This window comes from Arthrobacter sp. NicSoilC5 (assembly GCF_019977395.1).
Classification (GTDB): Bacteria; Actinomycetota; Actinomycetes; order Actinomycetales; family Micrococcaceae; genus Arthrobacter.
Genome location: NZ_AP024660.1, coordinates 919,672 through 1,145,093 on the forward strand (window position 1 = coordinate 919,672; position 225,422 = coordinate 1,145,093).

At 64.2% G+C, this 225,422-nt stretch carries 225 protein-coding genes, 7 tRNA genes, 1 other RNA gene, 5 pseudogenes and 1 riboswitch (2 of these 239 only partly in view); of the genes and pseudogenes, 119 read left to right on the forward strand and 119 right to left on the reverse strand.

Translation table 11 applies throughout. The features are described from left to right. The 4 genes from ppsA to LDO22_RS04230 form a co-directional block, all read right to left on the reverse strand. Positions 1–1,035: the start of a phosphoenolpyruvate synthase gene (ppsA, locus tag LDO22_RS04215; protein ID WP_224026203.1), read on the reverse strand. Its footprint begins 1,404 nt before the window's first position; the window shows 1,035 of its 2,439 coding nt (coding positions 1–1,035); its start codon is at positions 1,033–1,035; its stop codon lies off the left edge, out of view. 64 nt (positions 1,036–1,099) lie between these two features. Next, complete coding sequence (locus LDO22_RS04220) at positions 1,100–3,655, reverse strand: cation-transporting P-type ATPase (RefSeq protein ID WP_224026204.1); 2,556 nt, start codon at positions 3,653–3,655, stop codon at positions 1,100–1,102. Further along, complete coding sequence (locus LDO22_RS04225) at positions 3,652–4,113, reverse strand: universal stress protein (protein ID WP_224026205.1); 462 nt, start codon at positions 4,111–4,113, stop codon at positions 3,652–3,654. The genes LDO22_RS04220 and LDO22_RS04225 overlap by 4 nt, the downstream gene beginning before the upstream one ends. Positions 4,114–4,244: 131 nt before the next feature. After that, entirely contained in the window at positions 4,245–6,176 is a 1,932-nt protein-coding gene (locus LDO22_RS04230) for a heavy metal translocating P-type ATPase (protein ID WP_224026206.1), read from the reverse strand. A 188-nt stretch (positions 6,177–6,364) separates the two neighbouring features. Between LDO22_RS04230 and LDO22_RS04235 the strand changes: the two genes are divergently transcribed. From LDO22_RS04235 to LDO22_RS04250, 4 genes are all read left to right on the forward strand, one after another. Continuing rightward, positions 6,365–6,733 carry a DUF5655 domain-containing protein gene (locus LDO22_RS04235; RefSeq protein ID WP_224026207.1) on the forward strand — a complete coding sequence of 123 codons (369 nt, stop codon included), beginning with the start codon at positions 6,365–6,367 and terminating at the stop codon, positions 6,731–6,733. A gap of 66 nt (positions 6,734–6,799) precedes the next feature. Then, positions 6,800–7,270 carry a GyrI-like domain-containing protein gene (locus LDO22_RS04240; RefSeq protein ID WP_224026208.1) on the forward strand — a complete coding sequence of 157 codons (471 nt, stop codon included), beginning with the start codon at positions 6,800–6,802 and terminating at the stop codon, positions 7,268–7,270. Between the two features lie 46 nt (positions 7,271–7,316). Beyond that, positions 7,317–8,042, forward strand: a complete 726-nt coding sequence (locus tag LDO22_RS04245; RefSeq protein ID WP_224026209.1) for a DUF4386 family protein — start codon at positions 7,317–7,319, stop codon at positions 8,040–8,042. Between the two features lie 184 nt (positions 8,043–8,226). Beyond that, a complete protein-coding gene (locus LDO22_RS04250) occupies positions 8,227–8,499 on the forward strand; it encodes a YegP family protein (RefSeq protein WP_159631842.1) in 273 nt (90 codons plus the stop codon). A 121-nt stretch (positions 8,500–8,620) separates the two neighbouring features. Here the strand turns inward: LDO22_RS04250 and LDO22_RS04255 are convergent, their stop codons facing one another. After that, positions 8,621–10,078 (reverse strand): DUF5129 domain-containing protein, encoded by a 1,458-nt coding sequence (locus LDO22_RS04255; RefSeq protein WP_224026210.1) that lies wholly within the window; start codon positions 10,076–10,078, stop codon positions 8,621–8,623. Positions 10,079–10,181: 103 nt separating this feature from the next. On the opposite strand from LDO22_RS04255, the gene LDO22_RS04260 reads away from it, so the two are divergent. From LDO22_RS04260 to LDO22_RS04295, 8 genes are all read left to right on the forward strand, one after another. After that, on the forward strand, positions 10,182–11,030 hold the full coding sequence (locus LDO22_RS04260) for a universal stress protein (RefSeq protein WP_224026211.1): 849 nt from the start codon (positions 10,182–10,184) through the stop codon (positions 11,028–11,030). Positions 11,031–11,089: 59 nt separating this feature from the next. Continuing rightward, positions 11,090–11,626, forward strand: a complete 537-nt coding sequence (locus LDO22_RS04265) for a hypothetical protein (protein WP_224026212.1) — start codon at positions 11,090–11,092, stop codon at positions 11,624–11,626. After that, complete coding sequence (locus tag LDO22_RS04270; protein WP_159631839.1) at positions 11,623–11,817, forward strand: hypothetical protein; 195 nt, start codon at positions 11,623–11,625, stop codon at positions 11,815–11,817. The genes LDO22_RS04265 and LDO22_RS04270 overlap by 4 nt, the downstream gene beginning before the upstream one ends. Positions 11,818–11,868: 51 nt before the next feature. After that, positions 11,869–12,738 carry a restriction endonuclease gene (locus LDO22_RS04275; protein WP_224026213.1) on the forward strand — a complete coding sequence of 290 codons (870 nt, stop codon included), beginning with the start codon at positions 11,869–11,871 and terminating at the stop codon, positions 12,736–12,738. A 23-nt stretch (positions 12,739–12,761) separates the two neighbouring features. After that, complete coding sequence (locus tag LDO22_RS04280; RefSeq protein ID WP_159631837.1) at positions 12,762–13,709, forward strand: alpha/beta hydrolase; 948 nt, start codon at positions 12,762–12,764, stop codon at positions 13,707–13,709. Between the two features lie 197 nt (positions 13,710–13,906). Then, a complete protein-coding gene (locus LDO22_RS04285) occupies positions 13,907–14,407 on the forward strand; it encodes a DUF2087 domain-containing protein (RefSeq protein ID WP_159631836.1) in 501 nt (166 codons plus the stop codon). 42 nt (positions 14,408–14,449) lie between these two features. Further along, positions 14,450–14,935, forward strand: coding sequence for a hypothetical protein (locus tag LDO22_RS04290; protein WP_224026214.1), 486 nt, complete (start codon positions 14,450–14,452; stop codon positions 14,933–14,935). Between the two features lie 56 nt (positions 14,936–14,991). Then, positions 14,992–15,546, forward strand: coding sequence for a DUF3090 domain-containing protein (locus LDO22_RS04295; protein ID WP_159631835.1), 555 nt, complete (start codon positions 14,992–14,994; stop codon positions 15,544–15,546). 24 nt (positions 15,547–15,570) lie between these two features. Here the strand turns inward: LDO22_RS04295 and LDO22_RS04300 are convergent, their stop codons facing one another. From LDO22_RS04300 to LDO22_RS04310, 3 genes and pseudogenes are all read right to left on the reverse strand, one after another. After that, on the reverse strand, positions 15,571–16,116 hold the full coding sequence (locus LDO22_RS04300) for a hypothetical protein (protein WP_224026215.1): 546 nt from the start codon (positions 16,114–16,116) through the stop codon (positions 15,571–15,573). A gap of 46 nt (positions 16,117–16,162) precedes the next feature. Then, positions 16,163–16,823: pseudogene (locus tag LDO22_RS04305) on the reverse strand (PspA/IM30 family protein). A gap of 301 nt (positions 16,824–17,124) precedes the next feature. Beyond that, a complete protein-coding gene (locus tag LDO22_RS04310; RefSeq protein ID WP_159631832.1) occupies positions 17,125–17,523 on the reverse strand; it encodes an STAS/SEC14 domain-containing protein in 399 nt (132 codons plus the stop codon). Between the two features lie 217 nt (positions 17,524–17,740). Between LDO22_RS04310 and LDO22_RS04315 the strand changes: the two genes are divergently transcribed. Continuing rightward, entirely contained in the window at positions 17,741–19,270 is a 1,530-nt protein-coding gene (locus LDO22_RS04315; RefSeq protein ID WP_224026216.1) for an HNH endonuclease signature motif containing protein, read from the forward strand. 328 nt (positions 19,271–19,598) lie between these two features. Here the strand turns inward: LDO22_RS04315 and LDO22_RS04320 are convergent, their stop codons facing one another. The 4 genes from LDO22_RS04320 to LDO22_RS04335 all read right to left on the reverse strand — a co-directional run bounded on the left by LDO22_RS04320 (position 19,599) and on the right by LDO22_RS04335 (position 22,740). Then, positions 19,599–19,910, reverse strand: coding sequence for a hypothetical protein (locus LDO22_RS04320; protein ID WP_224026217.1), 312 nt, complete (start codon positions 19,908–19,910; stop codon positions 19,599–19,601). Continuing rightward, positions 19,907–21,181: a hypothetical protein gene (locus LDO22_RS04325; RefSeq protein ID WP_224026218.1), complete on the reverse strand. Its 1,275-nt coding sequence runs from the start codon at positions 21,179–21,181 to the stop codon at positions 19,907–19,909. The genes LDO22_RS04320 and LDO22_RS04325 overlap by 4 nt, the downstream gene beginning before the upstream one ends. 188 nt (positions 21,182–21,369) lie before the next feature. Further along, positions 21,370–22,032: a DUF4352 domain-containing protein gene (locus LDO22_RS04330; RefSeq protein ID WP_224026219.1), complete on the reverse strand. Its 663-nt coding sequence runs from the start codon at positions 22,030–22,032 to the stop codon at positions 21,370–21,372. Between the two features lie 33 nt (positions 22,033–22,065). Continuing rightward, positions 22,066–22,740: a hypothetical protein gene (locus LDO22_RS04335; RefSeq protein ID WP_224026220.1), complete on the reverse strand. Its 675-nt coding sequence runs from the start codon at positions 22,738–22,740 to the stop codon at positions 22,066–22,068. A gap of 239 nt (positions 22,741–22,979) precedes the next feature. Here LDO22_RS04335 and LDO22_RS04340 point away from each other — a divergent pair, with 239 nt between their 5' ends. The 6 genes from LDO22_RS04340 (at position 22,980) to LDO22_RS04365 (ending at position 32,301) form a co-directional block, all read left to right on the forward strand. After that, entirely contained in the window at positions 22,980–25,040 is a 2,061-nt protein-coding gene (locus tag LDO22_RS04340; protein ID WP_224026221.1) for a hypothetical protein, read from the forward strand. Further along, positions 25,040–26,671 (forward strand): class I SAM-dependent DNA methyltransferase, encoded by a 1,632-nt coding sequence (locus tag LDO22_RS04345; protein WP_224026222.1) that lies wholly within the window; start codon positions 25,040–25,042, stop codon positions 26,669–26,671. The genes LDO22_RS04340 and LDO22_RS04345 overlap by 1 nt, the downstream gene beginning before the upstream one ends. Then, positions 26,664–27,854, forward strand: coding sequence for a restriction endonuclease subunit S (locus LDO22_RS04350; RefSeq protein ID WP_224026223.1), 1,191 nt, complete (start codon positions 26,664–26,666; stop codon positions 27,852–27,854). Before LDO22_RS04345 ends, LDO22_RS04350 begins: the two co-directional genes overlap by 8 nt. An 87-nt stretch (positions 27,855–27,941) precedes the next feature. Then, positions 27,942–31,130: a type I restriction endonuclease subunit R gene (locus LDO22_RS04355; protein WP_224026224.1), complete on the forward strand. Its 3,189-nt coding sequence runs from the start codon at positions 27,942–27,944 to the stop codon at positions 31,128–31,130. Between the two features lie 128 nt (positions 31,131–31,258). Beyond that, positions 31,259–31,702, forward strand: a complete 444-nt coding sequence (locus tag LDO22_RS04360) for a hypothetical protein (protein ID WP_224026225.1) — start codon at positions 31,259–31,261, stop codon at positions 31,700–31,702. Further along, positions 31,699–32,301: a DUF4230 domain-containing protein gene (locus LDO22_RS04365; protein WP_224026226.1), complete on the forward strand. Its 603-nt coding sequence runs from the start codon at positions 31,699–31,701 to the stop codon at positions 32,299–32,301. Before LDO22_RS04360 ends, LDO22_RS04365 begins: the two co-directional genes overlap by 4 nt. A gap of 2,067 nt (positions 32,302–34,368) precedes the next feature. Here the strand turns inward: LDO22_RS04365 and LDO22_RS04375 are convergent. From LDO22_RS04375 to LDO22_RS04385, 3 genes are all read right to left on the reverse strand, one after another. After that, positions 34,369–35,319, reverse strand: coding sequence for a TniB family NTP-binding protein (locus LDO22_RS04375; RefSeq protein ID WP_224026227.1), 951 nt, complete (start codon positions 35,317–35,319; stop codon positions 34,369–34,371). 95 nt (positions 35,320–35,414) lie between these two features. Further along, positions 35,415–37,523 carry a Mu transposase C-terminal domain-containing protein gene (locus LDO22_RS04380; RefSeq protein WP_224026228.1) on the reverse strand — a complete coding sequence of 703 codons (2,109 nt, stop codon included), beginning with the start codon at positions 37,521–37,523 and terminating at the stop codon, positions 35,415–35,417. After that, positions 37,520–38,293 (reverse strand): hypothetical protein, encoded by a 774-nt coding sequence (locus LDO22_RS04385; protein ID WP_224026229.1) that lies wholly within the window; start codon positions 38,291–38,293, stop codon positions 37,520–37,522. Before LDO22_RS04385 ends, LDO22_RS04380 begins: the two co-directional genes overlap by 4 nt. Positions 38,294–38,687: 394 nt before the next feature. Between LDO22_RS04385 and LDO22_RS04390 the strand changes: the two genes are divergently transcribed. Together LDO22_RS04390 and LDO22_RS04395 are read left to right on the forward strand one after the other, a co-directional pair. Beyond that, positions 38,688–39,482, forward strand: a complete 795-nt coding sequence (locus LDO22_RS04390; RefSeq protein ID WP_224026230.1) for a metallophosphoesterase — start codon at positions 38,688–38,690, stop codon at positions 39,480–39,482. A gap of 566 nt (positions 39,483–40,048) precedes the next feature. Further along, positions 40,049–40,366 (forward strand): hypothetical protein, encoded by a 318-nt coding sequence (locus tag LDO22_RS04395; RefSeq protein WP_224026231.1) that lies wholly within the window; start codon positions 40,049–40,051, stop codon positions 40,364–40,366. Positions 40,367–41,250: 884 nt separating this feature from the next. Here the strand turns inward: LDO22_RS04395 and LDO22_RS04400 are convergent. From LDO22_RS04400 to LDO22_RS04415, 4 genes are all read right to left on the reverse strand, one after another. Then, the gene (locus LDO22_RS04400) at positions 41,251–41,529 is read right to left on the reverse strand and encodes a hypothetical protein (RefSeq protein ID WP_224026232.1); all 279 of its coding nucleotides are present in this window, start codon (positions 41,527–41,529) and stop codon (positions 41,251–41,253) included. 117 nt (positions 41,530–41,646) lie between these two features. After that, positions 41,647–42,024, reverse strand: coding sequence for a hypothetical protein (locus tag LDO22_RS04405; protein WP_224026233.1), 378 nt, complete (start codon positions 42,022–42,024; stop codon positions 41,647–41,649). A gap of 286 nt (positions 42,025–42,310) precedes the next feature. Beyond that, on the reverse strand, positions 42,311–42,760 hold the full coding sequence (locus tag LDO22_RS04410; protein ID WP_224026234.1) for a hypothetical protein: 450 nt from the start codon (positions 42,758–42,760) through the stop codon (positions 42,311–42,313). Positions 42,761–42,845: 85 nt separating this feature from the next. Beyond that, on the reverse strand, positions 42,846–43,109 hold the full coding sequence (locus LDO22_RS04415; RefSeq protein WP_224026235.1) for a helix-turn-helix domain-containing protein: 264 nt from the start codon (positions 43,107–43,109) through the stop codon (positions 42,846–42,848). A 395-nt stretch (positions 43,110–43,504) separates the two neighbouring features. On the opposite strand from LDO22_RS04415, the gene LDO22_RS04420 reads away from it, so the two are divergent. Next, positions 43,505–44,197, forward strand: coding sequence for a hypothetical protein (locus LDO22_RS04420; protein WP_224026236.1), 693 nt, complete (start codon positions 43,505–43,507; stop codon positions 44,195–44,197). On the opposite strand, the pseudogene LDO22_RS04425 reads toward LDO22_RS04420, so the two are convergent. Both LDO22_RS04425 and LDO22_RS04430 read right to left on the reverse strand, forming a co-directional pair. Then, positions 44,178–44,407: pseudogene (locus LDO22_RS04425) on the reverse strand (PspA/IM30 family protein); the annotation flags it as partial. The gene LDO22_RS04420 and the pseudogene LDO22_RS04425 sit on opposite strands and share 20 nt — an antisense overlap. A 286-nt stretch (positions 44,408–44,693) precedes the next feature. Continuing rightward, a complete protein-coding gene (locus LDO22_RS04430; protein WP_224026237.1) occupies positions 44,694–46,526 on the reverse strand; it encodes a hypothetical protein in 1,833 nt (610 codons plus the stop codon). A 789-nt stretch (positions 46,527–47,315) separates the two neighbouring features. On the opposite strand from LDO22_RS04430, the gene LDO22_RS04435 reads away from it, so the two are divergent. After that, the gene (locus LDO22_RS04435; RefSeq protein ID WP_224026238.1) at positions 47,316–48,353 is read left to right on the forward strand and encodes a hypothetical protein; all 1,038 of its coding nucleotides are present in this window, start codon (positions 47,316–47,318) and stop codon (positions 48,351–48,353) included. Positions 48,354–49,667: 1,314 nt separating this feature from the next. Here LDO22_RS04435 and LDO22_RS04440 read toward each other — a convergent pair. Continuing rightward, positions 49,668–49,880: a nitrogen fixation protein NifZ gene (locus LDO22_RS04440; protein ID WP_224026239.1), complete on the reverse strand. Its 213-nt coding sequence runs from the start codon at positions 49,878–49,880 to the stop codon at positions 49,668–49,670. Positions 49,881–50,778: 898 nt separating this feature from the next. On the opposite strand from LDO22_RS04440, the gene LDO22_RS04445 reads away from it, so the two are divergent. Both LDO22_RS04445 and LDO22_RS04450 read left to right on the forward strand, forming a co-directional pair. Then, the gene (locus LDO22_RS04445) at positions 50,779–51,327 is read left to right on the forward strand and encodes a hypothetical protein (protein ID WP_224026240.1); all 549 of its coding nucleotides are present in this window, start codon (positions 50,779–50,781) and stop codon (positions 51,325–51,327) included. A 394-nt stretch (positions 51,328–51,721) separates the two neighbouring features. Continuing rightward, positions 51,722–52,204, forward strand: coding sequence for a hypothetical protein (locus tag LDO22_RS04450; RefSeq protein WP_224026241.1), 483 nt, complete (start codon positions 51,722–51,724; stop codon positions 52,202–52,204). 293 nt (positions 52,205–52,497) lie between these two features. On the opposite strand, the gene LDO22_RS04455 is transcribed toward LDO22_RS04450, so the two are convergent. Further along, complete coding sequence (locus LDO22_RS04455; protein ID WP_224026242.1) at positions 52,498–53,112, reverse strand: NYN domain-containing protein; 615 nt, start codon at positions 53,110–53,112, stop codon at positions 52,498–52,500. Positions 53,113–54,342: 1,230 nt separating this feature from the next. Here LDO22_RS04455 and LDO22_RS04460 point away from each other — a divergent pair. The 4 genes from LDO22_RS04460 (at position 54,343) to LDO22_RS04475 (ending at position 56,202) form a co-directional block, all read left to right on the forward strand. Next, a complete protein-coding gene (locus LDO22_RS04460) occupies positions 54,343–54,858 on the forward strand; it encodes a DUF3761 domain-containing protein (RefSeq protein WP_224026243.1) in 516 nt (171 codons plus the stop codon). 64 nt (positions 54,859–54,922) lie between these two features. Next, positions 54,923–55,558, forward strand: coding sequence for a hypothetical protein (locus tag LDO22_RS04465; RefSeq protein ID WP_224026244.1), 636 nt, complete (start codon positions 54,923–54,925; stop codon positions 55,556–55,558). 159 nt (positions 55,559–55,717) lie between these two features. After that, entirely contained in the window at positions 55,718–55,972 is a 255-nt protein-coding gene (locus tag LDO22_RS04470; RefSeq protein ID WP_224026245.1) for a hypothetical protein, read from the forward strand. A gap of 8 nt (positions 55,973–55,980) precedes the next feature. After that, the gene (locus LDO22_RS04475) at positions 55,981–56,202 is read left to right on the forward strand and encodes a hypothetical protein (RefSeq protein ID WP_224026246.1); all 222 of its coding nucleotides are present in this window, start codon (positions 55,981–55,983) and stop codon (positions 56,200–56,202) included. Between the two features lie 253 nt (positions 56,203–56,455). Here LDO22_RS04475 and LDO22_RS04480 read toward each other — a convergent pair whose 3' ends face one another. Continuing rightward, positions 56,456–56,836: an STAS/SEC14 domain-containing protein gene (locus tag LDO22_RS04480; protein ID WP_224026247.1), complete on the reverse strand. Its 381-nt coding sequence runs from the start codon at positions 56,834–56,836 to the stop codon at positions 56,456–56,458. A 150-nt stretch (positions 56,837–56,986) separates the two neighbouring features. Between LDO22_RS04480 and LDO22_RS04485 the strand changes: the two genes are divergently transcribed. The 4 genes from LDO22_RS04485 to LDO22_RS04500 all read left to right on the forward strand — a co-directional run bounded on the left by LDO22_RS04485 (position 56,987) and on the right by LDO22_RS04500 (position 59,985). Further along, on the forward strand, positions 56,987–57,154 hold the full coding sequence (locus LDO22_RS04485; protein WP_224026248.1) for a hypothetical protein: 168 nt from the start codon (positions 56,987–56,989) through the stop codon (positions 57,152–57,154). A gap of 16 nt (positions 57,155–57,170) precedes the next feature. Further along, the gene (locus LDO22_RS04490; protein WP_224026249.1) at positions 57,171–57,833 is read left to right on the forward strand and encodes a helicase associated domain-containing protein; all 663 of its coding nucleotides are present in this window, start codon (positions 57,171–57,173) and stop codon (positions 57,831–57,833) included. A 408-nt stretch (positions 57,834–58,241) separates the two neighbouring features. Continuing rightward, on the forward strand, positions 58,242–59,201 hold the full coding sequence (locus LDO22_RS04495; protein ID WP_263422193.1) for a serine hydrolase domain-containing protein: 960 nt from the start codon (positions 58,242–58,244) through the stop codon (positions 59,199–59,201). 580 nt (positions 59,202–59,781) lie between these two features. Beyond that, the gene (locus tag LDO22_RS04500; RefSeq protein ID WP_224026250.1) at positions 59,782–59,985 is read left to right on the forward strand and encodes a hypothetical protein; all 204 of its coding nucleotides are present in this window, start codon (positions 59,782–59,784) and stop codon (positions 59,983–59,985) included. A 41-nt stretch (positions 59,986–60,026) separates the two neighbouring features. Here the strand turns inward: LDO22_RS04500 and LDO22_RS04505 are convergent, their stop codons facing one another. Next, positions 60,027–60,251 (reverse strand): hypothetical protein, encoded by a 225-nt coding sequence (locus tag LDO22_RS04505; protein WP_224026251.1) that lies wholly within the window; start codon positions 60,249–60,251, stop codon positions 60,027–60,029. 3 nt (positions 60,252–60,254) lie between these two features. Here LDO22_RS04505 and LDO22_RS04510 point away from each other — a divergent pair, with 3 nt between their 5' ends. The 8 genes from LDO22_RS04510 to LDO22_RS04545 all read left to right on the forward strand — a co-directional run bounded on the left by LDO22_RS04510 (position 60,255) and on the right by LDO22_RS04545 (position 70,439). Then, positions 60,255–61,145, forward strand: a complete 891-nt coding sequence (locus LDO22_RS04510; protein WP_224026252.1) for a metallophosphoesterase — start codon at positions 60,255–60,257, stop codon at positions 61,143–61,145. A 561-nt stretch (positions 61,146–61,706) separates the two neighbouring features. Beyond that, complete coding sequence (locus LDO22_RS04515) at positions 61,707–62,024, forward strand: hypothetical protein (protein WP_224026253.1); 318 nt, start codon at positions 61,707–61,709, stop codon at positions 62,022–62,024. Positions 62,025–62,254: 230 nt separating this feature from the next. Next, entirely contained in the window at positions 62,255–62,488 is a 234-nt protein-coding gene (locus tag LDO22_RS04520) for a hypothetical protein (protein ID WP_224026254.1), read from the forward strand. Positions 62,489–62,552: 64 nt separating this feature from the next. Next, positions 62,553–63,161, forward strand: a complete 609-nt coding sequence (locus LDO22_RS04525) for a hypothetical protein (RefSeq protein ID WP_224026255.1) — start codon at positions 62,553–62,555, stop codon at positions 63,159–63,161. Between the two features lie 124 nt (positions 63,162–63,285). Further along, on the forward strand, positions 63,286–63,579 hold the full coding sequence (locus LDO22_RS04530; RefSeq protein WP_224026256.1) for a hypothetical protein: 294 nt from the start codon (positions 63,286–63,288) through the stop codon (positions 63,577–63,579). Between the two features lie 110 nt (positions 63,580–63,689). After that, positions 63,690–63,968: a DUF4913 domain-containing protein gene (locus LDO22_RS04535; protein ID WP_224027160.1), complete on the forward strand. Its 279-nt coding sequence runs from the start codon at positions 63,690–63,692 to the stop codon at positions 63,966–63,968. 438 nt (positions 63,969–64,406) lie between these two features. Next, entirely contained in the window at positions 64,407–66,278 is a 1,872-nt protein-coding gene (locus LDO22_RS04540; RefSeq protein ID WP_224026257.1) for a carboxypeptidase-like regulatory domain-containing protein, read from the forward strand. Positions 66,279–66,284: 6 nt separating this feature from the next. Next, complete coding sequence (locus tag LDO22_RS04545) at positions 66,285–70,439, forward strand: RHS repeat-associated core domain-containing protein (RefSeq protein WP_224026258.1); 4,155 nt, start codon at positions 66,285–66,287, stop codon at positions 70,437–70,439. On the opposite strand, the pseudogene LDO22_RS04550 reads toward LDO22_RS04545, so the two are convergent. Beyond that, positions 70,434–70,685: pseudogene (locus LDO22_RS04550) on the reverse strand (helix-turn-helix domain-containing protein); the annotation flags it as partial. The gene LDO22_RS04545 and the pseudogene LDO22_RS04550 overlap by 6 nt on opposite strands. On the opposite strand from LDO22_RS04550, the pseudogene LDO22_RS04555 reads away from it, so the two are divergent. The 4 genes and pseudogenes from LDO22_RS04555 to LDO22_RS04570 all read left to right on the forward strand — a co-directional run. Continuing rightward, positions 70,681–70,803 (forward strand): annotated as a pseudogene (locus LDO22_RS04555) (ATP-binding protein); the annotation flags it as partial. The pseudogenes LDO22_RS04550 and LDO22_RS04555 sit on opposite strands and share 5 nt — an antisense overlap. Next, a complete protein-coding gene (locus tag LDO22_RS04560; protein WP_224027161.1) occupies positions 70,786–71,226 on the forward strand; it encodes a hypothetical protein in 441 nt (146 codons plus the stop codon). The pseudogene LDO22_RS04555 and the gene LDO22_RS04560, both read left to right, overlap by 18 nt. Beyond that, the gene (locus LDO22_RS04565) at positions 71,226–71,405 is read left to right on the forward strand and encodes a hypothetical protein (protein ID WP_224027162.1); all 180 of its coding nucleotides are present in this window, start codon (positions 71,226–71,228) and stop codon (positions 71,403–71,405) included. The genes LDO22_RS04560 and LDO22_RS04565 overlap by 1 nt, the downstream gene beginning before the upstream one ends. Before the next feature lie 107 nt (positions 71,406–71,512). Next, positions 71,513–71,989 carry a hypothetical protein gene (locus tag LDO22_RS04570; RefSeq protein WP_224026259.1) on the forward strand — a complete coding sequence of 159 codons (477 nt, stop codon included), beginning with the start codon at positions 71,513–71,515 and terminating at the stop codon, positions 71,987–71,989. 16 nt (positions 71,990–72,005) lie between these two features. Here LDO22_RS04570 and LDO22_RS04575 read toward each other — a convergent pair whose 3' ends face one another. From LDO22_RS04575 to LDO22_RS04585, 3 genes are all read right to left on the reverse strand, one after another. Continuing rightward, positions 72,006–72,323, reverse strand: a complete 318-nt coding sequence (locus LDO22_RS04575; protein WP_224026260.1) for a hypothetical protein — start codon at positions 72,321–72,323, stop codon at positions 72,006–72,008. A 63-nt stretch (positions 72,324–72,386) separates the two neighbouring features. After that, positions 72,387–72,896, reverse strand: coding sequence for a hypothetical protein (locus LDO22_RS04580; RefSeq protein ID WP_224026261.1), 510 nt, complete (start codon positions 72,894–72,896; stop codon positions 72,387–72,389). A 476-nt stretch (positions 72,897–73,372) separates the two neighbouring features. Then, positions 73,373–73,624, reverse strand: a complete 252-nt coding sequence (locus tag LDO22_RS04585) for a helix-turn-helix domain-containing protein (RefSeq protein ID WP_224026262.1) — start codon at positions 73,622–73,624, stop codon at positions 73,373–73,375. Positions 73,625–73,725: 101 nt separating this feature from the next. On the opposite strand from LDO22_RS04585, the gene LDO22_RS21760 reads away from it, so the two are divergent. Together LDO22_RS21760 and LDO22_RS04590 are read left to right on the forward strand one after the other, a co-directional pair. Continuing rightward, the gene (locus tag LDO22_RS21760) at positions 73,726–73,848 is read left to right on the forward strand and encodes a hypothetical protein (RefSeq protein WP_263422194.1); all 123 of its coding nucleotides are present in this window, start codon (positions 73,726–73,728) and stop codon (positions 73,846–73,848) included. Positions 73,849–73,976: 128 nt separating this feature from the next. Beyond that, a complete protein-coding gene (locus LDO22_RS04590) occupies positions 73,977–74,597 on the forward strand; it encodes a hypothetical protein (protein ID WP_224026263.1) in 621 nt (206 codons plus the stop codon). Between the two features lie 393 nt (positions 74,598–74,990). Here LDO22_RS04590 and LDO22_RS04595 read toward each other — a convergent pair whose 3' ends face one another. From LDO22_RS04595 to LDO22_RS04605, 3 genes are all read right to left on the reverse strand, one after another. Beyond that, positions 74,991–75,551, reverse strand: a complete 561-nt coding sequence (locus tag LDO22_RS04595) for a hypothetical protein (RefSeq protein WP_224026264.1) — start codon at positions 75,549–75,551, stop codon at positions 74,991–74,993. A 61-nt stretch (positions 75,552–75,612) separates the two neighbouring features. Continuing rightward, positions 75,613–76,851, reverse strand: a complete 1,239-nt coding sequence (locus LDO22_RS04600; RefSeq protein ID WP_224026265.1) for an ABC transporter permease — start codon at positions 76,849–76,851, stop codon at positions 75,613–75,615. Further along, positions 76,851–77,783, reverse strand: a complete 933-nt coding sequence (locus LDO22_RS04605) for an ATP-binding cassette domain-containing protein (protein WP_224026266.1) — start codon at positions 77,781–77,783, stop codon at positions 76,851–76,853. The genes LDO22_RS04600 and LDO22_RS04605 overlap by 1 nt, the downstream gene beginning before the upstream one ends. A gap of 154 nt (positions 77,784–77,937) precedes the next feature. On the opposite strand from LDO22_RS04605, the gene LDO22_RS04610 reads away from it, so the two are divergent. Next, on the forward strand, positions 77,938–78,660 hold the full coding sequence (locus LDO22_RS04610) for a GIY-YIG nuclease family protein (protein ID WP_224026267.1): 723 nt from the start codon (positions 77,938–77,940) through the stop codon (positions 78,658–78,660). Between the two features lie 268 nt (positions 78,661–78,928). Here LDO22_RS04610 and LDO22_RS04615 read toward each other — a convergent pair whose 3' ends face one another. The 16 genes from LDO22_RS04615 to LDO22_RS04690 form a co-directional block, all read right to left on the reverse strand. Next, entirely contained in the window at positions 78,929–80,800 is a 1,872-nt protein-coding gene (locus tag LDO22_RS04615) for a zinc-ribbon domain-containing protein (protein ID WP_224026268.1), read from the reverse strand. A 430-nt stretch (positions 80,801–81,230) separates the two neighbouring features. Next, positions 81,231–81,974, reverse strand: coding sequence for a hypothetical protein (locus LDO22_RS04620; RefSeq protein WP_224026269.1), 744 nt, complete (start codon positions 81,972–81,974; stop codon positions 81,231–81,233). 438 nt (positions 81,975–82,412) lie between these two features. Further along, complete coding sequence (locus tag LDO22_RS04625; protein WP_224026270.1) at positions 82,413–82,568, reverse strand: hypothetical protein; 156 nt, start codon at positions 82,566–82,568, stop codon at positions 82,413–82,415. A gap of 1,183 nt (positions 82,569–83,751) precedes the next feature. Then, positions 83,752–84,276: an HNH endonuclease signature motif containing protein gene (locus LDO22_RS04630; RefSeq protein WP_224026271.1), complete on the reverse strand. Its 525-nt coding sequence runs from the start codon at positions 84,274–84,276 to the stop codon at positions 83,752–83,754. A 221-nt stretch (positions 84,277–84,497) separates the two neighbouring features. Next, the gene (locus LDO22_RS04635; RefSeq protein WP_224026272.1) at positions 84,498–85,076 is read right to left on the reverse strand and encodes a hypothetical protein; all 579 of its coding nucleotides are present in this window, start codon (positions 85,074–85,076) and stop codon (positions 84,498–84,500) included. After that, positions 85,063–85,683 (reverse strand): hypothetical protein, encoded by a 621-nt coding sequence (locus tag LDO22_RS04640; protein WP_224026273.1) that lies wholly within the window; start codon positions 85,681–85,683, stop codon positions 85,063–85,065. Before LDO22_RS04640 ends, LDO22_RS04635 begins: the two co-directional genes overlap by 14 nt. Positions 85,684–85,692: 9 nt before the next feature. Next, positions 85,693–86,496 (reverse strand): adenylate/guanylate cyclase domain-containing protein, encoded by an 804-nt coding sequence (locus LDO22_RS04645; protein WP_224026274.1) that lies wholly within the window; start codon positions 86,494–86,496, stop codon positions 85,693–85,695. A gap of 222 nt (positions 86,497–86,718) precedes the next feature. Beyond that, on the reverse strand, positions 86,719–87,003 hold the full coding sequence (locus LDO22_RS21830) for a DUF2188 domain-containing protein (RefSeq protein ID WP_346347081.1): 285 nt from the start codon (positions 87,001–87,003) through the stop codon (positions 86,719–86,721). Positions 87,004–87,254: 251 nt separating this feature from the next. Then, positions 87,255–88,229: a class 1b ribonucleoside-diphosphate reductase subunit beta gene (gene nrdF, locus LDO22_RS04655; RefSeq protein WP_015937302.1), complete on the reverse strand. Its 975-nt coding sequence runs from the start codon at positions 88,227–88,229 to the stop codon at positions 87,255–87,257. Between the two features lie 108 nt (positions 88,230–88,337). Next, positions 88,338–90,458, reverse strand: coding sequence for a class 1b ribonucleoside-diphosphate reductase subunit alpha (gene nrdE, locus LDO22_RS04660; RefSeq protein WP_224027163.1), 2,121 nt, complete (start codon positions 90,456–90,458; stop codon positions 88,338–88,340). Between the two features lie 20 nt (positions 90,459–90,478). Beyond that, positions 90,479–90,949: a class Ib ribonucleoside-diphosphate reductase assembly flavoprotein NrdI gene (gene nrdI / locus LDO22_RS04665; RefSeq protein WP_224027164.1), complete on the reverse strand. Its 471-nt coding sequence runs from the start codon at positions 90,947–90,949 to the stop codon at positions 90,479–90,481. Positions 90,950–91,053: 104 nt separating this feature from the next. Next, positions 91,054–91,299 carry a glutaredoxin-like protein NrdH gene (gene nrdH, locus LDO22_RS04670; protein WP_013601222.1) on the reverse strand — a complete coding sequence of 82 codons (246 nt, stop codon included), beginning with the start codon at positions 91,297–91,299 and terminating at the stop codon, positions 91,054–91,056. Between the two features lie 370 nt (positions 91,300–91,669). Continuing rightward, positions 91,670–92,191 carry a TspO/MBR family protein gene (locus LDO22_RS04675; protein WP_224026276.1) on the reverse strand — a complete coding sequence of 174 codons (522 nt, stop codon included), beginning with the start codon at positions 92,189–92,191 and terminating at the stop codon, positions 91,670–91,672. Positions 92,192–92,226: 35 nt separating this feature from the next. Continuing rightward, positions 92,227–93,603 carry a class I SAM-dependent methyltransferase gene (locus tag LDO22_RS04680; RefSeq protein WP_224026277.1) on the reverse strand — a complete coding sequence of 459 codons (1,377 nt, stop codon included), beginning with the start codon at positions 93,601–93,603 and terminating at the stop codon, positions 92,227–92,229. Beyond that, positions 93,600–94,331, reverse strand: a complete 732-nt coding sequence (locus LDO22_RS04685) for a DUF1365 domain-containing protein (protein ID WP_224026278.1) — start codon at positions 94,329–94,331, stop codon at positions 93,600–93,602. The genes LDO22_RS04680 and LDO22_RS04685 overlap by 4 nt, the downstream gene beginning before the upstream one ends. After that, on the reverse strand, positions 94,328–95,725 hold the full coding sequence (locus tag LDO22_RS04690; protein ID WP_224026279.1) for an FAD-dependent oxidoreductase: 1,398 nt from the start codon (positions 95,723–95,725) through the stop codon (positions 94,328–94,330). The genes LDO22_RS04685 and LDO22_RS04690 overlap by 4 nt, the downstream gene beginning before the upstream one ends. 95 nt (positions 95,726–95,820) lie before the next feature. Between LDO22_RS04690 and LDO22_RS04695 the strand changes: the two genes are divergently transcribed. Genes LDO22_RS04695 through LDO22_RS04705 form a run of 3 tightly spaced genes read left to right on the forward strand, consistent with a single transcriptional unit; the run spans position 95,821 to position 98,052 of the window. Beyond that, entirely contained in the window at positions 95,821–96,738 is a 918-nt protein-coding gene (locus LDO22_RS04695) for a LysR family transcriptional regulator (protein ID WP_224026280.1), read from the forward strand. Between the two features lie 45 nt (positions 96,739–96,783). Continuing rightward, positions 96,784–97,290, forward strand: a complete 507-nt coding sequence (locus LDO22_RS04700) for a DUF2004 domain-containing protein (RefSeq protein WP_224026281.1) — start codon at positions 96,784–96,786, stop codon at positions 97,288–97,290. Between the two features lie 45 nt (positions 97,291–97,335). Next, entirely contained in the window at positions 97,336–98,052 is a 717-nt protein-coding gene (locus LDO22_RS04705; RefSeq protein ID WP_224026282.1) for a DUF4386 family protein, read from the forward strand. A gap of 25 nt (positions 98,053–98,077) precedes the next feature. Here LDO22_RS04705 and LDO22_RS04710 read toward each other — a convergent pair. The 7 genes and pseudogenes from LDO22_RS04710 to LDO22_RS04740 form a co-directional block, all read right to left on the reverse strand. Beyond that, positions 98,078–98,360 (reverse strand): annotated as a pseudogene (locus tag LDO22_RS04710) (5-methyltetrahydropteroyltriglutamate--homocysteine S-methyltransferase); the annotation flags it as partial. Positions 98,361–98,378: 18 nt separating this feature from the next. Continuing rightward, a complete protein-coding gene (locus LDO22_RS04715) occupies positions 98,379–99,344 on the reverse strand; it encodes a methylenetetrahydrofolate reductase (RefSeq protein WP_224026283.1) in 966 nt (321 codons plus the stop codon). A 326-nt stretch (positions 99,345–99,670) separates the two neighbouring features. Next, positions 99,671–100,387 (reverse strand): hypothetical protein, encoded by a 717-nt coding sequence (locus tag LDO22_RS04720; RefSeq protein ID WP_224026284.1) that lies wholly within the window; start codon positions 100,385–100,387, stop codon positions 99,671–99,673. Beyond that, positions 100,384–102,369, reverse strand: a complete 1,986-nt coding sequence (locus tag LDO22_RS04725) for a VWA domain-containing protein (RefSeq protein WP_224026285.1) — start codon at positions 102,367–102,369, stop codon at positions 100,384–100,386. The genes LDO22_RS04720 and LDO22_RS04725 overlap by 4 nt, the downstream gene beginning before the upstream one ends. Beyond that, complete coding sequence (locus LDO22_RS04730) at positions 102,360–102,836, reverse strand: hypothetical protein (protein ID WP_224026286.1); 477 nt, start codon at positions 102,834–102,836, stop codon at positions 102,360–102,362. The genes LDO22_RS04725 and LDO22_RS04730 overlap by 10 nt, the downstream gene beginning before the upstream one ends. Continuing rightward, positions 102,826–103,728, reverse strand: coding sequence for a DUF58 domain-containing protein (locus LDO22_RS04735; RefSeq protein ID WP_224026287.1), 903 nt, complete (start codon positions 103,726–103,728; stop codon positions 102,826–102,828). The genes LDO22_RS04730 and LDO22_RS04735 overlap by 11 nt, the downstream gene beginning before the upstream one ends. 6 nt (positions 103,729–103,734) lie before the next feature. After that, positions 103,735–104,742 (reverse strand): MoxR family ATPase, encoded by a 1,008-nt coding sequence (locus tag LDO22_RS04740; RefSeq protein WP_224026288.1) that lies wholly within the window; start codon positions 104,740–104,742, stop codon positions 103,735–103,737. A 109-nt stretch (positions 104,743–104,851) separates the two neighbouring features. Here LDO22_RS04740 and LDO22_RS04745 point away from each other — a divergent pair, with 109 nt between their 5' ends. Next, a complete protein-coding gene (locus tag LDO22_RS04745) occupies positions 104,852–105,079 on the forward strand; it encodes a hypothetical protein (RefSeq protein WP_159631819.1) in 228 nt (75 codons plus the stop codon). Here LDO22_RS04745 and LDO22_RS04750 read toward each other — a convergent pair. The 6 genes from LDO22_RS04750 to LDO22_RS04775 form a co-directional block, all read right to left on the reverse strand. Beyond that, positions 105,076–105,906 carry a carbohydrate ABC transporter permease gene (locus LDO22_RS04750; protein WP_224026289.1) on the reverse strand — a complete coding sequence of 277 codons (831 nt, stop codon included), beginning with the start codon at positions 105,904–105,906 and terminating at the stop codon, positions 105,076–105,078. The genes LDO22_RS04745 and LDO22_RS04750 overlap by 4 nt on opposite strands. Next, entirely contained in the window at positions 105,903–106,784 is an 882-nt protein-coding gene (locus tag LDO22_RS04755) for a sugar ABC transporter permease (protein ID WP_224026290.1), read from the reverse strand. The genes LDO22_RS04750 and LDO22_RS04755 overlap by 4 nt, the downstream gene beginning before the upstream one ends. 2 nt (positions 106,785–106,786) lie before the next feature. Beyond that, positions 106,787–108,139, reverse strand: coding sequence for an extracellular solute-binding protein (locus LDO22_RS04760; protein ID WP_224026291.1), 1,353 nt, complete (start codon positions 108,137–108,139; stop codon positions 106,787–106,789). Positions 108,140–108,146: 7 nt separating this feature from the next. Beyond that, complete coding sequence (locus tag LDO22_RS04765) at positions 108,147–109,346, reverse strand: ROK family transcriptional regulator (RefSeq protein WP_159631815.1); 1,200 nt, start codon at positions 109,344–109,346, stop codon at positions 108,147–108,149. 181 nt (positions 109,347–109,527) lie between these two features. After that, positions 109,528–110,700 carry a class I SAM-dependent methyltransferase gene (locus LDO22_RS04770; protein ID WP_224026292.1) on the reverse strand — a complete coding sequence of 391 codons (1,173 nt, stop codon included), beginning with the start codon at positions 110,698–110,700 and terminating at the stop codon, positions 109,528–109,530. A gap of 50 nt (positions 110,701–110,750) precedes the next feature. Beyond that, entirely contained in the window at positions 110,751–111,833 is a 1,083-nt protein-coding gene (locus LDO22_RS04775) for an FAD-dependent oxidoreductase (protein WP_224026293.1), read from the reverse strand. 46 nt (positions 111,834–111,879) lie between these two features. Here LDO22_RS04775 and LDO22_RS04780 point away from each other — a divergent pair, with 46 nt between their 5' ends. Beyond that, entirely contained in the window at positions 111,880–113,256 is a 1,377-nt protein-coding gene (locus LDO22_RS04780; protein ID WP_224026294.1) for a cyclopropane-fatty-acyl-phospholipid synthase family protein, read from the forward strand. Between the two features lie 89 nt (positions 113,257–113,345). Here LDO22_RS04780 and LDO22_RS04785 read toward each other — a convergent pair whose 3' ends face one another. The 15 genes from LDO22_RS04785 to LDO22_RS04855 all read right to left on the reverse strand — a co-directional run bounded on the left by LDO22_RS04785 (position 113,346) and on the right by LDO22_RS04855 (position 129,132). After that, the gene (locus LDO22_RS04785) at positions 113,346–115,022 is read right to left on the reverse strand and encodes a sodium:solute symporter (protein WP_224026295.1); all 1,677 of its coding nucleotides are present in this window, start codon (positions 115,020–115,022) and stop codon (positions 113,346–113,348) included. Continuing rightward, positions 115,019–115,390, reverse strand: a complete 372-nt coding sequence (locus tag LDO22_RS04790; RefSeq protein ID WP_224026296.1) for a DUF3311 domain-containing protein — start codon at positions 115,388–115,390, stop codon at positions 115,019–115,021. Before LDO22_RS04790 ends, LDO22_RS04785 begins: the two co-directional genes overlap by 4 nt. Positions 115,391–115,585: 195 nt before the next feature. After that, positions 115,586–115,658: transfer RNA gene (locus LDO22_RS04795), tRNA-Ala, on the reverse strand. Positions 115,659–115,895: 237 nt separating this feature from the next. Further along, positions 115,896–115,968: transfer RNA gene (locus tag LDO22_RS04800), tRNA-Ala, on the reverse strand. A 114-nt stretch (positions 115,969–116,082) separates the two neighbouring features. Then, a complete protein-coding gene (rsfS, locus tag LDO22_RS04805; protein ID WP_224026297.1) occupies positions 116,083–116,484 on the reverse strand; it encodes a ribosome silencing factor in 402 nt (133 codons plus the stop codon). A 42-nt stretch (positions 116,485–116,526) separates the two neighbouring features. Then, entirely contained in the window at positions 116,527–117,780 is a 1,254-nt protein-coding gene (locus LDO22_RS04810) for a hypothetical protein (RefSeq protein ID WP_224026298.1), read from the reverse strand. Positions 117,781–117,787: 7 nt separating this feature from the next. Continuing rightward, positions 117,788–118,417 (reverse strand): nicotinate-nucleotide adenylyltransferase, encoded by a 630-nt coding sequence (gene nadD / locus LDO22_RS04815; RefSeq protein ID WP_263422203.1) that lies wholly within the window; start codon positions 118,415–118,417, stop codon positions 117,788–117,790. Positions 118,418–118,457: 40 nt separating this feature from the next. Continuing rightward, a complete protein-coding gene (locus tag LDO22_RS04820) occupies positions 118,458–118,697 on the reverse strand; it encodes a hypothetical protein (protein ID WP_159631808.1) in 240 nt (79 codons plus the stop codon). A 78-nt stretch (positions 118,698–118,775) separates the two neighbouring features. Continuing rightward, positions 118,776–120,158 (reverse strand): glutamate-5-semialdehyde dehydrogenase, encoded by a 1,383-nt coding sequence (locus LDO22_RS04825; RefSeq protein ID WP_224026299.1) that lies wholly within the window; start codon positions 120,156–120,158, stop codon positions 118,776–118,778. A 26-nt stretch (positions 120,159–120,184) separates the two neighbouring features. Beyond that, positions 120,185–121,321, reverse strand: a complete 1,137-nt coding sequence (gene proB / locus LDO22_RS04830) for a glutamate 5-kinase (RefSeq protein WP_224026300.1) — start codon at positions 121,319–121,321, stop codon at positions 120,185–120,187. A gap of 4 nt (positions 121,322–121,325) precedes the next feature. Further along, positions 121,326–122,915: a GTPase ObgE gene (gene obgE, locus LDO22_RS04835; protein WP_224026301.1), complete on the reverse strand. Its 1,590-nt coding sequence runs from the start codon at positions 122,913–122,915 to the stop codon at positions 121,326–121,328. 118 nt (positions 122,916–123,033) lie between these two features. Next, complete coding sequence (rpmA, locus tag LDO22_RS04840; protein ID WP_009372867.1) at positions 123,034–123,297, reverse strand: 50S ribosomal protein L27; 264 nt, start codon at positions 123,295–123,297, stop codon at positions 123,034–123,036. Positions 123,298–123,358: 61 nt separating this feature from the next. After that, the gene (gene rplU / locus LDO22_RS04845) at positions 123,359–123,667 is read right to left on the reverse strand and encodes a 50S ribosomal protein L21 (RefSeq protein WP_003803420.1); all 309 of its coding nucleotides are present in this window, start codon (positions 123,665–123,667) and stop codon (positions 123,359–123,361) included. A 263-nt stretch (positions 123,668–123,930) separates the two neighbouring features. Continuing rightward, positions 123,931–125,451 (reverse strand): bifunctional hydroxymethylpyrimidine kinase/phosphomethylpyrimidine kinase, encoded by a 1,521-nt coding sequence (gene thiD, locus LDO22_RS04850; RefSeq protein WP_224027165.1) that lies wholly within the window; start codon positions 125,449–125,451, stop codon positions 123,931–123,933. A 7-nt stretch (positions 125,452–125,458) separates the two neighbouring features. Further along, a riboswitch (TPP riboswitch) is annotated at positions 125,459–125,556 on the reverse strand. A gap of 180 nt (positions 125,557–125,736) precedes the next feature. Then, on the reverse strand, positions 125,737–129,132 hold the full coding sequence (locus tag LDO22_RS04855; protein ID WP_224026302.1) for an Rne/Rng family ribonuclease: 3,396 nt from the start codon (positions 129,130–129,132) through the stop codon (positions 125,737–125,739). A 438-nt stretch (positions 129,133–129,570) separates the two neighbouring features. Between LDO22_RS04855 and LDO22_RS04860 the strand changes: the two genes are divergently transcribed. Further along, complete coding sequence (locus LDO22_RS04860) at positions 129,571–130,239, forward strand: vitamin K epoxide reductase family protein (protein WP_159631803.1); 669 nt, start codon at positions 129,571–129,573, stop codon at positions 130,237–130,239. Positions 130,240–130,334: 95 nt separating this feature from the next. Here LDO22_RS04860 and ndk read toward each other — a convergent pair whose 3' ends face one another. From ndk to ileS, 4 genes are read right to left on the reverse strand one after another with little or no spacing between them, the layout of a single operon-like run. Beyond that, complete coding sequence (gene ndk / locus LDO22_RS04865; protein WP_159631802.1) at positions 130,335–130,751, reverse strand: nucleoside-diphosphate kinase; 417 nt, start codon at positions 130,749–130,751, stop codon at positions 130,335–130,337. Positions 130,752–130,802: 51 nt separating this feature from the next. After that, positions 130,803–131,267, reverse strand: coding sequence for a DUF4233 domain-containing protein (locus LDO22_RS04870; protein ID WP_224026303.1), 465 nt, complete (start codon positions 131,265–131,267; stop codon positions 130,803–130,805). 2 nt (positions 131,268–131,269) lie between these two features. Then, positions 131,270–132,628 (reverse strand): folylpolyglutamate synthase/dihydrofolate synthase family protein, encoded by a 1,359-nt coding sequence (locus LDO22_RS04875; RefSeq protein ID WP_224026304.1) that lies wholly within the window; start codon positions 132,626–132,628, stop codon positions 131,270–131,272. A 3-nt stretch (positions 132,629–132,631) separates the two neighbouring features. After that, positions 132,632–135,949: an isoleucine--tRNA ligase gene (ileS, locus tag LDO22_RS04880; RefSeq protein ID WP_224026305.1), complete on the reverse strand. Its 3,318-nt coding sequence runs from the start codon at positions 135,947–135,949 to the stop codon at positions 132,632–132,634. A gap of 432 nt (positions 135,950–136,381) precedes the next feature. On the opposite strand from ileS, the gene LDO22_RS04885 reads away from it, so the two are divergent. Next, entirely contained in the window at positions 136,382–137,389 is a 1,008-nt protein-coding gene (locus LDO22_RS04885; RefSeq protein ID WP_224026306.1) for an endonuclease/exonuclease/phosphatase family protein, read from the forward strand. On the opposite strand, the gene LDO22_RS04890 is transcribed toward LDO22_RS04885, so the two are convergent. Then, a complete protein-coding gene (locus LDO22_RS04890) occupies positions 137,386–138,144 on the reverse strand; it encodes an SDR family oxidoreductase (protein ID WP_224026307.1) in 759 nt (252 codons plus the stop codon). The genes LDO22_RS04885 and LDO22_RS04890 overlap by 4 nt on opposite strands. A 287-nt stretch (positions 138,145–138,431) precedes the next feature. On the opposite strand from LDO22_RS04890, the gene valS reads away from it, so the two are divergent. After that, positions 138,432–141,053 carry a valine--tRNA ligase gene (gene valS / locus LDO22_RS04895; RefSeq protein ID WP_224026308.1) on the forward strand — a complete coding sequence of 874 codons (2,622 nt, stop codon included), beginning with the start codon at positions 138,432–138,434 and terminating at the stop codon, positions 141,051–141,053. A 349-nt stretch (positions 141,054–141,402) separates the two neighbouring features. On the opposite strand, the gene LDO22_RS04900 is transcribed toward valS, so the two are convergent. The 6 genes from LDO22_RS04900 to LDO22_RS04925 form a co-directional block, all read right to left on the reverse strand. Continuing rightward, positions 141,403–142,017: a DsbA family protein gene (locus LDO22_RS04900; protein ID WP_159631796.1), complete on the reverse strand. Its 615-nt coding sequence runs from the start codon at positions 142,015–142,017 to the stop codon at positions 141,403–141,405. Between the two features lie 13 nt (positions 142,018–142,030). Then, the gene (gene clpX / locus LDO22_RS04905) at positions 142,031–143,311 is read right to left on the reverse strand and encodes an ATP-dependent Clp protease ATP-binding subunit ClpX (protein WP_224026309.1); all 1,281 of its coding nucleotides are present in this window, start codon (positions 143,309–143,311) and stop codon (positions 142,031–142,033) included. 175 nt (positions 143,312–143,486) lie between these two features. Further along, entirely contained in the window at positions 143,487–144,146 is a 660-nt protein-coding gene (locus LDO22_RS04910; RefSeq protein WP_138606612.1) for an ATP-dependent Clp protease proteolytic subunit, read from the reverse strand. 38 nt (positions 144,147–144,184) lie between these two features. Then, entirely contained in the window at positions 144,185–144,808 is a 624-nt protein-coding gene (locus LDO22_RS04915) for an ATP-dependent Clp protease proteolytic subunit (RefSeq protein ID WP_018761581.1), read from the reverse strand. A 233-nt stretch (positions 144,809–145,041) separates the two neighbouring features. Next, positions 145,042–146,436 carry a trigger factor gene (gene tig / locus LDO22_RS04920; RefSeq protein WP_224026310.1) on the reverse strand — a complete coding sequence of 465 codons (1,395 nt, stop codon included), beginning with the start codon at positions 146,434–146,436 and terminating at the stop codon, positions 145,042–145,044. 82 nt (positions 146,437–146,518) lie between these two features. Continuing rightward, positions 146,519–146,593 (reverse strand) — tRNA-Pro (locus LDO22_RS04925). Between the two features lie 132 nt (positions 146,594–146,725). Here LDO22_RS04925 and LDO22_RS04930 point away from each other — a divergent pair. Continuing rightward, positions 146,726–146,799: transfer RNA gene (locus LDO22_RS04930), tRNA-Gly, on the forward strand. 48 nt (positions 146,800–146,847) lie between these two features. Here the strand turns inward: LDO22_RS04930 and LDO22_RS04935 are convergent. The 3 genes from LDO22_RS04935 to LDO22_RS04945 form a co-directional block, all read right to left on the reverse strand. Then, positions 146,848–147,807, reverse strand: a complete 960-nt coding sequence (locus tag LDO22_RS04935; RefSeq protein WP_224026311.1) for a DNA-formamidopyrimidine glycosylase family protein — start codon at positions 147,805–147,807, stop codon at positions 146,848–146,850. Then, positions 147,807–148,301 (reverse strand): ribose-5-phosphate isomerase, encoded by a 495-nt coding sequence (locus tag LDO22_RS04940; protein ID WP_159631792.1) that lies wholly within the window; start codon positions 148,299–148,301, stop codon positions 147,807–147,809. The genes LDO22_RS04935 and LDO22_RS04940 overlap by 1 nt, the downstream gene beginning before the upstream one ends. Before the next feature lie 70 nt (positions 148,302–148,371). Next, positions 148,372–149,406: a hypothetical protein gene (locus tag LDO22_RS04945; RefSeq protein ID WP_224026312.1), complete on the reverse strand. Its 1,035-nt coding sequence runs from the start codon at positions 149,404–149,406 to the stop codon at positions 148,372–148,374. A gap of 172 nt (positions 149,407–149,578) precedes the next feature. On the opposite strand from LDO22_RS04945, the gene pepN reads away from it, so the two are divergent. Both pepN and LDO22_RS04955 read left to right on the forward strand, forming a co-directional pair. Continuing rightward, the gene (gene pepN, locus LDO22_RS04950; protein ID WP_224026313.1) at positions 149,579–152,140 is read left to right on the forward strand and encodes an aminopeptidase N; all 2,562 of its coding nucleotides are present in this window, start codon (positions 149,579–149,581) and stop codon (positions 152,138–152,140) included. Next, positions 152,137–152,610, forward strand: coding sequence for an OsmC family protein (locus LDO22_RS04955; protein WP_224026314.1), 474 nt, complete (start codon positions 152,137–152,139; stop codon positions 152,608–152,610). The genes pepN and LDO22_RS04955 overlap by 4 nt, the downstream gene beginning before the upstream one ends. Here the strand turns inward: LDO22_RS04955 and LDO22_RS04960 are convergent. Next, a complete protein-coding gene (locus LDO22_RS04960) occupies positions 152,607–153,605 on the reverse strand; it encodes an NAD-dependent epimerase/dehydratase family protein (RefSeq protein ID WP_224026315.1) in 999 nt (332 codons plus the stop codon). The genes LDO22_RS04955 and LDO22_RS04960 overlap by 4 nt on opposite strands. Before the next feature lie 66 nt (positions 153,606–153,671). Between LDO22_RS04960 and LDO22_RS04965 the strand changes: the two genes are divergently transcribed. Further along, positions 153,672–154,355 (forward strand): mechanosensitive ion channel domain-containing protein, encoded by a 684-nt coding sequence (locus LDO22_RS04965; RefSeq protein WP_159631787.1) that lies wholly within the window; start codon positions 153,672–153,674, stop codon positions 154,353–154,355. Between the two features lies 1 nt (position 154,356). Next, the gene (locus LDO22_RS04970) at positions 154,357–154,815 is read left to right on the forward strand and encodes a globin (RefSeq protein ID WP_275180260.1); all 459 of its coding nucleotides are present in this window, start codon (positions 154,357–154,359) and stop codon (positions 154,813–154,815) included. 33 nt (positions 154,816–154,848) lie between these two features. On the opposite strand, the gene LDO22_RS04975 is transcribed toward LDO22_RS04970, so the two are convergent. Continuing rightward, a complete protein-coding gene (locus LDO22_RS04975; protein ID WP_224026316.1) occupies positions 154,849–155,508 on the reverse strand; it encodes a hypothetical protein in 660 nt (219 codons plus the stop codon). 64 nt (positions 155,509–155,572) lie between these two features. Here LDO22_RS04975 and LDO22_RS04980 point away from each other — a divergent pair, with 64 nt between their 5' ends. Beyond that, positions 155,573–156,493 carry an acyl-CoA thioesterase II gene (locus tag LDO22_RS04980; protein ID WP_224026317.1) on the forward strand — a complete coding sequence of 307 codons (921 nt, stop codon included), beginning with the start codon at positions 155,573–155,575 and terminating at the stop codon, positions 156,491–156,493. A 126-nt stretch (positions 156,494–156,619) separates the two neighbouring features. On the opposite strand, the gene ettA is transcribed toward LDO22_RS04980, so the two are convergent. The 4 genes from ettA to LDO22_RS05000 all read right to left on the reverse strand — a co-directional run bounded on the left by ettA (position 156,620) and on the right by LDO22_RS05000 (position 160,252). After that, positions 156,620–158,302, reverse strand: coding sequence for an energy-dependent translational throttle protein EttA (gene ettA, locus LDO22_RS04985; protein ID WP_159631783.1), 1,683 nt, complete (start codon positions 158,300–158,302; stop codon positions 156,620–156,622). Between the two features lie 61 nt (positions 158,303–158,363). Continuing rightward, on the reverse strand, positions 158,364–158,951 hold the full coding sequence (locus LDO22_RS04990; protein WP_224026318.1) for a hypothetical protein: 588 nt from the start codon (positions 158,949–158,951) through the stop codon (positions 158,364–158,366). A gap of 186 nt (positions 158,952–159,137) precedes the next feature. Continuing rightward, positions 159,138–159,689: a single-stranded DNA-binding protein gene (locus LDO22_RS04995; protein WP_159631781.1), complete on the reverse strand. Its 552-nt coding sequence runs from the start codon at positions 159,687–159,689 to the stop codon at positions 159,138–159,140. 242 nt (positions 159,690–159,931) lie between these two features. Next, complete coding sequence (locus tag LDO22_RS05000) at positions 159,932–160,252, reverse strand: helix-turn-helix transcriptional regulator (RefSeq protein ID WP_224026319.1); 321 nt, start codon at positions 160,250–160,252, stop codon at positions 159,932–159,934. Positions 160,253–160,711: 459 nt separating this feature from the next. Here LDO22_RS05000 and LDO22_RS05005 point away from each other — a divergent pair, with 459 nt between their 5' ends. The 41 genes from LDO22_RS05005 (at position 160,712) to LDO22_RS05210 (ending at position 190,277) form a co-directional block, all read left to right on the forward strand. Continuing rightward, positions 160,712–161,275, forward strand: a complete 564-nt coding sequence (locus LDO22_RS05005) for a hypothetical protein (protein WP_224026320.1) — start codon at positions 160,712–160,714, stop codon at positions 161,273–161,275. Further along, positions 161,272–161,511 (forward strand): hypothetical protein, encoded by a 240-nt coding sequence (locus LDO22_RS05010; protein WP_224026321.1) that lies wholly within the window; start codon positions 161,272–161,274, stop codon positions 161,509–161,511. The genes LDO22_RS05005 and LDO22_RS05010 overlap by 4 nt, the downstream gene beginning before the upstream one ends. Further along, entirely contained in the window at positions 161,508–161,711 is a 204-nt protein-coding gene (locus LDO22_RS05015) for a hypothetical protein (protein WP_224026322.1), read from the forward strand. The genes LDO22_RS05010 and LDO22_RS05015 overlap by 4 nt, the downstream gene beginning before the upstream one ends. After that, positions 161,708–162,094, forward strand: coding sequence for a hypothetical protein (locus LDO22_RS05020; RefSeq protein ID WP_224026323.1), 387 nt, complete (start codon positions 161,708–161,710; stop codon positions 162,092–162,094). Before LDO22_RS05015 ends, LDO22_RS05020 begins: the two co-directional genes overlap by 4 nt. After that, positions 162,091–163,440, forward strand: a complete 1,350-nt coding sequence (locus LDO22_RS05025; RefSeq protein WP_224026324.1) for a ParB/RepB/Spo0J family partition protein — start codon at positions 162,091–162,093, stop codon at positions 163,438–163,440. Before LDO22_RS05020 ends, LDO22_RS05025 begins: the two co-directional genes overlap by 4 nt. Beyond that, positions 163,433–163,822: a hypothetical protein gene (locus LDO22_RS05030; RefSeq protein WP_224026325.1), complete on the forward strand. Its 390-nt coding sequence runs from the start codon at positions 163,433–163,435 to the stop codon at positions 163,820–163,822. The genes LDO22_RS05025 and LDO22_RS05030 overlap by 8 nt, the downstream gene beginning before the upstream one ends. 118 nt (positions 163,823–163,940) lie before the next feature. Further along, a complete protein-coding gene (locus tag LDO22_RS05035) occupies positions 163,941–164,408 on the forward strand; it encodes a hypothetical protein (RefSeq protein WP_224026326.1) in 468 nt (155 codons plus the stop codon). 263 nt (positions 164,409–164,671) lie between these two features. Beyond that, the gene (locus LDO22_RS05040; RefSeq protein ID WP_224026327.1) at positions 164,672–165,541 is read left to right on the forward strand and encodes a hypothetical protein; all 870 of its coding nucleotides are present in this window, start codon (positions 164,672–164,674) and stop codon (positions 165,539–165,541) included. Beyond that, positions 165,538–165,873, forward strand: a complete 336-nt coding sequence (locus LDO22_RS05045) for a hypothetical protein (RefSeq protein WP_224026328.1) — start codon at positions 165,538–165,540, stop codon at positions 165,871–165,873. Before LDO22_RS05040 ends, LDO22_RS05045 begins: the two co-directional genes overlap by 4 nt. A gap of 3 nt (positions 165,874–165,876) precedes the next feature. Continuing rightward, positions 165,877–167,025 (forward strand): HNH endonuclease, encoded by a 1,149-nt coding sequence (locus LDO22_RS05050; protein WP_224026329.1) that lies wholly within the window; start codon positions 165,877–165,879, stop codon positions 167,023–167,025. Beyond that, a complete protein-coding gene (locus tag LDO22_RS05055; protein WP_224026330.1) occupies positions 167,022–167,342 on the forward strand; it encodes a VRR-NUC domain-containing protein in 321 nt (106 codons plus the stop codon). The genes LDO22_RS05050 and LDO22_RS05055 overlap by 4 nt, the downstream gene beginning before the upstream one ends. Then, on the forward strand, positions 167,342–168,160 hold the full coding sequence (locus tag LDO22_RS05060; RefSeq protein WP_224026331.1) for a hypothetical protein: 819 nt from the start codon (positions 167,342–167,344) through the stop codon (positions 168,158–168,160). Before LDO22_RS05055 ends, LDO22_RS05060 begins: the two co-directional genes overlap by 1 nt. After that, positions 168,157–168,396 (forward strand): hypothetical protein, encoded by a 240-nt coding sequence (locus LDO22_RS05065; protein ID WP_224026332.1) that lies wholly within the window; start codon positions 168,157–168,159, stop codon positions 168,394–168,396. Before LDO22_RS05060 ends, LDO22_RS05065 begins: the two co-directional genes overlap by 4 nt. Before the next feature lie 29 nt (positions 168,397–168,425). Continuing rightward, complete coding sequence (locus tag LDO22_RS05070; RefSeq protein WP_224026333.1) at positions 168,426–168,590, forward strand: hypothetical protein; 165 nt, start codon at positions 168,426–168,428, stop codon at positions 168,588–168,590. Positions 168,591–169,042: 452 nt separating this feature from the next. Then, complete coding sequence (locus LDO22_RS05080; RefSeq protein ID WP_224026335.1) at positions 169,043–169,531, forward strand: hypothetical protein; 489 nt, start codon at positions 169,043–169,045, stop codon at positions 169,529–169,531. A 103-nt stretch (positions 169,532–169,634) separates the two neighbouring features. After that, positions 169,635–170,963, forward strand: coding sequence for a hypothetical protein (locus LDO22_RS05085; protein ID WP_224026336.1), 1,329 nt, complete (start codon positions 169,635–169,637; stop codon positions 170,961–170,963). Between the two features lie 13 nt (positions 170,964–170,976). Continuing rightward, a complete protein-coding gene (locus tag LDO22_RS05090; protein WP_224026337.1) occupies positions 170,977–171,117 on the forward strand; it encodes a hypothetical protein in 141 nt (46 codons plus the stop codon). After that, positions 171,114–172,283 (forward strand): phage portal protein, encoded by a 1,170-nt coding sequence (locus LDO22_RS05095; RefSeq protein ID WP_224026338.1) that lies wholly within the window; start codon positions 171,114–171,116, stop codon positions 172,281–172,283. The genes LDO22_RS05090 and LDO22_RS05095 overlap by 4 nt, the downstream gene beginning before the upstream one ends. Further along, the gene (locus LDO22_RS05100; RefSeq protein ID WP_224026339.1) at positions 172,276–172,962 is read left to right on the forward strand and encodes an HK97 family phage prohead protease; all 687 of its coding nucleotides are present in this window, start codon (positions 172,276–172,278) and stop codon (positions 172,960–172,962) included. Before LDO22_RS05095 ends, LDO22_RS05100 begins: the two co-directional genes overlap by 8 nt. A 108-nt stretch (positions 172,963–173,070) precedes the next feature. Continuing rightward, the gene (locus tag LDO22_RS05105) at positions 173,071–174,291 is read left to right on the forward strand and encodes a phage major capsid protein (RefSeq protein WP_224026340.1); all 1,221 of its coding nucleotides are present in this window, start codon (positions 173,071–173,073) and stop codon (positions 174,289–174,291) included. 92 nt (positions 174,292–174,383) lie between these two features. Beyond that, entirely contained in the window at positions 174,384–174,761 is a 378-nt protein-coding gene (locus LDO22_RS05110) for a hypothetical protein (RefSeq protein WP_224026341.1), read from the forward strand. Beyond that, entirely contained in the window at positions 174,761–175,555 is a 795-nt protein-coding gene (locus tag LDO22_RS05115; RefSeq protein WP_224026342.1) for a hypothetical protein, read from the forward strand. The genes LDO22_RS05110 and LDO22_RS05115 overlap by 1 nt, the downstream gene beginning before the upstream one ends. Beyond that, positions 175,552–176,031 (forward strand): hypothetical protein, encoded by a 480-nt coding sequence (locus LDO22_RS05120; protein ID WP_224026343.1) that lies wholly within the window; start codon positions 175,552–175,554, stop codon positions 176,029–176,031. Before LDO22_RS05115 ends, LDO22_RS05120 begins: the two co-directional genes overlap by 4 nt. A 9-nt stretch (positions 176,032–176,040) precedes the next feature. Then, positions 176,041–176,319 carry a hypothetical protein gene (locus LDO22_RS05125; protein WP_224026344.1) on the forward strand — a complete coding sequence of 93 codons (279 nt, stop codon included), beginning with the start codon at positions 176,041–176,043 and terminating at the stop codon, positions 176,317–176,319. Next, entirely contained in the window at positions 176,316–177,347 is a 1,032-nt protein-coding gene (locus LDO22_RS05130) for a phage tail tube protein (protein WP_224026345.1), read from the forward strand. The genes LDO22_RS05125 and LDO22_RS05130 overlap by 4 nt, the downstream gene beginning before the upstream one ends. Positions 177,348–177,358: 11 nt before the next feature. Continuing rightward, positions 177,359–177,577, forward strand: a complete 219-nt coding sequence (locus LDO22_RS05135; RefSeq protein WP_224026346.1) for a hypothetical protein — start codon at positions 177,359–177,361, stop codon at positions 177,575–177,577. Between the two features lie 3 nt (positions 177,578–177,580). Beyond that, positions 177,581–178,174, forward strand: a complete 594-nt coding sequence (locus tag LDO22_RS05140) for a hypothetical protein (protein ID WP_224026347.1) — start codon at positions 177,581–177,583, stop codon at positions 178,172–178,174. A 4-nt stretch (positions 178,175–178,178) separates the two neighbouring features. Further along, positions 178,179–178,571: a hypothetical protein gene (locus LDO22_RS05145; protein WP_224026348.1), complete on the forward strand. Its 393-nt coding sequence runs from the start codon at positions 178,179–178,181 to the stop codon at positions 178,569–178,571. 188 nt (positions 178,572–178,759) lie between these two features. Next, positions 178,760–181,546: a phage tail tape measure protein gene (locus tag LDO22_RS05150; RefSeq protein ID WP_224026349.1), complete on the forward strand. Its 2,787-nt coding sequence runs from the start codon at positions 178,760–178,762 to the stop codon at positions 181,544–181,546. Between the two features lies 1 nt (position 181,547). Then, complete coding sequence (locus LDO22_RS05155) at positions 181,548–182,402, forward strand: phage tail domain-containing protein (RefSeq protein WP_224026350.1); 855 nt, start codon at positions 181,548–181,550, stop codon at positions 182,400–182,402. Further along, complete coding sequence (locus LDO22_RS05160) at positions 182,393–183,541, forward strand: hypothetical protein (protein WP_224026351.1); 1,149 nt, start codon at positions 182,393–182,395, stop codon at positions 183,539–183,541. The genes LDO22_RS05155 and LDO22_RS05160 overlap by 10 nt, the downstream gene beginning before the upstream one ends. Then, entirely contained in the window at positions 183,541–184,461 is a 921-nt protein-coding gene (locus LDO22_RS05165) for a tail fiber domain-containing protein (RefSeq protein WP_224026352.1), read from the forward strand. The genes LDO22_RS05160 and LDO22_RS05165 overlap by 1 nt, the downstream gene beginning before the upstream one ends. Continuing rightward, positions 184,458–185,525: a hypothetical protein gene (locus tag LDO22_RS05170; protein WP_224026353.1), complete on the forward strand. Its 1,068-nt coding sequence runs from the start codon at positions 184,458–184,460 to the stop codon at positions 185,523–185,525. Before LDO22_RS05165 ends, LDO22_RS05170 begins: the two co-directional genes overlap by 4 nt. After that, a complete protein-coding gene (locus LDO22_RS05175) occupies positions 185,525–185,818 on the forward strand; it encodes a hypothetical protein (RefSeq protein WP_224026354.1) in 294 nt (97 codons plus the stop codon). The genes LDO22_RS05170 and LDO22_RS05175 overlap by 1 nt, the downstream gene beginning before the upstream one ends. Beyond that, a complete protein-coding gene (locus LDO22_RS05180) occupies positions 185,815–186,033 on the forward strand; it encodes a hypothetical protein (protein WP_224026355.1) in 219 nt (72 codons plus the stop codon). The genes LDO22_RS05175 and LDO22_RS05180 overlap by 4 nt, the downstream gene beginning before the upstream one ends. Then, complete coding sequence (locus tag LDO22_RS05185; protein WP_224026356.1) at positions 186,033–186,449, forward strand: hypothetical protein; 417 nt, start codon at positions 186,033–186,035, stop codon at positions 186,447–186,449. The genes LDO22_RS05180 and LDO22_RS05185 overlap by 1 nt, the downstream gene beginning before the upstream one ends. Then, complete coding sequence (locus tag LDO22_RS05190) at positions 186,433–187,446, forward strand: M23 family metallopeptidase (RefSeq protein ID WP_224026357.1); 1,014 nt, start codon at positions 186,433–186,435, stop codon at positions 187,444–187,446. The genes LDO22_RS05185 and LDO22_RS05190 overlap by 17 nt, the downstream gene beginning before the upstream one ends. Then, complete coding sequence (locus LDO22_RS05195; protein WP_224026358.1) at positions 187,443–187,769, forward strand: hypothetical protein; 327 nt, start codon at positions 187,443–187,445, stop codon at positions 187,767–187,769. The genes LDO22_RS05190 and LDO22_RS05195 overlap by 4 nt, the downstream gene beginning before the upstream one ends. An 11-nt stretch (positions 187,770–187,780) precedes the next feature. After that, the gene (locus LDO22_RS05200) at positions 187,781–188,467 is read left to right on the forward strand and encodes a hypothetical protein (protein WP_224026359.1); all 687 of its coding nucleotides are present in this window, start codon (positions 187,781–187,783) and stop codon (positions 188,465–188,467) included. Then, positions 188,467–189,687 carry a GDSL-type esterase/lipase family protein gene (locus LDO22_RS05205; protein WP_224026360.1) on the forward strand — a complete coding sequence of 407 codons (1,221 nt, stop codon included), beginning with the start codon at positions 188,467–188,469 and terminating at the stop codon, positions 189,685–189,687. The genes LDO22_RS05200 and LDO22_RS05205 overlap by 1 nt, the downstream gene beginning before the upstream one ends. After that, positions 189,684–190,277, forward strand: a complete 594-nt coding sequence (locus tag LDO22_RS05210) for a hypothetical protein (RefSeq protein WP_224026361.1) — start codon at positions 189,684–189,686, stop codon at positions 190,275–190,277. Before LDO22_RS05205 ends, LDO22_RS05210 begins: the two co-directional genes overlap by 4 nt. On the opposite strand, the gene LDO22_RS05215 is transcribed toward LDO22_RS05210, so the two are convergent. Further along, on the reverse strand, positions 190,237–191,622 hold the full coding sequence (locus tag LDO22_RS05215) for a hypothetical protein (RefSeq protein WP_224026362.1): 1,386 nt from the start codon (positions 191,620–191,622) through the stop codon (positions 190,237–190,239). The genes LDO22_RS05210 and LDO22_RS05215 overlap by 41 nt on opposite strands. A 75-nt stretch (positions 191,623–191,697) precedes the next feature. Here LDO22_RS05215 and LDO22_RS21765 point away from each other — a divergent pair, with 75 nt between their 5' ends. Then, positions 191,698–191,829, forward strand: coding sequence for a hypothetical protein (locus LDO22_RS21765; RefSeq protein WP_263422195.1), 132 nt, complete (start codon positions 191,698–191,700; stop codon positions 191,827–191,829). A gap of 156 nt (positions 191,830–191,985) precedes the next feature. Beyond that, positions 191,986–192,058, forward strand: a tRNA-Arg gene (locus LDO22_RS05220). Positions 192,059–192,109: 51 nt separating this feature from the next. On the opposite strand, the gene LDO22_RS05225 is transcribed toward LDO22_RS05220, so the two are convergent. From LDO22_RS05225 to LDO22_RS05235, 3 genes are all read right to left on the reverse strand, one after another. Next, entirely contained in the window at positions 192,110–193,000 is an 891-nt protein-coding gene (locus tag LDO22_RS05225; RefSeq protein WP_224026363.1) for a tyrosine-type recombinase/integrase, read from the reverse strand. Positions 193,001–193,728: 728 nt separating this feature from the next. After that, the gene (locus LDO22_RS05230) at positions 193,729–194,010 is read right to left on the reverse strand and encodes a hypothetical protein (RefSeq protein WP_224026364.1); all 282 of its coding nucleotides are present in this window, start codon (positions 194,008–194,010) and stop codon (positions 193,729–193,731) included. A 164-nt stretch (positions 194,011–194,174) separates the two neighbouring features. Continuing rightward, complete coding sequence (locus LDO22_RS05235) at positions 194,175–195,401, reverse strand: ROK family protein (protein ID WP_224026365.1); 1,227 nt, start codon at positions 195,399–195,401, stop codon at positions 194,175–194,177. Between the two features lie 149 nt (positions 195,402–195,550). On the opposite strand from LDO22_RS05235, the gene xylA reads away from it, so the two are divergent. Together xylA and xylB are read left to right on the forward strand one after the other, a co-directional pair. Next, complete coding sequence (gene xylA / locus LDO22_RS05240) at positions 195,551–196,738, forward strand: xylose isomerase (RefSeq protein WP_224026366.1); 1,188 nt, start codon at positions 195,551–195,553, stop codon at positions 196,736–196,738. A gap of 3 nt (positions 196,739–196,741) precedes the next feature. Next, entirely contained in the window at positions 196,742–198,190 is a 1,449-nt protein-coding gene (gene xylB / locus LDO22_RS05245; RefSeq protein ID WP_224026367.1) for a xylulokinase, read from the forward strand. Between the two features lie 132 nt (positions 198,191–198,322). Here the strand turns inward: xylB and LDO22_RS05250 are convergent, their stop codons facing one another. From LDO22_RS05250 to LDO22_RS05260, 3 genes are read right to left on the reverse strand one after another with little or no spacing between them, the layout of a single operon-like run. Continuing rightward, positions 198,323–199,162: a sugar phosphate isomerase/epimerase family protein gene (locus LDO22_RS05250; RefSeq protein ID WP_224026368.1), complete on the reverse strand. Its 840-nt coding sequence runs from the start codon at positions 199,160–199,162 to the stop codon at positions 198,323–198,325. Continuing rightward, on the reverse strand, positions 199,159–200,373 hold the full coding sequence (locus LDO22_RS05255) for a dihydrodipicolinate synthase family protein (RefSeq protein ID WP_224026369.1): 1,215 nt from the start codon (positions 200,371–200,373) through the stop codon (positions 199,159–199,161). The genes LDO22_RS05250 and LDO22_RS05255 overlap by 4 nt, the downstream gene beginning before the upstream one ends. Beyond that, positions 200,373–201,542: a Gfo/Idh/MocA family oxidoreductase gene (locus LDO22_RS05260; RefSeq protein WP_224026370.1), complete on the reverse strand. Its 1,170-nt coding sequence runs from the start codon at positions 201,540–201,542 to the stop codon at positions 200,373–200,375. The genes LDO22_RS05255 and LDO22_RS05260 overlap by 1 nt, the downstream gene beginning before the upstream one ends. 167 nt (positions 201,543–201,709) lie before the next feature. Between LDO22_RS05260 and LDO22_RS05265 the strand changes: the two genes are divergently transcribed. Both LDO22_RS05265 and LDO22_RS05270 read left to right on the forward strand, forming a co-directional pair. After that, entirely contained in the window at positions 201,710–202,825 is a 1,116-nt protein-coding gene (locus LDO22_RS05265; protein WP_224026371.1) for a LacI family DNA-binding transcriptional regulator, read from the forward strand. After that, positions 202,825–203,592, forward strand: coding sequence for an alpha/beta hydrolase (locus tag LDO22_RS05270; RefSeq protein ID WP_224026372.1), 768 nt, complete (start codon positions 202,825–202,827; stop codon positions 203,590–203,592). Before LDO22_RS05265 ends, LDO22_RS05270 begins: the two co-directional genes overlap by 1 nt. A 27-nt stretch (positions 203,593–203,619) precedes the next feature. On the opposite strand, the gene LDO22_RS05275 is transcribed toward LDO22_RS05270, so the two are convergent. After that, entirely contained in the window at positions 203,620–204,522 is a 903-nt protein-coding gene (locus LDO22_RS05275; protein ID WP_224026373.1) for an aldose 1-epimerase family protein, read from the reverse strand. A 79-nt stretch (positions 204,523–204,601) separates the two neighbouring features. Here LDO22_RS05275 and LDO22_RS05280 point away from each other — a divergent pair, with 79 nt between their 5' ends. Continuing rightward, positions 204,602–205,309, forward strand: coding sequence for a DNA alkylation repair protein (locus tag LDO22_RS05280; protein ID WP_224026374.1), 708 nt, complete (start codon positions 204,602–204,604; stop codon positions 205,307–205,309). Between the two features lie 6 nt (positions 205,310–205,315). Here the strand turns inward: LDO22_RS05280 and mptB are convergent, their stop codons facing one another. Continuing rightward, the gene (gene mptB, locus LDO22_RS05285) at positions 205,316–206,872 is read right to left on the reverse strand and encodes a polyprenol phosphomannose-dependent alpha 1,6 mannosyltransferase MptB (protein WP_224026375.1); all 1,557 of its coding nucleotides are present in this window, start codon (positions 206,870–206,872) and stop codon (positions 205,316–205,318) included. 155 nt (positions 206,873–207,027) lie between these two features. On the opposite strand from mptB, the gene orn reads away from it, so the two are divergent. From orn to def, 3 genes are all read left to right on the forward strand, one after another. Next, the gene (orn, locus tag LDO22_RS05290) at positions 207,028–207,657 is read left to right on the forward strand and encodes an oligoribonuclease (protein WP_224026376.1); all 630 of its coding nucleotides are present in this window, start codon (positions 207,028–207,030) and stop codon (positions 207,655–207,657) included. Positions 207,658–207,786: 129 nt separating this feature from the next. Next, positions 207,787–207,859, forward strand: a tRNA-His gene (locus tag LDO22_RS05295). Between the two features lie 130 nt (positions 207,860–207,989). Continuing rightward, positions 207,990–208,562: a peptide deformylase gene (def, locus tag LDO22_RS05300; protein WP_224026377.1), complete on the forward strand. Its 573-nt coding sequence runs from the start codon at positions 207,990–207,992 to the stop codon at positions 208,560–208,562. Between the two features lie 51 nt (positions 208,563–208,613). Here def and LDO22_RS05305 read toward each other — a convergent pair whose 3' ends face one another. From LDO22_RS05305 to rnpB, 5 genes are all read right to left on the reverse strand, one after another. Further along, positions 208,614–209,411, reverse strand: coding sequence for an HNH endonuclease family protein (locus LDO22_RS05305; protein WP_224026378.1), 798 nt, complete (start codon positions 209,409–209,411; stop codon positions 208,614–208,616). Between the two features lie 126 nt (positions 209,412–209,537). Then, positions 209,538–209,747 (reverse strand): hypothetical protein, encoded by a 210-nt coding sequence (locus tag LDO22_RS05310; RefSeq protein WP_159631767.1) that lies wholly within the window; start codon positions 209,745–209,747, stop codon positions 209,538–209,540. A 75-nt stretch (positions 209,748–209,822) separates the two neighbouring features. After that, positions 209,823–211,301, reverse strand: coding sequence for a glyceraldehyde-3-phosphate dehydrogenase (locus tag LDO22_RS05315; RefSeq protein WP_159631766.1), 1,479 nt, complete (start codon positions 211,299–211,301; stop codon positions 209,823–209,825). Positions 211,302–211,572: 271 nt separating this feature from the next. After that, a complete protein-coding gene (locus LDO22_RS05320) occupies positions 211,573–212,106 on the reverse strand; it encodes a TspO/MBR family protein (protein WP_201302415.1) in 534 nt (177 codons plus the stop codon). A gap of 44 nt (positions 212,107–212,150) precedes the next feature. Further along, positions 212,151–212,538, reverse strand: an RNA gene (gene rnpB, locus LDO22_RS05325) — RNase P RNA component class A. Between the two features lie 58 nt (positions 212,539–212,596). Between rnpB and LDO22_RS05330 the strand changes: the two genes are divergently transcribed. Next, positions 212,597–213,361 (forward strand): peroxide stress protein YaaA, encoded by a 765-nt coding sequence (locus tag LDO22_RS05330; protein ID WP_224026379.1) that lies wholly within the window; start codon positions 212,597–212,599, stop codon positions 213,359–213,361. Between the two features lie 27 nt (positions 213,362–213,388). On the opposite strand, the gene LDO22_RS05335 is transcribed toward LDO22_RS05330, so the two are convergent. Together LDO22_RS05335 and LDO22_RS05340 are read right to left on the reverse strand one after the other, a co-directional pair. Continuing rightward, positions 213,389–214,126, reverse strand: a complete 738-nt coding sequence (locus tag LDO22_RS05335; RefSeq protein WP_159631764.1) for a C4-type zinc ribbon domain-containing protein — start codon at positions 214,124–214,126, stop codon at positions 213,389–213,391. Positions 214,127–214,187: 61 nt separating this feature from the next. Further along, positions 214,188–215,111 carry a Nif3-like dinuclear metal center hexameric protein gene (locus LDO22_RS05340; RefSeq protein WP_224026380.1) on the reverse strand — a complete coding sequence of 308 codons (924 nt, stop codon included), beginning with the start codon at positions 215,109–215,111 and terminating at the stop codon, positions 214,188–214,190. Positions 215,112–215,211: 100 nt separating this feature from the next. Here LDO22_RS05340 and msrA point away from each other — a divergent pair, with 100 nt between their 5' ends. The 3 genes from msrA to epsC all read left to right on the forward strand — a co-directional run bounded on the left by msrA (position 215,212) and on the right by epsC (position 217,361). Next, positions 215,212–215,736 carry a peptide-methionine (S)-S-oxide reductase MsrA gene (gene msrA / locus LDO22_RS05345; RefSeq protein WP_224026381.1) on the forward strand — a complete coding sequence of 175 codons (525 nt, stop codon included), beginning with the start codon at positions 215,212–215,214 and terminating at the stop codon, positions 215,734–215,736. 65 nt (positions 215,737–215,801) lie between these two features. After that, positions 215,802–216,737: a cysteine synthase A gene (gene cysK / locus LDO22_RS05350; protein ID WP_159631762.1), complete on the forward strand. Its 936-nt coding sequence runs from the start codon at positions 215,802–215,804 to the stop codon at positions 216,735–216,737. A gap of 39 nt (positions 216,738–216,776) precedes the next feature. Further along, positions 216,777–217,361, forward strand: coding sequence for a serine O-acetyltransferase EpsC (epsC, locus tag LDO22_RS05355; protein WP_159631761.1), 585 nt, complete (start codon positions 216,777–216,779; stop codon positions 217,359–217,361). Between the two features lie 32 nt (positions 217,362–217,393). On the opposite strand, the gene LDO22_RS05360 is transcribed toward epsC, so the two are convergent. Continuing rightward, entirely contained in the window at positions 217,394–218,227 is an 834-nt protein-coding gene (locus LDO22_RS05360) for an oxidoreductase (protein WP_224026382.1), read from the reverse strand. A gap of 135 nt (positions 218,228–218,362) precedes the next feature. Continuing rightward, complete coding sequence (gndA, locus tag LDO22_RS05365) at positions 218,363–219,799, reverse strand: NADP-dependent phosphogluconate dehydrogenase (RefSeq protein WP_224026383.1); 1,437 nt, start codon at positions 219,797–219,799, stop codon at positions 218,363–218,365. 232 nt (positions 219,800–220,031) lie between these two features. On the opposite strand from gndA, the gene LDO22_RS05370 reads away from it, so the two are divergent. Next, positions 220,032–220,757, forward strand: coding sequence for an FCD domain-containing protein (locus tag LDO22_RS05370; protein WP_159631758.1), 726 nt, complete (start codon positions 220,032–220,034; stop codon positions 220,755–220,757). A gap of 163 nt (positions 220,758–220,920) precedes the next feature. Here LDO22_RS05370 and LDO22_RS05375 read toward each other — a convergent pair whose 3' ends face one another. The 5 genes from LDO22_RS05375 to LDO22_RS05395 all read right to left on the reverse strand — a co-directional run bounded on the left by LDO22_RS05375 (position 220,921) and on the right by LDO22_RS05395 (position 223,324). Beyond that, complete coding sequence (locus LDO22_RS05375; RefSeq protein ID WP_159631757.1) at positions 220,921–221,211, reverse strand: hypothetical protein; 291 nt, start codon at positions 221,209–221,211, stop codon at positions 220,921–220,923. A 102-nt stretch (positions 221,212–221,313) separates the two neighbouring features. Continuing rightward, a tRNA-Val gene (locus tag LDO22_RS05380) sits at positions 221,314–221,389 on the reverse strand. Positions 221,390–221,486: 97 nt separating this feature from the next. Next, positions 221,487–222,407, reverse strand: coding sequence for an NAD-dependent protein deacetylase (locus LDO22_RS05385; RefSeq protein ID WP_224026384.1), 921 nt, complete (start codon positions 222,405–222,407; stop codon positions 221,487–221,489). A 6-nt stretch (positions 222,408–222,413) separates the two neighbouring features. After that, complete coding sequence (locus LDO22_RS05390; protein WP_224026385.1) at positions 222,414–222,908, reverse strand: peroxiredoxin; 495 nt, start codon at positions 222,906–222,908, stop codon at positions 222,414–222,416. Then, positions 222,905–223,324, reverse strand: coding sequence for a DUF3052 domain-containing protein (locus LDO22_RS05395; protein ID WP_141160169.1), 420 nt, complete (start codon positions 223,322–223,324; stop codon positions 222,905–222,907). Before LDO22_RS05395 ends, LDO22_RS05390 begins: the two co-directional genes overlap by 4 nt. A gap of 426 nt (positions 223,325–223,750) precedes the next feature. Between LDO22_RS05395 and aceE the strand changes: the two genes are divergently transcribed. After that, positions 223,751–225,422, forward strand: partial view of a pyruvate dehydrogenase (acetyl-transferring), homodimeric type gene (aceE, locus tag LDO22_RS05400; protein WP_224026386.1) — the 5' portion only. 1,070 nt of this gene lie beyond the right edge of the window; only the first 1,672 of its 2,742 coding nucleotides appear in the window; the start codon lies at positions 223,751–223,753; its stop codon lies off the right edge, out of view.

Genomic DNA, 225,422 nt, shown 5'->3' on the forward strand with positions numbered 1-225,422 from the left:
CTGGACTGTTTCCGGCCTTGCCTGGACCATGAAGAGTTCGCCGGTGATCCCGTCCTTGGCCCATTCCATGTCCATCGGACGCCCGTAGTGGTCCTCCACCGCCACCGCCCAGCGGGCCAGCAGGACAATCTCCCGGTCGTCCAGCACCAGCGAGCGCTGTTCCCGCCCGGTGGTCTCGACCGTCCGGGTCCGCGCATCCCCTCCCTGGCTGTAAACCATCTTGCGTTCCTTTGCACCCAGTTCCCGCTCGATGACCGGGCTGAAGCGCTGATCCGCCAGGAGCGGCTTGAACACCTGGAACTTGTCCGGGTTGATGGTCCCCTGGACCACGGTCTCCCCCAGCCCCCAGGCGGCGCTGATGACCACCACGCCGGGAAAACCAGATTCCGTGTCGATCGAGAACATCACCCCGGACGCCCCGAGGTCCGATCGGACCATCCGCTGGACCCCCACGGACAGGGCAACGTCCAGGTGGTCATAGCCCTTCATTTCGCGGTAGCTGATGGCCCGGTCCGTGAACAGGGAGGCGTAGCAGCGCCGGCATGCCTCCAGGACGCCGCGTTCCCCTGCCACGTTCAGGAACGTTTCCTGCTGGCCGGCGAAGCTGGCGTCCGGCAGATCCTCGGCGGTGGCGCTGCTGCGGACAGCAACAGCGGCCTCAGCCTGTCCGGCGCGTTGGCACAGGGCCCGGTAATGTTCCTGGATGCCGCCGGCGATGTCCTCCGGGAAGGTGGCCTGCAGGAACAGTTCGCGGATTGCCGCCCCGGCCTGGCGAAGTGTCGACCGCCCGGCCCGCTGGTCCTCGATGTGTTTCCGGATCCGAGGTTCCAGGTTGTTGGCGGCGAGGAACGCGCGGTAGGCGGAGGCCGTGGTGGCGAACCCTTCAGGAACCCTGACACCGGCGGACTTCAGTGCCCGGCTGAGTTCCCCGAGGGAAGCGTTCTTTCCTCCCACCGAGGGGATGTCCGCGATCCCGGTGTCTTCTATCCACATCACGTTGACGTTGGCCAGGGACGTTTCTGCGGAGGCGCTCATGGCTTGATTCTTGCCCGGGGCAGCAGGGGCAGTCAGAGGCTTTGGTCCCGGCGGCCGGCCACGCCTAGATGCGGCGCAGCCGCCCCCGGACTGATTTATGGATCCAGTCCGCAAGCAGGACCGCCGGGGCTGCGAGGAGTGCAAGGAGGAGGCCTTCCGGGGGTGGCGGGGACTGGCCCAGCAATGCGGCGAGGGAAGGCACGTACAGGCACACGGCAAGGATGGCCGCTTCAGCCAGCACGGCCCACACCAGCAGCTTGTTGGTGCCCCAGCCCAGCTTCCAGGGGGGCACCGTAGCGCTCCGGCACGCGAAGGCGTTGGCGAGCTGTCCCAGGACGACGGCGGTGAAGGCGGCACCGGACGCGGCCATCAGCAGGGGCGCCGGGGGTACCTGCCCGCGGGTCCAGCCGCCACCGGCCAGGACAGCTGAGAACACTGCCATTTCCACGGCGGCTTCCACCGGGCCCAGGATGCAGAAGACCCGGATGATCAAGCGCCGGTCCATCAGGTGCCTGCGTTCAGGCGGACGGGCCAGCACGCGTCTGCCCGGCGGCTCAGCGCCCAGGGCCAGCGCAGGCAGGAGGTCGGTGCCGATGTCCAGGGCAAGGATTTGAAGGACGCCCAGGGCAAGCGGGAAGTGGCCGCCGGAGAGCGCCCAGATGACGAAGGGGGTCAGTTCGGCCACGTTGTCGGTGAGGTGGTAGGTAAGGAACCTGTGGATGTTGGCGTAGGTTGCCCGGCCTTGTTCGATGGCGGCCACAATGGTGCCGAAGTGGTCATCGAGGAGGACCAGGTCCGCGGCTTCGCGGGCCACGTCGGTTCCGCTCAGGCCCATGGCCACCCCGATGTCGGCTTCGCGCAGTGCCGGGCCGTCGTTGACGCCGTCGCCGGTCATGGCCACCACGTGCCCGCGGGACTGCAGGGCCTTGGCGACGCGAAGCTTTTGCTCGGGTGAGACCCTGCTGACCACCACTCCGTCACGGTCCAGGAGTGCTCCGAGCACCTGGTCGTCGTCCGGGAGGTCTGCGCCTTCCAGAACGTATTCGGGTGTCCCGGTCAGGCCGATCTGCCGGGCAATTGCCGCCGCGGTGGCAGGATGGTCGCCGGTGATCATGGCTACCCGCAGCCCTGCCTGCCGCGCGGTGCGGATCACGTCCCCAACGTCCGGCCGCGGCGGGTCCTGCAGCCCGATCAGGCCCAGGAGTTCCATGCCCGTTTCGAGCTCCGCTGCTGACGCGGACTGCCATGTTTCAGGGGCTCCCCCAAGCCGCCGCCGGGCCACCGCGATGACGCGCAGGCCGCGTCTCGCCATCACCTCCACCTGTTCCTTGACCGGCCCCGGCACGGATCCGCACACCGGAAGGACGGTTTCGGGGGCGCCTTTGCAGTACAGGTCGGGACCCACGATTGCCGATTCCCTGCGCCGTACCGGGTCGAATGGCAGCCTCCGCGACGGTACAGGAGCGGACACCCAACCGGTCAGCCTGCGGGCAAGGGCGTCCATGGCCGCTTCCATCGGGTCACCCTGGGCACGCCATTGCCCGTCGTGCAATTCAGCGCGGCCCTGTGAGGCGGTCCGGGCGGCGAGCGCAGCCTGGGCTGCCTTCTCCACGCCCCGGCCCTCGATCTGCGCCTCCGGGGCATACCCCTCGCCTGTCACCTGGATGGACCCTTCCGGTGTGAAGACCTCGACGGCGTTCATCCGGTTCTGCGTGAGGGTCCCGGTCTTGTCGGTGCAGATGAAAGTGGTCGAGCCCAGGGTTTCCACGGCCTCCAGGTTGCGCACCAGTCCCTTGCGCGATGCCATGCGTTGGGCGCCCATGGCCAGGGACAGCGTGACGGTGGGCAGGAGTCCTTCCGGCACCAGAGCTACGGCAACGCCAATGGAGAACAGAAACGAATCGCGCCACTGGAAACCCACCAGCAGCGATGCCAGGAAGAAGACAGCGGCGATGCCCAATGCCATGCCGGCCGTCACCCGGACAATCCGCCGCAGTTCCATGGACAGCGGTGTGGGCGGTGCAACCGCTCCGCTGGTGAGGGCGGCGATTCCTGCCAGCCTGGTGCCGGCACCAGTCGCGGAAACGGTCGCCTCCCCGTAGCCATTAACCAGGAAGGTGCCGCCCCACGCCTGGCCGCCTGGGGCTTTCGGTACCGGCTCGCTTTCTCCGGTCAGCATCGATTCGTCCACCGCGCAGGCCGAGGCGGTCAGGAGGACCATGTCTGCCGGCACACGGTCGCCGGCAGCCAGCAGCACCACATCCCCCACCACCAGTTCACTGGCGTCGACCTTGCGCACTTTCCCGTCCCGGCGGACCACCACGTCGGCGGGCAGCAGTCCCCGCAGCTTTGCGGCGGCGTGCTGGGCGCGTTCCTGCTGGATGTGGGCGAACACCCCATTGACTATGACGACGACGATAATCGCCACCGCCAGTTGGGGCATGTCCGCAATAAAGGCCAGCCCGGCGGCGCACCAGAGCATGAGGGCGAAGAAATGCGTCATCTCCCCCCAGAGCTTCCGCCACTGGGATACCGGTTTTTCCGTCGGAAGCTGGTTGGGGCCCGCCTGCCTCAGGAGTTCCGCCGCCCGTTCAGAGCTCAGGCCCTCCGCGGCCCTCACACAGCGTCCGCCTCCTGCCCTACCAGCAGCACCGGGCAGTTGGAGTGGGCAGCGCAGGCCTTGCTGACGGAGCCCATGGACGATTTCAGCAGTCCGCCCTCGCCGTGCCTGCCAACCACCAGCATCTGCGCACGCCGGCTCTCCTCCACCAGCACCTTTGCCGGCGGCCCGAACCTGATGGTGACGTCGATGTTTTCCGGCCGTTCCGCGGTAAAGGCCCGGCCCAGGGCGTCCTCGACCAGGCGCCCTGCAGCATCCTCAAGCCTGGCGGTGAACTGCCGGTCCGCCCCTTCAAGACGCGACATCACCAGGTAGTCCGGCATCCCAACGCATGAGATGACTTCCAGCCTCGTGCCGAGCCGGGCTGCCAGCATGCCCGCGTAGCGAAGGGCGGCAGAGGAGTATTCAGAACCGTCGACACCCACAATGACAGGCTTGGCCCCTGTTTCTGCATTCATGGACACCACGATCCCGGCTGGGAATTACGGTGGGAAGGGCCAAAGGTCATGCCGGGCGGCACCGCTGGGGGCATGCTGCCACGCTGATCGGCGTTGTCTTCTAAGTTTGGCCCTGTCTTTTAGGTTTGGCCTTATCTCTTGGGCTCGGCACCGTGCAGTGCCCGCAGGCCGTTCAGGATGGTTGCCAAATCCACCAGCTCCTGCAGGAGGGCGCCGGCGACGGCTGGAATGTATCCCGTCATGGCGATGGCCATCAGTACCAGGCTGAGTCCGATTCCTGTCCAGATGCTTACCAGGGCCACTGCCACTGTCCGCTTTCCAATGGCGACGGCCTGCGCAACTTTCGAGACGTCGTCGAGCATGACCACCACGTCAGCGGACTCACTTGCGGCGGTGGCCCCCTTGGCGCCCATGGCGATCCCCACGTCCGCCGCAGCCAGGACGGGGGCATCGTTGACGCCGTCGCCCACCATCAGGACGGGCCGTTCCTGGATGCCGGCCACCGTGTTGACCTTGTCCTCCGGAAGACATTCGGCCTGGACCCGGCCGATGCCCGCTTCCTCGGCGATGTGCGCAGCCGTGGCGTGGGCATCACCGGTCAGGAGCATGGTGTTCCGGACACCCAGGCTGTACAGGCGGGCCAGGGTGTCCACGGCGTTGCGGCGCAACGGGTCCTTCATGATCAGTGCGCCGGCGTACTGGCCGTCCACCGCCACGTGGACAGCCAGCTGGCCGCTGCGCACGGCTGCCTCCCGGAATCCGGTTGATGAACTCCGCACCAGCCCTGCTTTCCCCACCACCACCCGCTGCCCGTCGCAAACGGCGTCCACGCCGTGGGTGGCGCTCTCCGTCGCCTGTTGCACCGTCAGCAGTCCAAGGCCGGCGGCCTTGGCGGCTTCAATCACGGAGCCTGCCAGCACGTGCGAGGAGTACTGCTCAGCGGAGGCGGCCAGCTGCAGGATCCTTCGGCTCCCCAGGGCTTCGCCGTAGCCCGGGGCCAGCTGGATGTCGTCCAGGACGGGGTGCCCTGACGTGAGCGTTCCGGTCTTGTCGAAGACCGCCGTTTGTGCCTTCGCAAGTTGCTCGAGGGTCCGCGTGTTCTTGATGATGATGCCTTTGTGGGCGGCCTGGCTGGTGCCGGCAAGAAAGGCCACAGGGGCGGCGATGAGGAGCGGGCAGGGCGTTGCCACCACCAGGACCTGGGCGAAGCGGAGCGGCTCGCCGGACAGGAACCAGGCTGTCCCGGCCATCGCCAGCGCCAGGAGGGTGAAGGGAACGGCATAGCGGTCGGCCAGGCGGACCACCGGCGCGCGGCTGTTGGACGCTTCCTCGACCAAGGCGATGATCCGGCTGTATTGGGAGTCGGCCGCGCTGGCCGATGCACGCATGCGGATGGCGGCCACTCCGTTTACCGCGCCGCTGAGCAGTGCCTGCCCCCTGGTGCGTTCCACGGGCAGGCTTTCGCCGGTGAGCGATGATTCGTCGAGGCTGGCTGAATCGGACAGGAGTTCACCGTCAACGGGCACCAGCTCCGAAGGCCGGACCACAAGGACGTCTCCCGGGGCCACATCACCGATCGGGGTCTCCTCGAGTACGGCACCCGACCCCTCGCGGTGGGCAAAACGCGGGGCCCGGTCCAGCAGGGACCGCAGTTCACGCGCGGCCCGTCCCTGGGCAAAGTTTTCCAGCGCTTCGCCGCCCGTGAGCATCAAGATGACCACCAGCGCGGCGAGATACTCGCCCACCACTACCGTGCTGGCGATCGCCATCAGGGCCAGGAGGTCGATCCCCCAACGTCCTTCCCGCAACGACCGGACCATGCCGGCCGCCCGTACCACCACAATGACGGCCGCGTAGGCCGACGCGAGCACGCGGACCTGGAGTTCCAGGTTGAACGGCAGCAGCACCAGGGTGGCCGCGAGCACCAGGCAGGTGAGGGCGACGACGGGATACCGCCGGACGAAGCCCCTGGCCTTTTCGACGGGCGAGCGGGCAGGTCCCTCGTCGTCAAAGCTGCCGGCGCTCCCACCGGTTGCCGCAGGCGGGGCGGCCTGCTTCCTCATCCGCGACACTTCGGCAGGGGATGGAAACGGTCATCGCACATAGAGCCGAACCTACCCTGATCCTGTCAACCCGGGTAGGGCATTTGGCCCCGCCCACCCCTGCGGCATGACTTTTGGCACTCCCCCGGCGCTGGGTCCCGGGCGAGAGTTGAAGGCGCCCTGATCCGTACGCACAACCGGAGCCCACCATGAATGCCGTGCCTTGGACGGTGGAACGCTTTTTCGACGGCGCCCCGGTGGCCCTGGCGCTTTACCGGGCAGCGGAGCAGATGGCAGCGGAACTGGGTCCCCATGAGGTCCGGGTCAGCAAGAGCCAGGTCTCTTTCCGCCGGCGCCGCGGGTACGCCTACCTCTGGCGGCCGGGGGTCTACGTAAAATCCGCGGTTCCACTGGTGCTGTCCCTTGCCTTGCCCCGCGCCTTGGACTCACCGCGCTTCAAGCAGGTCGTCCACCCGGCACCCGGAACCTGGATGCATCATCTGGAGCTCACAGACGGCAGGGAGCTCGATGCCGAGGTCCGCGGCTGGATGCTTGAAGCGTACGAGGCAGCCGGATGATCAGGGGTGGCCCCCTAGGGTCCTATGGCCCTGTCACTTCCCGGCGCGGATGGCAAGGCTGATGGCATGACTGAGAATGGCCAGCAGCCGCAAAAGATCCACATCACCGAACAACCCGTCGCCGTGGTCCGCGAACGTGTTCCCATGGATGCACTGACCAGTTTCTTTGGCCGGGCCTTCGGTGCCGTGATGGCCGCGGTCCAGATGCAGGGCGCCAGCCCGGCCGGGCCGCCGTTCGCGCTGTATCACGGCATGCCGGGCGAAACGGTGGACGTCGAAGCCGGGTTCCCGGTCGCCGGGAATTTCCACGGCACCGGTGAGGTGGCCAGCAGCACGCTTCCCAATACGGATGCCTTCGAAGCCATCCACACGGGCCCGTACGACACGCTGGGCACCACGTACGATGCGATCAGGAAGAGCATCGAAGCCGACGGCGCCTCCCCCGCCGACTCCATGTGGGAGTACTACTTGACCGATCCGGAACAGCAGCCGGATCCTGCCACCTGGCAAACCAGGGTGGTCTGGCCGGTCGCCTGAGGCCCGGATTAGTCGCACCGGAATCCGCCGGAACCGTGGAGGGATCGTGCCAGGTCCCGCCAGCGCCGCCACTGGCCACGCTGGGCACCGACAGGGCTGGAAGCTCCTCTTCCTCGTCGCGGGGGCGTCGTCGATCCTGTTTGTGTTTCTGCTGATCACTGCCCTGGTGATTGATTTCATGACTCCCCCGCCCGTTTACGGCGGAGCGGCCACCCTTGAGTTCATCGCGTCGAACAAGGCCAGCTATGTGGCCGAGCAGATCCTGTGGATCCTGCCCAACGTCTTCCCCGTGCTTGTTTTCGCAGCCCTCTACGTGGCCCTCTCGGCCTACCGGAAAAGCCTGCCCTTGATAGCACTGGTCTTTGGTGCACTGCCGTGGGCGCTGCTGCTTGCCGTTCCGGTCAGCAGCCGGGGCTCCCTCAACCTGGTCTATCTCAGCGACCGCTTCGTGGCCGCCGGGACCGAGGAGGAACGCAGGGCCTATGCCACCGCCGCCGAAGCAATCATCGCCGAGAACAACACCCCGGCCATCGTTGGCGTCCTCTCCGCCCTTGGGATCCTGCTGATGGGACTGGCGATGCTTACGCCCGGCAAGGCATCTTTCCCGCGATATCTGGCATGGCTGGGCATCGCCACCGGTGCCCTGGGGGTGGCCAGCGAGGTCCTTCGCCACGCAGTCCCAGGCTTCTATTGGGGGTACGGCATCTTGTTGTGGGCGTGGTTCATTGCCACCGGAGTTGCCTTGATCCGTTTGTCCCGGGTGACGGCCTGACTTCCCGGGGCACCTGTGATCAGGGACCTTGGTCCCTAAAAGCCGGCGCGTGGCCTCTGAGATGGTGGTTTAGGTCGAAAGGCGCACCACGATGGGGTAGTGCGCCCTGGGTTTTGCCGTGCCGTTGCCGGCATGGCATGCAGCCTCACCAATGGAGGCAGGACGATTGAGGAGAACAAGGCTTATGGCAGGTACGTTCGAACTGTTTGTCGATGATGATTCACAGATTCGGTTCCGGCTTGTGATGCCCGATGGACATGTGCTGGCGGTTTCCGGACAGTTCACGGACAAGCATGCGGCGGCGGCCGCCATCGAGGAAGTACGGGAGTGTGCAGGTACCGGCCTGATCCAGGACGTAGCGCCACCTCCGCCAAACGTTCTCCTCGCTACCCCGCCGCACCCGCGCTACACCGTCCGCCGCGGGACCCGCAGGCTCAACTCCCTCGGCGCCGCCTAGGTCCGGGCCGTAGAGAGCCGACGGCGGAACCCGCCGGTCAGGCCAGGCATTCAGGCAGTGGGGGCACGTCCAACGACGGGCCCCACTACTGTGTGTCCGCCAGCGCTGTGTATCCGCTGCGCTAGAAGCCTGATGAGCTGCCGGAGCCGGAAAAGCTGCCACCGCTGCTGCCATAACCGGTGGTGCTGCCGCCGCCCCTGGCGGAATTGACGCTGCTGACCCCGGTATTGAAGCCGGAGTTGAACGTGGCCACGGAGAAGAACGTGTAGGACGGGTACACCGTGCCAAGGATGCTCGGTTCGTAAGTCCGCTGCCTCCGGTGGTCCGTGCCCTCATGGGCCGTCTCCATTTGTTCGCGCATCAGGCGTGCTTCGCGGTCGTTCCTGGCGAATCCCTGGATGACCGTTTCGGCATGGTTCTCCAGCAGCTCGGACAGCCGGGAACGCGCCGTATAGAGCCGGTCCAGGGCCTCTTCCGGGCTAATCCGCCGGTCGGCCAGTTCGGCGGTCCACCGCTCGATCTCCCGCAGGCTTTCGTCGCGGAAGGACCGCAGTGCGGCAGCCGTTGCCGAGTCCCCCTGCCCGTGGCGTTTGGCCAGGAGCTGCTCCAGTCCGGCCAGGTCCTTGCGGAACGGGGCCAACTGCCGGTCCCAGGCCGTTGGCCAAGTGTCGGCGCGGTTCAGGAAGGCGTTGCTGTCCGCGATGACGTCATCCAGGGCATCCAGCTCGGCGGCGCTGTCCGCGAACTGCCGGGCAAGCTTGAGGTTCTTCCGGCTGCTCAAGGCCCGCCTGCCCAGTGCGTGCACCTGGTTGGAAAGCTGCGTAACGGTGGCATAGCGGCTAAGGAACGTGCGGTGTTTCTCCAGGACCTGACTGCCGTAGCGGGATGACTCGGGTATGGTTCCGGCATTCAGTTCCGTGACGTCCAGGTCCATGCTCACGTTGGAGTAGCTGCGGTCCCCGCGTTCTATCTGCTTTCGGCATCCGGTCCTGGTCACGGCGCGGACAATCAGCCATGCGGCTGCGCCCAGCGCCGCGGTTCCCGCGGTAACCCAGGCGGTGACCAGAAAGGCCGCGGAGCGGTACCAGGGCTGGTTGATGAGCTCTGCGCCGCGGCGGATGCCGGCCACTGTTCCGTCCGTCCACTGGGCGTCGCGGAAGAGTTCCTTGGAGGCGTCCTGGATGTCACTGCGTTGCTCGAGCGACACCTTCCGGTCCTCGCCCATGTACGTTCCCACATGCCGGCCCACGGGGTCGAGCGCGAAGATGAACAGTCCGTCGGCCCATTTTTGGCCGTCGGGGCTGATCCACTCAGGATGCCTGGACCGCGCAAATTTCAGGACCTCTTCATTGAGGTTGTCCTCCGCCTTGCCGTTGTAGGTGAAGACGGCAACGCGGGTGGGCTCGTAGAACTGGATGCGTTCGACGGCGGGCACCAGGGTGTTCTGGTCGAGCACCCCTGCCGTGTCCTCCACAATGACGGCCACCGGCGCTACAGCGGTGGCTGGCGCGGCCGCCCCCACCAGCAGGACAGCCAGGGCGAGCACCATCAACACGATCCGGCGCACCATGCTGCCCATGTCCCTCCCCACTGCCTAGAATCAGGATGAAACCAACGAGCAGGCCCGCCAAAGGGCCGAAGGTCCCGCCGGTGAAGATCGTGATGGTCAGGAGCGCTGAGACGTGACGCAGGAGTCAGGGTCCATTGTGGCCGGCTTTGACGGGTCGGATGAGGCTGCCGCCGCCGTCCGATGGGCGGCACGCTGCGCACACGCCACCGACTCCTCCCTCCATGTGGTGCACTGTTCGCTGTGGCCGCTGCTGACCCGGCACCTCGGTCCGGTCCCGGGCGTGTCGGGCAGCGGCCTGGAACAGTCGGCCAGGTCCATCCTCGAGGAGGGCGTGGCGGTGGCCACCGCGGAGGTACCCGGGCTCCAGGTCAGGAGCACCCTGCTGCACGGATTGCCCGCGCAGCTTCTGGCCGAAATTTCCGCAGGTGAACGGATGCTCGTGGTGGGCAGCCGCGGCCTGGGCGGCTTCCTGGGCCTCCTGGTGGGCTCCGTGAGCCTGGAACTGGCAGCCACCGCCACCTGCCCTGTTGCCGTGATCCGGCCGGAACTCCACCCGGACGGTCCGGTCGTCGCCGCCGTCGATGCCTCGGGTTCCCCGGCGGCACTGGATGATGCATGCGCCCTTGCGTCGGCATGGCAGGCACCCCTCAAGGTGGTCCACGTCCGGCACGAGCCCGCAGGCTATCAACTGCCTGAAGGACGGGACGCCGCCGAAGCCCGGGAAGTTCTGGCGTCCGCACTGAACCGCGCAACTGCCAAAGGGCCCCATGTGCGCGTGGACGGTGAAGTACTTGCGGACACGTCGGTCCCGCACGCCATCCTCAAAGCCGCCGGGGAAGCCCGGATGGTTGTGGTGGGGTCCCAGGGCCGGGGCATCCTCAGGGAGACCATCGGTTCAACCGCACACGCCGTTTTGCACCACGCCCGCGGACCTGTCCTCATCTCACGGCACGGCGGCTGATGCAACGGACTGCGGGTGTCGACCCGGCTGCCGGCCGCACTGCGGCCTAAGCTGGTCGGGTGACCCCTGTTCCCTCCCCCGGCCCGTTGGATGTCGTGGTCCATTCCGGCCCGGCGGACTGGTGGGTCATCCTGGCCGGCCTCGGACCCCTGGCAGTCCTCATCGCCGCGTTGCTGGCCTTTTACATCAACTGGCGCACGCTCAAGCAGCGCACGGCCGCCGACAAAACAGCGCTGGAGCAGAAGCGCGAGGCCGACGCCAACGCCCTTCAGCAAAAGACCGAGTCGGACAGCCGGGCCGAGTGGTGGCGACGGACCCAGTGGGCGCTGGACCGGGCACTCGACCCCGATGAAGGGACCAAGGCGCTGGGGCTGGCGACGCTGGAAGTCCTGGCCCGGAGCGAACTGGCCCGCAACGAGGAGCTCGAGCTGTTCGACATCGCCTGGAAGAGCGTGTCCGGAGACGGAGACGATAACGGCGACGAGGCTGAGGCTGACGCCGGCTCCGGGCAGGAACCCGCCTTCGTGGACGGCCGCGGCAACTTAGGCGAGAATGGAACGACGGATGAAGACAGTACCAAGGAGGTTGGACCATGAGCGCCACGTCGCCTGAACACCGGTTTGTCCACGCTCCCCGGAACAGCGCTGCCAAGCCCGCCACGAAAAAGGCCTCCCCGGCCGAGCACCGTGTCCAGGTTGCCGCCGCACGGCTGCGCGTCACCCTGGATGAACGCCTGGGGCGCGAGACGCCCGCAAAGACCAAGGCACTCGCCAAGGAACCGATCTAACCCGCCTTCAGAGCGTGGGGGTCGACGACGCATGGCGGGGTTTGGTGGACAGTGGCTGCTGTAATTCTCGGCTGCGACGCCAACACACTGCGCCGCTGGAACTACCGTGCCGCCGTCGCGCAGGTCTCCGGGTCCGGAACCTTCCTGGACCGCTGGCACACCGGCTTCCGTCCTGACGTCAGTCCGGGAACCGAGGCCTGGCTCCTCCTGGAGGGCAGCAATGACGCCGCGAGCGGCCTGATCGGCCACGGGTTCGTGACATCCGAGCCGTATCAGGCTGCCGCCGGTGTGGATGCCGTCCCCGATGGCTGGTCCTTCGCGCTCGCTTTGGATTCACTCCTGCCGCTCGGCGAGCAGATCCGTCCCGGCATCCTGGGCGGGGCCCTCCCCAATGACCTCCGTGCCAGGGTGAAGGGCCCGCCCCTGGTGACCCTGCCGCCGTCGTCCGTGCCTGTACTGCGCCGGCTGTGGCGGGACCACGGGCCATCCACGGCGGACCCTGCCGAGGTGGCGGGCGGGACCCTCCCGCCGGAGGCCGTCAGCACCATCCAGGTGAGCCGCTACGAGCGGGACCCCGATGCGCGCCGGGCCTGCCTGGCCTTCCATGGCACGTCGTGCGCCTCCTGCGGCTTCTCTTTCGAGTCCGCCTACAGCGGGGCGGGGACGGGGGTGATGGGCGTCCACCACCTGGCTCCCCCATCCATGCTTGACGGCCCTTATCAGCTTGACCCCGTTGCCGACCTCGTTCCGCTCTGCCACAACTGCCATGCCGTGGCGCACAGCACCAGTCCGCCCCTGACCGTAACCGAACTCCGGAGCATCATCTCCGCGGCCGGGCATGTGAAGGGTGAGGTGGTCACGGACGTGGCACTCCGGGCGCAGGAGGATGCGCGGCGGATCCTCGAGGGCGGCCAGATGTAGCGTTGCTGGACTATCTTGGGACCATGGCGGAGCCGGGCCGGAAAGAGTACGGGGTTGACCCCGAGGAGTTCGGTTCTGCCCAGGTAGATGCAGCGGCACTGCTGGATGCCGGGTTGGGCGACGTCGATTGGTCGGTCCCGCCACTGGGCGCCGTGCAGTTCACGATCGACGTTCCCAGCGGAAAGCTGGCCGCCATGGCCTTGGGAAATCCGGAAGATCCCTCCGTCGTACTCATACCCGGTGCCACGGGCTCGAAAGAGGATTTCTCGCTCATGATGCCGGACCTCACCGAAGCCGGCTACTACGCGCTGACCTACGACCTGGCGGGCCAATACCAGTCAGCCGGCGCCGGCCCCGAGAACCTGGTGCCGCCCCGGAAGCATTACGACTACCGGTTGTTCGTGGATGACTTCCTGGCCGTCCTGGAAACCACAACCACCCCGGCCCACATCGTGGCCTATTCCTTCGCGGGCATCATCGCCCAGCTTGCCTACGTGCAGCGGCCCGAACTGTTCCGGTCCATCACGTTTCTGGGGTGCCCGCCGGAACCGGGCCAGAGTTTCCGGGGCGTGAGCCGTATTGGCCGGTTCAGCACCTGGGTGAACGGTCGCGCCGGCGCTGCCCTGCTGATCTGGGGAATCCGGAGCGGCAGGGTGGCCCATGTACCGCCGGGACGGCAACGGTTCGTCAACTACCGCTTCCGCTTCACCCGCCGCGCCTCCGTCCGCGATATCTACACCCTGATGCAGAACGTCCCGGACCTTCGGGCCGCATTGGCGGAGGCGCCGCTTCCCAAGTTCGTGGCGGTGGGTGAACATGACCTGTGGCCGCTCCGGCTGCACCGGCTGTTCGCCCAGGCAATCCGGGCGCGGATAGGGGTGTACCGCGGTGGGCACAGTCCGTGCGAAACATCCCCGCACGAGTTCAGCCGCGATCTCCTGGCCCTCTACGCCAAGGACGGGGACGCGTAACGCGCTTCCGGGATGCCCGCTCCGGTGCCTCCTTCGGTGCTGCCAGGGGCGAACCCTGCGGACAGGGCATCGGTACAGATCCACCTCACCACCGCTTCCCGGGACCACGGCACCAGGGCTAGGATTTTGCGGCACACTCCAATGCCTGGGTGTGAGTACGTGAAGAGGAGAAAATCGAGGTGGCCGGAGGCACAGGAATGAACGGCCCGCATTGGCGGCGGGTGCTGGCAGCACTGGGCAATGCCGATGCGAGGATTGCCTACGCTCAGATTGTGCTGGGTGCGGCGGCCAAGGACGTCCTGCCTGGGGTGAAGGAACAGCGGCGGGTGCGGGCGCTCGCAGCACTGACTGAGTCGGGGCTGGTGCAACAGCAGACATCGGGTGGGCTGGTGGCAGTGGACTCGATTTTCCGCGACCTGCTGGCCCAGCAGCCGCGCCGGCAGCCGCGGACTGGGCTGGACAGGTTCATGCGGCTGGGGCGGATCGAGCGATACCCTGCGAACGTTGCCGAGCGGCGGGCCCTGCTGGCAAGGATCGCCAACGAGATCGTCGAACCTGGCGAAACGCTGACGGAGCGGCAAGTCAATGAGCGGCTGCTCAGCTATACCGACGACGTCGTCCTGCTGCGCCGCTACCTGGTCGACTTCGGCCTTTTGCAGCGCACGCGCACGGGCTCGTCCTATTCATTGATGGAGTAGCCGGCGCCGTGCCCTTTGAAGCAGTGCAGTAGCTTGGAGCGCATGAGCGACTCGTCACGTGTGATGCCGGGAGGCACTATGAAGGGGGCCGTGGCTTTCGGCGCGGTCGCGCTGTTGTGCGTTGTGGCGGGCGGGTTGGTTGCGGCAGTCACCGGTCCGCTCCGTCTTGAGCATGGGTCGTGGGCCGCTGCGTACCTGGTGCTCGTCGGAGGAGTGGCACAGGGTGCTTTGGGCATTGCCCAGTACTTCCTGGCCCCGCAACGCTTTGTGGGGTGGAAAGCAGTTGCGGAGCTGGTGGCCTGGAACGGCGCCTCTGCGGCCGTCATTGGCGGGACATTGACCGGCAACCCGTGGGTTGTTGATGCCGGCGGGGCGCTGCTGGTTGTTTCGCTGGCATTGATGTTCCGGACCGTTCAGGGCCGGGGCCCAACGTCCGGTTGGTTTTCGTGGGGATACCGGGCCCTGCTGGTGGTGATCGCCGTCAGCATACCTATCGGGCTGGTGCTGGCTCACTTGCGCGCTCCGTGAACTCCCGTGCGGCAGGGCAAACCCGCCGCGCACGCCATCTCCCCTAAAATACTCACATGCCTACACTTGTTCACGAGTTTGCCTGGCCGGATCGGGTCGTCATCGGCACCGTCGGAGCTCCGGGTGCGCGCACGTTCTACTTGCAGGTACGCGCGGGGGCGCAGCTGGTGAGCATCGCCATGGAGAAGCAGCAATCTGCCCTGCTCGCCGAGAAGATCGATGAAATTCTCGACCAACTCATCACCCTCGAAGGGAACCCGTTCAGCGTCCCCACCGGCACGCCCATTGAGCTGGTCGACAACGATCCGCTTGAGGCTGTTGAGGAGCAGTTCCGGACCGGTGCCATGGGCCTGGGCTGGGACCCAGCGACGGCGCAGGTGGTGATTGAGGCCTATCCCCTCTCCGATGCCGATGTTGATCCAGACGACGAGTCCGTTGGCGAGGACGGGGCCGAGGCTCCCGAAATGCTGTTGGTGCGGATGCCAGTAGGGACAGCCCGCGCCTTCACCAAGCGCACACGTGAAGTGGTGGGCGCCGGGCGGCCCCTTTGCCCGCTCTGCGGAAACCCGATCGACGCCGACGGGCATGCCTGTACTCCTCCTGAGCTATGATTCCGGCGATCTGCCAGCCACAGGCTACGGCGACGCGGACTCGACGGCGTGCTCGAGTTTCTGGAGGTTAGCCGGGCCGGCTGCGATTTCTATGACGCCGCCGTCTGAGTCCAGGGTGAGGATCCGGAAGTCCAACGGCACGCCCTGTTGATTGTGGTGACGGTTAACTTTCCGCACCGGAACGCCTGATGTCCCCAGCCCGGTGAGAGCCTTGCTGCGGCCACTGGGGATCAGCGTGTCGTCGACGATGGGCTGGAAATCGATCCGCCTGGCTCCCGGCCTGGCAATCCCCATCTGCCAGATGCTGCTCAACGAGCCCGGCGATGAATCGGGGAATCGCAGGAAGACGACCAGGTCGCCGTGCTCATCAAGCTTCTCCGCCGTGGTCGGGAACCGCTTCGTCAGGAAGAACACGCCGCCACCGACCATCAGCGCGTAGAAGACGGCGTTCGCGATGGCGTCGTCGAGGCTTCCCCCGGCGATAAGTCCTGCTGCCAGAATGACGGCGCAAGCGAGTGCGCCAACCAGAACGGCACGGAGCGCGGGATGCATCTCGCCCCACTTCCTCATGGCGCCATCCTAGGGGCAGAATCTTCCAGCAGCTACGGCTCCATCCTCACCCATCCCGGGAGCCGAGGGCCTTCCGGTCACCCGCTTTGAGGGCCGCCAGCCGGGCTTCCACTTCGGTCTGCTCTCCGGCGCCGGACGTTGTCTTCGTAACGGCCGGTCGCCGATGTCGGGTCTCCACCGCCCAGGGCTTTGAGGGCGTCGTTGACCTGGGACTGGGTGGCGGCGACCCGGGCACGGTTAACGAGTTCGTTGCGCTTTACGGTCAGTTCCCGGAGCTTGGCCCGCATCAGGTCCAGGCCGTTCTTCAGTTGGTCGACAGCCTGGTTCTGCGCGGCCAAGGTGGGCGCCTGGGACTTGGCCATTGATTCGGCGGTCATTTGCCGGCTGAGGGCGAGCCTGGCCAGGGCGTCAAACTTGTCGGCGTCCGCGTTGTTGCCGGCGGCACGGAACTCATCGGCCTTGCGTGAGGCGGCTACGGCCTTGCTGCCCCAGGTGTTCGCGTCGTTCACTGCCCGGGTGTAGTCGTCTTCGGCCATCCGGAGGTTGCCGATTGTCTGCGCCGCGGCTGCCTCGGCTTCGCGGATGTTCTCCGAGTAATCCCGGATCATCTGGTCCAACATCTTCTGCGGGTTTTCGACTGAGTCCAGGAGGGTGTTCAGGTTGGCCTTGGCGAGCTGGGCAACGCGGGCGAAAATACTCTGCTTCACGGGGTCTTTCCATCGTTGATGGAATTCGCATCCTATCTGACCGCCGTCATCCAAAAACCAGTGGTAATGCCAGAGCCACTCTTGAGCGAACCTTGTGCCCATCGTGGGTTGCCGTTCAGTGACGGGTCCTATCGTTGAGGTCAAGATCCTGCCGCTGGGGCAGGGTCTGCACATCGAGCCAGGGCCGGCGGCCGGAGCATCCCGAGACCGGATGCAACCCCCCAATCCGCCGCCGGCCCCGTGCCCGTAGATGCGGACCGGCGGGCATTCCTCGCGGGTGTTGCCTGGATGGGAACCGCGATCAGTCGGTGTCGCCCAGTTCCGTGGCTTCCTCCTCCGAGTCCTCAAGCAGCCACGCCATTGCCTTGTCCCGAGACGTGAAATACCTGACCGGGAATCCCGTCGGTGCCAGGGGGAGGCGGAACATGCCGATGACGCGATCAACGGGAGAGGAACCCAGCAATGCCATACGCGAAATGCTGGCTGCGTCGGGAAAGACTTTTCGAGCGGCCGCAGAGTGGGTCACACCGTGGATTTCGACCAGCATCGGCAACCTGGTGCCCTGGGCCAAGGAGGAGATGGCCGCGAGGGCGGCGTTGGCCACGTCGATGCCTACGTAGGTTCCCTGCTTCCAGCTCAAGCGAAGGACTCCATCGGACAACTCCAGCGTCGCCTTGCCTTTGATGTCCACTGTGCTCATGTGTCCCCTGTCGTGGAAGTGCAGCGCAGCTCCTGACCGTAGCTGAACGGCGTCGCCTTTGCAGCAGAACGGACCCACAGGCCGTGGGCCACTGTGCGCAACCCTTTCATCTGCTCACATAGCCTATGGGCAACGACTATCCGGGGGTAGTAGCGAAAACTTCCGGTGCAGTCCACTACCCGCTCAAATTGTCAGACCCTCCCTTCATCGTTAGTACATGGGACGGGACGCGGTGGCAGAGGCATTTGAGGCGATCGACGCCGCCCTTGCCGTGGTCCGTGGCGAGGTAGCCAAAGCCGCATGCGGAGCGCCCGCAGCCAACGATCCCTTGGCCGCCGGCGCCGACGAATGCCTGGACATCCTGGCCGGACTGGCTCGGACCGAGGCCCGTGTCGCCGCACTGAAGGCCGAGGCTGTGTCCACGTTCGCGGAGTCAGCGCGGTCCATCGCTCCCCCGGACATCCCGGTGCAGGCGCAGGAAATGGCCATCGCCGCGGAGGTAGGCTGCCTCCTGGCCATCGGCGACCGTGCCGCCGGTGTACTTCTGGCACAGTCCTACGCGCTCACGACCTCGCTGCCCCGGACTATGGAAGCACTCAAGGCTGGAACTATGTCGTGGCAGCACGCCCGCGTCATGGTGGAGGAGGCCGCCACCCTCAACCCTGACGCCGCGACCGCGTTGGAGGCCCACTTCCTCGACCCGGACGCGCCGGACGCTGCCCGCGGTTGCCCCGCAGGGGAGATGCCCGCATACCGCTTCCGGCGCAAGGCCCGGGTCTGGCGCGAACGCAATCATCCGGACAGCATCGAAATACGGCACGCAAAGAGCGTGGAGGAGAGGTGCCTTGAGTTCGCTCCGGAGCAGGACGGCATGGCACGCTTGTCCGCATACCTGCCGGCAGACAAGGCCACGGCCATCTGGAACCGCTACACCGCTATAGCCCGGGGCTTCCAGGGACCCAACGAGGAGCGCACCCTCACCCAACTTCGCGCGGATCTTTTCGCCGCTACGGCCCTCCGCGGGGGCAGCGGCTGCACCGGTTGCTGCGGCGGGTCCGCGGGAACTGACGACGCCGGTACCGCGTCGAAGGGGCTTGCTGACATCCCCGTTCCCCGCGCCGAAGTCCTGGTCACCGTCCCGGTATTTTCCCTCCTCGGTGCCACGGACGAACCAGCGATGCTGGACGGTTATGGCCCCATCCCGGCTGCCATGGCACGGGATCTCGTAGCCAACGGAGCCGCTTCGTTTTACCGCGTGCTCGTGGATCCCCGGGACGGCGCCCCGCTGGAAATAGGCCGCACCAGCTACCGGCTCACAAAGGCCATGCGGACGTGGCTGCGTTTGCGGGACGGCAAGTGTCCCTTCCCCGGCTGCAACAACAATTCTTTGGACAACGAAGCAGATCATCTGCTCGCCTGGCACCAGGGCGGGACCACCGGAATCAGCAACCTGGGACAGCCATGTCCCAAGCACCATCGGTTGCGGCACATCAGCCAGTGGCGGCCGACGGCGGCGTCAAAGGATGAGCCGCCCGGCTGGGTTTCACCCTCCGGGCGCAAATACAAGAGTGAGCACCAGGACTGGGAGCCACCGAAGTTGCCTTCGCGCCCGCAGGCGCGCGCTGGCATCCCCTCTCAATCAGGCAGCAACTCAATGATGCCAGCGGGCAAAGGCACAGTGGACTACTTCCGCCTGCCACGGTCCCTCGGCGAGGACTGCCTGGCTGCGTACCTCGCCGCGCGGTGAGCTCAACGTGTGCTGTCGGTTCGTGCCGCCCGGGAAGCGCAATGGACCCCGCACAAAACATGCGGGGTCCATTGAAACCGGCTGTCACAGTACAGAATGTGCCGCCGGCCTGCGTATCGAAATAACCAGTGTGAGCTGCGGGTCCAGTTGGAAGATCTTCCACCAGAAGCGCCCCGATCTTGCCAGGACCTGAGCTTGAAAGCACCGCAATCACGTCCCGTTCATTTGAAAGTTTGCGGGGCTCGCGGAGGCCGTCCCGGCTGAGCTTCAGTGAAGCCGCCTATGTGCGGCCCAAATTGTCCGATTAGGTACTGTGGCGTCCCCGTGCCTAATAAAGGAACTCGTGCTGGCCGACCTCGCCGCGCCTCTGGGCAACTTTCATAGCAACTCGAACCGCCTTAACACGGATGTAGTTGAACGTCCTCACGACTTCTCCCGGGGACGCGTTGGTATTCAGGGACCACGTAACGAGGTCGTCGTATTCCTTGCGCGCCTCTACGTCCTCAGGTAGGGAACTCTCGGCCAAAGAAGCCATGTATGCGTCGGCAAGGCTATGGCAGTGCTCACCGGTGTAGTGGTTTTTCAAAAAGCCAGCTTCCATGGCCGCGGCCAGTTCGGCACAACGAGCGTCTGGATTCATTCCTGGGACGCTCTCTCCGGGGTGTCTGCCGCGTCTCGCTTCCGCGACTTGAACAAACCAGCAACCTTTCCACCCGCCGCGCCGGTGGCGCCGGCCAGCGCACCACCAAGGCCTTTGACCGCGGACAGGGCCTGCGGTTCATCCGGAATACCGTCGCCGTCAACATCCACGGCACGGAACGGGCGGGACACCGCAGCGGCAGCGCTTGCCACCCCCGAGCCCACGGCGGAGGCACCGGTTGCCACCCCTTCTCCAACTGTGCTGGCCGTCCCAGTGATCCAGCTTCCCGTGGACTTCGCAGCATCCTCCAAGGCTGCAAGTGCCCGGTTGGGTTCGGACTCCTGGTCCTCGGCGTCGGACAACTCAATATGCAGGGCAAGGTGAGCCGGGAACTCCGCCGGAGCCTCAGGGAATGCTTTACGGGCGGACTCAACGACGTCCCGGCCAAACACGAAACGGCTCACGCCTCCAGTCAGCGCACCCACGCCATATTCGATCGCCGTCTGATGTTTTCCGTTCAAGGTTTCCCGCACCGTGTCCAGCTGACCCGTCTGCATGGTCCGGACGAGGCTTTGCGCGGCGCCGCTGGGCAGGGTATCAGCCAGGGTAGTCGCCCAGTGGGACCAATCCCCGCTGGCAGCCGCGAATTTGTGGCCAACGCCCACCACACCGTCGGGGGAAGTCTCCGCGACGTCCTTGGCCATGATGGCAATTTGCTCCTGGCTTACCCGCTCATTGGTCAGCCCGTAGACCAGGGCATGGGCCTGGTCCTGGTCAAGGGCCTTCCCGTGGATGTCAGCGAGGGCCAGGCCGAAGATCGCCGTCAGCTCGAATTGGAGCTGCTGATCCCCGGCAGGGAGCAGTGCAGCGATCCGGTTGGCGCCGCTTTTCGCCGCGCCCATGGCCATGTTCTTGGCAGCGACCTTGGCCGCCTCTTTGGCGGTTACCTGTACGGTCTTCTTGGCGGCCTGCTTGCCTGCGGTCTTGATACCGGCGGCTGCAACTCCGCCGCCCGGAATGAGGGCAATTCCAACTTCCGCGGCGATCGACCCAGCGGTGATCGCGGCCCCTGCAGCCGTGATTGACGTGCTGTAGTGGCGTTCGAGCAACCTAATAACCTCCGCAGGTGTCGCCTCCGGACGCCGGCGCCGAATCCGCATGACGTACTTGCGCGCAATTGAGTGACGGGCACTAACCGCCTTCGCGATGTCTGCGTTTGCTTCCTCGTCATCCAACTGGGTCTCCAGCGTGACAGCTTCGCTCTCAATCATTTACGTTGTCCCCCTCTAAACCACAGGCTCAACCCTGAGCCCTTCTATCAACGCTGCAATTCAAGTACGCGGCAAAGGAGCCAAGGCTCCTCGGCGCGCCGTCATCAGTGTCCCGCATGAGGCGGCAACATCGTGCCCGCCACGCTGCACCGGCCTCCGCCGGGCAGAGTGCACGGGCGGAAGCGAGCTTATCCCGGGATTTGGATCCGTGCAGCTTCCTGCAGCAGCGGATCAGAAATGATGACGGTGGCAGCTCCCGGTGCAATATCGAAAGCGATGTTTCCCCGTGCCTTGTCGCCGGGAAGAATCTCGCCGGAGCCGAGCTGGTTGTCGGCAAACAGGCTCATGTCGGCTTTACGTCCGTTTTGATCCTTTGCCGAGAAGTAGAGCGGGTTGGAGCTGGTTTTGCCAGATTCCGTTTCCCAAAGCACGTCCAGGAGCAGGTAGGTGCCGTTCTTTGATGGTGTGGCGAAGGCGCCGTTGGTGACAGAGTCGGTGCGGACGGCGGACACAACGGTGACCCTGGCGACGTTGCCGTTGCGCATCTTCACGGAGAACGGAACGCCGACAGCAGGTGCCGCGGGAGCAGCAGGAGCGGACGACGGCGGTGCTGCCGCCCCCGGGGCGGCAGGAGCAGCGGCGGCCGGGGCCGTTGCTTCGGCAGAGGCTGTAGTTGAGGCAATCGGGCTGGAGTCCGCGGCCGGCTTGCTGCCGCCGGCGCATGAGCCCACGAGAATGCCGAGCAGCAGGACGCCGGCCGGGAGGACGAAGCGCTTCTTTTTGTAGAAGGCGCGCTTGGCAAGTGCCGGAGCTGCCGGCGGGGTGGGAAATGCAAAGTTCTGGTCAGTCATGGTGGTGCCTTTCGAGAGTGGGTGCTGCGGTTGTTACTGCTTTTCCCATTTGCCGCAGCGGGTTGAGTTGAAGTCCTGGCCCGGGGAGAGGGTGACGACGGGCCGGCCGCCGCCGGGGATGTCGTTTTCGATGATCTTGCTGCCGTTGGTGCCGGACTGGTAGATGCCCCAGTAGCAGGTGGAACCGACGGCTGCTGCGGCGCGGTAGGTGCCGGGTTCGATGTCGGAGCCCACGGTCCAGGTGCCGTCGGCCACAGTGTTGGCGGCCTTGGCCTTTTCGGCGCCGGTTACCGCGTCCTCGCGTTTCTTGACGGCGGCCTCGACAGCCTTCACCGCAGCATCAGCCTTGGACACTTCGGCTTCGCGGGCCGAGACCGTGGACTCGCGGCCTGTGATGCCGTTCTGCAGGGTGTCGTACTTGCCCTTCAGCGATGCGTAGCTGGACAGGGCCGCGTCACGTTCCGTCTCAACGGTGGACTTTTCGCCGGCGAGGGACTTATAGGCCGGGCTCGCCTTTGGGTCTGGCAGCGCCGTTCCGACGGCAACCCCGCTGGCGAAGAGGACGACGGCGGCGCCCGCTACAAGGACGCGCTTCTTCCGTCGGGGCTTCGCTGCCGGAGCAGCATGGCTGCTTGCGGGATCAGTGAAGACTTCCTCGATGGACGCCTCATGCGACCCTGGACCTGGACTGGTTGGAGTGTTGGCCATGTTCTCTTCCTTTGTTCGTGGATGACCGCTAAACGGCGGCGGGATCCTGCTCCCCCAATGTGCGGTTTCCCGCCGCCGCCGCAGCTCCGGAAGATTCCTTCGTGGCTGCAGAACGAACGTACGACCAGGCCAGATATGGCAGGCGTGAAGATGCTGATAACCCCCCTTATCAGCCGCAAAGGGGGAATGTCAGCGTCGGTCGCTAGGCTGATGAACGATCACGACTGATGGGGGCAGTAATGGAAGTAACAGGTACGGCGCTGCGCATGTCACTGTCCGACATCGCCGCCCTGGCGCAAGTGCAACGCCCGGTTGTCTCCATGTGGCGCAAGCGCAGCAGCAGCACCGCATTGCCGTTCCCCGCAGCGAAGGGACATCTCAACGGCGTCGAACTGTTCGACGCCGTTGAAGTCACCGCATGGCTCCACGCAACCGGGCGGGGGAATAATCCCGAGGCGCGTAACGACGTCGCCATTTTTGCCCGCCTGGCCTCCCCTGCATCGGAAGCTCCCCGGGACAGCCGGCAGACCTTCGATGGGCTCACCTCCCTGCTGACGCTAAAGGTCATCAGCGGGCAGAGCCTCGGCCGCATGAGTGCAGCCCAGCTTTTGGACGCCGCTGACGAAGCAGACCCCGACGACGTTTTCCTCTATACCGAGCTCGAGGCGCTTGGTTCCGCCTTGACGGGGCTCGCCAGTTTCGCGGACAGGCTCGCGGACAGCGCGTTCAGTGCCCCCGCAGCCTTCGAAAAGCTGCTGGCCCACCGGTTCAAGGAGGGCCTCCGCGAACAGTCGGACACTGCACTCACAGACGCTGCGCTCAAGCTTGTCGGCGCGGCAGCCAGGGAGCTGGCAGCCACACTGGACGGCAGGCCCGTCTACGTCGACTCGACGCCAGGCGGAAGCGACGTGATGCTCCGCATTGCGCAGCAGGCCGGGGAAACAACGGCGGCTACTTTCCTGGCAGCTGACCTCGACGGCGGCGCGTCACGGCTTGCCCGCAGGCGCCTGGCAGTGCACGGTACAGACAACGCTCCCGTGAAGATCGACTCCAACGGCGCCTTCGCCGTCAGCGGTCCCGCGGTGCACGTGGCCCAGTATCCGGCCCCGGGAAATCCTGAGGCAGACACGACGGGCATCCTGTCCGGCATCGAGAACATCGCGCTGCAGATGGACGACTCCCAGAGGGCCGTCATAATTGCCCCCGCCCGCGTCCTCTGCGATGCGCTGTCGGGCGAGGCAGGAAACCTCCGCTCCGATCTGCTGCGCTCCGGCCGGTTGCGAGCCATCGTCAAGTTGCAGCCGGGACTCTTGCGGGCCAAGCCCCGCGAGCCCCAGGCGCTGTGGGTGCTGGGCCCCTCATATGCGGACGTTCCCATCGCAGACCGCTGGACCATGGTTGCCGACGTCAGCACCACCGCCTTGACCCTTGATGTGAGCCAGGACCTCATCAGCGACGTTGCCGCCTCGATGGGTGACAGGGCCACCATCCGCGCCCACTCCTTCCGGTTCGCCCGGCTGGTGCAGACCCGCATCCTGCTGGCCCGCCACGGCTCGCTGGTGAAGGGAGCGGCTGCGAAAAGTTCGACGGCGGCACCCTGCGCTGAAGCTGCGCTCCGGATCGAGGAACTGCTCCATGCCCTGTCATCCCCCGCCTCCGGGTCGTTGCTCCCCGCCGTCGAAGCCAACGGCCCCGGCGACCGGCTCCATCCGGCAGCCGTCCAGGACCTTCTCAATGCCGGAAACCTGAAGTACGTCAAAGGGGTCCGTCTGCAGGCAGAACACATCAACCTCCGCGCCGGCAGCAGGATCCTCGGCCGCGAGGAACTGCTGGAACCACACGGCGGCCGGCCCCGCTTCATCGCCCTGCTGGACTTTGCCGCCAAATACCCTGCCGGGCGCCTCACCGAACCGGGCGACGTCATCTTCTGTACCAGCCCGCGTCCCGCCGCGATGGTCGATACGGAGGGCGGCGCCGTCGTCGTCTTCCCTGCCCGGATCCTGAGGATAGACCGCGGCGACCCCGGCGGCCTGGTGCCGGACGTCGTGGCTGCGGACATCAACGTGCGGCCGGACGCGGACAAAAACTGGCGGACCTGGCAGCTGCGCCGGAGCCCTGACCGGCAGCGCCGGCCGCTCGCCACCGCGCTCGGAGCCCTGCAACACGAGCAGGCCCGCGCGCGTGAACGACTCAAACAACTCGAAGAACTCGCTACCCTGATTACGGACGGCGTAGCGGGCGGAAGCCTCACCCTGACAGACCCTATGACCCACGCCGGACCAGAAGAAGGAACTGAATAATGCCCCCGAAAGCGAAGGTGGACCTCGCCCCGTCCACCATGAAGGAACTCAAGGACACACTCTGGAAGGCAGCGGACAAGCTCCGCGGCTCGATGGATGCCTCGCAGTACAAGGACGTGATCCTGGGGCTGGTGTTCCTGAAGTATGTGTCGGACGCGTTCGAGGAGCGGCGGGAGCAGATCCAGGCCGAGCTGGAAGCGGACGGGCTCAACGAGGAGCAGATCGCCCAGCTGATCGACGACGTGGACGAGTACACCGGCCGCGGCGTGTTCTGGGTATCGCCCCGGGCACGCTGGACCTACCTTGCGGAGAACGCCAAGGGCCTGGATGCCGTGGACGGCGCGGCGCCCAAGTCCATCGGGCTGCTCATTGATGAAGCGATGGACCTCATCATGACCGACAACAAGTCCCTGGCCGCCACGCTCCCCAAGATCTACAACCGGGACAACGTTGACCAGCGCCGTCTGGGCGAGCTGCTTGACCTGTTCAACTCCGCGCGTTTCACGGGGCAGGGCGCCAGCAAGGCCCGCGACCTGCTGGGCGAGGTGTACGAGTACTTCCTGGAGAAGTTCGCCAAGGCCGAAGGCAAGCGCGGCGGCGAGTTCTACACCCCGGCCGGCGTGGTCCGGGTGCTGGTGGAAGTGCTCGAGCCGCACCGCGGACGCGTGTACGATCCCTGCTGCGGTTCGGGCGGCATGTTCGTGCAGGCCGAAAAGTTCCTGGCGGCCCACCACCTGGAAGGCTCGGACATCTCGGTCTACGGCCAGGAGCTCAACGAGCGCACCTGGCGGATGGCCAAGATGAACCTCGCCATCCACGGCCTCAACGCCAACCTCGCCTCGCGCTGGGGAGACACCTTCGCCCGCGACCAACACCCGGAGCTGACCGGGAACAACGGCGCGGACTTCATCATGGCCAACCCGCCGTTCAACATCAAGGACTGGGCCCGCTCCGACTCCGACCCGCGCTGGAAGTACGGCGTCCCGCCGGCCGGCAACGCCAACTACGCCTGGATCCAGCACATCATCTCCAAACTGGCGCCCGGCGGCAGCGCCGGCGTGGTCATGGCCAACGGCTCCATGTCCTCCAACTCCGGCGGCGAAGGCGAGATCCGCGCCCAGCTGGTCGAAGCCGACATCGTCTCCTGCATGGTGGCGCTGCCCACCCAGCTCTTCCGCAGCACCGGGATCCCGGTGTGCACCTGGTTCTTTGCGAAGGACAAGACCGCCGGTCCCCGCGGTTCCGTGGATCGGACCGGGCAGGTGCTCTTCATCGACGCCCGGAACCTGGGCCACATGGTGGACCGCGCCGAGCGCGCCCTATCCGACGAGGACATCGCCAAGATCGCCAACACCTACCACGCGTGGCGCGGCACCGCTTCTGCGGTTGAGGCGGGCCTGACGTACGACGACGAGGCCGGCTTCTGCTATTCGGCTTCACTTGCCGAGGTCAAGGCAGCGGACTACGCGCTGACGCCCGGACGGTACGTCGGCGCTGCAGAAGTTGAGGACGACGGAGAGCCGATCGAGGAGAAGATCGCCCGGCTGTCCAAGGAGCTGTTTGAGCAGTTTGAGGAGTCCGAGCGCCTGGCGGCTGTTGTGCGCGAGCAGTTGGGGAGGGTTGATGTCTGATCTGACCGTTCGGGACCTTGGCACGCTCTTTGACGGTCCCCACGCGACACCCAAGCGGATTGAATCGGGGCCCTACTTCCTGAACATCGCCAGTTTGAACGGCGGACGTTTGGAACTGGACCAGTCCGATCACGTATCAGAAATGGACTTTCAGAAATGGACCAAGCGCGTTGAGCCCACAGAGGGGGACCTTCTCTTCTCCTATGAGACGCGACTCGGGGAGGCAGCCCTCATGCCTGCGGACGTTCGCGCATGCCTCGGCAGGCGCATGGCACTTATTCGTCCGAACCGTTCAGTGGTAGATCCCAAGTTTCTCCTCTACTACTATCTGAGCCCAGGGTTCCAGCGAACGATTGAACAACACACTATCCACGGCGCAACCGTAAACCGCATCAGCCTCTCCACCATGGGCGCATGGCCCGTATCAATCCCGAGCCTTGATGAACAGCAGGCAATCGCACAGGTTCTGGGCGCTCTCGACGACAAGATCGCCGCCAACACCAAACTTGCAGCGACGGCCGATGCGCTGGCGACCACACAGTTCCACAAGGCAGTGCATGGCATCGCAGTCTCGGACCAGAACTTTGGCGACATCGCTATGGTTTCCGGTGGAGGTACGCCGAGTACAACGGTTCTTGAGTACTGGGACGGCGACATCCACTGGGCAACCCCGACCGATGTCACGCCGCTGCAGGGGCCGTATCTCGAAACTACAAACCGGATGATTTCCCACGCTGGCCTATCGGCCTGTGCTTCTTCACTGTATCCACCCGGTTCAATCCTCATGACGTCCAGGGCGACCATCGGGGCCTTCGCCATCGCACAGACGCCCATGGCGGTGAATCAAGGCTTCATCGTCGTGCAGCCAACTGATCCCGCCCTTAGGTACTGGGTCTTTCACGAGATGCGGAGCCGTGTGGATGAATTCATTTCTCTCGCAAACGGCGCAACATTCCTTGAGCTCAACCGAGCAAATTTCAAGAAGATCAAGGTGCGACTCGCGGATTCGAGAGTCATGGAAGAGTTCGGTCGCCAGGCCGAGACTCTCCACGCAATTGCCAGAAACGCGCTACGCGAAAATGCCAAGCTCGCCGAAACACGCGACGCGCTCCTCCCCCCGCTCATGTCCGGAAAGCTCCGGGTCAGAGATGCGGAGAAAATCCTAGAGAACGCCGGGGTGTAAGGGTCCAACACGGTTCTGGTGGGCAACCGGGGATAGTCCCCGAAGCCTGAGTAAGCTGAACAACAAATCGATTTTGGGGGAATCACCGTGACAGCACCAGCACTAGCCTTTTCCGAGGCCGATTGGGAAGGCGCCGCGAAAGAGCGGCTCGGCGAGTTGGACTGGAAGCCGTTGGAGGGTCAAGCTATTGCGCCCGGCACCGGGGAACGCGAGTCGTGGTCGGAGCTGCTAATCCGGCCGCGACTGCTTGCCGCCCTCCAGCGACTCAACCCAGCAGTCCCCGCACAGTACCTGCAGCAGGCGCTAGAGGAAATCGCATCGCCTAAGTCCACCGATGCGTTTGCCGAGAACCACCGAATTCACAACTGCCTCGTCGACGGTTACAGGCTCACCTACATTGACTCTGACGGCACCGAAGCCAACCCCACCATCCGGCTCCTCAGCCAGGCCCCGGACCAAAACGACTGGCTCGCCGTCAACCAAGTCACGCTCGTCCAGGGCGACTACAAACGGCGCTTCGACATCGTGCTCTACTGCAACGGCATGCCCGTCAGCATCATCGAACTCAAGAAGGCCGGCAGCGCCCACGCCGACCTCCCCGGCGCCCACGCCCAGCTCCAGACGTACCTCCGCGAATTCCCCATGGCATTCCGCTTCTGCGTCTTCACACTCGCCACCGACGGGATCCAGGCCAAGTACGGAACGCCGTTCACCCCCTTCAACCACTTCTCACCGTGGAACGTCGACGACGACGGCGTCCCCGTCCCCCAGGGCTACATGCTCGACGGCGATGCGGTGACCGTGCTGGACACCGCACTGGATGGCCTCTACAACCAGGAACGTTTCCTGCAGCTGACGCGCAACTTCACAGCGTTCGACCAGGGCTCCGGCGGTCTGGCCAAGCGGATCGCCAAGCCACATCAGTACTACGCCGTGACTAAGGCCGTGGCCAGCACCATCCAGGCGGTTGAAAGCAACGGCAAGGCCGGAGTCGTCTGGCACACCCAGGGCTCCGGTAAGTCCATGGAAATGGAGCTGTACGCCAACATGGTGGCGCGGGCGCCCAAGCTGAAGAACCCCACCGTCGTGGTCATCACGGACCGGAATGAGCTCGACGGCCAGCTGTTCGAGGGCTTCGACCGTAGTCTTCTTCTTGCCGAGTCACCGAAGCAGATCAAGAAGCGCTCCGAGCTGCGGAATGAGCTGAGCAACCGGACCACCGGCGGCATCTACTTCACCACCCTGCAGAAGTTCGGCCGCAGCAAGTCCGAGAAAGACGCCGGCACCGACCACCCGCTGCTCTCCGACCGGCGCAACATCATCGTGGTGGTGGACGAGGCACACCGTTCCCACTACGACGACCTGGACGGCTACGCCCGGCACCTCCGCGACGCACTCCCCCACGCCACCCTCATTGCTTTTACGGGAACTCCGATTTCCTTCGACGACCGGAACACCCAGGACGTCTTCGGCGAGTACATCGACATCTACGACCTCTCGCGGGCGGTGGAGGACGGCGCCACCGTGCCCGTGTACTTCGAGCCGCGGCTGATCAGGGTGGGGCTTTCCGAAGGCGTCACGGAAGAGGACCTGGACAAGTCCGCCGATGAACTGACCCTCGGACTCGACGATACGGAACGGGCGCGCATCGAGGCGAGTGTCGCCGTCGTCAACGCTGTCTATGGTGCGCCGCAGCGCATCGCTGCCCTGGCCGAGGACCTCGTGGCGCACTGGGAGAGCCGACGCGAACGGATGCTGAAGTTTATTGAGGCCCCGGGCAAGGCGATGATTGTGGGCGGGACACGGGAGATCTGCGCGAACCTATACTCGGCCATCGTCGCACTGCGGCCCGAGTGGCATTCCGACGACCTGTCGAAGGGCAAGATCAAGGTGGTGTACTCAGGCGACGCGACCGATGTGCCGCCCGTGTCTAATCATGTGCGTCGTGATTCCCTGAATGCCCAGGTAAAAGAACGGCTCAAGGACGTCGACGACGAGCTAGAGCTGGTGATCGTCAAAGATATGATGCTCACCGGCTACGACGCTCCCCCGCTACACACCCTGTACCTGGACCGTCCGCTGAAAGGCGCGCTGCTGATGCAGACGCTAGCCCGGGTCAACCGCACGTTCCGTGGCAAGGAAGACGGCCTGTTGGTGGCGTATGCGCCGCTGGCCGAGAACCTGTCTAAGGCGTTGAGCGAATACACGCAGTCTGACCAGGCGAACAAGCCGGTGGGCAAGAACATCGAGGAGGCTGTGGGTCTGACGGTTTCTCTGGTGGAGAATTTGCGTTCCCTGTTGGCTGGCCATGACTGGAAATCCGTCCTGATGAAGGGAGGGCACAAGGCCTTCCTGAACGCCGTAACCGGAGCCGTGAGTTACCTGAGGAATCCCGCCACCCCCGGTAATCAGCCTGCCGATGGTGAAGAGTCACTCGCCGCGAAGTACCGCAAGTTCTCCGGTCAGCTGTCCCGTGCGTGGGCGCTGTGCTCTGGCTCGGACACGCTGGCCGAGCTGCGTCCCGAGATCCAGGTGTATGAGGAAATCCGGGTTTGGATGGCGAAGTACGACGCCGCGGACCGGCAGGCCAGCGGCGAGCCGGTGCCCGAAGAGATCCAACGGCTGCTCGGGAATCTGCTTGCTTCCGCCACCTCCTCCGGTGAAGTGCTCGACATTTACGAGGCCGCCGGTATGCCCAAGCCGTCGCTGGATGACCTGACGCCCGAGTTCATCGCCAAGACGCAACAGGCACGGAACCCACAGCTGGCCATTGAGGCACTGAGGAAACTGATTGCGGATGAATCTGCCTCTTCCACGCGGAACAACGTGATCCGGCAACGAGCTTTCTCGGAACGGATCACCGAGCTGATGAGGAAGTACACGAACCAGCAGCTGACATCGGCTGAGGTAATCGCGGAGTTGGTGGAGTTGGCTCGTGAGGTGGCCGCGGAGGGGAAGCGTGGGGAGCAGTTCACTCCCCCGCTGAACTCGGACGAGCTGGCCTTCTACGACGCGGTGGCACAGAACGAGTCGGCCGTAGAGGTCCAAGGCGAAGGCGTTCTGGCCGACATTGCCCGTGAACTGGTTGCCGTCATGCGGCGCGACGTCCGCACTGACTGGACTGTCCGGGATGACGTCCGGGCGAAGCTGCGGTCCTCGATCAAGCGACTGCTGGTGCGGTTCGGGTATCCGCCGGACAAGCAGCCGGAGGCCATCAAGCTGGTCATGGAGCAGATGGAGTCGATGGCGCCGCGCTTTGCAGAGGCCCGCCTTTAGCAACTAGATCTTCTGCCAACGGGCAGCAAGCAACAAATCACGAAAATAGGAAAACTATGTCGTCTTACGATCCGCCTACGAGCTACAACAACCCCTCCGTTCCTCCGGCCCCGGAGAGCGCTCCCCAAGTGAACGTCGGCAAAAGTAAAGGCCGGATTAGAAAATTTGCAGCGTCCGCAGGGCCAATCCAGCTGACCCGTGTCATCTTGGGCGCAGTCCTCGGATTGTTGTTCATCTTGACCTGGGTCGGCACCGGACCTGCTGCTGTCGACGCCGGCAGCCCTTCCACGTGGAAGTCCGACCTCGCTGCTGCAAGCGTCAAGAACGATGTCAATAACGGGGAAACAAAGGGAGCCCCGCAGCAGTCGGTGGTCAACGGTTGGTACGCCAACGATATTGCTGCTATCACAGCCACGCAGAACACCTACATCGCCGCCAGCTCCGCCCGGAACGGCACCCTCCTGACGCTGCTCGGCCTCGGAGTTGCTGGTGAGCTGATCCTTCGAGGACTCGATCGTGCACGACTTTCGACGGCGAACGCCGGGACGCCGCAAAGGACGCACATCCAGTGATCAAGCGCATCATGATGGTGCTGGTCGGCACCATCATCTTGGGATTAGCCGTAGTGGGCGTATCGAATATGGCAGGGTTCAACCCATTTCAGTCGCACCGGACCGACCGGAGCCAGCCCACGTTGCTGAAGTCGATCAAAGACATCAGCCAGTATCACGCCGCTGTAGGTAACTTTGAAACAGTGCTGGACGTCGAGGACAACATCGCTGGCATCCCAACCCTCATTACTGGACGGCGGACCTTGTTCGTTGCCGTCGGCACGGTCGACGCCTATGTCGATCTCTCTGGTTTCGCGGACAACGACCTGACACTGTCAGCCGACGGGAAGTCGGTGACTGTTCGGTTGCCCGAGCCACAGCTGGACAAGCCCAACCTGGACCATGATCGTTCATATGTGTTCAGCCAGGACCGCGGTGTTTTGGACCGAATCGCCGACGCCATGGAGGCGCCCCAACAGGCACAGTTCTTTAAACTTGCCGAAACAAAGCTGGCCTCTGCCGCGGAGGAATCGAAACTGCGTGAACAGGCCGCCCAAAACACTAGGTCTATGTTAACGGGCATGTTGAGCTCCTTGGGAATACAAGCCACTTTCCTCTAGAAAGAACGACCCCGCATGCCCTGTAGTGTGCGGGGTCGTTCAGTAGGCGGCAGCAATGAACCCCGCACGTGGCGCTATGTGTCCGAGGGAGTGTGCGCCTGCCCCGTCTAGGATCCGGACCCGCCGGAGCGGCGCTGCCGCACCTTGTTTGGTAATGCCCGGCTGGCGGGCGGGCAGCTTGTGCATCCGCCTGCCCTGCGCCTGTTGACGACGGAGACATGTTTGGTGTGGCCAGCTGGGCAAGTCCAGCAATATTTTCTTGTTCCTGGCACCACTTCTGCAGGAGCAAAGCCATTGCGATCGTGGTCCCAGTCGCGGACTAGTAATGGCTCGCGTGTGGCGAGGTCGGACACCCCAGGCTGCAGGCTCTTCCCTGTCTCCACAGGGCACGTCAGTTTCGGGTACCTGCAGCGGTTTGAGATTCGCCGTTCGAATTCATGGCGATTGGGGCAAACCCACCACACCTTCGTGTCTGACCCGGCCAGGACTTGATCGGGGGTTAGTGTCCCGTTGCGGGCGTCGTTCCATTGCGCCGCGACATCCGGACGCTTTGTGGCCAAGTCATTGAAGCCCGTTAGTAGAGTGCGGCCCGTGCAGATGTTGCAGCGACCGCCAGAGGAAACAAGGCGGACTGGTGTCCGAACGAAGCGATGTCCCTGGGCGCACCGCCAGTTGATGCGGTCCTTTGCGTTTCCTGCTGAGATTTGTTGGGGTGTCTTTCTATTGCTCTCAGAGTCCCACAACTTTGCTAACTCGGGGTGAGTGGTAGCGAGGTCATTTGTGCCTACGAGCACTTTGCCAAATCCACAGTGGGGGCAGCCGGTTCCCCTCGAGGCACGTTGAGCGAAGATTGCGTCATAATGGTGGTTTTGCGGGCAAACCCAGTGCCCTAATTTATTGCTGCCTGTTGACACTGTCCATGGCGTTGGTCCATGATCCGCGTCAGGGTCCCACTCGGCAGCTAGCCAGGGCATCCTGTCAGCGAGTGAGTTGTATCCCGCATACACCTGACGACCGGAACAAATCGAGCAGGCGGTGTCGTAGGGATCACGGAAGCAGTTTTTCGGCGGGTGTCGCCTGCTCACGTGTCCTGCCGGGCACAGGTATCGCGTAATGATTCCTCTCTGCCGGTATCGATCGGCCCACCATTGCTGGTCTTGCCTCTCGCGTGCTCGAAGGCAGTCAAGGAATGTATGGAAAGGTTGCAGAGGTGGCCCCGCGCTGCTTCTCACATCAACAGGGTCAATCAGAGGGCAAGGGTCCTCTGTGTTCCATTCACCTCCGAATCGATAACGGCTGGCGGCCGCTGTCCACCGGAGCATTAACCAAGCCTGATCTGTACCAGCGTCTCCGACGGGATTTGCAGCCTCAGACATCCTTCGCGAGACTTCCTCGTACGCGTTACTGTACGGCCGAGTGTGGTCACTAATGGCGTGAATGACGCCTGAATCTGTAACGGATTCGAGTATGGCCGCCGCTGCTGTGAGGTCTCCGGGCTTTGGCTCTGAGTTGTTTTCGTTTCGGACCGCGGACGCTGCTCGGCGAAGTACTTCCTCGATGATTAGCCTCGGCGCGCTGCTGAGGCCGATGCGTGCGGCGGCTTCTGCAACTTCCTTGCCCACTGGTTGCGAATGTTCTGCCGCCGGCGGTGGGATAGCCCAAGGGGGAGGCGTATTCCGGCTCGTAATTACTGTCGGTCCGGTCCATGTTTGGTGGACGGGGCAGACCAGTTGTCCGTGGTCTGGGTGGAGCGAGAGGATCGCTCCATTGCTGCAGTTCTGACACGCATGCCACACGTTCCTTAAGGTGCGCCCTTGTAGTACCAGTCTGTCGGCCATGCTCCCGGCTACTTTGCGGCAGAGAGCTAGTGCTTCGCGCTCTGCAATCTCCTGACTGATGCGGCTACGGGCAGGTAGGTTTCGGTTTTGTCTGTAGGTCGAAACGGCAAGGCGCCAGAGGTGCCCCTGGTGGGCGGCAGTCGCGCCATCTAACCGAGCCGCATAGCTTGCGACAGTTTCCCCGGGAAAAGGAACTGGTGTCATAGTCAGAGGCAGGTCGCCGACTTCTTCAATGTCCAATGTGCGCTCCACGCCGCATAGCGGATCTAAAGAGAGTTTCCTCGGCAATTTCTGCCGCTTTATCCTTCGCAATTCCGAATGTAAGGACCTCATCTTCAGGCTTACGAAGATCTATGAGGTCCAGTGCCGCGCGGCTGACGAGCGAGTTGAGTGCACCTATTCGGCCGTTCGTAAGTGTGTGCAAGTCAGCGCCTAGGGCCTTTAGCCCAAGTTGGTTTTCACCGAACAGGGGCATCGAGCTGACAAGGCTGCTGACGAGCATTTTCCAGCCCTTGGAACTCCTCTTCTCGTAGGAAACCATTTCCGCCACCCGGTATCTCTCTGCAATCTGTGCTCCTTCCGGTCCGCTAAGCAAGTTGGTGTTCTGCAGCCCGATTCCTATCAGGAGTATGGGGCAATCTATGTCATCGCCGAGTCGTCGGATGGCTGCACTGACCTTACGGGAATGCGCTCCGCCGTACTTGAGATTATGAACGTCATCTATCACGAGCAATTCTGTGCGACAGTCGTTGATCGCGTGCTGAACCATTCCCTCTAACCGTGCCTCGGTTTCGCGATGGCCGATCGGTAGCCCATAGAACTGGGCGATCATTCGATACAGCCCCAATGGCGTTCCGGTCGAGGGAAGGTTCACGTAGGCTACGGGCACCTCACCGCGTTCAACACAGCGAGAATCCTGATTCAGGCGTTGTGTCAGCAGGTCCAGCATTAGAATTCGGGCGACGGTTGTTTTGCCCGTGTACGAGTCTCCGGTCACGAGCACGCCATGACCGCCACCGCTGGCATACTGGTGTTCGCGCATAACCCTAGCCAGCACCCCCTGCACGTTCAGGTATGAGTCGTTTTTAACCATTACCCCACGAGTGATGATTCGCCGGCGCATGTCGTCAAATGCAATCCTTTGGAGCGAAGGCAGGGATAAATATTCCTTAAGGCTCACCGGGGCAGTACGCCTACCATGATCTAGGAGCTCTTCTGTAAATCCGCGGTGGTTTTTGAGGTCCAGCCCGCTACGCACACGAAGGGGGTATTCCATCATGTTCCCCACCCGTTCACACCCTCGAAGCCATCCAGATCGTCGTCGTCGGCTTCGTCATCCACCTCCTGGACGTGTTCATCGACCGGAGATGAATAACCCTCCTCACCGCGTAGGCTAACCATGTTGGGCAAGGTCCCCCGCTGTGCGTCCTGGATTCCACGTTCGAGGTCCATAGATGCCTGCTTCTTCCGCTGCCGCCTGAGCTCCTGCAGCGCAACTTCAACGAAGTTCCTCGTAGTTGAAGCCTCGGTGAAGGCAGGATCCACGCCTCCATCATCGAGAATTTGAAGTGCGAGATCACGGACGTCTTTTGAAAACGGCTTGTCGAGCCGGTCCTCTTTCCAATCGCAGGCGATGTAGTCCTGGACGGCCGGGTCGTAGACCCAGACAACCCTTGGATCTGCTGGCATGTAGTGAACCTCCCACTTTCCGTTCAGCTCAGTACCTGACGTGCGTTGCCGGAGGTGCCCCAGGCCCGGAGCGTCGTACATTCGGTATTCGATCTGAATGCCGTCATTTTGGATTGTTCGCGTAACGACAGGCAGGAGCCCAACGTAGTCTTTGCGGCTCAGCGGTTTGGGTACAAACCCGACATAGGGAAACATGGCCCGGTATTCTGCATTTGGACTCAAGAGAGCACCACCGCCCAAGCGGGGATCGCGTAACCCGTCCGTGGGTGTGTTCTGCCAATAATGGACAAGCCACCTGTCCAGTAACCACGCAAATTCTCCCAAGGTCAACAAGTCTTTCCTGTTCGGTTTCTTGTCGCCCCCACTTGAGGTCGAGCCCCCGGTGAACCCCGGCAAGTGCGCCAAGAACATGGTTTTCAGTGTCCCGAACAAGCGCTCGGCAATTCCCTTATCTGTGGGGGAATATGGCGCTGCCCTGACGAGGGTGATGCCTAACTGCCGGCACGTCGCGTCCACCACATTCGAGCGATAATCGCGTCCGTTATCGGTCATGATGAGCCGGGGCCGGATCAGCGGGACCATTCCGTCAAAGCGGTCCCGCTCTTCGGCGTCGAACATCTGAACCCAGGGCAAGTCCCGGCGCCCCGTTTCCCACCGGTTCTTTAACTCCTCTGGCAAATCGTAGCGGGGGCGCGGCGTCATCGCCTGGGCGATCATGAAGGCAAGATCCGCTCCACATATATCCCTCGCCAACGCGAAGGCGCTTACTGTTCGGGTTCCTTGGTCGCTCATCATGGACGCATCGGGTCTTTGAACCGAGCCGTCAGGAAATATAAGCATTATGTCAAGGCGGGTGGAATCCACCTGCATGCGGGATCCCGGCATTAGCGCCGGATGGGAGCGATACATCCAATTCGGGGCGTTGGCTGCTGAGCGGCGGTTTGCGGCATCGCCATCCAAATACATCCCATGGGAGAGTTCGTCCAGGATTTGCTTCAATCGCCGGTCCCCCGGAATGCTGAAGTCTCTCTCTTTCATTTTCTCTAAGCGCGCCCGGACCATATCGACGCGCTGTTTTTTACTAACCCTTGGCCGGCGCACAAGTTCCTTGTTGACACGTGCACAGACTTCCAGCACTTCCGGGGCAATTCCATCGGTCACTCGGTGGTTAACTGTTTTGCGTCCGTCAATCAGGCCCGCCGGACCGTCCTGCAAATAGGCTGCTGCTCGGCGGAATAGCGTTGAACGAGATACGGCCACTTTTTTGGCCAGCTGGGGATCCCGTGACTTCAATTGTTGGCCGAGTGCTTTTAACTCGGCAGCTTTGAGACCCGCGCGGGACCAGGTCGAAGAACCTAAGCCGTAGCCTTCCCGGTAGCTTTCTGCTCCTGCCGGTTTACCTAGGGCTACTTCCTCGATGTCGGCAAGGCTGCGTTCGATGTCCTTCAGGATCTCGGTCTGCTGTTTTGGCTTGCTTCCGTTGCGGCTGAGTTCCGACTCGGCTGCATTCAGCTTTGCTGTCCCTTGGCTGAGCCGGTCGCTGGGCGGGTTCTCTTGGGCCACTCGGCTGATGGACGCGCTCAATCTCTCGTCCCCGTCAGCGTCGTAAAGGCCTAGGACACTTCCAGCGATGTCTGTGATTTCCCACGGTCGCTCCAGATACGTCACCACGTCGCCGATACTAAAGATGTTCATTTCTTACCTTTCCCATCTCCTGCAATAACCATGAGACCGGGGTATAAGGGGCCCTGCTCGAGCGGCACGACGCGGCGGTGGAACATCATGTTCGATAGCAGCGCGTAGCCAATGCCAAGGTCTGCACGGGGGTCGAGACGAAGGGCTGCTTCCTCCATCGTCCGCGGTACCGCCAGGAAGTCAGCAAGCTCAGTCGCTAAAGCTGGGGCAGGAATGTACTCCTCGTATCTGAAAGCGCACATCCATTCGAGGTTGTCTCTCTGCCACCCTTGGCAACCGTGCATAATGCAATATCGCCACTTCTGACTAGCGCAGGCCTTTTCAGTAAGAACGGCGGCGTGGACGAACCTGTCGTGAGTGGCAAATTCCAGAGGCTTGACATCTATAACCAAGGTCGTCCCATCGCGGAGCCGTGCGGCGAAATCAGGGTAGTGAATGGTCCGGTCGCCGAACACAAGGCCGAAGGGTTGCGCGGCGACACGCACGACTTCTCCCCTGTGATCCAACTCCATCAGGCAAGCAAGTTCGGTCAGCGACTCGAACATGACCATGTGTCGATCTTCGCCGAAGGGATATAGCCCAGGATAGTTGCGCCTGTGCGGAAACTCGTTACTACTTCGGCACGGTTCAAAGGTGACCGGATCCAAGTCGCGGGCGGGTTCATTCAGAAACCACCACTTGCGCCTTCCGCCCTTCCCCTTGGTGATCAACAAAGGATAGGGCGTGTCGTTGACGACGTCAGCGTACGGATTGTTGTGTAGGGTGGGCACTTTTTTGATCGTTCTCTTGATTCGTCTTCTCGCCATAAGCTGAGGACGGAAGACGCGGTGTTTAAATTTGCCCTTTCACGAAGTCGTAGACCACGAGCTTCGTCTGGCATATGTGAATTGAGCTTGCATTCGGCGAAGGCCGAGGGAAGTTAGTCTAATCCCGCGTGACATAGGGCCATAGCTCCAAACCACCAAGCGAGGACTCTTGACGGTCCAGGCAGCGCAAAAATAAGGTTCTTCAATAAAGCTACGCCTTCCACACTAATTTGCAAGAGCAGTAGAAAGATTTTGCTTCTGAACTAGATGTCTTTGCGTACAGGAAATAGAAGTATTAGAAGAAATAGAAGTATTAAAATTTGGAACATGAAACCTGTCAGCTGCGTATGCTGGCTATATGCCTGATACTCATCCCCTTGCCGTCTTCGGGGACTGGCATGGCGCATCCGGCTGGGCTCTGACAGCCATTCGTTCAGCAGCACGCGAAGGTGTCCGCACGGCCATCCACGTTGGGGACTTCGGTCTTGACTGGCCGGGCGCCAAGCGGGGGCGTTACGAGGCAAAACTCAACAGGTACCTCGTGGAGCTAGGCATGACACTTGTTGTCTCCGGTGGGAACCACGACAACTGGGACACGCTTGGGAAGCTCGTCGTCGAAGATGACGGCTTGGCAACTATTCGATCAAACATACGGGTACTACCCCGTGGCGGCAGAACCATCATCGATGGCCTTGTCGTCGGCGGCTTGGGGGGCGCGTTCAGCGTCGACTACGAGCACAGAGTCGAGGGGAAGGATTGGTGGCCCAATGAGGAACCCACCCGTGAAGAAGCTGAAGCTCTCACCGCCGGTGGTCCCGTCGACATCCTGGTAACGCACGATGCACCTGAAGGCGTTCCGCTGAAGGGAGACTTTGAACTCAGCGCAGAACTACATGAGAAGGCGAACAGAACACGCGGGCTTCTGAGAAAAGTGGTCGAAGAGCTGGCCGTGCCGCATCTGTTTTGCGGGCACTGGCATCAGCGGCGCATCCACGAATTGAGCCATCCCACTGGAACGGTCACGAGGGTAGACGTACTCAATATGGAAAACTCCCGTCACGGTAATGGAGTGCTCGTTTGGCCTGGCAAGGCTCCCCTTCGGATTGAACCGCTCGAAATCAGGGACCTGCAGGTGCCTGCATCTTCGCGATAGCTGACCTAAAGTAGATTGTATGGACGCGGCCGAGTGGGCGCACGAACTGGCCTATTCCTTGCGCGTTGGCCCAGGAACACCTTCCTTACTGGCAATCGCTACGTGTGTCGGCCCCGCTGCGAGCAGGGAAGTTATCGCAACGGCCAAACGAGTAGTCGGGGAGGCCGGATGGCCGCTCTATGAGCTCGTCGCTCGCGAAGTATCCCCTGATCCGTCACTTCTGCGCGAAAGCGGCTTCCTAATCCTTCGGGACGTTCGCCAACCGTTAGCCCCAGCCGTGCCGGTTCTCATTGGCGCTCACCAACTAAATATCAGTCGGGGCCTGCCGGTCGGTCTCCTCATCGTCGGGTCTCCTGCCGGAATCAAGGCCCTGCGGAGACATCCCGGATTAGGCTTTCTCAGCCGCGCCGAGTGGGTAGTACAGAACTAGCGAGGGACCAGCCTCCGCTTGAATTAGCCGACTTGTCCTCGGCATTATGCAAATGCCCGGCATGATGTCCAGGCACGGCCTTGATGACGTCGCTGGCCCCAGGAGCCGTGTCTGAGGCCGCGGCTACACTCTCACCATGGTGCAAGAGCTACGCAATCACGATGCGGGCCGCTACCTTGTGACCACAGCGACCGGCAGGCAGTATCTGCTGGACCTGACCAACAGGACAGTGCAACGGGTTATGGCCGCCACCGCTCCACTCGTCGAGTATTTGGATGTGGGGTTCTCGCAGCTTCGCCGCGACGGGGAGTCACTGGAGCTGCTCCTGCTCGAGTCGTGCACCGTAGGCTCTCCCGCCCGGTACTGGCTCCAAATCCGCGACGACCACGTTGTAACACTCAGAACAACTTCCCCCGTGGTGGACATCATTGCCCTGGACCCGTTGAATGGCTGACCTGCAGAGCCGCGCTAATTCCTACCCTTCATGCCTTCACGCCTTCACAGCTTCACGGCTTCATACCGGGTTTATTGCTACCTTTGATGAGCGTGGCCGGCACTGCATCGTTTAGGCCACCGTCATGCTCCTCGCCACGGCTGCTAATCTGTCGGCCCGGCTGCCACAGCGGCTGTCCCGATGCAAGACGATCCGAGTCATCGCATCAAATACAGCCTCGGGACGGACCGCTGATCATGGCCCGTCGCACCCCCTAATCTAAGGACGTGCATCCGGCAGCAGCTGCGCCGTATTCGTGGCGTTACCGCTACCAATATGCAACGGCCCTTGCACCGGGCCGCGCACGCGAAAGGTCCGATCTAGATCTCCGGAGGTACTGCCCGAACAACACGTTCGACTGGGCCGCTTACGGGGTGCTGCTCAAATTTTGTTGCCATCGGCGGGTCGGTGGCAGGGGAACTAGTTTTGACGTAGACATAATGCCTGTGAACGCCGCGACCGAACCACAGAACATGCCCAGCGCCTACGTCTTAGAGCTATCTGATGTTCATCACATCATTTTCTCGGATCCTAACGACATGGAAATGAAGGCGTTAAGTGACCCACCGGTTCCAAAGGCCCTGCTAATGCCAGCCTTCTCACATCGCTGACTGAGCCCCGATCAGTGGGCTGCCTGCGGTGATCAAAGACGACGTGAGCGTGAGCGGGACGTGCTCCATCAGCTCAACACCGTGCCACGGGGTCTACTCAGCGCAAATCGATAAGACACCGACGACGAGGCGAAGATTCATCTTTGGGACGGCAAGGGCAATTCGTACGATGTGGCCGTTGCCATCAGCAGATTACCTAAGGGGAGCAACTAAGCTCCCCTTTATTGTTGGCATCTAGAGTGGCCGGCCGCTCCACGACTCCTTGTCCACGCGCTTGATCTGTCGAGCAGGAAGCCACTCCACCTGATAATTCCGCTGTTCATCCACCCACTCGATGAGTCCGTAGGTCCGGGTGTACCGGATTGCGCGACCGTAGATCTCGCCAGCACGGACTAGAGGCATCTCGCCGCCAGGAAACTCCATGATCTTGCCGTCATCAGGCTTGGGGTGCTTGGACTCGGCATTCAGCCGAGCCATCATGCGGTCGAACCCGCCCTCATCATGCTTGATCACAGGCCCAATCTTAGAACATATATTCGAATGAGCGCGCCGTGGAAGTTCCCCTGGTGCCACCTCGAGTAGACCAGATAGTGACAAACCCACTCGTTCTCTTGACCTTGGGGGTTTCGTCTAGACGGATTCGTCGTCCCCAGACTGTTTGAGGTCCGCTACTACCAACACGGAGACGGCGCCGCGGACGAGGCCGCGAGCCTCCGCGAGCAGTAGGACAAAACCAGTACACATCCGCCCGTCCACCGGCGCGCGAGCTACCGGCCGGGAGCCGACTTCCTCGTGCCAGTAGTTGGCGTCGTGGCTCCGCACCTGGAGTACCTCATCGGGCTGCCATGGCGCCGGCCACAGCTGCACAAGATAGTCGTCCACCGTGCCTTCTGACAGTTCTCCGGCGTGACCTTCGTCGCGGCCCCGGGCGCAGACCCGCACCCGGTAGGAGCCCGGGGGAATGACCAGCGCACCTGTGTCCATGCCTGCCCAGGTACTCCAGGTCACTTGGCGTCCTTCCGGACCCCGATGGATACCTCCACTATGTCCTCCCACTGGGCTGCATCAAGGACCGGCTGAGAGTCGCATAGAACCATGCGGACCGGCGGGCGAGGTTGATGTGCATTCCCTGCGGATTGGCAGCACCCACCAGCCCGTTTGACCTGTCCCTGGTAGGAACGGTCGAAATCCCCGTCGAAGTACCCGTCCTCGCCCCCACGCGATGTCGAATTGCCCGTAATCGGTGTACATGACCTGATCCAGAAGCACCTGTTCCACAACGGCCAGCGTAGCCTCACTGCACCGGGCGGATGATCAGGGTGACGAGCTGAGGTTCCTGGAGACCGGGGCTCGTGACGGTGAGGTGGTAGTTGTACTCTCCGTCAGTACCGCGTGAGGCGCAGATGGTGATGGTGCCGCTGACGTTCGGCGGCCGCTTGCACGGATGGTCGCTGGTCATGGGGCCCCTCAGCCCCGACGCCACTGCCAGGACGTCCTGGTCGGTAAGCTCCCGCCCTGCCTCCCAGCGGCGGTAGAGACTGGGGCACGGGTTCGTGCTGATGCACATGAACCGCTCCGGGCGAACGATCTCCTGGGCCAGCTTCCAGTCAGCAGGAATCCCGAACCTGCCCGCGCGGGACACCATGTCGGCAGTCACTCTGTCCTCGGCGGTTCTGATGATGAAAAACGCAGCGAGTCCCACGACAAACACCACCGCCAGAACAGCGCCGGTTATTCGCTTCACTGGTTCCCCCCCACACACACACACACACTTCGTTCATCACCGCGACTGCGGCTGACGCGGGCGAGTAGCCCGCTACTCCCCCGCGTCAGAGTCTGCTGTCTGCCTCAGCGTCCCCGTCATCAGCGATCTCGCCGGCGGCGATGCGCTCGGCGGTGCGCCGGTACGCTTCGGCGATGTAGTCCTCAAGGTCCCGCCGGCCGATGCGCCACATACCCCGGCCACCAACCTGGAGCGCGCGCAGCTCCCCGGTCTTGATGAGGGCGTGGATCTGGCTGGGTTTCACGTTCAGCTCATCAGCCGCCTGGGTGGGGGTCATAAAGCGGGACTTGGTTTCGGGTACGTCGGTCACCGGTTCATCCTATGTGCGGGCCAGCACGCCAGGCTGTGACTTGCCGCCCGCGCACCCGCCTTGAGGTTTATCGACTAGCGAGCCCCCCGCTCAAGATCGGCACAAGAGATTCCTAGGATTCCGGGAATCTCTACCGCGACGATCCTCGCGGTTCATAGAGTGTTGCCACAACTAGCAGCGGAGCTAAGTACGCCAGGGGGACGTATTCGCATGAGTGAAATTCAATCCGGTAACCACGCACGTACGGTGCGGCCAGTTCCAGGGCCGCCCAAGAAGTCGTTGTCCCCGCCGCGGGCGGTACCGAGTGCCCCAACTGCCCGGGGGCGTGAGCATGAAGTCCGGCGGCTGATCCGCGACCTGGCCGAACTGGCCGCCAACCGACAAGGGAGAACAGCATGACCGCCGGCGTTGATACGTCCTTCAATTATCACGACGATTCCGGCGGGAAGGATCCGGACAAGTACAGCGCGACCCTCCGCAGGCATCACCAGATCCTTTGGAGCAAGGAACTGCCCAAGGGCCGCGGCCGCTTCGACCTAATGTATGAAGGCCGATCCCACCTTACGCATAGGTCCTCGCTGGGAACCTTCTACCTTTCCAGCGATGCCATTACCACCAGGCTGCTGGACAGGGCCGCCCGTGTCATACGAACCATTCCCGAGGCAGAAATTCCTCTCTACCGCGGCTATACGGCCGGAAGCGCGCTGGTGTTCCCTGGCAACATCATCGGCAGAAAGATGACGATCAACGGCGCCCGGGGGTTCCACCCTCGAATCGCCGACCGTTTTGACCTCACGTTAGAGTGCATCCGCCGCCACTATCTCGGAATCGAGCCGAACCCACTCAGGGATGTCCTCAACAGGTATGGGACGTTCTTCGAACTGTTCAGCGACTTCGACGGTTACGTCGAGTTCTTCCTGTTGAAGGACCTTCTGGAAGAAGACGGTGCAACGATTAAGTACTTTCACCATTTCGATGACTTCAAGACGCCTGCCGTCCCGAAAACCAAAGACGAATACCTGGAATACCTTCGCCGGAAGAACACCTTCATCAGGGCCCGGAATCGCACTATTGACGCCCAACCCTAGGCACAGCTTCCACTTCGGTCTGCTCGCCGAGGTCTTCGAGGGAGGCGAACTGGGCGTCGAGGGATGAGGCGGCGAGTTCCTGCTGGCCGCGGACGGTGGTTTTCCTGCGCGGATGTTTTCCTCGTGGCGGCCGATGGCGGAGGTCGGGTCACCGGCGTCGAGAGCCTTGAGCGCGTCGTTGACCTGGGTTTGGGTGGCGGCGACCCGGGTCGAGCTTGTCTCCCGGAAAGTACCCCCTGCTCCAGGTGGCACCGTTCTTCTTGCTTTTGGGATAACTCGCACCGAGAATGACAAGTCCGTCCAAGCTAGCTCACTCAAGGGTGCATGCGACGCTCGTGGACGGCGGAACAGTCGGATAGCCCTTTGTCAGACCAAACTCAGCTTCTCGCTATTGGATTGTGAAGCTGCGGGCTATCATTGCACTTGTGGACGGGGTGTGTAGTCTGAGCATGTCTCTAACCCATAAAGGGGGATAAAGGACGCAGCCCCGTTCCACTTATTCCGCTCGCAGGTATGTATGCGCTGGTATCCTATTGGCGAGGGCACGTAACCTGCAATCTGCGTAAAGGTCTAGGGAATCTCGAAGACAGTCAATGTGATCCTGACCAGGGCGTCCGACGTAATCCCCCGACGGGCCGTCCACATTCCAGTAGTATGTATGGGCGAAGCCCAGAATTCCGGCTTTCCTTGCCTGTACGGGACGGTCCGAAACCCAGCGACCGAAGAACTGTTGCAAAGGCCCTCCGACCGGATCTCCTCCTATGAAACCGTGTGTAGGGAAATACAGGTTGGTCCAACGAGTAAATGCAAATAGAGCACCATGATCCGGGACAATAGAACTGCCGTGCGTGGTGCCATCTGTTGACAAATGCGCCAAGACGTAGCTGAGGGGGCGCCCCCTATTTCCTTGCGACTGTGGCGGACAGGTCGGAAACAATCGGCTTTCTATCAGCGCAGAGAAGTCTTTGCTGCTGTTCGCCATTAGGTACGGACCGTGTGTTAGAGGTGAGCCCATGGTTACCAAGTCCGTTACCAGCCACGGCTTGGTGTTTATCCGAAGTTCCTGCCATGCCGCAACCTGGAGCTTGCGAGCGTCATCGATCGACAAGTCCTCCCGTTGCTTCTGGAGCGCGTCTTCGACCGCCGTGAGCGCGTGGTAGCAACGGTCATCAGGTTTTGCATCCTGTAAGCGGATTCTGTTCCAAGCGAAAGTGAGTATGTCGTATGCGATGGCGCTGCCAAGACTATGAGCCGCGATGACAATCCTCTGATAATCACCTGATTCGTGTAGCCGCTCTAGCAGGCGGACGCCTGCTTCACGAATTTCCTGGCGATGTGCAACATTTTCCGGCTTCGGCTGGAAGTAGCGTGCCGCATCGCCCAAGAAACCCGTGAACAACCTCATGCCGGCTGGCCTGAAAAGCTTCCATATAATCCCGACGACTGCCACTACTGCTGCTGCCACACCCCCACCCACCGCCGCTGCCGTTGGGTCCCGAACCGCAGACCACAATGCCAAGCCTAGGACAACAAGCACCGCAATGGACGCAAGAATCCGCGCAATCCATACATACACGCCCAATAGCGGCGGTACATCACGCCGCATCACCAGGCTCCTCATCCATGCCAACACCTGTTCTATAGTGCTGTCTACGATGAGATGGGCCCAGTACAACTCGTAGACGTGAGTCGTGGGCATGCCTTCCCGGCCTTCAGTCCCAGCCACAGCCGGGATCGTGACTTTTCTCATTTCAAACGATCCCGATAGAGTGTCCTGCTTCACCCACCGACTGCCCCTCGTCGCACCCCCAAACACCGCATCTACGAAATCCAGGAGCGTCTGTCCCGGCTGCTGTTCGCCTATGCCATGAATCACTATCACCGCTTGCTTGGGAGAATTCCGTCGACGCCGGATTTCTTCGATAATTCTCACGAGTCGATTGAGAGCCCCCTGCCAAAACGCCAGACTTTTCCTGACATCCATCGCGGTTTCGATTTGTCCTACCGTTATGCGAACGACACTCAAATCTGCACTGCGACCCGACGCGATGGTAATGGTCAAGCATGTTCTTGCGCCTTCGGTTGTTATCGACGCCCCGTCATCCGTCTTTGTAATCCTGGTAACAAGGCTTTTGGCCAGCGAGCCGTCCGGCGCGGGCAGCGTGGTTAGCGCCCCCTTACGAAAAGGCATCTTGACGTCAGGACCGATCCATTTCTGGAGCATCTCTGGTCTGAACAGAAGATTGCTAAGCTCGGCACTCCCCATGTGAGGACTTGATGAAACACGCATCCTAAGTCCCGATACCCGGTTTGAAGCGAGGTGATTCATGTTTCCCCCAATACTGGTGGTGCCGGCGGAATCACCAGAGTAGGACGCGCCGCGTCATCGGTCTAGAGGGGCTGGCAGCCCGACGAGTAGCATAGCCGTTTCAAACGTAAATGTGGCGGAGTCCAGCTGGCCGTTATCGGGACAGCCTGTCTATGTGCTGCCTCCCTTCCGGCTACATCGCTTGTGCAAGCGGCAGCAGATCGAGAGAGTACAACTCTGGTGCCGACGCTCCGATTCGACATCCGATCAGGAAAACGGGTTCGGCCCGGAAGAACTCGAATCTGCAGAGCAGCGGGACGGCGCCTTGAAGAACATTCAGTACGGCGAGATCGCCGAGATGCTGAAGTTAATCCTCCCCGTGTCTTAACCAACGCCGAGATGCTGAAGTTAATCCTCCCTGTGTCTTAACCAACGAGGAATGGCGGCCCTGCCATCCGAGACAGGGCCACCATCTTTTGCCTAAGCCTCTGGTTCTGGCCGCATAGCGGAAAGGCTGTGACGTTCCCCGGTCCGCTCGATTAATAGGACCGCAATTCTTCCTTAAGCGGATTCCGTGGACAGCCTGTGCCCTTCAGCTGGGGGCGCATGCCGTACCCCTCGGCAAACATTCCGTCGCCAGGTAAATTACCCCTGCTCCAGTAGGGGTAATCATAGGTTCAGAACACATCCCTGACTTGTCGTCAGACGCTTAGGGTCACCCTAATCGTGATAGGGGGCAAGTGCCCCTTGAACACAGCCCTTCAGCCAGCCTAACCTCTTCCCACAACTAGTCTCCATTGGGGTAGCGGTATGGACAGCATCATTCACGAGCTGGGGAGACATCGCGCCGAGAAATACCTTTGCGACAAATATCTTCGCGATGGGATCGTAGGGCGCCTACTGGCGGTCGGCCTCGTCTTGATCCTCGCGATACAGGTCAGCGCATGTAATGGCGGGGGTGGAGGCTCCGGTGGTGGCCAAGGCGACGTGCAGCAGGCGCCCCAGGACTACAGCGGTAGCGGGTCACGTGGTAGCGCTCCCGCGCCAGCGCCGTACGTCCCTCCGCCGCCTGTAACCACGGCTGCCGCGGTACTCCCTGACACCGGCTGCGATGCCAAGTGGCCGCGTAGGGTGCGCCCAAATGCTCAAACTGCAGGGGAACTTAAATACGTCGATCTCATTATTGCTTGCGTGAACGACTCAACGGGGTCGCTGTCATTGACTAATAACAGCGACATGGTCTGGGTGTTTCAATCGACCCCTCCCGTGACCCTGTCTCAAGAAAAGGCGGCGCCTGAAGTCACGGCATTTCATGAAATGGCCGTAGCCACAAGGCTGTACGCATACAGCTTCATGGCACCAACGGAGACAATAAGTGTCAGTTCCCCACCAAGTACGTTCGAATGGGTCATCAACCCTGATCTCAGCCTTGCCTGGACTCTGCAAAGTTTTGCTCTGAAGCAGGTCGAAAAGAAAGCGGTGGCCGCCGCTAGAACGTACTTGACATCCGGGTCACCTGTTCGCCAAGCCATCTGGGATTGCAGCAAAGCTGTCTATGACGCCTCAATGAAGGTGCCAAAAGTCCTTTCCTCACAATATGACCCAGCCGAACTGCTGAAGGAAGGGCTGGGTATGACGAAATCATCAGTGACATGCGCGCAGTCCTGGAAAACCGCGGCACAAAGAGCCGCTGAAGCCGCCACCCCGATGCCCCCCTATGCCCAGTTGACCACAGAGGCAGAAACCGCGTTAAAAGGGGGCGGGGAGCTCGCACAAAAGTCTACGGGCCTACTGGAGGGGCTGGCGGCAACCGCGACGAAGTTCTGTAAGTTCAGCTCCCGCTGCTAGCGCGGGGCACGACAGCCCAGCCGGGCTGAAGATGTACGAGCCGGTTAAGGAGCTGCAGCTGCAGGACGGCCACGTCCCTAGGTGGACGACGGTGTACCGCATGGGCCCGTCCACCCAGGAATAGATCCCGGTGTACTCCTCGACGAACAACCCGTCACCGAGCAGGCCCCGCTCCTCGAGCAGGTCGTAGACAGGATTCCAGGCGAGATCCATCAGTTCATGGATGGCTGCTTCGACTGTTGGAGCCGTCATACCTCCATGGTGCGCCCGGGCATCCACGGTCGGCGGAAGGGGGCCGGGCGTGTACTTGATGCGTCCGGCGAAAGGTCGAGAGCTATTCCGGCCGGCGGCTGCAAACTTCTCGATGCCAGTACCTGGCGTCCTCGCTTCCGGTGCGGAGAATGGAATCGGCCTGCCACGGTGCTGGCCAGAATTGGAGAAGGTAGTTATCCACCGTGCCCTCGGCGAACTCCCATAGCCGCCCTTCATCCCGGCCTTTTCGCCTGTAAACTAACAATTCGGCTGATGTCCCCCGCTGAAGCCATGGGTGTGCGAGCAGCCAAGTTGTAAGCCCAAACTCTGCTGGCAAGGGGTCGGCCTAGAGAAACCAGGACGCGGATTCGCTTTGGCGCGCCGGCCTGGCTGCTCGCGGCGTACCCTCGGCAACGAGGACATACTACTTACGGTGCTGCAGCCGGAAGCTCTCGCGGCAGCACCTGTCCGCCATAATTTCAACTTCCGGAGCCGCTGAAGTACGCCCCCTTGTTCAGCGTAGATGCTCCTTGCGTCGGGATGCCGCAATACAGTCTCGGTTGCGCGGTGGCTGAAAGCGAGTGGTCGGACGTTGATCAGAACTCGTTGACGTCGTGCAGAAGATGCCGTTGCTCGCGAATGAAGGTGGGATCTGTCATGTTGGTGCGCTACTCATGAGCAAGCTTCTACCGAACCTAACGAGGGGCTCAGAGGGGGGAGACATCTGAACCGTTTCCCCAACTGCCCCCACTGATGTTTATGTGCGGCGGCGTATGGGTCGTTCTGGGGTGCGGCGGAGGCGTGTTACTGCTGCCGAAGCCAACTCGCGCTTGTCCCGTTTCCGTTCGGGTGTTCGGGGCGGTTGACCTGCACGGTGGCGTACCGCAGGCAGGGGCCCACTCACCGCCAGTTCCTTGATTCGCAGGTAATGGGCATGCTTTTACCTACGGGACCGCGGAGGAGCCCCTCAAGATCCGTAATCGACTTCGACCTCAGACCAACCACTTTTTTCTATGTCGAAAACTGTTCCAGAGTGTTTACGTTGTCAGTTAATAAGTACGCTCAGCCCGGTGTGATCTGGTCCTCTGCAACTGCTTCGACGAGTACAGGGTAGCCATCAGCAGCTTCCGACGGTACGAAAGCGACGACGTAGGATTTGCCCCAACTACCGTTGGCGCTGACGACCACACCCCTATCTCCGCGTTTGACGATTGTCTTGCCTTGGTTTTTGATGTCTGAATGGGCGATGACCCTGTCCTTGGCTTTGAGCGGCATCAGAGCCTCCTGAGTTGGATGATTTGGTAGGTGAACACTACCGTGGTCGAGCTCCGCGGAACAGGCAACCATAGCTCTGATTGGCAACGACTTTGTTCTGTTCCCAGGCAGCCGAGCGGCGACAAACGCGGAGCAAATTAGAACGATTGTCGCCCGCCATGAGAACGAAGTCGACCCCTGGCATTTCTAGTGAATTCAAACTTTCCGGTTGGCGCCTGGCACTTGAGACCTATCCGCCGTACATGGCAGTCAACCGGGCAAGTGGTAATGCAACGTCCGGCAATCCCGGCGACTTGTCACCACTAACTTAGCCGACCGCGTGAAACGCCCCTTCATGTCTACCGTAAAGGAAGCTTCGAGGTGGACAATCGAGGCATTAGGTGAAGGATCCCATTGCCGTGCATGAGAAATGGTAGGGGGCACGAAGAGGAGATATAGTCCGTCGATCGGCTGGCAAGACCGTTGACCGCGGGGATGGGACGGCGCACACTCGACTAAGAGGTGGCGTGTGAAGCTGCATCTTTACCAGCCGAGACACAACGAACCAAACCAGGAGGATGCGCCTTTGTACCCCGCTATTCTCGTTCGTCACAGGAAGGAAAGCGCCGAATCGGTTAAAAGAACTACTGGTTCGAAACGCCCTCGTCGCACTGGTTTACGAGGTGACTTTCTGGTTATACAGGTTAGACACGCATCCGGCAGAATGGCCAAGTTACTATGGTCAATGGGAATGCGAGGAATTGGAAATCCTACATTCGGTTCCACTGAAGATCCCTCGTGGCTGGGCCAAGTAAAAAAAGTGCAACACCTAGTTCAGGTTGTCCCCCTTAGCGCATCCAGCGCATCGGCGCTTCAAAAGGGAAAGTTTCCGAACATACATAAGAATGCAGGGAATCAAATGAGAGTCAAGGACTATCCGGTCAATGAGCGGCATGGGCGCGTTATAACCTTTGCCAGCGGCGAGTATATTCAGTGCGAACAGGGCGTGGAGGCGGTTGGTCTTGTTTGGACCAGCGCACTGCCATTCGCTACCGTCTTGTCCAAAATGCTGACGCTCACCAAAGGGAAAGTCCGCTTCACTAATGGGTTCGCCGTCATAAGTGACGACGAGTTGATCGAGGGTAGCTACTCGCATACTCTAGCGGCAGTAGACCAACGACCGCAGGACGTTTCGTTCTTCCGTCTGGAATCTGATAATTTTGCATTTTCTTGGCGATCAGACATAGGCCGGATTGACATCGGCCAAATCCGAGTTCATGAATGCTCGGTAGTCACCTCAGTTCTGGACGATAACTTGAATTCTTCGCTCGTTCACGAGCTAGCTACCGAGGGCCTTGGTGCGGGCGAGATCGACGTTCTCGCGAACTTTGAGGAACTCGTCTCAACCTATCCACATGAGGCGCTAACTGCGGCAAGGGAACGTCCAGACGGCGAGTCTAGCCGGTGAAGCGCTTGAAGCACTGGAAAATTCGCCCAGTGAAGAGCACTCTCGAAGTATTTCTGAAGTCGAGCTACGACCAAAAGAATGCTCTCCATCACCTCGTTGCGCTTCCCTTGGTTATCAGGTCACAAAAGACAGACATACTAAGCACCCATGCTGATAGTCGCCTTACCTACGACGGCACCGGCTCGCCTGACTCGTGGAAGACCGGCTTCGAAGTCGATGGCAACACGACGCGCGTCCGTCCAATACGGGACCACGCAGTCCTCTACCATGATTCGACGGGATGTCAAACCTCCAGGACCCACCAACTGAAAATTGAGACCACCTGCACTCCGAATAACGGTGGGCCTCCTGACGTCGAAGCCGGAGTGTTTCAGTTCGATTGTAAAGCACCGTAATGGACCCCATCAGGCTGGCGGCTGCTAGCCCCTTTTTTGTGTCTGTTTTTATAATTCTCGGCGCTTGGGGCGGCCAAAAAATCTCGATTTATTCTCTTCGCAAGTACCTGTCCTCCGAAGAAGTTAAGACCTCGCCAAAGGCGGCCCCACTTACTGTCAGGGAGTGCCTTACTACTAAACTCACCAGCGGATTTATAATTTCGCGAGTCGAAAAATCGTTCGTTGAAGCAAGCTCATTTGTGGCTGCATTTGGTATGTTCATCGTTTTTGCAGGCCTAACACTTTCGGGTTTGGCTCCGTTTCGTCCGCTGTTATACATCGCAGGCGGGGTGTGTTCCTTCATTTTCTTTGCAATCCTTTACACCATGGACATTACCCGGTACCGACGATCATTCTTGGTACGCTGGAAACTCATTGACCTCATTCAGGCCACGTTCTACAGTGTGCTCGGCGTAGCTGCTTTGATGGGGTTCTTGTCCTAAGCGAAGTAAGTTCGCCTATCTACTAGGGCGCCCTAATTCTGTCCTTCCATTAGGAAGGTTTTGTCTTTTGATCTGGTAGGGCGGCGAAAAGGAGAATCGTGATGGCCGTGCAGTGGCGCAGGCGGGTGAGAATCCAACAGTGCTGCTTAGGATTTCGCCGTCTATCTCTGTTAACTAAAGGCGCAGTAGTGGGTTGATCGTTTCCCGGCGACTCGCGGGTCGCTTAGCATCCTCCGCAAGAGAGGCATCTTCAAGATACGAAACTCGCACAAACCGCGAAAGGACAACGAAAGCTATAGGTCTGCAGCGCTAAAATCTCGGCAAGCCAAAAAGTCGTCTTCCTTCAGGAAGTGACAGTACGGCAGACGACGTGGTGGCCTTTGGCGGAGGCCCTCAGCGAACCAAAGGGGTTTGGACCCTTGCCAGCAGGCTATCTCAATGCGGGGCTCTGTACCGTAGAAGGCAAGCTCCAGGGCGGGCATCACATCTGTATCGCCTGTGAACACGATGGCAACATCGAACTCGCCTCTGATTGCCCCGCCGACGATGGCTATTGCTAATGCCACGTCGATCCCCTTCTCGCGCGCGACAAAGCGATTCGAGACATCGGCGTCAAAGTCGTAGCGCAGGTCTCGACGGATTACTCGGACGCGCGGGTCCTGTTCCCAGGCTGTCTTTTGAATATCGTTAGCGCTGGCCGCCTCAGGTTGGTGAGCGGGAACTGGCCGCCCTCGGAACACGAGCACCTGCGCAAGCTCACTCAGCGGCCGCCTCATGCCGACAAGCCGCCCGGCTAACGCCCGAGGATCTACGACAGTTTCGTACTTTTGCTCGCCTAATCGAGAGTAGAGACCGTGGCCAACGCGGTGAACGTTCTCGTAGTCGAAGAAAACAGCCACTTGCTGCATAGACCCTCATTCTGGGTAAAAAAAGCCCCACCAATCCGTTAGGACGGTGGGGAGTAATACAAAGAAACTAGTCGCGGAGGAGAACGAAGTCAAATTGGTTACGCGTCAGTTCGCTCTGAGCGCAGATCCCCTTCGACACAGCTGCAGCCGTCTCCGTGCCGACACTCGTTGGGTCCGGGAACTCATGGTTATGGCCGATTCCGAAGTTCGTGGCTCCACGGGTCACGCCGTCTCAGCGGTCAACGACACTGCCCTGGACGTTGCCTCAGCAGCTGCTGCGGGCCGAAAAGCTCTAAGCGCTTTGCCAGGCTTCGTCCGAGGTGATGCCCTTGCTTCGGCGCCGCTCACAGCGGCCGCCCCGGACCGCATGGCAGTCTACGATCGGCGGGCTCAGACGGGTCTGGAAATGCTTGGGCTACCCCTGTCCGCCGCAAGGGGGCGGTACGGGAGGTACATGAACATCGTCTTTGGACTGGCCTCCGAGGCCGAACGTCGTGGTCACCCCTGGTCTCCCCGTCAGGTGGACCTGGCCCTGTTTGCCTTGGGCGGTCAAAAGAAGATCAGCTAAGACGGTTAAACCTGCATGGTCTTGCCGCTCATCTGTGGCATCGGCTTTGCATGGCTTCGGGCAGGGTGCCAGGAAACGAATCATCGGGGAATGATAAAACTGATTCGACGTGCGCTGCTCGCCGGGCTCCTGGTGTCGGTACTTCCTGGCTGCACGCACACATACGCTGGACGGGGCCATGAAAGCATTCCCGCGCCTGGGCCTGGTCCTGTTGACAGTAATTCCGCTGGTCCCGCCCGGCAGACCCCGGGTACTTGCTCCAGACGTCGGTAGAACGGCGCGGAAACGGCTGTCTGGCGTTCAGTCCTATTACCTATGCTTTGGTTTTGAGACGGTCCCCGGCTCTCCTTCGGTCATTCCACTCCGCAGTTTGTGAGAACTCGGGCGACATATTCGATCCGTCACCACCGTCTATCTGATAATTACTGGTGAATGGCCCTTGGGGCCTCGGACTTTGGGGGACTATGAAGCGCGCCGGACGATTTGGCAATGTGGCCATGCTGGCTGCGGCGGTTGTTTTAGGGTCTGCTGGCTGTGTTCAGCAAGTTTCGGCAACTTCGTCGTCAGCACCCACACCCCGGCCTATCGTGAGCACGCCGGCACCTGCACCTGCGCCACCGTCTATCCCGTCAAAGCCAGCTCCAAAATCGGCGGAGGAAATAGTGACCAGTATCGTGCTCACCCAGTCGAAACAACTGGGAGCCCCACTGGATGAGACTGAATGGAAAAGTCTCAGCTCAACGATCTGCTCCAACCTCACCGCTGGCGGTTCTGGTCTATTTCTCTCGCAGAGTGCCGCCGCTCTTCCAGAAAGCAAGCAATGGGCGCTGACCGACCTATACCTCGAGGGTGCCACGGAGGGGAAGTGTCTGGGGTCTAAGAAACCGCCAGCCCCGCAGGGCAACTATTACGGCTCCGACATTGGATGGAACATCATCTACGCGACCGGTGCGGACTTGGGGCGTGTGGACCTGGAGTACCGGAACAGCCTTATGCGGTATGAGGAAGAACTTGTCACCTACGGCAGACGCTACAACGTAGACGTGTCCCTCCGCCTTGCGGCCGTAGATGCCTACCTGCAAGGTGGGTCGGGGAATTCAGCAGTGTGCGCTGATGGGTGGGTTTCCTCAAGTGGCGGCAAACAGGGCGCCTGCTCGCACCACGGCGGTCTCCAGTGACATCGCCTCTCATTTGTTAACCCCGGAAACGGTCCCCCGCGCGTGGCCATTAGCCGGGGTCTGCGTGATGGTCGTCGCGGTGGGCGTGCTGATCTTCGGTCTGTCGCGGGTGCCGGCAATCAACCTGCTGCCCGGCTACACCGCCGCCTACCTGCTGGTCGGCGTCTGCATCTTCGGCCCGCTGGGGGTGTGGCTGTCGCTGCGGCAGGCCGTGGCGTTCCTGCTGCCAGGCGCTCTGCTCGTTCCCCTGGCATTACTGAACCTGGGCTTCTGGGCCGGCGGCTGGCTGCTCGGTTTGCCGGCCTGGGGACTGCTGCTGAGCCGGTGGACGTCTGGAAACCCGCTCCGGCCGATGCAGCTGCTGAAGTTCCTGGGCCTGCTGGTGGTGGGCCTGGTGATCTTCACCTTCAATGCCATCTATCCGATTCCCAGCCTTGGCCTGTTCGTGTTGCCGGTCATTCCCCTCGTTCGATTGGCGTACCCGGAGCGCCGGCTGCAGGCGGCGGTGGAGCTTCTCCTGAGTATCGCCACGGTCTGGATTGCCTTCGCCATCCCCACCCCTGAAGGGGCATGGTCCTCACCTTGGACCCACGCCGGCGGGGCCGCGACGGTGGGTCTGATGATCTCGTATTGGGCCCGGGAGTCGCCGGGCCGTCACCAAGGCCGCAGTTCGGTAACGGGGCCGTCGTCTAGGCCCTGAGCTCTTGCCGCCCTGATGCGGCGGGCGGAAACTTGCCCTACCGCGTTATGCAGGCAGCACGGTAGTCACCCAGAGCCGGGGCACCATGACCAACGCTGACCTTAGCCCAGCTTCCAATCTTCCGCTGGTGCATCCGAGCCCTCTTCAGACAGTCCCGTCATGAGCACAGCCCAGACGGTGTCGCTGATCTTCGTTGTTGCCTTCGTGTGGATCGGCCTGACCTTGCTTGTCCTCCTGACGCTGCGCCGCCGAAGGAAAGGGTCGTCAGTGGTTGCCACGGCCCCACCACCCCCCGACCCCAGCAGCTCCAGGCCGCACAGGCCATGGCGACGGGTCCCGTCCGTGACAGGGCAGATCCCCGTGCCGCGGCGCCGGCTGAGGCTTCAAAGAATCCGCCGTCCGCACCAGAGCTAGGGAGAGTCATGGATACCGGGACCATCCTCGGGTACGCCGCGGGCTACATCGCAGCCATGGGAGGAGCGTTCCTCCTGTACCTGCCGGTCATCGTTTTGCTCGTTGCACTGCTGATCGCTGGCGGCTTGTTAGAGCTACTTCTGCTGCCGTTCATCGCCCTGTTCAGGAGGCTCCGCCGACGCGCGGCACCGGACATGGACCCGTCCTGGCTCCTCGACCGCAGGAGATAACTGGCCTTGCCGGCCCACCTTCCAGCCTCATCCTCCACTGGCACACAGGTGTGGCCGATCGCGGACTCTTCAGCCTGACCCGAAGGAGTGGCGAGACAGCCACAAACACCCAATCACCTCGACGACCGAACTATCAGCCTGCTTATGATGTTCTTAGCCGAAGGGGATCGGCTTGGGGACATGGGAAAGCGAAAGGCGCGCTCTGCGAACGGGGCGCGCCTTTCCTGTGCCTTCAGAGGGCGGTGCAGACCCGCTAGGCAGGTGGCTCTCCTGTGGTCTCCAGCAGCCACGCCATGGCCTGCTCCTCGGAGGTGAAGTATTTGATCGGGAACCCGGCAGGCACCAGGGGCAGGCGGAACATCGCGATCACCCGATCAACAGGCGAGTTGCCCAGCAGCGCCATGCGCGAAATGAGGGATGGGGCCGGGAAGACTTTTCGCGCGGCCGCCGAGTGCGTGACACCCTGTATTTCGACCAGCATCGGCAGTCTGGCACCCTTGCCCAGGATGGTGATGGCTTCAATGGCGGCGTTGGCCACGTCGATGCCGATGTTCACCCCTCGCTTCCACCGCAGAGGAAGAACCCCGTTGGACAACTCCATGGTGCCCTTGCCTTTGATGTCCACCTTGTTCATGCCATTCCTCATCTTCAGCCCCAAGCCAGACTCGACCGTAGCCCATCGCCTCCACTTCACGCGGTCCACGGCGCCCCTTGGAATGTCACGCTGCCTGCCCCTATCCGCTCCTCACGTAGCCTAGGGTCCAACGACTATTTGGGGGTAGCAGTGTTCAGTCTCAGTCCAGCCTTTGGCATTCTCGGCATCCTGTACGCAGTCTTCACGCTCGTCGTTGCCGGCCTGGCGGTGTACGCACTGGTGCTGGTCATCATCTTCCTGCGGCTGCGGATCGCCGAACTGAAGCGGGCCGCGAATCCTGAAGGGCCGCAGCCATGAGCCCGGCATCTGGCTGATGACCCAGGTCAAGCGGTCGGCGCCCAACCCGGAGTGGGTGCTGATGTACCGCAAGGGCATCCCCGCCCCGAAGATCGCCGCCGGCGCAGGCGTCGCTGCTTCCGTGGTCCGCTACCACCTGGCCATCGCCGCCCGGCAGGAGCCGGGCCTGCGTGAGGAGTACCAGGCGGCCCTGCCCGCGCCGCCGCCGCGGGTGACCGATGCGGGCAGGCGGAACCTGGCTGCCGTCCTGGCGTTCTATCAGGCCGAGGGCCGGCTGCCGGTCAATGGCCGGTCACCGCAGGAGTCGGCCCTGGCGGGGTGGCTGACCCGCCGGCGGCGGGAGGCCGCGGAGGGCGGCCTCTCCCCCGTCTATGCCCAGGCCCTGGACACGATCCCGGGCTGGCGGGACTACCCCACGAAGCGGGACGCCGACGCGGCCCGGTGGCAGCAGCGCCTGGTCGAGGTCGCCGCGTGGCTGGCCGGCGGGAACGACTGGCCCCGGCACAACAAGACCGAGGACCAGGAGGAGCGCACCCTGGGCGTGTGGCTGCACACCCAGCGCATCGACTACCGGGCCGGGAAGCTCACCGCGGCCAAGGAGAAGCAGCTGAACGATGTCATCCCCGGCTGGCGGCAGGGCCGGGCGCGGCGGAGCGGGAACAGCCGGCATACCGCTTAGGGGGCGAGCCCGCGTGCGGCAATGCGTGGCTGGGTCGCCAACAGAAATCAGGCCAGTGGGTTGAACCTTCCGTGCCACGAGGGCCAATCGTAAGATTGAGCTGCTGGGACGGCGGTGCCATCGCAGGTCTGGCCGGATGGGGTGCCGCAGGCGGCCACAACCTGTCACGTCGTCCCGAGCGGATGCGGCAATGAGCACGAAGAATTGCGTTTGGTATCGGGCAGCCCTCGCCGTCGTTTTCCTTTTGGCAGGCTGTACCTATTCCAACGATCAGTCCGCACCGTCATCAAGCTCTCCGAGCGCCTTCGCACTCTTGGAACATCAGGTTCAGCTGTTCCTTGTGAGGGCGCGGTCGCCGCCGTTGTTCAGATCCGCTGGCCCGAGGGCGAGTGGTCGAAGGCCTACGGTATGAGGGATCTTGAGACCAGGACGCCGGCGCAGCCCACGGACCGGATCCAGATTGCCAGTGTCACCAAAACGATGACGGCCGTGGCGGTGATGAAGCTCGTTGAGGACCACCTCATCGGCTTCGACGATCCCGTCAATGATGTGATACCCGGGTTCACGTCGGTCCTCAAGCCGTCGGCGCCGATTACCGTCAGGCAGCTGCTCAGCCATACGTCCGGCATGCCCGAGGTCAACGATGCTGCGTCAAAAGATGTTGACTTCCGCCCTGCGTTCTTCTCGCAGAAGCTCACAATGGAGAGTGGTTTGGAGTTGGCCGGGACTCTCCCCTGGCCCGCAGCCAGCGTCGGAACTTTCAAATACTCGAATACGAACTACCTCGCCCTCGGCCTCCTGCTACAGAAACTGCGGCACAAGCCGTACGACCAGGTCATGCAGGAGCAGGTCTTTGAACCCCTTGGATTGAAAAACACGAGCCTGAAACCGGTAGACCTCGCCTCGCCTGGACTTCTGCACGGCTATGCAACCATCCGGGGTGAACGGGTCGACGTCACAGATAACACCGCCTGGGCGGGTAACCCGGCCGGAGGGGCAAGCTCCACGGTCGAAGACGTGAACCTCTTCATGGCCGCCCTCTTCACCGGCCGGGAGGTCTCGTCGGCGTCGCTGAAGGAAATGAAGACCAGCCCTGGTTTCGCACCCTACGGGTTGGGCATGTGGCAGCATGCGGACGGCTGCTCGAAAGAGTCGAGATACGAGGGCCTGGGCTCGCTCTGGGGCCACCAAACGACAGCCGTCAGCAGCGCTGACGGCCGTTACCAGGCAACGATGACCGTGACAGCCCCACCGCTGCCGACCGGACTCGAGGACCCAGCCGCTGAAGGAAAGCGCAGTGACCTTAACGGCCGGATGGAGTCGACTCTCAACGAGGCCCTGGACCGCATCTGCAAACCAGCCAACTGACAACACATGCCGCCGAGTGAGATGGATGTGGGGCACCCCTGGCATCGAGGACTGATGGCCGCTCGACGAAGAAGGCCGGCGGTCTAACCCCCGCCTCCTCCGACTGGTTCTACCCAGCCACTGAAATTCCGCTTCCCCTCTGGCGCTCATCATCGTCTTTTCCGCAGCGGAGACAGCGCTTATACAGGCTGCCGTCCTCGGCGTGTTCGGCGTGCCACTTATGGCTGATATTCAGCTTGCACAACAGGGCCCCAAACATGGCCTTCTCCGATCGGTGCCCTGTGCCGCTCCGGCAATTTAATGATGGCCCTGGTTTCGCCCGGGCGGAAGCAGGAACTGCTGGTCCTCGATCCCTTGTCAGGACCAGCAGGAGTATGCCTCAGCCAGGAGGCGTGAAGAAACCGTCGGGTGGTCGACGCTGGCCGGGTCACTGGTCCGCCGCCGAAGGAAAGCATCTGCAGGCACCCTCTGCCCCGCCTACGACACCGCCCTGGATGCGATGACACGGCGGTGGACACTACGCCCGTGGCCACGGGACAATGAGGACAACCATCCGCCGGGGCCATCTGGAGGAGGACCGATGTGCGCAGCACCCCACCTAGGACGGCACGAAGCTGAAAAGTCCCCTGAAGCTGAACGCCAGAAGCGCGTGGACCCCGACGAACGGGCCATACAGATCGCCGCCGCCCAGCTCCGGCTCGTCACGGACCGGCGCTTGGGCAAACAGACTCCGGAGTGGGTCAAGCAGCTGGCGGCCGAGAAGCCGCACCCACGCGCGTCCTGAGGACGCACGACACCTTTCACTGCCCGGGGCGGGGCGTCTCCTTACTCAGGCAGGGTGAAAAAGCTCTTCGGATCGTCCGCACCGAGCAGGTCGTGATGGAAGACGATGGCGTCCAGCGGCCGGGTGTCCACGAACAGGACCGCCACCTCCCGGGAGTGGACCACGGTGTACCGGGTCAGGCCTTCCACCCAGGAATGGATCCCGGTGTACTCCTCGACGAACAACCCGCCCCCAGCAGGCCCCGCTGCTCGAGCAGGCGTCTTCACCCCATGCATGGTCCAACTGACCGTAACCGGTGTAGATCACCTGGTCCAACAGCACGCGCTCCACAGCCACAGCGTAACTGCTGTCACCTACCGGTCAGAGAAACCCGGCGTTCCCATTTCGGCACCTTCGGGGACTGGCATGGCGCATCCGGCTGGGCTCTGACAGCCATTCGTTCAGCAGCACGCGAAGGTGTCCGCACTGCCATCCACGTTGGGGACTTCGGTCTTGACTGGCCGGGCGCCAAGCGGGGGCGTTACGAGGCAAAACTCAACAAGTACCTGATGGACTTGGGGGTCACGCTCGTCGTCTCCGGTGGCAACCACGACAACTGGGACACGATTGAGAAGCTCGTCGTCGAAGATGACGGCCTAGCAACCATCCGATCAAACATACAGGTACTACCCCGTGGCGGCAGAACCGTCATCGATGGCCTTATCATCGGCGGCCTGGGCGGCGCGTTCAGCGTCGACTACCAGTACAGGGTCGAGGGGAAGGACTGGTGGCCGAATGAGGAACCCACCCGTCAAGAAGCTGAAGCCCTCATCGCCGGGGGCCCCGTCGACATCCTGATAACCCACGATGCACCTGAAGGCGTTCCGCTGAAGGGAGACTTTCAACTCAGCGAGGAACTAACTGAGAAGGCGAACAAGACCCGCAGGCTTCTGAGAGAAGTAGTCGATGCGCTGGCCGTGCCTCATCTGTTTTGCGGCCACTGGCATCAGCGGCGAATTCACGAATTGAGCCATCCCACTGGAATGGTCACGAGGGTAGACGTACTCAACATGGAAAACTCACGTCATGGTAACGGAGTGCTCGTCTGGCCTGGCAAGGCTCCGCTTCGGATTGAACCGCTCGAAATCAGGGACCTGCAGGTACCTGCTTCTTCGCGATAACTGACCTAAAGTAAGCTGCATGGACGCGGCCGAATGGGCGCACGAACTGGCCTACTGCTTGCGCGTTGGCCTAGGAACACCTTCCTTACTGACAATCGCGACGTGTGCCGGGCCCGCTGCTAGCAGGGAAGTTATAGAAACGGCCAAACGAGTGGTCGGGGAGGCCGGATGGCCGCTCTATGAGCTTGTCGCTCGCGAGGTAGCCCCTGATCCGTCACTTCTGCGCGAAAGCGGCTTCCTAATCCTTCGGGACGTTCGGCAACCGTTAGCCCCAGCCGTCCCGGTTCTCATTGGCGCTCACCAACCAAATATCAGTCGGGGCCTGCCCGTGGGTCTCCTCATCGTCGGGTCTCCTGCCGGAATTAAGGGCCTGCGGAGACATCCAGGATTAGGCTTTCTCAGCCGCGCCGAGTGGGTAGTACAGAACTAGCGTGGGACCAGCCTTCGGTAAACACAGCCCACTTGTCCTCGGCGCTACGAACTCGCAGGCATCAAGGCAGGGCACTCTTGGACTCCGCTGGCACCACGAACGGTGTCTGAGGCCGCGGCTACACTCTCACCATGGTGCAAGAGCTACGCAATGACGATGCGGGGCGCTACCTTGTGACCACTGCGACGGGCAGCCATTATCTGCTGGACCTGACAGCCAGGACAGTCCAACGTGTTATGGCCACCACCGCTTCCCTCATCGAGTATCTGGATGTGGGGTTTTCGCAGCTTCGCCGCGACGGGGAAACACTTGAACTGCTCATGCTTGAGTCTTGCAGCGTAGGCTCACCCGCACGGTACTGGCTCCAAATACGCGACGACCATATCGTGACGCTCCGAACCACCTCACCCGTGGTGGGCATCCTTGCCCTGGACCAATTGGAAGCCTGACCCCTGTAGCCACGCTAATACGCAAGCTCGATGCTCCACGCCAGACGCCCAACGCCCCATGCCAAGATTTTCTGATCTGACGTGCAATCCTGCAGCAGGTGCAGCTTATTCCTGGCGTTATCGCTACGAATGTGCAACGGCCCTTTGGAGCCAAACATTCACGCGAAGCGTTCGATCTAGATCTCCTGTGTTGCTGCCCGACCTAGACGTTCGGCTGGGCCGCTTCGGGTATGACCGAAGTTGTATGCCCCACGCGGCGGGTCGGTGGCGGCGCAACAAGTTTTGGCGTAGACATGATGCCTGTGAAGGCCGCTACGGAAATACAGAACACGCCCAGCACCAATCTCGCAGCATCGGATGTTCATCAAGTCATTTTCTCGGATCCGAATGGCGTGAAGATGGAGGCGGTCAGTGACGCACAGGTCCAGACGGCCCTTGTGACGCCCGCCTTCTCACATCGCTGACTGAGCCCGGACAAGTGGGCTACCTGCGGTGATCAAAGTCGACGTCGTGTGAGAGGCTCAGCCCATGACAAAACCTGATGCAACAGCGCCCTTTTTGAATGAGCACACCTGGAGCCTCCTCCGCCAGGCATATGCCGACTTTCACTCCGAGGCGTCAGCGGTCTACGACGAGGTTCTTATTGAGGTGTCGGACCGTATCCGCAGTTCGGGGTCGATCGGCAAGGCCGACATCGGGGCGTTGCTCTTCTGGAAGCGTCTCCGCGCCGACACCCGGTGGGTCCGGGAACTCATGGTTATGGCCGATTCCGAAGTACGCGACACTACGGGTCGCGCCGTCTCAGCGGTCAACGACACTGCCCTGGACGTTGCCTCAGCAGCTGCTGAAGGCCGAAAAGCTCTTAGCCCTTTGCCAGGCTTCGTCCGCGGTGATGCCTTTGCCTCGGCGCTGCTCACAGCGGCCGCCCCGGACCGCATGGCGGTCTACGATCGGCGGGCCCAAACGGGCCTAGAAAAGCTTGGGCTTTCGCTCTCCGCTGCAAGCGGTCGGTACGGGAGGTACATGACCATCGTCGTTGGGCTGGCGTCCGAGGCCGAACGTCGTGGGCACCGTTGGTCTCCCCGTCAGGTGGACCTGGCCCTGTTTGCTTTGGGCGGTCAAACGAGGATCAGCTAAAGACTTTTCAAACCACACGGTATTGGTGCTCAATGACGGGCCATCGCCTAGGTTCTAGGCGGGAGACCCCACAAGCATCACTGACGTCTGATCTTGAGGCAGTAACCGGCCGGTCCCGGGATCCGTGTGCGAGCTACAGGCCTCCAGGCGTGGGCAGCGGCGCAACCGCAACGTCGACGGCGGATTCGACCTCGCATCATTCCCCCGCGGCCGCGCCATCATGTTCGCCTCCGGCGCCCCCGCGGCGCTGCTCGAAACCGTGCCATGGATGGGCGGCAAGCACGACAGCGAAATCCGGGCATCCATCGCAGCCCACGATCCCTCCAAGCGGCCAGTCACAGCGGCTACCGGTGCCACAGAAACGGTGAATCCGTGGGTCACCGTCGCAGCATCCAGCAGGGGTGCAGCCGATGAGTGACTTAGGCGAATGGGACGACGAGCCCGAGGTTTCCGGCGAAGCCTCCCGATCCCGAAAGCGGGGAGGTAGAAGTAGGAGAAGCTCGTGAACCGTAGCTTTTCTACGCTGACCTGGTCAGCTTCGTTCAAGAACACCTTGCCCCGTCCTACCGCCGGAGCCTCAGCGGAACAGACCGGACCTGGTGCCCGTCGTGGTGGAAACATGAAGAAGCCATCAGCCGGCTGGAAGCGTTGTGGCGGTCTTGGCAGTTCCTCCGCCTCGACGGCTCAACAGGGATGAGCATCTGGTGGCGTGACCACGCCGACCACCACATTGCGTCCTGCTTTCAGCCGACGGCCCCTTCAAAGGCTGCAAGCCCGTGGCAGCGGTCATGCAGCCAACAAGCTTAAACCCCTCCCGTGCGACGCTCCTCCAACAGGCTTGTTCTGACGGGGTATGGGTCCAGCCCGTCCAGCCCATAGCTTGGTGTCAGCCCTCCCCCACACAGGCCGGGTGCAGGCAGAAGCTGCCTACAGCCCAAACTGCCTGCCCTTACCCTTCGAAGGTCTATGAGCATCACTGACTTGCCAATTCAAAAACAATGGAGGAATATTCTTTCTATTCGCTACGTACCCATTAGGGACTGCCCATATGAACGACACCAAGGGTTCATGTCCTGGATGGCATATTTGACCTTCGATCTGGCACGCCTGCCGAGGTATAAAGAACCCCTGCAGCCGATCTGGGCCTCAATCGTGTGGGAGAGGGTGCGTCGCCCTCTGGGGCTGTTCCGAACCGCGCCTCCTCGAATCAAATTAATACGGTGAAAGTCATTGTAGGAGGCCCGCATGAGCCGTTGGCCAGGAAACCCGATAGCACGCATGAGGGTATACAATCGCCGCTTCGGGAGTGATTCTCACATCGACATTTCCGAAGCTGCCCCGCTGCAACAGGTAGTGAATGATGCTGCAATCGAGTTCCATATAGCGACAGAATTTCATGACCATCCGGCCTGGGACAACGGCCAGGGCTACTTCTCCGCATACCTCGACAAACTAACGACTGGTGGAACTTGGGAACAGGTCGACTACAACAACCACTTTCTGGGCGACGATGAGCACGACGGTGATTGGCACAAGACGCTGATCGTCTCCACCACGATGACCGATCCGGTTGAGCAATATCGGGTCCGGTTGCGTGCCAAGACAAGCAAAACGAGTAGGGGCACCAAGAAAACTGAGAAGGCCTACTTCCAGGCAATACAGGGGTCATCAGCTATTGGAGACTTCACTCTGGACTTCATACCTATGAGCATTGTCTATTGTCCACCTGGCCAGGACATGACAGCGTCGCTGCTGCAGTCCCTGTCATATGGAACCCGCTTTACAATCGGTGAGAGTTCCAGAATGCAAGCTCAGGGCGGCGTCCAGGCGAAGATCGACGTCCTTGGCCTCTTCAGTGAAGGGATTGGCACTTCTGACTCGCAGACCATGACTAATCAGTCCACAAGCGGAATCCAGCTTTCATACTTCCGTAACACTGTGTTGACAGCGGACAACCAGCGAGCCATTGGACGTGCATATTGGGGACCATTGAATGATATTTTTGTCATTCTCGTGAATCCATCTTTTGCTGCCAGTCGCAGGGCCGATGGCACAATTTTGTATTCGCTTCAGGAAATTAAACAAGTCCTTCTGGTTCCGGCCTACCGACTCCTCCGTCCAGATCGTGATCCTATCGCAGGGTCCATTCCGGGCGACGTGCGTCGTCAATTACTGGAGCTTGACCCTTTTCTGAAAAACCTGGATCAGTTTTTCCCCGATAAAGGGAAAGATCTTGCAGTTGCCAGTGACCCCTTTGCCGATCCATCCCCGAATAACCGTGCAGAACTAATAGGACGATGGTGGCTTGATAGTGGTACTGAACTGAACTACACCGTGGGAGAGAGTCAGCAACTGCTCTCAGACTCCGCCACCCAAACCACATTCTCAAGTACGGTAACCACCAACGCTTCAGTCGGGCCAAACCTCGATGGTCTGACAGCAGCGCTTGATCTTAGCGGAAGCAGCACTACGAGCATTGGCTACCAAACCTCGAAGGAAGCTGAGGGATCGTTCGCACAAACGGCGTCCTGCTTCCTCATGCACAACCAGAACGAACGCGACCTCGATGGCGTCGAAATCTACTATGACAAGATCTTCAGTACTTTCATGTTCCGGCGCGTACTAGCCCGACCCAGGGAGCCCGGTCTATGTGCGGGGGCGGTTGCGGGCAGGGTCTTTGACGTTGAGGGGCTGCCATTGCGTCGGCTTGCGGTAACACTGACTGATAACAAAGGAACAGTGCACGCGACGACGACCACGGTTCGGGGCGAGTACCACTTTGCCAACCTTTGCCCCGGGGACTATACGTTGGAGGCAGGGGACCGCCGAGCCAAACTGACCGTAAAAAAAATATCAACGTCCATAACTCCGGATCGAAAGGACCTCAGCCGCGTACGCCGCGTGCTAAATCTCTCCATCGCGCCCTTGTGGGAGGTAAGCGAAGCTCTAGGCATCTCATCGGATCAAGTCCAGTTGATCGGGTCCCAACTGCCCAAACTTGGCAACATGGCCGAACTAGCCACGCTCCTCGATGCGGATCCGAATCAGATGAAAGCCTGGTCGGCTCGAACCAAGGTGACTTGGCCTTCCTTCGTGCCGCCTGCCACCTCTGAGTGATGACCAATGCCTGTCATCAGTGCAACTAGGCTCGGTGTTCCCAGAGACGCTGCCAATGCCCCGATTGATGATCCTGTTCGCAAACATGGCCCCGAACTGTTAGGTGCAGGTGGCTGGACCCCGACAGGTCTGACAGCACTCGGTCATCAGCTTGCAATCAACGTCTGCACAGGCGGCCTGACAATTTCGGCAGTCGACACGACGATGCCATATCACGCACTACCTTTTCAGGCAGCAAGGAGTTATGACGCCCAAGAACAGCACGCCCAGGCTAGCTACCTACTTGCCCATCCCAACACCGACCCTCGTATTCACCTTTTCGCCAATTGGCAGTCCTCTCGAGAAGTGAACATAAGCCCGGTGTGGATGAGCGTTGTTCCCGAGCTGCTTGTGGCAGACGGCTCCGGCGGAAGCGCCCTCTATTACCGCATTCACCCCGACTTCGAGCTCAACACAACTGATGGTGCTAGTGTTCAGCACCGGCTGCGCGCTTACGGCATCCCTGGGCGGACTTTGAACGCGCTCGGCTACAAATACGAGCCGTACGACGGGATACTGCGAACCATTCAAGGTACTTTCTCTATCCTTAGTGGTGGCTACCGGGCCGAAACCTTTGTTGACGAAGCGGATGTGCGACTTTTCCGTTTTGAAGTCCCCTCCGGCGTTGCTTACAAATACTCATCAGAATTCGCATACCGGCAGCTCATCAACGAAAATGGTGAACGGGAGGTGACAGTCCCCGCGCTTGTCGTAAACGTCACCGACTCGCTAGGGCATAACGTTCAGTTCATCCCAATAGAGGCTCAACCCCCCTACCGCTCCTACCGACTAGTCGATGGTAACGGCCGGAGTCTGCGCTTCGAATTGAATGACCAGGTTGATTACCTAGACGGGAATCAGCCGGAAAGTCCGGTGTGCAGTCGCGTCATCACCCGCGTCATCGACGAAACAGGCGAGGCTCCCAACGATATTATCTATCGATATGACCGTGGCAAACTGGTTGAAGTCAGTTACCCTGGTCATGCTGGTGGCCCCCTGCGCTCCTATAGATACAGCTATGATGCCGCAGGTAATCTGACACGGATCTCAGATCCAGTGGGCGACTGGTTTGAAATTGAGTATCTAGAGGATTCGCTAGACCCCGACGAACAACTGATGTCGCGGCTAAAGGTCTCCAGGTTAGTAGACGCTGAGGGCAACGAGGCTCGATACGAATACGACCATGCGGCACAGACCGTGAGTGTGTTTATGGTCGGCGCAGCCGGTGACGCGAGGACCGTGTCGTATACATACACCGAGGATCTGACCGACACCCGTCAGCGGTACGTGACGGCACAAACCATGTCCGTCACAAGTGGCTATTCGGGCAACCAGCAAGTTCGGACAGAATGGCACTACAGCGCGAATGACCGATACCAAGTCAACAAAATTCTTGATCCTCTGGGCAACGCGACTGCCTTCGAATACAACGATTTCAACCAAGTCACCCGCATCGTTGACGCTGCAGATCACGCCAGAAATTATCGGTACGACGTACGCTCGGCACCAACTCCTCAGAACCCGAATTGCTATGATCTTTTGGAGGTTGCTGAAACGAACGTCGACGGCGATGGCGTGATGTTTCCAGTAAGGTCGAATGCGTCCTTCGACCGCTACGACGGGACCACAAGTCTCGACGTCGACGATACCGCCCAGAGCACTCATCGAATAGCAACGCAGACCAATGAACTTGGTGCAGTGTGGAGCTTCGGATACGACAATGTCGGCAGTTTTTCTCCTCTACTTCCGACAGAGACCACTGACCCCCTTGGGGGAGTGTTTACCCGCGTCTATGACCCAGCCGGAGCGCTCCTAGACCAAGTCGACGAGGAAGGAATCATCTGGCGACGTCGATATAACCCACGAGGACTACTAACGGCTCTGGTAGATCCCAACGGAAATGAGCGGACCTGGTCCTACGACCGAGGAACGCAATGGCTAACGGCGACAATGGATGCCCGTGGTGCGGCACCGGAGGACCCCGCCCACTCGGTTAGTTACAACTACGATGATGCGGGCCGGTGCGTGTCAGTAGTAGACCCTATGGGAAACAGAATTGAGTATGCATACTTCGCTAATCGCCGCGTCCGCTCTATTGCGAGAACAGCTCCCGTCGCAGAAAAGACCTCGTTTGCTTATGCGGCCGCAGGAGAACTGACTGAAATTACAGACACGCAGGGCAACACAACGTTCCTGCGCCTGGACGAAGCCGGACGGTATTACGAGACCTATCGACACGACTCCAACCACCCCTCCATTCGGATGCGCTTCGATCACGCTGGGCACGCAGTTGAGATGGTTGATCGCAATGGCAGAATAACGACCTTCGATTATGACCCTGTCGGGCGTCTGGTCGCACTCCACGAACCAGACTGGCCAGCCGATGCTCCAGCCAACGCTGGAAAGAAAATCGGGATTTCATATGATGCCCTCGGCCACCGTCTGCACCTAGAGGACAGTGAGTTACCCCGAATAAGCTCTTACAAGTACGACCCTGCCGGAAACCTTACTTCGGTTGTACCTCCCTTTGGTCCCACTCTGGTTTACACCTACGATGCCCGCAACGCAGTTGTAGGAGTACAGGACCAAGAAGGGGTTATCGACATCCAGCTTGATCGAGATGCCGCTGGAAACCTTATAAAAGTGACCGACTCCGCGTGGCGCGATCCTGCCCAGGAATTCCAATTCATCCGACGTGAGGGCGGGCTGGTAAACAATCTCTATCGCGTGGAGAATCCCTCAGGCATCGTCGCCCGCTTCGACTACAACGAAAACTATCAAATCACGCGTGTGGAAAACACGTTTGATGGAAACCCCGTGGCGATCTATGGATATGACTATCGGAATGACGGGCTCATTGGCGAAGCTACCGGTGATCACATCGGCCGCTACGGTTACGACGCCGCCAAACACCTAGTACAGGAGACAGACTCTGGCTACGAGGACGGATACGACGGCGCCGGTAACCGACTATGGCACGCGACCAACCCGCTGCCACCTGCCCAGCAGGACATGTATGACAACGACAACAAGCTAATTCGGAAGCCGGCAGCGGCTACCACTTACAGTTACGACATCAACGGCAACAATGTAGCGCGAAGAACTGACGGCGGAGGGGTTATCGAGTACCAGTACGATGGCGCCAACCGACTCCGGCGAGTTTTGAGCGGTGGAACGGAAACAGCCTATCGCTATGACCTCGACGGGCGCTTGCTGGAGAGGACTCGGCGGATTGACGGCGGAGCGATCGAAGTCGCACGTTATGTGTATATCAACGGATTCATTGGAGCTGAGATAGACACAAACAACAGCGTGCAGGTGTTGTATACCCGTTCAGACGCCGGCAGACTGCTTCGCCTGCGTGGAGATGCCCTGGATCCGCAACCGACCGGCCACCCACATTCTCTCTTTTACATTCAAGATGGACATGAAAGTACGTGCCGGCTTCTGGACTGGGACGGCGAAGTGCGATTATCTGTGGACTACGACGCCTGGGGAGTCGGCGATGACATCGGCACGGCACACGGTGATCTGTTTCGGTACCGCAGCAGTTTCGCGGACCGCGCGACAGGCCTCTTGAGGTTCGGCCGGCGTTGGTACGACCCCGTTCTAGGGCGCTGGATGTCTCAAGACCCAGCAATGGCAGAAGTACTAATGGGCTATCGTTCCCCAGAGCCGTTGATCACCAGCATCAAAAATCTGTACATCTACGCGGGCAATAATCCTCTGAACTTTATTGACCCAGCCGGCCTGAGCCCACAAGAGCAGGGGGGCTGGTGGGACTCGTTCGTAAACGGTATCCGTGGCCGTCTTCTTGCCGGGTGGATACGTGGACAGGAGGTGGAATGGCCGTCTGGCCGGCCCGACCCCACCGTGCCGGAAAAGGTAACTGAAGAAGCGCCGCCGGGTACGGAAGATGAAGTTAAGGACCGGCCCAAGCCACCGGAAGAGGAATCGCCCCCCTCGGGAGGTGGCCCGTTCCGCCGTACGGCCCCCAATAACGAGGGGGGAATTACGGCATGGGATGCCCTTCTCATTGCTGGCGCAGTCGTAGCAGCCGGCTTGGCAGGCCCTGAACTTGCACTTGCGGGCGCGGCGTGGAAGGCAGCAGAGGCTTTATGAGTCATAGGCAACTGGTCGCTTCAAAGGGGTGCATCCTCGGCTGGACGAAACGCTGACGCCAAACCGCTCAGCCGTTTCCTTCAGAGTCTTTCCTTCGTTGCGCAACTGCCGGGCGGTTCCCAGTTTCCCTGGCGTCATCGACCGCGGGCGGCCACCGAGCCGGCCCCGGGCTTTTGCTGCGGCCAGCCCGGCCTTTGTTCTTTCCGACAGCCGCGATCGTTCGTATTCGGCGAGGGAAGCAAACATGGACGACTTCACCGACGCCCAAGCAATCGCCGCGATCGAGCGGATCACCCGCGGCAACTTCCGGCTGCTTGAGCGGCTCTTCCCCCAGATCACCGTACTCATCGACGTCTCCTGGTTACTGCGGCGCGGTGATGAGACAGATCAGGAATGGGCCATGACCCACGCGACTTTCTTCAATTCGAGGCACGTCCCGATGAGTGCGAGCAAAGGCACGGAGCTGCTCTTCGGCGTCCAATTCCCCGACGGATCCAAAGCCAGCACCGGCAGCATCACATCACCGTTCATGCCGGAGGACCCGACCTACCGCCCGGACCCACCGGTCCTCTATCTTCAGAACCGAGGCGGCGGCGGAGGAGGTGACGAGCTCGGAGGGTCGGGAACCATCTGGATGTGGCCGCTGCCGCCGGCCGGCGACCTGCGCCTGGTCGCCCAGTGGACCGACATGGGCATCTCCGAATCCTCCATCACCCTGGACGGCACCCAGCTCCGCGAAGCAGCAGCCGGCGCCCAGAAGTACTGGCCGGAAGGAGCCCCGGCGTGATGGCCCTCAACACCCTCGTCTTGGCTGCGCTCTTCGCCGCGGTCTTCTTCTACGTCCTCTACGGCGTCATCCTCGCCGCCGTCCGTGACGGCATCCTCCAGGCAGATGAACGGCGGCAGAGCGCCGCCGTGGAGCACGCTCGTGACGAAAGTTTCGGCTCAACAGGACACGGGCGTTGAGCAGGCTGAACAGGGTTTGGTCGTGGGCGGCATCGCCTGCAGAAGTGGAAGAGCGAGAACGGCACGCGAAGTTCCTGGTTGGTGGGGCCCTGGCTGCGGTCAGGTATATGACTATCGACTACGAGCGTGCAGAGCGGTTTCCAAAGTTGGAGGGAATCGGGCCGCGCAACGTAATGGGCAAGGCCGAATGGCTTAGCCCGCCATGGTCATGTCCCGATTTTGACAGTGTCGACTACGGCGTCGAGATAGCCCTGACGGATGGACGGGTAGCTTCGCTGACCTGGGATCCTCCGGGCGCGATCGAAGGTATCGGCCTAAGCGCTGTGCCCCTGATAGGTACCGGGGTAGCTTCTGACGCCGACGATGCTGTTTGGGATGTCACCGGACATGGGCGATGGCACCAGGTACGCGATCAGCTCATCTCCGATGTCGAGCTCCGGTACGAGCCTTGGGGTGAGGGCGGCGGGTTCTGGTGCCCCCAGATACAGATCCGCTTCGCTGCGTCGACCATCACGTTCGAACTTGGCGATTCCGCCCCCGACTGCCAAGCCATCCCGTCGTCCGACAACATCCTCGTACTGTGAGGTGAACACCCATCCCCTAGCCCGACTCACCTCCGGTATGGTCTTTCGGAAAGCACTCGGGATGTTTGGGGTCTCTCCCCCGCTCCCGCCAGTACTCGTCGCGCTGCCATAGGGAGAACCGGATCACGGCCGTTCCATAGACGACGACAAACACGATCTCCACAGGCATCACTGCAAAGCGCCAAGCATTCGGAATGCTCGGAATCAGGTTCCACACCCCGAACACGACAAGGAAAGGCAGCGACCAGTAAGTGATTCGGGTAATTCTGCGCCGGGCCTCCTCCTTCGAGGCAGCAGGCTCACTTCCCTGAGGCTCCGTGGACGATGCTGCCATACGGGAACTGAACCACCGCACCTTACCCCGGGCAAGAAGCTTGACCGGATCTTTCGCTGCAGACTATGACGGTGCAGGCGCGACGGATTCGAGAATCTTCTGCAGCGTCCCGGGACTGGCTGCGATCTCGATGACCCCGCCATCTGATTCCAGGGTGATGATCTGGTAGCCAAACGGCACGGCCTGCTTATTGTCGTGCCGGTCAGCCTTCCGCGCAGGCGCCGGGGAGACAAGGAGTCCGGTTAGGGCCCTACTCCGTCCACTCGGGATGAGCTCGTCGTAGACGGCTGGCTGGAAGTCGATTCGGCCAGGTGACGGGGTGGCAATACCCATCTGCCAGACACCGCTCAACGAGCCCGGCAGCGAGTTGGGGTACCGCAGGAATATCAGTGACTGACCACGCTGTTCGAGCCTGGCGGCGGTTCTACGGAATCGTTTCTGGGTGAAATACGTACCTCCGGCGAGAATAAGCGCATAGCACAGCCCGTTCACAAGGGCGCTATCGAATGCTTCTCCAAAAATCAGGCCGCCACCCGTGTAGACCGCAAAGGCGACGATAGCGATGAGTGCCACTCGTAGGCCCGGGGGCAGATCCCGCCACCACTTCCTCATGGCGAGAGTCTTAAGGCGGCACCGTGCCTGCGCTACGGTTCCAGTAGGGCCAGCAGGCACCGAAACGGAGAGGGATCGAATTCGACGCGACGACGCCTGGCCCAGGCTTCGGCCGCGTAAACCGACTCTCGAATGGCCTGCAGTCCATACGCATACGGGTCCTCCGGCGGGGTGACCGGCAGGGCTACCTGAATCTTGAGGAGACGGTCAGCTTTCCGGAAGGCTCCGGTGCGAGCACCTTGAAAATCGGGGGCCAGGAGGTGCCCGGGAACTTAGAACTCTATGTTCAGGTTCAATTCCGACTCGAGTTGGTCTCGTAGACCGGAAACGCGCCGCGAGAGCAGCATGAGTGCCTCCCGCCAGTTCCTGCTCTCGGTAGTAAACCCGCCGACAATGATTCCGACAGAGAGGTTTGGGCCGGTCGGGGCTCAGTTGAGTCACGCCTCTTCAGCCTCCGGGCCAGCGTCCTCGAGATCCCCGGCGGTGATCCGCTCAGCGGTGCGCCGGTACGCTTCGGCGATGTAGTCCTGGAGGTCCTGGCGGCCAATGCGCCACATGCCCCGTCCACCAACCTGAAAAGCCCGCAGCTCACCGGCCTTGATCAGTGCGTGGACCTGGTTTGGCTTCACGTTCAGCTCTTCAGCCACCTGGGTGGGTGTCAGGAAGCGGGGCTTGGGTTCGTCACTCACCCGGTCATCCTATTTGTGGCAGTCCCACCCTTTGACCAACTCACTCAGGCCGGTGCCAAGGTCTCTGCACTGAAGCCCTGAATTTGGTCTAAGAGGTAGGCATGGCAAGACGAAAACGCGACCTCGGGTGGCTCTACTTCCTGATGATCATGTTCTTCCTCTTCAGCGGTGTCGGCTGGCTCCTGACCAACATCTTCCATCTCCCGTGGCCCCCTCCCCCGTAGAAGCAGGCACTTCGACCCATCAAAGACAGTCGATTTGCTCCCGAATTTTTGATCAAGATCCTTGCCTCACAGCCAGCCCGCGAATAGCGTCGGCTTTGGGGCGCAGCCCGAGCAAGGGGGTGGACCGGATGGGCGGGCTGGACGACTTGCTGGCTGAGTCCGAGGATCGCTGGGCCAAGGCGGAACGGCGCGCTCAGGGGGTCGCCGACAAGGGTCTCAGCAAAGCCCTTACGACCTATTTCAGCTTGTACTTACCCGCCGCTGTCGTGCTGCTGTTCATTGTCGGGGCTGCGCTCGGAATGCTGCTGTTCCAGGGCGAGTGGGCCAACGCCCGGACGTACCTGTTCGCTGGGACTATGCTCGCTGGGATTGGCGCCATTATCGCGGGCATCACCTACAACACGAAAGTCATTTCTTCCGCAGTGGAAATGGGCAGGATGAATGTCACGATGTCCCTCAATGCCGATGAGCAGAAGGCGATTCGACGCCAAATCCTGGGACAAGTCACGCTCAGGCCGGAACACGTTGCCGTGAAACGTGCGGCAGCAGTGCAACTAAGGAAAGCGCTGGCAACGCAGCTCATTGTGCTGGCCCCCATACTTGAATTCCAGTTCCTGGTGCAGGTGCTGAACAACAGGAATCCCATCGGGTGGCTGTCTGCGATCGTCGGGATCGCGTTTACAGTCTCTTTGATCGTTCCGGTTCGTCAGTTCCTGGCGCTCGGACGGTTCCTCAATCAGACGGCCTAACCGCGGCATTGACCAACTGCGCTGCCCTAACTGCCATTTCCCGCTTTGTGCACCGGCAGCGGAGGTCGACGCAAGTCAATAACATCTGGACCGCGTTGGATGAGGAGGTCCTCCAAGGCCGGCCAGCCACGCGTCGAAACAAAGGCAGGGCGGAGCCGGGGAGTCATTCCATAAGGGCAAGGCCAGCTACGGCCAAGATGAGTACCACGACGAATGCAATCAATTCCGGGTAGACAAGGCAGAACGCAACCACGCGACCCAGCAGCGAACTTCGGTTCTCCTCGTCATCTTCGTGCCGCAACCCGGCCCTCCTAATCTCACGCATCCTGGGAGAACAGTGCGGTAACGTCAAGCCGCGCCAAGATCGGAGGGAGGGCCGCCACCCGGTGGCTCCTAGCCGACTGTTGCTTGATCCAATGCACGGAGCAGCCCATCACGGTCCGGGACATCGAAGAAGGCCACGGCTTGCCCCAGGCTGAAGAAGTCCATCCCTGTGTTTTGGTACATTCCCATCCCGAAGGCCCCGGCCATGCCCTGCGAACCGAAAGTCACGCTGACATGCCGCCCGTCTTTGGACCGATCGACTTTGGTGGGCATACCGTTGACGGGTGAATCGGAAACCGAATTGTCGCCTATACAGACAATTGCCCGGCGATCTGTGAGGCCGTACACCGTGCGCAACTTCCGCCGCTTCTTGTAAATGAACCTCCCAAAGATGAAGTAGAGGCCCACCAGGACGAACGGGATTCCCCAAAGGGCAAAGAACGGCTGCTGTTTGGCCGTGGTGGCAGCCATGAACTCCCAAAAGATCGCGAAACCACCCCAGAGGAGGCTGAACGGAACTAGAAAGGCGTCCGCGCCGGTGAAGCGAACCCGTGGATCAGGACGACCAACCCATAAAAGGTGTTCACCTTGGCGGAGAAGCGGCAGGATACGGCTTCGCGGGTCATCCATGCCGGAAGTCTTGCACAGCGCCTCCGGTCTGAACAGGGCGAACTCCGCACAAACTCCGCATCTACTTGGCAGCCAGTTCTGTGCGGCGGAAGGTGCCGGCGATGGAGAGTTTGCGGCCGTATTCGATGGACCCGTACCGGAACAGGTGGACGGCGAGGCGGATGATGAGGGCCCCGACGACCAGGAGCTCCACGATCACGATTGTCGCCTCGACGGTGTTGAGGGTGCCGAAAGCGTTCCGGAGCAGGGCGGTGACCGGGGCGGTCAGCGGGAAGTAGGTGAAGACCTGCACGATGAGGGCACCGGGGTTGGAGATGACCAGGCTGAATGTGTAGAAGGGGATGAACATCATGGCCATCAGCGGGCCAAAGATGGTGCCGGCTTCCTTGGCGGTCGGCATGATCGCCCCAATCGCCACCAGCACGCCGGTGAAGACCGTGAACCCGCCGACCAACAACAGGGCCCCGATGATCATCGGGCCCGGTTCGAAGACCAGGGACGACAGGTCCAAGTCCGGCAGGGCCAGGGAGTCGCGGAAGAACAGGTAAGCAAGCCCGACCGGCGCCAGGAACACCAGGATCTGCACCAGCCCGACCATGAACAGGGAGATGATCTTGCCGGTGATCAGCGTGGTCGGGTTCAGGGTCGTCAAAATCATCTCGGTGACCCTGTTCTCCTTCTCCTCCAGGGTGGAGTTCAACATCTGGTTGGAGAGCAGGATCATCGAGATGTAGAAGACGACCAGGAACATCATCGGCGGGATCACTCCCCCGACGCCGGCGGCCACCTGGCCGTCCTTGAACGTCTCCGAGTCGAACTTCACGGTCCCGGTCAGGGCCGCCGTGAGCTTGGGTGACCCCACGTCGTACTGGGCCGAGGCTTCCAGCAGCTGCTTGGCCACAGCCTCGTACTTGCCGTTCTCGAACATGCCCTTGTCGGCGCCGTAAACCTTCACCGGCTCCTTGGACGGGTCAACCGGGTACAGGAAGAAGGCATCCGAGGTCCCGTTCTTCACCGCCTCGATCGCGGCCGCCGGGTTGTCCGTGTACGTCCCGCCGGCGACCTTGGCGCCAGGGGCTTTGATGATGCCGGATGCGTCGTCATAGGTGAAGGAGAACTGGGCGTTCTTCTGGGCATCCGCGCTGGCGTGGGAGCTGGCGTTGGAGGCGTAGACGAGGGCGAAGACCAGGATCAGCAGCAGTGGGATCGCCAGAGTTGCGATGGCGAAGCCGCGCTTCTTGATGGTCCGTACGAATTCGAACCCGATGACGGTGCCGAGGTTGTGCCTTGCCAGTGCCATCACTTTGCCTCCGCCAGTTCGTGCTGCTCGCCGTAAACCTTGATGAAGATCTCGTCTAGGGAGATCCGTGCCGGTGTGAACGACCGGAGACTGACCCCTGCCTCGACCAACTCGCGTAGGACCTTCTCCTCGGACGCCCCGTGGCCAGGTGCCAGCTCAGCACGGCCCTCACTGGTCGAGATGATCTCGTACAGGTCGGAGGCGGGCAGGACGCCGTCGTAGGCGACCCGGTAGACGGTGCCGCCGAACACTTCCTGGACCTCTTCGACGGTGCCGTAGGCGCGGGAGACCCCGTCCTTGAGCAGGATCACCCGGTCGCAGAGCCGCTCGACCTCTTCCATCTGGTGGGTGACCATGATGACGGTCGCCCCGGCCCGCTTGTGCTCTTCGATGATGTCCATCAGCAGGCGACGGTTCACCGGGTCAAAGCCTTTGGTCGGCTCGTCCAGGATCAGCAGCTCCGGGTTGTTCATGATGGTCACCCCGAGCTGGACCTTCTGCTGCTGGCCGCCGGAGAGCTTGTCCAGGCGGGTCTTGGCCTTCTCCGGGATCCCGACCCGCTCCAGGTAGGACTCCGACCAGGACCGGGCCGCGGCTTTGGACAGGCCTTTAAGCCGGCCGAAGTAGACCATCACGTCCAGGACCGGTTCCTTCTTGTACAGGCCCCGCTCCTCGGGCAGGTACCCCAGCCGCGCTCCGTCGCTGGGTTCGAAGGCTTTCCCGCCGATGTGCAGGGTCCCGGCAGTGGGCTGGAAGATGCCCAGCAGGGCCCGCAGCGTCGTGGTCTTCCCCGACCCGTTGGACCCCAGGAACCCGAAGGTCTCCCCCGCGTTCACGTCAAAGGACAGGTCACGGATCACCGTGGTATCCCCGAAGTCCATCCGGAAGTCTTTAATGTGCACAAGCGGCTCCGCCGCGTCCCCCAACGTCATGGTTCAAGCCTATCTGTGGCAAGAAGATTCGTCCCCGACAGGCATGCGTAAAGGGGGTATTCACCGAAGAACGAAGGCTGATTGGAAGTGGTGAACAGCGTTGTGGAGTGAGGATATTGTGGGACCAAAGCGAACTGATCAATGAAAGACAACCATGACTGAAACTGCGCCAGAAGCAGAGAATGACCGGAGTTATGAATTCCGGGGAGCTCCACTTGTGCCGTCTATGCTCGTCACTTTGGCACCCCGGATTATCGCCGCTGACACGTTTCGCAGGTCAGAGCTTGCAAGTGCCGGGGAAGAATTCCATCTGGCTAATGGCGGGCTTAAGTCGAACGGAGCGCAGCCGGCACAGCAGGCCAAAAAGGCTATTAGCGACCTCTACAGCAAGGGAATCATCGAACCGGCTGGAGGGCAATACTGGCGCTGGACCAACACCCGTGATCAAGTCATTTCCGACATAGTCCAGGTCGCAGCGGAGCCAGAGAACGACAGCGAAGTCGGTTTCGACATAAGCGATGACGTGATTACTGAAGGAGTGGGGACGGGAAATCTCTATGTCTACTTCTTTCCGACTTACAAGGAGCTTGCAGAATCTCGCAACGAGGCCAGGTGGCCCATCAAGATCGGTATGACCGCAACCGGAAGTGCGGCGTCCCGGATCTCAGATCAAGTAGGAACGGCGTTGCCGGAAGCCCCTCTTATTGCCTACATCCGTCGGACCGACACCCCCGCCAAGCTGGAGCGCTTGGTGCACTCCGTCCTTCACTTTCGGGGTCAGACGATTGAAGACGCGCCGGGGTCAGAATGGTTCTTGTCGAGCCCTGAGGAAGTCAAAGGGATTGTCGATTGGGTCTTTTCTTCTTCTTCTTCTTAGAGCTCTTCTTGAATGGACGCCCTGCCGCGACCACGGCTCCTCGCTCCCCTATTTGCTCCTAGACTGACGCCATGACCACCGCCCAAGCTCGCCTTCGTGACTACGTAATGCCTTGTTCGCGCACGTAGGGCAGCAGGGTGGGCCCTATCGCATCGGCCCGTGTCACCAACCCGTCCGGCTTGAGCGTGTGCCGGATGACCTGCACATTCTCCGGCGCCAGCCCCGCCGCGGGAAAAGATCACCGAGGCTCAGTTCGCCCGAGTTGCCGTTATTCATGCCCTGCCCTGGCTTGATTACTCGCCACTTGGACCCTTTGCCGATCGAGCCAGGACGAGATCTCCTCCATCGCTTTCTGCGGCTGTGGCGCTGCCGAATATACCCGGACCTCAAGGTAGCCGGTGTGGCTGATCCCCAGCGGCGGCAGATCGTCTTCCCGCAGCCTGACCACGAGATAGCCGGCCGCCAACAGGTCGGCGGTCTTCCGCTCATCCGTCATGACCTTGGCAGGTTCCTTGTGCCAGTAGGCTCCGTCGTACTCGACAACCAGGAGCCGGCCGTCGATCTTGACGCTGATGTCAGCCGACCAGGACTTGCGCGTCGTGAACGCCTTTTCCCGCAGCACGGCACCTGAGCGTGCCCCGGGGAAGAGCTTCTCCGCGGCAGCGTGGTGAGCCAGCTCGACTTTGGACTTGCCGACCTTGCGGCACTCCGGGCACTCAGCCCCGTTCGACCGGACGCTAAGGGAGCTCGTCCAGACGTGGGCAGGGTCGATGGCACAGATCCACTCCGGCACGAACGGCGTCGCCGCATGGGGCCGGACGTGCCAGGCGATCACCGGATTGGCCGGGCTCCACTCTGCCGCCAGCCCGGGGTCCTGCCAGGCCAGTGATCCGAGGATGGTGCGGCATCGCGGGCAGCGCAACCGGTCGTACTTGTCGCGGTTCCGCGGGGACTCCTCCCATTCATGGCCGCAGCAATCTGCCAGCCACCACACGACGCGCTTCGAATCCCAGACAACGTCGCGGGGAGTGAGCTTGCCGTTACGGGTCGGGTGCCACTGGGAGGCAATCTCCGGCAGGGTGTCCGCGAGCCAGTTCTTCTGTGTAGCCCGGGTTGCTGCGCCGCGGCAGCTCGGGCAGCCCGACTGCAGGAAAGTGAGCGGGCTGATGCGGGGATGGTGGCCGGCGGGGCAGCGGAAGCGCCGGAGGCGCCAGTCCCCGACGACCATGACAGTTGCCGGGTCATCCTCGTCTGCCCATGCATCCTTGAGTTCTGGCACTTCGGCGACCGGCGTGATCTTCCACTGTTCGTACTTCTTGTCCCATTCCGCTTTCCGAATAGCTCTGCATTCAGGGCAGGAGTGGCGGCCGGCGGTCATGTCCAGGACTTTGGCGGTGAACTGGTGCCCGCAGTCGGGGCAGGTCCAGTGGCATTCCCGTGTGGCGCGGAGCGTGACGGTGCGGAAGGTCTTCTCGCTGTTGCGTTCGTGGTCCCACCAGTCGAGGGCGGCGTCGTCTGACTCCGAGAGCATGGCCTTCGGCTTCTTGGGGCTGGTCGGATTGCCCGAGCGGATATTCCTGGCAGCGACCTTCCCAGTTTCAGATGAGGTGGGACTGGCAGACCGGGTGTTCCGGGAGCAGGAGCAGCCCCACCCGATGTCCCACATGCGCTCCGCTGAGATGCGTTTGCAGGCGCGGCAGCGCGCAATAATCGGATCGCTGCCATCGTTGACATCAACTATTGTGCGGATGAAGTCGTATTCGTTCCGGTCCAGGTGGGCGATGATCTCCTCGCGCGAATAGATGCGCCGGGGAAGCTCGTTTCCGGACATCTGGCGGACCCACTTCGCCCACTCCGTCCAATAGCAGGCCCGGCACGTTTTCTCCCCGACGGCATTCTTGTCCAGCGTGTATTCGAACCTGTAGTGGGCCTGCACCCCGCAGTCGAGGCAGGTGGTCAGACGCCACTCCTTGGGGCCAACGAAGGGTTCGTCCGCTCGGAGCCCGCCCTGGCGCAGGATGTCGTCGATGCAGCTGTCGCACCAGGCCGGCTTGCTGCGTGTCCTGAAGGCGGCCACGTTTCCGCAGGAGTCGGTTGAGCAGACCTGCTGTGTTGATGCCGATGGTGTTGCAGTGCTCATGTCTCCCCCTGATGTGTCTGGCGATCACTCTAGACGAATTCGTGCACCGCCCAGCTCCCGGAAGTCGCCCCGGGCACGCCACGGCGCGGGATAACTGGCAACCACCGAGCGGCGAGGCTTCTGGAGGAGCTCTTCGAAAAGCTCGACCCATGCTTCCCACCTCGCACAAATTGACAATTGTCAAGATGAAAAAGACTTGTACCGGAATTGTTAACGTTCCGCCACTCTGGACAGACAACAAGCTGCACAATTCTGTCATTGCAAGAGCAAGTCGTAATAGGGCACGTAAGTCGTAAGGGGGAAGAACAGCAACATTAGGACGATGTGTCTATGTCGTCAGCGGAGTGAGAGTGGACGATGAGATGCCTCTGGATCTAACTCGTACTTTAGGCGCTCCGGTGCTCCGGACAGGCCACGGCCGCAACCCTTCCTAGTAATCTCCCCGGACGGATGGCCACACCTGGACCACCCAGCGATCAAAAATTACAGATAAATCATCAACCAGGATGAGGTCGTCTTCACTGGCGCTCACGTCTCTTTGACCGCTCCGAGACTGCCCAGGCAACTTGTCAATGAACTGATCTTGGATGGTGATGAAGGCCCGTTCAACAATCGCATTGGCCCAGAGTGTCTTCGGGGTGATGACGAGTGTTATACCGAGTCCTCGGCAAGCGGACTCGGGCGAGGGAGAGCCGTCATCCTCGTCGATCAGCACTCTGGAGGGCCGGATGGGGGGACGCCGGGCAGCGGCAGCAGCGTGCCTCGCATCATCAAGGAGTTCCGGCCAAGGAAATTTCAGCCGCTGCAATTCCTCGGGCCGGAGCAGCGTCCCAACGGGTCTGGCCCCTGGTGGCGCTGATGCTTGGTCAATGAGGTTGATTACGTCCGGCCTCTTATCCCCTACTTGGACGCTGGTTGCCGGTATCGACCGGCTCGATTTGTCGATCATGATGGTCAGACTCGCCATTTCCGGCTGTCCGATTGAGGTTTTGACTCTTACAGAAGAAGTCAGTGAGCTGATTTGCGCTTCAGTACCGGGCAGGAAGGCACGCAACTTGCAGATCCGGGCTGGCAGGGGATGGTGCGACGAGAGCGGCATCCGTTGGCGCGGGATGAAATTGCCCACCACGACCAGCGGCGCTTGCGACCGCCCGGAGGAAGACGCGTCATTCAAGTACGAGCAGTCCATCCAGGTCCCGGTCTTGGAGAGGCACTTTCGGTCGGCGGCGCCGGCAGTTATACCGCCCCGGCGCCTAGGAAATGTTGAGCGCAGGGTCGCTTGTTCGCCTGGCCAGGCAGGCACTGCAGCCGTCTCTTCACCTTCCCGCCGAAGCAGGATGACTGACACCCCAGATTGACTACAGGACAAGTGCGGGCGACAGGTCCGGTGAATCATCTTGGGCATCAACATAGTAGGCGCTCCTCTGCCTGCCTCATGCACTGAGGCTACAACCCCGCACCTACTTGAGAACATACGGGCGGCTTTATCGTTCGCAACCCCGACTCGGGCATAGTCCCGTGTGGGAACTTTTCCACTCCAGGAAACCGTACAAGTCAGTGATGGCTGCAAGGGTCGCATCACCCTCTTCGTCCTTCTGGTTTACACGGCCAGTCACATGCCCTTGTGCGGGATCCGGGCGATAGCCAAATCCCGCGTCACGACCTTGTTCCTGCCCATCATCGAACCGCTGAATGCAAAGTCGATCATGGCGGCGAATCGCTCCAGCACCTGGCAATGAAGACGGCACTGCGTGATCGGGTCACCCATAAGGATTCCCCTTATCGTCACGGGTTTTGGGAAAGTTCAGAGATTCCGGAAAATCCCGCTGAACTGATGAATCTGGACGCTTTCGGGGACTTCGCAACTGCAGACCGGCTGTTTGTCGACGCGATACTCCAACGCGGGCCAAGGTGGGATTTTGGTAGTCCGGACGACCAGGTTGCTGCTCGGCGGCGGGAAATCGAGCGCGAGGCAAGGGTAAGGGAAGAGGAACGACGGCATCTCGAAGCAATTGAGGCACGAATCGAGGAGATGAACAGCAAAGCGCTTCGCCCGAGACAGCGTACGGGGCCCACACCGTGCACACCGAAGACGGGCCGTTCGTCTGGGCGACAATGACCGAATGTTGGAGCTGCGAACACCCGATGCTGCTCTGGAACGCCCAACCAGTCCGGCCCGCAGTCCAGCACATGTCAGCCCCGCCGCTGGCGTTGAAACGCGAAGTCGGAGTGAAGCGCTACGAAAACCACCCGGACGTCCATAAAGTCCTGAACAACTGGATGAGGCCCATCCATGCCGATGTGGATAAAGCGCTAATTAAGACCCGGCGCAGCGAAACGAAAGCGGCGGAATACAGCGCTTTCGTCTCCCCTGTTTGCGACGCCTTGATCGGTCAGACGTTCGTCTCATGCATCCGAGTAGAGAAATGGTCACTGATCAGCGCCCCACTGCTGAAAAGGACGAGAACGCAGACCAAACAACCAACGCACCCTTACCCCCGAAAAGGAAGGCCTCAAAAGCAGCGACCACCCTCCCTCGCGCCGGTCGAAAGAAACCTACGAAGACAGACAGGGGGTGCCAGACAAACTGCAAACAGACCGCAAAAGACATGGGAGGAGCTCGATTCGCCCGAAGGCATCACGGAGGCGAGACGAAAATTCATGGGCACCGCCCGCCCCTACCGAGGCAACTGATAGTTCACCTGGTTCAATGGTCGGCATTACGACCTCGACACATCTCACGACTACCTGTCCGCAGAGTAAGCACACATAGCAGCAGCTGTGACGTGGGACGCTTCCTCCGAGCGCCTGACCGGAAAGATCTGAGGAGCACCGGGTTCCCCACAGGGGACTGTCAACCTCCCGGCCATCGGGGCGGGGTCATCTGGACTACTCTCCAGACCGCTTCGTGAACGGCGCAAACATTCCCAAAACGTAAGGGCGGACGCTGTTTAGACGGCTTCCAAGTTGCCCGCTGTCGCCATCGTTTCCACGAATCTAATGCCCTGTTCGGTGAGCTTATATACGTATGCGGCTCTGATCTCCGGGCTATTCGGGCCCATTGTCGTAACTCCCCCATAGCCGGCCGCGGATACCAGTCCTTCAGTGCAAAGGGAGAGGAAGAAAAAGGGATCAACGGCCAAATGGATCGTAGTGCCGGAGCCCTTCCCAACAAAGGCCGCTAACAGCCTCAACTCCATCTGCGTGTATCGGTGGCTAAGGAGTTGGAGGTTGGCTTTGTACTGACGCACAGAAGCCGCAGGAATCTCCCCGCGGTCAAAGCGTATGTGACACACAGCGCACAGGAGAATCAGATTTTCGAAGGAGTGTTCCTTCACTTTCGCCCACGGTTCTATATGCGCCATCTCCAGCCCAGAGGTCCCCCTGCAAGTGGGGACGGCACACCTGTAGCCAGCTTCTTCTTTGATCTTCCGGGCAAGCCCGGCCGGGACAGTCCTCCCGGGTGAACTAGTCATTTTTCCACACATTTCCCGCGACACTGACTTCCGTGCCCGCGGAAAAGTCCCGCCGCCTCGGCCCGTTGAGGGACTGGTTGCCGTTATTAGCCACACACGAAAGTCTATTGTTGATCTGAGCGATGAAACCTTGATCTATATAGATTATCGGTCGGACCTAGAGGAAACAGCCGGTGGTAACAATTGCTGCACTCTCCTCTGGGTGATAAATAGCCAATGCCTCATGCGGTCAGGCCCATACTTATAGCAACACATAAGAGCCCCAGAATGGCGAGGAGGGCGAACCCCTTCACGGCCATAGAACAGGCCTCGAATTTGCGACCCGCGAGATGGGATAGGTCTAGTACTTGCTGCCAGGCATCCATTCGGACATCTACTCGTTTGGTGTGCTCGATCATTTGCTCCGCGGTAACCGCTTGGAGCGCAGGCCATGCAAACCGGTTGAGCTGGGCGTATCTGGTCGCGGTTTGCGGACCGATAGCCCTCACCAGCCAGTAGAGCGTCCATAAGAAGGCCGCTAGTGCACCTAGAGCCAGCGGGCCCACAACGAAAGCTTGGATACTTCCTTTGCCTATAGCGGCTGTCACAGTTTTTGCATTAGTAATAAGCATGGTCAGGATGACACCGAGCCCAGCAGTGAGAATCGTGGCCTTCGTGTCGGCAAAACGAACCCAGTTTGCCATCTGATCCATCGCCTGGAATCCGCCGTCTGCGGGCTTTCCGTCCCATTTATCATCGGCTCCACCGAACTCTGTAGCCGGACTGGGTCGGGAACCTGTTGAACTCTTAGGCCACTTCAAGGTGAACTCCTTCGACCGGCCATCGTCGCGTCATCCGCCACTCCGTATAGGCCGACAACCAGTGCGCTGCCCAGCCCGTCACCGTCGCAACAGTGTGTTCTTCGGGATTCCAATCATTATTGTCGGCTACGCACAAGTTGCCGTTGTCGTAAAGGTGGGGCGAAGGTTGCCACCGCCGCCCGGCTGATACGCCGAGACGAACACCGCCAAGTACGGTAACCCGAGGAAGCTGCCCGTCTTTCCGCAGGATGACGGCGATTTGGAAACGGCCCCGCCCTGTGTCGATAACGCCGACCCAGCATGGATTGACCCCAGCCCCGGGTGGAAGGTACCTGAAGTTTGGAAACGAGCCTTCCATGGCGTTGACGTGGCGGCTGATCTGGTTCTCGTCAGCCCACCATGCGATTGGTGGGCCATCCGCAGCGTCGAATTCTTCAACTCCACCATGAAAGGTGTGACTGGATACAGGGGTGACGGGGCCGAATGTGGAGTGTAAATGGTCTCCGGCGCCGGTAGCCGTGACATCATTAAAGACAATTCGTCCATCAACGGTCACGAAGCGAGGAACCGTGACACCGTGATGGCGCAGCAGCGCGGGAATGGTCATGCGTGCTCCTTAGGAGATGACTATGCTTTCGGTCGAATTGCCGTTTAGTTGCTGAACAGTCCCCGGGATGTGCCGGAGGGTGCGACGCCAGCGGTAGTCGTAATACTTGTAATTCTTGCGCCGATAGTCCCGCTGGTAGACCTTTGGCGAATCCTTGTGCTCGACGAAGGTATCTGTGCCCGGCAGCAAGCCTGCAAGCCCCTCACCCGCGATGATTTCCCAAGAATCGGCTTTCTTTTCACACTTCGCAGCGAAGTTCGCTGCGAAGCCAAGCGGGTTGATTTCACTTTGCTGCGAACTTCCGCTGCGTACGAATGTAATCCGCCCGTAATCGAGACCGGCACGCGCCTGTACTCGGGCAACGCCGAGCCGCTCGAGGCGAGGGTTGACAACGTTTTCAACAGCGTCGAGCGCAAATGAACATGCGCTTAGCGCCATCACACCAGCCACTTGCGGGTCTCCTGGACCGAATCCTGCAAAAAGTCCGTCACCGCGAAGGCCTAATGGAAATCCACCAAAGTTGACGACAGTCTCAACGAAGCCGGACAGAACTGCATGAGCGAGATCTACGACCTCGGTTTCCTCATCCCAGAAGCTGCGTCCGGTGAAATCGGTCAAGTCTATGAACACGGCTACGATCGAGGCCGCTCGACGTTCGCCGACGGCGAGGTTTTCGAAGGCGGGGTGCCCCAATGCCTTCGATTCCAGTGCGGCAGACGCCCGGAGGGCCTCCTTCACCACGTAGTCGCCTCGCCGCGCACGGTAGTCCCGCAACACGGTGTCCCCGAAGTCGGTAGTCGTATAGTCACCCATCAGGAACTCCAGGCTCAGTCAAAGTTGCTCTGGTTTAAGCGGGGGGATTTAATGGCCTCATCTGCCCAGCTAGAGAAATTGCACAGTTAGGTCGAGGCATAAGTCGGCCTTCCGACTTTCACTTACTTGGCCAACTGTATGAACAGTTGGCCAAGTAAGTGTCAGCGTGGACGTCTAACGTGGAAAATGCCAAAGCTCCATCGGACCTCACGCCGCCCGCGGTTAGCCGTTGATATTTCGGGGATCTTTGCCGGGCTTCACGGTGTCCTTAGCTCGGATCTTCCCGTCGGTTCCACTGATCCTTACCTCGCCACCCCCGTTGTTACCCGAGTAGCCTTTGGCCGCCTTCGCAGCGCCAGCCTGTGTTGAGTGAACAGACGAGGCCCTTGAAGCGCCGTCGCGCTTTGCCTGCCACGTTCCGCCTTCACCTTTAGTTACGCTGTAATCGGCCATGTCATTTACTCCTGGTTCATGAGGTCGAACAAAGGAAAGAAATACGTCTCCCATCGAGCCGTGACGGGAGCTTCGAACGGTTGGGCTAAATCGCCAGCTAGGCCAGTTTTTCGCCGACTACTTAGGATGAAATCGCCAACTAGTTGCCAAACCGCGAACTAGCTTCCGATCTCACACCATTTGTATTGTCAAAGGGACCAAATGGGCTGTCCATCTACAGCAACAGTTGGAAGACTTCCAACTAGCCTGGCAGCTTCTTCCATTTAGGTGCGGTTCTTCCACTTAGGTCTGCGTCTCACAACCAGTTAGAAGTCCCAGTCCTCGTCTTCGGTGTTCACGGCCTTGCCGATCACGTAGGAAGACCCGGAGCCGGAGAAGAAGTCGTGGTTCTCGTCGGCGTTCGGGGACAGGGCCGAAAGGATGGCCGGGTTCACGTCCGTAACGGACGCCGGGAACATCGCTTCGTAGCCCAGGTTCATCAGGGCCTTGTTGGCGTTGTAGTGCAGGAACTTCTTGACGTCCTCGGCCAAGCCCACACCGTCGTACAGGTCGTGGGTGTACTGGACCTCGTTCTCGTACAGCTCGAAGAGCAGCTCGAACGTGTAGTCCTTGATTTCCTGGCGGCGCTCCTCGGACACGGTCTCCAGCGCGCGCTGGAACTTGTAGCCGATGTAGTAGCCGTGCACGGCCTCGTCACGGATGATCAGGCGGATGAGGTCGGCCGTGTTCGTGAGTTTGGCGCGCGAGGACCAGTACATGGGCAGGTAGAAGCCCGAGTAGAACAGGAAGCTCTCCAGCAGGGTGGAGGCCACCTTCCGTTTCAGGGGGTCGTCGCCCTGGTAGTAATCCATGACGATCTGCGCCTTCTTCTGAAGGTTCTCGTTCTCGGTGGACCAGCGGAACGCCTCGTCGATCTCCTTGGTGGAGGCCAGCGTGGAAAAGATCGAGGAGTAGCTCTTGGCGTGCACGGACTCCATGAACGCGATGTTCGTGTAGACGGCCTCTTCGTGCGGGGTCAGCGCATCCGGGATCAGGGAAACGGCGCCCACAGTGCCCTGGATGGTGTCCAGCAGGGTGAGCCCCGTGAACACGCGCATGGTGAGCTGCTGCTCGACTGGGGTCAGCGTGTTCCACGACTGGACGTCGTTGGACAGCGGCACCTTCTCCGGCAGCCAGAAGTTGTTCACCAGGCGGTTCCAGACATCCACGTCCTTGTCGTCCTGGATCCGGTTCCAGTTGATGGCCTCGACGTGGCTAAGCAGCTTGACCTTCTCGGTCATGTCATCCCCTAAGCGTTGGGTGGGTTTCTCTAAGTTAAAGCGTACGACGGCGGGCGGGCACCCGCCGTCGTACTCAACCTTTGGTCTCGACAGGCCCGACCAGCGGGGCTACAGCATGCAGGAGACGCAGCCCTCGACCTCGGTCCCTTCCAGCGCGAGCTGGCGGAGACGGATGTAGTAGATGGTCTTGATGCCCTTCTTCCAGGCGTAGATCTGGGCCTTGTTGATGTCGCGGGTGGTGGCGGTGTCCTTGAAGAACAGCGTCAGTGACAGGCCCTGGTCCACGTGCTGCGTCGCGGCGGCGTAGGTGTCAATGACCTTCTCGTAGCCGATCTCGTACGCGTCCTGATAGTACTCCAGGTTGTCGTTGGTCAGGTACGGCGCCGGGTAGTACACGCGGCCCAGCTTGCCTTCCTTGCGGATCTCGATCTTGGACGCCACCGGGTGAATCGAGGAGGTGGAGTTGTTGATGTAGGAGATCGAACCCGTCGGCGGAACAGCCTGCAGGTTCTGGTTGTAGATGCCGTGCTCCATGACGGAGGCCTTCAGCGCCTGCCAGTCAGCCTGGGTGGGGATGTGCACGTTCTTGAACAGGTCGCGGACCTTCTCGGTCTGCGGCACCCACTCTTGCTCCGTGTACTTGTCGAAGAACTCGCCGGAGGCGTACTTGGACTTCTCGAAGCCGCCGAACGTCTGGCCGGTTTCGATGGCCAGCAGGTTGGAGGCACGGACGGCGTGGTACACCACCGAGTAGAAGTAGATGTTGGTGAAGTCCAGGCCCTCTTCGGAACCGTAGTGGACCCGCTCGCGGGCCAGGTAGCCGTGCAGGTTCATCTGGCCCAAGCCAATGGCGTGGCTCTGGTCGTTGCCCCTGGCGATGGACGGCACCGAGGTGATGTTGGACATGTCGGACACTGCGGACAGGGACCGGATGGCCGTCTCGATGGTCAGGCCGAAGTCCGGCGAGTCCATGGTCTTGGCGATGTTCAGCGAACCGAGGTTGCAGGAAATGTCCTTGCCGGTCTCGTCGTAGGACAGGTCATCGTTGTACGTGGTGGGCTGGGAAACCTGGAGGATTTCCGAGCACAGGTTGGACATGATGATCTTGCCGTCGATCGGGTTGGCCCGGTTCACGGTGTCTTCGAACATGATGTACGGGTAGCCGGATTCGAACTGGATCTCGGCGAGGGTCTGGAAGAACTCCCGAGCCTTGATCTTGGTCTTCTTGATCCGGGAATCGTCCACCATCTCGTAGTACTTCTCGGTGACCGAGACGTCGGAGAAGGGCATGCCGTAGACGCGCTCCACGTCGTAGGGCGAGAACAGGTACATGTCCTCGTCCTTCTTGGCCAGCTCGAACGTGATGTCCGGGATGACGACGCCCAGCGAGAGGGTCTTGATGCGGATCTTCTCGTCCGCGTTCTCGCGCTTGGTGTCCAGGAAGCGGTAGATGTCCGGGTGGTGCGCGTGCAGGTACACGGCGCCGGCACCCTGGCGGGCACCGAGCTGGTTGGCGTAGGAGAAGCTGTCTTCGAGGAGCTTCATCACGGGGATGACGCCGGAGGACTGGTTCTCGATCTGCTTGATGGGCGCACCCACCTCGCGGATGTTGGTCAGTGCGAACGCCACGCCGCCACCGCGCTTGGACAGCTGCAGTGCGGAGTTGATGGAGCGGCCGATCGACTCCATGTTGTCTTCGATGCGGAGCAGGAAGCAGGAGACCAGCTCGCCGCGCTGCTTCTTGCCTGCGTTGAGGAAGGTGGGTGTGGCCGGCTGGAAGCGGCCGTCGATGATCTCATCCACCATCTGCAGGGCGAGCTGCTCGTTGCCGCGCGCCAGGTGCAGGGCCACCATGCAGACGCGGTCTTCGTAGCGCTCCAGGAAGCGCTTGCCGTCGAACGTCTTCAGCGTGTATGAGGTGTAGAACTTGAAGGCGCCCAGGAAGGTCTCGAAGCGGAACTTCTTCTTGTAGGCACGGTTGAACAGGTCACGGATGAAGTTCATCGTGTACTGGTCCAGCGTCTCGCGCTCGTAGTACTGGTTCTTCACCAGGTAGTCGAGCTTCTCCTCCAGGTCGTGGAAGAACACGGTGTTGTTGTTCACGTGCTGCAGGAAGTACTGGTGGGCGGCCTCGCGGTCGGCGTCGAACTGGATTTCGCCGTTCGGGCCGTAGAGGTTCAGCATGGCGTTCAGCTCGTGGTAACCCAAGCCCTTGTAGGCGGCGGGCATCTCAGGCTTCTGGGCCCTGGTTACTTCTGTGTCTGCGACAGTCGTGTCCAAAACGTGTCCAATCCTTGGTTGACCCGGGTGACGTCTTCCGGCGTTCCCATAAGTTCGAATCGATAAAGGTGGGGTACCTGGCATTTGGCGGCAATGATGTCCGCGGCCATGCAGTAGTTTTCCCCGAAGTTTGTGTTGCCGGCGCCGATGACGCCGCGGAGCAGTTGCCTGTTCTGCGGGTTGTTCAGGAACCGGATGACCTGCTTGGGAACGGACCCCTCTCCCCCGGTGCCGCCGTAGGTTGGCACAACCAGCACGAACGGCCGGGTGGCGAGGAGGGGTGCGTCCTTTGCATACAACGGGATCCGGGCCACCTTCCGGCCAAGCTTCGCGACGAAGCGGCTGGTGTTCTCGGATGCCGAGGAAAAGTAGATGAGCGGGCTGTCCGTGACGACCTGCTCCGGTTGGTGGTGCGAAGTGGCCGGCGGGGACACCTCCACGCGCTGAGCCGCGTGGTGTTGCGAAGCGCTTCGCTGTGCTGTTGGTGCTGCCATGGGAGTCACCTCAGCTGGTTGATGGTTGCCGGCAGGAAAAGCTGTGGCTCCTAGGCCACGGAGGAAACGGCTGACAGCGCGAGTTCCTCGATCTTGTCCGGGCGGAAGCCGGACCAGTGGTCCTGGTCGGTGACCACAACGGGAGCCTGCATGTAGCCCAATGCCTTCAGGCGCTCGAGTGCCTCGGCGTCCTGGGAGATGTCAACGCTCTGGTAGGTGATGCCCTTCTTGTCGAGCGCGCGGTAAGTGGCGTTGCACTGAACACAAGCAGGCTTCGTGTAAACCGTTACGGTCATTGTCCCTGTCCCCTTAGTTGAACTCTTCTGCTGGGTCGGTGTCCCCGTCCAGCTGTATGTAGATACTACATGTAGTGCAGACACCTCTTTGGAACCCCAAGATGATGTATTACAAGTATGTCATTTAATGCACCGTTAATCCACAGGCAGGGACTGGAAAAATGCCCGGGATCCCGGGATTTTTGCCGTCTTGGTCCACACCCTGTGGATGGGGTTGAACACATATGCACAGTCCGCGTGTCGTGATTCCCGGCGTGTCGCCCGGCCGTCCGGCCACAAGGAAAAGGGTCCCTGACCACTACATGTAGTGGTCAGGGACCCTTGGGACCTGCAGCACCCCCGGAGGACGCTGAACCGGCAGCCCTTCCGCCTAAGGCCTGGCTGGATTGAGCCGGGCGATGGCGGTGGACAACACAGTGGCGAAGCCGCACCATGCCGCATACGGAGCCAGCGATGCTCCGGCAACCCGGTTCAGCCGGTACGTCCTGCGCACCAGGTCTGCGCTGCTGGCCGCCAGTACCGCCGCCTCGGCAGCGGCCAGCCACGGCCGGCGGGAGCGCCAGAAGAACCAGCTCCACGAAGCGTTGAGTACCAGGTTGGCGGCCAGTGCACCCCTGTAGGCGCGCAGTTCCCGGCTGTGGTCCTTCCTGACCGGACCCGGAGTGTCGGCAGCCCTGTCCAGCTCCACCGCGTTGTCGAGTGCGGCGGCGGACGTCACGGCAAGGTCCGCATACAGGGCCGTCCACACCACGGGAAAGGCAATCGCGGGCGGCTGCCAGTCCGGCTTGCGCAGCTTAAGGTACCAACTGCTCCGGGGGTCCGTCGCAACACCGCCCGCGGCGGCGGTGGCCACCGTTGCCGCGGTGGTCCACGCGAGCGTCTTCAGTTTCATGCGTCCTCCTGTCCCCGCTGGGTACACGGTGAAACCTACAGCTGTGCCTCCCGGCGGTCCAGCACAATCTGCTGCACGTCAAGGTACCCGGACTGGAACCCGGCGCGCGAGTAGCAGAGGTAGAACAGCCACATCCGCTGGAACACGGCGTCGAAGCCCAGGTCCCCTACCTCGCGGGAACGGGCAAGGAACCGTTCCTCCCACAGCCGCAGGGTGGCAGCGTAGTGGTCGCCCATGCCCATCCGCTCCCGAACCCGCAGGGTGGTGTGCTGCTGCGTCACGCCCTCGATGGCCCGGACGGACGGCAGGAAGCCGCCGGGGAAGATGTACTTGTGCACCCAAGTGTAGGCGTTGCGGGTGGCCAGCATGCGCCCGTGCGGCATGGTGATCGCCTGGATGGCCACCTTTCCACCCGGGGCCAGGACGCGGTCGATCGTCTGGAAATAAATGGGCCAGTACTCATACCCCACGGCCTCGATCATCTCGACGGACACCACGGCGTCGTACTCCCCTTCCACGGCGCGGTAGTCCTGCAGGGCCACCGTCACGCGGTCCGCGAAGCCAGCCTCCGAAATGCGTTCCTGCGCCAGCGCCTGCTGCTCACTGGACAGCGTGACGCTGTAGACGGTGGCGCCGCGGGCAGCGGCACGCAGGGCAAGCTCACCCCAGCCGGTGCCGATTTCCAGCAAGCGGGTACCCTCGCCTACGCCGGCCTTGTCCAGCAGCCGGTCGATCTTGGCCTGCTGGGCCTCCGCCAGGGAATCCCACGCCACCGAGGACAGCGGCCCGGCCCCGCCGGGAAACAGCGCCGACGAGTAGCTCATGGTGGTGTCCAGGAAGTTGGAGAACAGGTCGTTGGACAGGTCGTAGTGCCGCGAAATGTTGCTGCGGGTGTTTTGTTCGGCGTTGCGTTCCTGGCGCGGCGTCCGCGGCAGGTACAGCGAGCGCAGCTTCTGCAGCGGCATGGGGATCAGCGTGTCCACCGAGGCCGCGAAGACTTCGAGCACCGCGGCCAGGTCGGATGCCTCCCAATCACCGGCCATGAAGGATTCGCCCAGCCCGATCAGCCCGTTGTCGCCGATCCGCGCCTCGAATGCTGCGGGCCGCAGCATGGTCATCACGGGGGCGTCCGGTCCGCCCATCCCCAGGACCGAACCGTCAGGGTATTCAACGCGCAGCGGAAGCCGCTTGACTGCACCCCTGAACATCAGGCCCGCGGCCTTCCCTGCAACATCGGCCTTGAGGCCCGACGGCGGCTGGGCAACACCGGGCCACAGGGCGGGATCGATGGTGGCGGGCGCAGCCGGGACCCCGCCGGCGGTCCAGGCTGCGGGCGGGTGGGTGGCGGCCGGCCCGTGGGTCTTGTTGTGGACGGAAGCTGAAGCAGTTCCGTTGTCGTCAGTCATTGTCATTGAACTGCCTCCTGTGAGGGGTGATGTGGTCTGGCAACGACGGGCAGGCGTCTTGCCCAGAGTTTAATGCCCTGGACCCGGATCAGGGCGGATACCAGCAGCGGCGCGGCAGGCACCGTCAAAGCCGCCGCGAGGATGTTGGAAATGGTGGCTGGCCTGCGGCGGCCGTCCATGGTGGCCACGAAGGGGCGGTGCCCTTCGCGCTCAAGGACGATGGACACCGCAAGCCTGTCCCCGGGGGCAGGGAGTTTCATCCGGTACTGCCCGTCGACGTCGTTGAAAGGTGAAACGTAGAACGCTTTCGGCACCGAGGCACGGCCGCCGGGATCGGTGTGCAGCAGGTAGCAATGCCGCTCGCCATAGGTGTTGTGGACCTCGGCCACCACGCACTGCAGTTCCCCGGTGGAGCGGTAGCACCAGAACAGCGTGAGCGGATTGAAGACGTAGCCAAAAACCCTGGCACTGGTCAGCATGTGGATAGCGCCGCCGTCGGGCTCTATTCCCTGGGTGCGCAGGTACCGCTCCACGTTGGAGCGGATGTCCGCGTCCGGATCGCCCAGGTGGTCTCCGGCGCGGAACACCGCGAGTGGCCGGAGCAGCCCGGGCAGGCGGGGAAGGTTGTCGACGTCCACGAACCAGCTGTAGCTCCGGTAGGTGAAAGCATTCTTCAACGGGGTGCGCCGCACATGGGAAATGGACGTGCGGTAGATCGAGGCCTCCATGGTCATACAGGTTCTGCGGACAGCAGTTCCCGCTCCCCCTCGCCGGTGGAGTCCGTGGAATCGTCGGCCCGGGCCACCGGCCAGGTGCGGCCCAGCTTCTCCGCGGCGCGTACCCCGGAGAGGGCTCCGTCCTCGTGGAAGCCCCAGCCAAGGTACGCCCCGGCGTAAGCGATCCTGCCGTCGCCCAGCGCCGCGATGGCCTGCTGGGCTTTCAGGGATTCCGGAGTGTACTGCGGGTGTTCGTACACCATCCGTTCCAGCACGGCGTCGTCGGAGATCAGCTCCGACTCGCCCAGGCTCACCAGGTAGGGGCGGCCGTCCGCGGGCTCAAGCCGCTGCAGCCGGGTGAGGTCGTAGCTCACCAGCACCTTGTCCGGCCGGGCGTCGCAGGCCGGGAGCCGGTAGTTCCAGGACGCCTTGGCGTTGTCCGCCGCGGGCAGGACCGCCGGGTCCTGGTGGAACACGGTGTGGTTCACGGAATAGGGCATGCCGGCGAGCGCCTCCTTTTCCTCCGGCGTGGCGTCGGCCAGGAAGCCGAGTGCCTGGGCGGGATGGGTGGCGATCACGACGGCGTCAAAGCCTTCCAGCCCGCCGGCCGTTGCCAGCTCCACGCCCTCGGGCAGGCGCCGGATGGCGGTCACGGGAGTGTTGAGGCGCACGTCGGGGAGCGTGGCGGCAAGCTTTTCGACGTACCGTGCCGAGCCGCCGGTCACGGTGCGCCACTGAGGCGAGCCCTTGACTCCCAGCATGCCGTGGTGGCCAAGGAACGTGAAGAGGTACCGCGCCGGATAGGCCAGGGCGGTGGTGGGATCGCAGGACCAGACGGCGCTGACCACCGGGGTCATGAAGTGGGAAATGAAGTAGCTGCTGAACTTTTCCCGCGCCAGGAATTCCCCCAGCGTCAGTTCGGGCACGTCGACTTCGTCGCTGACGGCCGACGGCGGCGCCGTCCTGAGCAGTGCCCTCGCCTTCCGGTAAAAGCGGGTGACCTCCAGCAGCATCAGCAGGTAACGGCCGCGCAGCAGGCTGGAGGGCTTGGCGATGATTCCGCGCGCGCCGTCGCGGGCGCCGGCGTATTCCAGTCCGCAGCCGTCGCAGCGGATGGACATGCTCATCTCGGAGTCCTGGGTTTCGACGCCAAGTTCCGCGAAGAGCCGGAGCAGGGTGGGATAGGTCCGTTCGTTGTGCACGATGAACCCGGTGTCCACGCCGATGACGCTTCCGTCGGCCTGGGGCATGTCGTGGGTGTGGGCATGGCCGCCCAGCCGCGAATCGGCCTCAAACAGGGTGACGTCGTCCTGCCTGTTCAGTACGTAGGCGGCGGTCAATCCGGCCACCCCGCTGCCGATCACGGCTACGCGCCGCCGGCCGCCTGCACTTACTGCTGGGTCAAGTGACACTTCAGGCTCCTCTGCTGAACATTGCCGCTGTGCTGGTTATACAGACGGCTATTCGGCGCGGTCGCGGCGGCGGATGGGTGCAGTACTGTGAACTGGTGGTAAACCCCGTACACCTGAAGACCTTACTGGAGGTCACGCGGCTGGGATCGTTCGCTGCGGCAGCCGCAACACTCGGCTACACGGCCTCCGCCGTCTCGCAGCAGATGTCAGCATTGGAGCGGGAAACGGGAGTCACCCTCTTCCAGCGGTCGGCGCGCGCCGTGATCCCTACGGAAGCCGCCGTCGTCATGACCCGGCACGCCGCCAAAGTGCTCACGGACATCGAAGCACTGATGGCCGCCGCCTCACGGACGCAGGACACCGGCAGCCAGGAACTGCGGCTGGGGATCTTTCCCAGCCTGGCAACGTACGTCCTGCCGCGGATCCTCAAGAATCCCGCGTGGAAGAAGCTGGGAATCGACCTGCGGGTATCCGTCGCAGAACCGGGCCAGACCATCCAGGGGCTGCGCACCGGAGGCGACCTGGACCTGGCCGTGGTGTTCCAGGTGGGCCAGACCGGCTTCGCGTGGCCCAACACGATCAACCGGCAGTGGATCGGCGACGATGATTTCCGGGTGGTGCTTCCCGCCGGCTGGGGCTTCCGGGCCGATGCGAAGGTCGCGGCCGACCACCTCTCCGAGATGCCCTGGATCATGCACCATCCCGGCACCAGTGACGCCATGGTCATTGAGCGCCTCTTCGCCGGCTGCAACCTGCACCCGCGGGTGGTGGCGCACAGCGATGACTTCCATGCCAGCCTGGAGATGGCGGCTGCCGGCCTGGGCGCTGCCCTGGTTCCGGAACTGGCGCTGCGGAACAAGCCCGCAGGCGTGGTGGTGCTGGACGTCCCCGAAATCCGGCTGGCACGGAACGTCTTTGCGCTGCTGATCAATGACCGGAAAACGGCCCGGGTGCAGCTTTTCGTTGACCTGCTGGCCGAAACGCTCGCGGGGATGCGCACCGCGGTGAATTAGCCCGGAACGCTGGAATGGTCTGCCCTTCGGGTCTATGTTGAGAATATGAACAAGGTAGCGAGCCAGCACTTTGGGGAGATTGAGCTCAACCACGGCATGGATCACCTCTTCGCCGCCAAACATGAGCTGCGCGGCCATCCGCTGGAACTCGACCTGAACATCAACGCCCACGACCACTTCGATGAAGCCGCGCTGCGCAAAGTCGAGTACCGGCTGCGGTTCCTGCCCGAACTGGTGGACGAGGTCCGGGAAATGATTGCGGAGGAACTGGAGCAGGAGGGCACCAGCCCGCAGGAGTACCTGCACTTCCACTGCAACGCGCTCAAGGAAGAACAGCTGCACAAGGTCTTCGGCGTCCAGGACCGGAGCCAGCTTACCAACGAGGTGTTCCTCAAGGCCCTGAAACTGGGGCACGTGGCCATTTACCCCGGTCAGCCGGAGCGCTACTTCGTTCTTGATTTCACCCTCGGGGAGCACTTCACCGATGAGGTGCTGGTGGCGTCCGCGGACCAGGACGGCGTGGTGGACGACGAAATCGTCTGGGAGTCCTGAAACAGGGCTCCACGAAACCCCCCGCGCAGAGGATGGTGGGCGTCCATGGATGGGATCCAGGGCAGGCGCAGGACCTGGCGGCTGGCTGCGTCCCTCCTTCTCGCCGGCGTGGCGGCCTCGATTCTTGCCGGCGTGTTCCACGCCGAATCCCACGACGCGAACGACCACGTTGCCTCATTCACCGCCTACGCCGAAAGCGGCGTGTGGACCGCTGTCCATCTGGGCCAGTTCATAGGCATGGCCTTGGTGTGCGCCGGCCTGGTTGCCCTCTGGCCCGCCGTCGACATCCAGCGGCACGCCGTGTCCTGGACTGCCCGCTTCGGTGTCCTCTCCGCAGCTGCCGCCCTGGCGCTCTATGCAGCCCTGCAGGCGGTGGACGGCGTGGCACTGAAGCAGGCGGTGGATGCCTGGGCCGCCGCGCCCGAGCCGGAGAAACCGGCACGGTTCGCCACGGCAGAGGGCATCCGGTGGCTGGAATGGGGAATGCGCAGCTACCAGAACTTCCTGCTGGGCACCGCGCTGGTGCTTCTGGGTGTTGTTGTCGCAGCGGCCCGCGACGTTTCCCGCATGATCGGCTACCTCATGGCACTGTCCGGGCTGGCATACCTGGCCCAGGGCTGGATCATCGGGGTATCAGGATTTTCGGCGGCAAACACGCTGCCCACCTTGGTGGGCATCGTGGCGATCCTCGCATGGACCGTGTGGCTGCTGGTGAGCGCCCTGAGGATGAAAGAGGCGGCGCCGGCAGGCCACATGGGGTGACCTGCCGGCGTGCGGCCCGTCTCGGTCAGCGTGCCGTTTCCAGCAGTCCTGCCCGGACGGCTTGCGTGGCCTTGACCAGGTTCCGCAGGGATTCCTCAGTTTCGGCGTGGCCGCGGGTCTTCAGGCCGCAGTCAGGGTTGACCCAGAGCTGGCGGGACGGTACATGCCGGACGGCGGTGCTGATCAGCTCAGTGACTTCCTGCTCGCCGGGAACGCGCGGGGAGTGGATGTCGTAGACGCCGCGGCCAAAGCCGCGTGGCCTCAAGGTCGTGGACAACCTCCATGCGGGAACGGGCGGCCTCGATGGAGCGGTGCCGGGACGGCGTTCAGCTGGCCAGCTGGGGCCGGGCAACGGCAGCCCGGGCGTGGCTGCTGCGGTGGTGGCGCGGCAGGGCCAGCTTGTCCAGCACTTCCAGGGCACTCTGGTGCTCGTTGAAGGTGTAGAGGTGGATTCCGGGGGCGCCGGCATCGAGGGCGGCGTTGGCGAGGTCGACGGTGGCGTCTACGCCGATGTGGAGCCTATCAATGTCGTTGTCCGCAGCCGCGAGGCGTTCCATCAGCCTGGGCGCCGGTTCCACTCCTGCCAACTCCCCCAGCCGCTTGAGGCGGCGGAGGCTGGTGAACGGCATGACGCCGGGGATGATGGGAATGGTCACGCCGGCACGGCGGGCCCGCGTGAGCAGGTCCTCATACTGCGCGGCTTCGAAAAACACCTGGGTGATGGCGAAATCGGCGCCGGAACGCTGCTTGGCGAGAAGCACTTCGACGTCGTGGTCCTCGCTGGGTGACTCCGGGTGGCGGGTGGGATAGGCAGCCACGCCAACAGCGATCTTTCCGGCACAGAGCAGGGCCGAACGGCGCTGCTCCACGCGGCGGATGAGGTCGATCAGGTGCTGGGCGTACCGCAGGGACCCGGCCGCCGGCTGGGCACTGTCCTTGGGGAGGTCGCCGCGCAAGGCGAGAATGCCGCGCACCCCGATGTCCAGCAGGTCGCCGATGATCGCCGCAAGTTCCTGGGGGGTGTTGCCCACACAGGTCAGGTGGGCCAGGGGCCGCAGGGTGGTTTCGACCAGGAGCCGGTTGATGAGCTCGAGGGCGGTGTCCCGGTTTGATCCGCTGGCGCCGTACGTCACGGAGACGTAGTCGGGCTCGGTGGTCTCCAACTCGCGGATCGTGGTCCAGAGGGTTTCCGCCGCCGCGGGCGAACGCGGCGGGAACAGTTCATAGGAGAGCGCCACCGGGGCGGTCTCGGGCAACTGGGGATGTGCGTCAATAAGGCTTGGTGGTGACATTTGCGTCCTTGGCTTTTGGGCCATTGGGGATGCCTGCCTGAAGGGGGCGGACAACCGGCAATGAATTTGAGTTTGGGAACACGGAGGGACTCCACGAGGACGCAGCCGCGACTGCACGCCTGGAATGAAGTAGTCCGTGAGCAAATGTCAGGCCCACATGGGGGCACCCACACCCTCCGGAGCGGAGGATCGCTGACACGTTACCGCGGTAACTTGTCTACGACTCTAGGGGGCAGGCGGTCCGGGGACAAGTCGGCACCGAATTAAGACGCAGTTTTACAGGTTGTTTCTTCCGCCAACAGAATTTTCTTCGCCCACAACCGTTCCTACCAGGGCCGCTCCGGCGCGGTCCCGCCGTTGCTGTCCAGGAACTCCTCCCGTTCGCGCCCGCTGTTCCGCTCGCGCTCGGCCTGCCGCGCACTGTCCTGCAGCTGGCCCAGTTGGCTCTGCCGCGTGTCACCGGATGGGTCCGGAGACGGCTCGCCCGCCTGCGCAGGGTCCTGCGCCGCTTTTTGTCCCGCAGCCCCCAGTTTGTCTTCGAGCCGCCCTTCAGCGTTCGACAACCGGCTGCCCGCTCCATCCTCCGCGTCGTTGGACCGGCAGCTTTCCGGCGCCCGCCCGGCAACGTCCAGCGCCTGCCTGAAGAGTGGAACGGCCGACGCCGGGTCGCCGGCCTGGAGGCGCTGGTCACCAAGGCGTTCAATCACCAGGACCAGGTTCACCCGAACCAGGCATTCGTCGCCCGAGCCTGCCGGGACCATCTGCAGTGACTGTTCAAACAGGGCTCTGGCAGCCCCGTCATCACCGGCCAGCACGGAAGCGTCCCCCGCGGCGAACGGCGCCTTGTGCGGCTCCACCAGGTTGGCTATTCCCAGGCCGCCGGCCGCCGTGCCCACAGTGGATGCGCTTCCGGCCTCGAAACCGGCGGCGGCCTGACGGGCGAGGATACCCAGGCTGAGGAGCTTGGCGGCGAAGCACAGTATGAGGAGCACCGGCAGCACGGACCACAGCAGCAGCCGGCGCCTGCGGACCGTGGCGTTCACCGTACCCCCCTTTCGCCGGGAGAAGGCCGAAACCCGCGAAGCTGCCGCAGGATGCCCACCGCTTCCGGCACGGCCAGCAGGAAAGCTCCGGCGGCGAAGATCCAATAAAGCTCAGTGGCCGCGGCCAGCGAACCGTCCTGGTCTGACCGTTCGGCCCTGCCGGGGTGCGCCTGTTCCATCATGGCCGCCACCGGATCGCCGGCAGCACGGTGGACATAGGGCACGCCCAGCTGGGAGGCAACGGTCCGCAGCCGGCCTTCGTCGATGACCGACAGTGCGTCCCCCGCGCCGCCAGCCCGGGTGTCCTGCACGTACTCCGCCGGCGCCCGCGGAACGTTCCCTCCCCCGGTTCCCCCGCCGTCGGAGGCCTGGCCGGTGTTCTCCTTCATCCGGCCGCCGCCGGGCGTCCCGTAACCCAGCACCGCTCCCCCGGCCACCAATCCGCCGTCGACCTTCATGGCCTCAGGCTCATTGCCGCTGGTTTGCTCACCGTCCCCCAGGTAGTACACCAGCCTGGGCCGCCCGGGCTGGCTGTCCCGGGCAGCGGCCAGACGCTCGAAAAGCACCTCCCTGGCGGCGGTGATGCTGCTGCCCCTCGCATAGGCGGTCACCTGTGGTTCCATGACGTCCGTGATGGTCTCAAGCGCCAGCGTGTCGGTGCTGAGCGGCATCCGGACGTGCGCGGTGGTGTCGAAGGTGATCACGGAGAAACGGGCGCCGGGCAGCCGTTCTGCGATGGCCTTGATGTCCTTGCGGACGCCCTCCAGGCGCGGAGAGCCATTGCCGTAGTCCTCGGCCACCATGCTGGTGGTGGTGTCCACCACGAAGAACACGTTGAGGTCGGCTGTGGCAGCCTGCACGGAGCCGCCGGGCACGCTGGGCCGCAGGACTGCTGCCAGGAGCACCAGGACGATGGCCCCCCGCCGCAGCCACGCCCTGCTGCGCAGCGGTGTCGGCTGCAGGCGCCACAGGATTGCGCACAGGACCAGCCCGGACAACAACGCAACACCCAGCGGCAGGGCCGGAACTTCTGAGAACACGGCGCGTGGCGCCCCCTGGATCCCCGCCGTTTCGGTTCGCTCCACGGCGGCGACAATTCCCGGCACAGCATCGGGACTGTCCAGGGCGTAGTACGAACCGCCGGTGGACTCCGCTGCAGCACGCAGCTGGGCACCGGGCTGGTCGGAACCGCTGCCGTAGTCCAGGTCGCCCGGATTCAAGGCGTAGACGCGCACGGACCGCTCCTTGGCCAGCTGCGCAGCCTGCTCCAGGGTCATGATCGGCTTGCCGGAAAGGAAGTTGTCCGTGGCCAGCGCCACCGACCGCGAGCGCGTCGGCGTACTGCCCCCGCCTGCGGCGGTCCCGGCAGCAGCGGAGGATCCGCCGGTGCTGCCTGGGAAGCTGTTGAGGCAGGATGCCAGGCCGTCACCAATCAGGGACGATCCCCTGCCGCTCCAGGTGCCGTCCAGGAATCCGGAACTGCCGGGCTTGCCGTTGAAGGCGTCTTTGGCGCCCTGGAGCTGCTCCTGGGCGTAGGCGTAGTCGTCGGTCAGCGGAAAGACCTGGATGGCGCTGCTGTCGAAAATGGTCAGGCCGATCCGCTCGCCGTCGAAGTCTTTCGCCAGCCCGGCGAAGACGTCCACTACCGCGGCGTCGGCACTGCTCATGGAGCCGGACGCATCCAGACACAGCATGATGTCGCGGTTGTGCTGCTCCGGGCGGATGGTGGTCACGTCAGCCGGCCGTGCTGCCGCAACAGCCGCAGAGGCCAGCAGCACCGCGCAGGCCGTTCCGGCCGCGGCCAGCAGGCGGCGGTGGCGCCTGAGGGCTGCCTGGTATTCCGGGAGCCGCGTGAGCCTGTCGGCGTGCGCCACGGGCCGTCGTCGTTCATTGGGGCGCCGGTTCCTGCGCAACGCGATCCATGCCGCAGCCCCGGCAGCAACAGCGGCGGGCGGCAGCAGCCACCAGAAGATCAGTTCCACGCCCGCACCGCCTCGGAAGCCCTTGCCGCCGACGCAGTGACAGATGGCAGCGGGCCGGGCCCGAACTCGGCGGGGTAAAGGGCTTCGATAACAGCGGCGGCCGCCGGGAGGGGGTGCCGGGCCAGGTCCTGGTGGGTCATCCTGGTGGCATCGACACCCGTTGCGTCCCGGACAAACCCGCGCAGCAGGAGGCTGATCTCCTGGTGCGCGGCACGTTCGGCAAGGTTTCCGGCCGCCGCTTCCCGGTCCACATCCTGGATGCGCTGGAGGTACGCCGCCTTGAGTGCAGGCAGTTCCGTCAGGGCGGACCGGGAGCCGGCGCTGCCGGGTTGGGAGCGGGCAGCCGGGCGGGTGGTGGCAAGCACGAAGACGTACCACCCGGCCACCAGGGCCAGGAGTGCCGCGCCGCACCACATCCAGGCGGGGCTGTACTGCAACGGGCCGTAGAAGCCGGGATCAGCCTGCACGCCGGTGCCTTTCCAGGAGGGCGAACAGGCCGGTGATGACGTCCCCGCTGCCGGCCACTTCACCCTCCGTGATCCCGGCCGCGCGCAACATGGCCTTCCGGCCCGCGCCGCGTTCTTCGGCGGCTGTGGCGTAGGCGGCCGCCACTGCCGCGGACGTGGCCGGCTGCCAGGCCAGGAGGGAGGAATCGGCCACGCTGTAGGAGTCCCCGCCGGCGTGTGGGCTTGCCCCGGCCACGGGTGAGGGCGCCAGTTCCGCGTCCCTGACCGTCAGCCAGAGGATCTCGTGCTGGGCGCGCAGCCGGCGCAGGAGCCGGCCGGTGGCATCGTCCGCGGCCAGTTCGTCAGCGACGACGAAGAGCAGGTAGCGGCCCTTGATGTTGCGCGCCACGTAGTCGAGCTGGTCCTGGATCCTGCTGGCTGCCGCTTCCAGGCCGGTGTGGGAGTCCACGTGCCGCAGCAGCCGTTCCAGGTGGGCCTCCCCGCTTTTAGCCGGGAAGGAACGGGTGGCCGATGAGTCACCGCATACCAGCCCCACCACGTCGCCGTGCCGGTGGGCCAGGTAGCCCAGGACGCCGAGGGACAGCACGGCGATGTCCTTTTTCACTTCCCCGGACAGCGCCTCCGCGGCCATGTTGCGCCCCGTGTCGGTGACGAGGAGGACAGTCTGGCGGCGGACAGCCACGTAACGCCGGATCAGGGGTGAGCCGTGGCGCGCCGACGCTTTCCAGTCGATATCGCGGACCTCGTCGCCGGGCACGTAGGCGCGCAGGTCATCGAAGTCCAGGCTGCGGCCCCTGAACACCGAGCCGTACTCGCCGTCGAGCATGCCGCGGGCTTTGCGGTGCGCGAAGATGGCCATCTTCGATTTCACACGCTGGAGGAGGCTGGCCATGCGGGGTCAAGGAGTCTGGACGGCGGCCACGACGGCGTCGATCACCGATTCCACGGGAACCTGCTCGGCCACCGCATCGAAGTTCAGGATAAGCCGGTGCCGCAGCACCCTGTGGGCCAGCGACCTGACGTCCTCGGGGATGACGTGGTCCCTGCCGTTCAGCAGCGCCACCGCACGGGCTGCCCGGCTGAAGGCGATGCTGGCACGGGGGCTGGCGCCGAACTCGATGAACCCGGCAAGCCTGGCGTCGATGTACTGGGACGCGTTCCGGGTCACGTACACCAGTCCCACGATGTAGTTGATGACGGCCGGATCGATGTAGATGCGGGTGGCCAGTTCCTGGATCTCGGTGACGGCATCCAGGGAGGCGGCTGCGGCGGGCTTCTGTCCGGGTGTGTAGACGCCGGCGTCGATCCTGCGGATGATCTCGGCCTCTTCCGCAGGACTGGGGTAGTCCAGGACGTCCTTGAGTATGAAGCGGTCCATCTGCGCCTCAGGCAACTGGTACGTGCCCTCCTGCTCGATGGGGTTCTGGGTGGCCAGGACCAGGAACGGGGAGGGCAGCCGGTAGTCCTGGCCGCCGATGGACGTCTGGCGTTCCTGCATCGCCTCCAGCATGGCGCTCTGCGTCTTGGCGCTGGAGCGGTTGATCTCATCCAGCAGCACGATGTTGGCGTGGACCGGGCCGAGCTGCGTGTGGAAGCTGCCCTTCGCGGCGTCGTAGATCTGGGTTCCCACGATGTCGCTGGGCAGCAGGTCCGGGGTGCACTGGATGCGGCGGAACTCACCGCTGACGGCGTCGGCCAGGGTCTGCGCGGCGGTGGTCTTGGCCAGTCCCGGGACGCTCTCCAGCAGGATGTGGCCGCCGGTCAGCAGGCCCACCAGCAGCGATTCCCGCAGCCGGGACTGCCCCACAACCTTCGCATCGAAACTGCGTGAGATGTTGGCGGCCACCTGCTGCGCCCTGGCCAGCTCCGCAGGCTGGATTCTTGCGGGCACACTGGTCGAAAGCACTGGTTTCCCCCTGATGACGGTTTTGGGCGCGCGGTCCGGGCCGGCCGGGTCCCGTCCGCCATCCTATCCAAGCCGGGCAGCCCGGGTCCGGCAATGGGCACCCCTCCCCATGCGGGTCCGGCAGGTCTATCCTTTTGCCATGATTGAGCTTCCAGCCAGTTACAAGGAATATCTCGCCGACAAGAGCCAGGTGGTCATCGACACGGTCAGGCCCGTCCTGATGCAGTCCGCGGCCGAAAAGCTGCACGGCGTCCGCGTGGTGGACACCCATCACGGCCACCAGGCCCACTTGGACGACACCCTGCCGTTCGGTGTGGTGCTTGAAGACATCGATTAGCCCCTGACAGCTCCCGACAGGGCCAGTGAGTTGCCGGACCCGCGCGCCACGATGGCGTAAAGGGCCAGGACAGGAACCGAATAGAGGATGGAGAATGCGGCCAGCTGGCCGTACGCCACTGCCCCGTGCTGACCGAAGAAGCTGAAGATCGATACTGCTGCCGGCTGCCTTCCCTCGGAGAGCAGCAGCACGAACGGGACGAAGAAGTTCCCCCAGGCCTGGATGAACACGAAGATGAACACTACGCCCAGGCCCGGGCCCACAAGGGGAAGCACGATTGAACGCAGCCCGGCCAGCCTGGAGGCGCCGTCCACCCAGGCTGCTTCCTCCAGAGCCAGCGGTACGGCGTCCATGAAGTTCCTGGTCATCCAGATCGCCATGGGCAAGCTGGTGGCGGCCAGGAACAGCACCGTGGCCGGCAGGGAATCCAGCAGGCGGAGCTGCACGAACAGGCCGTAAACCGGCACCATGATGGCCGTGATGGGCAGGCAGGTACCGAACAGGATGCCGTACATGAAGGGCGTCGTGAAGCGTGACCGGTAGCGGGACAGGGGGTAGGCGGCAAGCACGGCCGCCGCCAGCGTCACCAGCCCGGTACCCGCGGACAGCAGGAGGCTGTTCCACAGCGGGCGGAAGAGCAGTTCAGGAGTCAGGACGGCGGCGAAGTTATCCAGTCCGGGCTGTTGGGGGACCTTGACCGCGTGCCCGGCGGAGGGGTCCACTGAACCGAGGACCAGCCAGAGCAGGGGCAGCAGGAAGCAGGCGCCGGTCAGCAGCAGGGCCACGTCCACCCAGGTGCTGCGGGCAAGTACGTTGCGGGCGGTCACGGTCTCTGCTCCCTGAGGAGGCGGAGGTAGGCTGCCCCGAACACTGCGCCGATGAGGATCAGGACCGTAGCGACGGCAGTGCCGTAGCCGATGTCCCCGAATTTGAAGGCTTCCTGGTAGGCCATAACGGGGAGCGTGGTGCTGCCGTTGGCAGGGCCCCCGGCGGTCATGACCCAAATCAGGGTGAAGACGGCGAGTGTCTGCAGCGTGACCAGCATCAGGTTGGTGGCAATGCTGCCCCGGATCACGGGCAGCGTGATGAACGCCAGCCGCTGCCAGGCGCCCGCTCCGTCCATCTGCGCGGCCTCGGTCAGCTCGCCGGGGACCCCACTGAGTGCGGACCGGTACACCAGCATGGAAAAGGCGGTTCCGCGCCACACGTTGGCCAGGATCACGGCCGCCATGGGAACCGTATAGAGCCAGTCGGTTTCCGGCACCCCCAGCCTGCCCAGGAGTTGGTTGAGTGTCCCGTCGCGGCTGAAAAAGGCGTAGGCCGCGAACGCCGCCACGATCTCCGGCAGGACCCAGGCGGCCACGACGGCGGTCCCAACGGTTGCGGAGACCACGGGCCGTGCACGCCGCATCAGGACCGCAAGGGCGAGCCCCAGTACGTTCTGGCCCAGGATCGCCGAACCGGCGACGAACAGGACGGTCAGGGCCAGCGAAAGCGGAAGGACCGGGTCCTGCAGCAGCCGCTGGTAGTTGTCCAGCCCCACCCATTCGGGGTTCCTGGCATGCCGGCCGGTCAGTCCGGCGTTGGTGAGCGAGGCGTGGAAAGCCCACAGCACGGGGCCGGCGAGGAACACGAGCAGGAGCACGGCGGCGGGAAGGACCGGCAGATAGCGAAGCACTTGCCGTGTGCGGTGGCTGGCGGGCACCGCTACTTCCGGATGGTTTTGTCGCCGCCCACAATGCCGGCCACGGCCGTGTCATAATCCGCCGCCGCCTGCTCCGGCGTCCTGCTGCCGGTGATCACGGCCTCGGTGGCCTCCTGCACGGCAGCGGAGATGCGTGGATAGTCGGACGTCGCGGGCCGGTACCTGGTGACCGCGACCAGGCTGGACACGTCCTTCACGAACGGGTTGGCCGACTGGTAGCCGGGGTCGGCGGCGACGTCGGTGCGGACGGCGATCTGCGAGCTGTCCACCGTGAACGCCAGGGAGTTCTTTGCGTTCAGGGCGGTGGTCAGGAAATTGAACGCGAGGTCGGGCTGCTTGGTTTCCGCGCCCAGGGCCAACGTCCACCCTCCGGACATGCTCACTGCACCGGGCTCGGCCCCGGTCTGGGTTGGGAACGGTGCCACTGCCATGTCCTGCCCGTAGCCCGGCCAGGCATAGCTTCCGCCGTCCTGCCAGAACGACGGCGCGTAGGAGCCTTCCACGGTTGCGCCAAGTTTTGCCTTGGGGAACCATTCGCCGAACACCTTCTTCCAGATGTTCGGGTCCAGCGCCTCGGCCGGGGGAACTGCGAGCTTTTCCCCATAGAGGGTTTCGAGGAAGGTGAGCGAATCCTTGAAGCCGGCCGAGCCAACGACCCACTTTTTCGAATCCTGGTCATAAAGGCCCGCGCCGGTGCCGTACAGGAGCTCGTAGAAACCCTGCATCACGCTTCCTTCACCGGTGCCCTTGCCGGCATACATGTTGAAGGGGATCACATCCGGCTGGGAGGCTTTGATCTTCCTGGCGGTGTCCAGGATGTCCTGCCAGCTGGACGGACGCCACGGCAGGCCGATGCCGGCAGCCTCAAAAACCTTCTTGTTGTACCAGATGGCGCGCGTGTCGGTGCCCAGCGGCACCGCGTACGTGCCGCCGTCGTCCGCTTTGCCTGCTTCCTTGGCGCCCGCGTCAAACGTGTTCCAGTCCCCCCACCCGGACAGGCGGCTGTCGAGGTTCAGGAGGTAGCCGGCGTCCACGTCGGAGCGGACCTTGAACGTGTCCTCGTAGAAGACGTCCGGGGCGGTGGAGGGCGACCGCAGCGCCAGGGCCAGCTTGGTGCCGTAGTCGTCGTCATTGGCCTGGATGGGCTGCAGTTCGATCGTGACGCCCTGGTTTGCGGCTTCGAACTCCTTCTTCGCGTTCTGGAACATGGTGTCCAGCGCGGTGAACGAGTCTGTCTTCTGGTATGCCACCTTGATGGTCCTGTTTCCGCCCGCCGGATCGGCAGGCGTGCAGGCTGCGAGGACCATGACCGCGGCGGCCACCACGGATAATGTCTTGGATGCCCGGCGAAACATGTCGCGGTCAGCTTTCCAGCAGGAGCCGTTGGGCGCGGGGCGCGAGCGTATGTTCAAGGACCAGCGAGGCTGCGCCGATGGCGCCCACGTCCTCCCCCACCCCGGTGCCCACAACTTCGATGGGGTGGATCAGGCGGGCGGCGCTGTTGGCATCCAGCAGCGGCGGGACCAGTTCGAGGTAGCGCTGCGACAGGCAGGTCCAGAACGGGCCACCGAAAACCACCCGTTCAACATCCAGGGTGTTGGTGACCACCGATACCGCCCGGGCAACCAGGACGGCGGATTTGTCCAGGATGGCGGCGGCACCTTCGTCCCCTGCGTACGCACGGGCGCACAGCTCGGAAAAGCTCTGCTGGATTTCGGCGGCGCTCCCGGCCTGCGCGCCCTCCAGGATTCCCGCGGCCACCGCTTCCGCCACCAGGACCTGCGGAATGGCGGAGGATTTGACGCAGCCGCGCTGTCCGCAGTCGCAAAGGGGTCCGCCCGGGTCCACGATGATGTGGCCGATTTCGCCGGCGTTGCCGGACGTCCCCCGGACCACTTCATCGTTGAGGACGATCCCGCAGCCGATGCCGGTACCCATGTACATGAACACGAAACTGCCGGCGCCGCTGGGGCCGCCGGCCCACGTTTCCGCCACGGCAGCGCTGGTCACATCCTTGTCCACCAGCACGGAGTAGCCGGTGGCCTTGGCCAGGGCGTCCCGCAGTTCCACCCGGTCCCACCCGGGAAGAAGCGGCGGGTCCACCACAGTGCCGTGGTCGAGGTCGATGGGGCCGGGAGCGGCCACTCCGAGTCCTGCGATGCGGCCCTGGTCCACGCCGGAATCCTCCACGAGCTGGGCCAGCTCCGCGGCGATGGTGGCAATGACGGCGGCCGGATCGTTTCCGCCGGGGGTCTTGATCCGTGAGTGCCGTACCACCGCTCCGACGAGGTCCAGCACCACGAACGTTGTCACGGCCGGGTCCAGGTGGACCCCCAGGGCGTACATGCCACCGGGGTTGAGGCGGAGGATGGTGCGCGGCTTGCCGGGGCCGCTGCCCTCCTTGCCTGCCTCGACGATCAGGTGCTGGTCCAGCAGCCGGCGGGAAATGTTCGAAATGGTCTGGGGCGACAGGCCGACGATCTGGGCGAGTTCCACCCGGCTGAGTCCCCCGGACGTCCTGCGGATTGCGTCGAGGATGACGGTGAGGTTGAAGTCCCCCATCCTGGGCAAGTTGGTTCCGCGCCTCGGAGAGGATTGGCGGATCTCAGACACTGTGTCCCCTAAACGTCTTCGGCTACCTGGCGGTGGTGATGCTTTGAATCGTACGTCAAGCGTGCGCCCGCGCCCACATGCGCGGGCAGCGGCGCGGCGGATGTTTTGGCCGGTGAGGCCGGGGATTGGCTCACCGTGAGCTGCGTGTGCTGCGGGTGACCGTGAACTTTGGGTTCCGGCCCTCTACCACCGTGGGTCCTACGTGCCGCTCCAGGGCCGCGAGGTAGGCCAGGTGCCGGTTGTAGACCGTCCACAGCTCGCCGCCGGGCGCCAGGACCCGTCCCGCCGCTTCGATCATTTTCAGCCCCGCACCGGCGTGCACACCGGCACCAACGTGGAACGGCGGGTTCAGGAGTACGGCGTCCACCGAGCCGTCAGGGAAGGTGCTGAGCGCGTCGTCCTGCAGCACCGTGATCCGGTCCGCAAGTCCATTCAGGCGGGCGGTGGCCAGCGCGGACTGCACGGCGGCCGCCGATTGGTCCGTTGCAGTGACGGCGGCGGAAGGGAACTGCCTGGCATACATCGCGGCGAGGATGCCGGTGCCGCATCCGAGGTCGACGGCGTGCTGCGCCGGCTTCATGGCGGGCAGGAACGTCAGCAGGAAGCGTGTGCCGATGTCCAGCCGGGCGCCGGCAAAAACAGCGCCGTGCGCGGCCACGTCCAGGTCCAGCCCGTCAAGGTGCTCCACCACGGGAAAGCGGGGGGCGGCCGTGGCGGTTTTGGGGCCGGCAGCAAGGAGAACCCGCGATTTTTGCCGTGCGAGCTGGGGCTGCACGGAAACGAAGTACCGTTCAAGGACCGCATTCATGCCCAGTGACATGTGCTTCACCCGGCCACCCGCCAGCAGGCGGACATCCGGCGCGGCGTGCCCGGCCACGGCGGCAGCGATCTCCTCCAGCTCCGCCAGGGTCTTGGGGAGCTGCAGCAGGACGGTGTCCGCTCCGGCCAGCAGTTCGGGCCCCAGGGGCAGCTGCACGAAACCGGACCCGGCGCTGTCCGCCGGAAGCCCGGCAGCCTCACGCCTGGCCGACAGTTCGGCAGCGTTAAGCCGCAGCGCCCGTTCCCCGGTGACCAGGTCCTGGTGTACGCGCAGCGAGTCCGGGGCAAGCAGTTCGGAGGCGCCGAGCGTCAACGCCCCGTAGCGGTCCCCGATGACGGCCACGGCAGTGCCTGCCCGCCCAAGCTGCACCGCGGTCTCCAGCAGCAGCCTGTCGGTGGCGTCCCACGCCTGCAGGTTGGGGGCCTCAACATCGGGCCGCCGGCGCAGTGCGTCGAAGATGTCCGCCAGGGTGTTTACTGCCACCGGTGTCCTGCCGCCTTCTGTTGCTTTTGCCGGCCCCGGGACCCGGGGCATCACCCCAACGTTACCGTTTCCGCTGCCGCCGCAATGCCCGGCAGCTTCAGGATCGCAGCCACTGCTGCGCGCCCCGCCCGGTTGGCGCCAATGGTGGACGACGACGGGCCGTAACCCACCAGGTGGACGCGCGGCTCGGCTGCCACCTGGGTTCCGTCCATGGCGATCCCGCCGCCCGGCCCCCGCAGGTGAAGCGGCGCCAGGTGTTCCAGTTCGGCCCTGAAGCCGGTGGCCCAGAGGATGACGTCGGCCCTCAGCAGGCTGCCGTCGGCGCGGCGGACACCCCCGGGTTCGATGGAGGTGAACATGGGCTGCCGGTCCAGGGCGCCCCGCTCCCTGGCTGCGCGCAGGGCGGGCGTCCAGATAAGGCCCGTCACCGAGACAACGCTTTGCGGCGGAAGCCCCTGGCGGACCCGCTCCTCCACGAGCGCCACGGCGTCGTGGCCCGCCCTGGCATCAAACCCAGCGTCGCGCCAGACCGGTTCCCTGCGGGTGAACCAACTGGTGGTGGTGATGCGTGATATCTCCTCGAGCAGACCCACGGCGGAGATGCCCCCGCCCACCACGATCACATGCCGGCCGCGGAACTCCTCCGCGGAGACGTAGTCGGCCACGTGCAGCTGCCTGCCGCGGAACGTTGACTGCCCCGGATAAATGGGCCAGAACGGACGGGTCCACGTGCCCGTGGCGTTGATGAGTGCTTTGGCGCTCCAGTCGCCGTCGGACGTTTCGATCCGCAGCCGCCCCGCCGGATCGCCGTCTTCACGCCTGACGGCCCGGACCTTGACGGGGCGGTGGACGTTAAGGCCCACCTCGGCCTCATAGGTCCCGAAATAGCGGGTCAGGAACTCGGAGCTGGGTTCGGCAGGATCCACGTCGGGTTTGGCGATGCCGGGCAGGTCACTGATCCCATTGACGGTGCCCATGCGCAGGCTCTTCCAGCGGTGCCGCCATGCGCCCCCGGGACCTTCCTCGGCGTCGAGCACGGCAAAGTCCAGCCCCCGGCGCTGCAGGTGGTACGCGGCCGACAGGCCTGCCTGGCCCGCCCCGATGACCACCACATCGGTTGGGTCAGGAATCACTCCCTCATGATAGTCGTGGAGGGCAGCCCGGCCGTAGGGTGGGCGCATGGACACTGACGCAGCATCAGCGGGAACCGGAACCACTGGGCACGCCGCCCGGCTGGAAAAGGCCCTGGGAGTGGTTTTGGGGACCGGGCAGATACCCCTTCGGTTGCGGGCCTGGGACGGCTCGGAAGCCGGCCCGCCGGACGCGCCGGTGCTGGAGTTCAAGTCCCGCAAGGCACTGCGGCGCATGCTCTGGTCACCGGGGCAGCTGGGTCTGAGCCGGGCGTACGTGGCAGGCGACATCGAGGCCCCCGGTGACATCTTCGCAGCCTTTACGGCCTTGAGTTCAGCGGGCAAGTTCGCGGAGCCCGGTCCGTTCCGCCCGCTGTCCGCCGGTGAGCTCTGGCTGCTGCTGCGCTCCGCAGCCCGGCTTGGCGCCATTGGACCCAACCCTGCTCCGCCACCCGAGGAGGCGCGCGTCGCGAAGAAGGGCCGGATGCACTCCCGGGGCCGGGATTCGGCCGCCATCTCGCATCATTACGACGTCGGCAACGACTTCTACGCCCTGGTGCTGGGACCGTCCATGGTCTACTCGTGCGCTGTGTGGCCGGACGGCCCTGTCACCGGGGGCGCAGCAGCTGCCGGGTCGGGTCTGGAACCGGAGGCTGGGGCTGATGATGGCTTGGGTGATGGCCTCGACGCCGCGCAGGAGGACAAGCTGGACCTTGTCTGCCGCAAGCTGGGCCTTCAGCCCGGAATGCGGGTCCTCGACGTGGGATGCGGGTGGGGCAGCTTCGCCCTCCACGCTGCGGCCAGGTATGGCGCCACGGTGGTGGGCGTGACGCTGTCAACGGAGCAGGCCACGCTGGCGCGTAAGCGTGCAGCAGACGCCGGCCTCACGGGCAGTATCGAAATCCGGGTCCAGGATTACCGCGACGTGCAGGACGGGCCGTACGACGCCATCAGTTCCATCGGCATGTCAGAGCACGTGGGACGGGCCCAGACCCCCGAGTACGCCGCCGCGCTCTTCGGGCTGCTGCGCCCCGGTGGACGGCTGCTGAACCACGCCATCTCCTGGAACGCGGGCCCCACCGCCCCCGATCCCGACTCGTTCATCCCCCGCTACGTGTTCCCCGACGGTGAAATGATCAGCCTCGGCGAGATGGTGTCCGCCCTGGAAACTGCCCGGTTCGAAGTCCTCGACGTGGAGGCGCTGCGGCCCCATTATGCACTGACCCTCCGGGCCTGGGTCAGGCGGTTGGAGCAGAACTGGGCGGAAGCGATACGCCTGGCCGGGGAGGGGCGCGCACGGGTGTGGCGGCTGTACATGGCAGCCAGCGCCATTGGATTCGAAAATGGACTCACCGGAGTCAACCAGGTCCTGGTCCGCCGGCCGGGCGGGGAGGAACCGCCGTTGCGCCGGACTTCCTGGCTGTGACGAAAGCGCTGTGGCGAAAGCGCCCTCCTGCCGGGACGTAACCCGGCAGGAGGGTGGCTTGGTGACCCCGGGGCCAGGCCTCAGTTCGGCTAGGCCACCGGGGAAGGTCCGCCAGGCTGGGTGAAATGCTGGGTTTTTTCGATCTGCACCACTTTAGGATCCGTTTCGTCGGCGGCGTAGTCCGTGGGCCGGGTGAGGTCTTCGCCGGTCCGGACCTTGAGGGCCCGCATCACCAGGGTCAGCAAGGCGGCGACCACCAGGTTCAGCGCGAACGCCGACACCGCGATGTAGACGCTGAAGTCGGTGCCGGGGATCGGTGCCACCGACCCGCCGAAGTGCGCCTTGGTCACCGGGTTGACCACGTTGTAGGCGGAGACGGTTCCGAAGATGATGCCCACCGCCCAGCCGACCAGGAGGGCCCAGCGGTCAAACCACCGGGTGTAGAGGCCGGCCACGACGGCGGGGAAGGTCTGCAGGATCCAGATGCCGCCCAGCAGCTGCATGTTGATGGCCGCCGACTGGTCCATGGCGATCACGAAGACCAGGGCGCCCACCTTCACCACCAGGGAGACAATCTTGGACACCTTTGCCTCGGTCTTTGGATCGACGTCCGGGCGGATGAAGTCGCGGTAAATGTTCCGGGTGAACATGTTTGCCGCGGCAATGGACATGATCGCTGCCGGCACGAGGGCCCCGATGGCGATCGCGGCCAGTGCGATCCCGGCAAACCAGGCCGGGAAGTGGTCAAGGAACAGCTGGGGAACCACCAGCTGCGGATTGACTGATCCGTCCAGGTCGATCGGCTTGGTACCTGCCTTGATGGCCACGAAACCCAGCAGTGCCAGGAAGCCGAGCATCAGCGAGTACAGCGGCAGGATGGCGGCGTTGCGGCGGATGGTGTTGCGGGCCTTCGAGGCCAGCACCGCCGTCACCGAGTGCGGGTACATGAACAGCGCCATGGCCGAGCCGAGTGCCAGGGACCAGTAGGCGGAGTAGTTGGCCGCGCCGGGGACAAAGACCCCTGCCGGCTTGCCCGTGGCCTGGTTCACCGCGCCGAGCTTGGTCTGGGCTGCGCCAAAAATGGTGTCCCAGCCACCGAATTTGATGGGCAGGTAGATGACGGCCACAATGACGGCGAGGTAGATCAGCAGGTCCTTGACGACCGCGATCATCGCCGGGGCGCGCAGGCCCGAGGTGTAGGTGTATGCGGCCAGGACCACGAAGGCGAGGATCAGCGGCAGGTCGGTCAGCAGGACGTTGCCGGAGCTCCCCAAACCGAGCACGGTCAGCACCGCCTTGATGCCCACCAGCTGCAGCGCGATGTAGGGCATGGTGGCCACGATCCCGGTGACGGCGACGGCCAGGGACAGCCAGCGGCTGCCGTATCGGCCGCCCACGAAGTCCGCCGAGGTGACGTAGCCATGGCGGTGGGAGACGGACCACAACCGGCTCATGATGATGAAGATGATCGGATACAGGACGATCGTGTACGGCACGGCGAAGAAACCGCTCACGGCGCCGGTGGCCCACATTGCCGCCGGCACTGCCACAAAGGTGTAAGCGGTGTAGAGGTCTCCGCCCAACAGGAACCAGGTGATCCAGGTGCCGAAGCCACGCCCGCCCAGGCCCCACTCATCCAGGCTGTGCAGCCCCTCCACTTCCGTGCTGCGGCGCCACTTGGCGGCCAGGAAGCCCATCACGGCCACGATGACGAAGAGCAGCACCACAATGATCAGGGCTGTCCAGTTGATCTCGCGGGTGTTCATGGCCGGTCCCCTCCCAAGCCGGTCCCGGCGGAGGCAGCCCCTGCCTGGGGCGGGCCGCCTGCACGGGCCTCGGCCCGCCGTCGTCGGTCTTCCCTGGTGACCAGCCAGTACGCGCTGCCGGTCAGGATCGCGGAGACCGGCACCCACAGCAGCTGGTACCAGTAGAAGAACGGCATCCCGCCGAGCCGTGGCGCATCAAAAGCGTAGAGCTGCGGCATGAGGGGGAAGAGAATGGCGGCGGCCAGCAGGATGCCGGCGCCGATGTAGGGAGCGGGCCTGGCCGGTCCGCGGATGGCGGTGTCCCGCGTCAGGCGGGATTCTTCGGGAAAGGCTTCGCCGTCCGGCCTGTAGCCGTCTGCGTGGGACATCTGCGACCTCCTCGTCAGCCCGTCCCGCGGCCGCCGCCTTGGATGAAAGCAGTCCGGAGGCGGGACGATGTGCCCTCAATCACAGTTGTACCGCGCTTTGACCTGCGCCGGAAGGGTTAGTCCCCCTATCGGTTGCCGGTGGCAACAAAAAAGGGAACCATCACGTGGTGATGGTTCCCTTTTCCGGTGTTTCGGTGGAGCTGAGGGGACTCGAACCCCTGACCCCCTGCATGCCATGCAGGTGCGCTACCAGCTGCGCCACAGCCCCGTACTTTTGCCGCTTCCGGTCGAATTCCCCGGAGCAACCTGACCAGAGTAATGCACTTTTCCGCTGGACGCCAATCGGCCGCCATCTGCCGCCGCCCAGGCCCAGAATGCACCCGCTCGTGGATAAATCACCGGGGAACGCGGGGGTTGCAAAGTCCGGCCGCAGGTGCTGCGGGCATCCGGAATGTGGCCACAAAAAAGTCCGCCGGAACCAAAGTGGTTCCGGCGGACTTACCGGTGGAGCTGAGGGGACTCGAACCCCTGACCCCCTGCATGCCATGCAGGTGCGCTACCAGCTGCGCCACAGCCCCGGATTGTTGCTGCTCTGTGCTGCTTTCCCCGGGGTCTCCCCCGAAGCAACTCAAATATCTTAGAACAGCAATTCCGAAAATTCCAAATCGGGAATATTCACTGCCGGGCGGAGGCTACTCGCTGTCGGAAACCGCAGCGGCTTTGGCGGAGGAGTCGTCGCCGAGCTGCAAGTCCACCACGGGGCAGTCCTTCCAGAGGCGTTCCAGGGCGTAGAAGACGCGGTCTTCCTCGTGCTGGACATGGATCACGACGTCGGCGTAATCCAGCAGGACCCACCGGCCGCCGGACCGGCCCTCGCGGCGGACCGGGCGAAGGTCCTGCTTGGCGAGTTCTTCCTCGATGCCGTCCACGATGGCATTGACCTGGCGTTCGCTGGGCGCCGAGGCGATGAGGAAGACATCGGCGAGGGCCAGGCGTTCGCTCACATCCATGGCGACGATGTCCTGGGCGATCTTGTCCGCGGCAGCTTTGGCAGCCGTGCGGGCTATGGCGATGGACGATTCTGTTGCAGTCACGGGACTCCTTGTTTGGGTTAAGTGTTGGTGCCGGCCGGCGGGTCAGCGGGACATGCCGCTGACGATCAGGATGATGCCGGCGACGAGGGCCAGGATCCCGAACGCGAGGATGCAGAACTGGAGGATCCGGTTCCGGCGGGCCCTGCCCAGGCCCGCCGTGGCGGCGTCCAGGGGATCGAGTCCGTAGGCGGACCGGGCAGGAACCCGGGGAAGGTCCTCGAAGAGGTCCTCCGACTGTTCTGCCGGGCGCGATACGGGTTGAGGGCGGTTGGCGGCTTTGGCGGCTGCCTCGGCACGCGCGATGACCTGGGAGCGGCCGGTCGCGGAGTCCGGGGCGGGTGCCTTGGGCCGGGCAGCAGGCCGCCGTTTTCCAGCGCCGGGGACTTTGGTTCCGGGGACCTTGGTTCCGGGCCGGGTGGTGACCGGGACATGGGAGGTGGCCGGCGGCTTCATGACCGGCCGCTCGACGCCGGGCACCTGCACGAACTCCAGCGGCGTCACCATGGCCAGGTTGCTGGCGGTGGACGGGCCGGGCTTGTCCTTCGGCGCGGAGTCCCTGCCCGGAGCGGCAGGGCTGCCGGTGGCGGCGGGGCTGCCGGCCTGTTCGGCAAGCTTCTGCCGTGCCATGGCCCGGCGGTTCATGACCGCGGCCCGTTCGGCAAGGGCAATCTGTTCCGCCAGGATGTCCGGATCCACGACTTCCGGATCCAGGGAGGCAATGTGCTCCATCTTGGCGATCTGGTTCCTGGCCTGCGCGGCGATGAGGGCGCGCGCTTCCAGGGCCTGTTCCACCGTCATGCCGTCCGGAGCGGTTCCGGGCGCAGTCTTTACATCCTCCGCCTTCTCCCCCGCCGCACCGTCTTCACGTGCGGGCGCGGCCTTGGGTGCCGGAGCAGCGGCGGCCGGAACGATGGGATTGGCGGCAGTCAGCGCCTGCTCTTTGAGTTGCTGCAACCGCAGCTGGCGCCGGGTAGGCGGGCCGCCCGCAGCAAGCTGCCCTTCCTTTTCCTCAAGCTCCTTGATGGTGCGCAGCGCGGCGCGGTCGCGGGCCCGGATCTGGGAGGAGCGCTGCGTAGCCGTCGGGTCCGGAGCTGGCTGCGGGCGCGCTGCAGGGGCGGCTCCCGCGGCAGGACCGGGACGGGCCGCCGGGTCCTTGCCGTCCCGCGAGGGCGCGCTGTCAGCCGGCCGGTTTGCGGCAGGCGGGCGCTGCTCCGTGGCAGGCAGGGCAGCCTGTTGGGCGTCCCTGGCCTTCCGGAGTTCCCGGCGGCTGCGGATTGGGGGCTGTTCCTGACTCATTGAGAACTCATTCAGTACTGGCTGGTTCGCGTGCTTCGGAAGTTGGGTCATCCGCGCCTGCGGGTGCGTCGGAATACAGGCCGTACTTGGCGATGTACTGGACTACCCCGTCCGGGACCAGGTACCAGACCGGGTTGTTCGCAGCCACGCGGGCACGGCAGTCCGTCGACGAGATGGCCATGGCGGGCACTTCGAGCAGGCTGACATCATCACGGCCCATGCCGTCAAGGACATGGCCGGGCCGGGTGACGCCCACGAAGTGCGCGAGTGACCACAGTTCGTCGATGTCCTTCCAGGACAGGATCTGCGCCAGGGCGTCCGCGCCGGTGATGAAGAACAGGTCTGCGTCGGGGCGCTGGGCCCTCAGGTCGCGGAGGGTGTCGATGGTGTAGGTGGGACCCGGGCGGTCAACATCGACACGGCTGACGGTGAAGCGCGGATTGGACGCCGTCGCGATGACGGTCATCAGGTAGCGGTGCTCGGGCTCGCTGACCTGTTTATGGGACTTTTGCCATGGCTGCCCGGTGGGGACGAAGACCACCTCATCGAGGTCGAACTCCGCCGCGACTTCGCTGGCAGCCACAAGGTGGCCGTGGTGGATGGGATCGAAGGTTCCGCCCATCACGCCCAGCCGCAGCCTCCCCCGGGCCCCATTGCGTTGCAGGTTGTGGGAAATCTTAGTGGCCCTGCCCGCGATCGTGCTTGTTGGGGTGCTGGCGGTGCGGATCCGCGTGCTCGTCCGTGGCGGCGTGCCGGTTGCCGAGGTTGTTGTAGGACCAGGCGATGAGCATCAGCACGACCAGGATGGCGAACATGGATACGCCAAAGACCCACGGCTCGGCCCACAGCGGCGCAAGCTCCTCATGGCCTGATTCACCTGCGGCGGCGACGGACGTGGCAATCTGCTGGAGCAGCATTTTCTCCCTTTGTTCAAGGATTTAGAGGCAGCGGAACTTTCCACTGCCTTCCGGGTTCTGGTCTATGTTACCGCGTTGCTACCCGCGGACCTGGCCTTCGCCCTGGACGATCCACTTCGTGGTGGTGAGCTCGGTCAGGCCCATGGGGCCGCGGGCGTGGAGCTTCTGCGTGGAGATGCCCACCTCGGCACCCAGGCCCAGCTCCCCGCCGTCGGTAAACCTGGTGGAGGCGTTGACGATCACGGCAGCGGAGTCAACCTCGGCGATGAACCGCTCGGCGTTGGCGAGGCTGTTGGTGAGGATCGCTTCCGTGTGTCCGGTGGACCAGGTCCGGATGTGCTGGACGGCTTCGTCCAGGCTGTCCACCATGGCCACAGCCAGGTCCAGGTCCATGTATTCGGTTCCCCAGTCCACGTCCGTCGCCGGCTCGGTTTCGATGGCGGGAGGCAGCGCGGCGCTGATGCGCCCGTCCACGTGGAGGCGGACACCGGCGCTGCGCAGGGCAGCCGCGACGGCGGGCAAGACGGTTGAGCCCGAATGGACCAGCAGCGTCTCCACGGTATTGCAGACACTGGGCCGCTGCGTCTTGGCGTTGAGCAGGATCTCCACGGCCATGTTCTCGTCGGCGGACTCATCGATGAAGATGTGGACGTTTCCCTCCCCCGTTTCGATGACCGGCACGGCGGAGTTGGTGACCACGGTCTGGATCAGGTCCCGGCCGCCGCGGGGAATCAGGACATCCACCCTGCCCCGGGCCTTCATCAGGACGGCGGCGCCCGCACGGCCGTACTGGTCCACCGTCTGGACTGCGTCAGCGGGCAGGCCCACGGATTCCAGGGCTTCGCGCAGGATCCGGACCAGCACCTGGTTGGTGGCTTCTGCTGCGCTGCCGCCGCGGAGGATGACGGCGTTTCCGCTCTTCAGGGCCAGCCCTGCGATGTCAACGGTGACGTTGGGCCGTGCCTCGTAGATGGCTGCCACCACACCCATGGGCACGTTGACCTGGCGGAGGCGCAGCCCGTTGGGGAGCGTCTGCCCGCGCACCACGTTGCCCACGGGGTCCGGGAGGTTGGCCAGGTTCTCGAGGGCGGCAACGAGCCCGGCTACGCGTGTTTCGGTAAGGGTAAGCCGGTCCAGGAGGGCGGCGGAGGTGCCGTTGGCCTTGCCCCGCTGCACGTCCATCGCGTTGGCGGCAAGAATGGCCGGGACGTTCTCCTGCAGGGCGGCGCCCACGGCGCGGAGGGCCCGGTCTTTCCAGGCCCGGTTGGCGGTGGCCATCCTGCGGGCAGCGTGGCGTGACTGGTCAGTGATGGCGTGGACAGCCGCCTCCACTTCCGCGGCGGACACGTCCGCACCCGAAACGGGCACCTCAGCCGATGCCGGTTCTGCTGCGGGACCCGGCTGCGTCTGCGCAGCGGTGGTTCCGGAATTTTCAGCAGTATGGATCAGGGCTTCAGTCATGATCCAAGTTTAGGCGAGGCGGCCGCTCAGACCAGCACCAGGTCGTCAACATGAACAACTTCACGGTCATAGCCGCTGCCCAGTGCCTCGCCCAGCTCGTGCGTGGACCGCCCCAGCATCCGCGGCAGTTCCTCCGACGAGTAATTCACCAGCCCGCGCGCAACGACGGTGCCGTCGGCTCCAGCCAGTTCGACGGCGTCTCCCGCTTCAAAGTCGCCGTGGACCGCGAGGATGCCAGCCGGCAGGAGGGACGTGCGGTGGTGCCGCACGGCGCGCACGGCACCGTCGTCCAGAACCAGCCGGCCCTGCACCGAGGCAACGTGTGCCAGCCAAAGGAGGCGTACCGGTTTGCGGGATCCGTTGACGGAGAACCACGTGCCCACGTCCTCGCCGTTCAGGGCTGCGGCAGCATTGGGCGTGGAGGTTACCAGGGCGTGGATCCCCGATCCTGCCGCCATGCTGGCAGCTTCCACTTTGGTCATCATGCCCCCGGTGCCCACGCCGGCCTTGCCCGCTTTGCCGATGGACACGCCCTCGAGGTCGTGCGCGCCGGTGACCAGCGGGATGCGCTTGGCACCCTGGGCGGGCGGACCGTCGTAGAGGGAGTCGACGTCGGACAGCAGCACGAGCGCATCGGCGCGCACCAGGTGCGCCACCAGGGCCGCGAGCCGGTCGTTGTCGCCAAAGCGGATCTCGTGGGTGGCCACGGTGTCGTTTTCGTTGACCACGGGGACCACCCCGAGGTTCAGCAGCCGGTCCATGGCGCGGAGGGCATTGGTGTGCTGGCTGCGCCGCATCAGGTCTTCTGCCGTCAGCAGGACCTGGCTTACGGTGACGCCGTGTGCACCGAAGGCCTGGGTGTACCGGGCCATCAGGAGCCCCTGGCCCACGCTGGCCGCGGCCTGCTGGGTAGCCAGGTCACGGGGACGCTTGGCCAGCCCGAGGGGAGCCAGCCCCGCAGCGATCGCACCGGAGGACACCAGGATGATTTCGGCGCCTGCGTTGCGCTTGGCAGCCAGTGCGTCAGCCAGGGCAGTCAGCGATTCCTCCGAGATGCCGCCCTTGATGCTGGTCAGGGAAGAGGATCCCACCTTGACCACGATCCGGCGGGCACCGGCCAGCGCGCTTCTGTCCGCAGCACGTCCGGCCGGTACTGCGGTCATGCCCCTAGAGGTCATCGTCCGCTTCCAGTCCGCTTTCCTTGACGGGTCGGGCGGCACGGCGGCCACTGACGGACTCGGTCCAGATGCCGGCCTTGCGCTCCGCCTCAAGTTCGGCGCGGGCGGCAGCCTTGGCATCGCGGCGCTCCTGCTGCTCTTCGCGCTTCTGGCTGCGGGTGGGGCGGTCGCCGATGTCGGCGAACCGGACGTCGGTGCCGCGCGGCGAGGCCAGCAGCTCAGCCCCCGCCATCATGGTGGGCTCCCAATCGAAGACGACGCCGTCATCGTCACCGATGACCACCGTGTCGCCGGGCTTGGCGCCCTGCTTGAACAGTTCGGTTTCCACCCCGAGCCGGGCAAGCCGGTCCGCCAGGTAGCCGATGGCCTCTTCGTTGGTGAAGTCGGTCTGCTTGACCCAGCGCTCGGGCTTTTCGCCCAGGACGCGGAACAGCGGCTCCAGGTTCTTTTCCTCGCGGCGGATCTTGAACCCGGCTTCGTTGACGGCGCGCGGACGCAGCACCACGGGCTGTACCTTGGGCGGGGCCGCCGCCACCGCGTCGCGGGCGGCCTTGACGATCTCCGCCATGGCGAAACCGAGCTGGCGCAGGCCCTCATGGCTGGTGGCGGACACCTCGAAGACGCGGTAGCCGCGCGACTCGAGTTCCGGGCGCACGAACTCGGCCATGTCCTTGCCGTCGGGCAGGTCCACCTTGTTCAGCGCGACCAGCCGCGGGCGGTGGTTCAGGGGAACCACTTCGCCGTCCTGGCCCGCGTAGCTCATGTCGACGGCGTACTTCTCGAGCTCACCTTCGATGATGGCGAGGTCCGTGAGCGGGTCACGGTCGGATTCCAGCGTGCCGCAGTCGAGTACGTGGACCAGGGCCGCGCAGCGCTCAACGTGGCGCAGGAAGTTGTGGCCCAGTCCCCGTCCCTCGCTGGCGCCTTCGATGAGGCCAGGAACATCGGCGATGGTGAACCGCACTTCGCCGGCCTGCACCACGCCCAGGTTGGGAACCAGGGTGGTGAACGGGTAGTCGGCAATCTTGGGGCGCGCAGCGGACATGGCCGCGATCAGGCTGGACTTGCCGGCGGACGGGAAGCCCACCAGGGCGATATCGGCAATGGACTTCAGTTCCAGGACGATGTCCCGGGAATCCCCCTCGATGCCCAGCAGCGCGAAGCCCGGGGCACGGCGTTTCTGGGAGGAGAGGGCCGCGTTGCCCAGGCCGCCGATGCCGCCGGCGGCTGCCACAAACTCGGTACCTTCGCCGACGAGGTCCGCCAGGACTTCACCGTCCTTGGTCTTGACCACGGTGCCGTCCGGCACCGGCAGCACGAGGGTCTCGCCGTTCTTTCCGCCGCGCCAGTCGCCCATGCCGGGTCCGCCGTTGCTGGCGTGCCGGTGGGGTGCGTGGTGGTAGTCGAGGAGGGTGGTGGTCTGGTGGTCCACCCGGAGGATGACGTCGCCGCCGTTGCCGCCGTTGCCGCCGTCGGGCCCGCCCAGCGGCTTGAACTTCTCGCGGTGGACGGAGACGCATCCGTGGCCGCCGGTTCCACCGGATACGTGCAGGACTACCCGGTCTACAAAGCTGGCCACGTGGATCTCCTCAAATGCTGTTTAGATGGGCGCCCGCGGACGCCACATCGATTGTAATGCGGTTAAAAGAACAGTGGAGCGGACCCTCAGGCCCGCTCCACCGCTTCAGAACTGGTTGTTACTCTGCAGCTGCAGCAGCAACGATGTTGACGACGCGACGACCGCGGCGGGTGCCGAACTCAACGGCGCCCGGGGTCAGTGCGAACAGCGTGTCGTCGCCGCCACGGCCAACGCCGGCGCCCGGGTGGAAGTGGGTGCCACGCTGGCGGACGATGATCTCGCCTGCGGAAACTACCTGGCCGCCGAAGCGCTTGACGCCGAGGTACTGAGCGTTGGAATCGCGACCGTTGCGAGTGGAGCTCGCGCCCTTTTTATGTGCCATCTGAAATGCCTGCCTCTAAATTCTGGGGAATCTGTTGAAATACCTGAACAGTAACCGGTGGTTACTTGATGCCGGTGATCTTGACCTTGGTCAGTTCCTGGCGGTGACCCTGGCGCTTCTTGTAGCCGGTCTTGTTCTTGAACTTCTGGATGACAATCTTAGGACCACGCAGGTCCTGGAGGATTTCAGCCGTAACAGTTACCTTGGCCAGGTCAGCGGCGGCGGAGGTGACCTTGTCACCATCAACCAGGAGCAGTGCGGGCAGCTCGATGGTGCTGCCGGCTCCACCGGCGACGCGGTTCAGGGTAACGAAGTCTCCAACGGAAACCTTCTCTTGGCGGCCGCCTGCGCGGACAATCGCGTACACCACTTGGGAACTCACTTCTCTCGACGTTTATTACAAAATTTGCGTGCGGAACCGACTCGGAAAAGCCAGGGTTCTCGCTGTGCCTCAACGCCGTGGGGTCATAACCCAAGTGTTGGCGTAAGCACCGAAGATCCAGAATACGCTAAATCCATCTACGGCCGCAAATGAGGCTGGTTCCGGCGGCCCGGCTGTGGTAGTAACCACACCCCGACAAGCAGCACCGCAACCATGCCCCTCCATAATAGCGGCGGTGCTGCCCGCAGGGGTCAGGCATGCAGCCTCGGCGCGTCGAAGAATTCCACTTCCAGGCGGCAGGACTGCCTGAAGGCGGTCACCATCGCCGCCTGTTCATGGTCGGAGGCCTTCCGCCCTGCCGCGTCCACGATGGCGATGGCCCGCCGGGTGGCTTCGGCGAAGCCCTCGTCGGCGTAGGTCCGGAGCCAGGCTGCGTAGGCGTGGCCGTCAGGCGCTCCCGAGGCGAGGAACTGGGCGTGCAGCTTTTCCCCTACCTCGGCGTAGAGCCAGAAACAGGGCAGAACAGCGGCGGCCAGGACGGCGTAACTTCCCGACGCCGACGCTGCAGTGAGGTGGTCCACGTAGGCCTTGGTGACGGGGCCAAGTCCGCCCTGGGCAGGGCGGGTGCTGAGCCATGAGCGGTGCAGCTCCGACTCCACCTCCAGGCATTGCTGCGAGGATCCGGCCCAGAACAGCTGCTCCGCTTCGGAGGGGGCCAGGGCACTGGCCCGGGCGAGGACGCGGGAGTAGCCGTTCAGGTACAGGGCATCCTGCGCCAGGTAGTAGGCAAAGTCCTTCTCAGCAAGGTCTCCGGAGGCCAGGCCGCGGATGAAGTCCAGGGCGTAGATGTCCGCCACGTCCTGCTGGGCTTCCGTCCACAGCCGGGCAGCGAAAGCGCCTTCCGCGGGGGCCGGCCGCACATGGTGGAAATGGTGCACGGGGCCGTTGCCCTGGCCCACCTCAAGCTGCTCCGAGTTCTCAAGGGCGCCGGCCAGCCATGGCTTGACCGTCAGGAGCGATGCCTCCCAGTCCCCAAGGCGTGCCTGGACGGTGGCCATCGCGGAGGACAGGGAGCAGCCGGTGCCATGGCTGTTGCGGGTGGAAATTCGTTTGCCGTGCACTTCCACCACTTCCTGGGACAGGAGGCCGGCCGTGTTGACCAGCGCGTCCGGGCAGTCTGCACCCGCGAGGTGGCCACCCTTGACCAGCGCGGTGGCTCCGGTGGCTTCGGCAAGGCGCCTTCCCTGGTCCAGCGCCGCCGGCCAGGTCCCGGCAGGGTCCCCGCCCACCAGCATGGCAAGCTCCGGAAGGTTGGGAGTGATGAGGTGCGCCAGGGGCAGCAGTTCGCGGAGGGCAGCCTCCGCGGATTCCTTCAGCAGCCGGTCACCACTGGTGGCCACCATCACGGGGTCGAGGACCACGACGGCGGGGCGCACCTTCTCCAGCCAATGCCGGACAGTGCGGATGACGCTCTCGTCGCCCAGCATGCCGATCTTGACCGCGTCGATGGAGATATCGTCGCTGACCGCGTCCAGTTGTTCGGCGAGGAAAGCGGCCGGAGGAACGTGGACAGCCTGCACGCCACGGGTGTTCTGTGCCGTCAGGGCGGTGATGGCAGCCATACCGTATCCGCCGTGGGCGGCAATGCTTTTGAGGTCGGCCTGGATGCCGGCGCCACCGGACGGGTCGGAGCCCGCGATCGAGAGGACCCGCGGGACGTCCCGGCCCGGGGGCAGCGCGGTGGGAACGCCGGAGGCAGCAGGAAGGGGCATGGAAAGGGTCGAAGACAAGAGACATCCCTTCGCCGGTACTAGCCGGACAGGTTCAACGGGTCTGGATCTCAGCCGGCCTTCTGCGCGGCACCCCGTGTCGGTTTCCACCCTAGCCCGTAGGCCGCACCAGGAGGAAAGGATGACAGCCCTCGGGTCAAGGAAACAACAACCTCGCAGCAGCAGGAATCCCCGCCACACGGCCGATTCCCACGGTGCTTCCCGGGTGAATCGTCCGCAGGACGGGGATTCCTTACTGCGTGGCCGTTTGGCCGGTAACTCCTGCGCCTAGAGCTCCGAGGCAGGCACACCCACGCCGAGGATGATGGGTTCCTCGGGCGCCTTGCCCGGTTCCGCCGGTGCCTGCTGGGGCTTCACGGGTTCGGGAGCCTTGGCCGCGTGCGAATGGCCTGCGCCTGCCGCCTGGACGTTTTCGTGATGCTGGACGGCGGTCTCGTTGGCGGCACCCTGGGCACGGCTGGCGGCACGGTGGCGCCGCGGCCTGCGCTGCCGCGACTGCTCCAGCGTGTGGTCGGAGTAGTCCTTTCCGGCTGCAGCTTCCGTTGCGGCGGCGCGGGCTTCCGCTCCCCCGCCGTCGTGCTGCCGTTCCGGCGCCGCAGCCTCCGGCACCTTCACGGCCTCGGCGGTCTTGGCAGGCGCGTTCTCCACAGGGGAAGCCGGCTGCCCAAGGTGGGCGAACGCTTCCGCGAGCCGGTCCAGGGTGAGGGCGGGCAGGGGATGCTGTTCCTCAGCATGCTCCACGAACGGAAGCGGGACTTCCTCGCCGCCGAACGTCAGGACAGCCGCAGGACGTGCCGGGGCATCGGCGTCGTGCTTCTCCTCGACGGGCGCCGGCGCAGGCTCTACGGAAGGCACCTGCCGGGCTGCCGCCACCTCATCGTCATGCAGGTGGGCAGCGTGGGCCGCAGCGGCAATGTTCGCCAGGGCAAGCCTGGTGGCCTCCGCCTTGGCGTGCCGCTCGGCGTCCGACGGGTCCGGCTGGACCGTGTGCACGTGGACGGCAGGTGCCGGGGCCGCTTCGGGCTGCTGCCCGCCGCGTCCGCGCCGCCGCTTGCGTTCAGTACGCACGCCGGGCTGGGTATTGTCGTTCCGCTGCCCTTCCGGACGGGCTTCCGCGCGGGCTTCGGGCCGGTTGTCGGTGCGCTGGACGTGGTGCTCGGCGGCAACGATGTTGGCGCGGCGGTGCTCCACGGGATCGTCGTGGGTCACAACGCCACGGCCGGCGCAGGCCTCGCACTGTTCGCCGAAGACTTCCAGCAGTCCGGTGCCCATGCGCTTGCGGGTCATCTGGACCAGGCCAAGCGAGGTGACCTCGGCCACCTGGTGCTTGGTCCGGTCACGGCCCAGGCACTCCACCAGTCGGCGCAGGACCAGGTCGCGGTTGGATTCGAGCACCATGTCGATGAAGTCGATCACGATGATGCCGCCGATGTCGCGCAGCCTCAGCTGGCGCACCACTTCCTCGGCTGCCTCAAGGTTGTTCTTGGTGACGGTCTCCTCAAGGTTGCCGCCGCTGCCGGTGAACTTGCCCGTGTTGACGTCCACCACGGTCATCGCCTCGGTACGGTCGATCACCAGGGAGCCGCCGGAGGGCAGGAAGACCTTCCGTTCAAGCGCCTTGTGGATCTGCTCGTCGATGCGCCAGGCGGCGAAGATGTCCTGGTCCTTGGTCCACTTCTCAAGGCGGCCCACAAGGTCCGGCGCCACATAGGTGACGTAGGCCTCGATGGTGTCCCAGGCTTCCTCACCGGAAACGATGAGCTTGGAGAAGTCCTCGTTGAAGACGTCGCGGACCACCTTGATGGTCAGATCGGGTTCGCCGTAGAGCAGCTCGGGAGCCAGGATCTTGGTGGACGCGGACTGGCTTTCGATGCCCTCCCACTGGGCGCGAAGCCGGTTGATGTCGTGCGTCAGCTCTTCCTCGGAAGCGCCCTCGGCCGCGGTACGGACAATCACACCGGCGTGCTCCGGCAGGCGGTCCTTGAGGATGCGCTTGAGCCGGTTGCGTTCGACGTCGGGCAGCTTGCGGGAGATGCCGGTCATGGAACCGCCGGGTACGTACACCAGGTAGCGGCCGGGCAGGGAGATCTGGCTGGTGAGGCGGGCACCCTTGTGGCCCACCGGGTCCTTGGTCACCTGGACCAGGACGGTGTCACCGGACTTCAGCGCGTTTTCGATGCGCCGCTGCTTGCCCTCCAGGTTGACGGCCTCCCAGTTGACCTCGCCCGCGTACAGGACGGCGTTGCGGCCGCGCCCGATGTCCACGAATGCGGCTTCCATGGACGGCAGCACGTTCTGGACCTTGCCCAGGTACACGTTGCCGATCAGCGAGTCCTGCTGCGTCTTGGACACGAAGTGTTCGGCCAGGACACCGTCTTCGAGGACGGCGATCTGGATTCTGTCGTCGCGCTGGCGGACGATCATCTGCCGGTCCACGGACTCCCGGCGCGCCAGGAACTCGGCCTCGGTAATGACCGTGCGGCGGCGGCCGGTGTCACGGGATTCGCGGCGGCGCTGCTTCTTGGCCTCCAGGCGGGTGGAGCCCTTAACGCTGGTCACGCGGTTGCTCACGGGTGCTTCACTGACGGCGCGCGGCGCACGGACCCTGGTCACCGTGTTGGGCGGGTCGTCATCCCCGCCGCCCGTGAGTTCAAGGTCCTGGTCCCCGCGGCGGCGGCGGCGCCGGCGGCGGGAGGTTACACCGTCCTCCAGCTGGCCGGCGGTATCCTCGTCAGCCTCGTCCTCGGCGTCAGCCTCAGCGCTGCCGTCCTCGTTGTCCTCTTCCGTCCTGTCGCCGATGCGGCTGCGGCCCCTGCGGCCACGGCTGCGGCGCCGGCGGCGGCTGGAGGAATCGTCGGTGTCTTCGGTCTCTTCCTCTTCAGGCTCCTCCGCGACGGGCGCGGCGGGCCGGACCACGGTGCTGAGGTCCGGTGCCTGGAAGAGCACCGACGTCGGCGACGCCGGTTCCAGGAAGAGGGAGCCAAACGGGCTGGCGGCGGCGCCGCCGTCCTTCGTTCCGGCGGCGTCAGGCGCCTGCTCCTGCCGGGCGGCCTCCGGTGCGGCGGCAGCTGCGGGCGCGGCGGCGGGTTCCTGGGCGGCGGGCTCCTGCGCCTGCTCCACGTTCTGCGCGGCGGCCTGGTCCGCGGCTTCGGGCACCACGGCTTCGGGCCCGGCCGGTTCCGGCGCCACTTCGGCGGCGGCTGCGGAGGCCGCTTCCGGGGCGGAAACCGGCGACGCAGCCTTGCGGGTAGCTACCCGACGGCGGCGGACCGGCTTGGTTTCGGCGTCTGCCGTTGTGTCCGGGGCAGGAACGGCAGCGGCGCTTTCATCAGCTGCACCCGACGCGGTGGCGGGGGTGCCACTGGGGGCAGCGGCGGCCGGTTCCGCTTCGGCGGCGAAAGCGGGCAACGGTTCTGCTGCGTCCGCCTTCTTCCGGGACCGGGTGCGCCGGGCGGGAGCCTTGGCCGCTGTGGTGGCCTCTTCAGTGCCGGCTTCTTCAGCGGCGGGTGCTTCGGCAACTTCCGGTGCCGTGCTCACGGCATCCGTGGGGGCGTCCCCGGCCCTGGAAGCCGCCTTGCGGCGGGTCCGCGGAGCCCTCTTGGGGGCAGCAGCGCCGGCAGCCACTGCTTCGTCGTTAACGGCCAGCTCTTGATCATTGTCCATATGTGGCAACACTCCTGCCCCTGACGTACCGCCACATCCGGCACCCATTGGGGCACATATTGTCAACACCCGCAGGCATTGACAGAAGTCAAGTGGATACTCCCAGGTTCGCACCGTCATTGGGGTGCGGCAGCCCGTGGGAGCCGGTGGATGTTCTGAAAACCCGTTGTTCTGCGTGCCACAACCAGGTGCCGCCCAATGGAGTCGCGGGTGTGCCGGAAGAATCCAAAGCCTGCCCTGCTCATCATTGGCGGTCTTGGGAACAAACCACCGGACCGGAGTCCGAATGTGGATCGGCTTCCAGCCACGTTCATTCTCTCATACCCGCGCTGGATCGCCGCGGAAGCGGGCGTTGCTGTTCCCGTTGCTGTGTGGTGGGTCCAGCCACCGGCGTTACAATCAGGCACAGGAGCACCGGACGAAAAGGACGCAACACCCATGCCCAGCATCTCCCCCGTCAGCGCCCATGAAGAGGAACGCGCCGCCGATCCGCAGACCAGCGCCGCCGGCAGCATCCCGCGCATGGCCCGGAACCGGCCCTTCGGCTGGCTGCTGGTCATCACCGGAATCGTCGGCTGGCTTGCCTCCGGGACCCTGGTCCTGGAAAAACTCGAAGTGCTCAAGGACCCCAACCACACCACCGTGTGCGACGTGAATCCCTGGATCTCCTGCGGCCAGGTCATGCAGACCTGGCAAAGTTCGCTGTTCGGCTTCCCCAACATGTTCATCGGGATCGTGGCCTTCGCCATCACCATCACGGTGGGCATGGCCCTGCTGTCCGGGGCGACCTTCGCCCGCTGGTACTGGCTGGGACTGCAGGTGGGCGTCACGCTCGGCTTCGCGTTCGTCGTTTGGCTGTGGTCCCAGGCTCTGTACGCCATCCACATCCTGTGCCCGTTCTGCATGATCGTCTGGGCGGCCATGATCCCGCTTTTCGTGTGGACAACCATCCGGAACATCACGGCCGGTGTCATTCCCATGCCTGCAGGTGCAGCCCGGGTCCTGGGTGATTCCGGCTGGATCATCACCGCGCTGCTGTACGTGGCCGTCATCGCCACCATCTTCTTCGCGTTCATCCAGGTCTTCGCAGGAACGTCGGGGTTCTAGACCCCTAATCCCCGAGCTCCCCTGCGCCGCATACGTATAACAGATAAGGCCAATGTTCACGAAGAACATTGGCCTTATCTGTTATTTCCCCTGGCTTACTGGAACCAGATCTTGATCTCGCGGTCCGCGGAATCCGTGGAGTCGGAGCCGTGCACCAGGTTCTGCTGTACCTTCAGGCCCCAGTCCCGGCCAAAGTCACCGCGGATGGTGCCCGGGGCCGCCGTCGTGGGATCCGTGGTGCCCGCCAGGGAGCGGAAGCCTTCGATGACGCGGTGGCCTTCGAAGATGGCCGCCACCACGGGGCCGCTGAGCATGAATTCCACCAGGGGCTCGTAGAACGGCTTGCCCACGTGCTCCTCGTAGTGCTGCTCCAGCAGCTCACGGGTGGCGTCGACCTTCTTCAGCTCAACAAGGCTGTAGCCTTTGGCTTCAATCCGGGCCAGGATGGCGCCGGTCAGGTTACGGGCGACGCCGTCGGGCTTGATCAGGACGAGGGTGCGCTCAGTAGTCACAACTGCTCCAATGCGTTGGTGGGGTTTCGGGATAAGTCTACGGGGACGGGCTTACGGGGATTGGGGCTGGGCGGGACCGGTGGCCTCTTCCGGGTGGGCGGCTTCCCATTCCGCCTGTTCGCGTGCGCGCTGCGCGGCTTCCCGGTCCAGCCGGATGCCGGTCCGGATCCCGTACCACCAGGCCACGGCGAAGAGTGCACCCACCAGGAACATGGCCGGCTCGAAAATGCCGGTGAGGATCAGGACGAGCTGCAGGATCCAGCCCAGGCCGATGCCCCAGGGTTTGTTGAGGACTGCACAGGCGAAGATCATGACCACGCTGAGGGCGATGCCCACGCCGAGGATCAGGGCCGGCGGGAACTCCCCGCGCCGCAGGCCGAACACCACCAGGGTGGCGAAGAACATGACGAACGCTTCCAGGAGCAGCACCGTGGAGGCAAACATCACCTTGGTGGAACGGCGCTTCTTGGGCATGCCGGGACGCCATTCCCGCTGGGCTTTTGTCAGTCTGGCCATGCTCACGCCTCCGTTTTTCCGAGCAGGATCCGGGCCTCGGCCACCAAAGTGATCGATCCGGTGACCAGGACGGCCCCGGACAGGTCCTCGTTGGCTTCGGCCCGCTCCACGGCCCATTCCAGGGCGTCATCCAGTTTCTCGGCGACGTGGACGTTGTCCTCGCCGAAGCCCAGGTCAATGGCAAGCTCTGCCAGTTCCGCTGCCGGTACGGCGCGCGGTGAGTTGGACTGGGTGAAGCAGTACTCCACGGCCACGTCCCCCAGGGATTCCCTCAGCTCCCGCAGGATTTCTTCTGCGTCCTTTTCCTTGAGCACGCCCACCACGGGTACCAGGCGCGTGAAGGTGAACGCTTCCTGCAGGGCTGCAGCAGAGGCCTTGATGCCGTCGGGATTGTGCGCGGCATCCACAATGATGGTGGGTGCCGTGCGTACCACTTCGAGGCGGCCCGGTGACGTCACTGCGGCGAAGCCTTCCTGCAGGACCTCGAAGTCGAGCTCCTTTTCGCCGCCAAAGAACGCTTCCAGGGCGGCTACCGCCACGGCGGCGTTCTGCGCCTGGTGGGCGCCATGCAGCGGTACCAGGAGGTCAGGGTAGCGGCCGGCGATGCCCTGGATGGTGACCATCTGGCCGCCAACGGCCACAGTCCGGGACTCCACGCCAAACTCCACGCCTTCGAAGCGGAAGGGCACGCCCACTTCCTTGGCCTTTTCCAGCAGCACCTGGGCCGCATCAAGGGGCTGCGCTGCGCTGATGAGGTAGCCGCCGGGCTTGATGATGCCGGCCTTTTCGTAGGCGATGTCCTCGGTGGTGTCGCCCAGCAGGTCGGTGTGGTCCAGCGAAATCGGCGTCACCACCGACACCTGGCCGTCGCCCACGTTGGTGGCGTCGGTGATGCCGCCAAGGCCCACCTCGATGATGGCCACGTTGACAGGCTGGTCGGCGAAGATGGCGAAGCCCAGGATGGTGAGGCACTCGAAGTAGGTCAGCCGCGGCTGACCTTCGGCTTCCAGCTCGGAGTCCACAATCTGCAGGTAGGGCCGGATTTCGTCCCAGATCCTGACGAACGTCTCATCGGAGACGGGGTGGCCGTCGATGCTGATCCGTTCGGTGACCTTGGACAGGTGCGGGCTGGTGTAGCGTCCCGTGCTCAGGCCATGGGCGCGGAGCACGGATTCGATCATCCGGGAGGTGGAGGTCTTCCCGTTGGTTCCGGTCACATGGATGATCGGGAAGGCCTTGTTGGGTTCGCCGAGCACGTCCATGGCGCGGAACAGCGGCGCCAGGCGCGGCTCCATCTTGTTTTCCGGCGCCCGGCCCAGCAGTTCGGCGTAGACGCTTTCCACGGAAAATTCGTCGGTCATGTCCTAGGCCTCCATTTTTTCGACCGCGACGGCCGGTTCTGGCACATCGCCCGGCTCAGCGGCCAGCTCCACCGTCAGGGTCTCGCCCTTGACCAGTTCAGCGTTGGCCAGCAGGGCGTCCACCACGTTCTGCGGGGCCGTGACGGTGGTCCGGATCCGGTCGCTGACGTTGAGCCCGGCGTCCTTGCGGGCCTGCTGGATGGCGCGGACCAGGTCGCGTGCCAGGCCTTCGGCCTCCAGCTCGGGGGTGACTTCCGTGTTCAAGACCACGAACCCGCCTCCAGGCAGCACGGCGACAGCGGCGGAACCGCCCTCGGACTCTGCCACCACGGTCTCCAGCGTGTACTCCTGGGGCTCCAGCTGCAGGCCCCCGGAGGTAACCACGCCGTCGTCGTCCACTGACCAGTCGCCGGACTTCGAACCCTTGATGGCAACCTGGACATTCTTGCCCAGGCGCGGGCCGGCAGCACGGGCGTTCACCACCAGCTTCTGCTGGATGCCGAATTCCTCGGGGGAAGCGGTGGCCGCGTCCAGCAGGCGGACGGACCGGAGGTTGAGTTCATCGGCGACGACGGCGGCAAAGCCTTCCAGCGCATCCGCCCCGGGTGCCACAACGGTGAGTTCCTGCAAGGGCAGGCGGACACGCAGGTTGGCTGCCTTGCGGAGCGAGGACCCGGTGGAGCAGATCTGCTGGACCCGGTCCATTGCCTCTACCAGGGCCGGGTTGGCCGGGAAGAGGTCAGCGTCCGGCCAGTCAGCCAGATGCACGGAGCGGCCGCCGGTCAGGCCGCGCCAGATCTCCTCGGAGACCAGGGGCAGCAGCGACGCAGCAGCACGGGTGACGGTCTCCAGCGCGGTGAACAGGGCGTCGAAGGCGTCCTGGTCCTCGTCGAAGAAGCGCTGCCGGCTGCGGCGGACGTACCAGTTGGTGAGCATGTCCAGGTAGCTGCGCAGGGAGTCGCACGCACCGGAGATGTCGTAGGTGTCCAGCTGCACGGTCATGTTCCGAACCAGGTCGCCCGTGTTGGCCAGCAGGTACTGGTCCAGGGTGTCCGCATAGCCGTCGTAGCGCAGCTTCGCGTCGTATCCCCCGCCACTGTTTGCCGCGTTGGTGTAGAGCGTGAAGAAGCTGTACACGTTCCACAGCGGCAGGATCACCTGGCGGACGCCGTCGCGGATGCCCTGCTCGGTGACGATCAGGTTGCCGCCGCGCAGGATGGGGCTGGACATGAGGAACCAGCGCATGGCGTCGGAGCCGTCGCGGTCCAGGACCTCGGACACGTCCGGGTAGTTACGCAGGCTCTTGGACATCTTCTGGCCGTCAGAGCCCAGCACGATGCCGTGGCTGATGACGTTGCGGAACGCCGGCCGGTCGAACAGTGCCGTGGACAGAATGTGCAGCATGTAGAACCAGCCGCGGGTCTGCCCGATGTATTCGACGATGAAGTCAGCCGGGTTGTGGGTGTTGAACCAGGCCTCGTTCTCGAACGGGTAATGCACCTGGCCATACGGCATGGAGCCGGAGTCGAACCAGACGTCCAGGACGTCCTCCACGCGGCGCATCACGGACTGGCCTTCTTCGGGCGTGCGGGGGTCGTCCGGGTTGGGCCGGGTCAGCTCGTCGATGAACGGGCGGTGCAGGTCCACCTCGCCGGCCTTGTTCAGCGGCAGCCGGCCGAAGTCCGCCTCGATCTCGGCCAGGGAGCCGTAGACGTCGGTGCGGGGGTACTCGGGGTCCGTTGACTGCCACACCGGGATGGGGCTGCCCCAGAAGCGGTTGCGGCTGATGGACCAGTCGCGGGCGTTTTCCAGCCACTTGCCGAACTGGCCGTCCTTGACGTTGCCGGGGATCCAGTTGATCTCCTGGTTCAGTTCGGACATCCGGTCCTTGAACTTGGTGACCTCCACGTACCAGGAGGACACCGCACGGTAGATCAGGGGGTTGCGGCAGCGCCAGCAGTGCGGGTAGCTGTGCTCGTAGCTGGCCTGGCGGACCAGGCGGCCCTGGGCACGGAGCACCTGGGTGATGGGCTTGTTGGCCTCGAAGACCTGCAGCCCCACGATGTCGTGGAGGTCGCCGTGCTTGAACAGTGGCAGGAACTTTGCACCCTCATCCACGGAGAGCACCACGGGGATGCCTGCCTCCTCGCAGACTTTCTGGTCGTCTTCACCGTAGGCGGGCGCCTGGTGCACAATGCCGGTGCCGTCCGTGGTGGTGACGTAGTCGGCCACCAAGAAGCGCCAGGCGTTCTCCATGCCGTACTTCTCGTTGTCCGCGAAGTCGTCCCAGAGGCGCTGGTATTCCAGTCCCTCCAGCTCGGCGCCGGTGTGCGTGGAGACCACTGCGGCTTCCGCGTCCTCGAAGCTGTCGTAGCCAAGGTCCTTGGCGTAGCTGCCCAGCAGGTCCGCTGCGAGCATGAAGCTCCCGGTGACCGGGGCGTCTGCGGAGGCCGCCTTGATGCCGTTGGGGCCGGCCGGCAGCACGGCGTAGGTGATGGAAGGCCCGACGGCGAGCGCGGCGTTGGTGGGCAGCGTCCAGGGGGTGGTGGTCCAGGCGAGGGCCTGCACGCCGGCAAGCTCCCTGGAAACCTCCGACTCCCCCGCGAGGATGGGGAACGTGACGGTGACGGTCTGGTCCTGGCGGTTCTTGTAGACGTCGTCGTCCATGCGCAGCTCATGGTTGGACAGCGGCGTTTCGTCTTTCCAGCAGTACGGGAGGACGCGGTAGCCGTTGTAGGTCAGGCCCTTGTCGTGCAGCTGCTTGAACGCCCAGAGGACCGATTCCATGTACTCGACGTTGAGGGTCTTGTAGTCGTTGTCGAAGTCCACCCAGCGCGCCTGCCGGGTGACGTAGCTGCGCCATTCGTCGGCGTACTTCATCACGGAGGCGCGGCAGGCGTCATTGAACTTGTCGATACCCATGGCTTCGATCTGGGTCTTGTCCGTCATGCCCAGCTGCTTCATGGCTTCAAGTTCGGCGGGGAGGCCGTGGGTGTCCCAGCCAAAGCGGCGCTCCACGCGCTTGCCGCGCTGGGTCTGGTAGCGGCCCACCAGGTCCTTGGCGTAGCCGGTGAGGAGGTGGCCATAGTGCGGCAGGCCGTTGGCGAAGGGCGGGCCGTCGTAGAACACGAATTCGTTGCTGCCGGGCTCGCCGCCGGGGACGTCGGCGCTGCGCTGGTCGATGCTGGCCTGGAAGGTGCCGTCCTGGTCCCAGTACTTCAGGATGCGCTCTTCGATCTCCGGGAACTTCACGGAGGCGGAAACGCCGGCACTGCCGTTGGACGAGGTGCTGGAGGCTGAGGCCTTGGGGTAAAACGTCATGTTCGACATCCTGGGTTGAGCGTGGTGAACCCCGGCGGGGCCGGAGGTTCCGTTCAGGATGCGAGGACGGCTGCCGCGCCGTCCCGAAAAGACTGCACGCCCACCGCGGTACCACCTCACTTACCGGCGCCGCGTGTCTTCCGTGAGGAACACCTGCCGCCCCGGCCTCTCATTACTGCTGTGACGGGCTTACCCGTCCGGTTCTACTGGCACAGCCACCCTGCAGGGGCACACTGCGCGTTCTTCCGGAAGCTCACCGGTGATTGCCGGGTCATAGCCATAAAGAGTCTACTATCGCCGCAGCGTCCTGTGCCATTCAGCGCGTCCCTGCCATTCAGAGCATCCCCGCCATTCACAGCGTCCCGTGCCACTCAGAGCATCCAGGGGCCGTTGGGGCTGACGCCACCACCGCGCATTCCCTAGACTCGGCTCATGACAGCTTCCGGGCGCCCTGCCGGGCGGAGGCGCGCGGCCGCCGCATGCCGGTGGCTGTTCATTCCCCTTGCGCTGCCCGTCGCAGCGGTGTCCGTAGTGCGCGCTGTCCCCGTCGAGTGGCCCGTCCTGGGGGTCGAGCTGGTGGCTTTCACGCCCTGGCTCACAGTGCCTGCCGCGGCAACGCTGGTCCTGGCCTTCCTTGGGCGCAGCCGGTGGCAGCGGGTCCTGGCGGGGTCCCTGCTGGCGTGCCAGGCGTTCTGGCTCTTCCCGGTGGACGTCCGCGGGCCTGCGGCCGAGGCCGCCGGAAGGCCGGTTTCCCTCGTGGCGATGAGCATCAACGCGGAGCTGGGGGATGCGGACGCTGCCGGCATCGTGGACCTGGTCCGTGAACAGCACGTGGATTTGCTGGCGGTGGAGGAATACACGCCCCAGCTGTCACGGCGGCTCACCGCGGCGGGCCTCGACGGGCTGCTCCCGCACCGGGTTGCCCATCCCAGGGACGGCGCCGGCGGTACGGCCATCTATTCCTCGCTAAGCCTGAAGGACGGCGGAGTGCTTCCGGCCACCCAATTCACCATGCCGGTAGCCAGCCTGGACCTGGCGGACGGCAGTGGGGCCGCCCTTCGGGTGGTGGCTGTGCACACCCTGGCGCCGGTGGGTGACGCCCTTGGCCAGTGGCGCAGGGACCTGGCCACGGTGGCCAGGGCGGACAGCGGGTCCGGTCCCCTGCTGCTGGCCGGGGACTTCAACGCGACCTACGACCACCGGGAATTCAGGGCGCTGCTGGCGGGCCAGGGAGGCGGCCGGACGCTGGTGGACGTGGCCGCCTCCCTGGGCAGCAGGCTGGTGCCCACCTGGCCGATGCGTGGGTACCGCCTGCCCGGGATCACGCTGGACCATCTGGTGACCAGCCGCGACATTACCGCCTCCGGCTATTCAGTCCACCGGATCGAGGGAACGGACCATGCCGCAGTGGTGGCCACCCTGCGCATCCCCGTGCCCTAGGCCTTCCGGATGAGTTTGTGCGTGGCCGCCTGGGCCACCGGCCGGATGACGATCTGGTCAAGGTTGACGTGGTGCGGGGCGCTGACGGCGTAGCGGACGACGTCGGCCACATCCTCCGCGGTGAGCGGCTTCTCCACGCCCTGGTAGACCTTTTCTGCGGACTGCGCATCCCCGAGCCGGTTGAGGGCGAACTCCTCGGTCTGCACCAGCCCGGGCGCCACCTCGATGACCCGGACGTTGTGCTCAGCCTCTTCGAGCCGGAGGGCGTTGGTCATGGCGTGCTGCCCGAACTTGGCAGCATTGTAGCCGCCCCCGCCTTCGTAGGCGTCCAGCCCCGCGGTGGAGGTGAGGTTCAGGACGGTTCCCGCGCCGGTGGCCCGCAGCATCGGAAGGAACGCGCGGGTGAGCTTGAGGGTTCCCAGGACGTTGACGCGGTACATCCATTCCCAGTCGGCGGTGTTGGCATCGCCTACCTTGTCAGCACCCCGGGCACCACCGGCGATGTTGATCAGCGTGTCGATGCCGCCCGCTTCGGTGACCTGGGCGAGGAGCCGGGACACGTCGTCGTCCTCTGCAATGTCTGCGGGAATCGCGACGGCGCCTGTCCGGCCTTCCAGCGCCGCGAGCCTGTCAGCCCGGCGTGCCACGGCAAAGACCGTCCACCCGTCGGCGCGCAGCGCACGCACTGTTGCCTCTCCGATTCCGCTGCTCGCGCCGGTCACCAATGCTGCCTTTTTCTGCAAGTCCTCAGTCATGGCACCACCCTAGCGGGATCAGCCGGGGGACTGTCCCCGGAGGTAATCAAGCAGGACGTGCGCATTGTTCGCCTCGGTGTTCCGGGCAGTGTAGAGGAGGGTGATCCGGGGGTGTGCGCGCGCAGTTCCAGCACGCGGAAGCCGTCGTCGTCCGCCGGTGGGTCGTAGATGCGCTTCACGCCGAAGGTTGCCCGGAACTCTCCCATGGCCCGCATGCCACCCGTGTCCGCGTCCGTGGGGGCGGCACGGGTTGGGTGGGACTCAAGCGGGCATGAAAGAATTGGCAAATGGCTGAAGACACGCAGGGTACAGACACGCCCACCACCGCCCCCATCAATGTTCCGGACAAGCCGGCCCTCGAAGGCCTCGAAGCCGCGCTCACCCAGCGCTGGCTGGCCGAGGGAACCTACAAGTTCAACCCCGACACCACCCGGGAGCAGGTCTACTCGATCGACACTCCCCCGCCCACCGCGTCGGGATCCCTGCACGTGGGGCACATGTTCTCCTTCACCCAGACGGACGTCCAGGCCCGGTACATGCGCATGACCGGCAGGAACGTCTTCTACCCCATGGGCTGGGATGACAACGGCCTGCCCACCGAACGCCGCGTCCAGAACTACTACGGTGTCCGCTGCGATCCTGCCATCCCGTACAACGCCGACTACCGGCCGCCCGCCCAGCCGGCCAAGAACCAGCGCGATTTCGACGTCGTGTCCCGGCAGAACTTCATCGAACTGTGCGAGGAACTGGCCGTTGAGGACGAGAAGGTCTTCGAGAACCTGTTCCAGACCCTGGGCCTGTCCGTCGACTGGGACCTGACCTACCGCACCATCGATGACACGTCCCGCGCCGTGTCCCAGCGTGCCTTCCTGGCCAACCTGGCCGCCGGTGACGCCTACATGGCCGAGGCTCCCACGCTGTGGGACGTCACGTTCCGTACCGCCGTGGCCCAGGCCGAGCTTGAGGACCGTGAGGTCCCGGGCGCCTACTACCGCTACCCCTTCTTCACCGAAGACGGCGGGAAGATCTTCATCGAGACCACCCGCCCGGAGCTCCTTGCAGCATGTGCCGCGCTGGTGGCGAATCCCGACGACGAGCGGTACCAGCCGCTGTTCGGCAAGACCGTGAAGTCCCCGCTGTTCGACGTTGAGCTCGAGGTCAAGGCCCACCCGCTGGCAAAGGCGGACAAGGGTTCCGGGATCGCCATGGTCTGCACCTTCGGTGACCTGACAGACGTCACGTGGTGGCGCGAACTGCAGCTGCCCACCCGCGCCATCATGGGCCGCGACGGCCGCATCATTGCCGAAACCCCCGAGTGGATCACCAGCGAGGCCGGCAAGGAGGCGTACGCGGCCATCGCCGGGAAGACTGCCTTCTCCGCCAAGGAAGCCGTGGTGGAGCTGCTCAAGGAAGCCGGCCTGCTCGATGGTGAGCCCAAGAAGATCACGCACCCGGTGAACTTCTTCGAAAAGGGCGACAAGCCCCTGGAAGTGGTGACGTCCCGCCAGTGGTACATCCGGAATGGCGGCCGCGACGAGGACCGCCGCGAACGCCTCATTGGCCGCGGCAAGGACATCGACTTCCACCCGTCCTTCATGCGCTCCCGCTATGAAAACTGGATCGCCGGCCTGAACGGTGACTGGCTGGTCTCCCGCCAGCGGTTCTTCGGCGTGCCCATTCCCGTCTGGTACCCGCTCGACGCGCAGGGAAACCCGGACTACGACAACCCCGTCCTGCCCTCGGACGAGCAGCTCCCCGTCGACCCCGCCGCGGACGCCGCCCCCGGCTTCGACGAGGCACAGCGCGACCAGCCCAATGGCTTCACCGGCGACGCCGACGTCCTGGACACCTGGGCCACGTCCTCCCTGACCCCGCAGATCGTGGGTGGCTGGAGCCGGGACGAGGACCTGTTCGCCAAGGTGTACCCGTTCGACCTGCGCCCCCAGGGCCACGACATCATCCGCACGTGGCTGTTCTCCTCGGTGGTCCGCGCGGACGCCCTCCAGGACTGTGCCCCCTGGAAGCACGCGGCCATCTCCGGCTGGATCCTGGACCCGGACCGCAAGAAGATGTCCAAGTCCAAGGGCAACGTGGTGGTGCCCACGGACGTGCTGAACGAGTACGGTTCGGACGCCGTCCGCTACTGGGCTGCCTCTGCACGCCTGGGCGCCGACACCGCCTACGAGATCGCGCAGATGAAGATCGGCCGCCGCCTGGCCATCAAGCTCCTGAATGCCTCCAAGTTCGTGCTGAACCTGGGTGCCACGGAGAACTCGGTACTGTCGGGCGATCTTTCCGTCTTGGCGAACCCCCTGGACCGGGCGCTGCTGGCCCAGCTGGCCGAGGTGGTGGCGCAGTCCACCAAGGCATTCGACAACTACGACTACGCCCGGGCCCTGCAGCTCACGGAGTCGTTCTTCTGGCAGTTCACCGACGACTACGTGGAACTGATCAAGGACCGGGCCTACGGGGCCGCAGGCGAAGCGGAGCAGGCTTCCGTGCTGGCCGCGCTGGCCACCACGCTGGACACCCTGCTGCGGCTCTTCGCCCCGTTCCTGCCCTTCGCCACCGAGGAAGTATGGAGCTGGTGGCGTACCGGGTCGGTGCACCGGGCCCAGTGGCCTGCCGCCCTGGAGATCCCCGGCGGGGATACCACCATGCTTGCGACCGTGGGCGTGGCACTCAGCGGTGTCCGCAAGGCCAAGTCCGAGGCCAAGGTCAAGCAGCGCACCGAAGTGCTGTCGGCGACCATCACTGCCCCGGAGGCGCTGACCGCACAGCTGCAGGCCGGTCTGGCTGATTTGAAGGCTGCGTCCAACGCCCGGGAGATCACCCTGGCCGTGGGTGACGGTGACCTCACGGTCACTGACGTCGCCCTGGCTCCAAGCGACGAGCCCGCCAAGGCCTGACACCGGACCGGATACGGGCCAGCCCCGGTTTCCGGGCAAAGGGGAAGCCCCATCAGCGTTTTGCCGTTGGTGGGGCTTCGACTTTTTCGGCCATTCGGTGACGTGCTCTGATGGTCTGGCAGGATCCGCTGAACTTCAGGTCTTACTACCCCGTCACTGGTAGCTTGCATTCAACTTTGCCGATGGCTGCGTCGACTTACATATCACTGAATCTTTGGTTCCTGCGTCCACTTCTTTCGAAGTGGTAGGAACTATTGTTCTCCTGCGCCGGACCACGTGCAAGGGCCCCGGGATAACTACAGTCAGGTAGTTATCCCGGGGCCCTTGCAACGCGTCAGTGTCCGGCGTTTCAGTCGAATTCCGGGCTTTCGGTGCGGCTGCGCTTCAGCTCGAAGAAGTGCGGATACGCGGCGATAACCGTGGTGGCATCCCAAATCCTGCCGGCTTCCTCACCACGGGGAATGCGGGTCAGGACCGGCCCGAAGAAGGCTGTTCCATTGAAAGCCACCACCGGGGTTCCAACGTCCTGTCCCACCAGCGAAATGCCTTCCTCATGGCTGGCCCGGAGCTGCTGGTCGTAGGCGTCCGTGGCAGCGGCGTCGGCCAGGGAGGCGGGGAGGCCGCACTCGGCAAGGGCTTTGGTGATGACCACGGCCCGGTCTTTTTCGCCCTGGTTGTGGATCAGCGTTCCCATGGCGTCGTACAGCGGTTTGATGACCTGCGGCCCATGCTCTTCCCGGGCGGCAATGATCACGCGGACCATGCCCCACGCGTTGTCCATGGATTCCCGGTAGCCGGGCTCCAGGTCACGTCCCTCATTCAGGACAGCCAGGCTCATGACGTGCCATTCCGTCTCGATGTCCCGGACGGCTTCCACTTCCCCGATCCAGCGGGAGGTGACCCAGGCGAACGGGCAGAGGGGGTCGAACCAGAAGTCGGCTTTGTTCTTGGAAGGTGAAGTCACGGAGTCCTCTCGGTCAGGCAGACTTACGGCGCTTGGCCACGTGCGGAATCATGGTGGGCTCGGCTCCCCGCAGGACCACGTCCTCGGTGATCACCACGCTGGCCACGTCCTCGCGGCTGGGAAGATCGAACATCACGGGAAGCAGGACCTCCTCCAGGATGGCGCGGAGGCCACGGGCACCGGTGCCCCGCTCCAATGCCTGGTCGGCAATGGCTTCCAGGGCGGTGTCGTCGAACACCAGCTCGACGCCGTCGATCTGGAACATCTTCTGGTACTGCTTCACCAGGGCGTTCTTGGGGGTGGAAAGGATTTGGATCAGGGCGTCCCGGTCCAGGTTGGAGACGGTGGTGATCACGGGGAGCCGGCCAATGAATTCAGGGATCAGGCCGAACTTCAGCAGGTCCTCCGGCATGACCTCACCGTAGGAGTCCACCTTCTTGCTTGCCTCGTTGAGCGGGGCGCCGAAACCGATGCCCTTGCGGCCGGAGCGGGAGCCGATGATCTCTTCCAGGCCGGCGAAGGCACCGGCGACGATGAACAGCACGTTGGTGGTGTCGATCTGGATGAATTCCTGGTGCGGGTGCTTCCGTCCGCCCTGCGGCGGTACCGAGGCCACGGTCCCTTCGAGGATCTTCAGGAGGGCCTGCTGCACGCCCTCGCCGGACACGTCGCGGGTAATGGAGGGGTTCTCGCTCTTGCGGGAGATCTTGTCGATCTCGTCGATGTAGATGATGCCCTGTTCGGCCTTCTTGACGTCATAGTCAGCGGCCTGGATGAGCTTGAGGAGGATGTTCTCCACGTCCTCACCCACGTATCCGGCCTCGGTCAGGGCGGTGGCGTCCGCCACGGCGAACGGCACGTTCAGCCGCCGGGCGAGGGTCTGGGCCAGGTAGGTCTTGCCGCAGCCGGTGGGTCCGATGAGGAGGATATTCGACTTGGCGATCTCGACGTCGTCGTGATGGCCGCCGTCCCCCAGATTTCCGGACTTCGGCGCATGGCCCGCCTGGATGCGCTTGTAGTGGTTGTAGACCGCGACGGCGAGGGACCGCTTGGCGGGCTCCTGGCCGATGACGTATTCCTGCAGGAAGTCGAAGATTTCACGCGGCTTGGGCAGTTCGAAGCTGCCGAGATCAGCGACCTCCGCGAGCTCCTCCTCGATGATCTCGTTGCACAACTCGATGCATTCATCGCAGATGTAGACACCGGGGCCGGCAATGAGCTTGCGCACCTGCTTCTGGCTCTTTCCGCAGAAAGAGCACTTCAGCAGATCCGTGCTCTCGCCAATCCGAGCCATATATGAACCCCTTAGTATCCTGCTGCCAGGCAGCCCTGCACCATTGCTGAAATCTTTCCCGGCCGGCACGGCACGGTTTGTGACAACATCCACTCTAGGTCACATTCGGCCCCAAGGGTGGAATGAAAAGGCCGGTGCGGCCAAATGAACTGGACCGCACCGGCTTTCGGTACTGCTACCTCGTGATCGCCTGGGGCTTGATCTTGCGTGAATCAAGAACCTGGTCGATCAGGCCGTATGCCTGGGCCTCGTCGGCGGTGAGGATCTTGTCGCGCTCGATGTCGTTGTTAACCTGCTCCGACGTACGGCCGGAGTGCTGGGCCAGGGTGTCCTCCAGCCAGGAGCGCATACGCATGACTTCAGCGGCCTGGATCTCCAGGTCGGAGGCCTGGCCGCCCTGGCCGCCGGACAGTGCCGGCTGGTGGATCAGGACGCGGGCGTTGGGCAGTGCCAGCCGCTTGCCGGGTGTACCCGCCGCCAGCAGAACGGCAGCCGCACTGGCGGCCTGGCCCAGGCAGACAGTCTGGATCTCGGGGCGGATGTACTGCATGGTGTCGTAGATCGCCGTCATGGCGGTGAAGGAGCCGCCGGGCGAGTTGATGTAGAGCGTAATGTCGCGGTCCGGATCCGTGGACTCCAGGACCAGCAGCTGGGCCATGATGTCATCAGCGGAAGCGTCGTCCACCTGCACGCCGAGGAAGATGATGCGGTCCTCGAAGAGCTTGGTGTACGGGTCCTGGCGCTTGAAGCCGTACGGGGTGCGTTCCTCGAACTGCGGCAGGACGTAGCGGCTGGACGGAAGATTGCCGGCTGACCACCCGAAGTTGTAGTTCATTGTGTTTGCTCCTGATCGAAAGGGGTTCTGGATGCCGGTTAGTTCTGGGAGGCTGACTCGCCGGAGGAACCGTTGGACGTTCCGCCGCCGCCTGAGACGGAGCCGGCGTGCGCGGCGATCTTGTCGAAGAAACCGTATTCGAGTGCTTCGGTGGCTGTGAACCACTTGTCGCGGTCGTTGTCCTTGAGGATGGTTTCAACGGTCTGGCCGGTCTGCTCGGCGGTGAGTTCCGCCATGACCTTCTTCATGTGCAGGATGAGTTCGGCCTGGATCTTGATATCGGAAGCGGTGCCGCCGATTCCGCCGGACGGCTGGTGCATCAGCACGCGGGCGTTGGGCGTGGCGTACCGCTTGCCCTTGGTGCCGGAGGACAGCAGGAACTGTCCCATGGACGCGGCAAGGCCGGTGGCGACGGTCACAACGTCGTTGGGGATGAACTGCATGGTGTCGTAGATGGCCATGCCTGCCGTGACGGAGCCGCCGGGCGAGTTGATGTAGAGGTAGATGTCCTTTTCCGGGTTCTCGGCCGAGAGCAGGAGCAGCTGCGAGCAGATCGCGTTGGCGTTGTCGTCACGCACCTCCGAGCCCAGCCAGATGATCCGCTCCTTGAGAAGGCGGTTGTAAATGTAGTTGTCCTGGGCTGCAGGATCGACGGTCGCCATCCGGGGGGCCTCTGAGTGCTGTGACATGTTTACTTACCTCTCACTGGTGACGGTGACATCACTGAAAATCACTACTTGGACACTAACCGGTTTCACATGTGTTTTGTTCGCGCACCGACGGCTGTTCGCTGACGGCGCACGATCAGCGAATCAGCAGCGTGCCGCTTCCGGTCCAACGCGAACGGCCCCCGGATCGAAAGGATCCGGGGGCCATTGCTGCGGTTCAAAAAGGACTATGCCTTGGCGTCAGCCGTGGTGTCCTCGGCTTCGACAACCTCTGCCTCGGCAGCTTCGGTGGCGTCGGCGTCGGCCGCTTCTGCGGCAGGTGCCTCTTCGCCGGCGGGGCGGACGAAGTCGCTCAGGTCAACAGTCTTGCCCTCGGTGTCGGTCACCGTGGCCTGGCCCAGCACGACGGCCAGTGCCTTGCGGCGGCGGACCTCGGAAACCATCATGGGGACCTGGCCGCTCTGATCGATGATCTGGGCGAACTGGTTGGGGTCCATGCCGTACTGGCTGGCGGTGGTGACGATGTAGTCGATCAGCTCGTTCTGGCTGACATTGACTTCTTCCTTCTCCGCGATGGCGTCGAGGATGATCTCGTTCTGGAAGGCGCGGGCCGTGTTGGCGCGGACCTCTTCGCGGTGCTCTTCGGTGTCGTGCTCGCCGTCACCGTGGCCGTTGCCCTCCTGGAAGTGGGCTTCGAGCTGCTCTTCGACGACGGAGTCCGGAACCGGAACCTCGACGAGTTCCACCAGCTTGTCCAGGACCTTGTCGCGGGCTTCAACACCCTGCTCCACGATCTTGGACTCTGCGGCCTGCTTGGCCAGGTCTTCGCGGAGTTCGGCGAGGGTGTCGAACTCGGAGGCCAGCTGGGCGAAGTCGTCGTTCGCTTCGGGCAGTTCGCGTTCCTTGACGGCCTTGACGACGACCTTGACCTGGGCGGCTTCGCCGGCGTGGTCGCCGCCCACCAGGGTGGTGTCGAAGATGGCGTCCTCGTCGGCGCTGAGGCCGGTCACGGCTTCGTCCATGCCCTCGAGCATGGTGCCGGCGCCAACCTGGTAGGACAGGCCGGCAGCGGAGTCGACCTCTTCGCCGTCGATCGTGGCGGTGATGTCGATGGTGAGGAAGTCACCGTCGGCAGCGGGACGGTCAACGGACTTCAGGGTGCCGAAGCGTCCGCGCAGTTCGTCCAGGGCCTTGTCCACGTCTTCGTCGGAGGATTCCGCAGCCGCAACCTGGACCTCGATGCCGGCGTAGTCCGGCAGTTCGATCTCGGGGCGGACGTCAACCTCGGCGGCGAACTTCAGGCCACCGTCGGTGGCGGAGGGGTCGGGAACCTCGGTGATTTCCACATCGGGGCGGCTCAGGGGGCGGATGCCGGATTCCTGCACGGCAGCCTGGTACCAGCCATTGAGGCCGTCGTTGATGGCGGTCTCCAGGACGTAGCCACGGCCAACGCGCTGGTCGATGAGCTTGGCGGGAACCTTGCCCTTGCGGAACCCGGGGACCTGGATCTGCGAGGCAACAGTCTTGTAGGCCGAGTCGATGCTGGGCTTCAGTTCCTCAAAGGGGACCTCAACATTGAGCTTGACCCGCGTGGGGGTGAGGTTCTCGACAGCGCTCTTCACGGTCTAAGTACTCCTGGGTTGTGGGATGGGGGTTTTCTGCAAACGCAATGTGTGTCCAGGCCTGCTGGTCCTGGCCGCAGAGTCGGGGTGACAGGATTTGAACCTGCGACTTCCTGCTCCCAAAGCAGGCGCTCTAGCCAAGCTGAGCTACACCCCGTAAGTGCACAGGCAAGTCTACGGTGATACGCGTCGCGATTGCACATTTGACACGTAGGCCATGGATTAGGTTTAGTTGTATCCGGCTTGAACAGCCAGCCCGGAGTTTCCGCTGGAAATCGGATCTTCCTTCGGGGACGTAGCTTAATGGTAAAGCCTCAGTCTTCCAAACTGATTACGCGGGTTCGATTCCCGTCGTCCCCTCCAGGACAACAAAAAGGCCCCTCGATCGAGGGGCCTTTTTGCGTTTGTTTTTTACGCCTGCGGCTGCTGGCAGTAAGGGCACCAGTAGAGGTTCCGGCCGGCAAGGTCGGCCATGAGCACGATGGTGCGGCACACCCTGCAGGGCAGCCCGTGCCTTTTATAGACAAAGTGGACGTCGTCGCGGTGCGGGAAATGTGCGCTCCTGGGCGGCACCGGTTCCCCTGCCGCGGCCGCCTTGGCGGCCGTGGTGCCATCGAGCGCCCAGTATTTGGGCGGGGTGGTGATGATCCGCCCATCGGCCACGCCGTCGTTCATGACGGCGACGATGTCGCGCCACAGCCTGCGGGCGTCGTTGTCCGGCAGCGCGGTGCCGGGCAGCAAGGGATCGAGGCGGCGGCGGAACAGCACTTCGGCACGGTAGACGTTCCCGACGCCGGCAATCACTTTCTGGTCCATGAGCAGGGCCGCCAGCGGGGTCTTCCGGGTCCGGACATTGGCGGCGAACCGCCCGGCGTCCCCGCGAAGGTTCCGCAACGGATCCGGCCCCAGCCGCGCCAGGACGGCGTCGGCCTCTGCTGCGGTGATGGTCTCGCAGGTGGTGGCCCCGCGAAGGTCCGCCCAGCCGTGGCTGCCGGCGAGCCGGACCCGGACGGCCCCGACGGGCGCCGGCGGACCTGCGTAGGGCGCGCCGCCGTCGTCGTCCCCGTCGGAGAACGCCTCCTGCTCCCCTACCCGCCGCGGCGCACCGATGCTTGACGCGCCGGCGAAGGTGCTGTCACCACCGAAGCTCCAGGCCCCGTACAGGCCAAGGTGGACGTGCAGCGCCAGCGAGTTGTCGAAGTGCAGGAACAAGTGCTTGCCGTGAGCCTCGGCAGCGACCATGGTGTGGCCGTCCAGCAGCGCCGCTCCCCCGCTGAACCTGCCCTGGGGGCTGGACACAGCCAGTGCCTCGCCGAGGAATACGTCGCCGAACTGGCGGGCGAGCCTGCGGACGGAATGGCCCTCGGGCACTACTCGATGACCTCGCCGGTGGCCTCAAAAACAGCGATCTTTTCGATCCTGCGGATGTGGCGTTCATCGTTGCTGAAGGGCTCGGCCAGGAATGCCTCGACCAGCTCGGTGGCTTCCTCCACCGTGTGCTGGCGGCCGCCCAGGGCCACCACGTTGGCGTCATTGTGCTCGCGGGCAAGGGTGGCCGTGGAAAGGTTCCAGGCGAGGGCGGCGCGGATGCCCCTCACCTTGTTGGCGGCAATCTGTTCGCCGTTGCCGGAGCCGCCCAGCACGATGCCCAGGGCATGGACACCGGCCTCCCGGTCAGCCACCACGGCGAGTGCCGCGTTGATGCAGAACGAGGGGTAGTCGTCCTGGGCGTCGTAGACCTTGGGGCCATGGTCAACCACCTCGTATCCCTTCCCGGTCAGGTGGGACACCAGGTGGGCGCTGAGCTCCATGCCTGCATGGTCGGTGGCGATATGGACCCGCGGGTAGGCAGGGGTAGTGGTCACGTGCTAAGTCCGTTCGGTTGTGGGAGCTGGCGGCCACCGGGCGGGGGCCGGAACGACACGGATAAGGATACTAGGGCAGCCCGGGGTCGGGGCTCTGGCCTTCCGTCTGTGGCGGCGTTCCACCCCCGCGGCGGGCCCTGGCGGCCACCCGCGTCAGGACTTCGGCAAGCCGCGCGGCCGAGGCCTGGCTGCCGCCGCTGACGGCAAGGCGCTGGCCGTCGGTCTTGCTGACGACGACGGCGGGGCCGCTGCTGACCAGCATGGCTGCGGTTCCGTGGTGGTGCCGGTAGCCCCACCCGCCGTAGTCCGCGGCCTTCACCTCTGCGGCACTGGCGTCGGAAATGGCCCCGGCAGGCACGTCCATGACCGGCACCACCCCGGCCAGCAGGACCTTGAGTCCGCGCCGGTCCGCCCTGATGCGGGCGAACAGGAACGCTGTCCCCACCAGGGCCAGGACCACGAGCAGGATCCCCAGCCAGGGCACCACGACGGCGATGAGGGCCGCCGGGAACAGGGAGGCGATGGCGATCATGACGAAGACGGAACTGCGGGCGTGGACCCAGAGCCTGATGCTGTCCCGGGCAAGGTCGGGGTCAAGTTCCTTGGCGATGGCGACCTGAAGCGCCCTGTCATCATCCGGCGACCATTGCCGGTCAGCTTTGTAGACCATGGCCATGGTCACCCCGAGCGATACCGCGGCACCGCTGCCAAGGGCCAGCACCGTCATGTCCACATGTGACTGCCGGGCGTCGGCCAGCCCGGTCTGGCCGATCAGGCCCGCGGCAAGGGCGGAGGTGATGAACAGGCTGAGGAAGAGTCCGGCACCCATCATGATCCGCCGCATCATGACCGGCCGTCCAAGGGGCACGGCCTGGAGCAGGACCAGCCAGCCGGCAAGGACAATTCCGGCGGCGCCAACCCCCACGTAGGCGCCGAAGGGCGCGAAGTCGGCCCCGCCGCCGTCCGTCCAGCGGATGGCGACCGGCTCCGGAAGGTCCGGGCGCAGCAGCGACGCGCAGTAGGCAAAGGCGGCGGCCAGGACGACGGGGAACCCGACGGCGAAGCGCAGTGCCTTGGTGTCCACCGAATCCAGCAGCTTTCCCATGCATTTAACGCTACCCCTGTGGCTGCCCGGCCAAGCGCCCCGCCCGGGCGGAGGCGGCTGTGAGCTGCGCAACTTGCCAAGGACCCCAGGGATGAAAGAATGCATGACAGTGCCGGAACCGGGACCACCGGCCGGCAGCCGAAACTTCTCTGGAGGCCCTCTTTTGCCAGGCATGAACCTGACGCGCGCCGAAGCCCGTGAGCGCGCCGAACTGATCACCGTCGAGTCCTACGATGTCAGCCTGGACCTGACCCGCGGCGGAGAGGTCTTCGGCAGCACCACCACCGTGAAATTCACGGCGGCGCCGGGGTCGGCCAGCTTCATCGATGCCGTCACCCGCACCGTGCACAGCGTGACCCTCAACGGCCGGTCCCTTGATCCGGCCACCGTGGCCGACGGCGTGCGGATCCAGCTGCCGGACCTGGCCGAGCACAACGAGCTGACGGTCGTGGCGGACATGCCCTACATGAACACCGGCGAAGGGCTGCACCGGTTCGTGGACCCGGTGGACAACGAGGTCTACCTGTACACCCAGTTCGAGGTTCCCGATTCCCGCAGGATGTTCACCGTCTTCGAGCAGCCGGACCTGAAGGCAACGTTCGCCTTCACCGTCACCGCGCCGTCCCACTGGGATGTCATTTCCAACTCCCCCACACCTGCTCCCGTGGAGGCCGGCGACGGCGCCCGGTCCGTGTGGACCTTCGCACCAACGCCCCGGCTGTCCTCCTACGTCACCGCCCTGATCGCGGGCCCGTACGAGTCTGTGCGCAGCGAGGTCACCAGCTCAGACGGGCGGGTCATCCCGCTGGGCGTCTTCGCGCGCAAATCCCTGATGCAGTACCTCGATGCGGACAACATCTTCGAGCTCACGCGGCAGGGCTTCGGGTTCTTCGAAGCACAGTTCGGCTGCCCCTACCCGTTTGAGAAGTACGACCAGCTGTTCGTTCCCGAGTTCAACGCCGGGGCCATGGAGAACGCCGGAGCGGTGACCATCCTGGAAGGCTACGTGTTCCGCAGCAAGGTCACTGGCGCCCAGATCGAGCGGCGCGCCATCACTGTGCTCCACGAACTGGCGCACATGTGGTTCGGGGACCTGGTGACCATGCGGTGGTGGAACGACCTGTGGCTCAACGAGTCCTTCGCCGAGTACATGTCCCACCTGGCGGCGGTGGAGGCCACGTCCTTCACCAGCGCCTGGACCACCTTCGCCTCCGTGGAAAAGTCCTGGGCGTACCGGCAGGACCAGCTGCCCACCACGCACCCGATATTCGCGGAGATCAACGACCTGCAGGATGTTGAGGTCAACTTCGACGGCATTACCTACGCCAAGGGCGCCTCGGTGCTGCGGCAGCTGGTGGCCTGGGTTGGGCCGGAACAGTTCATGGCGGGTGTCCGTGAGTACTTCGCCAAGCACTCCTGGCACAACACGGAGCTGCAGGACCTGCTGGTGGAGCTGGAGAAGGCCAGCGGCCGCGACCTGGACCGCTGGGGCCGGCAGTGGCTGGAGACCGCGGGAGTGAACACGCTGGCTCCCGAGGTGGAGGTGGATTCCGACGGAAAGCTGCGGTCCTTTGCCATCCTGCAGTCCGCGGTTCCGGAGTGGCCCACCATCCGCCCGCACCGCCTTGCCGTGGGGTTCTACAACCTGGACGACGCCGGCAAGCTCACCCGGGTGCACCGCGAGGAACTCGACGTCGACGGCGAACGCACGGAGGTGCCGGCGCTGGCCGGCCTGGCCCGGCCGGATCTGATCCTCATCAACGACGACGACCTTGCCTATGCCAAGGTGCGGCTGGACCCGGCGTCCCTGGCCACCGCCACCGCGCACCTGAAGGACTTCGCTGCAAGCCTGCCGCGGACCCTCGTCTGGAACTCCGCGTGGGATGCTGCCCGTGACGGTGAGAGTCCGGCCCGGAAGTACGTGGAATTGATCCTGGCCAACGTCGCTGCGGAGACGGATTCTTCCGTGATCCTGGTCCAGCTGCGGCAGCTGGCCACCACCCTGAACTTCTACGTGGCCGAGGAACACCGCGAAGCCACCACCGTTGCGGCCGTGGACCGTTTGTGGGATCTGGCTTCGACTGTTCCCGGCGGCTCCGACGGCCAGCTGCAGTTCATCAAGTCCTTCGCGCTGCTGGCCCGCAGCGCGTCCCAGCTGGACCGGGTGTCCGGCCTCCTGGACGGGTCCGTGGTCCTGGAAGGCCTGAGCGTTGACCAGGACCTCCGCTGGGAGCTGGTGGCCTCGCTAGTTTCCGGCGGCCGGATGGCGCAGGACGGCATCGACGCCGAACTGGAGCGGGACAACACCTCCAGCGGCCAGAACGCGGCCGCACTGGCCAAGGCTGCCATCCCCACCCCGGAGGCGAAGGCCGCGGCCTGGGAATCCATTGTGGTCAAGGGAGAACTGTCCAACGCACTGCAGGGATCGGCGGTGACCGGCTTCATGCGGGTGCTGGACCGTTCGCTGCTGGAGCCGTACTCGGAGCTGTACTTCGCGGCTGTGCCGGGCATCGTGGCAACCCGCACGCACGCACTCGCCCAGCAGATCGTCGTCGGCCTCTACCCGGCGCTGCTGACCACGCAGGCCACCATCGACCGGACGGACGCCTTCCTGGCGTCGCTGCCGGCGGAAAGCGCTGCGCTGCGGCGGATGATGCTGGAGAACCGCGACGGCGTGGCCCGCGCCCTGCGTGCCCGAGCCGCCGATGTCCTGCAGGAGGGCAGCCCGGCGTGAGCCTCAACGAACACCGGTACTCGCTGACCGTCCAGTGGACAGGCAACCGGGGCGGCGGCACGTCGTCCTACCGGAGCTACTCCCGGGACCATGACGTGCTGGTTCCGGGCCTGCCGGTCCTCAAGGGCTCGGCAGATCCCACCTTCCATGGAGACCGGGAACGGTACAACCCGGAGCAGCTTCTCCTGGCTGCGCTGGCCCAGTGCCACATGCTGTCCTACCTGCACGTAGCGGTGAAGCACGGCGTGCTGGTCACGGATTACCGGGATGAGGCCACCGGACTGATGCGGCTCAACCGGGACGGCAGCGGCCAGTTCGAGCGGGTCACCCTGCACCCGCACGTGACGGTGGCCGACGCCGCGCAGGCGGAACTGGCCGCCTCGCTGCACCATGAGGCCAACCAGGTCTGTTTCATTGCCCGGAGCGTGAACTTCCCGGTGGAGCACCAACCGGTGACGGTGGCCGCCTAGGCTTCCCTGCCCTGGAGCAGTTTGGCGAGCCGATGCTCCGTGGCGGGTTGCAGGCCGGCCTTCCGGGACCGGTCCAGCCCGCGGACGCGTTCATCTCCCAGGGTGTCGGCCAGGGTTTCCTGCCAGGGCCGCAGCACCATTCCCGCAGCCTTGGCTGCCTGGTTGCTGCGGGCCATGAAGCCCTCGTGATGGGGCGGGAGCCAGAGCGGAAGGGAATCGGGCCCTGACCAGTAGTTAACGCCCTGCGCCACCAGCCATTCTTCACCGGCGGTGACGGTGGCGGGCGTGCCGGCGGTGGAGAGTTCGCCGCAGGCGCTGGTGAGCTCTGCGAAGGCCACTTGGTCTCCGTTGGCGTTCAGCGGGCCGGTGGTTCCCTGTTCGGCTGCACGCAGGATCCACGCCGCCAGGTCCCGGACGTCGATGACCTGGGTGGGCTGGTGCCCGATGTCCGGGACCAGCACCGGCCCCTGTTTGCGGTCAAAGCGGGCCGGCCAGTAGCCGTAGCGGTCGGTGGGGTCGCCAGGGCCGCTGACCAGGCCGGCGCGGCAGATGTGGGCCCTGCCGCGTGTGGCGTCCAGGGTGGCCTGCTCGATGGCCACTTTGGACTCGCCGTAGTTCCCGGGGGTGGAAGGAGTTCCGGGGGCAAGCGCCGGCAGGAGCGCGGCGTCCTCTGCCGCTCCGGGGACGGAATGGTCCGCATAGGCTGAGCAGCTGGAAACGAAGGTCCAGTGGCCGGCCTTCGGAGCGAGGGCGGCAAGGGCGTCCCGGGCAGGTGCAGGGTCCCGGGCAACCTCGATCACGGCGTCCCACGTGCCGGCTGCGCCGGAGTACGCTGCCGGGCCCGCCGATCGGTCCGCCCTGGCCCACTCGGCGCCGGGCGGCGGCTCACCGGACACTCCCCGGGCCAGGCACGCGACGTGGTGCCCCGCGGCCACCGCCTGCCTGGCGATTTCCCGGGAGAGGAAGGCTGTTCCGCCGAGGATGAGGATGCGCATTGCTCCACGCTACGGCGCTAGGGTTGAAAGAGAACAGCGCAATATCCCAAGGAGCTATTTCCACCCATGGTCAGCATGTTGTCCATCCTTCCCCCAGCCACCAGCCAGCCGAGTGGCGTGAGCCTCCCAGGCATCGTGATCAGCCTCGGCGTCGGCGTTGCCGTCTGGCTCGTGGCCACGTTCATCATTTCCCGCATCACCAAGCGGGTGGCGTCGGGGAGCAATTTCTTCAAGAAGCCCACGTTCAGGTGGGCTGCTCCGGCCTTTAGGGCCCTTGACCACGAACGCCGGGTCCAGCGTGCCGAAACCATCGGTTCACTGCTCAACAGCGTGGTGGGCGTGCTGGTGGTCATCATCACCGGCATGTACGTGCTGCAGAACCTGGACATCAACATCGCCCCGCTGCTGACCAGCGTGGGTATCCTCGGTGTGGCCATCGGCTTCGGCGCCCAGCAGCTGATTCGCGACTTCCTGGCCGGGATCTTCATTACCATTGAAGACCAGTACGGGATCGGTGATGTGATCGAAACCAGCGAAGTGGTGGGCGTTGTGGAGTCCATGGGACTGCGGATCACCCGCGTCCGCTCGGACGACGGCGCCATCTGGTACCTGCGCAACGGCGAGATCCTGCGCGTGGGCAACCGGTCGCAGGGACGGTACGTTCCACTGCATGAGTCCGACGACGGCACCACCGACCAGGGCTCGGCGCACGTTGAGACCAAGAAGACTGACCAGAAAGCCGGGGACTAGCATGTCGCTTCCCATTGAGCCGCGCCCCGGGCAGCGGCCCCAGTTGATGCAGAATGATCCCTTCAGCAAGCCGGATTACACCGACAGCTTCTACGACGCCGTGGGCGGCCACGAGACCTTCGTGAAGCTCATTGACGTCTTTTACGACGGAGTGGCCACCGATCCCCTGCTGCGGCCGATGTATCCGGAAGAGGACCTGGCGCCCGCGAAGCGCCGCTTCCTGATGTTCCTTGAGCAGTACTGGGGCGGGCCCACAACGTATGGCGAGGAGCGCGGCCACCCGCGCCTGCGCATGCGCCACATGCCCTTCAAGGTCACGCCGGAGGCAAAGGACCGGTGGCTGTTCCACATGCGCACCGCCGTGGACGCCCTGGAGTTGCCGCCGCTGTACGAGGGAACACTGTGGGACTACATGGAGCGGGCCGCGCTGTCCATGGTGAACAGCCCCTCCGGTTCCTGAGTCTCTTATCCGGCCGGCGCCCTGCGGTCTGGCCTAGAGCAGGCCGCTGCCGGTGCGCGCCAGGACGTGGCCGCGGGGTCCGGTAAGCCGGAACCAGCGGCCGGCCCGGTAGAGCTTCTGGTCGCCGTCGCCCAGGAACCCCAGCGCGAAGGCGGCGAAGGCAGCGCCGGCGGGCAGGCCGGCGTCGTCCAGTTCCCGCCCCCATACCGCGGCCCGTGCGTTGTTCACGATGAGTGCGCCCGGTTTGTCCGGCACAATGCCGGCCACCTCGGCGATGCCCGCCTCGGCTGCCGCCCGCAGGCGGGAATCGCTGACGGACCCCAACAGTTCCCATCCGCCCCGGGGGGCGCCTACCCCGGTCCAGGACTCGGTGACGGTGGTGGGTGGAACCGGCAATTCGACGTCGCCCTCCCCTGCCCGTGCCAGCCTGTCCAGGACGGATGACAATGCAACGGTGACATCCGTTCCGGACGGTTCCGCCAGTGCCATGGTGCGCAGGCCCAGGATCGTCGGGGTGGATTCGCCCAGGAGCCTTGGCCGCAGGACGCACACGTAGGCGGCCAGGACGGAGCCGGCGGCCTGCAGGCGGATGGCACCGTCATCAATGGCTTTGGCCCGGGTGGCGAAGGTCTTCAGGTCGGCGAGATCCCGCGGGTCTGCGAAACGGAAGGACGAGGTGAGAAGTTCAGACACATCTAGAACACTACCGGCTGCACTCCGGTTGAGTGGTTTGCGGGCCGCCGTCTAGAGTCGGACCATGACTGAAGCCGAAGCCGGACTGCTGGCGCCGCCCACTGGCGACCCCACCTCATCGCTGATCGAACTGCTGGACCTTGGTGAGCTTGAGGGCGCCCGCACGGATGAGGATATTTTCCTGGGCCCCTCCCAGCAGCAGCCGCACCACAGGGTATTCGGCGGGCAGGTGCTGGCGCAGTCGCTGGTGGCATCGATCCGGACAGTTGACCCCGAACGGTTCGTCCACTCCATGCACGGCTATTTCCTGCGGCCCGGCGACGCCAACAAACCCATCACCTTCGGGGTGCAGCGGCTGCGCGACGGCCGGTCTTTTTCGGCCAGGCGGGTCCACGCCTACCAGGACGGCGTGCCCATCCTGTCCATGATCGCCTCGTTCCAGGGAGAGGACGAAGGGGTCGAGCACTCGTCTGTTATGCCGGAAGGAATCCCGGACCCCGACTCTTTGCCCAGCACGGCGGACCTGCTGGGCAAGTTCGATCATCCGGTGGCACGGCACTGGGCGTATGAGCGGCCCTTCGACATCAGGCACGTCAACCCGGCGCTGTACGTTTCAGCGGCCGGCCCGCGGGAAGCCCGCAACGCTGTCTGGATGAAGACCTTCGGGCCGATGCCGGACGACTCCAACCTGCACCGGGCCGCCCTGGCCTATGCCAGCGACTACACGCTGCTTGAATCCATCCTTCGGCGGCACGGACTGAGTTGGATCACGCCTGGAATGAATGTTGCCAGCCTGGACCACGCGATGTGGTGGCACCGGCCCGCACGGGTTGATGAGTGGCTGCTCTACGTCCAGGAATCCCCCAGCGCCCACGGCGCGCGCGGCCTGGCAACCGGCAAGATCTTCAACCGCGGGGGCCAGCATGTCGCCACCGTTGCGCAGGAGGGGATGGTGCGCATTCCCACCGACCCCGCGGGCGCCTGACGTCGAAGGCACCGCATCCGTGCAGGCACGCTGACCCCGCAGGCACGCAGAAGGCCGGCACCCCGAAAATTGTCGGGGTGCCGGCCTTCTTTTGTGCTGTCAGGCTTTTGGCCCGGTTCCGCGCTGTTAGTCGCGGGTCAGGCGCCGGTGGGTGACGCGGTGCGGCTTGGCAGCGTCCGGGCCCAGACGCTCCACCTTGTTCTCCTCGTAGGATTCGAAGTTACCCTCGAACCAGTACCACTTGGAGGGGTTCTCGTCGTCACCTTCGTAGGCCAGGATGTGCGTGGCCACCCGGTCAAGGAACCACCGGTCGTGCGAGACCACCACGGCGCAGCCGGGGAACTCGAGCAGCGCGTTCTCCAGGCTGCTGAGGGTTTCGACGTCGAGGTCGTTGGTGGGTTCGTCGAGGAGCAGCAGGTTCCCGCCCTGCTTGAGGGTCAGGGCCAGGTTCAGGCGGTTGCGCTCACCGCCGGAGAGCACGCCTGCCTTCTTCTGCTGGTCCGGACCCTTGAACCCGAAGGCTGCCACGTAGGCACGGGACGGCATCTCGACGTTGCCCACCTGGATGAAGTCGAGTCCGTCGGAGACGACCTCCCACAGGGTCTTGTTGGGGTCGATGCCGCCGCGGCTCTGGTCGGCGTAGGAGATCTTGACCGAGTCACCGATCTTCAGCTCGCCGCCGTCGAGCGGTTCCAGGCCCACGATGGTCTTGAAGAGCGTGGACTTGCCCACACCGTTGGGACCGATGACACCCACGATGCCGTTGCGCGGCAGGCTGAATGAGAGCCCGTCGATCAGGACACGGTCGTCGAAGCCCTTTTGGAGGTTCTTGGCCTCCAGGACCAGGCCACCCAGGCGCGGTCCCGGCGGGATCTGGATTTCCTCGAAGTCGAGCTTGCGGGTGCGGTCCGCTTCTGCGGCCATTTCCTCGTACCGGGCCAGGCGGGCCTTTGATTTGGTCTGGCGGCCCTTGGCGTTGGAGCGGACCCACTCGAGTTCCTCGGCGAGGCGCTTGGCCTGCTTGGCATCCTTCTTGCCCTGGATCTCGAGGCGGGCGCGCTTCTTCTCCAGGTAGGTGGAGTAGTTGCCTTCGTACGGGTACAGGTGGCCGCGGTCCACTTCGGCAATCCATTCCGCCACGTGGTCCAGGAAGTAACGGTCGTGGGTGACGGCGAGGACGGCGCCGGGGTAGCTGGAAAGGTGCTGCTCGAGCCACAGGACACTTTCCGCGTCCAGGTGGTTGGTGGGCTCGTCGAGGAGCAGCAGGTCCGGCTTCTGCAGGAGGAGCTTGCACAGGGCTACGCGGCGGCGCTCACCACCGGAGAGGTTGGTGACGTCGGCATCGGCCGGCGGGCAGCGGAGGGCGTCCATGGCCTGCTCCAGCTGGGAGTCGAGGTCCCAGGCGTCGGCGGCATCGATGGCTTCCTGCAGCTTGCCCATTTCTTCGAGGAGGGTGTCGTAGTCAGCATCGGGGCTGGCCATTTCCTCGGAGATCTCGTTGAAGCGCTGGATCTTGCCGTAGATCTCGCCCACGCCTTCCTGGACGTTGCCCAAGACTGTCTTTTCCTCGTTGAGGGGCGGTTCCTGGAGAAGGATGCCCACGCTGTAGCCGGGGCTGAGCCTGGCTTCACCGTTGGAGGGCGTGTCCAGCCCTGCCATGATCTTGAGGATGGTGGACTTACCGGCACCGTTCGGGCCCACAACACCAATCTTGGCGCCCGGGAAGAAGGACATGCTTACGTCATCAAGAATGAGTTTTTCGCCAACGGCCTTACGGGCCTTGGTCATTGTGTAGATAAATTCCGCCATGGTCTCAAATCTAGTGGGTTGGCGGGCAGATCTCACATTTACAGCCGGAAAGTCAGCAGGATCAGGAACCCACGAAGCACTTGCCGCTGGCCAGGACCGGAAGGACGGTGACGGTCACTGCACCCTCGCGCACCTGTCCAATGACGCAGTCCTTGCCCTGCAGCACGGCAGCCTCGATGGCGTCCGCCTCCAGGCCGGTGGGCGTCCGGCTCTGCGAGACCTGGAGCACTGCCGGCGCGATGCCGGCTCCCGTCAGGGCGTCGCTGACCTGGGCCGTGGCCGGCTTGGGTGTTCCTGCTGCCAGTTTGGCCAGGGTGTCGGTTACGGTCCGCTTTACGGTTTCGGTGGCCGCGGCGGCCGAGGTGCTGGCACCGGCTGACGTGTTGGCCAACGTTTCCCCGTCGGCGGCGCTGCCTGGGGCCGCTGGATTGGCACCCTGGGCTGCAGCTTCCTGCGCCGCCGGCGCCGTTGCCGCCGCCGTTGCCGTTGCCGTTGCCGGTGCCTTCAGCGATCCGTCACCGCTGCCCTCGACCCGCGGATTGTCCGCTGCGGGACCGGCTGCACACCCCGACACGAGAGCGGCCAGGACAGCACATGTCAGGGCTGCACCGGCCCGGTTTATCTGCCGGCGGTGAGGGGTGGGACGCATGGTGTCATTGTGCCATGCGCCGGACGCCAGGCCGGTATGGCCGGCTGCAAGTGGCCACCCGCGCGCCGGTGCGGACGCGTGGTGGCGGGGGTGGGATGGAGGCGGGCGGACGGCCGGCGGCGGGGGGTGCCACCGGTCCGTCCGCCCGGGACTGAACGGGGAACGTTGACAGCTGATGCGTGTTTCCTAGACTTCGGCGAGTTCCCCGGTTTCCAGGTCAAGGGCAGCGAGTCCGCCGTCGTTGTCCTCGATGACGACCGCTGCATGGCCAAGCTCCCCGGGATGGTCGTCCTCACGGTCCTCCGGTTCGTCAAGGGCCGGGTCCATGGCAGGGGCATCCTCCGGGGACTGCGGCTGCTCCACGAGGGAAAGCGCAGGCCTTGAAGCGGTCCGGATGAAGTTTGCCGAGCCGAAGGTAAGGTCGTGCCCCACGGCCTCGGCATCGATGATGGTGGAGTGGTAGACCCGGCCTTCCTTTTCCCAGGTGCGGATCTTCAGCTTGCCCACGACGATGACCGGCTGGCCTTTCCGGATGCTGCAGCCCAGGGTCCCGGCGAGGTTGCGGTAGCCCTGCACGGTGAACCAGTTGGTGTGCCCGTCGCCCCACGTTTTGGATTCCCGGTCAAAGCGGCGCGTGGTGGAACCGAGCCGGAAGGAGGCTGTTGCCACTCCTCCCGGCGTGGTGGAACTTGTGATCTCAGTGGCAACGAAGCCCCGGATGGTAATCGTTTCGCTCATGTCTACGTCCTGTCTGGATGGTGGCGCCTGTAGCAGGCATGACCAGCATCGCCCCGGATGCCCGCGGGCAGGAGGCACGGGTTCCCGTATGTGGACAACAGGGCCCGCCACGCCACATGGGGAGGAACAGTGCAGGCCGGATGACGCCGCCGCCATGTCGGACAATGTAAACTTTTTGAGGCGCCCGGCCTGCAGGCCGGTAGCTGATGCCTCAGTAGCTCAGGGGATAGAGCAGCGGCCTTCTAATCCAAAGGCTTGCGATCTGAGACCAGCTTAGGTTTTGGGGCGGTTTCGCCTCCACCGGGATCGGTCGGGTTGAGGGCCTCGCAGGCCTTCCCCGTCTTCAGCCATTCCACGTCAACATCGCAGACGACTGCCCAGGCATTGATAACGAGCTTGCCTGGCGCTGTTGCCCCACGCTCGTAGTTCGACACCGTAGCGCGACTGATGCCCAACTCCGCGGCTATGTCTGCCTGTTCAAAGTTCTTCAGTTCACGCGCTAGGCGGAGCCGGTCTTTCAGCTGAAATTCCGGGGTTCGGCTGTGCATCGGTTGAGTGCTCATGAGACAAAGCTATGTCACAGACAAAGCTTTGTCTACATTCCAAAACACAAGTTTTCGTGTAATTCGAAACACAAGCCTTGATACTTCCTTGATGCAAGTCTTTGACATATGCCAACAGTGCGCTATCTTTGACACATGCCAAAAACCGCACCCAGCCTGATCACAACGGCGCAAGCGTCCAAGGTCTCGGGCAAGAACTGGCGGACCATCATTCGGCTTGTAGAACGGGGCGACCTCAGCCCCGCTCAGAAGCTTCCTGGTCTTCGCGGTGCTTACCTGTTCCACCCCAGCGACATCGAGGCCCTAAAGCCAGCGCCAGCTGAGCCGCCGGCCGAGACCCCCTAGCCACTCGGCACACAAAAAGGCGGTCCAGTACCTCTCGCCAAAGAATCACTGGACCGCCCATAACCAATCCAAACGCCGGCTTTGCCGACCCTCGAATCAGAATCGAGTCTATCAATGGTGCCCTCAGCCACGCAGGAAAACCTTGAAGTGGACCCGCCCCGGAACCTGTTCTTCGGTGTTGAAGACCGGAAGCTGGGCGGGCCCGCCGGCCTGACGGACAAGTACCTGTACACCGAGCAGCGCCGCCGGCAGCAGCTGGCCCAGCGCGTCATCGACTCGGCCATCCAGGTAGCCGACGCTATCCGCACCATGCGGAAGTTCGACCGGACCGGCAACGCCGACCAGGTACTGGACCACCTGAACGCCTCCCTTGAAGACCTGGACAAGCACGTCCACAACCTCACCGCCGAGGTAGAGAAGTCCGTAGACCGCTACGGCGACGAGCTGGACCACATCCACACCCGCGACGAAGCCGCAGCGCTCGCCGCCCTCAATGCCCCTGCTGTCACCGAACCCCCAGCGGTGGCAGCAGGCCCCAACGCGGCAGCCGCAGAGCTAACCCCCCAGGCTCCTGCGGCTGCCGCCCACGCTTACCCTAGCCCCGCCGATGTTGCCCAGGTCCAGCGGAATCTGGAACGGGCATTGGACCGCCGCGTCGCTTACTCGGTCGGCCCGTGAAGACCCGCATCCGGCGCTTCGCCGTCGTCCATCCCGTGGGGAAGCCGCCGTTCAAGGACCGCGCCGAGCTGCACTACCGGGACAACAAGGAGCTGGCGGACCAGATCGCCACGTACGCCCGGAGCAAGTGGCCGATGCCGCAGCAGATCGCGGTGGACGTCCACGCACAGCACATCCTCATCAACGGCCGGCACAGCGCCAGCTACTCCATCCACGAACACAGGAGCAACCCATGAGCATGAAGTCACCTTCAGTGCGGGTCGGCCGGAATCGCCGCCGCATCTTCCTCTACCTCCCGTTCCTGGTCATCGGCGCGCTGCTGTTCCTCGCCTCCACCGAGACCGCCCCCGTCATCAACTCCGCCTACCTTGCAGGCGTCACCCTCCTACTGGCCGGCGCCGCCGGATTCATCCTTGAGACAGGACACACGAAATGACCGAACAGCCCGTCGAGACTGAACAGCAGTTCCTCGGCAATGAAGCCCAGATCAATGACCCCATCGTCCAGCCCGCCGTTGAACCGCCGTTCTTGACGGCCATCGGCGAAAAGCATGCGGATCTGATTCAGCCCCGGCAGCATTACTCCCCGAACGCTCACCTTCGCCGCCCGGCATGGTCACCAGTGGACAACGTTGAGCTGACCGCTCTGGCCCGCAAGAGCGCAGTGGCCAACCGGAAGCTGGCCATTGCCAAGGCAGAGTCTGTCAGGGCTGAGGAATCGCTCAAGCTGGCGCTGGACGTCGAGAACCAGGCAGCCGAAGAGGTCTATGCGGCCAACGAAGCGCTGGTGGCCTTCACCCGGAAGGACACCGGACTGTGAACGCGACCTTCCAGGAACTCCACATCGACCAGCTGGTCATCCACGCCAAGAACGTCCGCAAAGACGTAGGTATCGTCACCGACCTGGCGAACAGCATCACCGAGCAGGGCATCCTCCAGCCGCTCGTCGTCGCCCCCGCGCTCGCCGGTGATGGGTACACCATCATTGCCGGGCACCGCCGGCACGCCGCGGCGAAGCTCGCCAACGTCGATTCCCTGCCGTGCGTCATCCGCGAAGACCTGGACACCGAGCCGAAGCAGCTGGTGGCCATGCTTGTGGAGAACACCCAGCGCGCGGACCTGACCCCGGTGGAAGAGGCCACGGCCTATCAGACCATCCTGGACTTCGGGGACGGCTTCAACGTCAAGACTGTTGCCAAGGCCACGGGCCGATCCCAGAGCCACGTCCGGAAGCGCCTGCTGCTGACCAAGCTCAACGGGGACGCCAAGGGCAAGCTGGAAGACCAGACCCTGAACGTTGACCAGGCGCTGGTGCTTGTGGACTTTGCCGACGACGAAGAGGCCACGGCCAAACTCCTTGAGGCAGCCGCCGAGGGACGGAACTGGAACTACACCGTCGAGATGGAGACCCGCCGCCGGAACGCACCGGTGAAGGTGGCCAATGCAAAGGCCGCGCTAGAGGCCGCTGGCATCGAACTGATCCCCGAAGAGCACCGCTACTCGGGCCCGTGGAACCGGCTCTACGAGCACGAAGCTGCGCGCACGATGGAAGAACATGCCGCCGCCGGCCACCGCGCATTCATCAGCATGTGGGGCGACATCGAGTGGTTCGAAAAGCCCGCCAAGGCACCCAAGGTAACGCCGGAACTGACCGACGAAGAGAAGGAAGCCAAGCGCCGCGAAGCTCAGCTCACCGCCGCCCTGGACATTGCCCACGCCGTACGCGCCGAACACCTCAAAGGCGTCATCAACGACCCACCCGAAGGCGCCGCAGACGAAGCCCTCTACCGCCTCCTGGTCCGCCATCTCCACTCCCACGTCAACCTCTTCGCAGAAATCACCGGCCGCCACCCGGACAGCGAAAGCGACCACCAAGGCATCAAGGCCGCGCTCGCCGCGATGACCGTGGAGCAGATGGCGCTGCTCCTGCACATGGCCGAGCGGTCCCAGGAAGACGAGCTGCTGAAGCTCTGGGCATGGGACGCCGGCGACTACCGCCACACGTGGGGCCCCAAAGGCTGGATCGAGGACCTGGGCAGCGTCTACCACTACGAGCTGTCCGCGGTCGAGCAGGAAGTACTGGACCACTTCCAGCAGGCCCATGATGCCCGCCTCGCTGAAACCGCAACCGAAGACCAGGAAGACGAGGACGCCGACGATGAGTAACCACTTCCTCACCGAGAACCCGGACCAAGAGCACGTCTGCGGCTGCGGCTACCGGCCCGAAGTTCTGGACGACTTCGCCCCGATCGGCAAGCAGTGGATGGCCCGGCAGGTAGTCCTGGACCACGTGAAGGCTTTCAGCGAGGCCCCCGCTCCCACGCCCTCGGACCCATTCCTGGTGGACCACGCCGAGTTCCCGCGTGCCGGCGTCCGCCGCACCGCGGACGGCCAGTGGCTCCTGACGCTCTGGGACGGCATGGGCATTCAGCACCACATTGACGAGCCGGCCTTCCCGAGACGTGAGGATGCTTTCGACTACGGCTGGATGACCATCGGAGCCTGCCGACAAGCCGGCACCAACCTGAACGGATGGGCCAAGGTATGAGCCCCAAAGTAGAGGCCACAAGGCCCGAGAAAGTGGAGCGCTGCGGATCCTGCAACGCCCCGATCAACTTGCAGACCGGCGAATGCCGCTGCTCCTAACGGAAGGAGGGGAACTCAGCATGGGCTACCGATACCGTGGCGATCAACCGATGACCGCCGAAGAACTCCTGGACATGGCTCGCGCCCAGGCAGAGACCATCATCGCCGCGGCCAAGCTCAAAGCCATGCAGGAAGCCAGACTCATCCACGAACTTGCGTACGACCAAGGCCTTGCGCTCGCTGAGCGCGAATACGCCAGGCGCGACGAACGTGAAGCCGACCGGAAGCTGGCAAAAGAAGCAGTGCTGAAGCGTGTAGCTGAACGCAGGCTGAAGGCAGCAGCTTTCGAAGTAGCCGGCAAATTACCCAAGGACGCCAAAGCCACTGACCGGCTGGAGAACATCGAGTATCTGGTCAACGCCGGCTGCACAGTAGACGAAGCCTTGAGTCGCTCCGGATACCACGCTGTGGACTCTTTCAAGCGAGCTGCCTACCGCCACGGCCGAAATGACCTGGTCCGTTTTGTGTCGGAGCGACAAAGAACGTGAGCAGCAGCCAGCGCCCAGAGTTGTGCGCCATGGGATCCAGCCACCGCCGGCAGCCCACCCCCGGATGCACCTGCCCCGAGTGGCGGTACCACCCGGCATACCCGAGACCCACCAACCCCGACTGTCCGAAACACGGAGAGACCCAGCATGAACCCTGACTGCCGAGACGGAAAGCACGCATCATGCAGCGGCGACGGCTGGGACGCCACCGCTGACCAGCCAGCACCATGCCCCTGCGAATGCCACCAAGAAGCGAGAGCCGCATGATCCTCACCGTAAACACCCTGGACCTCCGACAGGCCCTCATGGCCGTCACCCCCCACACTGGAGACCCGAAACTTAGCCAGGCGCTCGCCGTTGTCCACTTCACCGCCACGGACGGCATGCTCCACGTCACCGCCTGCAACACCGTCACCCTGGGCCATGCCGTGGCATCAGTCTGGGAAGCCGAGGGCCTCACTGGCGACGTGAACGACGACGCCTTCAACCTGCCGGCCGATGTCGCCAAGGAACTTCTGACGATCTTCAAGGCCAAGGGCAAGCAGCCGGAGGACGAGATCGGGGACACGCTCCGCATCACCGTCCGCGACTCCAGCATCACGTTCATGGACGTCTCCGGCCTCTTCCCCGGCAAGGAGTTCAAGATTCCGCGGGAAGACGACACCGGAGAATTCCCCCTCGCCTTCGGCCGCCTCCTCATCCAGGCAGTCCTGTCCGACCGCGTGATGCCGGAGCGTCTGGTGGCCGCCGGCCGACTGGTACGTCTCTTCGCCACGGCCTCGCAGGCCTACGGTGAACCGCTCGTCATCGAACCTACCGAGGACGCCAAGCGCATCCTGATTAGCTGCGGCGAATCCTTCCTCGGGCTGCTGATGCCCATCCGCTCCGAAGACGGCTCCACAGTCGCCAACGAGCTGAACGCCTTCCGGGAAGGGTGGATGAACCGTCTCCCCGAGCTGGCGCACGCCGGCGGCGGCAAGCTGCCCGAATCACCCAAGCCAGGGGACGCGAACTTCCTACGCGACGGACACGGCTTCCACGGGTCCGTAACCATCAGCTCCGGCAGCAAAGTCCAGGACATCACCGATGCCGTGTTCAACCGCGTAGTAGAGATTGTGGAGCCCCACCTATGAGCGGCGTGCTGGACGGGATCAAAGACCGCCTAGAACGAATTACTAAGCGGCTCGAATCATGGGACGGCCGCGACCCTGCGAGGGTCCGGGCCACCACAGTTGAAGCCGAGGACGACTTCGGGATATTCAACGTCCGCAACTATCACGGGTCCTACATCTCGGCCCTTGATGCGGCGGCGGAACAGTTTCTCGATACAACTCCGAAGCTGATCGCCGCCGTCGAAGCCGTTGAGAAGCTGGCCGCCGGTTCAGAAGAGCACGGTAGCAATCTGGTGTTCGCGGTCGATATCCGCAAGGCAATCGGTGCGGCGCTTGGGGAGGCGAGCACCTAACCCATGTTCTTCCAGATCGATGACCAGTTCCACGTCAACCAGAAAGCGAAAACACTTGCACGCAAAGCGCTGATGAATGATGTCCGGGGCCTCGCCGCCCTGGGCTTGTGGACCATGGCCGGATCGATGTGCCAAGCGGCACTCAACGACGGCGTGTCCACCGTAGAGGACCTGGTATCGATCACCCTGCACCATGGTGTAGCTGTCGAGCTCGCAGACCTCCTGGTCTCCGCTGAACTCTGGCACACCACCGGCCACACCTGCGAACGCTGCCCCGCCGTCAAACCCGGCACGTACATCTACCACGACTGGTTCGCCATGGGCTACGACACCGCAGCCCAGGTCAAGACCACCCGAGGGAAGCGCAAGGAACTCAAGGACCCGGCCATCATCGCCGCCGTCTGGGCACGTGACTGCATCGATGACCCGGCGAACCCCGCCGTTGGTCTCTGCCGTTACTGCCAGCGCGAAATCAAGCGAGCAGACCGCAAATCCGAGTTCCGCGGCGAGATGGACCACGTCGTACCCAACCTCTACTGCGGCACCCGCAACATCGTCCTGGCCTGCCTCGCATGCAACCGCAAGAAGGGCGCACGCACCCCCGAGCAAGCCGGCATGACCCTACACCCCGCCCCGCGCTCGCAGGAGTCCGCTGGAGCCTCTGAGAACGTCTCGCCCGCACCTGCGGCCGCTGAGATGCCCCAGGCCCCGGACGCCGCCGCTGAAGCGCCGATCAGGCCGGATATCAAATCTGATTCGCTGGAGGAACCAGAGCTGATATCCGACGAAAAAGCTATCCCCGTGGGCGCGCGTACGGGCATGCGCCCGGGCAGGGCAGGGCAGGGCAGGGTAACCGAAGGGTTAAGAGATGGGGTTACCGCTCCTGAATCCTCCAGACCATCCCGCAACAGAAGAAGGCGAGGCAAGGGCAAACCCCAGCCCGCTGCTGCCTCTAGGCAGCAAGGGACGCATGCCCCTGCTTCTACCTCTCGCCACGATGCAGGCCCAACCCCGGCAGTGAATGCACCCGGCAGGTACGGATCCCCTTGGCATGGCTGGAGCGGCAAGCCCTCCACCGTCACCGAGACCACCTGCACCGAGCACAACGAAGAACAGCCCTGCCGCAAATGCCAGGAGGACTCCGGCAAGTGAACGCAACCCAAGCCCCCGCAATGTCCGAATCCCAGTTCCAGTCCGCCGTCATCGAACTGGCCAAGCTCAACGGCTACCGGCTGGTCTACCACACGCATGATTCCCGCCGGTCCCAGAAGGGCTTCCCTGATCTGGTCCTGGTTAGTGAGCACCGGCAACGGGCACTGTTCCGGGAGCTGAAGACAACCAAAGGCCGGCTAACCCAGGAGCAGTTCGACTGGATCAGCAGCATGCAGCTCGCCAAACTCAATGCCGGCGTCTGGCGCCCCGAAGACCTCACCAACGGCCACATCCTCAAAGACCTGAGAGGAGCCTGATGGACTCCTGCGACCTGGGCTACGTATACCGGACCGAGCTGCCCGATGGCCGGGTGATCAAGCTTCCGTACCGCATCGCCCTCAAGCAGGCCGCCTACTACTCGGCTGCCTGCATCTTCCACGACGAAGCCCCGCTGCCGGCAGTCAAGGGTAGCCACCTGTGCGCTGACTGCGCGGAAGGTCTCCGCAAGAGCGTGGCCGACATAGCCGAATCCTGGACCGACCTCGAAGCCGCAATGCTTCCAGGCGGACGGGCAGCCAGCTCCGAACCAGTCAGCGGCGGCAAGGAACTCTATCCACCGCTACCGATCAACACTGACGTGGCCGATGTCCGGGAACGAATCCGGTCCATCGTCTGGTGCATCGTCGGCCAGCTCATCCAAGACTTGCCGGACCGGAAGCTGCCAGCCGATCAGTCGGCCGGAGTGCTGGCCAGCTGGTTGCTCAACTGGCACGTCGGCTACTTGGTCACGCACCCGTCCGCGAACCACCTGCGCGCCGTGTCCCTCGATCTCGCCGCCGTTGCCTGGGAAGCACGCGGGGTGATCTACCGCAGCAAGCCGGTTGAGGTCTCGGTGCCTTCGGCCCGGTGCCCGCAGCAGGTGATCAGCAAAGGACCGGACGGGAAGACGGTGTCGAGTCCGTGCCCTGGTGAAGTGCTGGCAGTGGACCCGGGCGACGGCCGCAAGGTTGTCAGGTGCAGCGTGGACATCACGCATCGAGTGCCAGCAGATCAGTGGTTCTACACCCACGCAAACCGCAGGCCCGGTCGGGCCCGGGCCGCCTTAGCAAAGAAGTACCTGAAGGTAGGGAAGTGAACGTGTTCGTAAGCCAGTTGTTGCCGATCCCGCCCAGTGCAGAAGATAACGTAATCCGAACAGTCCGGCATGGGCTGGCCGATGTCCTGGAATGGCTGGGCGAGGACGTGGGGCCGAAGCCCGGCGAACAGATCCACGTCATCAAGGCCGGTAGCCAACTGCTGGTATCGCAGGAGTTCCTGGACACGCTGCTTAGCACGACGCGCCGACATCCCGCAGATGCCGGGGATGCTTGACATAAGGAATTAAATTATGGGGTGAGCTGGTGTTTCGCATCCAGCCACAAACTCAGAGCCTCGACCGGGTAACCGGCGGGGCTCTTCCCATGTCCGGGGAGGTAGCGGTGGACGAGCTGATTGCCGACATTCTGCGCTGGATTCACGGCATCGAGCGTGACCAGTCGCAGGAAGACTACGTGCTCATTGCTTGACGAGTGGGACCCGAGACGGGGCAGGTCCGGCAGACCATGGCAGCGGCTGGTGAAGACTCACTGCCCGCCTGGTTCGATCTGCGCGTGGTGTCATGAAGAGATCGTGTTCGGTCTCCGGCCTCGGCATCCTCTCGGTCCTTCGCTTGACCACATCGTTGCCCTGGTCGATGGCGGCCACCCGACTGCACCGTGGAACCTTCAGCCCATGCATTTGGGATGCAACGTCAAGAAGGAGAACCAGCGCCGGCGGCTGGTCAAGGCAGGTGCCCAGCGCATCGAACGGCCGCGCACCAAGCTCCGGCCTCGCTGACAGCCGCAGAAATACGCGGATTTTTTAGGAATTCGGGGTGTGGGCGACCCGCGCGTCTTCCATTTTTTCTCTCCCTTGGGAATCACCTGATCTTCCCTTTTTGAAAGGGCGGACCTGCTCGAACTTTTGGACGGAGGCGACCTTGACTAAGCAGCGATCGAAAGTGATCAAGCACGGAGACAAGCCTGGACTCACCGGCTACCGCAAGGGCTGCCGCTGCGACGTCTGCGGTCAGGCGAAGAGCGACGACAACGCTGCCTACCGTGCGAAGAAGAAGCTGCAGGAGGCTGCGGGGGTGGAGCAGTCGCAGCATCTGCTGCCGTCCGTACCCGATATTGAGCCGTCCTCCATGGCTATCGCCTGGAACGCTCCGGCCGGCCCCATTGAAACCACGCTCATTTCGGAGCTTGATGCCCTGATTGGTGAGCCTCCGTTCAAGAAGACGCTGCTGGTTCTGGCCAAGTACAACGCCCGGGTGCTGGATCAGATCCCGCAGCTCGAGCGCCCGGACCTTATCAGCGGCATGCAGTCCCGCCTGTTCAACGTCTTTGACCGCCTGCGCAGGACTGAAACTGCGGCCGGCGCGTCGAGCAGTTGGGATATGTCGGCTCTCCTGACCACGGATGAGTGATGCAAGGAACCCTCCTCCCCGCTTTGCTACCCAGCGAAACTACTCACGGAAGACTCTGGGTGGTGCTGTCTGCAAGGTCATGGAGGCATCCGGCCGTGCGCCGATGCCGTGGCAACGCGATGCCCTGGCTGTCGCCTGCGAGATCGACCCGGCAACGGGGACGTTCTGGTACGACACGGTCATCCTGGTAGTCCTCCGGCGTGCTGGGAAGACGACGATCAGCCGGGCAAAGCTCACCCATCGGGCTCTGACCACCATCGACGGGCGCATGATCTACACCGCGCAGAACCGATTGAAGGCGCTCAAGCGGCTGCGGGATGACTTCTATCTGCCCCTGTTCCGGTCCCCGCTGCGGGAGACGCTGGAGAAGCCCCGCTGGCGCGGTGGTGAAGAGGCGGTCAGGTGGAAGACCGGGGCCGAACTGGCCATCGATACGGTGTCCGAGAACGCCGGCCACGGCGACATGAACCATGAGGGGCACATCGATGAGGCCTACGCGCATGCTGACAACACCCTTGAAGGCGGTCTCCAGCCCACGCTGATGACCGTTGAGGGGTCCCAACTGTGGGTTCTGTCCGCCGCTGGGAAGGCCCACTCCGGCTACCTCCGGGACAAGGTGGAGGTCGGGCGGGCCCTGGTCGAGTCAGGCCGGGAGACGCGCACCTGCTACATCGAGTATTCGGCCCCGGAAGACTGGGACCCAGCGGACCCGGAGACGGTGGCGAACACCCACCCGGGCATCGGTCACACGATCAGCCTTGAACGTGTGATGTCCCTCCGGGATGCATCCAAGGACATGAGCGAATGGGAACGCGCATGGCTGGGCTGGTGGGCGAAACCGAAGACCCCGCCGAGAGTCATCCCAACCTCGGCCTGGGAGTCGAACTACACCACCGGCGATGAGGAAGCCTGGACGGGAAACCCGTTCTGGGCGATCGATACATCCCCTGACCGTGAGACAACATCCATCGCCATGGCCGCGGAGTCCACGGTGCCCGGTAAGACCTGCTACCTGGAGCTGTACGACCAGCTCCTGGGGACGGCCGGAGTCGTGCCGGCACTGGTGAAACTGCGCTCGCAGTTCGGCGGCAACCAGGTTGCGCTGGACGGCAACGGCGCGGCCAAGTCCCTGCGCAAGGATCTGGAGGCCGAGGGCTTCGAGGTCATCCCTGCGTCCGGGCCTCAACGGGTCGATGCATGCGGCGGCTTCTACGACGACGCGCTGGTAGCAGCGCTGAGGTTCGAAAATGACCCGCTGCTGAACACGTCAATGTCCAACGCGGTCAAGCAATCAGTCGGCGGCAGGGCCTGGATCTTCGCCCGCAACCGGACCTTGGCGGACATCTCCGGCCTGTACTCGGTGGTCTTCGCCCGCTGGCTCTTCAAAGAGAAGGCCGGCGCGACCTACAACGCACTGGATTCAGTGCTCTAGAAGGAGTTGAGAAATGCGCGCCTGGCTGACAACTGTCCTGGATGTGCTCGGCGCAGCACTGATTGTGACCGCCGTTGCCCTGGTCTACGTGCCCGCTGCGCTCGCCGTGGCCGGTGTCGCGTGCCTCCTGATCTCGTGGAGGGCCAGCCGATGAGCCTTTTCTTCCGCAATGAGGAGCGCTCCATGGGCTCCAGCCTTGACGGTGTCCTCGGTGGCAGCTTCGCCAGCGGCGCCGGCCTCGGTTCCAAGGGCATGAAATCGGCGCTGCGGGTGGTCCCGGTGTACGCCGCGACCAGCCTTATCGCTGACTCACTGGCCGTCACACCCATCTCCGCGTTCGAGCAATCCAAGACGGGCGGCCGGTCCGGCCTCCCGGTGCAGCCAGGGCTGGTCACGAACCCCAACCCGAACTTGCTGGGCACCCGTGTGGATTGGTTCCACCAGTGCGTGACGTCGCTCAAGCTGCGGGGTAACGCATTCGGAACCATCCTGGATTATGACCGCTTTGGCGCGTCGAAGGTCCAGTGGCTCCACCCGGACAGCGTCAGGGTCGATGAGTCCAAGGCGATCCCGCAGTACATCCACAACGGCAAGGTCCTGGAGTACGCCTCGGTGGTGCACATCGCGGAGTACGTTCTGCCTGGTTCCATCGTGGGGCTCTCCCCCATCGAGCAGTTCCAGGTGCAGCTGGACATGGCCCACAGCGCGCAGCAGTTCGGCACGAATGTCTACCGCAAGTCAGGCGTCCCGTCCGGCCATCTGAAGAACACCGCGCAGAAGCTGTCCGCCATGGAGTCGTCCGTGGTGAAGAGCCGGTTCAAGTCCTCGGTGGCCAACGGTGACGTGTTCGTTTCCGGTAACGACTGGGACTACAACAAGCTGGGCCTGACCATGGCCGACGTCCAGTTCCTGGAATCGATCAAGGCCACCGCCAACCAGATCGCCGCCATCTACAAGGTGCCACCCGAAGAGATCGGCGGCGACTCCGGATCCAGCCTGAAGTACACCACCGAGGAACTGAACCAGCTCAAGTTCAGCAGGCGGGCGCTCCAGCCCACCGCCGTCCGGCTGGAACACCACCTGAACCGCCTCCTGAACCCGGGCCTGTACGTGAAGTTCAACCTCAATGCCAACGTCCGCGGCGACCTCAAGTCCCGCATGGACGCCTACGAGGTTGGCCTGCGGATCGGCGCCTACACCCTGGAGCAGGTCCGCGACTTCGAGGACTTCGAAATGCTCACCCAACCCGAGATCGAACAGTGGCAACTCTGGTTCGGCAACGTGAAGAAACTACAGAACGGAGGTGGTTCCGGTGCGTGAACTGGAGCTTCGCCATATCAGCCTTCCCGTGGAATTCCGTGAGACGGCAAACGGCCTCGGCACTCTCAGCGGGTACGCCTCGGTCTTCAACAGGATGTCCCAGAATCTCGGCGGTTTCGTGGAGCGCGTGGACCCGGCGGCATTCAACAAGACCCTTACCGACCAGGGGCCCGTCCTCGCCCGGTACAACCACGACGACAACCACCTGCTGGGAACCACCGAGGGTGGAACCCTGACCTTGGAGGTGGACGGCACGGGCCTGCGCTACGACGTGAACCTGCCCGACACCAGCAGTGGCCGGGATGTCCGGGAGCTCGCCAAGCGCGGCGACCTCCGCTACTCGTCGTTCGCATTCCGGACCGTGGCCGACGACTGGGACTTCACCCCCGAAGGCTTCCCCATGCGGACCCTGCTGGATGTCCAGCTGGTCGATGTCGCCCCGGTCAACAACCCCGCCTACCGGGATACCACGACCGGGCTGCGTTCCTTGGCCGAACGCCTCCACATGGACGTCGCCCAGGTCAAGGACACCGCACCTGAGGAGCTGCGCAAGCTGCTCCTCACACCCCCAGATTCCCGCACCGATGAGGAGCGGGCAAAGGAACAGCAAGGGCCGGACGAAATCCACCCGAAGCTGTCCCTCTTCCGGCAGCGGCTGGAACTACTCAGCCGCTCCTAGCAATGCCCCGTGGGCCGGACGAAATCCACCCGCACCTCACCGAATAACCGTCATCCGAGACCCAGCCCTAAGCGCGGGGTCTCAGTCATTTCCTGAAGGGAAAATGCCATGAGCAAAACGCTCGCAACCAAGCTGCTCGAAAAGCGCGCAGCCGCCCACGAAAAGGGCAAGGAAATCATCGACCGCGCCGAGGCCGAAGGCCGCGCGCTCACCGCGGAGGAAGAGACTTCCTTCAACAACATCACCGCAGAGATGGACTCCCTGCGCTCCCAGGCTGACCGCCTCGTCGCCTTCGAGGACGAGCAGCGCGACATCGAGGCATCGATGAACCGCATCCCCGGCCGCGGCGACGACCGCAACCAGGACAGCGCAGAGGTCCTGCTCCGCAAGGTCCTCCAGGGCCGCAACGGCGCATGGGACTACTCCCCCACCCACGAGGAACGCCAGGAAGTCCGGGCGCTCGTGAAGGGCACCCCGTCCGCCGGCGGCGTCACCGTCCCGACGACGTTCTACGGCCAGCTCATGGAGCACGCCATCGAGACGTCCGCCATCCTGTCCGCCGGCGCCACGATCCTCTACACCACCAGCGGTGAAGAGATCAGCGTCCCGATCACCGTCTCCGCCCCCACCGGCGCGCAGGTCGGTGAAGGCCAGACCATCCCGACGTCAGAGCCCGTGCTGGGCAAGCGCTCGCTGTACGCCTACAAGTACGGCGACCTCTCCCAGATCAGCCGGGAGCTGGCCGACGACTCCGCGTTCGACCTGGAAGGCTTCATCGCCCGCCAGGCAGGCCGGGCCATCGGCAACGCCTTCGGCGCTAAGTTGGTCTCCGGCACGGGCACCAACGAGCCGTCCGGCCTCATGACCTCCACCACCCTGGGCAAGACTGGCGCGACCGGTCAGGGCGGCGCTCCCACCTGGGACGATCTGATCGACCTGTTCTACTCGGTCATCGGCCCGTACCGGAACAGCCCGAACGCCGGCTGGCTCATCAAGGACGGTACCGCCGCCACCCTCCGCAAGATCAAGGACCTGGAAGGCCGCTACATCTGGCAGCCTTCCGTCATCGCCGGCCAGCCGGACCTGATCGAGGGCAAGCCGGTCTTCACCGACCCGAACGTCCCGGGCATCGGCGTGGGCAACAAGTCGATCGCGTTCGGTGACATGTCCGCCTACTTCGCACGCATCGTCAACGGCGTCCGCTTCGAGCGTTCCGATGACTTCGCGTTCGACAAGGACCTGATCACCTACCGCGCCATCATCCGCGGCGACGGCGTCCTGGTCGATCAGACCGGCGCGGTCAAGCACTTCGCAGGCGCCGCGTCCTAACCGACGCATAGACGTGGCGGGCGGCACCTGATAACCGGGGCCGCCCGCCATCTCCAAGACCAGCAGAACACACCTTTCAAAGGAGTTAGATCATGGCTGAAAAGAAGACCACCGTGCTCATGGTCGGGAAGATTTCCGGCACCCGCGACGGCAAAGACTGGCCCGCCGCCGGCGAGACCATCACCCTGCCCGAGGACGAAGCGAACACGCTGCTTGCCAGCGGCATCGCCGTCAAGCCCGACACCGAGACGGCCACCGTCACCGGTGCTGTCGAGACCGCCACGACCAGAGGCAACCAGCCGCTGCGCGTGACCGCAGCACAGGCCAAGGCCGCTGCCGATGACCAGGCCGCAGCGAAGGCCAAGGCTGACGCGGACGCGCAGGCTGCTGCCGCCAAGCTCCTGGAGGAGCAGGCCAAGCAGACCAAGGCTGACGCCGACGCCGAGTCGAAAGACGCGGCTAAGAAGTAATGGCCTCCCTTGACCTCGGCGCACTGGCTACGGTGAGGTGGCCCACCGCGCCGGACACCGGACCCTACGTGCTCGCGGTCAAGAGACCAGACGGCACAACCTTGGACCCGGCGCCTGTGGTGACCGGGTACAAGGAGTCCGTCCAGGCTGAGTTCGTCCCGTCTATGCCCGGCAGGTATCTGCTGAGCTGGACGGCGAACGGAGCAGGCGCCTACACCGACGTGCTGGACGTATGGCCGGCAGACCCGCAGTTCCTCATCCCCCTGGACGAGGTTCTGGCGGGTCTGCGGCTGCCGTCCAACGCGGACCCCGCCAAGGCGCAGGACCTTCGCCTGTACCTCGCAGCGGCTACCCCCGTCATTGAGGACATCACAGGCCCTATGGTGGCGGCCACCAAGACCTTCACCAGCTGGGGCGGGGGCTCCACGGTGATCCTTCCGCATCTACCGAACCAGATCCTAGGCATCACTGCGGACGGGGCCCCGGTCCTGGACTACGTCCCGGACCTCGCGTCCGGGCTGATCTATGCAGGCACCCGCGCCGCTGTGGGGAACTTCCCCGGCGGCGAACTGGTCATTACCTACCGGGTGGGCAGCTTCGAGATCCCGGCGAACGTGAAGCTCGCAGCCCGTGAACTGGTCAGGTTCTGGTGGCAGGGCGGCATGCAGGGCGCTGGCGGGAACATCCGCAGCCAGCAGCCCGACAGTGACGTCTTCACCCCCTCGGGCTACGCAGTCCCCCGCCGGGTGATGGAGCTGTGCGCACCCCACCAGCAGATGGGCGGCTTCGCATGATGGACCTCACCCAGGCCACCGTGGGCCTCGCGTTCAAGAAGGCCTTCTACCTCGCGGTCAAGGACTTGATGGCCGAGGACTACGACACCGAACACGTGTACGTGGTCTACGGTCAGCCGGCCACCTACCAGCCCGAAGACATCGTGTCCTTCGGCCGCCTTTCCGTGGGGCAGGCGGCAGCGACCATGTCCACCAACCGCAGCCGGGAAGAGACCATCACCTTGGAGGTGACGGTGTCCTGCTTCCTGGGCGGGGACGAGGAAGCAGAAATCGCCACCGCTGAGCGGGCCTACGAACTGCTGCGCAGGATCGAGCGCTACGTCCGGATGGCCGACACCACCGTGGGCGGCACCGTCCGCCAGTGCTTCCTCACCGCCCACGAGTCCGAGGGCGCAACCCCCGAAGACCTCACCGACCAGGGCCGCGTGACCGAAGTCATTGCGACCTTCACCGCCAACGCCCGTATCTCGGCTTAGGAGACCCCCATGCCACGACTGAAAAACATCTCTCCGCTCGGCGCGCTGGACGTGCCGCTGCTCCGCAGGATTGTCGACGCTGAAGAAATCATCGACGTCACCGAGGACCAGGCCCGCGTCCTGCTCCTCCAGCCGGACAACTACCAGCCAACGGACAAGGCAGCCAACGCGCTGGCTGCCGATCTGACGGCCCAGCAGGATCCCGGCGAGGCAACCAGCCACGACGGCAACAACGAGGACGCAGGCACCCCGGCCAGCGGCCAGGGAACGGAAGGTGAAGACCAGTGACGACGCAGCTCGATTGCTCCGTAGGCCTGAAGAAGGAAACCACGTACGGCACCGCCGTGACGGTGGACCGCTTCCCCGAATTCCTTGACGAGTCGCTGGCATGGAACCCGACCTTTGTCCAGGGCGCCGGCATGCGCGTGGGCAGCCGCGTCGCCCGCTCCGGCCGCCGCGTCCTGGCCAAGCAGTCCGCCGGCGGTGACATCAACGTCGAGCTGGTCAGCAAGGGCCTCGGCATCCTGCTGGAGGCATTGTTCGGAACCGGCGTATCCACCGCCGTACCCGGCCAGTCCGGTGTCTTCCAGCAGCTCTACACCCCGACCACCACGGACCCGCTGAACTCGTACACCATCCAGAAGGGCATCCCCACCCTGGGCGGCGGGCCGGCCACGGCCATGACGTTCCTCGGCGCGGTCTGCACTTCGGGTGAGTTTTCCGCGTCCAACGCGGACATCGTGAAGCTGAAGACCAGCTGGGACGCGAAGGAAGTTAAGACCGACATCGCCTACGCTGCCCCCTCCTACGTGGTCGGCGGCGAGCTGTTCCACTTCGCGCAGGGTGCCATCACCATCGGCGGATCCCAGACCCCGCCCACCGCAACGGCGCTCGCCACCGGCGGTGCCAGCGTGGCGACGATCGAGGACTTCACCGTCAGCTTCGACAACAAGATTGATGACGGCGGCTTCACCCTCGGCGCCGGCGGCAAGCGGGCACGCAAGCCCGTCGTCGGCCGGGCAGATGCCAAGGGCAAGGTCACCGCCGAGTACACCGACACCGTGCTCCGGGACGCTTACCTGAACCAGACGGCACTGGCCCTGACGCTGACGTTCCTGTCCGCCACCACGATCGGCACGTCCGCGAAGTACGCGCTCCAGTTCCACTTCCCGGACATCCGCCTCGAGGGGGAACTCCCCAAGTCCGCAGCCGGATCCCCGGTCAAGCAGTCCATCGACTTCACCGTCCTGGACTCACTGGCCGCCGGCACGTCCCCGATCTACGTCGCCCTGGTCACCACCGACGCCACCATCTAAGGAGAACCACCATGACCCAGATCACCGCAGTAGCAACTCTCGGAACCAAGATGCCGCAGAGCGACGGGCAGACGACCCTGAACTTCTACGCCGACTACAACGACGAGCGGAACAAGGCATGGTCAAAGTACACGCCCGGTATGTCCGCCCAGATGCTGGTCACCAATGCGGTGGCCGAGAAGTTCGAACAGGGCGGGCGCTACCTGCTCACGTTCGAACGCGCCGAGTAGCCAGTGGCACGCGCCCCGCACCAGCGCGGCGGCGGGCCTGACCTCCCTGAAATCACCATCACTTCCCCGAACATCCGGGAAGCGCTGGCGAAAGCCAAGGAGATCGGGCCCGCCGTCCAGCGGAACCTCCGCCGGGACCTCCGCGGCGTGGGCGACGACATCATCCGTGACCAGCGCTCCATCCTTGACGGCGCCAAACCAGGCAACGCCCGGAAAGCCGGCATGCGGATCAAGAAGATCCAGCGCAAGGGCGGCGGCAAGTCGTACATGCGGGCGGTAAACGTCTACAAAGCCGAGGCCGCCAGCAGGTCACGCAGCACCGGGATGCGCAAGCGGATCAAGGCCGCGCTGAAGACCCGCGTCGTCGCCGGCACCACCCGCTCGGGAATCAGTATCCGCGCCGACAAATCAGTGGGCGGCGTGATGGTCAAGGGCTGGAACAAGAAAGTCATCCGGCACCCGGTGTTCGGAAACAGGGAACAGTTCGTCTCCCAATTCGGCCAACCCTACTGGTGGGAACCGATCAAACGCGGCCAGGTAGCCGCAAAGGAAAAGGCGCTCGCCGCCATCGATGACGCACTCAACGGAAAAGGGTAAAAGCGTGAAGCTCATTGTCGGAGATAAGAAGTACCCGTTGCAGGAAGCGATCCAGGGCGCGACCCTGCGCAACCTCTACGTCCTGAAGGTCCAGTCCGGCATCGGCATCAAGTCGCTGCGGGACGCCTTCAAGCGCATGCAGGACAGCGCCCCGAAGGACGGCAGCCAGGCTGACCCTCTGGACTTCCTGGAGGACGAGGAAAACCTCCTCGCGCTCCAGGCCATGGTCTGGCTGTGCAAGCGTCACGCCGGTGAGTCGGTGACGGTCAGCGATGCCAACGACTTCCCTCTCTCCCAGATCGGATTTGAAGCCGAGGAGGAGCCCCTGGCCGAGGACCCTACGGCAGCCCGGACGGATACCGCTCCGGGCGAAGAGCCAGCAGCAGCAATCAGCTAGAGGAGACGGACGACATTGAGGCGTCCATCTATCGGTGGATCACCACGATCTCCCATGTCTGGCCCGGCATCACCCCGCTGAACGTGTGGGAGCTGCCCTACCTGATGTGGCTCAAGTTCGTTGCGAACGCCCGTGCCTGGGAAGAGCAACAGGCCAAAGCCAACCAACGATAAGGAAGGTGGTCCCTGGTGGCAACCCAGCAGCTGCTGTTCGACATTCTGGCAACGTCCAAGGGCGTCGATAAGACGTTCCAGGAAGTCGCTGATTCCGCCGAATCCATGGCAGGTAAGCTCGGCGCGGCAGGGGCCAAGGCCACCGAGAAGCTGTTCTCCCCGATGACCGCCGCCGCAGCCGGCGGCATCGCGGGGGCAGCCCTGATGACCGGCCTGCACACGGCCATCGACATGGATTCGGTCACATCCAAGATGGCTGCCGGGCTCGCCCTGACGGCGCCCGAATCCCAGAAAGCCGGGCAGGTAGCCGGCGACCTGTACTCGAGCGCCTACGGTGAATCATTCGGTGATGTCGCGGACGCGGTCGGCGCGGTGATGTCCTCCATCTCGGGGATGCGCGGCGCGTCCTCCGAGGAAATCCAGGCGATGACCGCCGACGTGATGAACCTGTCGAGCGCGTTCGAATTCGATGTCGGCCGCACCTCGCAGGTAGCCGGGCAATTGATCAAAACCGGGCTGGCGAAGAACGGCACCGAAGCGGTTGACCTGCTCGCCGCGACCCTGTCCAAGGTCCCGGTCAACGTCCGTGAGGACGTCATGGACGCCATTGATGAGTACGGGCCAATGTTCGCCAACCTGGGCATGTCCGGTGGCGAGGCTATGACCCTGCTGGCAGACGCCTCTGCCAAGGGCATGTACGGGATTGACAAGACCGGTGACGCCTTGAAGGAGCTCACCATCCGGGCCACTGACGGGTCCAAGTCCACAGAGGGCGCCATGGAGGCTATCGGCCTCAACGCCCACGACATGGCCAACCAGATGCTGGCCGGCGGGGACACCGCCCGCGCAGCCTTCGACAAGATCATCATGGGCCTGGCCGACATCAAGGACCCGGCCCAGCAGTCACAGGCAGCCCTTGCGCTCTTCGGCACACCGCTTGAGGACCTCGGTACGGCGGAGATTCCCAAGTTCATCGACTCGCTGCTGAACTCCCAGGAAGCCCTCGGTACCGTCGAGGGCGCGGCAGGCAACCTCGGCAACACGCTGAACAGCGGTCCGGCCGCGGCTTTCACACAGCTCCAGCGCACCGTGGAAACCGAACTTGGGAAGATGGCGGCGCAGTTCCTGCCGGTCCTGACCCCGATCATTCAAGGCCTGCTCCAGTTCGCACCGGTCATCGTCCCCGTGGTCATCGCACTTGGGGCAATGGCCGGGGCCATCTCCCTGGTCAATCTCGCCATGATGCCCCACGCCCTCCTGATCGGCGGGATTGTTCTCGGCGTCATGGCGCTGGTAGCTGCCATCACCTTCCTGGTCATGAACTGGGACGGCGTCGTGGCGTTCCTCCGCGGAGCCTGGGAAGGTTTCATCGGCTGGTTCCAAGGCGTCATGGGAGGCTTCCTCGGCTGGTGGGACGGGGTCTGGTCCGGGCTCGTCGGCCTGGTGCAGGACATCGTCGGGAACGTCCTGGCATGGGTCGGCGCCAACTGGGGCCTGCTGCTGTCATTCTTTATCGGGCCTCTGGGGCTGGCCATCCAGTGGATCGTGGACAACTGGTCAGGAATTGTTGACTTCTTCGCCGGCGTCTGGGCGGCACTGGTTACCGGGGTCATGACCGGGGTGCATGCCTTCGTGGATCCCATCGTGAACGGGGTCACCCAGGTCTGGAACTTCATCGCCACCGTGTTTACCAACATCGGCAACTTCCTTGCCAGCGCGTGGAACTGGATCGCCAGCCTGGTGGGCAACATCATCAAGGCCTTCGTCGCCACCCACGGTGAGCAGATAGCCGAGATCTGGAACAACATCGTCGGAGTCTTCACAGCCATTGGTGACTTCTTCGTCGGGATCTGGAACTGGTACATCGGCATCATCACCGGCGCGCTGCAAGCCGTGTGGGGTGCGGTCTCCGCCGTCTTCACCGCCGTCTGGGGATTCATCACTGCCGTGTTCACCGCGATTGGTGACTTCCTGGTCGGCGTCTGGAACTGGTACGTGGGCGTCATCAGCGCTGCTGCGCAGGCGGTGTGGGGTGTCATCGCCGCCGTGTTCACCGCGGTGTGGGGATTCATCGCCGGAGTCTTCACCGCCATTGGTGGATTCATCGCCGGGGTGTGGAACACCATCGTCGCCGTGATCTCCGGGGCAGTGTCTGCCGTGTGGGGCACTATCGTTGCCGGGTTCTCCGCAGCCTGGGGATTCATCTCCGGGGTGTTCGGCCAGGTGGCCGGCTTCCTCGGCGGTGTCTGGGGCGGCATCGTCTCCGGCGTCTCCGGCATGGTCGGCAACGTCCTCGGGGTCCTCGGCGGCCTCGGCTCCCAGATCATGGGCGTCCTGTCCGGGGCAGGCAGCTGGCTGTACAACACCGGCCGGAGCATCGTGGAAGGCCTGATCAGCGGCGTCCAGTCGCTGGCCGGGAACATCGGCAACGCCTTCCTGAACATGGTCCCCGGCTGGATCGTCGGCCCGTTCAAGGAAGCCCTGGGCATCCACTCCCCGTCCCGGGTCTTCGCCGGCTTTGGCGAGAACATCGGTGAAGGCGTGCTGGTCGGTGTTGGCCGGACCCAGGCCAGCATCGATGACCGCATGGCCACCCTGGTCACCGTCCCGGACCTCGGATCCACAGGGGCGGGCAGCCTGGGCTCCGGTTCCGGTGTCCTCGGCGGATCCCGTGGCGGGTCGATCGATGACCTGATCAGGGCCATCCGTGAGCAGCGCCCGATCCAGGTCAACGGGGCACCCGGCATGGATGAGGAACTACTCGCGCGGGCCACCGCAGAGCAAATTCACTGGAGAGGGTGACATGCCAGGTAAACGCACGGTGACGGTGGACGGGCTGACCTTCAGCACCGAGGGCTGGACCAGCCCGGACGGGTACACGCTGTGGCTCGACAAGCTCACCGGGTGGGACGACGGGCCGGGAGTCCGCCGCGACCGCACCGAACGGATGAACGCCCACGGCGAATTCTCCGAACGGGGCTGGCGGGGCGCCCGGCTCGTCACCGCCGAGGGGGACGCCACTTGCCCCACGGAGCAGATAGCAGCGCTCGCCGCCCAGCAGCTCGCGGCCGTCCTGGGCGATGGGCTGGACGGTGTCCTGGAAGTAACGGACACGGCCACCGTGGACATGTCCATCGGCGCGTACCTGTTCGCTGAACCGAAGATCGAGTGGAAGAACGACACCACCGCGACATACCAGTTGCAGTTCCTCTGCCCGAAGCCACGCAAGTACGGCGCCGCCATGCATGACCAGACCGGTGTGGCCACCCCTGGCGGCGCACTTGAATACCCATTGACCGACCCGCTGGACTACGGCGCACCCGGGGATCCCGGGACGGTCTCGCTGACGAACACCGGGACGGCCGATACGGCGCCTGCATTCACCGTCAGCGGGGCGATGCCCAACGGCTTCACCATCACTCACGTCCAGTCCGGCAGCCAGCTGGTGTATTCCGACGCGGTACTGGCTGGGCAGACCATCCGCCTGGATGCGGCCGACGGGTCGGTCTGGTTGGAAGGCAACGCTGACCGGTCCTCCAAGCTCACCGTCCGGGAGTGGGTCCGGGTCCCGAAGCGGACCACGGCCACCTGGTTGTTCGAATCCGCTGGCTCGGTCGGCGCCCAGCTGATCGTGGAAATGAGGCCTGCATGGTGGTAGCCCCCGAATACAGAGTCTTCGTCGGGAGCATGGTCACCGGGCAGATAACCGCTGACCTTCCGGTGTCCAGCGTCAAGTGGGGCATGCGGCTCAACGGGCCCGGCCCGGTAGATGCCACGGTCAAGGCCTACGCGCTGGAGTTGCGGAACAAGGACCTGCGCAACATCACCGCCCCCAAGAAGCAGTACCTTGCCGTGTCCTACGGGAACGCGATCCTGGAGGCCGGGCCCATCTGGAAGCGCAGCAACAAGAACACCAACGGTGAACTCAAGCTCGGCGCGCAGGGGATCTGGTCCCTGCTGGACAAGGTCAAGGCCCTGAACTGGCAGCAGATCAACTCCGGGGTGAGCGTCCAGCGCTCCTCGCTGGACTTCAACGGGCTGACGCTGGGATCGATCGCCCGGGAACTGGTGCGCCTGTCCGTGTTCGGCAACCCGGCGAACCCGGGCCTGCCGATCGTCCTGCCTGACATGGTGGACGCCGGCACCAACGAACGGCACTACAAGGGCTACGAGCTGCCCTACCTGGGCGACCTGCTGCGGAAACTCACGCAGGTCCAGGACGGTCCCGACATCAGGTTCCAGCCGCGCTTCAGCGCCGACCCCACCCGCATCGAGTGGGTCATGACGCACGGCAGCCCGGCCTCTCCCCTGCTGTACCAGACCGGCCCCGACTGGTGGTGGGACGGGACCGTGGAAGAGTCCGGCGTCTCCGACATCACCACCAGCGAGGACGGCTCGGACATGGCCGACCGGGTCTGGCAGCCGGGCGCTGGCTCGGAACTGGAAATGAAACTCGCCACCGCCAGCGACTACACCCTGCTCACCAACGCCGGCTACCCCTGGACCGAAGGCGACGCAGCGTCCAAGGACGTTGAGGACCAGGGCATCCTCCAGGGCCACGCCAACGCAGCGATGGCCGCGGCCCGCCGGCCTGTCGAAACCTGGGACATGTCCGTCCGGGCCAACACCAGCCCCTACCTCGGGCAGTACCTGCCCGGCGACTTCGCCCAGATCAACGTCCCCGCCACCAACCAGATGATCGACCCCGGCGTCCGCCGCGTCCGCGTCATGGCCATAGACGGGGACAACACCATGAACGTCAAGCTGACCCCAGCCCCGATGCCGGCAGGAGTGTAATGACCATCGACGCGCCACGGTCCATCCCGGACCCGGACCCGATCTCCCGCCTGGGAGAGAACGCCAGGGAACAGGACCGAAGAACCAGCGAACTCGAACGCGGGGCCCCGCAGCGGTCCATGTCCATCTCCGACGACACCGGCCGCGGCATCCGCGTGGACGAAACCGGGTTCCGCACCGTCGATGCCAACGGCAACACGGTCGGGATCTTCCAGACCTCGGACGGAACCTTCGTCATCAAGGACTCCGCCGGCAACCCCATGGCCCGCTTCGGTGAACTGCTCTCAGACCCCGGACACTTCGGCGGCGAAATCTGGGACACCGTCAACAACATCTGGGTCAAGCTCGTCACCGGCGCCTCTACCTCCTGGGCCGCCGTCACCGGCAAGCCCGCCACCTTCACCCCATCCGCCCACACGCACCCCGGCTCGGACGTCACAAGCCCTGTGGCGCTCGCTGATGGCTCGTCGTACGCCTTCAACAACAACGTGGCCGGCACGACGTTCTACGCCGTGTGGGTGGGCAACGACGGCGGCAACCATCTGGGCAAGAACACGTCCTCGCTCCGGTACAAGGAGAACGTCCGGCCCTACGCCGTGGACCCGTCCAAGGTCCTCCAGCTGGAGCCCAAGATCTTCGACCGTAAACCTGTCCGGATCCCCACGCCGGAAGGGCAGGAAGGCCCGGACCAAATGGTGACCGGCGCCAAGGACGAATACGGACTGATCGCTGAGGAAGTCCACGAGCTCGTCCCCGAAATCGTGGTCTGGTACGACGGCGAGATTGACGGCATCAGGTACGACCTGCTGGCGCTCGCCCTGCTGGACGTCGCCAAGGACCAGGAACGGCAACTGAAAGAAAACGCCGAAAGGCTCGCAGCCCTCGAGGCGGCGGTTACCGCTATGGGAGGAACACTATGACCGTCAACCGCGGACCGGGCGTCGCCAAGAACGGCAGCGTCGGCGTCACCACTTTGGAGCACCGCCTCCAGCTGGCCGGCCAGTACGCCGAGAACGCCCCGGGCGTCCCCCGCTCGGGCGTCCTCGCGCAGGCAACCGCCGTCCTGGTTTCGGCCCGGGCAGACATGTCCTACGACATCGGCCCCTTCCAGGCGGTGATCAGCCGGACGGCATCCGAAGGCGTCTACACCCCGACGCTGACCGGCACCACCAACGTGCCCACTGCCGACGCTCCGGCCACGAACTCCCGCTGGGACCTGGTCTACGTCAAGCAGAACGACATCGCCAAGGGCGACGCCGATAACCTCGCCGTCGTCGGCGTCGTGAATGGCACCGCCGCAGCGTCCCCGACCAAGCCCACCGGCTCGCTGCCGGCCGGTGCCATGGTCCTCGCTGAGGCGCGGATCTTCGCCGGGACCACCGCCACCAACGGCGGGTCCAACACCGTCTCCCAGGTCTGGCGGCACACCGCCGCCCGCGGCGGGGACATCCCCGTCCGGAACACCACCGAACGCGCGGAAATCACCACCCCTGCCCCGGGGCAGGGTGTCCTCCGGCTGGACATCGGTTCCCTGGAAATCTGGAACGGAGCGAAGTGGCTGACCACGGTAAGCTCCGGCATCCCCTACACCCCGATCTGGACCGGTGTCGCTGACTTCGGCTCCGGCGGTTCACTGACCGGCACCTACTGGGTCCACGGGGACCTGGTCACCCTGAAGGCGCGGGCCACCTTCGGGGCAGCCGGAACCATGGGCACCAACGCCGTGTACTGCCCACTCCCGCCGGGCCTGCCGATTTCCGGCGGCCAGGCATACCACCTTGGGACTGGCGTCCACGTGGTGGGGTCCAACGGGTTCGCGCGGCGGCTCGTCGTCATGGCCGGATCCCCTACCACCGCAGCCGTATGGGCCCCGGTTGAGGAAGCGCCCGCCGGACGCATCCAGACACCCGGCGCGGCAGGCTATCCCTCCGGCAGCGGAGACTACATGGAAATCACCATCACCTACCAGACAAGCGGTTCGTGATGGACGGCTGGATCATCCCCACCGGGCTGGTGGAAGTCGGCCCCTGGGGGCTGCTGGTCGGTGTCGTCGCGTTCATCTTCTACGGCGTGTTCAAGGGCTGGATCATTCCCAAGCCCCACTACGACACCCTCATGGCGCGGGCGCTCGCCGCAGAGGCATCGAACGAGAAGCTGCTCCAGAACAACTCAGACCTCACCCAGGCGGCGGTGCGCAACACCGCCGTCGGGGACACCGTCGAGAAGCTGGTCACCGCTATCCAGGAGACCCGTCAGAAAGCCGGTGAGACGGCATGAACTTTCTCTGGAAGAAACTCTCCGCCATGCACGCCGAGAACAAGGAAGCGCTGGAGACGAACAAGACCGTGCTCCAGGCTGCCGAGGCTGAGGCCGATACCATCGCGCAAATCCGGGCCCGCACCGAAGAGCAGGCGGCGAAGCTGCGCGAGGCAAACCACCGCAACCACTATTCAGAAGGACTCACCCAGTCCTTTCGGGGGAGGACTGTCTGATGCAAGCAACCCTGCTGCCGCTCAACGGCATCTTTATGTTCATCGTCTCCGGCACGGCCATTGCCGTCATGACCTACTGGTGGATCGTCACCCGCGGGTCCTGGATGCAGTGGCCCGCCGGCCGGTCCCTGATGGGGCTGCTGGCGATCATCGCGCTGATCACCGCCTGGGCCGGGCTCAACACCCTGGTCCTGCCGCCCCGGTACGACTTCAAGATCATCTCCTACTTCGTGCTGTATGGGATCTTCGAGGCCGCGCTGCTGGTCATCCTCGCCACCATCCACCGGGAAATGAAACGGGGAGCTGCCCGGCTACGGGAGAAGAAACCGGAGAGCCCGACCGGGCCGGTCATCGTCACCGTGGCCACCATCAACGACACCGACCCGGAGGGAACCCCCGATGACAAGACCAGTTGACGAGAAGTTCCCGATCAGCCAGCTCTTCGCCGGCCTCGCCACCGCGGGCGTCGTGGGCCGCCCGGACGGTACGGAAGTCGAATACCTGGTCTGGCTCTACGGGAACTACCAGCCGTACGGCCACGCCGGGGTGGACATCGCCTGCCCGGTCGGCACACCCATCCGGGCCATGCGCGCCGGCACCGTCGTCTACGCAGGCTGGGGCGAGGATCTGCCCGGCGACGACTCCTGGGGACCGTCCGGGTACTTCCGCCGCTGGGGCATGTACAAGAGCTTCCCCGGCATCGTCACCGTCATCAAGGCGGACGGCGTGAACGAGTTCGACATCTACGGCCACCAGTCCAGCAACGACGCCGTCAGCGTCGGCATGCACGTCTCCGACGCCCAGGTCATCGGCGCGTCCGGAGACACCAAGACCCGCACCCAGAAGGTGGGCCCGCACCTGCACGTCGTGACCGTGGCCGACCCGGTGAACTACTCCACCGACTGGCCCCGGCTCATCTTCGGATGCATCGACCCCACCCCGCTATTCGGCACCCAGGGCATCGTCCTGCAAGGTGCCATCACCAACGCAGCAACCACCCAAGCACAGGAAGAGGACGACGATATGCAAACCGTATTCAGGGACACCGCATCCGCTGACCCGGAGGCGATCTACGTGGGCGACGCCATCTCGCACCGGCACATCGGCAGCCCCGACGAGCTGGCCGACATCCAGAAGCTGGCCCGTGAGGGCAAGCTCAAACTCTTCAGGGACGGCGAAGTCCAGAACCAGCCCATCGGCTGCTTCGGCTACAACCTGGGCGATCTGGCCAGAACCCAGATCCCCGGCGAGAACTACTGGAAGGATCTGATCGGCGCCGTGGACAAGATCAACGGCGGCGTCGATGACCTGGTCCACCGCCCCGCGGCAGACATCGCATCGCAGCTGAACGCAGCGGGCATTGCCGCGGACGTCCGCGACGAACTGGTCAAGCTGATCGGCGGTGGCCAGTGAACGAGTTCCTGAACCTGGACAACCCGGCGCTCTGGGCGCTCGCCGTGGGCTTCTTCAGCCCGCCGGTCATCAGCACGATCCAGCAGTCCCGCTGGTCGGCCCGGATCCAGTCCCTGGTGGCCTTCGGCTTCTACCTGGTGGTGGCTGCCGTGACGGCGTACGTGCTGGGCCTGTTCGCCATCGGGGACATCTTCCGGCTGGCGCTGCTGATCTTCCTGGCCGCCGGCACCAGCTACAAGACGCTCTGGAAACCAACCGGGATCAGCCCGGCGATTGAGCGTGTAACCTCCCCGACCAACGCGCCCGAACACCGGGCAGAGTAGGAGCATCTTCGATGGGCTTTCCCGTAGGCATGCAGTTGGCCACGATCGCGTTCGGCATTCCGCTGACGGCGACGGGCAAGGAAGTGGTCACGAACGTGACGGTGAAGCCCACGGCGCGGCTGATCTGGGCAGCCACCGGCCAGCCGCTTCCGGAGTTTGAGGACAGCTTCACGGCCGAGGCCGGCCAGCTCGGCCAGTTCCAGGTCCCGTTCGTGGACCAGCCCGGGTTCATCGATTCCCTGGGCAACGCGGTGACGGACTTCGCCTACCAGGTAACGGCGTCATGGCAGTTCGGCAACGCCCGCCCGATCACCTGGTCCAAGAACCTCAAGCCGCTGCTGGGGCAGACCGGGCCCATCGATCTGGACTTGGTCCCGGACGGCCCGGTCTCCATCCCGGTCACGGCTCCCACGGCCTCGGTGCTGGGCTTCAACGGCCGGACCGGGTTCATCACCTTGCAGGATTCGGACCTGCCGGAACGGCTCTCGGATGCTCAACTATCTGCCACTTATGTCCCTGGTAATCCGACGCTGGCAGTGACCTACAACAGTGACGGTTCCGTTGCGTCCACGACCGAGAATGGCGTGCTGACCACGTTCACCTACAACGCTGACGGCACCGTGAACACGCAGACCCGCGCCGGGGTAACCAAGACGTTCACCTACGACACCAACGGCAACGTGACAGGAGCGGCCTGATGGACGTTGTAACCCTCGGCATGGCCAAGGCCGACGCCAAGAAGAAGTATGCGGCGGCACCAGCGCCGCAGTTCACCGCCGCCCTGTTCGGTGACTCGATCACGGCCAGGAACTTCGGCGGATGGACCCCAGCATCGGGCGAGACGACGATCTACAACGACTCACGAGGCTGGTTCCACCACGCGAACAACCTGCTCGGGCATCCGTTCGACCTGGTCAAGAACGCTGGCGTGGGCGGCAACACCACAACCCAGATGCTCGCCCGCATCACGGACATCACTGCCATCAACCCGCTCCCGGCATGGTTGTTAGGCCTCGGCGGCATCAACGACCAGGGCGCGCTCAACCCGGCGCTCACCATCAGCAACCTGAAGGCGATCTTCACTAAGGCATTCGACGCTGGCTATAAGCGCATCGTGTGGGGCACGATCACCCCGGACGCCGGTAACACCGGGCAGCGGTGGACCATCGACCAAGTGAACGACTGGCTGAAGGCATACGCTGCCGTGACACCGAACTTCATCCTGGTCAACTGGAACGAGGCTTTCCTCGATCCCACAAACGGGAACCCGCGCACCGGGTACACGTCGGACGGCCTCCACCCAGCGCCACTCGGCGCCGCCGTTATGGGCCAGTACCTTGCCGACGTGCTGCGCCCGCTCGTCCCGGCCTCGTCGCGGCTGCTGATGAGCAACAGCTCCACCGTTGTCAGCGCCAACCCGATGCTGAACGGCAGCGTCTCAGGCGTTGCCACCGGGTATAACCAGGCTGGCTTCACCGCTTACAAGATGCCCCGCTATGACGGGCGTGCCGGGGAATGGCAGATGCTCATCTCCGCTGCTGCGGGCGGGGCCACGCTGGTCCAGAACGTAGGCGTCTCTGGTGGGACGTTCACGCCTGGTGATGTCGTCTTCGCTGAGCTTGAATTCGAAACTGACGACGACTGGACCGCAGCGACCGAGATGTCCTTGTCGATCCAGATGGCCGGCGACGCATCGGTTAACACCGCCGTAAACCGGGCAGTGGACATGTTCCAGAGCGCCGGCGTCCCGGCTCTGAGCGTCAACCCCCGCCGCGGGATCATGCGCACCCCGCGTATCACCGTCCCGGCAGGTGTGACCACGGCGGCGGCGGGAAAGATCATCCTGACCTACAAATTTGACGGCATCGGAACAACAAGGATCGCCCGCATGGGCGTCTACAAGGTGGTGGCAGCATGATCCAGACAGTTGAGCTTGCAGACCGGCGCAACCTGAAAGCCACCCCCTACCCCAAGGGCGTGCCCATCCGCCGCGGCGCGGGCATGTACTACGCGGCACCAGGGCTGACGTCCACGGCCACACCCAGCCAAGGCCAGCTCGCCCTGGCACCACTGGACATCAACCGGGTCTGTGTCCTGACGGCGTTGGTCGCAGACATTGCAACGGTTGGCACAGCCGGCGCTGTGCTTCGGCTGGCGATCTACGCCGACGATGGAACAGGCACCTACCCTGGGGCGCTCGTAGCCGACGCAGGAACCATCGACGCGACCGTGGCAGGCGCGGCAACCTTGACGCTCGCAACGCCTATCCCGCTCCCGCCCGGGCGCTACTGGATTGGTGGGGCCAGCCAAGGGGCACCAACAACCGCGCCTGTCGTCCGCTGCGTCAGCACGTCCGGGGCCATCATTATGCCAACCACTTCTGCGTCGGTGACAACGCTCAACGTTGGGGCCGCCCAGAACTCAGTGACAGGCGCGGCACCAGCGAACTTCACCACGGCGCTTGGCTTTACTTCCGCCGTGCCGCGAGTGCTGGCCCAGCTGACGTAGTTCTCGACAGATCACTGCCGAGAACGTCTGGCCGGGGCATCTTCTCAGGGGATGCCCCGGCTCCGAAACTGCAGAAGCCCAGGGCGAATCCGAATAGAACAGCAACGGCAGGCCAGGACAACGGCTCCATAACGAAGAATGCCGGCAGGAAAATGGAACCCGCTATTGCGCCCGTCCGTTGCCACGGGTCAAGCCCGCGGCGCCGGAGTCCGGCGAGAACCGTCAGGACCAGCACGGCAACCAGAACGAAACCCACGAGCCCATAGTCTGCATAGGCGGTGAAGAACTGGTTATCAACGGTGCCGAAGGATGCCAGGTTGTCGGTGTTGGCGGCCTTTGCAACTGCGCGGGGTCCCCCGCCAATAATCACCTTGGCCCCGGACGTGATTCTAGTGACCACTTCGAATCCTCCAAGCCGTACCGCTTGCTCCTGAGCTGATAGCTGGTCCAGTCGGCCGGAGAGCAAGCTCCCAGGCTGAAGGCCAAGGACGCCAAGGACCACGGCGAGGACGGCAACCGCAAAGCGGCCAACCTTGCTGCCACCTGCGTGAACGCGGGCAACGAGCATGGCGAGAATCCCGACTCCAACCATTAGCAGGATGCTGCGGGAGCCGCTCGCGGCTGCCCCAGCCAGGGGTACCGCGACAGAAGGAACCCGAGCAAACAGCCATTCCCGTTTGCCCCAAACCGGGCGGGCCATATTTGCGACGGCGACAAAGGCCATGAAAACGCACAGGACTAGAGGGTGCCCGAAGAGCGCTGCTGCACGGAAAGCGGAACGGGCGTTTGCCTGCACCTGGAAATTCGTGAACTCATACAAGGGATGCTTGACGATGGCCTCGTATATGGCGATAGCAGCCATGGCGTAGGCGATGAAGGTTAGCGTCTTCAGGAGGTTCTGCCGCTCGGCGGCATCGGTCGCAACGCCAACGCCCCCTGCAAGGGCAAGGCCGGCGGCTACCGCAATGCCGGCCACAAGGCGGAACTGATCAAAACCCAGCAGCCCAACGGTGAGCAACGCGAGTCCACCGAGGATGCCGAGAACGGACAAAGGTAGCCGGAGGGGCCTCCCGCGGCGCTTCAGGAGAAGCAGAACGCAGCCCAGCAGCACAATGAAAACCACAGCGTAGGCAGTTACCTGGGGCGTGCGCGTCTCCTGGTAGCCGGGCACCAGTGGTATGGCTATAGCGAATGAGACGGCGAGGGCCCCGATGCGGGAAGCCGAATCTCGCGCCCATAGCACTGCGGCGATTAGGCCAAGCGCGACAAGGGCAGCGGCGCTCATCCCCAAAAACGATATGGCAAAGGCGCCAGCGATAGCTGCAACAGGAAATGCGTACTTCAAACGTCCCCCTAGGTCCCCGCCAATAATACGGGCTAGGATCATGGCGAACCCAACAAGCCCGCGAAAGGCCTCCACGTGGACATTGATATAGAAGCAACGCAGTTCCTGCCTCAGCCGCTTAACGACATCGCAATCTATACGATCGCCGTCATCCTGCTCATCGGCTTCGGCAATGCCGCTTGGAAGGCTCTCCGCAGGGGCCAATAGACCGGTTAAGTTCCCCTGCCGGATCGGGCCCGTTCGGCGTAGACTGACTGGACCGCTAAGACACATGGAGACAATGGCCCCCGGCGCTGGAACGCCGGGGGCCTCTCCTGTGTTTTGGGGGCGCAGTTCCGGCGGCGCTACACTGGGTAGCGCCTCGCCCCAGTAGCTCAGGGGATAGAGCAGAAGCCTTCTAATCTTCGGGTCGGGGGTTCGATTCCCTCCTGGGGCACGCATTGAAAAGCGCCGGCCACCGTCATGGTGGCCGGCGCTTTTGTCGTGCCTAGGCGGCAAGTGGTTCGTTCCGGTCGGCGGCGCGGCGCCGGCCGGAGCGTTCCGGGATGGTGATCACGGGCAGGCTGTCGAATCCGTGGCGGATGCCTTCGGGCTTGAGCTTCAGGTAGAGGGTGGTGGTGTCCATGTTGGAGTGCCGCATGCTGCGCTGGACGACAAAGTCACTGACACCGGCTTCGTGCATCTCGGTAGCCAGGGCGGCTCGCAGGTCATGAGGCCGGTGCTTGAGACCCATGCGCTTGATGGCTTCCCCGATCAGGCCAGAGACTGAGTTGCCCATGATGTGTCCCTCGCCGGCAGCGTGGAGCTTGTTCTTGGTTCGGTTGGGGAACCAGTAACCGGTCCTGGGCATCTGGAGGAATAGCGGCCAGACGGCAGCTGGCACGGGCAGCGTGGCCGGTTTGCGGCCCTTCCCGATGGTGGACAGCGTCCGGTTGTCCCAGTCGATGTCGCCGCCGTTGACGGCCGCGATCTCCGAGACTCGTAACCCAAGGTAATAGTGCAGCGCGACCATGACGCGGGTCTTCCGGTAGATCCCGGATTCCAGCAGCGCATTGATCTCCTCCACGGTGAACGGGTTCGGTTCGCGTTTCCTGGTGGCCACCCTGGGCAGCCGGTACGCCGGATTGTCCAACCTCAAACCTTCGTCCTGCATCCATGCGAAGAACGTATGGAGACCCGATCTACGATGCACGCGGGTGGAGTTGGACCAATTCTGTCCAGCCATCCACATGATCAGCTGCTTCCTGGTCACCGTCTCCAGATCCACGTCCCGGGCCAGCTGCCGGACGAAGATCAGGCGCTCGCGGATGGTCTTGTCGGTGAGGTCCGCCGCTTTCATGCATGCGGTCCAGTAGTTCAGCGTGTCGTTGGTCTCCATGAGTAGCCCCCTGCTCTAGTGTGTGTTTCCGGTGTAGTTTCTACACTGATTTGGCCTTGATTTCTGGCCGATAGTCTGGATCGTTTAACCTTCAACAGCCCTGCAAAGCAGGGCTGTTTTGCTTTTCCATCACCGCAGAGGGAGGGAGGGGCGAGGAGGGCAGGGCCTGCCCTTGTCCGACCAACAAAAAAGAGTTTGTGGTCGTTCAAGGCAAGCTGGTGAGACACCGCGTCAGTCGGTCGGTTGTCGTCGGTTGGCTGCCCGGAGGGGCAGCAAGCTAGGCCCAGGGCATTACTCCTGGGCAGTGGCGGCATGTGCGCACGGATCTGGTGATACACCCTTAGTGGTGGTCTCACGATCGGTCTTGGCACTCCTTCGCATGTGCGGCCTTCCGGCTCGCTTTATGGACCCTGCCCGTGCGCTCGAAAAAGGAACTGGCTCTGACCCAGTAAGCAGCCCGTAAATGAAGGCTTAGCGTGTTTTTGGGTGCACGAAAGCACCAGGCGGGGTAGCCGTACCGCCTCAAGATGTATGAGGGCGTCACGGGCTATGGACTGGTGCGGTGGCAGTGGTTAGACTGGTGGCGCGATCAGGGTCCGTAGCCGGGGACTGATTGCATGGCCGGCGGATGGTAGGACATCCAGCCGGCCTTTACTTTTGCGTTGCGTTGGGTTGCTGCCGGAGCCTGTTGTACAGGGCCAGCAGTTCAGCGAGACGCTGCTCGCGGGTCATGTGGCGGGGAGCCAGGTGACCAGGAACGGTCCGTAGTGGAATCGGTAGACCGCTTCTTCCGAGGCGATGGCATCAAACATGCCGGCGTCCTTGGCGACGAACCAGTAGGGCGTGCTGTCGAAGTCGCTTCGCTTCTGCATCGCCAGCTGCCGATCTTCCTCCCGGGCGCTCCGGCCTTCCGGATCGGCTATGACCACCGAGTGCGGCGGCAGGGCATCCAGCTCCTCCACGGTCGTGAGGATGGCTCCCACAGCGGCCGGCACCGTTGCCGGGCTCACGCTGCTACCTCCATGGGGAGGTCAAACGTACGGCGGACAGGGAACTCAACAACCTTTGCCGAATCGCCAACCTTGTAATCCGCCGGTCGGGGGTTCGATTCCCTCCTGGGGCACCTTGGTGGCTGATGCCCCGGTCTTCGGACCGGGGCGTTGTGCACCCGCCGCTATGCCTGCAGCCGGTGCGGCGCGTCCACAAGGGACCGGATCACGCTGCCGGCAGCCCCCAGCAGGGCACCAAACTCCCCCACCGCGGACACCGTTACCTGCTCCGACGCATACTTTCCGGGCGCATATTTCTGCAGGCTGTCCAGCAACGGGGCACGCAGCCAGGGCTCAAGGACTGCGAAATGGCCGCCCAGTACTACCGAATCGATATCCACCACCCGGGCCGTTGAAGCAAGCGCTATGCCCAGGCAGCGGCCCGCACGTTCGACGGCGGATACCGCCTTGGGTGCCCCGCCCTCGAGTGCCTGCAGGAGCGCTGACATCGCGGCAGACCGTGAACTCCCGTCCGGGGCCAGGCCGGCAGCAATGAAGATGGCGTCCTGGCCGGCCACCGTCTCCAGGCAGCCGGTCCCGCCGCAGGAACAATGGCCGCCGTCCGGATCCACCACGATGTGTCCCACTTCGCCGGCATGGCCTCCGGGGCCGGTGAACAGCTCGGAACCGATGACAATCCCGCCGCCCACGCCCACCTCACCGGAGACGAAAAGGAAGTTCGCTGCGCGGTCCGGCCGGTGCCGCAGTTCGGCCAGGGCTGCGGCATTGGCCTCGTTGAACAGTGCAACCCCCAGCGCTGTTTCGGGCAGCAGGGCGTAAAGGTCGAGGTCAACATTGACCCAGCCCAGGTTGGGAGCGGTCAGCACGCGCGCCCTGGCCGGGTCCACCAGTCCGGGTACCGCCAGCCCGCCGCCCACGACGTCGACGCCCTGTTCACCGGCAGCACCCCGCACCCTGGCCGCCAGGCCTGCGAGTGCGGCCAGCACCGGCTTGTCCGGGCTGTTCCGGTTATCGCGCTCCCGTACCTCGCGCCGCAGCACCTTCCCTGACAGGTCAACCACGGCGGCGGAAATGTAGTCGACGTTGACCTCCATTCCCATGACAGCACGGCTGGGGCTGAGCTCCAGCCCCACGCCCGGCCGGCCGCGGCCTTGGGGGTTAAGCCCGATTTCGCGGATGACCCCGGCGTCCAGGAGGTCCAGCACCAGGCTGGACACCGACGCCTTGGTCAATCCGGTGGCGCCGGCAACCTGGGCACGGCTGGGATGGGTGCCGGGCGGGAACTCGGCAATCGCGCCGAGGACCAGGGCAAGATTGCTGCGCCTCACGTCCCCCACGTTTCCGGGGGCCGGGGATCCGGACCCCGCCGCTGCAGGCGCGGGCATCACCATGACAAAGCTCCTTGGTTAGACGCTTCCGCCAAGTTTTTCGGCGGTCTCCACGCTGGACTATTGACCCCACCCTACGTCCGCTCATATAGTTCAGGCAATGAACTAAAGCTTCGCAATTCCGCGGCGCAACCCGATCGCAAGGACGCATCATGACTCTCTCCCCCACGCCCGCTGACAAGTTCACCTTCGGCCTCTGGACGGTCGGCTGGACCGGCGCCGATCCGTTCGGCGTGGCCACCCGTGCCGCTTTGGATCCGGTGGAGGCAGTCCACCGCCTGGCAGAACTGGGCGCCTACGGCATCACGTTCCATGACAATGACCTTGTTCCTTTTGATGCCTCCGCGTCAGAGCGGGACCTGATCCTGAAAAACTTCCGGTCAGCCCTGGCGGAGACCGGGCTGAAGGTCCCCATGGTGACCACCAACCTGTTCAGCCACCCGGTCTTCAAGGACGGCGGCTTCACCTCAAACGACCGTTCCATCCGCCGCTTTGCCCTCTCCAAGGTCCTGCGCAACATTGACCGCGCCGCAGAGCTCGGCGCTGAAACGTTCGTCATGTGGGGCGGCCGCGAAGGCAGCGAATACGACGGCTCCAAGGACCTGGCAGCCGCCCTGGACCGCATGAAGGAAGGCGTTGACACCGCGGCCGGCTACATCAAGGACAAGGGCTACAACCTGCGGATCGCCCTTGAACCCAAGCCGAACGAACCCCGCGGCGATATCTTCCTGCCCACTGTCGGCCATGGCCTGGCCTTCATTGCCCAGCTCGAACACGGGGACATCGTGGGCCTGAACCCCGAGACCGGCCACGAGCAGATGGCGGGACTGAACTTCACCCACGGCATTGCGCAGGCACTCTGGGCCGGCAAGCTCTTCCATATCGATCTCAACGGCCAGCGCGGCATCAAGTACGACCAGGACCTGGTGTTCGGCCACGGCGACCTCACCAGCGCCTTCTTCACGGTCGACCTGCTGGAGAACGGCTTCCCGGGCGGCGGCCCGAAGTACGACGGCCCGCGCCACTTCGACTACAAGCCCTCCCGCACCGACGGCTACGACGGCGTGTGGGAGTCCGCCAAGGCCAACATGGCCATGTACCTGCTGCTGAAGGAACGGGCGCTGGCGTTCCGCGCAGACCCGCAGGTCCAGGAAGCACTCAAGACCTCCGGCGTCTTCGAACTCGGCGAGCCCACCCTCAGTGCCGGCGAAAGCACCGCAGACCTGCTGGCAGACGCCGCAGCCTTCGAGGACTTCGACGCCGACAAGGCTGCTGAGCGCTCCTTCGCGTTCGTCCGGCTCAACCAGCTCGCCATCGAGCACCTCCTGGGCGCCCACTAGGCCATGGTGCTCGTCGCAGGCATCGACAGCTCCACCCAGTCGTGCAAGGTGGTGATCCGCGATGCGGATACCGGGGCATTGGTCCGCCAGGGCCGGGCCCCGCACCCTGAGGGCACCGAGGTCCACCCGGACCATTGGTGGACGGCACTGCAGAAGGCGGTGGCAGACGCCGGCGGACTGGATGACGTCAGCGCCGTGTCTGTCGGAGGCCAGCAGCACGGCATGGTCTGCCTGGACAGCGACGGTGCGGTGATCCGGCCGGCGCTGCTGTGGAACGATACCCGCAGCGCCGGCGCCGCCCTGGAACTCATCGAATCCGCCGGCGGCGGCGATCCAGCCGTCGGCGCGCAGTACTGGGCGCGCGCCACCGGTACGGTGCCGGTGGCCTCCCTGACGCTGACCAAGCTGCGCTGGCTGGCGGACAATGAACCGGAAAACGCCGCCAGGGTGGCTGCGGTCTGCCTGCCGCATGACTGGCTCACCTGGCGGCTCGCAGGCCACGGGCCAGGCAGCGGTAAAGAGGGGCTGGCCGCCCTGGCCACGGACCGCTCGGACGCATCCGGTACGGGCTACTACTCGACGGCGGAAGGCAGTTACCTGCCGGACGTCCTGTCCGCGGCACTCGGCCATGTGCCGGTCCTCCCCCGGGTCCTCGGGCCCCTGGAAGCGGCGGGAAAGACGCCGGCGGGCACCCTCCTGGCGGCAGGCGCCGGGGACAATGCGGCGGCCGCGCTTGGTGCAGGGGCCCGGTTGGGCGATGTGGTGATGTCGCTGGGCACGTCCGGGACCGTCTTCGCGGTCTCGGATTCACCGGCGGCTGACGCCTCGGGACTGGTGGCCGGATTCGCCGACGCCGCCGGGCATTTCCTGCCGCTGGTGTGCACCTTGAATGCCACCCGCATCTTCGATGCCACCGCCGCCCTGCTGGACGTGGACCTGGCCGCGTTCAACAGGTTGGCGTTGTCTGCCGGGCCCGGTGCCGGCGGCCTCACCCTGGTCCCGTACTTCGATGGGGAAAGGACCCCCAACCTGCCGGACGCCACCGGTTCCCTGCACGGCATCACCCGGGCCAACTACACCCCCGCCAACGTGGCGCGCGCCGCCGTCGAGGGTGTTGTCTGCTCACTGGCGGACGGCCTGGCGGCACTGCAGGACCAGGGCGTGACCGCCCGGCGGATCCTCCTGGTGGGTGGCGGGGCCCAGTCAGCAGCCGTGCAGGAAGTGGCCGCCAGCCTGCTGGGAACCGGCGTCACGGTGCCGCAGCCGGGCGAGTACGTGGCCGACGGCGCCGCGCGCCAGGCTGCGGCGGCACTCACCGGACGCTTCCCCGAGTGGGCGGCAGACGCCGTCGACCTTCCGCTGGGAAAGGACGACGCCGGCGACCTTCCGCTGGGAAAGGACGACGCCGGCGTGTTGGCAAGGTACCGCCGGTTCGCCTCGCTCTACGCATAGGGCTGCAGCAGGGCAGCGGGCAGGAAAAAGGACCCGGAACCAGGGTGGGAAAGCCTCCCCTGGTCCGGGTCCTTTCATGTGGGGCGCAGGCTCCTGCCGTGACGCAGCAGGAGCCCGCGGTCTTGAATCAGGTCAGGCGTACGGCAGGACAAGCTCCGCGTACCGCTCCTTGACCGTGGCCAGGACGGTGTTGCCGTCCGTGTCCCAGATCTCCTGATTGAAAATTTCCACTTCGATGTCGCCGGTGTACCCGGCGTCGCGGACCCAGGTGCCGATCGTCGCGAAGTCCACCACGCCGTCGCCCATGTACCCGCGGGAGAGCAGCGGATCGGCGGCGATGGGCATGTTGAAGTCGCACACCTGGTAGGAGGCGATGCGGTTCTCCCGGCCGGCGCGTTCGATCTGCGCCTTCAGTTCCGGGTCCCACCAGACGTGGAATGTATCGACGGCGACGCCAACTGTCGATGCGTCGAAGGGCGCTGCGAGGTCCAGGGCCTGCCCCAGGGTGGAGATCAGTGCGCGGTCCGCGGCGTACATCGGGTGCAGCGGTTCCAGCACCAGGCGGACGCCGTTTTCCTGTGCGAAAGGGACCAGGTCCGCGAGCCGGTCAGCCACACGCTGCCGGGCGTCCACGATGTCCTTCTCCCCTGACGCGAGTCCGCCCACCACCAGGAACAGTTCGGTGGTGTCCAGCGCCACGGCTTCGAGGATCGCTGCACGGTTGTCGGCGAGCGCGTTTGCCTGGCCTTCCGCGTCCGCCGCCGTGAGGAACCCGCCGCGGCACAGCGAGGACACACGCAGGCCCGCGTCCTTGATCAGGCGTGCTGCCTTGTCCAGGCCGGCCTCCGCCACCCGGTCGCGCCAGGGGCCGATGGCGGGGATGCCGGCGTTGACGCAGCCCTCGACCACCTGGGCAAGCGTCCACTTCTTGGTGGTGGCGCTGTTGATGGACAGGCGGGAGAAGTCGCTCATACTCCCACCCCGTTGATCCGCAGGTAATCGGACATGCGGAAGGCGGCCAGCGCCGGGTCCTTCAGCAAGCCGGCCTGGTCGGCCAGCTCAAAGGTCCGGGCAAGGTGGCAGACGGAGCGGCCGGAGTGCAGGCCGCCGACCATCTGGAACCCGGGCTGCTTGCCGTTGAGCCAGGACATGAACGCGATGCCGGTCTTGTAGTAGAACGTCGGGGCGCTGAAAATGTGCTTGCCCAGTTCACGGGTGGAGTCCAAAATTTCCCGTGCCCTGGCCGGATTTCCGGCGTCATAGTTCTGCAGGGCCACGGAAGCGGCCGGGTAGATGGCCGCGAAGATGCCCAGCAGGGCGTCGGAGTGGTGGCTGCCGTCGCCGTCGATGAGCTCCGGGTAGTTGAAGTCGTCCCCGGTGTACAGGCGGACGCCATCGGGTAGGGCGGCACGGAGGGCCACCTCGTGGCCGGCGTCGAGCAGGGAGACCTTGACCCCGTCCACCTTGGCCGCGTTGTCCCTGATCAGGCCCAGGAAGGTTTCAGTGGCGGTGGCGACGTCGTCCGAGCCCCAGTAGCCCGCCAGGGCGGGATCGAACATGGTGCCCAGCCAGTGGAGGATGACCGGCTGGTCAACCTCCTGCAGGAGTGTGGAGTAGACGTTCAGGTAGTCTTCCGGCCCACGTGCTGCCTTGGCGAGTGCCCGGGAGGCCATGATGATGACCTTGGGGCCGGCCTCGCTGATCACGGCAATCTGCTCACGGTATGCCTCGAGGACGGCTTTCAGGCCGGCCTCACCCGTGGGCAGGGTGTCGAGGTCCAGCTGGTCGGTACCGGCACCGCAGGACACGAGGTCGCGGACCGATTTGCCGGCGGTGGCCGGGTTGTTGGCCGAGACCACCGATGCTGCCTCGACGCCGGTGCGCTTGATGAGCTGCTGCGTGGCGGCCCAGTCAAGGCCCATGCCGCGCTGGGCGGTGTCCATGGCGTCGGCCACGCCAAGACCATAGGACCAGAGCTCGTGGCGGTACGCCATGGTGGCGTCCCAGTCCAGGCGCGCCGGGGCTCCGGGAGTGTTGTCGGCGAGGACCTCGGGGATGACGTGGGCCGCGGCGTAGGCGCGCCGGGCGGTAAGCGGGGCGGTGGGGCGGGCCCACGGCGTGGCGCCCTGGAGGCGGTACTCCCTGGTGCCGCCGTCCTCGGAGGGAAGGATAAGGGAAGTCATCAGAGCGTGATCTCCGGGATGTCGATGGTGCGGCGCTCGTCATTGGACCGGAGGCCAAGTTCGGCGAGCTGGACACCGCGGGCGGCGGACAGCAGGCCGAAGCGGTGTTCCCTGCCGGCCACAACGTCGCGCAGGAACTCTTCCCACTGCAGCTTGAAGCCGTTGTCCAGTTCAGCGTTGGCGGGAACTTCCTGCCACTGGTCGCGGAAGGATTCGGTGACGGGCAGGTCCGGGTTCCACACGGGCTTGGGGGTGTGGGCGCGCTGCTGGGCGACGCACTTGTTCAGGCCTGCGACGGCGGAACCGTGCGTGCCGTCCACCTGGAATTCCACCAGTTCATCGCGGTAGACGCGCACTGCCCACGAGGAGTTGATCTGGCCGACCACCTGGTCGCCGCCCGGGGTCTCGAGTTCGAAGATGCCGTAGGAGGCGTCATCGGCGGTGGCCTTGTACTCGTTGCCGGCTTCGTCCCAGCGGGCGGGGATGTGGGTGGCGGTCTTGGCGTTGACGCTCTTGACCTGGCCGATGATGCCCTCCAGGACGTAGTTCCAGTGGCAGAACATGTCCGTGGTCATTCCGCCGCCGTCTTCCTTGCGGTAGTTCCAGGACGGGCGCTGCGCGGCCTGGATGTCGCCTTCGAAGACCCAGTAGCCGAACTCGCCGCGGATGGAGAGGATGCGGCCGAAGAAGCCCTCGTCCACCAGGCGGCGGAGCTTGACCAGGCCCGGGAGGTAGAGCTTGTCGTGGACGACGCCGGCAGTAACGCCTGCCTCCTTGCCGATGCGGGCCAGTTCAATGGCTTCTTCGAGGGTCTCGGCCGTGGGCTTCTCGGTGAAGATGTGCTTGCCGGCCAGCATCGCCTTCTTCAGGGTTGCGGCGCGCAGGCTGGTCATGGAGGCGTCAAAGATGACGTCCACCGTGGGGTCGTTGATCACGGCGTCCAGGTCCGTGGTCCACTCGGACACCTTGTGCTTTTCCGCCAGTTCCCGGATCTTGGCCTCGTTGCGGCCCACCAGGATGGGTTCAACCTGGACCCTGGTGCCGTCCGGGAGGGTGAAGCCGCCGGCATCGCGGATGGGCAGGATGGAGCGCAGCAGGTGCTGGCGGTAGCCCATCCGGCCGGTGATGCCGTTCATGGCGATGCGGATTGTCTTTGTTTCGAAGCCCATGTGTCCTCCACGGTGGGTGAGCAAGGTAGTCAAGCTGATTGGGAAAGCGCATTCCCACTGCTTCCATGATGCACGGCGCGCTTCCCCTTGGCAAGCGCTTTCCGGAACTAGTTTGAACTGCCATAATGTGCTTTAGCCTTCGAGCCCGTACAAGACCAGGAGATGCAGTGGCTGCAAGTACCCTTACCGAGGTGGCCCGCCTTGCCGGCGTTTCCCCCGCCACGGCCTCCCGCGTGCTGAACGGATCCGCCCGCAAACCGGGGAAGGACATTGCCGAACGGGTCCGGCAGGCGGCTGAGTCGCTCGGCTACATCCCCAACGCACAGGCACAGGGGCTGGCGAAATCCAGTTCCGGCCTGATCGGCCTGATCGTCCATGACATTGCCGATCCCTACTTCGCGGCCATTGCCAGGGGCGTGCAGAAAGCCGCCCGGGAACAGCGGAAGATGGTACTCCTTGCCACCACCGGCGGCGGCCCCGCGGAGGAAAAGGAAGCGGTGGCTGCGTTCGCGGCGCGCCGGGCAGACTCGATCGTGATCGCCGGTTCCCGCTCAAGCCGCGACGAGGACAAGGACGGCAACAGCGAGCTGGCAGCCGAACTTGACCGGTATTGCCGCAACGGCGGCCAAGTGGCGGTGGTGGGCCACCCCGTCGTGGGTGCAACTGCTCCGGAGGGGTACCACGTGGTGAAAGTGCCCAACCAGGAGCTGGCCGGCCGGCTGGCCACCGAACTTGCGGGCAGCTGGGACGGGGACTTCGTCATTGTCGGCGGTCCCGAAGGCCTCCTGACCTCTGATGACCGGGTCCGCGGTTTCCAGGAGGGACTGGAACGGGCCGGGCGGCGGCCGGCGGAAGTGCTCCGCAGCGCGTTCAACCGGTCCGGAGGATATGACGCCGGACTTGAACTGGCCGCCCGGATCAAGGCAGCCCGGACCAACGCGGGCCCGTCCGGCGAGGGGGGCGGCGCACCCAAGCTGTGCATTTTCGCCGTCAACGACGTGATGGCCATCGGGGCCGCGGCAGCATTGCGGTCCGAGGGGCTCCGCATCCCCCGCGACGCCGCCATCGCCGGTTTCGACGATATTGAGACCCTCCGCGACTTCCGGCCGGCCCTTTCCACGGTCCGCCTGCCGCTGGAGGACATTGGGCGCGTGGCCACCCGGGCCACCCAGCGGAGGCTTGCCGGCGACGACGGCGACGACGGCGACGGCGCCGACGACGCTTCACCCGGTGACATCACAGGCGAGGTCACGCTGCGGCGCAGCACCGAAGCTGCCGCCTGATGGCGGCGCGTGCGCTTACGGCAGTTCCCGCCCGTCCGGGGGCTGCCGGCGCCCGGCCGGCCATCCTGGTCCTGCCGGGAGGAGGATACGCCCGCCAGGCTGACCACGAAGCGGAGCCCGTTGCAGAGTGGCTGGCCTCCCTGGGAATCCACGCCTTCGTCCTCCGCTACAGGGTGGCCCCTGACCGGCACCCTGCTCCCCTGGAGGACGCAAAGGAAGCAATGCTCCACATCAGGAAGGGACAGCACCGGTTCGCCGTCGACCCGGAGCGCATCGGCGTCCTGGGCTTCTCCGCCGGCGGCCACCTGGCGGCCACCCTCAGCACGGCAGCTGCCACCGGAAACCCGGACCTGGATGTGCCCGCAGCCGTCCCCGACCTCTCGGTGCTCTGCTATCCGGTTGCATCACTGACCCACGAGGCGCACCAGGGATCGGTGGCAAACCTCCTTGGCGGCGCGCCGCCGTCGGGCCTCCTCAGGGCCCTCTCGCCGGAGCTGAACGTCACTCCCCGGACGCCGCCGGCCTTCCTCTGGCATACAGCCGATGACGACGCCGTTCCGGTGAGCAACAGCCTGAACTATGCCAGGGCGCTCTTTGCCGCCGGCGTTCCGGCGGAACTGCATGTCTTCCCGCAGGGACGGCATGGGCTGGGGCTTGCCGCGGACCACCCCGGACCACGGCAGTGGACCGCACTGTGCGCAGCCTGGCTGCAGCGTGCCGGATGGACGGACTCCGTCCACCAAGCCGCCACGGCCGGCCCCGCCTAGCCCCGCGCCCGCCGAGGCCGGACCGGCCTAGCCCAGAGCGCGGATGGTCCAGCCCGCCGAGTGGGCCTGGCCGGGCTGCAGGTGCACCAGGTCCGTGCCTGAATGCAGGGCATCAGGCGGACACGTCATGGGTTCAACAGCCAGGCCCAGCCGGTCCGGGCGGGCGGGCTTGTCGCCGGTGTGCACCTGGACCCAGGGCCATTCGGCGCCCCATTCGAGTTCCACACCTGTACCCAATGGGTCCAGTACCCGCACCCGGGCCAGGCCCGCACCGTCCCGGGCGATGTCCGTGAAGGCGTGGTCGATCTTCACCGGCCCCAGACGCCGCGGCGAACGGAAGTCGAAGGCATCCCCGTCCACCTGCCGCATGCCCACCGGCAGCAGCCGGTCAGGGGTCACCTCCAGGTAGGCAGCGGCCGGCAGATCCAGCGTCCAGTCATCCAGCGGGGACGGACCGGCCACCAGGTAGGGATGGGGGCACACCCCGTACGGGGCGGCAGCGGCACCGGTGTTGACCGCCCGCACCATGCCATGGAGCCCGTCGGCGGAGAGCGTATAGGTCACCGACAACTCCAGGTCCCCCGGGTAATCCGGGCCGGCCGGAATGCGGCAACCCAGGACGGCGCGGTCCGCGGCCGCTTCCAGCACCTTCCATGGCCTGTGGATGGCAAGGCCATGCAGGGCAGCGCCGCGTTCCGGTTCGTTGACGGCAGCGGCATAGGACTTGCCCCCATACGAGTAGGTGCCGTCCGCGAGGCGGTTGGGCCAGGGCGCGCAGACCACGCCGCGGTAGTCGGGTACGGGTCCGTCGGGGCCAAAGCCCACCACCAAGTCCCTGTCCCCGTGGCGGAGTTCCCTCAGCGCCCCGCCGCGGAGGGTGACGACGGCGGAGTAGGGTCCGTGGGCGAGGTGGACTTCAGTTCCGGGCATGGTTACCTCTGCGTCGTAGTGTGTTAGCGCTCACCAGCCTACCGCACCGCCGGCGCTGTCCACTGGCTACAGTTGCCCCATGGATACCGCCGCCGACCAGGACCTCATCGCCTCCGTCAGGGGTGCACTCCACGGGCTGGCCGACCCTGTCCGGGCTGCGGGAGCGCAGGCCTACATGAAGTCCGAGCTCCCCTCGCTCGGCGTACGGGTTCCCGAGGTGCGGCGCATCGCGAAGCGGGCTGCCCGGGAGCATCCGCCGGTTTCCGCCGGGCAGCTGCGCGCCACCGTGCTGGACCTGTGGCGCACCTCCACGTTCCGGGAGGAGAAGTACGCGGCCATCGACCTGACAGCACACCGGCTGGTGGCCTCCGACCTGGACATGCTTCCTGTGTACGCAGAAATGATCCGGACAGGCGCATGGTGGGACTTTGCCGATGGCGTGTCCGGCCGGATCTGCACCCTGCTGCAGGCGCACCCCCGGGAGATGTCGGGTCTCCTGCTGCGGTGGAGCAAGGACCCCGACCTTTGGATCCGCAGGGCCGCCATCACGTCGCAGCTGCGCGCCGGGAAGGCCACCGACACGCGACTGCTCGCCGCCATCATCGAGCCGAACCTGGCGGACCGGGAGTTCTTTATCCGCAAGGCCATCGGCTGGGCGCTGCGCGAGTACGCCAAGACCGCACCGGAGTGGGTGGAGGCGTTCGTTTCCCGCAACAAGGACGCCATGAGTCCGTTGTCGCGGCGGGAGGCCCTGCGCAGGATCAGCGCCGGGGCCGCACAGCAATAGCCGCCGCTAGATCACGGGACGTTCGACGACGGGCTGGTGCGATTTGCGGAACAGCCTGCGGGTGCCGGGGTCCCAGAAGATCAGGTACAGGGCAAAGAGCAGGGCGGTCAGCGCCGCGGCAACGCGGGCCAGGGCGAGGGCGAAGCCGAGGTCCTGGGTCTGGAGGTACGGGAAAACGTCCAACTGGTCCGAAATCGCGTAGATCATGAAGAAGGACACCACGAAGTACAGGGCCTTGACCTGCCAGTCGTTCCTGATGCCGGTCACGGCAAAGAGCGGTATGAGCCAGACGACGTACCAGGCCTGGATGATCGGGGCCAGCAGGACCACGGCCGCCAGGGCGAGCGTGAGGCGGCGCATCAGGCGGTCGTAGTCACCCTTGAAGATCTGCCAGGCGACGATGCCCACGGCCAGCAGCTTGCCGGCGTCGAATACCCAGCCCGCGGGGACCGAACCGTCAAAGCCGAAAGCGGTGGCCAGGGATCCGACCACCATGCCAATCAAGCCCACCGGGGCGTACCAGATCGAAATGCTGCCCGGCGCGGACAGGCCGTTGATCCAGCCGAAGCCGAACCCGTTGACCATGCTCAAGGCGGTCAACAGCGCCAGGCTCAGGCCGGCCGTCAGGGCCCAAAACGCCACTTTCCGGAGCCAGCCCGCGTTCCGGCCTGCCCACAGGAGGCCGATGAAGGGCAGGAAGACAATGGTGATGGGCTTCACCGCGATGGAGAGGGTCACCAAGGCGATGCCACGGACCTGGCGCCGGGTCGCGGAGTGGTACAAGCCTGCCAGGGCGAGCCCGATCATCAGGGAGTCGTTGTGGACACTGGCAATGAAATTGGTCAGGAAGAGCGGGTTGGCCACGGTCAGCCAGAGAGCGCGGTGCGGGTTCACGCCGTGCAGTTCGGCGAGCCGGGGCACGTAGACGACGCAGAGCACCACACCGGCCAGCGCCACCAGCCGGAAGAGCATGACGCACGCCTCCGGCTGGACGTTGGTCACCCAGACGACGAACTGCTCGATCCACAGGAACAGCTGGCCATAGGGAACCGGCGCCTCGGTCCACATTTTGTCGGCGCCGAGCTGGAAGTAGTTGGACAGCGCGGAAATGCCGTTTTCGTACGGATTGAAGCCCTCCACCATCAGGCGCCCCTGCCCGATGTACGCATACACGTCGCGGCTGAACAGCGGCACGCTGAACATCATGGGAAGACCCCATGCCACCACCGCGGACAGGGTTGCCCGCCGTGCCTGTTCACCCCACACCCGGACTTTCTGGCCCAGCCGCAGCCAGGCACGCACCAGCAGCATGCCGCCGATGGCCACCAGGACGATGGACAGCGCCACGCCGGGAGCCTCCGTCCGCATCCAGATGAACACGGGCATCCGCCGCAGTTCCGAGACCGGGGCCAGCCAGCCGACGCCAATGGAGCCAATCATCATGAACATGGAGCCCAGGAAACCGGCAAGCAGGGGTGAGCGCGGATTGTCCACCTCGGCACTGCCCGTTCCGGCAATACCGGCCGCCGCCATCTCCCCCGTTGCGGGCACAGGCGCCGTCATCTCAGGATCGTCCAATCTTGTTGCGTTTTCCGCTGTTGATCCGGCGGGCCGCACGGGCCGGCCGGGACACGATTAAGGGGCGGAAGGGCGACCCGCCGCGTACCGAAATCCTAGCATCGGCAGGGTGCCCGGAAGTGTAACGGTAGGCTGGTCCGGTGCCTATATCTAACGAACGAATCGTCTGGATCGACTGCGAAATGACCGGCCTGGACATCAAGAACGACGCCCTGATCGAGGTGGCAGCACTGGTCACCGACTCGGAGCTCAACATCCTTGGTGAGGGCGTCGACGTCGTCATCAAACCCGACGATGCCGCAGTGGCCCAGATGTCCGACTTCGTCCGGGACATGCACACCAAGTCCGGGCTGCTGGCGGAGCTGCCGCACGGCAAGACGATGGCAGAAGCAGAGGCCGCGGTCATGGAGTACATCTCCACGTGGGTCCCGGATCCGCGCAAAGCACCTCTGGGCGGCAACTCCGTGGGAACCGACCGGGTGTTCCTGTCCCGCGACATGCCTGCCGTGGTGGAGCACCTGCATTACCGGGTCATTGACGTCAGCACCATCAAAGAGCTCTCGCGCCGTTGGTACGCCCGGGCGTACTTCCAGTCGCCGGCGAAGAAGGGTGGCCACCGCGCGCTGGGAGACATCAAGGACTCCATCGACGAGCTCCGCTACTACCGCGAGGCAGTGTTCGTCCCCGCCCCCGGGCCGGACAGCGCCACCGCCCAGAAGATTGCCAGGGGAATCACCAACGGGGACGCCGGGAACCAGTCCGCGGAGTAATCTGCGCCACGTTTTGAGGAAATTTCGCTCAAATCGCTGAAAGTGGACAAAGCACCCTGTTCGAGCAGGTAAGCTATTTGAGTTGCGTTTCCAGGGAGCCGCTCCGGTGGAATTCCCTTGAGGCACATGGTGGGCGTAGCTCAGTTGGCAGAGCGCCTGGTTGTGGTCCAGGAGGTCGCGGGTTCAACCCCCGTCGCTCACCCTCACGGGGCGGCACATGCAGCCGTCAACAAAGGAGGCCGCACCGGATATCCGGTGCGGCCTCCTTTGTCGTGCCCCACCGGGCACACGCATTGCAGCCGGGGACACCGCGAAGCCGAAGGACTACTGATATGACCGTTCTGCCGATCACCATCTGGGGCGAGCCTGTCCTGCACCGCCGCGCCGCCGAGGTGGAGGTCTTCGACGACGAACTGCGCACCCTGATTGCCGACATGTTCGAAACCAACGACGCCGCCAACGGGGTGGGCCTGGCCGCCCCGCAGATCGGCGTCGGCAAGCGGATCTTCGTTTACAAGTACGCCAATGACGACGGCGCTCCCCCAACCGGCGTCCTGGTGAATCCCGTCCTGACCCTGTCCAAGGTCTCAGGTGCTGCTCCCGATCCCGACGAAGAGGAAGAGGGCTGCCTGTCCTTCCCGGGCGAACAGTATCCGCTCAAGCGGGCCGAATGGGCCCGGGTGGAGGGCTTTGACGGGTTCGGGGAACCGGTCCGCTTCGAGGCCACAGGCTGGTTTGCCAGGGTCATCCAGCACGAGTATGACCACCTGGACGGCAAGCTGTACGTCAACCGGCTGTTGGACCGGTATTCCCGCAAGGCCATGAAGCAGGCCAAGAAGAACGGCTGGGGCGTGCCGGGGCTGACCTGGATGCCCGGCGTTGACCCGGATCCCTTCGGACACTGACCGGTTCAGCCACGGGGCCGCCGGCCACCGACCCGGCCCGGCGGATGCCGGTCAGCCTGCCGTAATGGTCTGCTGCTGGGGGCAGGAGGCCAGGACCCGCTTCATGGCGTCCTTTTCCGCTGCCGTTACCCACAGCCCGTACGCGGCCTTCACGGAAATCTGCCGGGCCACGTAATGGCAGCGGATTGCCGTGTTTTTGGGCAGCCAGGTAGCGGCGTCCCCCGCGCTTTTTTGCTGATTGGCGGCGCCGTCCGCCGCGATGAGGTTCAGGGGATCGTTTGCCAGGCTCTGGCGTTCCTTCGGCGCCAAACGCTGGGCGCCCTTTTGCCAGGCATCACCCAGGGCGACGACGTGGTCGATCTGGACCGCGCGGCTGCTGTCCGAACCGCGCCGGAAATCAATATCCTGCCCCGTGTAGGGTTCCCGGAAATGCCCGGACGTCACCTTGCAGGAGGAACCCTCCGAGAACACAACATCGGCGAGGTCCCGGCGAAGAATGTCATTGCGGGTGTCGCAGCCGTTGCGGTCCACATCGAGCCAGGCCTGGCCAAAGGCGTCCCGGCTGTAGTCGGTGCTGGGCGCCCGCCCTTTGACAGCCAGGCCGTCAAGGGCTGCGAGGGCGCTGCCGGCCGGCACCGGGTTGGGTTCCTGGACGGGCTTCATCCAGGCGGGGTCGAAGACCGGCGCCTCCGTGGGCCCCTCCGTGGCGGGCCCGGCTGCCGCGAACTGTCCGGCGGTGAAGAACCAGAACAGTGCGGCAAGGATGGAGACCGCGGCCGTCACCAGAAGCGCCCAGGCCTGCCGGGAACGGCGGCGTGCGCGGCGGTAGGCGGACCAGCTGACGGTCACGGGGTTGACGCCGGGAGGGGAAAGTCGGGCACCCCAAGAGCCTAGGACACAGGGCGCGGGCGGCCGCTGATATCCACACTGTTGAGGACGAGTGATGGGTCACAGCGCCCGGTGGTGGCCGCCGGGTTATTGTTCCCTGGTGACCCTACGCAGGTCTTCTTCCGCGATGGACAGCAGGTCCTCGAGCTGGCGCACCCGCTCATCGGTGACGTCGCCGGTCCTCTGGGCGGCACGGGCGCGCTCCAGAAGCCGCACGGCTTCCTTATGGTTGGCTTTGGCCACGTCCAGTGCGTGCTCGAGGGTGGTTTCGTGCTGAAGTGTCGATTCGTTGTCCATGCCACCAGTGTGGTCCCGTTTCCCGGCTGATTCCAGAGAATCAGCCGGGAATTCGCAGGACGCGGGCGGATGTGGCTAGACGGCGATCGCGGCCAAGGCGGCAGCGCTTTCCTTGGCGGGGAAGGACGGCGGGTTCACGCCTGCCATCTCTTCCATGACGCGGACCACCTGGCAGCTGTAGCCGAACTCGTTGTCGTACCAGACGTAGAGGACCAGGTTCTTGTCCGTGGACACGGTGGCCAGGCCGTCCACGATCCCGGCGCGGCGGGATCCGACGAAGTCGGTGGAGACAACCTCGGGCGAGTCGATGTAGTCGATCTGCTTGCGCAGGTCCGAGTGCAGCGACATTTCACGCAGGTAGTTGTTGACCTCGTCCTTGGTGGTGCCGTTTTCAAGGGTGAGGTTCAGGATGGCCAGCGAAACGTCCGGGGTGGGGACGCGGATGGAGCTGCCGGTGAGCTTTCCCAGGAGTTCGGGCAGGGCCTTCGCCACTGCCTTGGCGGCACCGGTTTCGGTGATGACCATGTTCAGCGCAGCGGAACGGCCGCGGCGGTCGCCCTTGTGGAAGTTGTCGATCAGGTTCTGGTCGTTGGTGAAGGAATGGACGGTTTCCACGTGGCCGTGGACCACGCCGAACTTGTCGTTGATGGCCTTCAGGACCGGGGTGATGGCGTTGGTGGTGCAGGACGCCGCGGAAACGATCTTGTCCGAGTCGGTGATGTCCCGGTGGTTGATGCCGTGGACGATGTTCTTCAGTTCACCCTTGCCCGGCGCGGTCAGCAGGACCCGCGCAACGCCCTTGCTCTGCAGGTGCTGGGACAGGCCTTCGGCGTCGCGCCAGCGGCCGGTGTTGTCCACCACCAGGGCGTTGTTGATGCCGTAGGCGGTGTAGTCGATGGTGGCGGGGTCGTTCGAGTAGATGACCTGGATCTGGACACCGTTGGCAGTGATGGTGTTGGCCGCCTCGTCGATCCGGATGGTGCCTTCGAAGGACCCGTGGACGGAGTCGCGGCGCAGCAGGCTGGCCCGCTTGGAGAGGTCGTTGTCGGATCCGCGGCGCACCACAATGGCGCGCAGGCGCAGGCCGTGGCCACCGCCGGCCTTTTCGATGAGGAGGCGGGCCAGGAGGCGGCCGATGCGGCCAAAGCCATAGAGCACGACGTCGGTGCTGGTGCGGTCATCGCCGCCCCGCTTGCCCACGATTTCGGCGAGCTCTTCGCGGAGGAATTCCTCCAGCGTGGCGCCGTTGCCTTCTTCCTTGAACTTCTGGTTCAGGCGGGCGATGTCGATCGCGGCGGCACCCAGTTCGAGTCCGGCCAGCGTGTTCAGCAGGGGCGCCGTGTCCTCCAGGAGCAGTTCGTCCTTGCTCATCCGGCGCGCGAAGCGGTGCGCCTTGAGGATGTTCATGGTGGACTTGTTGATCAGGCTCCGGCCGTGGATGCTGGTCACCACGTTGTTTTCGCGGTACAGCCTGCCGATCACCGGGATCATGGCCTCGGCGAGGGCCTCCCGGCCCATCCACGTATCAAGACAAGAATCAGACGTCTGGCTCACAGAAATACCTTCCTCGGTTCAGCCGTGTACGTCGTCGTACACAGATGTAGGCCACCTGATGATGTCCAGGGGCACCGGCGCCCGCAGGGGATGGTCCCCAGGCGCCTGGATCGCGTGCAAAGAAAAACCGCCGGTTGCGGACGCAACTTTCGGCGGTAGAACTCCTGCGTCCGGAATCCATTCTAATTTGGCACGGTCCACGGAACACGCTCGGGATGCGTGAAATCACTCACACGCCCGGGGCGGACCGCACAACGCAGACTGCCGGCCTTCAGTTGTGGATGGCAGAGTACAGGTTCAGGCTGGCGGAGAACACGAGCCAGGAAAAGTACGGCAGCACCAGGTACCCGGCGGTGGCGTCCACCGGTCCGAAGCGCAGGATCAGGAACGCCAGGGTTGCGGTCAGCGCGCAGATGACAGCAAAGGCTGCCCACAGGGCCACCACTCCAAGCATGGGATACATCGCGAAGAACGTCACCGGCCACGCAGTGTTGAGCAGCAGTTGCCCCACATAGCCGGCAAGGGTGCCCCCGGACAGGCGCCCTTTGCGCCAGACCAGCCAGGCCGCTGCCGCCACGCCGGCATAGAGCACCATCCAGGTGGTGCGGAACATCCACGACGGCGGCATCCACGGAGCTTTCAGCGAGCCCGCGTACCAGCCGTTGGAGTTAAGGATGATGGGAACTGAGGCGAGTACCCAGGCCAGCGCGGAAAGGGCCAGGAAACCGGCGAGGGCAACACCCTGTGAACGGACGCCGGGAATGCCCGCTGCGGGTGCGGGACGGGTTTCAGGAATTACGGGCACGGTTCAGGATCCCCGACGCATAGCCCGTGGTCAAACGCGGTTTAAGGATGGGACAGCCGATACGCCGGGTTCTGTTCTCCCCTGCCGTTACCGGAAAGGGAGCGACGGCCATCCATCTACGAGTACCGTTGCCGGCACCCTCCAGCGGCCTACCCGGACACTCGGGCGGGCAGCCCTCGAACGTGTCCTGTCTGGCCTTGCTCCGGGTGGGGTTTACCTAGCCTTCCCGGTCACCCGGGAAGCTGGTGGTCTCTTACACCACCGTTTCACCCTTACCTGCCCTCCCCGGCCGGAGCCGGAAATGCAGGCGGTCTGTTTTCTGTGGCACTGGCCTGCGGGTTACCCCGAGTGGGCGTTACCCACCACCCTGCCCTGCGGAGCCCGGACGTTCCTCGAGCCACTTGCGTGGCGCGCGGCCGTCTGGCTGTCCCATCCGGGTCCCAGTCTACCGGCGCCGCCGGCCGCCTTTTGCCGCCGGTAGGATCGGACGGTGCTGATTCTGCTTCCCCCTTCCGAAGGCAAGACACCCGCGCTCCGCGGCCCCGCCGTCGACTGGACCGCCCTGGGCTTCCCGGAGCTCAACCCGTACCGCGCCAAGGTCCTTGAGGCGCTGGGAACAGTCAGCGCCCATCAGGATGCCCTCGCCCTGCTGGGCGTCGGAGCATCCCTGCGGGACGACGTCGAACGCAATACGCGACTGCATGCCGAACCGGCGGCGCCGGCGCACAGCATTTATTCGGGCGTCCTGTATGACGCCCTGGGCTACCGGACGCTGACGCCGGTTCAGCGCCGGAAGGCCGATGAGTCCGTCCTGGTGATCTCGGCGCTGTGGGGGGCCCTGCGCTTTGGCGACAGCGTTCCTGCCTACCGGTTGTCCATGGGCACGTCCTTGCCCGACGTCGGCCGGCTGGCTCCCTTCTGGAAGGCGCAGCTTGCCGACACCCTGGGCGCAGCAGCCCAGGGACACCTTGTGGTGGACTGCCGGTCCAGCACGTACGCAGCGGCGTGGGCGCCCCCGGCGGAACAGACCGTCTCCGTGAATGTCTTCACCGAGAGTGCAGGAGTCCGCAAGGTAGTGAGCCACTTCGCCAAGCACACGCGCGGCGAACTGGCGCGGCACCTGCTGGTGCGCCGCGGCAAAGCCCCGGCCACGCCGTCGGACCTCCTGAGAGCTGCCCGCGAACAGTGGGACGCCGAACTGGTGCCCGGGACCGCACGCAAGCCGCACGCCCTGAACATCATCCTGCCGGGCTGACCGCCCGGCAGGGTGCCTGTGGGCTGCTTAGGACCACTCGTCCGAACGGACCAGGATGGCGCCGGAGTCCGGGCAGAAAACGATGTCGTCGGCAGCAGCTGCCTTGATCTCGGCGAGGTCGCCGGGGCTGAGCTTCATGCCCGAGGCTTCCGACGTTCCGTGGAAGAGCCGGGCCGCACCCACTCCCCGCTTGGCCAGCGTCTTCTCGTAGACCGCCACCAGGCCCGCGTCCAGGCCTTGGGCAAATTCGCCGCGCTGGGCACGCAGGCCCGCCGCTTCCGTTTCCACTTCGGCCAGGGCCGCATCGAGCTCGGCCCTGATGGTTCCAAAGGACCCCTGGATGTCATCGACGATCTGCTGCTGGGCTGCCTGCCGCTCCCGCAGCGAGTCGAGCCGCTCCATGACTTCCAGTTCCACGTCTTCAAGGTCCGAGCGCCGCTTGTTCAGCGACGCGATGTCCTTTTGAAGTGCCACCAGGTCCTTGGACAGGCCGGTGCCGCTGTTGAGCCTGGCTTCGTCGCGTTCGATGCGCGAGGCAACCTGTTCGACGTCGGCCTCTGCCCGCTTCAGCGCGGCCTCGGCGTCGTGCACGGCCACCTTGGCTGCGCCCAGTTCACCGTTGGCGACGGACAGGGCGGCCTCGAGGTCCTTAATCCGGGGATCGTTTTCCAGCGTGCGGCGGCGGTTGGCGAGGCCCTTCAGCCGGGCATCAAGCCCCTGCAGTTCGAGCAACTTCAACTGTTCCGCCGGTGCTGCCTTAGCCACGTTTACCTCCGCTAGATCCCTTCCGGCCGGGGCCGGGCACCGAACCGGCGCTTCCTAGACTCTAGCCGGGAGTGAGGATGAAGTCCCACGGATCGCTGTTGGTGGTGCTGACCAGGATCTCAACGTCATGGCCCTGGTCGGACAGGACGTTGCCCAGGGCCGCGGCGGCGGCAGGCAGCCACAGCCATTCGCTGGCAAAGTGCGACACGTCCACCAGGTACGGCCGTCCATTGAGGGCGGCCTCGCGCGCCTCCGACGCCGGGTGGTGGCGAAGGTCGGCGGTGACGTAGACGTCGGCATTGCTGGCCCGCACTTCGTTGAACAACGAATCGCCGGCACCGCCGCACACCGCGATGCGCCGAACCAGCCCGTCCTTATCGCCGGAAACACGCACTCCCCCGGCCACGGAGGGAAGGATCCCGAATACGCGGGCGGCGAAGTCGCCCAGGCTCATGGCATCCGCGAGGTCGCCCACGCGCCCGATGCCTTCCTCCGGCAGCCCGTTGGCCGCCACGGTCAACGGGGCGACGTCCTGGAGTCCCAGGGCGTCAGCCAGGACATCGGAGACACCTCCGACGGCGGAGTCGCCGTTGGTGTGCACGGTCAGCAGTGCCGTCCCCGACTCAATAAGCCGGTGCACCGCCCGCCCCTTTGCCGACGTGGCTGCCACGGACGTGACGCCCTTCAACAGCAGGGGGTGGTGGGTGATGAGCAGCTCCGCTCCCCACTCAACCGCTTCCTCAATGACTTCCAGGGTGGGATCGACCGCGAACATCACCTTTGTGACCGTGGCGGACGGGTGGCCCGCGACGAGCCCTACCTCATCCCAGGTCTCCGCCAGGGATTCCGGCCACAGCTCCTCAACCGCAAGCAGCAGCTCAGCCAAAGTCGGGGCGTCCGCGGAACCGGCCGCGGGCGGCGTGTCGGAGGAGGCCTCGCCGTCGTGATCTGCCTGGCCGGTAACGTCGGTGTCCACAGGTTCCATAGTCTTAGTTTTACCCCATGGGCTTCCCGCCGCCGCAGTTTACGGCGCTGTGCCGGGGTACCCGGGGAATCTTCCGGCGCTGTCAACCATTGAAGAGGTCATGAAAACTTTTGTTCTTGGCGGAGGGTGCTTCTGGTGCCTTGACGCCGTCTACCAGAAGACCAGGGGCGTCACCTCCGTTGTATCCGGCTACACCGGCGGGCACGACCCCCACCCGGACTACTACTCGGTCTGCAGCGGGACCACCGGGCACGCCGAAGTTGTGGCGGTGACGTTCGATGAGGACATCATCCCGGCGGAGGTGGTCCTGGACATGTTCTTCGCCCTGCATGACCCCACCACGCTGAACCGCCAGGGATACGACGTCGGCACCCAGTACCGCTCCTCGATGTTCTACGAAACCGACGAGGAAAAGATCCTGTTCGAGGAAGCCATCGACCGCAACCAGGCCCTGTGGTCCCACCCCATCGTTACCGAGGTCAGCCGGCTGCCGCGGTTCCACGTGGCGGAGGAATTCCACCAGGATTACTACGCAAAGCACCCGGAACAGGGGTACTGCCAGGTGATCATCAACCCCAAGCTGGCCAAGGCCAGGAAATATTACTCTGCATGGCTTAACGCTTAGCCCGGCGTTACGCGGCCTCGTTAGGCTGACCTCAGTATCCACCCCTTAGAGATAGGCGTATGTACATGGCACGGATCTATGACGATGTAACGCAGCTGGTCGGCGGGACCCCGCTGGTTCGGTTGAACCGGCTCAGCGAAGGGCTGGACGCCACCGTTGCCGTGAAGCTGGAGTTCTACAACCCGGCCAACAGCGTCAAGGACCGCATCGGTGTCGCCATCATCGACGCCGCGGAAAAGTCGGGCGCCCTGAAGCCCGGCGGCACCATTGTTGAAGGCACCTCCGGCAACACGGGCATTGCCCTGGCCATGGTGGGTGCCGCACGCGGGTACAAGGTCATCCTCACCATGCCCGAGACCATGTCCACAGAGCGCCGGGTCATGCTGCGTGCCTTCGGCGCCGAGATTGTGCTGACTCCGGGATCAGAGGGTATGCGCGGCGCCGTGGAGAAGGCCCAGGAAATCGTGGCCAACACCGAGAACTCCATCTGGGCACAGCAGTTCGCCAACGAAGCCAACCCGGAGATCCACCGCAAGACCACGGCAGAAGAGGTCTGGGCCGACACCGACGGCGCCGTTGACATCTTCGTGGCAGGCATCGGCACCGGCGGAACCATCACCGGCGTCGGACAGGTCCTGAAGGAGCGCAAGCCCGGCGTGCAGATCGTGGCCGTGGAACCCAAGGACTCCCCCATCCTGAACGGCGGCGCCCCCGGCCCGCACAAGATCCAGGGCCTGGGCGCCAACTTCATCCCGGAACTGCTGGACACCAATGTCTACGATGAGGTCATCGACGCCACCCTCGAAGATTCGGTCCGCGTCGCCCGCGACCTGGGCATCAAGGAGGGCATCCTTGGCGGCATCTCCTCCGGAGCCATCGTCTGGGCTGCCCTGGAACTGGCCAAGCGGCCGGAAAACGCCGGCAAGCTGATCGTGGCCGTGGTGTGCGACTTCGGTGAGCGTTACATCTCCACCGTGCTCTATGACGACATCCGCGGCTGATCAGTCCGCTCTCCGCCCGATTCCTGTAGAAAGAACTTTGTGGGCTTTTTCGCAAGACTAAAGGAAGACCTCGACGCCGCCCGGTCCCACGACCCGGCGGCTCGAGGTTCTTTTGAGAACTTTTTCGCCTATTCCGGGCTGCATGCCATCTGGATCCACCGGCTGACCCACCGCATGTGGCAGAAGCCGGAGCTGCGTTTCCCGGCCCGGCTCCTGTCGCAGCTGGGCAGGTCCTGGACCGGGATCGAGATCCATCCAGGCGCCACCATTGGCCGCCGCTTCTTCATCGACCACGGCATGGGGGTGGTGATCGGCGAGACTGCCGAGATCGGCGAGGACGTGATGATCTATCACGGTGTGACGCTGGGCGGCCGTTCGCTGGCCAGGATCAAGCGGCACCCCACGATTGGCGACCGCGTGACCATCGGTGCGGGCGCCAAGATCCTGGGGCCCATCACCATTGGCCGGGACAGTGCCGTGGGAGCCAACGCCGTGGTGGTCAAGGACGCGCCGCCGGAGTCCATCATCACCGGAGTTCCCGCCAAGTGGCGGCACCGGGATGCCCAGCGGGAGACCAAGCCCGCGGTGGATCCGGCCGAATACGACATCGAGTACCGGATCTAGCGGACGCAGTTCGGGCCCGGCCCGCTGCGTTGCTAACCGGGGAAACGCCTGTAGATGGCCCACAGAACGGCATCGAAGGCACGGTCCGGGAGCAGCCGGCGCAGCAGCAGGATGGCCCGCGCGCCCTTACCCACCGGATACCGGGTCTTGGGCCGCGGCGAGGTGGCGGCATGGACAATCGCCTCCGCAATAACCTCCGGGCGCGAGGACATTGCCGAGCCGTCGGTGGAGGCCAGCGCGGCTGCCACGACCTTGGCCTGCACCGCATAAGGTCCCGTGCCTGAATTGGCCAACAGGCCCTCGGAGGAGATAGCCCCCCATTCAGACTGGGTACCGCCCGGTTCGATAATGGCCACGTCGATTCCGTGCGGCTTGAGCTCCACCCGGAGCGAATCGCTGAGGCCCTCCACCGCGAACTTCGTGGCGTGGTACCAGGCGCCCAGCGGCTCGTACATCTTTCCGCCGATCGATGAGATATTGATGATCCGGCCCCTGCCGGCGGCGCGCATGGCCGGCAGGACGAGCTGCGTCATCCGGGCCAGCCCGAAAAGGTTGACCTCAAACTGCCGCCGGCCTTCGGCCAGCTCCACTTCCTCCAGCGACCCGTAGGACCCGTACCCGGCGTTGTTGACCAGCACGTCGATCCTGCCGTGGGCTGCGAGAACCTCCCCCACGGCCGCACCCATGGACTCCTCGTCTGTCACATCCAGCGGCAGGATCCGAACGCCGTCAGCCCTGAGCGGTTCCATTTTCTCCACCCGGCGGGCGCCGGCGTAGACGGTGAAACCGTGGGCCGCGAGCTTTTTTGCGGCTTCAAAGCCGATTCCCGTGGACGCGCCGGTGACAAAAACGACAGGCTGGCTCATGGGCGGGACTCCTTGGGACGGTGCGGCGGGACGGGCAGGCAGCGCGGATCGACGGTCGTTCCGGCAGGAAACACCAGCGGCCGGCGCCCCCAGAGTATCGGGTAGCGCCGGCCGCCGGGCCGGAAACGGTGCGGACTAGTGCGTGTCCACCGCTTCGACCTCGGACTTGTCTTCGCCCCAGAGGGTGTGGAAGGTCCCCTCGGCGTCGACGCGGCCGTAAGTGTGGGCGCCGAACAGGTCGCGCTGGCCCTGGATCAGGGCGGCAGCCACGCGCTTGCGCCGCAGGCCGTCGTAGTACGCCAGGGACGACGAGAACACCGGCACCGGAATGCCGAGCTGGACGGCGGTGGCAACAACGCGGCGCCAGGCCGGCAGGGCGTCTGCGATGGCCTTGGTGAACGCCGGCGCGAAGAGCAGGTTGGCCGGCTTCTCGTCGGCGGCGTACGCCTTGGTGATGTCCTTGAGGAGCTCGGCGCGGATGATGCAACCAGCGCGCCACAGGGACGCGATTTCGTCCAGCTTCAGGTCCCAGCCGTATTCCTTGGCCGCGGAGGTGAGCATGTCCAGGCCCTGGGCGTAGGAGACCAGCTTGGAGGCGTAGAGCGCCTGGCGGACGTCCTCGACGAACGTCTCCGGGATCTCCACTGTGACCTCGTTGCCGGCCAGCAGTTCCTGGCCCAGCTTGCGCTGCGCGGCCTGGGAGGACAGTGCACGGGCAAAGACCGACTCAGCGATCCCCGACACCGGCGAGCCCAGTTCCAGGGCGGAGATGACAGTCCAGCGGCCGGTGCCCTTTTGGCCTGCGGCGTCGACGACGACGTCCACGAACGGCTTGCCGGTCTTGGCGTCAACGTGGCCCAGCACTTCGGCCGAGATCTCGATCAGGAAGGAGGACAGCTCGCCCTGGTTCCACTCGGAGAAGATCTTTGCCTGCTCGGCCGGCTCGATGCCCGCGCCGGAGCGCAGCAGGTCGAAAGCCTCGCCGATGACCTGCATGTCGGCGTATTCGATGCCGTTGTGGACCATTTTGACGAAGTGACCGGCGCCGTCGGTGCCGATCCAGGCGCAGCAGGGCTCGCCGTCGACCTTTGCGGAGATCTTTTCCAGCAGCGGGCCAAGTGCCTTGTAGGACTCTTTGGAACCGCCGGGCATGATGGACGGCCCGTTCAGCGCACCTTCCTCGCCGCCGGACACGCCGACGCCCACGAAGTGCAGGTCCTTCTTGGCCAAGGCCGCTTCCCGGCGGCGGGTGTCCTCGTAGTGGGAGTTGCCGGCGTCGATAATGATGTCGCCCGGCTCCAGCAGCGGCTCCAGCTGTTCGATGACCGAGTCGACGGGCTTGCCGGCCTTGACCATGATGAGGACGCGGCGGGGCTTCTCCAGGGAGTCCACCAGTTCCTGCAGGGTCTCGGTGCGGACGAAGTCACCCTCCGAGCCGTGCTTTTCCAGCAGCGCATCCGTCTTCTCCACGGACCTGTTGTGCAGCGCAACGGTGAAGCCGTTGCGGGCCAGGTTCCGGGCGAGGTTGGCGCCCATGACGGCGAGTCCGGTGACACCGATGTGTGCAGACATCAATAACTCCAATTCATTGGTGGCCTCGGCTGCCGGCTTCCGCAGGCGGGAAGTCACCGGGCCAGATCAGGGGGTCGGAATAAAGCATATATATTCTGGCGGTGACGCGAAAGTAACGTCCGCGTCATGGAACCCTTTGTGTCGGTGCCAGTCTAGGGCTGCTGCCTTGCAGTGTCCTGGGCCGTGGGCTTGCCTGAGCTCCGGACGCCTGCCAACAACTAGGCTTAGCTTCATGACCAGCAGCCTCCACCACCGTGCCATCGACAACCTGGGCACGCGGATCATCTCGGGGGATCTTCCTGCCGGCCATGTCATGCTCGCGGAGCAGCTTGAGGTTGAACTGAAGGTTTCCCGGTCCGTGATCCGGGAAGCGGTACGGGTCCTGCAGTCCCTGGGCCTGGTGGAAACCACCAAGCGGGTGGGTATCCGGGTGCTGCCGGCCAGCCGGTGGAATCCCTTTGATCCGCAGGTCATCCGGTGGCGCCTGGCCAGCGATGCACGCGGCGCCCAGCTGCGCTCCCTTGCCGAACTGCGGGCAGCAGTGGAGCCTGCGGCTGCCGAACTGGCCGCGCAGAACGCTCCGGCAGCGCTGCGGATGGAACTCGTGGACGTGGCCCGGGCCATGCGGGAGGCCGGCAACAACGGCGAGGTGGCCCGGTTCCTGGAACTGGACATCCGCTTCCATTCGCTCCTGCTCTCCGGTTCCGGAAACGAGATGTTCGCCAACCTTATGGGCCAGGTGGCGGAAACCCTGACAGGCCGCACCGTCCACGGACTGATGCCCGACCACCCGCACCAGGCCGCCCTGCAGTGGCATGAGGATGTGGCGGAAGCGATCGCCCGTGGCGACGCTGTGTCCGCGCGTGAGGCCTCGGACCGGATCATGCGGCGCACGATGTCCCAAATGGCCGATACCTGGACGGAACAGCCGCGGGTCTTTATTCCTGTTCGGCAGTAAGCATCAGCGGGAACCGGGAAGAAACGTGTAATACCCGCGACATGTGACTTTTTGTTTCCGGGAGTTCACGGTATATTCATCCCAGGCCCTCCACCGCGGCATCCCCCAATAGTCGCGGTGGAGGGTTTTCCAATGCCCGGACAAAGGCGCGGAGCCTGACCTCCTACGCTGCGCCGGCCACCGGTTCCCTCAGCCGCCAGCCGCCGCCCAGCCCGTCCCGCTGAAGATACATGGTGGTCAGGGCCGACCTGGAGTTGTTTCCCAGCCTGACCTGCACCTGCAGGACTTCGACGTCCACACCGCTGCTGCCTTTGGGCATCCGGCGGCTGGTCTCCCACCAGTTGACGCGCTCGAACCACCTCACCGGCTCGGCACCAACAGCCCATTCCCTTCCCCGGCTCAGCACCGCCGTCGGCATTCCATCGCTGTCTGTGTGCACTATGACGTGTTCCATTCCTGCAAGCTATGGCAAGGCACTGACAATGGCGCCGGAGGGCGGCACAACAAAAAAACCCCCGCTGCCTCCGCCATCAGGCGGGGGCAACGGGGGTTTTGCTGGTGGGTCCTACCGGGATCGAACCGATGACATCCACGGTGTAAACGTGGCGCTCTACCAGCTGAGCTAAAGACCCAAATCGCGTGGTTTCCGGCCGTTCCGCCGTAACCAACGAACATAGACTCTACCCGACTGTGGGCCGGAAACGCGAATCCATGGAAGAAGTGTCCCGCCTACAGCGAAGGAAGTTCTGCGGCGAGGTAATCCAGTGCCTGGCTGACACCGGTTTCCAGCTTGATGGTTGCCTTGTCATCGCCACGGGTGGCGCCCCGGTTGATGATGACGACGGGCTTGGATTCCTTGGCGGCGTGCCTGACGAACCGCAGGCCGCTCATGACAGTCAGCGACGACCCGGCAACCACCAGCGCCGCAGCCTGGTCCACCATTGCGTACGAGCGCTCCACGCGGTCCTTGGGCACGTTCTCGCCGAAGTAGACGAAATCCGGCTTCAGAGTACCGCCGCAGGCGGGACACACCGCCACCACAAAGCTGCTGATGAGGGCCTGGTCCTCCACGGTGGCGTCAGCGTCGGGGGCCATTTCCACGAGTCCGCCGGCCGCTGCCCGCTCCAGGAAGCCGGGGTTGAGTTCCTCAAACACACCGGCCAGCAGGCGACGGGAGTATGTGCGCCGGCAGTCCAGGCAAACCACCTGGTCATACCTTCCGTGGAGATCCACCACGTTGGCGCTGCCGGCGTCCTGGTGCAGGCGGTCGACGTTCTGGGTTATCAGCCCGGTGAGGTATCCGCGCCGCTCCAGCGCCGCGGCGGAATAGTGGCCCTGGTTCGGGTCTGCATGCCGCATGTGGGACCAGCCGATGTGGTTCCTGGCCCAGTACCGCTGCCGGTTGGCCGCGTCCCGGACGAATTCCTGATACGTCATGGGCGAACGGGGCGGCGAATCCGGACCGCGGTAATCCGGAATGCCGGAGTCGGTACTGAGGCCGGCACCCGTCAACAGGGCGAAGGGGGCGCCCGCGAGAAGGTCCCGGATCCGTGCCAGAACGTGGAGGTCATTGCCGGAAGGCGGGGCCGGGGCTACCGGCGGCATGCTGGCGAAGCCGGTAAGGCCCGTCCCCCGCCGTTCCCCAGCCATGCTGCCTCAGGCCTGCTTAAGATCCGCCAGCGCGGCGCGGTATTCGCTGAAGTCGCGGGCCTGGCCGCGGGGGTTCACCACGCTGTAGCGGACCCTCCCGTCACCATCAATGATGAAGGTGGCCCGCTTCGCCATGCCGCTGCCGGCGTCGAACACGCCGTAGGCATTCGCCACGGCGCCGTGGGGCCAGAAATCAGCCAGAAGGTCGAAGGTGTAGCCCTCCTGCGCCGCGTAGGCCCGGAGGCTGAACTTGCTGTCCACGGACACGGCCAGGACAACCGCATTCGAATACTCGAACATGCCCAGGTTGTCCCGGATTTCGCAAAGTTCACCGGTACAGATACCCGAAAACGCAAAGGGGTAAAAGACCAGCGCCACGTTTTGCCCCCGGAAAGAGGAGAGCTTCACCGGCTCGCCGTATTGGTTGGCCAGCTCAAAATCGGGAGCTGCGGCGCCCAGCGAAGGAACAGCTGCAGACGCGGCCTCAACCGCTGCCGTCACTTGTTCTTCCTGCTGACCAGGCGGACGGCGCTCCAGTCCTTTGAGACCCCCGCTGAGGTGGTGACATGCAGGCCCGCCGTGGGAGCAGCCTCCTGGATTTCCGCCGGCGAAACGTAGCCGTCCCGGCCCGACTTGGGGGTGAGCACCCAGACAACGCCGTTTTCGCTCAGGGTGGTGAGGGAATCCATCAGGCTGTCCACCAGGTCCCCGTCGCCGTCGCGCCACCAAAGGATGACGGCGTCCGCCACCTCATGGTCGTCCTCGTCAAGCATTTCGGACCCGGTGAGGTCCTCAATATCGTCACGCAAGTCGAAATCGACATCGTCGTCGTAACCGAACTCCTGAATCAGATCCCCATTTTTGAAACCCAATTTTTCCGCCACATTTACCGAAGTGGCGGCGTCGGCCTCGCTCACGTGTTCCTCCAATACCTCATATATGCGGTGTGCATAGTGATTTCCATTACTCCCAAGCCAACACCCTTTGTGCCTGCGCTTCAAGCTGCCGCCCCCTGGACTGCGCATATTCTGCGTCACATCGGGCCACAGCGGCCCCGGCACAGGGGCTTTTCGTCACACAACCAGTATGACGAACGAAATACAACTGCAGCACCCGGACCGCAGCTACGCATCGTCTTGCCGTGACGGCTAGAGTGGCTGATGACAACTATGCCTGCGGACGACGACCTTGTGACTCCGTGCAGACATAGGAGCGCTAGGAAGCTGCCCGGCACACATGACCGGGCTGTTGTAACCGATACGTCGCACACGGCGTATATACGCCGGGCAGTCACCCTGCCTGGCCTGAGTGCGCCGATTCATGCGCGCAAAGAGAGGTTGGACGTGGCTGCAGGAGAAGATACCTCCCATATCCTCAGCGGGTTGACTAACCAGCTGCCTGATCGTGATCCGGAAGAGACTGCCGAGTGGGTTGAGTCCCTGGACGCGTTGATCAGGGAACAGGGCACCGAGCGTGCCCAATACATCATGCGGAGCCTGCTGCAGCGCGCCGGCGCGCAGAGCGTGGGTGTGCCGATGGTGACCACCACCGATTACGTGAACACGATCCCGGTGGACCAGGAAGCTGCGTTCCCGGGCAACGAGGAGTTCGAGCGCCGGTACCGGGCGTACATGCGGTGGAACGCCGCGGTCATGGTGCACCGGGCGCAGCGGCCCGATATCGGGGTCGGCGGACACATCTCCACCTACGCCGGGGCCGCGACCCTGTACGAGGTCGGCTTCAACCACTTCTTCCGCGGCAAGGACCACCCCGGCGGCGGGGACCAGGTCTTCTTCCAGGGCCACGCCTCCCCCGGCATGTACGCCCGGGCGTTCATGGAAGGACGCCTGTCCGAGGAAGACCTGGACGGGTTCCGGCAGGAAAAGTCCCGCGAGGGCCACGCCCTGTCCTCCTACCCGCACCCGCGCCTGATGCCGCAGTTCTGGGAATTCCCCACCGTGTCCATGGGCATCGGGCCGATGAACGCGATCTACCAGGCCCAGAACAACCGCTACCTGCACAACCGGGGCCTGAAAGACACCTCGGACCAGCAGGTCTGGGCGTTCCTGGGCGATGGTGAAATGGACGAGCCCGAGTCCCGGGGCCTGCTGCAGCTGGCAGCGAACGAGAACCTGGACAACCTGAACTTCGTGATCAACTGCAACCTCCAGCGCCTGGACGGCCCGGTGCGCGGCAACGGCAAGATCATGCAGGAACTCGAAGCGTTCTTCCGCGGCGCGGGCTGGAACGTGATCAAGGTCGTCTGGGGACGGGAGTGGGATGACCTGCTCACCCGCGACACCGACGGGTCCCTGGTAAAGATCATGAACGAAACCGTCGACGGCGACTACCAGACCTACAAGGCAGAGTCCGGCGGGTTCGTCCGCGAACACTTCTTCGGCAAGACCCCGCAGACCAAGGACCTCGTCGCGGACCTCACCGATGACCAGATCTGGAACCTCAAACGCGGCGGCCACGACTACCGCAAGGTCTACGCCGCATACAAGGCCGCCACCGAATTCAAGGGCAAACCCACCGTCATCCTCGCCCACACCGTCAAGGGCTACGGCCTGGGCCCGCACTTCGAGGGCCGCAACGCGACCCACCAGATGAAGAAGCTCACCCTCGATGACCTGAAGAAGTTCCGCGACCACCTGCGGATCCCGGTCACCGACGAGCAGCTGGAGAAGGACTCCTACCGGCCGCCGTACTACCACCCCGGTAACGACGCCCCGGAAATCAAGTACATGATGGAGCGCCGGGCGGCCCTGGGCGGATCCGTCCCGGAGCGCCGCGACACCCACGCCGAGATCGTGCTGCCGGAGGCCAAGTCCTACGAGGTGGCCAAGCGCGGTTCGGGCAAGCAGCAGGCCGCGACCACCATGGCGTTCGTCAGGCTCCTGAAGGACCTGATGCGGGATAAGAACTTCGGCAAGCACATCGCCCCGATCATCCCGGACGAAGCCCGCACGTTCGGCATGGACGCGTTCTTCCCGACGGCGAAGATCTACAACC

Excerpts from the sequence above, each read along its gene's own strand:
- LDO22_RS04225 (WP_224026205.1), bottom strand. The coding sequence starts at position 4,113 with ATGAATGCAGAAACAGGGGCCAAGCCTGTCATTGTGGGTGTCGACGGT.
- LDO22_RS04230 (WP_224026206.1), bottom strand. The coding sequence starts at position 6,176 with ATGAGGAAGCAGGCCGCCCCGCCTGCGGCAACCGGTGGGAGCGCCGGC.
- LDO22_RS04235 (WP_224026207.1), top strand. The coding sequence starts at position 6,365 with ATGAATGCCGTGCCTTGGACGGTGGAACGCTTTTTCGACGGCGCCCCG.
- LDO22_RS04240 (WP_224026208.1), top strand. The coding sequence starts at position 6,800 with ATGACTGAGAATGGCCAGCAGCCGCAAAAGATCCACATCACCGAACAA.
- LDO22_RS04250 (WP_159631842.1), top strand. The coding sequence starts at position 8,227 with ATGGCAGGTACGTTCGAACTGTTTGTCGATGATGATTCACAGATTCGG.
- LDO22_RS04255 (WP_224026210.1), bottom strand. The coding sequence starts at position 10,078 with ATGGGCAGCATGGTGCGCCGGATCGTGTTGATGGTGCTCGCCCTGGCT.
- LDO22_RS04270 (WP_159631839.1), top strand. The coding sequence starts at position 11,623 with ATGAGCGCCACGTCGCCTGAACACCGGTTTGTCCACGCTCCCCGGAAC.
- LDO22_RS04280 (WP_159631837.1), top strand. The coding sequence starts at position 12,762 with ATGGCGGAGCCGGGCCGGAAAGAGTACGGGGTTGACCCCGAGGAGTTC.
- LDO22_RS04285 (WP_159631836.1), top strand. The coding sequence starts at position 13,907 with ATGAACGGCCCGCATTGGCGGCGGGTGCTGGCAGCACTGGGCAATGCC.
- LDO22_RS04290 (WP_224026214.1), top strand. The coding sequence starts at position 14,450 with ATGAGCGACTCGTCACGTGTGATGCCGGGAGGCACTATGAAGGGGGCC.
- LDO22_RS04295 (WP_159631835.1), top strand. The coding sequence starts at position 14,992 with ATGCCTACACTTGTTCACGAGTTTGCCTGGCCGGATCGGGTCGTCATC.
- LDO22_RS04300 (WP_224026215.1), bottom strand. The coding sequence starts at position 16,116 with ATGAGGAAGTGGGGCGAGATGCATCCCGCGCTCCGTGCCGTTCTGGTT.
- LDO22_RS04310 (WP_159631832.1), bottom strand. The coding sequence starts at position 17,523 with ATGAGCACAGTGGACATCAAAGGCAAGGCGACGCTGGAGTTGTCCGAT.
- LDO22_RS04315 (WP_224026216.1), top strand. The coding sequence starts at position 17,741 with ATGGGACGGGACGCGGTGGCAGAGGCATTTGAGGCGATCGACGCCGCC.
- LDO22_RS04320 (WP_224026217.1), bottom strand. The coding sequence starts at position 19,910 with ATGAATCCAGACGCTCGTTGTGCCGAACTGGCCGCGGCCATGGAAGCT.
- LDO22_RS04325 (WP_224026218.1), bottom strand. The coding sequence starts at position 21,181 with ATGATTGAGAGCGAAGCTGTCACGCTGGAGACCCAGTTGGATGACGAG.
- LDO22_RS04330 (WP_224026219.1), bottom strand. The coding sequence starts at position 22,032 with ATGACTGACCAGAACTTTGCATTTCCCACCCCGCCGGCAGCTCCGGCA.
- LDO22_RS04335 (WP_224026220.1), bottom strand. The coding sequence starts at position 22,740 with ATGGCCAACACTCCAACCAGTCCAGGTCCAGGGTCGCATGAGGCGTCC.
- LDO22_RS04340 (WP_224026221.1), top strand. The coding sequence starts at position 22,980 with ATGGAAGTAACAGGTACGGCGCTGCGCATGTCACTGTCCGACATCGCC.
- LDO22_RS04345 (WP_224026222.1), top strand. The coding sequence starts at position 25,040 with ATGCCCCCGAAAGCGAAGGTGGACCTCGCCCCGTCCACCATGAAGGAA.
- LDO22_RS04350 (WP_224026223.1), top strand. The coding sequence starts at position 26,664 with ATGTCTGATCTGACCGTTCGGGACCTTGGCACGCTCTTTGACGGTCCC.
- LDO22_RS04380 (WP_224026228.1), bottom strand. The coding sequence starts at position 37,523 with ATGAACATCTTTAGTATCGGCGACGTGGTGACGTATCTGGAGCGACCG.
- LDO22_RS04390 (WP_224026230.1), top strand. The coding sequence starts at position 38,688 with ATGCCTGATACTCATCCCCTTGCCGTCTTCGGGGACTGGCATGGCGCA.
- LDO22_RS04395 (WP_224026231.1), top strand. The coding sequence starts at position 40,049 with ATGGTGCAAGAGCTACGCAATCACGATGCGGGCCGCTACCTTGTGACC.
- LDO22_RS04420 (WP_224026236.1), top strand. The coding sequence starts at position 43,505 with ATGACCGCCGGCGTTGATACGTCCTTCAATTATCACGACGATTCCGGC.
- LDO22_RS04430 (WP_224026237.1), bottom strand. The coding sequence starts at position 46,526 with ATGAATCACCTCGCTTCAAACCGGGTATCGGGACTTAGGATGCGTGTT.
- LDO22_RS04435 (WP_224026238.1), top strand. The coding sequence starts at position 47,316 with ATGGACAGCATCATTCACGAGCTGGGGAGACATCGCGCCGAGAAATAC.
- LDO22_RS04440 (WP_224026239.1), bottom strand. The coding sequence starts at position 49,880 with ATGCCGCTCAAAGCCAAGGACAGGGTCATCGCCCATTCAGACATCAAA.
- LDO22_RS04445 (WP_224026240.1), top strand. The coding sequence starts at position 50,779 with ATGAGAGTCAAGGACTATCCGGTCAATGAGCGGCATGGGCGCGTTATA.
- LDO22_RS04450 (WP_224026241.1), top strand. The coding sequence starts at position 51,722 with ATGGACCCCATCAGGCTGGCGGCTGCTAGCCCCTTTTTTGTGTCTGTT.
- LDO22_RS04455 (WP_224026242.1), bottom strand. The coding sequence starts at position 53,112 with ATGCAGCAAGTGGCTGTTTTCTTCGACTACGAGAACGTTCACCGCGTT.
- LDO22_RS04470 (WP_224026245.1), top strand. The coding sequence starts at position 55,718 with ATGAGCACAGCCCAGACGGTGTCGCTGATCTTCGTTGTTGCCTTCGTG.
- LDO22_RS04475 (WP_224026246.1), top strand. The coding sequence starts at position 55,981 with ATGGATACCGGGACCATCCTCGGGTACGCCGCGGGCTACATCGCAGCC.
- LDO22_RS04480 (WP_224026247.1), bottom strand. The coding sequence starts at position 56,836 with ATGAACAAGGTGGACATCAAAGGCAAGGGCACCATGGAGTTGTCCAAC.
- LDO22_RS04490 (WP_224026249.1), top strand. The coding sequence starts at position 57,171 with ATGACCCAGGTCAAGCGGTCGGCGCCCAACCCGGAGTGGGTGCTGATG.
- LDO22_RS04495 (WP_263422193.1), top strand. The coding sequence starts at position 58,242 with ATGAGGGATCTTGAGACCAGGACGCCGGCGCAGCCCACGGACCGGATC.
- LDO22_RS04500 (WP_224026250.1), top strand. The coding sequence starts at position 59,782 with ATGTGCGCAGCACCCCACCTAGGACGGCACGAAGCTGAAAAGTCCCCT.
- LDO22_RS04510 (WP_224026252.1), top strand. The coding sequence starts at position 60,255 with ATGCATGGTCCAACTGACCGTAACCGGTGTAGATCACCTGGTCCAACA.
- LDO22_RS04515 (WP_224026253.1), top strand. The coding sequence starts at position 61,707 with ATGGTGCAAGAGCTACGCAATGACGATGCGGGGCGCTACCTTGTGACC.
- LDO22_RS04520 (WP_224026254.1), top strand. The coding sequence starts at position 62,255 with ATGACCGAAGTTGTATGCCCCACGCGGCGGGTCGGTGGCGGCGCAACA.
- LDO22_RS04525 (WP_224026255.1), top strand. The coding sequence starts at position 62,553 with ATGACAAAACCTGATGCAACAGCGCCCTTTTTGAATGAGCACACCTGG.
- LDO22_RS04540 (WP_224026257.1), top strand. The coding sequence starts at position 64,407 with ATGAGCCGTTGGCCAGGAAACCCGATAGCACGCATGAGGGTATACAAT.
- LDO22_RS04545 (WP_224026258.1), top strand. The coding sequence starts at position 66,285 with ATGCCTGTCATCAGTGCAACTAGGCTCGGTGTTCCCAGAGACGCTGCC.
- LDO22_RS04565 (WP_224027162.1), top strand. The coding sequence starts at position 71,226 with ATGGCCCTCAACACCCTCGTCTTGGCTGCGCTCTTCGCCGCGGTCTTC.
- LDO22_RS04570 (WP_224026259.1), top strand. The coding sequence starts at position 71,513 with ATGACTATCGACTACGAGCGTGCAGAGCGGTTTCCAAAGTTGGAGGGA.
- LDO22_RS04575 (WP_224026260.1), bottom strand. The coding sequence starts at position 72,323 with ATGGCAGCATCGTCCACGGAGCCTCAGGGAAGTGAGCCTGCTGCCTCG.
- LDO22_RS21760 (WP_263422194.1), top strand. The coding sequence starts at position 73,726 with ATGGCAAGACGAAAACGCGACCTCGGGTGGCTCTACTTCCTGATGATC.
- LDO22_RS04590 (WP_224026263.1), top strand. The coding sequence starts at position 73,977 with ATGGGCGGGCTGGACGACTTGCTGGCTGAGTCCGAGGATCGCTGGGCC.
- LDO22_RS04595 (WP_224026264.1), bottom strand. The coding sequence starts at position 75,551 with ATGGATGACCCGCGAAGCCGTATCCTGCCGCTTCTCCGCCAAGGTGAA.
- LDO22_RS04600 (WP_224026265.1), bottom strand. The coding sequence starts at position 76,851 with ATGGCACTGGCAAGGCACAACCTCGGCACCGTCATCGGGTTCGAATTC.
- LDO22_RS04605 (WP_224026266.1), bottom strand. The coding sequence starts at position 77,783 with ATGACGTTGGGGGACGCGGCGGAGCCGCTTGTGCACATTAAAGACTTC.
- LDO22_RS04610 (WP_224026267.1), top strand. The coding sequence starts at position 77,938 with ATGACTGAAACTGCGCCAGAAGCAGAGAATGACCGGAGTTATGAATTC.
- LDO22_RS04615 (WP_224026268.1), bottom strand. The coding sequence starts at position 80,800 with ATGAGCACTGCAACACCATCGGCATCAACACAGCAGGTCTGCTCAACC.
- LDO22_RS04625 (WP_224026270.1), bottom strand. The coding sequence starts at position 82,568 with ATGGGTGACCCGATCACGCAGTGCCGTCTTCATTGCCAGGTGCTGGAG.
- LDO22_RS04630 (WP_224026271.1), bottom strand. The coding sequence starts at position 84,276 with ATGACTAGTTCACCCGGGAGGACTGTCCCGGCCGGGCTTGCCCGGAAG.
- LDO22_RS04640 (WP_224026273.1), bottom strand. The coding sequence starts at position 85,683 with ATGACCATTCCCGCGCTGCTGCGCCATCACGGTGTCACGGTTCCTCGC.
- LDO22_RS04645 (WP_224026274.1), bottom strand. The coding sequence starts at position 86,496 with ATGGGTGACTATACGACTACCGACTTCGGGGACACCGTGTTGCGGGAC.
- LDO22_RS21830 (WP_346347081.1), bottom strand. The coding sequence starts at position 87,003 with ATGGGAGACGTATTTCTTTCCTTTGTTCGACCTCATGAACCAGGAGTA.
- nrdF (WP_015937302.1), bottom strand. The coding sequence starts at position 88,229 with ATGACCGAGAAGGTCAAGCTGCTTAGCCACGTCGAGGCCATCAACTGG.
- nrdE (WP_224027163.1), bottom strand. The coding sequence starts at position 90,458 with ATGCCCGCCGCCTACAAGGGCTTGGGTTACCACGAGCTGAACGCCATG.
- nrdH (WP_013601222.1), bottom strand. The coding sequence starts at position 91,299 with ATGACCGTAACGGTTTACACGAAGCCTGCTTGTGTTCAGTGCAACGCC.
- LDO22_RS04675 (WP_224026276.1), bottom strand. The coding sequence starts at position 92,191 with ATGAAACTGAAGACGCTCGCGTGGACCACCGCGGCAACGGTGGCCACC.
- LDO22_RS04680 (WP_224026277.1), bottom strand. The coding sequence starts at position 93,603 with ATGACAATGACTGACGACAACGGAACTGCTTCAGCTTCCGTCCACAAC.
- LDO22_RS04685 (WP_224026278.1), bottom strand. The coding sequence starts at position 94,331 with ATGACCATGGAGGCCTCGATCTACCGCACGTCCATTTCCCATGTGCGG.
- LDO22_RS04700 (WP_224026281.1), top strand. The coding sequence starts at position 96,784 with ATGAACAAGGTAGCGAGCCAGCACTTTGGGGAGATTGAGCTCAACCAC.
- LDO22_RS04705 (WP_224026282.1), top strand. The coding sequence starts at position 97,336 with ATGGATGGGATCCAGGGCAGGCGCAGGACCTGGCGGCTGGCTGCGTCC.
- LDO22_RS04715 (WP_224026283.1), bottom strand. The coding sequence starts at position 99,344 with ATGTCACCACCAAGCCTTATTGACGCACATCCCCAGTTGCCCGAGACC.
- LDO22_RS04735 (WP_224026287.1), bottom strand. The coding sequence starts at position 103,728 with ATGGCCAGCCTCCTCCAGCGTGTGAAATCGAAGATGGCCATCTTCGCG.
- LDO22_RS04745 (WP_159631819.1), top strand. The coding sequence starts at position 104,852 with ATGCGGGTCCGGCAGGTCTATCCTTTTGCCATGATTGAGCTTCCAGCC.
- LDO22_RS04760 (WP_224026291.1), bottom strand. The coding sequence starts at position 108,139 with ATGTTTCGCCGGGCATCCAAGACATTATCCGTGGTGGCCGCCGCGGTC.
- LDO22_RS04765 (WP_159631815.1), bottom strand. The coding sequence starts at position 109,346 with ATGGGGGACTTCAACCTCACCGTCATCCTCGACGCAATCCGCAGGACG.
- LDO22_RS04780 (WP_224026294.1), top strand. The coding sequence starts at position 111,880 with ATGGACACTGACGCAGCATCAGCGGGAACCGGAACCACTGGGCACGCC.
- LDO22_RS04785 (WP_224026295.1), bottom strand. The coding sequence starts at position 115,022 with ATGAACACCCGCGAGATCAACTGGACAGCCCTGATCATTGTGGTGCTG.
- LDO22_RS04790 (WP_224026296.1), bottom strand. The coding sequence starts at position 115,390 with ATGTCCCACGCAGACGGCTACAGGCCGGACGGCGAAGCCTTTCCCGAA.
- LDO22_RS04810 (WP_224026298.1), bottom strand. The coding sequence starts at position 117,780 with ATGAGTCAGGAACAGCCCCCAATCCGCAGCCGCCGGGAACTCCGGAAG.
- LDO22_RS04820 (WP_159631808.1), bottom strand. The coding sequence starts at position 118,697 with ATGCTGCTCCAGCAGATTGCCACGTCCGTCGCCGCCGCAGGTGAATCA.
- LDO22_RS04825 (WP_224026299.1), bottom strand. The coding sequence starts at position 120,158 with ATGACTGAAGCCCTGATCCATACTGCTGAAAATTCCGGAACCACCGCT.
- proB (WP_224026300.1), bottom strand. The coding sequence starts at position 121,321 with ATGACCGCAGTACCGGCCGGACGTGCTGCGGACAGAAGCGCGCTGGCC.
- rpmA (WP_009372867.1), bottom strand. The coding sequence starts at position 123,297 with ATGGCACATAAAAAGGGCGCGAGCTCCACTCGCAACGGTCGCGATTCC.
- thiD (WP_224027165.1), bottom strand. The coding sequence starts at position 125,451 with ATGCCCCTTCCTGCTGCCTCCGGCGTTCCCACCGCGCTGCCCCCGGGC.
- LDO22_RS04855 (WP_224026302.1), bottom strand. The coding sequence starts at position 129,132 with ATGGACAATGATCAAGAGCTGGCCGTTAACGACGAAGCAGTGGCTGCC.
- LDO22_RS04860 (WP_159631803.1), top strand. The coding sequence starts at position 129,571 with ATGCCCAGCATCTCCCCCGTCAGCGCCCATGAAGAGGAACGCGCCGCC.
- LDO22_RS04870 (WP_224026303.1), bottom strand. The coding sequence starts at position 131,267 with ATGGCCAGACTGACAAAAGCCCAGCGGGAATGGCGTCCCGGCATGCCC.
- LDO22_RS04875 (WP_224026304.1), bottom strand. The coding sequence starts at position 132,628 with ATGACCGACGAATTTTCCGTGGAAAGCGTCTACGCCGAACTGCTGGGC.
- ileS (WP_224026305.1), bottom strand. The coding sequence starts at position 135,949 with ATGACGTTTTACCCCAAGGCCTCAGCCTCCAGCACCTCGTCCAACGGC.
- LDO22_RS04885 (WP_224026306.1), top strand. The coding sequence starts at position 136,382 with ATGACAGCTTCCGGGCGCCCTGCCGGGCGGAGGCGCGCGGCCGCCGCA.
- LDO22_RS04890 (WP_224026307.1), bottom strand. The coding sequence starts at position 138,144 with ATGACTGAGGACTTGCAGAAAAAGGCAGCATTGGTGACCGGCGCGAGC.
- valS (WP_224026308.1), top strand. The coding sequence starts at position 138,432 with ATGGCTGAAGACACGCAGGGTACAGACACGCCCACCACCGCCCCCATC.
- clpX (WP_224026309.1), bottom strand. The coding sequence starts at position 143,311 with ATGGCTCGGATTGGCGAGAGCACGGATCTGCTGAAGTGCTCTTTCTGC.
- LDO22_RS04910 (WP_138606612.1), bottom strand. The coding sequence starts at position 144,146 with ATGAACTACAACTTCGGGTGGTCAGCCGGCAATCTTCCGTCCAGCCGC.
- LDO22_RS04915 (WP_018761581.1), bottom strand. The coding sequence starts at position 144,808 with ATGGCGACCGTCGATCCTGCAGCCCAGGACAACTACATTTACAACCGC.
- LDO22_RS04945 (WP_224026312.1), bottom strand. The coding sequence starts at position 149,406 with ATGGGAAAGCTGCTGGATTCGGTGGACACCAAGGCACTGCGCTTCGCC.
- pepN (WP_224026313.1), top strand. The coding sequence starts at position 149,579 with ATGAACCTGACGCGCGCCGAAGCCCGTGAGCGCGCCGAACTGATCACC.
- LDO22_RS04960 (WP_224026315.1), bottom strand. The coding sequence starts at position 153,605 with ATGCGCATCCTCATCCTCGGCGGAACAGCCTTCCTCTCCCGGGAAATC.
- LDO22_RS04965 (WP_159631787.1), top strand. The coding sequence starts at position 153,672 with ATGGTCAGCATGTTGTCCATCCTTCCCCCAGCCACCAGCCAGCCGAGT.
- LDO22_RS04970 (WP_275180260.1), top strand. The coding sequence starts at position 154,357 with ATGTCGCTTCCCATTGAGCCGCGCCCCGGGCAGCGGCCCCAGTTGATG.
- LDO22_RS04980 (WP_224026317.1), top strand. The coding sequence starts at position 155,573 with ATGACTGAAGCCGAAGCCGGACTGCTGGCGCCGCCCACTGGCGACCCC.
- ettA (WP_159631783.1), bottom strand. The coding sequence starts at position 158,302 with ATGGCGGAATTTATCTACACAATGACCAAGGCCCGTAAGGCCGTTGGC.
- LDO22_RS04990 (WP_224026318.1), bottom strand. The coding sequence starts at position 158,951 with ATGCGTCCCACCCCTCACCGCCGGCAGATAAACCGGGCCGGTGCAGCC.
- LDO22_RS04995 (WP_159631781.1), bottom strand. The coding sequence starts at position 159,689 with ATGAGCGAAACGATTACCATCCGGGGCTTCGTTGCCACTGAGATCACA.
- LDO22_RS05000 (WP_224026319.1), bottom strand. The coding sequence starts at position 160,252 with ATGAGCACTCAACCGATGCACAGCCGAACCCCGGAATTTCAGCTGAAA.
- LDO22_RS05005 (WP_224026320.1), top strand. The coding sequence starts at position 160,712 with ATGGTGCCCTCAGCCACGCAGGAAAACCTTGAAGTGGACCCGCCCCGG.
- LDO22_RS05015 (WP_224026322.1), top strand. The coding sequence starts at position 161,508 with ATGAGCATGAAGTCACCTTCAGTGCGGGTCGGCCGGAATCGCCGCCGC.
- LDO22_RS05020 (WP_224026323.1), top strand. The coding sequence starts at position 161,708 with ATGACCGAACAGCCCGTCGAGACTGAACAGCAGTTCCTCGGCAATGAA.
- LDO22_RS05030 (WP_224026325.1), top strand. The coding sequence starts at position 163,433 with ATGAGTAACCACTTCCTCACCGAGAACCCGGACCAAGAGCACGTCTGC.
- LDO22_RS05035 (WP_224026326.1), top strand. The coding sequence starts at position 163,941 with ATGGGCTACCGATACCGTGGCGATCAACCGATGACCGCCGAAGAACTC.
- LDO22_RS05040 (WP_224026327.1), top strand. The coding sequence starts at position 164,672 with ATGATCCTCACCGTAAACACCCTGGACCTCCGACAGGCCCTCATGGCC.
- LDO22_RS05045 (WP_224026328.1), top strand. The coding sequence starts at position 165,538 with ATGAGCGGCGTGCTGGACGGGATCAAAGACCGCCTAGAACGAATTACT.
- LDO22_RS05050 (WP_224026329.1), top strand. The coding sequence starts at position 165,877 with ATGTTCTTCCAGATCGATGACCAGTTCCACGTCAACCAGAAAGCGAAA.
- LDO22_RS05060 (WP_224026331.1), top strand. The coding sequence starts at position 167,342 with ATGGACTCCTGCGACCTGGGCTACGTATACCGGACCGAGCTGCCCGAT.
- LDO22_RS05085 (WP_224026336.1), top strand. The coding sequence starts at position 169,635 with ATGCCGTGGCAACGCGATGCCCTGGCTGTCGCCTGCGAGATCGACCCG.
- LDO22_RS05090 (WP_224026337.1), top strand. The coding sequence starts at position 170,977 with ATGCGCGCCTGGCTGACAACTGTCCTGGATGTGCTCGGCGCAGCACTG.
- LDO22_RS05095 (WP_224026338.1), top strand. The coding sequence starts at position 171,114 with ATGAGCCTTTTCTTCCGCAATGAGGAGCGCTCCATGGGCTCCAGCCTT.
- LDO22_RS05105 (WP_224026340.1), top strand. The coding sequence starts at position 173,071 with ATGAGCAAAACGCTCGCAACCAAGCTGCTCGAAAAGCGCGCAGCCGCC.
- LDO22_RS05110 (WP_224026341.1), top strand. The coding sequence starts at position 174,384 with ATGGCTGAAAAGAAGACCACCGTGCTCATGGTCGGGAAGATTTCCGGC.
- LDO22_RS05115 (WP_224026342.1), top strand. The coding sequence starts at position 174,761 with ATGGCCTCCCTTGACCTCGGCGCACTGGCTACGGTGAGGTGGCCCACC.
- LDO22_RS05120 (WP_224026343.1), top strand. The coding sequence starts at position 175,552 with ATGATGGACCTCACCCAGGCCACCGTGGGCCTCGCGTTCAAGAAGGCC.
- LDO22_RS05125 (WP_224026344.1), top strand. The coding sequence starts at position 176,041 with ATGCCACGACTGAAAAACATCTCTCCGCTCGGCGCGCTGGACGTGCCG.
- LDO22_RS05135 (WP_224026346.1), top strand. The coding sequence starts at position 177,359 with ATGACCCAGATCACCGCAGTAGCAACTCTCGGAACCAAGATGCCGCAG.
- LDO22_RS05155 (WP_224026350.1), top strand. The coding sequence starts at position 181,548 with ATGCCAGGTAAACGCACGGTGACGGTGGACGGGCTGACCTTCAGCACC.
- LDO22_RS05160 (WP_224026351.1), top strand. The coding sequence starts at position 182,393 with ATGGTGGTAGCCCCCGAATACAGAGTCTTCGTCGGGAGCATGGTCACC.
- LDO22_RS05165 (WP_224026352.1), top strand. The coding sequence starts at position 183,541 with ATGACCATCGACGCGCCACGGTCCATCCCGGACCCGGACCCGATCTCC.
- LDO22_RS05170 (WP_224026353.1), top strand. The coding sequence starts at position 184,458 with ATGACCGTCAACCGCGGACCGGGCGTCGCCAAGAACGGCAGCGTCGGC.
- LDO22_RS05175 (WP_224026354.1), top strand. The coding sequence starts at position 185,525 with ATGGACGGCTGGATCATCCCCACCGGGCTGGTGGAAGTCGGCCCCTGG.
- LDO22_RS05180 (WP_224026355.1), top strand. The coding sequence starts at position 185,815 with ATGAACTTTCTCTGGAAGAAACTCTCCGCCATGCACGCCGAGAACAAG.
- LDO22_RS05185 (WP_224026356.1), top strand. The coding sequence starts at position 186,033 with ATGCAAGCAACCCTGCTGCCGCTCAACGGCATCTTTATGTTCATCGTC.
- LDO22_RS05190 (WP_224026357.1), top strand. The coding sequence starts at position 186,433 with ATGACAAGACCAGTTGACGAGAAGTTCCCGATCAGCCAGCTCTTCGCC.
- LDO22_RS05200 (WP_224026359.1), top strand. The coding sequence starts at position 187,781 with ATGGGCTTTCCCGTAGGCATGCAGTTGGCCACGATCGCGTTCGGCATT.
- LDO22_RS05205 (WP_224026360.1), top strand. The coding sequence starts at position 188,467 with ATGGACGTTGTAACCCTCGGCATGGCCAAGGCCGACGCCAAGAAGAAG.
- LDO22_RS05210 (WP_224026361.1), top strand. The coding sequence starts at position 189,684 with ATGATCCAGACAGTTGAGCTTGCAGACCGGCGCAACCTGAAAGCCACC.
- LDO22_RS05225 (WP_224026363.1), bottom strand. The coding sequence starts at position 193,000 with ATGGAGACCAACGACACGCTGAACTACTGGACCGCATGCATGAAAGCG.
- LDO22_RS05235 (WP_224026365.1), bottom strand. The coding sequence starts at position 195,401 with ATGGTGATGCCCGCGCCTGCAGCGGCGGGGTCCGGATCCCCGGCCCCC.
- xylA (WP_224026366.1), top strand. The coding sequence starts at position 195,551 with ATGACTCTCTCCCCCACGCCCGCTGACAAGTTCACCTTCGGCCTCTGG.
- xylB (WP_224026367.1), top strand. The coding sequence starts at position 196,742 with ATGGTGCTCGTCGCAGGCATCGACAGCTCCACCCAGTCGTGCAAGGTG.
- LDO22_RS05250 (WP_224026368.1), bottom strand. The coding sequence starts at position 199,162 with ATGAGCGACTTCTCCCGCCTGTCCATCAACAGCGCCACCACCAAGAAG.
- LDO22_RS05255 (WP_224026369.1), bottom strand. The coding sequence starts at position 200,373 with ATGACTTCCCTTATCCTTCCCTCCGAGGACGGCGGCACCAGGGAGTAC.
- LDO22_RS05260 (WP_224026370.1), bottom strand. The coding sequence starts at position 201,542 with ATGGGCTTCGAAACAAAGACAATCCGCATCGCCATGAACGGCATCACC.
- LDO22_RS05270 (WP_224026372.1), top strand. The coding sequence starts at position 202,825 with ATGGCGGCGCGTGCGCTTACGGCAGTTCCCGCCCGTCCGGGGGCTGCC.
- LDO22_RS05275 (WP_224026373.1), bottom strand. The coding sequence starts at position 204,522 with ATGCCCGGAACTGAAGTCCACCTCGCCCACGGACCCTACTCCGCCGTC.
- LDO22_RS05280 (WP_224026374.1), top strand. The coding sequence starts at position 204,602 with ATGGATACCGCCGCCGACCAGGACCTCATCGCCTCCGTCAGGGGTGCA.
- mptB (WP_224026375.1), bottom strand. The coding sequence starts at position 206,872 with ATGACGGCGCCTGTGCCCGCAACGGGGGAGATGGCGGCGGCCGGTATT.
- def (WP_224026377.1), top strand. The coding sequence starts at position 207,990 with ATGACCGTTCTGCCGATCACCATCTGGGGCGAGCCTGTCCTGCACCGC.
- LDO22_RS05310 (WP_159631767.1), bottom strand. The coding sequence starts at position 209,747 with ATGGACAACGAATCGACACTTCAGCACGAAACCACCCTCGAGCACGCA.
- LDO22_RS05340 (WP_224026380.1), bottom strand. The coding sequence starts at position 215,111 with ATGGAACCTGTGGACACCGACGTTACCGGCCAGGCAGATCACGACGGC.
- msrA (WP_224026381.1), top strand. The coding sequence starts at position 215,212 with ATGAAAACTTTTGTTCTTGGCGGAGGGTGCTTCTGGTGCCTTGACGCC.
- cysK (WP_159631762.1), top strand. The coding sequence starts at position 215,802 with ATGGCACGGATCTATGACGATGTAACGCAGCTGGTCGGCGGGACCCCG.
- LDO22_RS05360 (WP_224026382.1), bottom strand. The coding sequence starts at position 218,227 with ATGAGCCAGCCTGTCGTTTTTGTCACCGGCGCGTCCACGGGAATCGGC.
- gndA (WP_224026383.1), bottom strand. The coding sequence starts at position 219,799 with ATGTCTGCACACATCGGTGTCACCGGACTCGCCGTCATGGGCGCCAAC.
- LDO22_RS05370 (WP_159631758.1), top strand. The coding sequence starts at position 220,032 with ATGACCAGCAGCCTCCACCACCGTGCCATCGACAACCTGGGCACGCGG.
- LDO22_RS05375 (WP_159631757.1), bottom strand. The coding sequence starts at position 221,211 with ATGGAACACGTCATAGTGCACACAGACAGCGATGGAATGCCGACGGCG.
- LDO22_RS05385 (WP_224026384.1), bottom strand. The coding sequence starts at position 222,407 with ATGGCTGGGGAACGGCGGGGGACGGGCCTTACCGGCTTCGCCAGCATG.